This is a genomic window from Mycobacterium sp. 141, assembly GCF_000382405.1.
Taxonomy (GTDB): domain Bacteria; phylum Actinomycetota; class Actinomycetes; order Mycobacteriales; family Mycobacteriaceae; genus Mycobacterium.
The window spans coordinates 110,854-341,539 of sequence record NZ_KB908255.1; the positions used below are offsets into that span (position 1 = coordinate 110,854).

The following is a 230,686-nucleotide window of genomic DNA, read 5'->3' on the forward strand; positions in this document are numbered from 1 at the left end:
CAGTGTCCGGCCGAATCTGGCCGATCGGTGTGTCCTCGACGGCCGGCTGGCGGTCAGGAAGCCCAGGGGCCCACGCCGCCGACCTTGTCGATGCGGATCCGGGTGAGCCACCCGGCCGGGGCATCCGGCGGCGGGAATGCGATGTCCGGGGCGGCCAGCGTCTGGGCCAGCTCCTTGAGCAGTTCGGGCGCACCGCCCTCGACGACGCGGGCCGTTCCGTTGACGGCCAGGTACGGGCGCATCACCTGGCCGACGTGTCCCGGGTCGACGATCGTCACCGCGACCCGCGGATCACGGCGGATATTGCGGATTTTCTTGTGTTCGGCGAGGTGCGCGGTGACCAACTCGTCGCCCTCAGGCGTGGACTGCAGCGCCATCCACACCAGGGTGACCTGCGGGCTGCCGTCCGGGTTGAGCGTGACGAGAGTGGCGTCGGCACCGGATCCGATGAGTGCGCGTGCGGCGTCGTTGAGCTTCACGCCCAGTGCTACGAATCCTCGCCCTCTTTCATTCCCGCTCTGGCCTGGGTGTAGGGCTCCAGTGCCTTGGCCAGATCGGCTTCCAACCGCAGCGGGTCGACACCGAGCCGGTGTAGCGCGCCGTCGTCGGGCTCCGCCTCGAACAGCGCCAACAGGATGTGTTCGGTGCCGATGTAGTTGTGGCCCAGTCGAAGTGCCTGGCGAAACGTCAGTTCGAGAGCTTTCTTCGCGGTGGGGGCGAACGGGATCAGCGCGGGGAGCTCGCCTGCGCGTGGCGGCAGGGTGACGGCGCCGCGGACAATGTCGGCGTCGATGCCCTGGCCGATGAGCAGTTTGGCGGCCAATCCCTCGGGTTGGCTGAACAGCGCGAGCAGCAGGTGGTCGGCGACGATCTCGGCGTTACCGGCTGCGTGGGCGGTGTTCTGCGCGGCCACCACGACATTGCGGGCCCGCGGGGTGAACCGGCCGAATCCCGCGTTGGGGTCGAGCGCGGACGGATCGAAGCCGGGCACCTTGGGCACGAACCGCTTCTGGGCAGCCTGCTTGGTGACGCCCATGCAGCTGCCGATCTCGGTCCATGAGGCACCGGAACGCCGGGCCTGGTCGACGAAGTGCCCGATGAGGTGATCGGAGATCTCGCCCAGGGCGTCGGCGGCGATCACGGCATCGGTGAGCTGTTCGAGAGGCTCCGAATGCGCCTGCTTGATGGCATGAATGAGGTCGTCGAGGCGGACGGGGTTGGTGATTTTGACGGACTCGTTCATAGCGTCAACTCTAAGTTGACGCACCAAAAACGTCAACCCCAGGTTGACGCGCGTTTGTCCCAAGCGCAGCGCCCCGACGATCGGGCAAGATAAGCGCCGATGAACTTCGAAGACCGCGTGATCCAGCTGCTCCGGCCGATCCTTCGGCCGGTGTCGCGGGTGTTGTCGCTGCGCAGCATCGTGATCGTCGCGGCACTTTCCGTCGTGATCCTCGTCCTCACGCTCGGCGCCTGGGTGTGGATCGGCGTGACCAACGACCAGTACAGCCAGCTGGACCGCCGATTGGATTCGCTGAGCAGCCTGGGCGATCTGAGCACGCTGCTGAACAGCCCCCGACAGGCCGGAAACGCCAAGTCCACACCCGATGCCGGGGGACTGGTGCGCACCGCCCACATCGGTGGGATCACGGTCTCGGTGCCCAGCGATATCGTGTTGCCGCAGTTGGAGAATGGCTACGCCAATACCACGATCGATGGCGTTGAATACCGGGTGCGGACGTTTACCGCGGGTCCGGCGTCGATCGCCCTAGGTGCTCCGCTCGCCGAAACGCAGCGTCGTATCGATGAGCTACATCTGCGGGTGATCCTGATCTGCGCGGGCGTCATCGGAGGCACCGTCGTGGTGGGGTGGGTGATCTCGCTGGTGATGATCAACCCGTTCCGGGTGTTGGCGCAGCAGGCCCGAGCGATCAACGCCCAGTCCAAGCCGGACGAGGTCCAGGTACGTGGTGTGCGAGAAGCGGTCGAGATCGCAGAGGCGGTGGAGGGCATGCTCGATCGCATCGGCGATGAACAGCAGCGCACCAAGGCCGCGCTCGAATCGGCCCGGGATTTCGCCGCTGTCGCGTCGCACGAGTTGCGGACCCCGCTGACGGCCATGCGTACCAACCTGGAAGTGATGTACACCCTGGACATGACTCCCGAGCAGCGCCAGGAAGTGATCGGCGACTTGATGCGCACGCAGAGCCGCATCGAGGCCACCCTCACAGCGCTCGAACGGCTTGCGCAAGGGGACTTGACCACCGTCGAGGACTTCGTACCCGTCGATGTCACCGAATTGCTCGACCGTGCAGCACATGACGCGCTGCGGGTCTACCCGGGATTGCGCGCGACCCTGATGCCGTCACCTACCGTGCTGATGCAGGGCATGCCCGCCGGCCTGCGGCTGGTGATTGACAACGCCATCGCCAACGCCGTCAAACACGGCGGCGCGACCGAGATCCGGCTCAGTGCAGTGCGTTCGGCCGACGATGTGCAGATTGTGGTCGACGACAACGGATCCGGGGTGCCCGAGGCCGAACGCGCCGAGGTGTTCGAGCGCTTTGCCCGCGGGACGACGGCGTCGCGGTCGGGCTCGGGTCTCGGACTGGCGCTGGTGGCTCAGCAGGCCGAATTGCACGGTGGGACAGCCTCGTTGGAGGCCAGTCCGCTTGGTGGCGCGCGTTTGCTGTTGCGGTTGCCGATCATTCATTCGGAGACTGGTGAGACGCCGTTTTGACCGGTCCGGGCCCTCAGCGTCCGGCAGCTGCCAGGTAGTCCGCGCCGCCGACATACACGGTGCCCCGGGCGGCGACGGGGTCGAGCGCAGCCGTGGCGACTGCGCCGGCGAACTCCTCGACCGTCGGCAAGTCGCCGTGAACACGCCGTGCGGCAACGGCATCCGGATCGCGGCGCGCCAACAGTCGCACGATGATCGTGCCGTCGATCATGTCGCCGGACACCACGGTGAACGTGACGCCGAGTGTGTCGAACACCGGCTGCATAGCACGTAGGGCGTCTTCGCCGGCACGCTTGCTGGCGGCGACGGGCAGGTAGTCCGCGGGCACCGGCTGCTGGCCGTGGAAGTGCGCCTGATGACTGGTGACGAATACGATCCGGCCACCGGAAGTGAGCAGCGGCAGCGCCATCTCGGTCAGCCGCACCTGTGCGTCGCGGTTGATCCGCATGGCGTAACCGGGATCGGCGCCGCGCTCGAGGCCTCCGGATGCGTTGAGCACCAACATGTCCAGCCGTCCGTAGGTCTCGGCGAGCCGATGCATCATCTCGGCGGAGGCGCCGGGATCGCTCAGATCGGCTCCGGCGATGTCCGCTGAACCGCCGGCCACGGCAATCTCATCTGCGATGGCACGGGCTCGCTTGGCCTTCTCCCGGTAGTTGATGACGACGTGCACGCCTGCCGCGCCGAGGTGACGGGCCACCTCGGCGCCGATCCCGCGGGAACCTCCCGTCACGAGTGCTGTTCGCCGGTTCACGCCGCGCCCCCTTTCGTGCTTCTGATTTAGCACTACTATGCTGCTTCTAAATGAGAAGCGCAAACGGGCCGCAGTTCGTTCACCGGGGTGACGACCCTGCGAACGGGCCGTTGTTGGCGGCCATGGAGCTGCTGGGGCAACGCTGGATTCTGCGGGTGATCTGGGAGCTCGAACCCGGCTCGCTCGGTTTTCTGGAACTGCGCCGCCGCATGGGCAATTGCTCGTCGAGCATGCTCTCCGAGCGGCTCAAACAGCTCACGGCAGCCGGGCTGGTGGCCAAGAACGAGGCGGGCGCCTGGGAGCTTACGGTCGGTGGCGCCGCTCTCGGTGCGGCCCTGACCGATGTGTGGGAATGGGCCGAAGCGCGGGCTGCTCAGCAGTCCTGAACGGGCACGCGCGCCAGTAGCTCGTCGAGGAAGCCGCTGGCTTCGTTCCCGGCGCGGTCGACCTCACCGGCGGCGATGGCCTCGACCAGGCCGTCGTGCGGGATCGATCGCGCGTGTGGTGTGTCGCTCGTGGTGGCAACACTGGCCACGATTGCTTCGGTGAGCCCGCGATAGAGCTCGATCAGCACCGTGTTGTGCGAGGCGCGCACCACGGCGAGATGAAATTCGGTGTCCACGTGCGCGAACTCGTCGTCGGACGCGGTGTCGCGGCGGTCCAGTAGTGCGCGCAGCTCGGTCAGATCCTGTTCGGTGCGGGCGGTGGCCGCCAGCCGGGCGCCTTCGACCTCCAGGCAACGTCGCACCTGCAGGACTTCCCGCAGCTCGGACCCGCACAGCCGGCGCAGGGCGCCGGATACCTCACTGGTGGCGCGCACATAGGTGCCGTCACCCTGGCGGACCTCGAGGATTCCGCTGTGTGCCAGGGCTCGAATCGCCTCGCGGACGGTGTTGCGCCCGACACCGAATGCCTCGACGAGTTCGGGTTCAGTGGGGATCTTCGAATCGACCGGCCATTCTCCGGAGCTGACCGACGTACGCAGCTGCTCGATCACCTGGTCCACCAGGCCGGTCCGCCGGGTTGTGACAAGCGGCACCTGAAACCCCTTTCATCCAATCATAGGATGTATGTAACCATAGCTGAGTGACTGAGAACGTACAGCGCAATCCACCCCATACCTACGAGCACGATCTCGAACTCGAGCTCGACGGCGCGGTGGAGCTCCGGCCTGCTGCGATGGCCGCAGGCGGGGCCCTGCTGGTTATGGCCGTGGTGCTCACCGCGCTCAACCTGAGGCCGGCCGTCACCAGTGTCGCCCCGCTGCTGGGGGATATGCGTGACGCGCTGGGCGCCTCGGCCATCTGGGCCGGCGCCCTGACCACGCTGCCCGTGCTGTGCTTCGCCGCTGCCGGTATGGCCGCGCCTTGGCTGGCCCGCCGGGTCGGGCTGGGCAACGCGATCTCGGTGGCGTTGGTCATTCTGAGCGTCGGCCTGGTGGTGCGCGTGCTGGACGGCCAGTATGTGGTGATCGGCGGCACGCTGGTTGCCAGCGCCGGAATTGCCCTCGTCAATGTGCTCATCCCGGTCGTCATCAAAGGGTGCTTCCCGGCCCGGATCGGTCTCATGACCGGCGTCTACACCGCGGCCCTGCAGGGCGGCGGGGCGCTGGGCTCGGCCATTACCCCGCCGCTGGAGCCGGTGCTGGGCGGTTGGCGAGAGGCCGTGGGCAGCTGGGTGCTGCTGGCGCTGCTCGCGTTGCTGCTCTGGGTCCCCGCCTCGCGCGCCATCCGGAGCGCGCGCGCCGCAGCCCCGACCGGCGACAACCCTGGTCGCCGGCTTCTGCGCAGCCCCCTGGCCTGGACCGTGACGTTGTTCTTCGGCTGCCAGGCGTTCCTGGCCTACATCGTGATGGGCTGGCTGCCCGAGGTGTTCATCGACAACGGCGTAACCAAGAGTGACGCCGGCCTGCTGCTGGGCCTGCTATCGGTGCTGGCTGTGCCGATCAGCCTGATCATTCCGCCGCTGGCCGCGCGGCAGAAGAACCAGAGCGGATGGATCGTCGGACTGGGTGTGCTCGGCTTCGTCGGCATGGTCGGTCTGTTGGTCGATCCGGCATTCTCACCCTTGCTGTGGAGCGTGCTGGTTGGGATCGGCATGAGCGTGTTCTCGTTGGGGCTCACCGTGATTGCGCTGCGGGCCCGCGATGCCGAGGACACTGCCGGGCTGTCCGGCATGGTGCAGGGCCTGGGCTATCTGATCGGCGCGACAGGCCCGTTCCTGTTCGGTCTGCTGCACGATTTGACCGCCGGGTGGACCATTCCGTGGATCATGGTGCTGGTGGTCTATGCGGCACAGATGGTCGCCGGTGCGCTGGCGGGGCGTGACCGGTACGTGTGACACGGTTGGCGGCGGGTTGCGGTAGTCGTGTAGCCTGGCCGACGTGAACATCGGTGTATGCGTCGGCTATCGGCGCTTTATTGTGGCTCCGGGCGGAGCCGATAAAGCGCAGCGGTAAGCACGCATCCACCCGGAGCCCAGGTAGTGACCATCAGGTCACTACCTTTCGTCATTCAAGGGCGCCGGATAGTTCAACAGGTGCCCACCATCAGGAAGGCACCCCAACGATGACTTTGGCGCAGATCGTGACGCCGCCCGCCACATCGGACCGGCGGATCCGCCGCTTCAGCGCGATACCCAGCCCGCACGATGTGCTCGCGGAGTTCCCGCTGGGTGCCCGCCGGGCCGAGGAAGTGGCCCGCGCCCGCGACGAGATCGCCGACATCCTTGCGGGCCGTGACGACCGGCTGCTGGTTGTTGTGGGTCCGTGTTCGGTACACGATCCGGCCGCGGCGCTCGACTACGCGAGCAGGCTGGTCAAGGTGGCCGACGAGCTCAAAGACCGGCTCAAGATCGTGATGCGCGTCTACTTCGAGAAGCCGCGCACCACGGTCGGCTGGAAGGGCCTGATCAACGATCCGGACATGGACGGCACCTTCGACGTGACCCGCGGTCTGCGGATTGCACGCAAGCTGCTGCTGGACATCATCGACATCGGGCTGCCCGTCGGCTGCGAATTCCTCGAGCCGACCAGCCCGCAATACATCGCCGATGCGGTGGCGTGGGGTGCGATCGGCGCCCGCACCACCGAATCTCAGGTGCACCGCCAGCTGGCATCGGGACTGTCGATGCCGGTCGGGTTCAAGAACGGTACCGACGGCAACATTCAGGTGGCCGTCGACGGCGTGAAATCCGCTGCCGCCGAGCATGTCTTCTTCGGCATGGACGACATGGGACGCGGTGCCGTGGTGACCACGGAAGGCAACGAGGACTGCCACGTGATCCTGCGCGGCGGCACCGACGGCCCGAACTACGGAGCTGAGTCCGTGACCGCCGCGGCCGCGAAGCTCACTGCTGCGGGGCTGCCCGGGCGGGTCGTGATCGATTGCAGCCACGCCAATTCCGGTAAGGATCATGTGCGTCAGGCGGTTGTTGCCGGCGAGGTGGCACAACTCGTCCGCGACGGCCTCCCAGTCAGCGGCGTGATGTTGGAGAGCTTCCTCGTCGCCGGTGCCCAGTCGCCCGAGGCCTGCCCGCTGACCTACGGGCAGTCGGTCACCGACAAGTGCATGGACTGGGATACAACCGATCTGGTGTTACGCGAGCTCGCCCGCGATCCCCACGCTCGTGACGATTCGCCGGCCGGGATGGACTCCTGAGCCAGTCGTATCCCTGGTCTGATATCTACTGGCGGTAGGTGTCGAGATTGGCGGTGAGCTCGTCGAATATCGCCTGGTTCAGGCCGAAAGCCACCTTCACCTCGTCGACCACCCGGTCGATACCGTCGTCGTCGATGCCGAGTCTGTCGAGGCGCGTCCGGTAGGCGTCCTTGTACGGCTTGGCGCGCATCGAAAATGCATAGAATGCCAGGCCTGCGCCTGCCAGACGGAATGTGCGATCGAGGATCCGGCCGATTGCCTGCCCGCCGGAGAGGTCGCCCAGGTAACGAGTGTAGTGGTGGGCCACCAACACCCCGCCCCAGTCCGCATCGGCGATCCGGGCGCAGTACTCCTGCGCGGCGGGGGAGTCCACCTCACGCGGAGCGTCGGGTAACCAGTAGTCGAGATCGTCGTCGAGCGCGGCGAGCCGCTCCAACGCCGGGTCGTACACCGCTGCGACCAACGGATCGTTGTTGTGGGCTCGCACAACGGTTTCCAATGTCCGATACACCGCACGCAACCGCAGCAGATAGTCACCGTAGCCCTGAACGTTGACTCGCCCGCCCAGCAGCTCGGCCATGAATGACGATTGCTCTACGGCATCGTGTTCGGCTCTCGAGCCTTCGCGCATGGCGACCGACAACGATCGGTCTAGCTCGGGTGCGACGGCTGTGCTCGGCGACATGTTACGACTCCATGGCTTTGACGACACGTCGGCAACATCATGTCGACAACGTGTCAGAAAATTAGCATCGCATGCGCGTGGACGGAGGTCTACGTCGGCGCGCCCACAGCACGACAATGAACCGTTCGCTCGCGATTCGTGATCACGTGGTGGTAGTCGAATACGTGCTGCGAACCGTTCTTGACACCGGATGAAACCCGCCAGCCGGTCGGCCGGATCGTCGATGTCTCTAACGTTTCAACCGTTTGACGCAAGTGTGCGGTGGGAGCTTCTCCTGGGCGTCTCGGGGCCGTTGCGAACCTGTTGGGCGGCATGGTGATTCGTACGGTATCTCGCGATGAGAGGTCACGGCCAATGAAGTTCAAGTCCATCTCTGCGGGGCTGCTGAGCATCACCGCTCACATGCTGATAGCCGCGCCAACCTCACACGCCTACTTTGGCGATCCGGTGGGCGGCCAACTGCGAGGAGGGGGCGCTGTGCCGTGACGGTCCCGTACAGCACGTCTACGGCGGCCTCCAGTGCTATCGCTACGACCCCCTGGCGCCTCCATGGAGACTCAGATCGTTACATCGGGGATGGAGTGGCCGTGTAATTGGGGCAGAGGCTGCCGACGGCACCGAGGTGGCGCATGAAGTGATGTCCTGGTCGCTTCTCCCAATACGTCCGAGACGTGCGAGCCGACACCGTCGGACTAGCGGCGCCGAATGGAATGGGCACATGCGGACGGTTCGTGATGAGAGTCACGGTCGGAGACCGTAGAACGTCCAAAAGTATTGGCAGATAGGTAATTTGAAAGCGGTCTGCTGCGGCAATCGCCTGCTGTCGCGATTCGTGATGTCGAGCCTGCCGACCGATTGGGCACGAACCCGCTCAAACTTTTGAAATAGCCTCTGAGCTGCATAAGCTATGGTGCGCGATACTGGGATTGAACCAGTGACCTCTTCCGTGTCAGGGAAGCGCTCTCCCGCTGAGCTAATCGCGCGAGTCGAAACCGTTGGAGGTGGAGACGGGAATCGAACCCGCGTGCACGGCTTTGCAGGCCGTTGCCTCGCCACTCGGCCACTCCACCGCTGGGGTTGATGCCACTGCACCTTCGAGCGGATGACGGGATTCGAACCCGCGACCCTCACCTTGGCAAGGTGATGCGCTACCAACTGCGCTACATCCGCGCGCCACGGGCGAGATCGTCGCCCGTCGCGATGCAGAACATTAGTGCACTGGGGCGCGCAGACACAAATCCCCATTACGGGAGGGGAACGAGCACCCAAAATCGGTGTTTCAGAACAAGCGGTACGCCCTCCGTCAGAATCGAAAATCCGTGGGCCGTCACGACGTCCCGATCGTCTTGCTCTCGACGTCGACAGTTTTTCGGCGGCTATGGTGCTGCTCCGACGTTCGCCCGGTGCGACGAGTCGCGCCCAGCAACAACCAAGCCGCACGTGACGAGCAAGTGAAATGCTCGGAGGTGAGCCAGGCCGCCGTTAACGAAGCGCCGGCAGACGGTAGTGGCGATTCTGGCTACGCCGAAAGCTCGTGCTAGTCTTCGACGTCGTTAGTCCGGTCTCGTAGCTCAGTGGGAGAGCGTCCGCCTCACACGCGGAAGGTCGCTGGTTCGATACCAGCCGGGACCACCACATTTTGCCTGAATAGACACGGGTTATGCACTCGATGGCCAATTGATTTCGTCTGGTTTGTGTCCGGTCTTGGGTGTGTGACACTCGGTTGCGTGAAGTTGGTCGAGTTCGTCGGCGTGGAGGTCGCGGATCGGCGTCGAGGATCTGATCTATGAGGGGTTTGAAGGGGTCAAGCTTCGACGTGCGCGGTGGATAGGCGCCGCCGCTGGGGCGAGCTAAGCGGATGCCAGTGGCGCTTGCACGGTGCGCGAGCCCAGGCTGTGACGACGTTGGAGTTCTCGCACCGACAGCACTGCGCGGGCGTCACGGCGAATCGCGGTAAGTTGCTCGACTCGGGAGGGCCGCCGCGAGGGCACGGAGGCGCTACTTGCCGGGTGCGGCGAAGCCCAATAAGGGCTTGAGTTGCGTCCGCGCGGTCGTGGGGGTCAGATTGGGGTTAGTCCAGTCTTGCGGAGCAAGCGACCGTGATTCTGTTTGTCACGCAATAGCTTTAGTGACTTCCTCAACAGTGGGCGGGTTCGTGTGGCTGGATCACGGCGTCGATGTAACCGCGTTCGGCGGCGATCCACGGGGTCGCCATATTGGCTTTGTAGCCGGCGACAAATTCGGCCTTGATCTTCTGCACTTCGGGAGCGGTGGGATCCGGGAACCGCTTGACCAATAGGTGGGCGGCACCCTCGGCGCCGATGACGGCTATTTGGGCTGTAGGCCACGCATAGTTCAGATCAGCGGCGAGTTGCTTTGAGCCCATCACGGTGTGCGCGCCACCATAGGACTTACGCACGGTCACAGTCACTTTCGGCACATCCGCTTCCCCTACCGCGAACAGGAACCGACCGCCGCGTTTGATGATTCCGTTCTTCTCCTGCTCGGCGCCGGGTAGAAATCCAGGCGTGTCGACGACGAAGACCAGGGGTGTGTTGAGGGCGTGACAGAACCGTACGAACCGTGCGGCTTTATCGGAAGCATCGTTGTCGATGGCCCCCGACATATGCATCGGCTGATTGGCGATCACCCCGACGGGATGTCCATCGACACGGGCATAACCGGTGATGACGGCAAGCCCGGCCTGGCTGCCGACCTCGAGAAAATCACCGTCATCGAAGATACGCAGCAGGATTTCGTGCATGTCGTAGGCGGTGTTGTCGGCGTCGGGGACGATGGCATCCAGTTCCAGATCGTGGGGTGTGACGTTTGGTTCCAGTCCGGGGTTCACGATCGGCGCGTCGTCGAAACAGTTCGAGGGTAGGAAGGCCAGGAAGTCGCGGACGTAATGAAACGCCGCCGCCTCGGACTCCACGACCTGATGGATGTTTCCGTAGCGCGCTTGGGCGTCGGCGCCGCCGAGTTCATCGAAGGTGATGACTTCGCCGGTGATGTCTTTGATGATGTCGGGGCCGGTGACAAACATGTAGCCCTGGTCGCGTACCGCGACGATGAGGTCGGTCTGGATCGGTGAATATACCGCCCCGCCAGCACATTTCCCGAAAATCATCGAGATCTGTGGCACCAGGCCGGACAGCATCTCGTGTCGGTAACCCAGCTCGGCGTACCAGGCTAACGATGTCGCCGCGTCCTGGATACGGGCACCGCCGGAGTCGTTGATGCCGATGATCGGGCACACGCAGCGGGCGCACCACTCCATGAGGTTTGCGACCTTGCGGCCAAACATTTCTCCTAGGCTCTCCGAAGACGGTCTGGTCGTGCGAGAACACGCCCACGGGTCGCCCGTTGATGGTGCCGTAGCCGGTGACGACGCCGTCGCTGTACAGGGCGTTGGGATCGCCGGGAGTGCGGACCAGTGCGCCTGTGGCGCGACTGCGACTGTTGCGTGTGCTGCGCGAGGTCGGAGACGTACCGGTAGCTGACCTCAAGGAAATCGTGGACGCGGTGCAAAACGAATCGCTGTCGATGCACGAGATGAACGGAGCCGCCTATGACGCACTGGCGCGCAAATCGGATGCTGTGACCGCAGAAATGCGTGTGCTCGCTCAGCAAGTAGTGCAGCAAGCCGGCTGGACACATGTGCGTCCGGACTCACCTGCGCTAGACCATCTCGCCGGCCTGCTCGGGGTGATCATCGATTTAGGCGCGATGTTCGACTTACAACAATCCGCAACATATTTGGGACTCATCGACGCCCTCGCAGAATACGAGGTCAGCAGGCTCGGGGCAGCCCACCGGATCGAGGACCGCGATGCGGTTGTGCAGCATATGGTGATCGGTCAGGTCGTTTTCGGCCAGTTGCTACTTAGCCTGCGCCGGATCGGACACGAACACCACAGTGCCCTCAGATTCCTCGAAAAGCCTCCGGTGAACACAGAGGCCCCATGACGGCCAATAGCCACCTCAGGTGCATCGCTCCACTCGGGATCCAGGATAGGAACGCAGCGTCTATTGAGACCAACCTGATGCTGCCGTCGCGAGACGCATTGTCAGCCGTCGCCGGATGAATGAATCTGGCGACGTCAACGTTCACGAACGGGGCAGATTGGAGCGGGAGGGTCTGACGCCAGCATTCACCAGACTAGTGACATCACAATCGCAGCTCAGCGTCAGGTTTTCGGGTTCCAGGTCGACGGACTGAAGGGCTACTAATCTGACTGGAAAATGGTTGACCGACAAAGCTCGATGAGGAAACGCGCCTTGTCCATTGGCGTTCCGAGGGAGAATCACGACCACTTTTGTTGATGGCGCGGATGGGCGCGATATTCCATGGACCTTTTATTGCGCCGTGGCCACCGCTTGCCCGTGAAATATGCGGCGAGATAGAGGACGGTAAACACGCCAGCTGTGATGATTGATATGATGAAGAACTGAATGTGTTGACCGCGCGCGATCGGATATTCCCAAATCGCGTCTCCGTAGCCGAACCCAGCTGCTAAGGCTACGAGCAGGGCTGCCAGCACTAATGCAAGCAACGGTCTTTCCTTGTCCGTGACATATATGACGACATTCAACGAGCATATGGCCATGGTGAGGATGAGAAGCGTCCACGTTTTCCCGGCAGTGGCAAATCCGCTGTAGGAGTCGGGTGCCGGATCGTAGTCCGGCGTATCGCTCGACGGTGGCGAGCCGTCAGGGGACGGGTCCGGTCGGCTATCGTCGACGTGGAATGCGTAAATCTTGCCACGAATCTTTATGTTTGAGGTCATCATGTAGGCCCGAGACAGCATCAAAAAGGAAGCGAACGCGAGCCATAGAAGTCCCGACTTTGCATCCGGTGGATATGCGATGAAAAATGCTGAAACCGCCACGATTATAAAACCTGTCCAGAAGAAGCGTCGTTCCCGCTGACGGTTGTTGGACGACGTAACCAGCTGAAGTAAAAAGCCGATAGCCCCGGTGACCACAAAAAACATGTTTATATGATGCATACGGCTACTCCGATATCCATTTGTAGATCTTTCCGCCGCCCCACTCGCCGCCGAATGCGCCCGCAGTGCCGCCAATGAGGCCGAGAACAAAGGCCCCGGGCGGTCCGGCAAGCGTGCCCCCGAGTGCGGCGGCGGGTGCGCCGCCCGCCCACGCACCAGCCCAGCCACCGGCGCCTTTTGCAATAAGCTCGCCGGGGTCCGCGCCATTGTGCCAGTCGTGGAGGCTGGTCCCCAGCGTGATGAGGTTGCCGACCCCGCCGACGTGTTTGCCGACTGATTTCAGTGCCTCAAGATCCTGTGTGGACCAGGGCACTCGGTCCCCCCAGTGCCCGCCGGACGGGGCAGCTTTGACGGCACCCGCAGCACCATGACCTTCACCAGCGAGAACTTTGCTGGAGTTGTTGGCGGCGTCTATGACCTCTTGGGGGATAGCGCCGCCCTGGGCCACGTTTTCGACGAACGCGGTGGCTCCCTCGGGTGACATACCGCTTTCCAGCAGCCCGCCTCGCACTTTCGCTAAGATGGCGGCCCGGTCAGCAGCCTGCATTTGGTCGACGATGCGGGTTGCCTCATCGATCGTTGTTCGTTCTGTGTGCCAGGGGACTTGTCCGTGCTGGACAGCGGCGATCAGTTCGAGCCGAGTCTTAGCTTGGGCGCGGGCATCACGGCCGAATACCGGGTCGACTGGCAGTGGACCGACGATCTGGGTGGCGGCGAAGTCATTGAGGCGTTCACCGGCTAGATGCTGTGATTCAGGGGACGATGCGCCGAATGGTTGGGTGATCGCATCGTAGTCGTGGAGGCGCTGTGCTGCCGCGGCCTCTTCCTCGGTCATGTAGCCGGGGCGTCCTGGTGAACTCGGGTCGTAGGCGCCAGTCCTGCCCTCCGCCTTGGCTTTATCGACGAGGGCCTGGTCTTTTGTCCGCTGCCCTGACTCGTTGTACTGCTGTGCCGCTGCCGATGGGCTGCCTGTCACCCCGTCGAGATTGTCAATCGCTTCAGGTGTGTAGCCGCTATTCGATGCCATCTTCGACTGGGCTTCGGTGAGCACGGAGTTGTAGGTGCCCTGGATTCCTTTGATCTGCGCGAGCGATGCGCTAACCGCCGCGACGGCCTCTGCGTGTAACCCGCTGGGGTCTTGGTTGTTGTTGATAGCGTCGATGATCCGGTCGTCGATGGCGTTGAGATCGTTGTTCAGTTTGGTGATCTCGGCCTCGCTGTCGCGCTGAGCTGTCGCTAGACCCGCAGCGATTTTCTCCAAATCTGTCGCAATCTCGGCGATCTCTTTCTTCTTCAGGTGCAGCCGCTCAGTGGTCTGTGTCACCTCGGCTGACTCGTTGATCGGTGCTTCTGAGCCGTTGCGCCGATACGCGTCCTCGAACTCCTTTTTGCCCGATTGAAATCGTCTTGTGCTTCAGTGACGCCCATGCTTGCGCGGTGGTAGGCGTCTGCCTTGGCATTGATCGCACCGGGATCGCCCGCCTGCAACTCGTCATCGACCAGCCACGGATCGCCACCGGCCTCGCTGATCAACTCGTTGACATCGAGCTGTACTAGACCCTGCGGGCGGCTCATCGGCTCAGACCTACGTGCCGAACGCCGCGGCCACCGAGTCCAGGCTGGCGGCCCCGGCGTCGTCGGTGCCGATAAACATCTGTTTCGCGGTACCGGCGTTGCCCGCCAACTCCGTCAGCGCAGTGTGGTGCCCGTGGAGATCCTCCTGGTGCCCTCGATGGGCGGCATCCAAAGCGGCGTGAAACTCCTGCGCCTCGACATGACCACCGAAGATCCCCGACGAAGGCACGTCACCCAGATGTTCGGCGGCTCGGCGCGCCGAGCCGGCCGCGTTATGGCAACATTCAGCCCCACGCCCAAGTTTCGGCGTGCTGACCTCAATCCCCTCAGCTGGCATAGTCGCACGCTAACACGCACCGACAGCGCGCAACCGCAACAAAATATTTGCTCGACGGCAAAAGTTGACACCGCAGCGAGCTTGGAAGTGAGGGTGGCCACATCCCAATCCCGGTACAAGACCGTGTCCAGGGTGCCGTCAGATTACAGACCAGACTATCGCTGTCGACGCAGTTTGAATGCACAAGTCGTCAGACAACGACGCGAGCCGCAACGTTCCGTCGCCGTTAACAACGTGATGGCCCGCAACAACTGTATGAGACTGCTCTCGCCAGTTGGGTAGCGAACGACGGCCCATGCGTTGGGAGCGCAAACAGCGGCGGATGATGCGGCGCGCGGTCAGGTAGGTGTCTTTGCCGATTTCCACGGTGGCGGTGGCACGGTCGAGACCGAAAGCGCCCCAGAATCGGCCTGGCCCTTTGCCAGGTTCGTGCCAGGGTTCGGGCACGATGTGCTGGTATTCCCTGTCGCCGTGGGTGTTTGGTGAGGACGAGCGCCGCGGTGGCGAGCGTGTCCGGCTGTGCGATGCTGTTGGGCATCGGGTTACCCGTTCCCCGGGAGCCCGCTGGCGCGTCATCGGCAATACGAGACGCACGGGTTGCCCCTGATCGAGAGTGCAGCAACCGTGTTCGGTTTATGTCCGTTTGCCGGACAGCCTCAAAGAGTCAGCCCAGCTCAATACGCCGCATACGACGCACAGACGCATATAAACTGCAGGTCAGTGGACATCCCGTCCGCCTCACACGCGGAAGGTCGCTGGTTCGATACCAGCCGGGACCACGACCTGTTTATGCAGCTTGTCGTCGATGCCAGTTGCACGCTCGACGCCGACCGCGTAACCCCGGGGTGCGCGCCGACGTGGCCTCGTCAGCGAACAGTGGAGTTATACACCGGCTTTGAGCAGCAGCGCATCAACCATCATGAAGTGCAAGGCCCGGTAATCGTCAGCGGCTCTCGGATCGGTCAAGTATTGAATGGCTGCCCCGTCGTAAACCATCAGGAAGGCTCTTACGAGCGCCGGAAAGCTCATGCGGCATTCGTCACCATTGTTACTGGCTGCGGAAGAGAAGATGCGTCCAAGTTCCGCTTCGTAGGCAGGGTAAATTTTCGTGACCAGCGGGCTGACGGCGGCGTTGCGCGTTGCCCACAAGATGAGTTCCAGCTCGGCAAGGAGGCTCCTCGGCTCCTCGTCCAGGGCTCGCCAGTAGCCTTCGGCCACTTGTTCCACGGCCGTACGGAGCCCCAGCTCGATCGAGGCGTCTTTGGAAAACCGGCTCAGGTTCTTGAACCACGCCTCGGCGGCCGCGTCCATGAGCTCGTCCTTGTTGTTGAAGCAATAATGTGCAGCAGCCAAGTTGGCGTTGGCCTCCTTGGCTATGGCCCGGATGGTCACCGACTGAACACCCTCACGACGCATCAGCTCAACGGTCGCTGAAATCAGCTGTTCTTTTCGTTCGTCTGCTGGCACCCGCATGGCGCACTCTCCAGTTTCCGAGGATGTTGTCGGACCAAGCTTATCCGCGTCCTGTCTTGAACCACCGCCTCGAACGATCGTCTACGTGCGCTGTTCCACGGTGTGGTGACCCGACACCACGGCAAAAGCGGTGTGCGCTCGGCGGTGGTCGCGGTCGGTGTCAAAGGTCGATTTGGCCGCTGTCTCACGGCCAGACACACGCGGCGTCCATATCGGGCGCTGTCGGCAGGGTTCGGTAGGGTCCTCCGACGTGACCCAGAGCGTTCCCCCGTCCGAAAAAACTGCTCCTCGCGTCCGCACTGTCAAGTCGGTGACGGCCCGCATCGCCGAAGAACTCACCGTGGGTGAGCGCCAGGTGGCCGCGGCCGTCGGGCTGCTGGACGAGGGTGCGACGGTTCCGTTCATCGCGCGGTACCGCAAGGAGGTCACCGGAAGCCTCGACGACGGCCAACTGCGCACCCTCGAGGAGCGGCTGACCTACCTGCGCGAACTCGATCAGCGCCGCGATGCGGTGCTGACCTCCATCGAGGAGCAGGGCAAGCTGACCGACGAGCTGCGTGCCGCGCTGATGGCGGCGGACACCAAGGCGCGCGTCGAAGACATCTACCTGCCCTATAAGCCCAAGCGGCGCACCAAGGCGCAGATCGCCAAGGAGGCGGGTCTGGAGCCGTTGGCCGACCGGCTGGTCGCCGACCCGACGGTGGCCCCCGAAGAGCTGGCCGGTGAGTTCCTCAACGACAACGTCGCCGATGCCGCGGCCGCACTCGACGGCGCGCGCCACATCATCATCGAGCGGGCCTCCGAGGACGCCGAGCTGGTCGGCGCCACCAGGGAGAAGTTCTGGGCAGACGGGGCGCTGCGCACCGCTCCGTGGTCCGATGAGGCGGCGAAAAGCCCTGCGGCCCAGAAGTTCCGCGATTACTTCGAGTTCTCCGAGCCGCTGAAGAACATGCCGTCACATCGCGTGCTGGCCGTGCTGCGCGGCGAGAAGGAAGAGGCGCTGGCGCTGACCTTCGACGCCGGCGACGACGAGACCTACCAGGCCATGGTCGCCCAGTCTCTCGGCATCGACCTGGCCGCTAAGGCCCCGGCGACACCTTGGTTGGCGACTACTGTCCGGCTGGCCTGGCGGGCCAAGCTGATGATCTCCGCGTCGGTCGACGCCCGGATGCGGTTGCGTCAGCGAGCCGAGGACGAGGCAGTGACGGTGTTCGCCCGCAACCTCAAGGACCTGCTGCTGGCGGCCCCCGCGGGCACCCGCACGACGTTGGGCCTCGATCCCGGTTTCCGCACCGGCGTCAAGGTTGCGGTGGTGGACGGCACCGGCAAGGTGGTCGATACCTGCGCCGTCTACCCGCACCAGCCACAGAAGCAGTGGGACCAAGCCAAGGCCACCCTGGCCGCACTCGTCGCACGCCATGGCGTCGAGCTGATCGCCGTCGGCAACGGCACTGCGTCACGCGAAACCGACGCGTTGGCTGCCGAACTCATCGCCGACATTCGCTCGGCCGGCGCACCCGCGCCCACCAAGGCCATGGTGAGCGAAGCCGGCGCGTCGGTGTACTCGGCGTCTGCCTACGCCGCGCACGAGCTGCCCGATCTCGACGTGACGCTGCGTGGTGCGGTGTCGATCGCGCGCCGACTGCAGGATCCGCTGGCCGAGTTGGTGAAGATCGATCCGAAGTCCATCGGTGTCGGGCAGTACCAGCACGACGTGACGCCCGGCTTGCTGGCACGCAGCCTCGACGCGGTCGTCGAGGACGCGGTGAACGCGGTGGGTGTCGACCTCAACACCGCCTCCGCCCCGCTGCTGGCGCGGGTGTCCGGGGTCACCGAATCACTGGCCGGCGCCATCGTCGCCCACCGGGAGAGTGCAGGGGCGTTTTGCAGTCGCAAGGCGCTGCTCAACGTTCCCCGTTTGGGTCCCAAAGCGTTTGAACAATGTGCGGGGTTCCTGCGAATCCGCGACGGCGAAGATCCACTGGACGCCTCCGGCGTGCACCCGGAGTCCTACCCCGTGGTCCGCCGGATCCTGGACCGCTCCGGGGTAACCCTGGCCGAGCTGATCGGCAATGAGCGCTCACTGCGGTCGCTCAAGCCCGCCGACTTCGCCGACGATCGCTTCGGCATCCCCACGGTCACCGACATCCTCGGCGAGCTGGAAAAGCCCGGCCGTGACCCGCGGCCCGCGTTCTCCACGGCCACCTTCGCCGCCGGGGTGGAAAAGGTCGGCGACCTCAAGCCCGGCATGGTCTTGGAAGGTGTGGTGACCAACGTCGCGGCCTTCGGGGCGTTCGTCGACGTGGGTGTGCACCAGGACGGGCTGGTACACGTCTCAGCGATGGCCGACCGCTTCATCTCCGATCCACACGAGGTGGTGAAGTCCGGCCAGGTGGTGCGGGTCAAGGTGCTCGACGTCGACGTCGACCGGCAGCGGATCAGCCTGACCCTGCGCCTGAACGACAGCCCCGAAGGGGATCGGGGCCAGCGACCCGAGCGTGGCGGCGACAACCGTGGTGGCAACCAGAACCGCGGCGGTGGAAACAGCCGTCGCGACGGCGGTAATCAGGCTCGCGGTAATCAGGCCCGCGGTCGCGGCAACGACTCCCGGCGCTCGACTCAGCCGTCAGGTTCTTTGGCTGATGCGCTACGCAAGGCCGGCTTCGGGAACAAGTAGTCGCGGCGTCATTCGACGCCGATGGCGACCTCGGTGGACTTGATGAACACCGTGGCCGGCTGCCCCTCCTTGAGTCCCAGATCCACCGCGGCGTCGCGGGTGATCGATGACGTGACGATCTGATCACCGCCGTCCAGGCGAACTTTCACCGTGGCCATCACAGCGCCGAGGCTGACCTCCATGATCGTGCCGGCAAGTTGGTTGCGGGTGGAGAGGCGCATGGTGAAACTCCCGTCTGTGATGCTGACGCCGTGCAGGTTACACTTCGGGCTTCGAGGCGCTGCACGGTTCGCGAATGTGAAGCCAGTGCGGAAGATTCGCGAAGACCGCGCAGACGATTCACGCTCGTGGAAATACGTTATCCGCTCTGGGCATTCGGGTCATGGCGTCGCTGCCGTGCTGAGACCGGCGGCTGCGCTTGGCGTCACTCCAGCGTGACACTCGGGCGCCAATGCCACTCCAGCGTGACGCTGGGGAGTTCGTGACGCTGGGGAGCTAATGAGCTTGACGATGGGGGCTATCGCGTGATGTTGATCGGTCCGACGCCCCAGATGTCGTCGCAGTACTCGGTGATTGCCCGGTCCGACGAGAACTTGCCGCTGCGTGCGGTGTTCAGGATCGACTTGTAGGTCCAGGCGTCGGTGTCGCGCCACGCGGTGCTGACCCGCTCTTGGCACTCGACATAGGACGCGTAGTCGGCCAGCACCAAGAACGGGTCGTTGTGGAGCAGGTTGTCGACCAGCGGGCGGAACACTTCGGTGTCACCGTGAGAGAAGGCGCCCTCGGCGATCAGGTCGAGCACTGCTGCGAGTTCGGGATTGCCTGCCACATAGTCCGACGGCCGGTAGCCGTCGCGCTTGATCCGCTCGACCTCGTCGACAGTCAGGCCGAATAGGAAGAAGTTCTCCGCGCCGACCTCCTCGCGCATTTCGACGTTGGCGCCGTCGAGCGTCCCGATGGTCAGCGCGCCGTTGATCATGAATTTCATGTTGCCGGTGCCCGAAGCCTCCTTGCCGGCCGTCGAGATCTGTTCGGACAGATCGGCGGCGGGATAGATGAATTCGGCGTTCTGCACATTGAAGTTCGGGACGAAGGCGACTTTGAGGAACCGGTTGACGTCTGGATCGTTGTTCACGGTCTCACCGACCGCGTTGATCAGCTTGATGATTCGTTTGGCCAGCAAGTAGCCGGGTGCGGCCTTGCCACCGAAGACGAATGCGCGCGGGACGATGTCCAGTCCGGGGTTTTGCTTGAGGCGGTGGTACTGCGTGACGATGTTCAGCACGTTGAGATGTTGGCGCTTGTACTCGTGAATGCGTTTGACCTGGATGTCGAACAGCCAGTCAGGGTTCAGTGCTACTCCGGTGGTCGAAGCGACATAGGTGGCCAACCGAGCCTTGTTGTCCCGCTTGATCGCTCGCCACTGGGTGCGGAAGGCTGGATCGTCGGCGTAGGGCTCCAGTCCGCGCAGCTTGGTCAGATCGCTCAGCCAGCCATCGCCGATGGTGTCGTCGAGCAGGCTGCGGAGCCCGGGATTGGACAGTGCCAGAAATCGGCGCGGGGTGACACCGTTGGTCTTGTTGGAGAACCGCTCGGGCCACATCGCGTAGAAGTCTTTGAGCACACTGGATTTCAGCAGTTCCGAATGCAACGCCGCGACACCGTTGACGGCGTGGCTGCCGACGGTGGCAAGATGCGCCATCCGCACATTCTTGCCGTTGTCCTCTCCGATCAGCGACATCCGGCGCAGCCGGTCGGTGTCATCGGGATACTTGGCGGCGACCTCGTCGAGGAAACGGCGGTTGATCTCGTAGATGATCTCCAGGTGTCGCGGCAGGGATTCGCCGAACATGGCCAGCGGCCAGGTCTCCAGCGCCTCGGGCAGCAGGGTGTGGTTGGTGTAACCGAACGACGCGACTGTGATGTCCCACGCCTCGTCCCAGCTCAGCTGCCGCTCGTCGAGCAGTAGCCGCATCAGCTCGGCTACCCCGATAGCGGGGTGAGTGTCGTTGAGCTGCAAGGCGAACCGCTCGGGAAGCTCGCGCACCGAGACGTCGGCGAGGTCATCGAGAATGTGTAGGACGTGCTGCAGCGAGCACGACACGAAGAAGTACTGCTGCAGCAGGCGCAGCCGTTTGCCGACATCGGGCTCGTCGTTCGGGTAGAGCACCTTGGTCACGGTCTCGGAGGTGACCTCGTCCTCGACGGCCTTGTAATAGTCGCCGGTATTGAACGCCTCCAATGCGAACGACTTGACGGCCCGGGCGCTCCACAACGTCAGCACGTTGCACGTCTTGACGCCGTAACCCTGGATGGGGGTGTCGTAGGCGACGCCCTTGATCACCCGCCCCGGCACCCATCGCGCCCGGTCGTGGCCGGCCTCGTCGGTGTAGTGCTCGGCGTAGCCGCCCCAGTTCACCTCGTAGCTCACATCGGGTTTGGCGATCTCCCAAGGGTTTCCGTTATCAAGCCAGTTGTCGGTCTTCTCGAACTGCCAGCCGTCGTGGATCTCCTGGTCGAAGATGCCGAACTCGTAGCGGACGCCGTAGCCGATCGCCGGACGTTCAAGCGTCGCCAGCGAGTCGAGGTAGCACGCGGCGAGCCGGCCCAGACCGCCGTTGCCCAGGCCGGGTTCCTCCTCGCAGGCCAGCACCTCGTCGAGATCCTGACCCAGCTCGGCAAGCGCGGCGCGAGCGGCCGACTCGATCTGCAGGTTGAGCAGGTTGGCGCCCAGCTGCGGGCCCATCAGGAACTCGGCCGAGAGGTAGCACGTGACCTTGCGGCCGAGGTCGAGGGATGTCTGCGTCGACGCGACCCGGTTGTCCTGCATCCGGTCCCGCACGGCCAGGGCTAGAGCCCGATAGTAGTGCTCAGGCCGCAGCGCGGCAGCCGGCCGGCCGATCGAGTAGCGGAGATGGTCGACGATGCCGCGGCGTAGGGCATCCGCCGACAGGCCGGTGCGGCTGTGTTCGTGCGTGGGCACGTTCTGCGCGACGTCGGTCATGGCGGGGAGTCTGGCAGCCGAACATGCACAGCGAACCTGCAAAGGAAGTCCGGCAAGTGAACGGCCGCGGCGCGATGGAGGGTTCACCCCGCCGGACCCACGTCACCGCCGCGAAGCTGACGCGCACCCACACCAGCGGACTGCCTAGCTCCACGTCAACTACCGCAAGACCGTGCCGATCGAGAAAGAACTGCAGGTGAACGCGGGTAGCGAGGGTATTGAGGGCTGCGAGATCTTCGTGGTCGGACGGCGCTGCGACGGCGACGACGTGCTCACGGAGGCCGATGCGCTGTTTGTGCGGCCCAAACCAGGGCAGCCTTGACCCCAGCGGGCTCGGGGCGTGGGCCGCCTCACCGATAGCATGGTCGCGATCGTATTGCGCCCCGCAACCATAGGAGAGTCCCCGATGAGCGCCGCCGCCAGCTCCGCCCCCGCAGCCCCGATCCGGGTCGCTGCCGGGACTACCGCCGGGGCGGCGGTCCGCGAGGCGGGGCTGCCGCAGCGTGGTGCCGTCGATGCCATCGTGGTGGTCCGCGACGCCGACGGCCGGCTGCGTGACCTGTCCTGGATCCCCGATGCCGATGTCGAGGTGACCCCGGTCGCCGCCGATACCGAGGACGGCCGCAGCGTCATCCGGCATTCGTGTGCCCACGTGCTCGCGCAGGCCGTGCAGGATCTCTTCCCCGAGGCCAAGCTCGGGATCGGGCCGCCCATCGTCGACGGCTTCTACTACGACTTCGACGTCCCCCAGCCGTTCACGCCCGAGGACCTGGAGCGGCTCGAGAAGCGGATGCAGAAGATCGTCAAGGACGGTCAGCTGTTCGACCGGCGGGTCTACGAGTCCAAGGACGAAGCCCGTCGGGAACTCGCCGGCGAGCCCTACAAGCTGGAACTGGTCGACGACAAGTCCGGGGCCGACGATCCGGAGGTCATGGAAGTGGGCGGCGACGAGCTCACCGCCTACGACAACCTCAACCCCCGCACCAAGGAACGGGTCTGGGGAGATCTGTGCCGCGGACCTCACATCCCGACCACCAAGCACATCCCGGCGTTCAAGCTGACCCGCAGCTCCGCGGCCTACTGGCGGGGCAACCAGAACAACGCGAGCCTGCAGCGCATCTACGGCACCGCCTGGGAATCGCAGGAAGCTCTCGACAAGCATCTCGAGCTCATCGAGGAGGCCCAGCGCCGCGATCACCGCAAGCTCGGCGTGGAGCTCGACCTGTTCAGCTTCCCCGACGAATTGGGTTCGGGCCTACCGGTTTTCCACCCGAAGGGCGGCGTGGTGCGTCGTGAGCTCGAGGACTACTCGCGCCGCAAGCACCTGGAGGCGGGCTACGAGTTCGTCAACACCCCGCACATCACCAAGGAGCAGCTGTACATAACCTCGGGGCACCTGGAGTGGTACGCCGACGGCATGTTCCCGCCGATGCATATCGACGCGGAGTTCAACGAGGACGGTTCGGTTCGTAAGCCGGGGCAGGACTACTACCTCAAGCCCATGAACTGCCCCATGCACCACCTGATCTTTCGGTCGCGGGGCCGCTCTTATCGTGAACTTCCGTTGCGGCTCTTCGAGTTCGGCAGCGTCTACCGCTACGAGAAGTCCGGCGTCATCCACGGCCTGACCCGGGTGCGTGGCATGACCCAGGACGACGCGCACATCTACACCACGCGCGAGCAGATGCGCGACGAGCTCACCCGGCTGCTGCAGTTCGTGCTGGACCTGTTGCGCGACTACGGCCTCGACGACTTCTACCTGGAGCTGTCCACCAAGGACCCGGAGAAGTACGTCGGCTCCGACGAGATCTGGGAGGAGGCCACCGACACCCTGCGTGAGGTGGCCGAGGCGTCCGGCCTGGACCTGGTGCCCGACCCGGGCGGCGCGGCGTTCTACGGACCGAAGATCTCGGTGCAGGTCAAGGATGCGCTCGGGCGCAACTGGCAGATGTCGACGATCCAGCTGGATTTCAACATGCCCGACCGGTTCGAGTTGGAGTACACCGCCGCCGACGGCAGCCGGCAGCGGCCCGTGTTGATCCACCGGGCGCTGTTCGGTTCGATCGAGCGGTTCTTCGGGGTGCTCACCGAGCATTACGCGGGCGCGTTCCCGGCGTGGCTGGCGCCGGTCCAGGTGGTCGGCATCCCGGTCGCCGACGCGCACCTGGATTACCTGTACGAGTTTGCCGCCCAGCTGAAGTCGCGTGGGATTCGCGTCGAGGTGGATGCCAGTGACGACCGGATGGCCAAGAAGATCGTCAACCACACCAACCAGAAGGTGCCGTTCATGCTCCTGGCGGGCGACAAAGATGTGGCTGCCGAGTCCGTCTCGTTCCGGTTCGGGGACCGTACCCAGATCAACGGTGTGCCCCGCGAGCAAGCGTTCAACGCCATCGCCGAATGGATCGAGCGGCGTGAGAATGCCGTTCCGACAGCCGAATTGGTCAACGCGGTAACGGCGATGAGCGCTTGCGCGAAGAGCCAGGTAGCCCCGACGTGACCGATCCAGACGAGCGGACCATCGTCGACCACGGTGTCGGCGACCCCGACCATCTGCAGCGACTGTGGACCCCGCACCGGATGAGCTACATCGCCGACGCGGTCAAGAGCAACAACAAGGTCGGTTCGGCCGGGTCGTCTGAACCGTTCACCGACATCCCGGAATTGTCCGACGAGGACGGCCTGATGGTGGCCCGCGGGCAACAGGTGTACGCGGTGCTGAACCTGTACCCGTACAACCCGGGGCACTTGATGGTGGTGCCGTACCGGCGGGTGTCGGAGTTGGAGGACCTCACCGCCGAGGAGAGCGCCGAGCTCATGGCGTTCGCGCAGAAGGCGATTCGCGTGATCAAGGCGGTGTCCCGTCCGCACGGTTTCAACGTCGGGCTCAACCTCGGCACGTCGGCGGGCGGTTCGCTGGCCGACCACCTGCACATGCACGTGGTGCCGCGCTGGGGCGGTGACGCCAACTTCATCACGATCATCGGCGGCGCCAAAGTGATCCCCCAGTTGCTGCGCGAAACCCGGGTGCTGCTGGCCACGGAATGGGCCAAGCAGTCGGGCCCGGCGGGAGTGGACCGGTGAGCAACCTGTTCCTGATGAGCCGGGCCGCCTACGTCAAGCTGTCCCGTCCGGTGGCCAAGGCGGCGCTGCGTGCGGGCCTGACTCCCGACATCGTCACCATCGTCGGCACCGCGGGCTCGGTGACTGCCGCGCTGACGCTGTTCCCGATCGGTCAACTGTGGTGGGGCGCGTTCAGTGTGGCCGTCTTCGTGCTCGCGGACATGCTCGACGGCGCGATGGCCCGTGAACGCGGCGGCGGAAGCCGGTTCGGCGCGGTGCTCGACGCAACCTGCGACCGGATCGCCGACGGCGCGGTGTTCGCCGGTCTGGCGTGGTGGGCGGCCTTCGGTGCGAACAGGCCGGCGCTGGTGGTGGCCACGCTGATCTGCCTGGTCACCTCCCAGGTGATCTCGTACATCAAGGCCCGGGCGGAGGCCAGTGGCCTGCACGGTGACGGTGGCATCATCGAGCGCCCCGAGCGCTTGGTGATCGTGCTGCTGGGCGCGGGGCTGTCCGGGGTGCCGTTCCTGCACGTGCCCTGGCTGGTGGATGTCGCGATGTGGGTCCTCGCGGTGGCCAGCGTGGTCACCGTCGCGCAGCGGCTACACGCGGTGCGTACCTCGCCCGGCGCCATGGAACCGCTGCACCCGTCCCACCCCGCCGAGCCGAACGGGCAGAGCGAGCGGTGACGATCACCAGCCGAATCCCGTTCAGCGGGCGGATGACCGACATCGGCTACGCGGCTGGCTGGCAACTGGTACGCGCCATGCCGGAGCCGATGGCCCGCAACATGTTCGACGCCGGGGCGTGGTATGCGTCACTCGGTGGCGGGCCCGACCAACTGCGCAAGAACCTGGCCCGCGTCATCGGGGTGCCGCCCGTCGAGGTGCCCGGCGACCTCATGCGGGAATCGCTGGCGTCCTATGCGCGGTACTGGCGCGAAGCGTTCCGGCTGCCGTCGATGAACCTGCCCGCCGTCGCCCGGCGCCTCGACGAAGTGGTCATCGGCGCGGACAGGCTCAAGGTCACGCACGACGCCGGCCGCGGTGGCATTCTTGCGCTTCCGCACAGCGGGAACTGGGACATGGGCGGCGTCTGGCTGGTGAGCCGGTACGGCACCTTCGCCACCGTGGCCGAACGGCTCAAGCCCGAATCGCTGTACCGGCGCTTCATCGAGTACCGCGAGAGCCTCGGCTTCGAGGTGTTCCCGCTGTCCGGCGGGGAACGGCCGCCCTTCGAGCTGCTCTCAGAGCGCTTGCGCGACAACAGGGTCGTGTGCCTGATGGCCGAGCGGGATCTGACCCGCAGCGGTGTCGAGGTCGACTTCTTCGGCGAACCCACGCGGATGCCGGCCGGATCGGCCAAGCTCGCCATCGAGACCGGTGCCCCGCTGCACCCGACGCACGTCTACTACGACGGCGACGACTGCGTCGTCGAGATCTTCGATCCGCTCGACACATCGTCCGGTGACGTCGGGATCGTCACCCAGGCGCTGGCCGATCAGTTCGCCAAGAACATCGCCGCGCACCCGGCCGACTGGCACATGATGCAGCCGCAGTGGCTGGCCGACCTTTCGGACGAGCGCCGCGCCCGGTTGGGCACCTGATGAGCGCTTGCACGAAGAAGCGACGGAGCTGAGCGATGCGAATCGGGATGGTCTGCCCGTACTCGTTCGACGTACCCGGCGGCGTGCAATCCCATGTGTTGCAGCTTGCCGAGGTGATGCGGGCGGCCGGCAACGAGGTCAGCGTGCTCGCCCCGACTTCTGCTGACGCCCACGCCGCGCTGCCCGATTATGTGGTGTCTGGCGGCAAGGCCGTGCCGATCCCGTACAACGGCTCGGTCGCACGGCTGCGATTCGGGCCGGCGACTTACCGGACGGTCAAGAAGTGGCTGCAGCACGGTGACTTCGACGTGCTGCACCTGCACGAACCCAATGCGCCGAGCCTGTCGATGCTGGCGCTGAACATCGCCGAGGGGCCGATCGTCGCGACGTTTCACACTTCGACGACGAAATCGCTGACCCTGTCGGTGTTCCAGGGGATCCTGCGGCCCCTGCACGAGAAGATCGTCGGCCGTATCGCCGTGTCCGACCTGGCGCGGCGCTGGCAGATGGAGGCGCTCGGCTCGGACGCGGTGGAGATCCCCAACGGCGTCGACGTGGCGTCGTTCGCCGAGGCCTCACCGCTCGACGGCTATCCGCGGCCCGGTCGCACGGTGCTGTTCCTCGGCCGATTCGACGAGCCCCGCAAGGGCATGGCCGTGTTGCTCGGTGCTCTGCCGAAACTCGTCGAGCGGTTCGCCGACATCGAGATCCTCATCGTCGGGCGCGGCGACGAGAACGCGTTGCGGGAGCAGGCCGGTGATCTCGCGTCACATTTACGGTTCCTCGGCCAGGTCGATGACACCACCAAAGCGGCCGCGATGCGCAGTGCCGACGTGTACTGCGCACCCAATCTCGGTGGGGAGAGCTTCGGCATCGTCCTGGTCGAGGCGATGGCCGCAGGCACCGCCGTGGTGGCCAGCGATCTGGACGCCTTCCGGCGCGTCCTCGACGACGGCCGCGTAGGTCGACTCGTCCCGGTGGACGATGCGGACGCTCTCGCCGAAGGCTTGATCGACGTCCTCGACGATGACGCGGCCCGAGCCCGTTACGTCGCTGCCGCCACCGATCGGGTCCGCCGCTACGACTGGTCGGTCGTGGCCGGCGAGATCATGAGGGTCTACGAAACCGTCGCGGGCTCTGGGACGAAGGTGCGGGTCGCCGGGACCACGGGTAAGGGTGCCGTGGCCAAAGGTTCGGCTTCATGACCGCGGAGATCATCGTCGGCGTCCTGATCCTGCTGGTTGTCGTGCTGTTGCTGGTGGGGATGTGGGCGTTTCAGACCGCCAACCGGCTGGACCGGTTGCACGTGCGCTACGACTTGTCGTGGCAGGCGCTCGACAGTGCGTTGGCGCGGCGCGCGGTGGTGGCCCGCGCCGTCGCCGTCGACGCGTATGCGGGCAGCCCGCAGGGCAGACGACTGGCTGCGCTGGCCGACGCCGCGGAGCGGGCACCGCGGTCGGCGCGCGAAATGGCCGAGAACGACTTGTCGGCCGCGTTGGCGACCGTCGACCCGGCGTCGTTGCCGGTGGCGCTGGTCGCCGAGCTGGCCGACGCCGAGGCGCGAGTGCTGTTGGCGCGCCGCTTCCACAACGACGCCGTACGCGACACCCTCGCGCTGCGTGAGCGTCCGGCCGTGCGCACGCTGCGGCTGGGCGGCACCGCGGCGCTGCCGAGCTATTTCGAGATTGCCGAGCGCGCAGATGCGTCGAGCGTCGCGGCAGGCCCGGTCAGCCGGCGCCTGTCGGCGCGGGTGGTGCTGCTCGACGAGTCGGGTGCAGTGCTGCTCCTGCGCGGCAGCGACCCGGCGATCGATACGCCGGACAATCCGGCGCCGCGCTGGTGGTTCACGGTCGGCGGCGCGGTCCAGCAGGACGAGAAACTGCCGGACGCCGCTGCGCGGGAACTGGCCGAGGAGACCGGCCTGGAGGTGGATCCGGCGGCCTTGATCGGGCCGGTATGGCGCCGCGACGCGGTGATCGACTTCAATGCCTCGGTGATCCGCAGCGAGGAGTACTTCTTCATCCACCGGACACCGCGGTTCGAACCCTCGGCCTCGGGCCGGACCACGTTGGAACGTCATTACATCCACGGTCACCGTTGGTGCGATGCAACAATGATCGCCGAGCTGGTCGCCGACGGGGAGGCCGTATACCCGCTGCAGTTGGGTGAACTCTTGGGACAGGCCGTCGACCTGGCCGAACAGTCGTCCGACGGGCGGACGAGTACACGGACACCCCCGCATCGCGAGCTGCAAACCATCCGCTGATGCGGATTCGATGGACTTGGCAGCTAGATAGACTGAATCAGTAGCAATTGGAGGAGATGGCAGTGGAAATCGGCGGGCAAGAGCGCAGCGATCGGGGGATCGTTGGGGCGGTGCAGAACGGTGCAACGAATCAGACCGGTACCGCGCGCGTGAAGCGTGGGATGGCTGAGATGCTCAAGGGCGGCGTCATCATGGATGTCGTCACTCCCGAGCAGGCGAAGATCGCCGAGGCTGCCGGTGCGGTGGCCGTCATGGCACTGGAGCGGGTGCCTGCTGACATTCGGGCCCAGGGTGGCGTGTCACGCATGAGTGACCCCGACATGATCGAGGGCATCATCGAGGCGGTGACGATCCCCGTGATGGCCAAGGCGCGGATCGGGCATTTCGTCGAGGCGCAGATCCTGCAGGCGTTGGGGGTGGACTACGTCGACGAGTCCGAGGTGCTCACCCCGGCCGATTACACCAACCACATCGACAAGTGGAAGTTCACCGTGCCGTTCGTGTGCGGCGCGACCAATCTGGGTGAGGCGCTGCGCCGGATCACCGAGGGCGCGGCGATGATCCGCTCCAAGGGCGAGGCCGGTACCGGGGATGTGTCCAACGCGACGACTCACATGCGCAAGATCGGCGGGGAGATCCGTGGGCTGACGTCGCTGAGCGAGGACGAGCTCTACGTCGCCGCCAAGGAGTTGCAGGCACCGTATGACCTGGTGGCCGAGGTGGCCCGGGCCGGAAAGCTGCCGGTCACGCTGTTCACGGCCGGTGGTATCGCCACTCCGGCCGACGCGGCGATGATGATGCAGCTGGGTGCCGAGGGTGTGTTCGTGGGCTCGGGCATCTTCAAGTCGGGCAATCCGGCTCAGCGGGCCGCGGCGATCGTGAAAGCCACTACGTTCTACGACGATCCCGATGTGCTGGCCAAGGTGTCGCGCGGGCTGGGGGAGGCCATGGTCGGCATCAACGTGGAGGACATCGCCCAGCCGCATCGGCTCGCCGAGCGCGGCTGGTAAATGGCGATTGAAGAGATCCTCGATCTGGAGCAGCTCGAGGTCAACATCTATCGCGGCGGCGTGTTCAGCCCGGAGTCGGGTTTCCTGCAGCGCACGTTCGGCGGTCACGTAGCGGGACAATCGCTGGTCTCCGCGGTGCGCACCGTCGACCCGCGCTTCCAGGTGCATTCGCTGCACGGTTATTTCCTGCGCCCCGGCGACGCCACGACTCCTACGGTCTACCTGGTCGAGCGGGCGCGCGACGGCGGCTCGTTCTGCACCCGGCGGGTCCTTGCCGTCCAGCACGGCGAGACGATCTTCTCGATGTCGGCCTCGTTTCAGACCGATCAGACCGGCATCGAGCATCAGGATGTGATGCCAGAGGCGCCGCCGCCGGATGATCTGCCCGGCTTCCGGTCCGGTGGAGCGTTCGACGACGCCGGGTTCGCGCAGTTCGCTGAGTGGGATGTCCGCATCGTGCCACGCGACCAGGTGCACAAGATGCCCGGCAAGGCCTCTCAACAGCAGGTGTGGTTCCGTCACCGCGACCCGTTGCCCGACGACCACGTGCTGCATATCTGCGCGCTGGCTTATATGAGCGACCTGACGCTGTTGGGCTCGGCGCAGGTCAACCACCTCGGTGTGCGCAAGCATCTGATGGTGGCCTCCCTGGATCACGCCATGTGGTTCATGCGGCCGTTCCGGGCCGACGAATGGCTGCTCTACGACCAATCGTCGCCGTCGGCGTGCGGCGGGCGGTCCCTGACCCAGGGCAAGATCTTCAACAGGTCCGGCGAGATGGTGGCGGCCGTGATGCAGGAGGGGCTGACTCGCTACCAGCGGGATTTCACGCCTTCGGAAGGAAAATGACCAAACATGTAGGGGTGCTGGCCCTTCAGGGCGACACCCGAGAACACCTGGCTGCTCTGCGTGCGGCCGGGGCAGAGGCGATTACGGTGCGTCGACTGTCCGAACTGGAAGCGGTTGACGCCTTGGTGATCCCCGGCGGGGAATCCACCGCGATGAGTCATCTGCTGCGGGAATTCGATCTGCTGGAACCGTTACGGGCGCACATTGCCGACGGTTTGCCTTGCTACGGGTCCTGCGCCGGGATGATCCTGCTGGCCACCGAGATCGCCGACGCCGGAGTCGCGGGGCGTGCCGCGGTGCCGCTGAAAGCCATCGACATGACTGTGCGCCGCAACGCATTCGGCCGACAGGTGGACTCCTTCGAAGGCGAAATCGACTTCGAGGGTCTCGACACCCCGGTACATGCCGTGTTCATCCGGGCGCCGTGGGTGGAGCGGATCGGACCTGACGTGCAGGTGTTGGCCCGGGCTGCCGACCACATCGTGGCAGTGCGTCAGGGGCCGATGCTCGCGACGTCGTTTCATCCGGAGATGACCGGCGATCTGCGCATCCACAAGCTGTTCGTCGATTCGTTGTGACTGTCCTTACAAGGCGCTGAACTGGTCCTATAGCGGGACACAGGAAGTCCCCGGCGGATACATAGGTTCGGCAAATCGGGGCGGGTCTTAATGGAGCATGTGACGACGACGCTTGACGATGCGCCCGAATCGACCAATGACGCCGAACCGGGTTCTCGACGCCGATTGGACGTGGCGAGGCTGGAGCGTTTTGCGTTCCCCGCGTTATTGCTGGTCACCGCGGTGGCCTACTTGTGGAATATCAGCATCAACGGGATGGGCAACGAGTTCTACGCCGCCGCGGCGCAGGCCGGCTCCAAGAACTGGGAAGCCCTGCTGTTCGGGTCGCTGGATTCCAACAACTTCATCACCGTGGACAAGCCGCCGGTTTCGCAGTGGGTGATGGCACTGTCGGGTCAGCTGTTCGGCTTCAGCAGCGCCAGCATGCTCGTCCCGGAAGCATTGATGGCCGTTGCCGCGGTCGGCCTGCTCTACGGGGCGGTGCGCCGGATCAGCGGACCGCGCGCAGCTCTGCTCGCCGGCGCCGCGCTGGCTGTCATGCCGGTGACGGCGCTGATGTTCCGGTTCAACAACCCCGACGCGGTGATGGTGCTGTTGATGACGGCTGCTGCTTATTGTGCGGTGCGGGCCCTGGAGCAGCATGGCGCACGCGAGGAGCACAACGGTTATGGCGCACGCGAGGAGCAGAAAGGATATGGCGCACGCGAGGAGCACAACGGTTATGGCGCACGCTGGCTGGCGCTCGCCGGTGTCGCGCTCGGGTTCGCCTTCCTGGCCAAGATGCTCGAGGGGCTGATGGTCATGCCGGCCGTCGGGCTGGTCTACCTGATCGCCGCGCCCGTCACGGTCCGCCGCCGGCTGCTGCACCTGTTGGGCTCGCTGATCGCGTTCCTCGTGGCGTCGGGCTGGTTCGTGTTGCTCACTTTGCTCTGGCCGGCGTCCTCGCGGCCGTACCTCGCCGGTTCGACCGACAACAACTTCATGAACCTGGTGCTGGGCTACAACGGGTTCGGCCGTGTGTTGGGCCATAACCACTACGGCATGAAGCCAGGCGATCACCCGGCGCCCGATCCGGCGAGCGGCCCGGGCGCCGCTGCCGCCCAACACCACGGCGGCTTCGGTGGCTGGGGCAACCAGGTCCAGGGCCTGCCGCGGCTGTTCACCGGCGAGTTCGGTTTCGAGATCGGCTGGCTGATCCCCGCGGCGCTGCTGGCGATGGTGCTGGTACTGGTGTCGCGCGGCCGGGCGCCGCGCACCGACGTCGTACGGGCCGGGGCGATCTTGTTCGGCACCTGGCTGGTGATCGACGGTCTGGTGCTGAGCTTCATGAAGACCAACGTGCATCCGTACTACTGCCTGTCGCTGGCCCCGGCCGTGGCGGCCATGTTCGCCATCGGCATCCACGAGATGTGGCGCCGCCGTGACGACTGGCTGGGCCGGATCGGTTTGGCGACAATGCTTCTGGCGACCGGGGTGTGGAGCTTCTGGATCCTGGGCCGCAATGCGTCCTGGCTGCCGCCGCTGCGGTGGGCCATCCTGGCGGTGGCAGTACTGGCCACGGTGGCTCTGCTGTGGGGGTTGCGTGCGGGCCGCCGCGGCCTCGCGGTCGCCGCACTGGCGGCGGCACTGATCGGCGGGTTCGCCGGGACGACGGCGTACACGGTTGCCACCCTCGGTCAGCCGCACACCGGCGGCGGCCCCAGCGTCGGACCCGCTGATCCCGACGACCACCACGGGCACGGCTGGTTCACCGACAATCCCGGAGTGGACGCGATGCTGCGGGGCACCACTACCAAGTGGTCGGCGGCAATCAACCACTCCTCGGCCGCGGCGAATCTCGAATTGTCCACCAACACTGCGGTAATGGCGATCGGTGGCTTCATCGGTAGCGATCCGGTGCCGACGCTGGAACAGTTCCAGACCTATGTCGCCGATCGGCAGATCACCTACTACGTTCTTCCCGAGGCCAAAGGGCATGGCGGCTTCTTCGGCAACAATTCGCACACCGAGATCACCGACTGGGTGAAGGCGAACTTCACCGCGACCAAGGTGGGCTCGGACACGGTCTACGACCTCAGCGCCCCGCTGAAGAAGTAGCACCTGGCGCTCTTCCGGCGAGGCCGACGTAGTACACCCGGGTCACCCGATGGGTGGTCAGCGGGCCGTCTTCGGTGCCGACTGTCACCGACCATCTGTGGCGTTCTCGGCTGATACCGTCGCTGGCGCCGGCGTCGTCCCGTGGGCCCCACACCGCGGTGAAGTCCGCATCGTTGGTACCGCAGCCGTAGTAGGCCACCCAATCGGGTTGTTGAGCGGAATGGCCCCACGCGCCACCGATCCGGGCGCGGCACCGGGTGCCGTCGTCGAGTACTAAGGCAAACGGTGTGTAGCTGTGCATCGCTGGCTTGCGGGCCGTGCTCAATCCGATGGCGGGGATCAGATCGACCACGTTGGTGAACGGATCACGCACGCACAGCACATGATCGTTGTCTGCCGCCGGCCAGCAGGCGTCGCCGGAATCGGCCGTCCCACCGCATGATCGCACCGAGGCGCCTACGTCGTAACGTGACGGCAAACCGAGCGAGCAATCGATGGGATCGTTGCCGCGATCCTCGACATTCTGCTTCCAGCCGGTCTGGACATTTCCTTGTGCGTCGACAGGTCTCAGCACGATCACGTCGGGTCCGTTGCCCCGGTTGAAGTGTTTGACCGTGACGATGCCGATGACGACAGCCGCGATCGTCGCCACTGCGCCAAACGCCCACAGCAGCGCGCGGCGGCGCCGGCGGAGGGCGGCAGGCTGCGTAGGAGGATGCGGCGGCGGTGTGTTCGTCCAGAATTGCCAGCCGTGCGGCGCCGGCGGCCACGAGAGATCAGCCTCCCATCCCGCAGGCGGCTCCCAGCCGGGAAGAACCGGCCAGCCCGGTGGGGGATTGAACGAACTGCCCGACATTCGCGTACGGTAACGCCGCCCGGCGCGGCATATCGCGGAACTGATGTCTGCCGATCGGCTGAAATCTGCGCAGGCCAAGCCAGCGCACGACCCAGCACCGGCCCACGTAGACTGGGCAGCCGAAGTTTCACCAGAAAGAGGGCGTACCTGCATGAGCGGCCATTCCAAGTGGGCCACCACAAAGCATCAGAAGGCCGTTAAAGACGCGCGCCGTGGTAAAGAATTCGCCAAGCTGATCAAGAACATCGAGGTGGCGGCGCGCACCGGCGGTGGTGATCCGGGTGGTAACCCGACGCTGTATGACGCAATCCAGAAGGCCAAGAAGAGCTCGGTGCCCAACGACAACATCGAGCGGGCCCGCAAGCGTGGTGCAGGTGAGGAAGCCGGCGGCGCAGACTGGCAGACCATCACGTACGAGGGTTACGGCCCTAACGGTGTTGCGGTGCTCATCGAATGCCTGAGCGACAACCGCAACCGGGCTGCCGGCGAGGTCCGGGTCGCGATGACGCGCAATGGCGGAAACATGGCCGATCCGGGCTCGGTGTCCTACCTGTTCGCCCGCAAGGGCGTGGTGACGCTGGAGAAGAATGGCCTGACCGAGGACGATGTGCTGCTGGCCGTGCTCGAAGCGGGCGCCGAGGAGGTCAACGACCTGGGCGATGCGTTCGAGATCGTCTCCGAGCCCAGCGACCTGGTCGCGGTGCGAACTGCACTGCAGGATGCCGGTATCGACTACGACTCGGCCGAGGCCAGTTTCCAGCCGTCGGTGACGGTTCCAGTCGATCTTGAGGGCGCGCGCAAGGTGCTGAAGCTGGTCGACGCGTTGGAGGACAGCGACGACGTGCAGGAGGTCTACACCAACGTCGACATCCCCGACGATGTCGCCGCAGCCCTCGACGAGGACTAGCTGACCAGGGTCCGACGTCCCTCTACCGTGGTCTCGGCGCCGGAAGGCCCTAGCCGCGTAGGTCGCTAACCGACTGCGGCGACCGCCGCCGCGATAGGCGTTTGACCGGAGATCACCTCGAACGTGTGACCGGCCGTTTGCGGGGCGTCCAGCACCGCCAGCAGGACCGCGGCGACATCGGCCCGCGGAATGGTGCCGCGCCCTGTGGATTCAGCGATCTGCACGTTGCCCGTGCCGTCCGCGTCGGTCAGCCCGCCCGGCCGTACGATCGTGGTCCGCAGTCCCGAGCGGGCCCGCACATTTGCGTCGGCTCCGGCTTTGGCCCGCATGTAAGCCCGGAACACTTCGTCGTAGCTGTCGTCGAGAGACCGATCGTCGGCAGACAACGCCGAGACCATCACGTACCGGGTCGCCCCCGCGGCCTCGGCAGCGTCGGCCAGCAGGATCGCCGCGTCGCGGTCGACGGTCTCCTTGCGCGCCGCACCGCTGCCCGGCCCGGCGCCCGCGGCGAACACCACCGCGTCGGCACCGCGCACCTCGTCGGCGACGTCGTCGACCGAGGCGCGTTCCAGATCCAGCACGACTGCCCGGGCGCCGGCGGCCTCCAGATCGGCTGTCTGGGCGGGATTGCGGATCAGCCCGGTCACCGAGTCACCGCGCCTGGCCAACAGTCGTTCCAGAATCAGGGCGATCTTTCCGTGTCCACCTGCGATGACGACGTGCATGATGTTTCCTCTAGCCTTCTTCGGGTGCGCCTACAGTCTGCCGCGCGTGTCCCTGCCGCTCGGTGTCGGTGGACCACGCTAGGCTCTCGAACAGATGTTCTGACGAAAGGGTTCGCGTGCGGGTGATGGGAGTCGATCCCGGGTTGACGCGTTGCGGGCTGTCGGTGATCGAGAACGGGAAAGGCCGCCAGGTCATCGCGCTGGATGTGGACGTGGTCCGCACGCCGGCCGACGCCCCGCTGCAGCAGCGGCTACTGACCATCAGCGACACCGTCGAGTATTGGATGGACACCCACCGGCCCGACGTGATCGCCATCGAGCGTGTCTTCGCCCAGCAGAACGTATCGACCGTGATGGGAACCGCCCAGGCCGGCGGCGTGATCGCGCTGGCGGCTGCCCGCAGAGAGATCGACGTGCATTTCCACACCCCGTCCGAAGTAAAGGCCGCGGTCACCGGAAACGGCCGGGCGGGCAAGGCTCAGGTCACTGAAATGGTGACGAGAATCCTTGCGCTGCAAGCTAAACCGACTCCTGCCGATGCGGCTGACGCACTCGCACTGGCCATCTGCCATTGCTGGCGGGCGCCGATGCTCGCTCGGATGGCCGCCGCCGAGGCGCTCGCTGCTGATCAACGCCGCAAGTATCAGGCCAAGCTCAAGGCGGCCCGGGCATGATCGCGTCGGTCCGCGGCGAAGTCATCGACATCGCTCTCGATCACGCCGTCATCGAGGCCTCCGGTGTCGGCTACAAGGTGATGGCGACACCGTCCACCCTGGCGAACCTGCGACGCGGTGCCGAGTCGCGGCTGATCACCGCGATGATCGTGCGTGAAGACTCTATGACGCTCTACGGGTTCGCCGACGGCGAGGCTCGGGACTTGTTCCTGACGTTGCTTGGCGTGTCCGGCGTCGGTCCGAAGATCGCGCTGGCGACACTGGCCGTGTACGACCCGCAGGCACTGCGCCAGGCCCTCGCCGACGGCGACGTGACCGCCCTGACTCGGGTGCCCGGCATCGGCAAGCGGGGCGCCGAACGGATGGTGCTGGAACTGCGCGACAAGATCGGCGTGGTGACTGCCGGGGCTGCAGGTGTGGCCGTCGGCCACGCGGTACGTGGGCCAGTGGTGGAAGCGCTTGTCGGCCTTGGCTTTGCGGCCAAACAAGCTGAGGAAGCCACCGACAAGGTGCTTGCCAATGACCCCGAGGCGAGCACATCTACCGCACTGCGGGCGGCGCTGTCCATGCTTGGTAAGAAGTAGCGGTGATGAGCCGCTGGCGCGAAGAGCAGATGTAGATGGGCCGGTTCGACGACACCGAGGAGCCCGATGATCGTGAGGTGACCCCCGCGCTCACCGTCGGCGAGGGCGACATCGACGCCAGTCTGCGGCCCCGCTCGCTGGGCGAGTTCATCGGCCAGCCTCGGGTGCGGGAACAGTTACAGTTGGTGCTCGAAGGCGCCAAAAACCGCGGTGGCACACCGGATCACATCCTGTTGTCCGGTCCTCCGGGTCTGGGCAAGACGTCGTTGGCGATGATCATCGCCGCCGAGCTCGGCTCCTCGCTGCGGATCACCTCGGGCCCAGCCTTGGAGCGGGCGGGCGACCTGGCGGCGATGCTGTCCAACCTGGTTGAGCACGATGTGTTGTTCATCGACGAAATTCACCGCATCGCGCGCCCGGCCGAGGAGATGCTCTACCTGGCGATGGAGGATTTCCGCGTCGACGTGGTGGTCGGCAAAGGCCCTGGGGCCACGTCCATTCCGCTGGAAGTGGCGCCCTTCACCCTCGTCGGTGCGACGACTCGGTCCGGCGCGCTGACCGGCCCGCTGCGCGACCGCTTCGGGTTCACCGCGCACATGGATTTCTACGAACCGATCGAGTTGGAGCGCGTGCTGGCCCGCTCGGCAGGCATCCTCGGCATCACCCTCGGCGCCGAGGCCGGGGCGGAGATCGCCCGCCGCTCGCGGGGCACACCCCGGATCGCCAACCGGCTGCTGCGTCGGGTTCGTGACTACGCCGAGGTGCGGGCCGACGGCGTCATCACCCGCGACATCGCCAAGGCGGCCCTGGAGGTCTACGACGTCGACGAGTTGGGTCTGGACCGATTGGACCGAGCCGTGCTGTCCGCGCTCACCCGCAGCTTCGGCGGGGGACCGGTGGGCGTGTCCACGTTGGCCGTGGCGGTCGGGGAGGAAGCCACCACGGTCGAGGAGGTGTGCGAACCGTTCCTGGTGCGAGCCGGGATGGTGGCCCGCACCCCACGGGGCCGGGTCGCAACACCACTGGCCTGGACTCACCTCGGTATGCAACCGCCGATCACCGGTCTGGGCCAGGCCGGGCTGTTTGAATAGTCGTCATGGTCATCGCCGGTTTAGTTTTCGCCGCCCTCGCCGCGGTTCTGCACGTCTACATCTTCGTGATGGAATCGCTCACCTGGACCTCTCCGCGCACCCGCGCGACCTTCGGTACCACCGCGGAAACCGCTGAGACTACCAAGGAACTGGCATTCAACCAGGGCTTCTACAACCTGTTCCTGGCCATCGTCACGACGGTCGGCATCGTGGGAATCGCCTTGGGACACAACGTTGTCGGCGTGGCCCTGGTGTTCGCCGGGGTTGGCTCGATGCTGGCCGCGGCGCTGGTTCTGCTCACCACCTCACCGGACAAGGCCCGCGCCGCGATCACGCAAGGCATCTTCCCGCTGATAGCGGTGGTGCTCGTGGCGATCGGCTTGGCGCTCTGACGCCTGCGTTCGACGAGTGCGGCGGGTCGATACCGTCGGGTGCGCCTTCCCATGCCGAGCAGGCGCGGCGGTACCGGAACAACGGCGTGTCGGGGACCGCGGTGTCTGCTCGCGGAGAGAACTGATCGGCCGCGTTCCTGGTGGGACCGCGGCCGATCAGGGGATCTTCCCTCGTGAGGAAGCGTGTTACAGCAGGCCGAGCTGCTTCAGGTTGGTGATGTACTGCACGATGACCGCGGGCGTGACATGCGGGATGTCCTTGTCGGGCCCGATCTTGGCTTCCTGCACGGCTTCCCGGAACCGATCAGTCGGCGCGAGCGCGCCCAGCATCGGACGCTCCGGCTTCTGGTAGTTGTGCAGCAGCGGCAGCAACGACGCCTGACGCTGCTTGTCCGGCAATGCCCGCAGGGTGCTTTCGAACCGCTGCAACCACTGGCCGTAGTCGGCGATGCGCTCGATCTGGTAGCCCGCCTCGATGAGCCAGTCGACGAACTCGTCCATTCCCAGGCCGTCGTCGTACGGGTTCATCACGTGGTAGGTCTCGAAGCTCTCGACTGCCTGTGCACCCAGCGTCGAGATCGACTCGGCGATGAACTCGACCGGCAGGCCGTCGTAGTGCGCCCGTTGCCGTTTGCCGTCGGCATCCAGCTCATAGAACGAGCCCGGGGCGATACCGCTGGCGACGAGGCTGAACATCATCCGGGTGAACATGTCGGGCAGGTTCAGCTGGCCCGAGTACGTCGTGTCGGCCAGGATCATGTCGCAGCGGAACACCGCGACGGGCAGCCCGCACAGGTCGTTGGCCTCGCGCAGCAGGACTTCGCCGGCCCACTTGCTGTTGCCATAGCCGTTGGCGTAGGAGTCGTCGATCCGGCGGACAGCGCTCATCTCGCGGACATCGGCCTCTTCGACGAACTTGCCCGGCGTGATCTGGTCGCCCACGCCGATGGTCGACACGTAGGTGTACGGCTTGACCTTGGTGGTCAGTGCGAGCCGGATCAGCTCGGCGGTGCCCACGGCGTTCGGCCCGAACAACTCGCTGTAGGGCAGCACGTGGTTGACCAATGCAGCCGGGTCGACGATCAGGTCGACAGTGTCGGCCAGGCGCTGCCAGGTCTCGCCGTCCAGGCCGAGGTCGGCCTCGCCCTTGTCGCCTGCGACGACCTCCAGGTGATCGGCGGCCAATTCCCGGTAGTGCGCAAGGAGTTCCGCGTCGCCGGTGTCGAAGATGGCGTCGAGCCGGGCACGCGCCTCGTCGTTCGAACGGGCTCGGACGAGGGCGACGACCTTGCCGTCGACCAGGTCCATCCGCTCCAGCCACTCCAGGGCCAGGTAGCGGCCCAGGAAGCCGGTGGCGCCGGTCAGCAGCACCGTACGGACCTCGGAACCGGCCTTGGGCAATGTCGTTGCGGCAGAGAGGGTTTCGGTGTCGATGAATTTGTCCAGCGTCAGGTCGGCGGCGGTGATCTCAGCTGCGTGCCAGCCGTGCACCGACGCGAAAGTCGGCCGCTTGGCGCCGGGGGAACGCTCGGCCTCGATGTAGGCCGAGATGGCTGCCAGATCGTTGGCCGGGCTGACGATCACACTCACGGGCACGTCGACCTCGAAGATCTCGCGCAGCAGATTTCCGAAAGTCAATGCCGACAGCGAATCTCCACCCAGATCGGTGAAGTGGGCATCCGGCTGCAGATCGGCGGTCGAGGCGCCGAGCAGGGCCCCGGCGGCGCGGCTGACAGTGTCTAGAACCGAAGCCTGTGCGCCGTTCTGCCGCAACTCGCGCAATTCGTTAGCCTGGCTCTCGGCCAGATCAGCGTAGAGCTGCTCGAGCCGTTCGCCGTAGTGCGCCTTCAGCTTCGGCCACGCGAGCTTGCGGATGCCGGTCAATAGACCATTCTCCAGCGTGAAAGGTGTTGTCTCCACAAGGAAGTCGCGAGGAATCTCATAGGACTGCAGGCCGGAGGTCTTGGCCACGTCCTGCAGGGATTCGGCGATCGCCGGCTTCAGTTCGGCTGGCTGGTAGCGCGCCTGGGCTTCCTGCGTCGGTACCACCACGGCCAGCAGATACGGTCGGGCGCTGTTGCCGTAGATGTAGATCTGTTGTACCAGCGGACTGTTGCCGAACACCGCTTCGAGCTTGGCGACGGTGACGAACTCGCCCTGCGCGAGCTTGAGGACGTTGTTGCGCCGGTCGACGTAGGTCAGCTGATCAGGACCGACCTCGGCCACGATGTCGCCGGTGCGGTAGAAGCCGTCCTCGTCGAACACGGTCGCGGTGACCTCGGGTCGCTTGTAGTAACCGGGGAACAGGTTCTGGGTCTTCACCAGCAGTTCGCCGCGCGGATGCGGCTTGTCGGTGCTGAAGTACCCCAGGTCCGGGACGTCGACCAACTTGTAGTCGATGACCGCCTGCCGCTGCACCACGCCGTCGAACAGCACCATGCCTGCCTCGGTCGAACCGTAGCCCTCCAGCAGGTGGAGCTCCAGAAAGTCCTCCAGCCACGCTTTCAGTTCGGCGGAGATCGGCGCAGATCCGGTCATGGCCGAAATGAACCGTCCGCCAAGCAGATTCTGGCGCATGTCGGCCATCACCTCGGCTTCGACGGCGGCGCGGTCGGACGCACCGTCGAGCCGGCGGTCCACCCGGCTCTGGAACTCGCTGAAGATCATCTCCCAGACCCGCGGCACGAAGTTCAGCTCGGTGGGCCGGACCAACGCCAGGTCTTCCAGCAGTGTCGACAGGTCGCTGCGGGCCGCGAAGTAGGCGGTGCCACCGGAGGTCAGCGACGCGTAGAGGATGCCACGGCCCATGACGTGACTCATGGGCATGAAGCAGAGGTTGATCGAGGCAGCTGTCGGGCTGAACCAGGCCTTGGAGTTGCGGCGCCAAAATTTGGCGACCGCGCTCTGCTGGTAGATCGCGCCCTTCGGCGCGCCGGTGCTGCCCGAGGTGTAGATGAGAAGGGCCAGGTCTTGATCGGAGGATTCAGGGGCGGGTGCCTGCGGCAGGTTCTTGCCCTGTGCCAACAGGTCGGCCAGTGTTTCGACGACGATGGGGCTGCCCGCGTCGGTGAGCCGTGTCGTCGCCGCCGCCACGGCGTCGCGGTGGTCATCGACCTCATGGTGGTGGTCGAAAACGACCAGTTTGGCCGGCGCGTGTGCGGTCAGCGCGAGCTCGACGGCGTCGTTGAGGTGATCGACGCTTGCTGCGATCACCCGGGGTTCGGTCTCGATGACGATCGGAGCCAGGGCTGACACGGAAGAACTGGTCTGCAGCGGCACCGAGACGGCTCCGAGCTGCCCCAGCGCGGTGTCGATGACGGTGTAGTCGGCGCTGGCGAAGCCGAGGATGTTGACCCGGTCGCCCGTTGTCACACCGGCTTGGTGCAGTGCGCTGGCCAATGCCCGTACCCGTTCCCACACCTCGCCGTAAGTGATGGTGTCGAAGCGGGGGAGCAGCTGGGCGCTGGTCCTTCCGGTCTGCGGATCGGTGACGAACTCGACGGCGCGCTCACCGATGGCGGGTCGGTCGGCGTAGCCCTGCAGGACGGTCTGCACGATCTCGGGCAGTTGCAGGCCCTCAGCGCCGGCGGCGGCGCTCACGGCCTCGCTCGGCGCGGCGGCGGCGAACTGCGGATCTGTGCTGACCAGGTCAGCGATACGGCGCTCGAGCCGCCCCTCATAGGTCTCAGTCGTCATCGGTATTCCTCTTTGCAAGTTAGCTATGTATCAAGTGGCGCCACATTGCGCTCAATCAATTACTACGTTAGTAGAACTAAACTTATTTCCGTACGGCCAGGTCAGAGCCTGTCAATTCGCTGGGAATCTTGGGCGGGCCGACTGCGGATACCGAAAATCTGCCTGACTGTGAGCAACATCACCAGATTGCCCGAACTGTGTCTTTCGGCCCATCCGATCAGCCCGCACCAGACCTCGGGTGATCGACGTTCTGGCACGGCGGCGTGATCCAGACGCACGCCACGGGCCCTGGTGCGTTATCTCCCAATGCCGTGTGGGTACCCACTGCTTCGTCAAAGGAGGCAACATGAGCGAATTCGATACCCGCGGAAGCCTGATGCGGATGCCGCGCAGCCGGGGCGCGGCCAGCGGCTTGCTCCTGGTGGTGTTCGGAGCCTGGGGTGCACTGATCCCGTTCATCGGCCCATACCTCGACTTCGCCTTCACGCCCGATCAGGGCTGGGTGTGGACGGTGGGCCGCGGCTGGCTCGAGGTGTTGCCGGGAGTCGTCGCCGTACTGGGTGGGCTATTGCTATTGACGTCGGGTAACCGCGCGACTGCGATGTTCGGCGGTTGGTTGGCCGTCATAGCCGGGGCATGGTTCATCGTCGGCCGCGCACTGTCCGGCCCGTTGGGCATCGGCGATGCGGGTATTCCGGTCGCCGTCACCGACGCCAAGCGTGTCGCGTTGGAGCTGGCCTACTTCTCCGGCCTGGGTGCGGTGATCGTATTCCTGGGCGCCGTCGCGCTGGGCCGCTTGTCGATTCGTAGTGTCCGCGACGTCGCGTATGCACGGCGGCCTGCCGTGGCCCAGCCCGTTCCGGCCAGCGCACCGGCTGCCGAGGTACCGGCGTCCGACACTGCGGCGGCGCGTGAGCACCGAGGCTGGGGCGGTCTGTTCGGCAGACGACACACTCATGCGCACTAAAGATCGCGCAGGATCAGCTCGAGAACGTCGAGAGCTTCGACGAGTAGTTCGTCGCTGATGGTCAGCGGAGGCAGGAAGCGCAGCACATTGCCGTAGGTGCCGCAGGACAGCACGATCACCCCGGCAGCGTGCGCGCCCGCGCACAACGCCTTGGTCAGCTCGGCGTCGGGTTCGGTGGTGCCGGCCTTGACCAGTTCCATGGCGATCATCGCGCCGCGCCCCCGCACATCGCCGATGCGGTCGTCCTCGGCCTGCCACCGTCCCAGCCGGTCCTTCATCAGTGTCTCGAGCTGTTGCGCCCGGGCCACCAGGCCGTCGGCCTCGATCGTCTTGATCGTGGCCAGTGCCGCCGCGCAGGCGACAGGGTTACCTCCGTAGGTACCGCCCAGCCCGGACACGTGCGGCGCATTCATGATCTCGGCGCGACCGGTCACTGCCGACAGCGGCATACCGTCGGCGATGCCCTTGGCGGTGACTATGAGGTCGGGGTCGATCCCTTCGTATTCGCAGGCGAACATCGCGCCCGTGCGGGCGAACCCGGTCTGCACCTCGTCGGCGATGAACACCACATCGTTCGCCCGACACCAGTCCAGCAGCGTGGGCAGGAATCCGTCGGCCGGGACGATGAATCCACCCTCGCCCTGGATCGGTTCGATGAGCACCGCCGCGAGGTTGTCGGCACCGATCTGATTGTCGATCACATCGATAGCCCGCCTGGCGGCCAGTTCGCCGTCGGTGGCCATTTCCTTGCCGAACTCGGCGTCGCGGAACGGGTAAGACACCGGGGCCCGGTAGACCTCTGGGGCGAACGGGCCGAAGCCGTCCTTGTAGGGCATGACTTTGGCGGTCAGCGCCATGGTGAGGTTGGTGCGGCCGTGGTAGGCGTGATCGAACGCCACGACGGCAGATTTGTGGGTAAAGGAGCGCGCGATCTTCACAGAGTTCTCGACCGCTTCGGAACCGGAATTGAACAGTGCCGAGCGTTTGTCACCCGCGACCGGTGTCAATCGGTTGAGCTGTTCGCAGACGGCGACGTACCCCTCGTAGGGCGTCACCATGAAGCACGTGTGGGTGAAGTCGGCGGCCTGGGTGGCCACGGCGTCGACCACGAGGGGCGCCGCATTGCCGACAGTGGTCACCGATATTCCGGAGCCCAGGTCGATGAGTCGATTACCGTCGACGTCCTCGACGATGCCGCCGCCGGCCCGCGTGGCGTAGACGGGCATTATGGTGCCCACGCCGCGGCTCACCGCCGCGGTTTTCCGGTCGGTGAGGGCCTGCGATTTGGGGCCCGGGATGGTGGTGGCGAGATGACGGCTCTGCTCTGGATGGCTCAACACTGACTCCTGGGAACTCCGATGGCGGTGCGGACGGATTGGAGCGAGTCCGAGGGTAGTCGTCCGGGTGCCCGGCTGTCGGTTTTGGCCAGCGCCGAACGGCGGTCACCCGGCCCTGCGGCCGCCGGAAATTAGCACCGCTAAGCGCCGGCGGGACGACGGGGCCCGTGGCGGCGCGTGGCCGCAATGGCAGACTGGTCCCCTACGAGGTGTCGTGACCTGCCGGTCCGGAACCAAGACCACACGATTCGATCACGAAAGACAGTGTCGCTATGGATATAGCCATTTTCATCCCCCTGCTGATCATCATGGGCGGCTTCATGTTCTACACGTCGCGGCGTCAGAAGCGGGCGATGCAGAAAACCATCGATCTGCACAACTCGCTGCAGATCGGCGACCGGGTTCACACCACGTCGGGTCTGCAGGCCACGATCACCCGGATCACCGATGACAATGTTGACCTGGAGATTGCTCCAGGCGTCATCACCACCTGGATGAAGCTGGCTGTCCGCGACCGCATCGAGGACGGAGCCGGTGCTGCCAAGGGCAAGGCCGCGCCCGAGGTGCCGACGGCGACCGAGTTGACCGAGAGCACCGCCGTCACCGACAGCGACGGACGCACGAAAGACTGATAGCTGTCCACTCAGGACCAGCACGTACCCTTTGCGATGCTGACACGAACTGATCTCAAGGAGACCCAAGAAACGTGGCATCGTCTTCGGCGCCGGTGCACCCTGCCCGCTACCTGACGCTCTTCCTCGTCCTGCTCATCGGCGTATACCTGCTGGTGTTCCTCACCGGTGACAAACAGGCCAAGACCAAACTCGGTATCGACCTGCAGGGCGGTACCCGGGTTACCCTGACCGCACGCACGCCCGACGGTTCGGCACCGACCCGGGAAGCGCTGTCGCAGGCCCAGCAGATCATCAGCGCCCGCGTCGACGGTCTCGGTGTGTCCGGGTCCGAGGTGGTCATCGACGGCAACAACCTGGTGATCACGGTGCCGGGCAACGACGGCAATGAGGCGCGCAACCTCGGCCAAACCGCCCGGCTCTACATCCGACCGGTCATCCACGCCATGCCGGCACAGCCCAAGCAGGCTCAGCCCCCCGCCGGAGCGCCAGGTGCGCCACCGGCTCCGGCAGCACCGGGTGCGCCAGCGGTGCCTGGAGCGCCGGGAGGGCTTCCTGGCGGGCCCCCGCAGGGAGCCGCTCCCGGTGAGGCGCCTGCTCCTGTCGGTGAGCCCGGAGAACCGCCGGCACCGGCGCCTGTTTCTCCCGCGGATGGTGAGCAGCCGGCACCGCAGCCGCGGCCGTATCCGCAGGAGCCTGCGCCGACGCCGGGGGAGCCCGCACCTGCTCCTGCGCCTCCCGGCCAGCCACCGGCTCCGGCGCCCGCGGATGCGAAGGGCGATCTGGCACAGCGCATCGCCGAGGAGAAGCAGTTGCGGCAGAGCACCAATCCGTCGATCCAGATTCTGGCTCTGCAGTTCCAGGCCACCCGCTGTGGTGAGGAGGACGTGCTCGCGGGCAACGACGATCCGAACCTGCCATTGGTCACCTGCTCCACCGACGGGCAGACCGTCTATCTGCTCAACAAGTCGATCATGAGCGGCGAGGAGATCCAGAACGCCACCTCGGGCCTGGATCAGCAGCAGGGCCAGTACGTCGTCGACGTGGAGTTCAAGAGCGGCGGCGCCAAGACGTGGGCCGATTTCACCGCAGCCAATGTCGGCACCGCGACGGCCTTCACCCTCGACTCCCGGGTGGTCAGTGCCCCGACAATCCGCGAGGCCATCCCTGGCGGCCGCACTCAGATCACCGGCAATTTCACCGCAGACTCGGCTAAAGAACTCGCCAACGTCCTGAAGTACGGCTCCCTGCCGCTGTCCTTCGAATCGTCGGAAGCCGAAACCGTCTCGGCGACACTGGGTCTGTCCTCATTGCGGGCCGGCTTGATCGCCGGCGCGATCGGCCTGGCGGCTGTGCTGCTGTACTCGCTGCTGTATTACCGGGTACTGGGACTGCTGGTGGCGCTTTCGCTGGTGGCTTCCGGCGCAATGGTTTTCGCGATCCTGGTGTTGCTCGGTAGATACATCGGCTACACGCTGGACCTGGCAGGCATCGCCGGTTTGATCATCGGTATCGGGACCACAGCCGACTCGTTCGTGGTGTTCTTCGAACGCATCAAAGATGAGATCCGAGAGGGCCGTTCGTTCCGGTCGGCGGTTCCGCGCGGTTGGGCGCGGGCCAGAAAGACCATCGTGTCGGGCAACGCGGTGACCTTCCTGGCCGCCCTGGTGCTGTATGTGCTGGCGATCGGACAGGTGAAGGGCTTCGCGTTCACCCTCGGGTTGACCACGCTGCTCGACATCGTGGTGGTGTTCCTGGTGACCTGGCCGCTGGTGTACCTGGCGTCGAAGTCGCCGACGATGGCCAATCCAGCGCTCAACGGCCTCGGTGCGGTGCAACAGATCGCCCGGGAACGTCGAGAAGCCGCGCACGCAACGGCGGGACGGGGGTAGACAGATGGCGGCGAAGCACGACACCGACACCGACGTCGACAGCACGGAGGCCGTCGAGGCTCCCAGCATCGAGGCGACGTCGACGGCGGTGCCCAAGCACGGATTCTTCGTGCGGCTCTACACCGGGACCGGCGCTTTCGAGGTCGTCGGCCGGCGCAAGCTCTGGTATGCCATCAGCGGCGTCATCGTCGCGATCGCGGTCGTCAGTATGGTGGTGCGCGGATTCACCTTCGGCATCGACTTCGAGGGCGGAACACAGGTCTCGATGCCGGCGACCGGCGAGTCCGGGCCGATCAGCACCCAGCAGGTCGAGAACGTGTTCAGCAAGACCCTGGGCCGCAATCCCGAATCGGTGGTCGTGGTCGGCAACGGCGCTTCTGCGACCGTCCAGATCCGGTCCGAGACCCTGACCAACGAGGACACCGAGAACCTGCGCACGGCACTGTTCGACGCCTTTCACCCGAAGGGCAGCGACGGCAAATCCGGCCCGCAGGAGATCAGCCAGTCGGACGTTTCGGGAACGTGGGGCGGCCAGATCACCCAAAAAGCCGTGATCGCGCTGATCGTCTTCCTGGTGCTGGCGACCATCTACATCACGTGGCGCTACGAGAAGTACATGGCGCTCTCGGCGCTGGCGTCGCTGGTCTTCGACCTGTTGGTCACCGCGGGCGTGTACTCGGTGGTCGGGTTCGAGGTGACCCCGGCGACCGTCATCGGCCTGCTGACCATCATGGGTTTCTCGCTCTACGACACGGTGATCGTGTTCGACAAGGTCGAGGAGAACACCCACGGCTTCGAACACACCACCCGGCGCACGTTCGCCGAGCAGGCCAACCTTGCGGTCAACCAGACGTTCATGCGCTCGATCAACACCAGCTTGATCTCGGTGCTGCCGATCGTGGCCCTGATCGTGGTCGCGGTGTGGCTGCTCGGCGTCGGAACACTGATGGACCTGGCCCTGGTGCAGCTGGTCGGTGTGATCGTGGGTACCTACTCCTCGATCTTCTTCGCCACGCCGCTGCTGGTGTCGCTGCGTGAGCGCACCGAATTGGTGCGTAGGCACACCAAGAAGGTGCTCAACCGCCGCCACCCCGGCGCCGCGAAGGCGGACAAGGAGCCAGATGCCAAGACGGCCGCACACGACGCTGAAACCGACGACACGGATGATGTCGACGACGCGGAGCAGACCGTCTCTGCAGTCGTGAGCTCGCGGGCTCCGGCCAAGCCTGCGCCCGGAGCGCGGCCCACGGCAAAAACCGGTCGTCCGTCGGGCAAGCGGAACACCCGGCGGTAGTTCCGGTGGCGCGCTGGGGTGCCGTCGGGCGGGTTCGGTTTCCGCGGACGCGAGGAGCGAATCGAGTACTGCGGACGCGAGGAGCGAATCAGGTTCCGCGGACGCGAGGAGCGAGACTGCTCTGCGCGGCTGTGGTGACGCTGCTGGCCACACTCGGAGTGTCGGCGTGCGGGGGGAGCTCGGCCGATGCGATCGATTATGCGGTCGACGGCACCCTGCCCACCTACAACACGAACACCGTCGCTGGTGCGGCGTCAGCCGGGCCGCAGGCCTTCGCGCGCACCCTGACCGGTTTCTCCTACCACGGACCGGACGGTCAGGTCGTCGCCGATCACGACTTCGGGTCGGTGTCTGTGGTGGGCCGTGCGCCGCTGGTGCTCGACTACGTGATCGACGACAAGGCGGTGTACTCCGACGGCAAGCCGGTCACCTGTGACGATCTGGTGCTCGCTTGGGCTGCCCAGTCGGGCCGGTTCGCGGGCTTCGACGCGGCCAGCCAGGCCGGCTACCGCGACATCTCCGCGGTGGACTGTGCGCCGGGGCAGAAGAAGGCCCGGGTGGCGTTCGCCCAGGATCGTCCGTTCGTCGACTACGGGCAGCTGTTCACCGCGACCTCGCTGATGCCGTCGCACGTCATCGCCGACGAGTTGGGGCTCGCGGAGAGCGGAGTCACCACCGCACTGCTGACCGCCGACAGGCCCACGGTGGACCGCATCGCCCAGGCCTGGAACACCACGTGGGACCTCAAGCCGGACGTCGACCTCAAACACTTCCCGTCCTCAGGCCCGTACCGGCTGGACTCGGTGTCCAAGGATGGTGTCGTGACACTGGTGGCCAACGACAAATGGTGGGGCGCCAAGCCCATCACGGAGAAGATCACGGTGTGGCCGCGCGGCGCCGACATCCAGGAGCGGGTCAACCAAGGGGACTTCGATGTCGTCGACATTGCCACGGGGTCTTCGGGTGTGCTCAATCTCCCGGACGACTACGTCAGCACTGACGCCCCGTCGGCCGGCATCGAGCAGCTGATTTTTGCGCCGGGCGGGCCGCTGGCGGCTACGCCGGCCCGGCGGGCGTTGGCACTGTGCACCCCCCGTGACGCCATCGCCCGCAACGTCGCCATGCCCATCGCCAACTCGCGGCTCAGCCCGGCCACTGACGATGTTTTCGGGGCAGCTGAGGGCACTGCCGCTGGCGGCCAGTTCACCGTCGCCGATCCCGACGCCGCCCGCGCCGAGATCCACAACCAGCCGCTGACCGTGCGCATCGGGTACCAGACACCCAACGCCCGGCTGGCCGCGACGGTGGGTGCGATCGCCAAATCGTGCGCGCCCGCCGGCATCACGGTGCAGGACGCCGGATCAGAATCGGCCGGCCCGGTGGCGTTGCGTAACAACGAATTCGACGTGCTGTTGGCCAGTACCGGTGGAGCGACGGGAAGCGGTTCGTCGGGGTCCTCGGCGATCGACGCTTATAACCTGCATGGCGGCAACGGCAACAACCTCTCCGGCTACAACAACGAACGCATCGACGGCATCATCGACGCGCTGGCCGTGACGTCAGATCCCAAGGAGTTGACGCGCCTGGTCGGTGAAGGTGCGCCGATCCTGTGGGGCGACATGCCGACGCTGCCGCTGTACCGCCAGCAGCGCACCGTGCTGACATCGACCAAGATGTATGCCGTGAGCAGCAATCCGACCCGCTGGGGCGCCGGCTGGAACATGGACCGTTGGAGGTTGTCGAAGTGACCGAGCGGCACGACATCGACATCGCCGACATCTCCCGGCTCATCGCCTCGCTGACCCGCGAGGTCGCCGACTTCCCGGAGCCGGGCGTGCAATTCAAGGATCTGACTCCGTTGCTGGCCGATGCCGACGGGCTCTGTGCGGTCACCGACGCGCTGGCGGCCAGCGCCGCAGGCGCAGATCTGGTGGCCGGCCTGGATGCGCGTGGTTTCCTGCTGGGGGCAGCCGTCGCGACCCGCTTGGGCACCGGCGTGCTCGCTGTCCGCAAAGGCGGAAAGTTGCCGCCACCCGTACACAGTGCGACCTACCACCTGGAATACGGCACAGCGACCCTGGAGATCCCGGCCGAGGGGATTGATATCGCCGGGCGCAACGTTGTCATCATCGACGATGTGCTGGCCACCGGCGGCACGCTGGCTGCGGCGGTCAAGCTCCTCACTGCGAGTGGTGCTGCGGTGATCGGCGCCGCAGTCGTCTTGGAGTTGACCGGACTACGTGGTCGCGGTGCGGTGGCACCTCTGCCGGTTAGCAGCCTGCACACGGTGTGAGGGATATCCTCGAACTCTGGATGAACAGGTGGGGATGAACAGCAGGAGGTGACGGCGATGGCCGACGATCCCGGTACCGGTCAAGCCGTGCAGTCTCCGCCCGAGCCGACCCCGGCCGACGTCGCCAAGACCAGCGCGTCTCGTCGCGTGCGCGCCCGGCTGGCTCGACGGATGACGGCGCAGCGCAGCGCCGTGAACCCGGTGCTCGAACCGCTGGTGGCGGTGCACCGGGAGATATATCCGAAGGCCGATCTGCAGTTGCTGCAGCGTGCCTACGACGTCGCCGACAAGCGACATGCCGACCAGCTGCGCAAGTCCGGTGACCCCTACATCACCCATCCGCTGGCGGTCGCCAATATCCTGGCCGAGCTCGGGATGGACACCACGACGCTGGTGGCGGCACTGCTGCACGACACCGTCGAGGACACCGGCTACACACTCGAGGCGCTGACCGCCGAATTCGGCAGCGAGGTCGGCCATTTGGTAGACGGCGTGACCAAGCTGGACAAGGTGGTGCTGGGCTCTGCCGCCGAGGGCGAGACCATTCGCAAGATGATCATCGCGATGGCCCGTGATCCACGGGTGCTGGTGATCAAGGTGGCCGACCGCCTGCACAACATGCGCACCATGCGATTCCTGCCGCCGGAGAAGCAGGCGCACAAGGCCCGCGAGACGCTGGAAGTCATTGCGCCGCTTGCTCATCGGCTTGGGATGGCGACCGTCAAATGGGAGCTGGAGGATCTGTCGTTCGCGATCCTGCATCCCAAGAAGTACGAGGAGATCGTGCGCTTGGTCGCCGACCGGGCGCCGTCACGCGACACTTATCTGGCCAAGGTGCGCGCCGAGATCGGCGTGGCGTTGTCGGCCATGAAGATCAACGCCACGGTCGAGGGCAGGCCCAAGCACTACTGGTCGATCTACCAGAAGATGATCGTCAAGGGCCGCGACTTCGACGACATCCACGACTTGGTCGGTGTGCGGATCCTCTGCGATGAGATCCGTGATTGCTACGCCGCCGTGGGTGTCGTGCACTCGCTGTGGCAGCCGATGGCGGGGCGTTTCAAGGACTACATCGCCCAGCCGCGCTACGGCGTATACCAGTCGTTGCACACCACCGTCGTCGGCCCGGAGGGCAAGCCGCTGGAGGTGCAGATCCGCACCCGCGACATGCACCGCACCGCTGAGTACGGTATCGCCGCGCACTGGCGCTACAAGGAAGCCAAGGGCCGCAACGGGGTTCCACATCCGCATGCCTCGACCGAGATCGACGACATGGCCTGGATGCGCCAGCTGCTGGACTGGCAGCGGGAGGCCGCCGACCCCGGCGAATTCTTGGAGTCGCTGCGTTACGACCTTGCGGTGCAGGAGATCTTCGTGTTCACCCCCAAGGGTGACGTGGTCACGCTGCCCACCGGGTCCACTCCGGTGGACTTCGCCTACGCGGTGCACACCGAGGTCGGCCACCGCTGTATCGGGGCACGCGTCAACGGCCGCCTGGTGGCGCTGGAACGCAAGCTCGAAAACGGCGAAGTGGTCGAGATTTTCACCTCGAAGGCAGCCAATGCCGGCCCGTCGCGGGACTGGCAGACCTTTGTGGTGTCGCCCCGGGCCAAGGCCAAGATCCGGCAGTGGTTCGCCAAGGAACGCCGCGAGGAAGCCCTGGAGTCCGGCAAGGACGCCATCGCGCGCGAGGTCCGTCGTAACGGACTTCCGTTGCAGCGCTTGATGACCGGCGAGACCATGAGTGCGCTGGCCCGTGAGCTGCGCTACACCGATGTGTCGGCGCTCTATACCGCGGTGGGTGAGGGGCACGTCTCGGCGCGGCATGTGGTGCAGCGGTTGCTCGCCCAGTTCGGCGGCGACGACGCGGCCGAGGACGAACTCGCCGAGCGGTCGACCCCGGCGACCATGCCGGTCCGGCAGCGCACCACCGACGACACCGGCGTGGCCGTGCCGGGCGCGCCCGGTGTGCTGACCAAGCTGGCCAAGTGCTGTACCCCGGTGCCCGGCGACACCATCATGGGCTTCGTCACCCGGGGTGGGGGCGTGAGCATCCACCGCACCGATTGCACGAATGCGGCCTCGCTGCAAGAACAGTCAGAACGCATCATCGACGTGCAATGGGCGCCGTCACCGTCATCGGTGTTCCTGGTGGCGATCCAGGTCGAGGCGCTCGACCGGCACCGCCTGCTCTCGGACGTCACCCGGGTGCTGGCCGACGAGAAGGTCAACATCCTTTCGGCGTCGGTCACCACCTCCAACGACCGGGTGGCCATCAGCCGGTTCACCTTCGAGATGGGCGATCCGAAGCACCTCGGTCATCTGCTGAGCGTGGTGCGCAACGTCGAGGGTGTCTACGACGTGTACCGGGTCACCAGCGCGGCCTGATCGCGCAGGCACTCGTCGGCGTCAATCCAGCCGCGCCGAGGTGATCGTCACCGGGTTGGCCGGTTGACCGTCCTGGCCGCCGCCGGACACACCCGCCGCGGCAATCTTGTCGAGGGTTGCCAACCCGGTGGCATCGACGGTGCCGAACATCGTGTAGTTCGGGGGCAGCTGCGAATCCTGGTACACCAGGAAGAACTGGCTGCCGTTGGTACCCGGGCCGGCATTGGCCATGGCAAGGGTCCCTCGCGGATAGGTGATCGGCTGTTGCAGTGCGGGGTCACCGGGTGGGTATTGGTCGACGGGGTATTCATCGGCGAACGTGTAGCCCGGCCCACCCGTGCCCTCACCGGTCGGGTCACCGCACTGCAGGACGTAGATGCCGCCGGTGGTCAGTCGGTGGCACGGAGTGTCGTCGAAGTAACCCTGCTGGGCCAGGCTCGCGAAGTTGTTGACCGTGCACGGTGCGCGACCGTTGTCGAGGTTCAGGCCGATGTTGCCCTGGTTCGTGGTGACGCTGGCACTGACAGTGGCAGGGTCGGTGGGCACCTTCCCGCTGCGCGGTGGCGTGACCGGCTTGGCGGGCGTGTCAGAAGCAGGGTACTGGCAGTTGGAGCCCGCGTTCGCCCGTGCCGACGGGGTTGCCGGTGACGGCGACGTCCCGGTGGGCGGCGGGGGTACCGACGGTTGAGCGGTCGGGTACGGCGTAGCGCTGCCGTCGATGGGCACTTTGAGGTCGTGCAGGAAGCCGACGGTGAAGAGGCTGGCCACCACCACGAGTACCACCGCCAGCAGCGCCAGCGCCGTCATCAGATAGCCCACCACCAGACCGGTGATCGCCAGCCCGCGGCCCTGTTCGCCGGTGCGCCGGATCTGCGACAGCGAGATGTGCCCGAAGACGATGCCGAGGGGCGCGAACAAGAAACCGCATATCAGGGCGGCGATCGCCAGGCCGTTGGTGGGCGGCGGGGCGGGATACCCGACCGGCGGCGGATATCCAGGCTGGTATCCGCCCTCCGGCGGCGGGATCGTCACGGATCAGTCCAGCGCCACGGACTTCAGCTCGACGTCCATGGCCGGCTTGCCGTCCTGGCCACCACCGGCCACGCCGGCCGCGGCGATCTTGTCGAGGGTTGCCAGGCCGGTCGCGTCGATGGTGCCGAACGCGGTGTAGTTCGGGGGCAGCTGTGAGTCCTTGTAGACCAGGAAGAATTGGCTGCCGTTGGTACCCGGGCCGGCATTGGCCATGGCCAAAGTGCCGCGCGGGTAAACCACAGGCTGCTGTAGCGCCGGGTTGTCCGGCTGGTACTGATTGGCCGGGTATTCGTCGGCGAACTGGTAGCCGGGGCCGCCGGTGCCCTTACCGGTCGGGTCGCCGCATTGCAGGACCGACAGTCCGCCAGTGGTCAGCCGGTGGCAGGGCGTGTCGTTGAAGTAGCCCTGCTGGGCCAGGCTGGCGAAGCTGTTGACGGTGCACGGCGCTTTGGCGTTGTCCAGCTGCAGGCCGATGTTGCCCTGGTTGGTCGTCATGCTCACGCTGACCGTCGCGGGGTCGGTGGGCACCTTGCCGGTGCGCGGCGGGTTGACCTTCTTGCTGGCCGCGCCGGTCGCCGGGTACTGGCAGTTCGCACCGAGGTTGGCCGGGGCCACGAAAGCCGGCAGCTGGCCGTCGGCCGCAGGCTGCGCCTCGGCGGACGGGGTACTGGTGGCGGCGGAGGCCGTGGTGCTCCCCGAATCCCGGTTGAAGACGAAGATGCCGACGCCCGCGCCGATGACCACGATGGCGGCCACGACCGCGCCGACGATAGTCAGGAGACGGCGCTTGCGCTCCTTGGCTGCGCGACGTTCCAGTTGGCGTTCCAGCTTGCGCTTGGCCGTCGCTCGTCGTTGTTCGTTGGTGGGCACCGCAGTCGTCCTCCTGGTAGGCGGTTCGATCGGCACCGAGTCTGCCAGGTGATGCTGAATCCGAGCCTGCCGACCCGCGTGAACAGGGGGTGCCCAACCGACGTGGGAAACTGGCAACCGTGTTCCTCACCGGATTCCCAGCCGGGATGCTGGCGTGCAACTGCTACGTCGTGGCGGACCGGCCCGGCGCCGATGCGATCGTCGTTGATCCAGGTCAGCGGGCGATGGGGCCGCTGCGTCGCATTCTCGACGAAAACCGGCTCACCCCGGCGGCGGTCCTGCTCACCCACGGCCACATCGACCACATCTGGTCGGCGCAGAAGGTGGCCGACACGTATGCCTGCCCGGCCTATATCCACCCCGAGGACCGGTTCATGCTCACCGATCCGATCAGGGGATTCGGGCCGCGCCTGGCCCAGCTGGCGTTCGGGACGCTGTTCTCCGAACCCCGTCAGCTCGTCGAGCTGGACCACGATGGCGACAAAGTGGAGCTGGGCGGCATCACCGTGGCCGTCGACCACACGCCCGGGCACACCCGAGGCTCGGTGGTCTTCCGGCTGACCAATGGCCTGACGGACGTCGTCTTCACGGGCGATACGCTGTTTCGGTCTTCGGTCGGGCGCACCGACCTGCCCGGCGGCAGCGGTCGGGACCTGCTCGGTTCGATCGTGACAAAACTGTTGGTGCTCGACGACGACGCCGTGGTACTACCGGGACACGGTCCGCGCTCGACGATCGGGCACGAACGCCGCACCAATCCATTTCTCGAAGGTTTGACTCTGTGACATCTGCATTCCAGGCGCCCAAGGGCATCCCCGACTACCTGCCGCCGGAGTCGGCCCAGTTCGTCGCCGTCCGCGACGGCCTGTTGACCGCGGCCCGCCGTGCCGGCTACGGCGATATCGAGCTGCCGATCTTTGAGGACACCGCGTTGTTCGCCCGCGGCGTGGGGGAGTCCACCGATGTGGTCTCCAAGGAGATGTACACCTTTGCCGACCGCGGCGAGCGTTCGGTGACCTTGCGTCCCGAGGGCACCGCCGGGGTGATCCGTGCGGTCATCCAGCATCGGCTGGACCGCGGGGCACTGCCGGTCAAGCTGTGCTACTCGGGGCCGTTTTTCCGGTACGAGCGACCGCAGGCAGGACGCTATCGCCAGCTGCAGCAGGTGGGTATCGAGGCCATCGGCGTCGACGATCCGGCACTCGACGCCGAAGTGATCGCGATCGCCGACTTCGGTTTCCGCTCGCTGGGGCTCGACGGCTTCCGGCTCGAGCTCACATCGTTGGGCGATGACACCTGCCGCCCGGCCTACCGCGAACTCCTGCAGGCATTCCTGTTCAAGCTCGATCTCGACGAGGAGACCCGGCGGCGCGCGGAGATCAATCCGCTGCGCGTGCTCGACGACAAGCGACCCGAGGTGCGGGCGATGACCGCCGATGCGCCCTTGATGCTCGACCACTTGTCCGATACCGCCAAACAGCACTTCGAAACCGTGCAGGCACACCTGGACGCGCTCGGGATTCCTTACGTGATCAACCCGCGCATGGTGCGTGGCCTGGACTACTACACCAAGACGACGTTCGAGTTCGTCCACGATGGGCTGGGTGCGCAGTCGGGCATCGGCGGCGGTGGGCGCTACGACGGACTGATGCGCCGCCTCGGCGGTCAGGACATGTCCGGCATCGGATTCGGCCTCGGGGTCGACCGCACGCTGCTGGCGTTGCAGGCCGAGGGGAAGACGGCGGCCGGTGCCAACAGCGGGGTGCAGGTGTTCGCGGTGCCGGTGGGCGAGGCCGCCAAGCTCGAGCTCGTCAAGCTGGCTGCGCGGTTACGGGCCGACGGTGTGCGGGTCGACCTGGCCTACGGCGACCGCGGACTCAAGGGTGCGATGAAGGCAGCGGACCGCTCTGGCGCCAAATACGCACTGGTGGCCGGGGATCGCGACCTCGACGCCGGAACCGTCGGATTGAAAGACCTCTCCACCGGTGAGCAGGTCGACGTCGCCGCCGATGCCGTCGTCGCAGAACTGCTTTCCCGACTCACGCCCTGACCCCGACGTTCTGGTTCGGGATCAGCGTCTCGTCTCGTGGCTTTGCACTGATGCTCTCTTTCAAGGCTGTCACATCTGTAACAACCCGGTAGCGTGCCTCGATATGAGGAACATGCGAAACGTGACGAGCAGGGTCGGTGCCGCGTTGGCGGTAGCGGCTGCATCTATTGCGGTGGGGCAGGCTGTCGGTACTTCGGTGGCGAATGCCGATCCGGCCGCTGAACACGAGGTCCGTTACACGCTGACATCTGGTGCTCCCTACGATTTCGACCTCTACTACCTGGCGACTCAGCCGCCGAGCAAAGACGCCTACAACGCCGATCCGTACAAGTATCTGCAGAAGGCCCAGGTGAATGTGGGCCCGGACAACCCCTGGGTGTTCGATACCACGCTGGCAGACCCGCAGTGGGCGATCTTCACGGTCAGCAGCACCACGCACGGTGGGCGTGGGGCACCCAACGCGCACTGCGAGATCTCCGTCGACGGTCAGCTGGCCAACCAGAACGACCATCCCTACAGCCCGCGGTGCCAGCTCGGCCAGTGGTGAACTGGACGGGGTAAGTCGTTTTCCGGCGAGATGGTCGCCGAATAGCGCATAGACCGCCGAACCACCGTCGCTTGTCGATTCATCTCGCGGGGTGGGACACCGCTAACTGCGAGTTCTTGACATTCAACTCGAACAATTGTTCGATGTAAGTATGCGCTGGGATGGGCAAGGGTTGCGGGTCGACGATGGCGCATTGCCCGGCCTGCAGCGTCTCGGGTTCGTCCGCAGTGTGCGGACTCCGCAGTTCGACGGCATCACCTTCCACGAAGTCGTGTGCAAGTCGGCGCTGAACAAGATTCCCGCGTCGTCGGTATTGCCGTTCCGCTATACCGTCAATGGCTACCGGGGTTGTTCGCACGCCTGCCGGTATTGCTTCGCCCGCCCGACGCATGAGTACCTGGAGTTCGACTGCGGCGTGGATTTCGACACCCAGGTTGTCGTCAAGACCAACGTCGCCGAGGTGCTGCGACGCGAACTGCAACGCAGGTCCTGGACCAGGGAAACCGTCGCCCTCGGCACCAACACCGACCCGTATCAGCGGGCCGAGGGCCGATACGTGTTGATGCCGGGAATCCTTCGCGCACTGTCTGATTCAGGAACGCCCTTCTCGATCTTGACGAAGGGAACGCTTTTGCGCCGCGACCTGCCGCTCGTCGCTGACGCCGCGCACAACGGGCCCGGGGCGAGCGTAGCCATCTCGCTGGCGGTGGGTGATCCGGATCTGCATCGTGATGTCGAACCTGGTACACCGTCGCCGCAGGCGCGGCTGGCGCTGATCTCGGCGGTGCGCGAGGCGGGGTTGGACTGCCACGTCATGGTCGCGCCGGTGCTGCCGTACCTGACCGACTCGGTCGAACATCTCGACTCGCTGCTCGGCCAGATCGCGGCGGCGGGCGCGACGGGCGCCACGGTGTTCGGACTGCATCTGCGGGGATCGACACGCGGCTGGTTCCTTCAGTGGCTGCAACGCTCGCATCCCGAACTCGTCGGCGAATACCAGCGGTTGTACCGACGCGGGGCCTACCTGCCGCAGGACTACCGCAACGCACTTCGTACCCGGGTGGCGCCGCTGCTCACCCGGTACGGGCTGGCTGGGCGACCGCCCACGGCGAGCGCCGGTGTCGTACCCGAAACCACGGCACCGGCGCATCCCACCCTGTTTTAGTCTGCGCAGGTCTTAGCCTTGTCGCGCGGCGTGACAGCCTTGGTGAGGCCCTCGGCAGGATCTGGTCGAGGTCGGTGGTGATGATGCCGTCCCAGCCGTCGCTCACCGGTTGGGTGATCGTGACCCGAACTCACCCCGGTGGTCGCCCGTGTTTTCCGGATGACGTTTCTTAGCCCATGTGATGGCCGTGCCCGGACATGGACATGTCAGAGTCGGACATGTCGCACGTAGGTAGGTCGCTGTCGGGCAGCGTCGGAGCGACGATCCGGATCCGCCGCATCATTTCGTTGTCCTCGTGATCGAGCATGTGGCAGTGCCATACGTAACCTTGCAGCGGAGTTCCATCGGGGGCCTCGAACGGAGCGTCCGGATCGAAGCCGAGCTCGTCGGCGGTCGGCCAGCGAATGAGAACCCGCGTGATCTGACCACGGGGGCATCGCACGGTGTCCTTCCAGCCCCGCTCATACGGGGCGGGATCTTCCATAGGACCGCGCACGTAGTCCTCGGCTGACGGCGCCCATCGGCCATCGCCGATGTGTCCCGGGCTGTCCAGGTCGTGGGCGAATTGGCGACGATCGAAATTCTGCCGTCCGATGACCCGGAACTGCGCGAGGTGAACGTGGATCGCGTGAGTTTGCAGCGTGACATCGGCGTTCACCAAGTTCCACTGCTCCACGCCGCCTTCGCGGGCAATGTCCACGCAGCTGCTGTCGAATGCCAGGTTGTCGATGTTCATGTTTACCCTGGCGAGCCACTGACCCTCGCGATTGAGGTTGACGTTCAACGTGTGGGTGACAGGAGGCTCGGTTGCAGTCGCCAAGGCCGGCAGCCGCTTCGGCTGCCGGCGGCCACCACGCAGATCCCTCGGGATCTCTGTGTACTTTCCGACCTTCTCGGTGGCACTGAACCTCATGATGTTTCGCACCTGCGCACTACCGCCGAGTTGGCCGATCCATGCGATCTGCGCGATGTTGATCATTTCGACGGCGTCACCGGGTTCGAAGCCGCTGAAGTCGACCAGCAGGTCGTAGCGTTCGGCCGAGACGACATCGAGCGCGAGGACTTCGACGGGCTGGTCGAGCAACCCGCCGTCACTGCCGATGACCCAGAACGGCATGTTGTTCGAGAACGCGATCCGGTAGTCGCTCACCGACGAAGCCGATGTGAGCCGGATCCGGTAAACCCCCCGGTCCACATTCAGATTCGGCCACGCCTTGCCGTTGACGACCATCACGTCACCGGCAAGACCTCCGCCCCAATGGTTTTGTAAAAGCTGGGTGCGGATGCTGTCGTAGCGCAGTCGTCCGTCGCGGGTAAAAACCTTGTCGGAGACGATCAGGGGCAACTCGTAGTCACCTGCCGGCAGGCCCAGCGGATTGTCCTCCTTGCCGGTGTCGAATTCATCGCGCACCCAGTACGGTGCCGCCAGGCCGGCATAGACGTTCAGCCGGGTGATCCCCATGGCGTGGTCGTGATACCACAGCGTGGCGGATTCCAGTTGGTTGCTGAACTGGTAGTCGATGCTTTCGCCCGGGCGGATCACGGCGGTCGGAAAGCCATCATTGACGGGTGAGTTCGGTGCACCGTGCAGGTGCACGACCATCGGCGGGCGAGTCGCGTCATCGGAGCTGACTCCGTGTAGCGAGGGGTCGATGTAGTCGGCGAGGATGTGAGGGCCGAGATTGTTGACGAAGGTGGTCTTGGCGACTTCGCCACGTTGCACCTCGATGATCGGGCCGAGGTGGCTCACGCCGTCGTATCCCCAACTCGGGGCCGGCGGCATATCGCTGTGAAATTCGTGCAGGGCCTCCGCGACGACGATCTGACCGCCGAGCTGTCGCCGCGGCAGGATCGGCAGCTCGTCGACAAAGGGACGGATGTTCCGCGGCGAGTGGAAGCCCTGGAATCTCAAGTTGGGCAGATTCGGCTGATCGAGTGCGGTCGACGGGAAGTAGGGGGGTTCGTCGGCGCCCGCCGGCCGCGATGCCAGCGAACTTGTCAGGCCCAGGACACCGGCAGCGCCTCCGAGTAGTACCGCCCGCCTGCTGAACTGGCGTCCTCGTCGCGAAACCACCCGACCAGTGAAACACACGAGGTTGGTTTTCAGTAGCCGGAGTTGCCTCCCCGGGGAGCCTGCAGAGGTTCCCCAGGTACATTGCAGGTGGCTAGGGTAGGTGAACGCGTGGGATGCATCGCTGGTCATCCTGTTTGCGGGTGGAATCGCATCCTGCGAGCCGCGAACCTGTGTCCGGGCTCTCGACATCAGCTCTGCTCGCCTGATCGAGAAGTCTCGGTGACCGCCTCACTGAGAGGTAAGGACGCGATCCAGCACATATTCGCGGCGCGGGCGGCTGGTTACCTGGCCTCAGCCTCGGCGCCGAGTTGAGGGCCCTCGACGGACTCCAAACCGTCATCGCGATGCCTGCGCCCCGGCCTTCGCCGTCCCTACCGTGGAAGCAAAAACCGCTATCGACAGCGCCACACCGATGCCCTGATAACCGGTTCCGGCTTGTGGGGTACGGTCAGCGGTCCGCGTCGTACGCGTCGGCCCACCACGCCTGCCGAGTCGGGCTCGATACGGATGGGTCATGTCGTCGACAACGCCGATCGCAGCACCTCGAGCGGCAGACCACCGAGATCCAGCGCGCGGCTGTGAAACTGTTTCAACGACGCCCCGGCCCGTAGCGCATCGTCGCGCAACTGCTGCCAGATCCGTTGACCGATGGCGTACGACGGGGCCTGCCCCGGCCAGCCCAGGTACCGATCCAGCTCGAACTGCAGATTCTCCGGGGCCATGGACGAGTGTGAGGTGAGGAAGTTCCACGCCCGCTCAGCATCCCAGACTGCTCCGTCGGGTGCTTTCATGCCGCAGTGCACTCCGATGTCGATCACTACCCGGGCGGCCCGAAACCGTTGCGCGTCAAGCATGCCCATGCGGTTGCCGGCGTCGCCCAGCCAGCCCAGCTCGGCCATCAACCGTTCGGCGTACAGGGCCCAGCCCTCACCGTGGCCCGACACCCAGCACCCCAGCCGGCGCCACCGGTTGAGCTGGTCGGCCAGCACCACCGCCCGGCCGATCTGCAGATGGTGCCCAGGAACACCTTCGTGGAAGACGGTGGTGGTCTCTTGCCAGGTGTGAAACTGCTCGACACCGGGTGGTACCGACCACCACATCCGGCCCGGCCTGCTGAAATCCTCCGACGGGCCGGTGTAGTAGATACCGCCGGTCTGGGTCGGCGCGATCCGGCACTCCAGCCTGCGCAGCGGCTCGGCGATGTCGAAGTGCGTGCCGGCCAACGATTCCACCGCGCGATCAGACAGATCCTGCATCCAGGCCTGCAGCGCATCGGTGCCGGTGAGCACATAGCGCGGCTCGTCGTCGAGGCGGTGTAGGGTCTCGGCCACGGTGGCGCCGGGGTAGAGCTGCTGTGCGATCGACACCTGTTCGGCCACAATCGCTTCCAGAAGCTCGATGCCCCACGCGTAGGTTTCGTCGAGGTCGACTTCGGCGCCGAGGAAAGAGCGGGAGAGCAGCCGGTAGGCATCGCGGCCGCAGGCGTCCTGCCGGCGGGCATGCGGGGCGACATCGTCTCGCAGTGTGGTCGCCAGCCGTCGGTACGCCGCGGCGGCTGCCTCGGCCCGGGCGTGTAACTCGCGGTGCAGCACCGGGTTTCCCGGGGCGGCCCGGGAAACCATGTCGATGAACAACTGGCCGATCCGCGTGGCCTGATCGATACCGCGGCTGACTTGGCGGGTGGCCGGGGCATGTCCGTTACTTGCCGCGGTCCGCAGGGCGAGGGCGTAACCGTCGGCGCGATCCGGAACCTGGGCCAGGCGCCGCGATATCAGCGACCAGTCGTCCACGGTGTCGACGGCCATCAGATCGAACACGTCGCGCATGGCCTGCAACGGCGAGGCGATCACGTTCAGCTCACCCAGATCCAGCCCGGCGTCGTGCAGTTCGATGATCACGCCGAGTCGTTCGGTCAAGGCCGCGACGGTCACCACGTCGACATCGTCGATCGGGGTGGCCCCGGCGAGTTCCCGCAGCGCGGACCGGGCCGCCTCGGCGCGTGCGGCCACGCCGTCGGGGGAGTAGTCGGTGATCTCGGCGTCGTGGCCTTTGACGCCCAATTCGGTTGCCGCGCAGGGGTCGAGTTGTGCGTATCTCTCGAGGTAGCGCTCCGCGACGGTGTCTACCTCGGTCTGTGCCCTAACCAAGGTTGGCCGCGGCGAACGTATCGCACTTCTTGGGGTCGCCGGTCTGATAACCCACGGTGAACCACTTTTGCCGCTCCGCCGAGGAGCCATGAGTCCATGTCTCCGGGTTGACCCGGCCGGTCGCCGCCTTCTGGATCCGGTCGTCACCGACCGACTGGGCGGCCGACAGCGCGTCGGCGATGTCCTTGTCGCTCAACGGTTCCAGGTACGGCACCCCGGTGCTCTCCTGTTTGGTGATCGACGCGTAGTGCGCCCATACGCCGGCGTAGCAGTCGGCCTGCAATTCCGTGCGCACGCCTGCACCGGTCGCGCCTTGCGGGTCCTGCTGGGCCCGGCCCAATACACCCAGCAGATTCTGCACGTGGTGCCCGTACTCGTGGGCCACCACGTATTCCTGCGCCAATGGCCCGCCGCTGGAACCGAATTGGTCGACGAGCACCTGGAAGAACCCGGTGTCGAAGTAGGCAGTCTGGTCCACGGGGCAGTAGAACGGGCCGACCGCTGTGGTGGCCGGGCCGCACCCGGTGTTCACCTGGTCCTTGAACAGCTTCATGTGTGGCCGGGTGTAGCCCTTGAGCAGTTGCGACCAGACCCCGTCCACCGAGTTACCGGTGGCCACCACACGGCACTCCACGTACTTGTTGGCGTCGGCGCCGGTCTTGCAGTGGCTCAGATCGATACCTTGAGCCTGGGCGCCCCCGGCGTCGATTTGCTGTTGCTGCGGCATGATCGTGCCGGGATCGATGCCGAGGAACAGCGCGACGACGACCACCAGCAGGCCGCCGAGGCCACCGCCGATGGCCAGTCCGCGACCGGGACCACGGCCTCCGCCGCCGGTCGACGTGGTGCTCGTGTCGATCTGCATACCCTCGTTGAAGGTCATCGCGTCGCTCCATCGCCATTCGCCGGTAGGTCACACTCGACAGCGTGTCCAGCTTGCCACACTAGGATTCAGACGTGTCCGTCGCCGCGGAACATTCGACCATCGCCCATACTTCGCTGGGGCGGCTCCGTGGCACCGTCGAGGACGGTGTCGGGGTGTGGCGGGGTGTCGCCTATGCCCGGCAACCCGTCGGTGCGCGACGGTTTCTGGCGCCGCAGCCATTGTCGCCGTGGACCGGTGTGCACGACGCCGTCGACCACGGGCCGTTGCCACCGCAAGGCCGTTCATTCGTCGGAGGCGGTCGTGACGACCCCAAGATCCGCGATGAAGCGTGTCTGACCGTCACCGTGTGGTCCCCGGATACGACGGGTTCGCTGCCGGTCATGGTGTGGATTCCCGGCGGCGCGTTCGTATATGGCGCGGGTCAATTGCAGCTCTACAACGGGTCGCGGCTGGCTGCCAACGGCAATGTGGTGGTGGTCAATGTCACCTACCGGCTGGGGGTGTTCGGCGGTTTCGAGCTCAGCGACCTCGGTCCTGGTTTCGACGACAACCTGTGCGTGCGGGATCAGCTCGCCGCACTGGCCTGGGTGCGGGACAACATCGCCGCGTTCGGTGGTGACCCCGGGCAGGTGACGGTGTTCGGCGAATCTGCCGGTGCCACGTCGGTACTGGCATTGTTGGCCAGCCCGGCCGCTACGGGATTGTTCGCCCGCGCGATAGCCCAGAGCCCGGCGCTGCCACTGATCGCCGATCGTGAGACCCGAGCCCGGCAGGCACGCCGGTTTCTGGCCGCCCTCGGTGTCGGCGCCGAAGTGGTCAAGACCTTGCCGCAACGGCAGTTGCGCCGCGCCGCCGGGCAGCTGCAGCTGGAAAGTGCGCAACACACACCGACATTGGCCTATGGATTGACCTACGGTGTCGACCTGCTGCCGCAGCACCCGATCGAGGCGGCCCGCGCCGGGGCCGTCGGCCGCGTGCCGTTGATCATCGGCACCAACAGCCACGAGGCCTCGATGTTCGCGTGGGGCAAGCCGCCGATGCTGCCCACCACCGAAGCGGCCATCCACGCTTTCTTCGCGCGCACTGATCCGTCCGCCGAACCCGGCGTGCTCGCGGCCTACCCGGATTTCCCGCGCCGCAACGCATTGATCGCGATCGGCTCCGATGTCATGTTCGGTGCCCCGACGTGGGCTTTCGCCGACGCCTACAGTGCGCATGCGCCGACGCACGCCTACCGGTTCGACCACACCACCTGGACGCTCAAGGTACTGGGGCTCGGCGCGACCCACGGCAGCGAGATCGTCCACATCCAACACAGCTACGGCTCGTATCTGGGCCGCAAACTGCACCCGCTCGGGCGCCGCATCCAGCCCTCGGTGGGTCGGCGCATGCAACGCACCTGGTTGGATTTCGCAACCGGGGGGCACCCCGCACGTGAGGAGGACCGGATATTTCCCGCACGTGAGGAGGACCGGATATTTCCCGCACGTGAGGAGGACCGGATATTTCCCGCACGTGAGGAGGACCGGATATTTCCCGCACGTGAGATATTTCAGGACTGGCCGCAATACGACACCGTGCGTCGACTGACACGGGTGATCCGGTCGACACGCGATGAGACGGTCGCTGATCCCGACGCGGTCCGGCGCGCGTCCTGGGCGGGCCTGTACTAGGTCAGCCAGGCCCGTCGCTGGCCGCCGCGAATAGTGGCACCAACAAGTTGCTGATCGGCGTGGCCAGGCCATGGGTGGCGGCCTTACGGCGGATCACACCATTACGGATGTCCCACTCCAGCGGTCGGTCCGCCTGCCGATCGGTCAACATCGAAGTGGTGATGTCCGGCGGGGATTGGACGAGCATGTCGACCACCTCATCGATCACTGCGTCGGACAGGGTCGCGCCCTCGGCCCGGGCCACTGCGAGACCTTCCGCGAGGTAGCCGCGGGCCAGCGCGGCGATGTCGTCGCGGCGGAACATCCCGGTTCGTCTGCCTGTCAGCACCATCAGCCCCACCACGGCGTTCACCAGCAGTTTGTGCCACGTCGCGTTGACGAATTCGGGGTCTAATTCGACGGTTCCGTCCGGGAACAGGGCGGCGACGGTGGCTGCGGCGGGATTGTCGGGCAAGACCAAGCGGAGCGAATTGCGCAACCACACCCAGCCTTGCGGCGTCGTCTCCGCGGAGACCCAGATCGCCGCGGGCACCACGGTGCCGGCAGGACAGTACCGGCCCACGCGCTCGACCTGCTCCACACCGTTCTGCAACGCACACACGACGGTGTTCGCATCGCACAGCCGGGCCAGCCACTTGGCGGCCTCGGCGTTCTGGGTGTCCTTGACCGCCAGGAACACCACATCTACCGGCCCTGATACCGCGTCGGGATCGGTACGCACCGGGCCGGGCACGATGACGGGCGCCGAGCCGTCGGGTCTGACCTCGATCGAGTCGCGGGGCGTGCGTCCGTAGACCGCGATCTGGTGCCCGGCGGTGTGCAGATGGGCCGCGATGGCCGAGCCGATGGCGCCGGGACCGATGACTGCGACAGACACGTTCATGATCGCCAACTTAGTGGCTATGCGGACCCCTCTACACTTGTCACTCGTTCCACACCTCTTCCCCTCGACCCATAGGGAGTCTTTCGTGCTGCGCACTCATGCCGCCGGTTCGTTGCGGCCCGCCGATGCCGGTCAGACGGTGACGTTGGCGGGTTGGGTCGCGCGTCGCCGCGACCACGGCGGCGTGATCTTCATCGACCTGCGGGACGCGTCAGGCGCGTCGCAAGTGGTGTTCCGCGAAGGTGACGTGCTCGCCGCCGCGCACCGGCTGCGCGCCGAGTTCTGTATCGCCGTCACCGGCGTCGTCGAGGTCCGGCCGGAGGGCAACGAGAACGCCGAGATCCCGACTGGTCAGATCGAGGTCAACGCCACCTCGTTGACCGTGCTGGGGGAGAGCGCGCCGCTACCGTTCCAGCTCGACGAGACCGCGGGCGAGGAAGCCCGGCTGCGCTACCGCTACCTGGATCTGCGTCGTGAGGGCCCGGGCCACGCAATTCGATTGCGCTCGAAGGTGAATGCGGCTGCCCGCGGTGTGCTGGCCGAGCATGACTTCGTGGAGATCGAGACCCCGACGCTGACGCGCTCGACGCCGGAGGGGGCCCGTGACTTCCTGGTGCCCGCGCGGCTGCAGCCCGGCTCGTTCTACGCGCTGCCGCAGAGCCCGCAGCTGTTCAAGCAGTTGCTCATGGTCGCAGGGATGGAGCGGTACTACCAGATCGCCCGGTGCTACCGCGACGAGGACTTCCGCGCGGACCGTCAACCAGAGTTCACCCAACTCGACATGGAGATGAGCTTCGTCGAGGCCGACGACGTCATCGCCATCGCCGAAGAGGTCCTGCGCGCGGTGTGGTCCACGATCGGCTACGACCTGCCCCTGCCGCTACCACGGATCAGCCACGCCGAGGCCATGCGCCGGTTCGGCTCGGACAAGCCCGACCTGCGGTTCGGCGTGGAACTTGTCGAGTGCACCGAGTACTTCAAGGACACCACGTTCCGGGTGTTCCAGGCGCCGTACGTGGGCGCTGTGGTCATGCCCGGCGGTGCCTCGCAGCCTCGGCGCACACTGGACGGCTGGCAGGAATTCGCCAAGCAACGCGGTCACAAGGGGCTGGCTTACGTGCTGGTGGCTGAAGGAGACGGCACCTTGAGCGGGCCGGTCGCCAAGAATCTCACCGACGCCGAGCGGGACGGGCTGACCGCGCACGTCGGCGCCAAGCCCGGCGACTGCATCTTCTTTGCCGCGGGTCCGGTAAAGGGAGCCCGGGCACTGCTCGGCGCCACCCGGGGCGAGATCGCCAAGCGGCTCGACCTCATCGACCCGACCGCCTGGGCGTTCACCTGGGTGGTGGACTTTCCGATGTTCGAGACCGCCGACGAGGCGACGGCCTCGGGCGACGTCGCGGTCGGTTCGGGCGCCTGGACGGCGGTGCACCATGCCTTCACCGCTCCGAAGCCCGAATCGGAGGGCACGTTCGACACCGATCCCGGCAACGCGTTGTCCGATGCCTACGACATCGTCTGCAACGGCAACGAGATCGGCGGCGGCTCGATCCGTATCCACCGCCGCGACCTGCAAGAGCGGGTGTTCGCGATGATGGGCATCAGCCATGATGAAGCGCAGGACAAATTCGGATTCCTGTTGGACGCCTTCACCTTCGGTGCGCCGCCCCACGGCGGCATCGCATTCGGCTGGGACCGCATCACCGCGCTGCTCGCCGGAGTCGACTCGATCCGCGAGGTCATCGCGTTTCCCAAGTCGGGCGGCGGCGTGGACCCGCTGACCGACGCGCCGGCACCGATCACCGCGCAGCAGCGTAAGGAATCCGGAATAGACGCCAAACCGGAGAAGGAGAAGAAGTCGGAAAAGGCAGCGGCCGGGGAATAGACCCCGCATTCCTGTGGCTGTGTCCAGGCATGACCGAGATCGACAGAGAGAAGCTATACGCCGACACTGCAGCGGTCGACGAGTTCAACCGCAAGGTGGTGGAGGAATTCCGCGCCAATGGCGGCAAGGTCGGCGGGCCGTTCAAGGGTGGCAACTTGTTGATACTGCATACGACCGGCGCGAAGTCCGGCAAGGCTCGGCTTTCGCCGCTGGCCTACCTGAACGTCGACGGCAAGATGCTCATCGTGGGTTCGTTTGCGGGTGCCCCGAAACACCCGGCCTGGGTGCACAATCTGCGGGCTAATCCGAAGGTGCGCATCGAGGTCGGCACCGACTCCTACGACGTGACGGCTCGCGAGCTGCCCGACGACGAACGCGACGACGCCTACTCGAAGGTGACCGCGTTGGCGCCGGTCTTCGCCGAGTACCAGGCCAACACCACACGGGCGATTCCGCTGTTCGAGCTCGTCCGAGCCTAAGCGCGCCGGAACGAAGTCAGCGCTGATCAGGCCGCGGCCTGGGCGGCATTCAACCGTGATGCGGCCGGCACCGGCGACATCGGCATTTGGCACGAGACCTACCGCATTCCCGCCGATCACATCGAAACCCGCTACGGCAACCTGGCACCATTCGGCCTGGGTAAGGCACTTGGGGTGCGCGGGCGCTTCGGATCGCCACGCAACAGCACACATCAGAAGATGAACGAGACCGACTCGGACTACGCCGACATCTGACCTAGCTCCGGGTCGTTCTCGTCAACCGTTGACAAGGGCTGTTGCTCGATCGGCATGCCGGAACAAGGATTTCGAACTACCCCGGCCCGTCCGCCAGAAACTTTTTTGCCAGAGTCTTGGGTGCCTGTGTCAGCCATGACTCGGTGATCAGCTCGGTCAGCTCAGGCATGTCAATTACGGCCAGCCGCACCAGGATCGCAGGATATCCGTCGAAATGTGGCGTGGTGAAGTAGACCGCCGGATTGTCGGTGATCAACGCCCGCTTCACGCCCTCGTCGGGAACTCGTGCGCCGAGAATCTCGCCGTCGGGAGCGTCGTCGCCCATTGCCTCGAGATCCGCCTTGCGCAGCGGCCGCTCCCAGACCACGAGCTTCTTGCGTACCCGCCAGGTCCGCGGTGAGGTCTCGGTCGTCTCGGGCAGCCCGGCGGCCACCCTGGCCACGTCTTCCCAGTCCGCCATGTGCCCGAACGCTACTCTCGGACCGAACTTTTGCAGCTGGATCCCGGCGTCAGCGCGTGATCACAGGTGGCTGATTCCCAACCCGACGAAGAACACCCCGACCGCACTGGCGATGACCGTCACCACCAGGCGGTGGTGAATCTTCATCCAGGCATACAAGCGCTCGACCGCCGAGCGAGTGGCGTCGGGCGCGATCCAGAAGCTCAGAATCGGGATCAGCGCACCGGCGAACGCCACCAGGTTGAAGATCACCAACGCGCTCAGCTGTTGACCGACCTCCGCACCCGAGGTGAGCACCGCCGCTATGGCACCCACGTAGTACGGCGAGGGGATGCCGTTGCTCAGGCCGAGCAGGCCGGCAGCCCAGGCCGCCTCGCCGCGCAGGGCAGCCTTGATGCTCTCGGGCAGCTTCGAGACCACTGGCAGGGAGTCCAGCGTCGGCGGCTCCACGGGTTCGGAGTGTGGTTGGCCTGTTGCGGGATCTGCGTGGTTACCGACGGCGGCCGTCACCGCCACCCGCTTGCTGCGTACGCGGTGGAACAACCGCTCCAGCAGACCGGTCGCCGACAAGACGGCGATGAGCCCCGCCACCACGCCGATTGTGATTTCGATACCCGGGTGAACCGATCTGTCGCCGAGCGCGCTCTCCCTGAACACGAACACCACGGCCACCGCCACGGCCACATTGGTGGCGAAACCGCCTGCGAAGAACGGCAGCAACAACCGGACGGGCCGTGCCCGGGACACCATGTAGGCGATCACCCCGATGCGCAGCGGGTCGGTTGCGGCCACGAGGGCCATCACCAGCACCGTGCTCCACATGCGGGGCGGCCCCATCCTTTCGTCGGCTGTCTCCTGCTGATTGAACCAGCGCAAGCTGAATCTGGCCCGTGCGGCACCGCCGCGAGCAGACGCGCAAGTCCGCGACACGCCGAGTTTTCGGTACCTTGCTGTCTGCTCGCGCAAGGGGGCTGGCACGTGCACGGTCTTAACAGCAAGGTCACGACGGTATGTCGCAACTCCATTAACCTCGGGGACGTTTCTAGTATCGCCGCGTGACTGATCGCTACGGTTCCGACGTCCTGTCCCGAAACCCGCACACCCCGAAGCGCATCCGGTCCACCGAACAGCCGGCCGAAAAAGGCCTGGTGGTCGAGGACGCCCAGAGCGGCTACGTGGGTGCCGTGGTGCGCATCGAGGGTGGTCGCGTCGAACTCGAGGACCGCAGGGGCAAGGTGCGCGCCTTTCCGATGGGCCCCGGGTTCCTGATCGATGGCAAACCCGTGATTCTGACCGTCCCGAAACGGACGGCGGCGCCGGCCCGCACGGCGTCGGGCTCGGTGGCCGTCGCGGGCGCCAAGGCCCGTGTGGCCCTGGCCAGCCGCATCTACGTCGAAGGACGCCACGACGCCGAACTCGTCGAGCAGGTATGGGGTGCCGACCTGCGCATCGAGGGCGTCGTGGTCGAGTATCTCGGCGGCGTCGACGATCTGGCCGGCATCGTCGAGGAATTCTCGCCCGGTCCCGGCCGGCGACTCGGGGTGCTGGTCGATCACCTGGTCACCGGTTCGAAGGAGGCGCGTATCGCCGAGGCGGTACGCCGAGGCCCCGGCGGTGAGCACACGCTGGTGGTCGGCCATCCGTTCATCGACATCTGGCAGGCCGTGAAACCTGCTCGGCTGGGCATGAGGGCCTGGCCCGAGATTCCCCGCGGCACGGACTGGAAGAAGGGCATCTGCCAGGCGCTGGGCTGGCCCTATGCGACCCAGGCCGACACCGCGCGGGCCTGGCAGCGGATCCGTGGCCAGGTGCGCGACTGGAATGACCTGGAGCCCGCGCTGATCGGCCGGGTGGAGGAGCTGATCGATTTCGTGACGGCGCCGCAGTAGCCGGTCGGTCCGGCGTGGTAAGCAGAACACGTGTCCGACAGTTTGTTCGATGTGCCCGGCGACCCGGGGTCCGGCGATCCGGGCTCCCTGGTCGCGCCCGACACGGGCCCGCTTGCGGTGCGGATGCGTCCGGCCAGCCTCGACGAGGTCGTCGGGCAGCAGCATCTGCTGCGGGCCGGTTCACCGCTGCGTCGCCTGGTGGAGGGCTCCGGTGCGGCGTCGGTGATCCTCTACGGGCCGCCCGGTACCGGTAAGACCACACTGGCGTCGCTCATCTCGCAGGCCACCGGCCGCCGCTTCGAGGCGCTCTCGGCGCTGTCGGCGGGGGTCAAAGAGGTGCGCGCGGTGATCGACACCGCTCGGCGCTCGGCCGTCCACGGCGGCCAGACCGTGCTGTTCATCGACGAGGTGCACCGCTTCTCCAAGACCCAGCAGGATGCGCTGCTGGCAGCCGTCGAGAACCGGGTGGTGCTGCTCGTGGCCGCCACGACCGAGAACCCGTCGTTCTCCGTGGTGGCCCCGCTGCTGTCGCGCTCGCTGATCCTGCAGCTGCAGCCGTTGACCGCGCAGGACGTCGAGGCCGTGCTGCGCCGCGCGATCACCGATCCGCGAGGCCTGGGCGGTGCGGTCGAGGTCACCGACGAGGCGGTCGACCTGCTGGTTCAACTCTCGGCCGGTGACGCTCGCCGTGCCTTGACGGCGTTGGAGGTGGCCTCGGAGACAGCCGGAGCACCTGGTGGCGTCGTTTCTTTTGAGGTCATCGAGCAGTCGCTGGACAAGGCCGCCGTGCGCTATGACCGCGACGGCGACCAGCACTATGACGTGGTCAGTGCCTTCATCAAGTCGATGCGTGGTTCCGATGTCGACGCGGCGCTGCACTACCTGGCGCGGATGCTCGTGGCGGGGGAGGACCCGCGGTTCATCGCCCGTCGGTTGATGATCCTGGCCAGCGAGGACATCGGGATGGCAGATCCCAGTGCCCTGCAGATCGCGGTGGCCGCTGCACAGACCGTGCAATTGATCGGCATGCCCGAGGCCCAGTTGACGCTCGCACACGCGACCGTCCATCTCGCGACCGCGCCCAAGTCCAACGCAGTGACGACAGCACTGGCGGCGGCGATGGGTGACATCCGCTCGGGTAAGGCCGGGCCGGTGCCACCACATCTGCGCGACGGCCACTACTCGGGCGCCGCCAAGCTCGGCCACGCCGTCGGCTACCGGTATCCCCATGACCATCCCGATGGCGTTGTGCCGCAACAGTATCCGCCCGACGATCTGGTCATAGTGGACTACTACCAGCCGACCGGTCGAGGTGTCGAACGCGAGATCGCCACTCGGCTCGACAAGCTGCGGGCCATCGTTCGGCGTAAGCGCTGATGAATCCTTGACGCCGTGGTGGTGAAGCCTCTACCGGGGTTATAGGCAAGCGGCGACGACGGTCACCGCAGCAGGCCTGAGTGCCGACCACCGAACAGGCCGCGCCTGCGCCCCATCAGCGAGGCCACCAGGGCGACGCCGAGGGCCGCGACGATGATTTGGACGAGCAGTTCGAGCCAGTCGACGCCGTTGGTCTCCGTCGGAATCCCGAGTGCTCGCGCAATGGCCGTGCCGATGAACGCCGAGACGACGCCAACCAGGATCGTCAGCAGGAACCCGATGGGTTGTCTGCCGGGAACCAGCAGGCGCCCGATGACGCCGACCACGATACCGATCAGGATCGCGCTGACGATGCCGGTGATGGTCATTTCTCCTCCAAGGCTTGTGGACTGGGAGGTGAGATACCCCGGGGTACCACCGTGCAAACGGCGACGTAGCTGGCAATGGGTGGCGGGGACTGCCCGTAGGCTGGGCGGATGGACAGCGATGTGATCGATGTCGACACCTCCCGCCGCCGCATCGTCGATCTGACGGACACCGTCCGGAGGTTCTGCGACGGCCACGGTGACGGGCTGTGCAACATCTTCGTCCCGCACGCCACAGCCGGGGTGGCGATCATCGAAACCGGGGCCGGCTCCGACGATGACCTGATCGACACGCTGGAGCGGCTGCTGCCCCGCGATGACCGCTATCGGCACGCGCACGGATCGTTCGGCCACGGCGCCGATCACGTTCTGCCTGCCCTGGTGTCGCCGTCGGTCACGGTGCCGGTGCAGGACGGACGCCCGTTGCTGGGCACCTGGCAGAGCGTCGTGCTGGTCGACCTCAACCGGGACAACCCGCAAAGGTCCGTGCGACTGAGTTTTTTGGCGGCCTGACCAACGCTGTTCAGGGCGACCGCGCTGACCGGTAATGTGAGGCGGTCGAATTATCGGCAGTGCACACCGAGCGGTACCCACCGCCACCATCTACTAAGACGAGGGCAGAAGCGACGTGCAGACACACGAGATCAGGAAGCGCTTCCTCGATCATTTCGTGAAAGCGGGCCACACCGAGGTGCCCAGCGCATCGGTGATCCTCGACGACCCCAACCTGCTGTTCGTCAACGCGGGCATGGTGCAGTTCGTGCCGTACTTCCTCGGCGCCCGCACGCCACCGTGGGACCGCGCCACCAGTGTGCAGAAATGTATCCGGACACCCGACATCGACGAGGTCGGGATCACCACCCGGCACAACACCTTCTTCCAGATGGCCGGCAATTTCTCCTTCGGTGACTACTTCAAAAAGGGTGCCATCGAACTGGCCTGGACCCTGCTGACCAACCCGGTCTCCGAGGGCGGCTACGGGTTCGATCCCGAAAGACTGTGGGCCACGGTCTATCTCGACGACGACGAGGCCATCGGCCTGTGGCAGGAAGTGGCCGGCCTGCCCCCTGAGCGCATCCAGCGCCGCGGCATGGCCGACAACTACTGGTCGATGGGCATCCCGGGTCCGTGTGGCCCGTGTTCGGAGATCTACTACGACCGCGGCCCCGAATACGGCATCGAGGGCGGGCCGGAGGCCAACGAGGACCGCTACATCGAGATCTGGAATCTCGTGTTCATGCAGAACGAGCGCGGTGAGGGCACCTCGAAGAACGACTTCGAGATCCTCGGGCCGTTGCCGCGCAAGAACATCGACACGGGTATGGGCGTCGAGCGCATCGCCTGTCTGCTGCAGGGCGTGGACAACGTCTACGAGACAGATCTGGTGCGCCCGGTCATCGATGTTGTAGCCCTGGTCTCGCCCAGGCCCTACGGCGTCGGCAACCACGAGGACGATGTCCGTTACCGCATCATCGCCGACCACAGCCGCACCGCGGCCATCATCATCGGCGACGGGGTCAGCCCCGGCAACGAGGGCCGCGGCTACGTGCTGCGGCGACTGCTTCGCCGCATCATCCGTGCCGCCAAACTGCTCGGCGTCGAGCAGCCCATCATGGGCCAGCTGATGACGACGGTGCGCGACGAAATGGGGCCGTCCTACCCGGAACTGGTCACCGATTTCGACCGCATCAACCGGATCGCGGTCGCCGAGGAGAGCGCGTTCAACCGCACGCTGGCCTCGGGCTCGCGACTGTTCGACGAAGCCGCTGCGGCGACGAGGCGCGCGGGAGCATCCACGTTGTCCGGCAACGACGCGTTCACCTTGCACGACACCTACGGCTTCCCGATCGATCTCACCCTCGAAATGGCCGCCGAGGCGGGCCTCACGGTCGACGAGGCAGGCTTCCGCACCCTGATGGCCGAGCAGCGGGCCCGCGCCAAGGCCGACGCCGCGGCGCGCAAGCAGGCTCACACCGACCTGACCGCCTACCGCGAGCTGGTCGACGCGGGCCCCACCGAGTTCACCGGATTCAACGAATTGACTTCCGAGGCAAGGATTCTCGGTATCTTCGTGGACGGTAAGCGGGTTCCGGTGGTCGGGCACGAGGGGCTGGACGCCGATCGCGTCGAGCTGATTTTGGACCGCACCCCGTTCTACGCCGAGTCCGGTGGGCAGATCGCCGACGAAGGCGCCATCGCGGGGACCGGTAGCTCGGAAACCGCACGGGCGGCGGTCACCGATGTGCAGAAGATCGCCAAGACCTTGTGGGCGCATCGCGTCAACGTGGAATCCGGCGAGTTTGTCGAAGGCGACACCGTCGTCGCGGCCGTCGATCCCAAGTGGCGCCACGGTGCCACCCAGGGCCACTCCGGCACCCACATGGTGCACGCTGCGCTGCGAGAGGTGTTGGGGCCCAACGCTGTTCAGGCTGGCTCTCTGAACCGGCCGGGCTACCTGCGGTTCGACTTCAACTGGCAGGGTGCGCTCACCGAGGGCCAGCGCACGCAGATCGAGGAAGTCGCCAACGAGGCCGTCGAAGCCGACTACGAGGTGCACACCTTCAGCACCGAGCTGTCCAAGGCCAAGGCGATGGGTGCGATGGCGTTGTTCGGCGAGAACTACCCGGACGAGGTTCGGGTGGTCGAGATTGGCGGACCGTTCTCGCTGGAACTGTGCGGCGGCACCCACGTGCACAACTCGGCGCAGATCGGCCCGGTCACCATTCTGGGTGAATCCTCGGTCGGCTCCGGGGTACGCCGGGTCGAGGCCTATGTCGGACTGGAATCGTTCCGGCATCTGGCCAAGGAGCGGGCACTGATGGCGGGGCTGGCGTCGACGCTCAAGGTGCCGTCGGAGGAGGTGCCCGCGCGCGTCGCCAACCTGGTGGAGCGGCTCAGGGCCGCCGAGAAGGAACTCGACAAGGCGCGTCTGGCCAACGCCAGGGCGGCCGCCGCCAATGCTGCGGCGGGGGCGGAGACCATCGGCAAGGTTCGGGTGGTGGCGCAGCGGATGGCTGCGGGGATCTCGGCGGCAGATCTGCGCAGCCTTGTCGGGGACATCAAGAGCAAGCTCGGCAGTGATCCGGCCGTCATTGCGTTGCTCGCCGAGGGCGAGGACGATGCGGTGCCGTTCGTGGTGTCGGTCAATCCCGGCGCCCAGGATCTCGGGCTGCGAGCCAACGAGCTGGTGAAGCAACTCGCGGCCCCGGTGAACGGTCGCGGCGGTGGTAAGGCCGACATGGCACAAGGTTCCGGTAAGGGGGCGGCGGGTATCGACGCGGCATTGGCCGCGCTGCGTGCCGAGATCGGCCGGAGTTAGCCCGGTGCCGAGCAGCGACGAGCAGTCTTCCCCTCGCTCCGCTCGACCGGATCGCCCGGGCACCGATGACCCCGGCCGCGGCCGACGCATCGGCATCGACGTGGGCACCGTCCGCATCGGCGTGGCCAGCAGTGACCCGGACGGTATTCTGGCGACGCCGGTGGAAACGGTGTTGCGGGATCGGCGTGACCGGGCCGGCGGGAAGCATCTGCGTCGGCTGGTCGGCATTGTCGGCGAGTACGAAGCTGTCGAAGTGATCGTCGGATTGCCACGCACGCTGGCTGATCGGGTCGGTACATCGGCGCACGATGCGATTGATCTCGCCGAGCAGTTGGCGCGCCGGATCACGCCGACGCCGGTACGGCTGGCCGACGAACGACTCACCACCGTCTCCGCACAACGGTCGTTGCGCGACGCCGGGGTTCGTGCGAAGGGGCAGAAAGCGGTGATCGACCAGGTTGCTGCAGTGGGCATTCTGCAGAGCTGGTTGGATCAGCGGCGGGCGGCCCTGGCCGTGCGCGACGAGAGCCGCGGAGAGGGCACGGATGGCTGACAAGTGGGGTGGCGAGCGGGCGCAACCCGTCGCGGTGGGACCACCACGACGGGGTATGAGCCGCTCCGAACGCATGCGTCAGGTCCGCAGGAACCGCCGTCGCCGGGTCACGCGAGCTGCGTCGCTGCTGCTGCTCGTCGTCGTGGCGATCGCCGCGGTGTTCCTCGGTTCCAAGCTATGGCACAGCTTCTCCGGCGGCGGCAACGACTATGCCGGTGACGGCGTATCCGATCTGGTCATCCAGGTCCACGACGGCGACTCCACCACCGCGATCGCCAAGACGTTGTACGACCACAAGGTGGTGGCCACGGTCAAGGCGTTCGTCGACGCCGCCCAGGGCAACTCTGCGATCACGTCGATCCAGCCCGGCTACTACAAGTTGCGCACCGAGATCCCCGCGGCCAATGCCGTCACGCGGCTGGTCGATCCGAACAGCCGAGTGGGCAAGCTCACCATCCCAGAAGGACGTCAGCTCGACGACATCACCGACGTCAAGACCAACGCTGTCACCGACGGCATCTTCAGCCTGATCTCGAAGGCGTCGTGCGTGATACTCGACGGTATCGAGCGGTGCGTTTCGGTCGACGACCTTCGCTCGGCCGCCGGATCGACGCCCGTGGCTGCGCTGGGGGTTCCGCAGTGGGCCGCCGGACCGGTGACGGCGATGGGCAATGACCATCGCCGGCTGGAAGGGTTGATCGCGCCGGGCACCTGGAACATCGACCCGGCCGCACCGGCCCAGTCCATCCTGTCGACGCTGATCTCCTCCAGCGCTTCGGTGTACACGCAGGGCGGCCTGCTGGACACCGCCTCTGCCTTGAACATGTCGCCGTACCAGATCCTCACGGTCGGCTCGCTCGTACAGCGGGAAGCCAAGCCACAGGATTTCGCAAAGGTCGGGCGGGTGATTTACAACCGGCTGGCCGAGCACCGCAAGCTGGAGTTCGATTCGACGGTCAACTACTCGCTGGACCGCCAGGAAGTGGCCACCACCGATGTTGACCGGGCCAAGGCCACGCCGTGGAACTCCTATGTCCGCGAAGGACTTCCGGAGACCCCGATCTGCTCGCCGGGCGCCGACGCGCTGGACGCCGCTGAGCGACCTGCGCCGGGGGACTGGTTGTACTTCGTGACCATCGACATGCAGGGCACGACGCTCTTCACTCGCGACTACAACCAGCACCTGGCCAACATCGAACTGGCGCGACACAACGGTGTCCTCGACAGTGCACGATAGGCGGCCTGCCGTCGTGGAACATAGGGTCCGCAAGGCCGCGGTTCTCGGCTCGCCGATCGCCCACTCGCGGTCTCCGCAACTGCACCTGGCCGCCTACCGAGCGTTGGGTCTGGCGGCGTGGACCTACGAGCGCATCGAGTGCACTGCCGAACAGCTGCCGGCACTGGTGTCCGGGCTCGGGCCGGAATGGGTCGGGCTGTCGGTCACCATGCCCGGTAAGTTCGCCGCGCTGGAGTTCGCCGAGGAGCGCACCGAGCGGGCGCGGCTGATCGGTTCGGCCAACACGCTGGTTCGCATTCCCGGTGGCTGGCGCGCGGACAACACCGATATCGACGGTGTGACGGGCGCACTCGGCTCCGTCGAGGGCGCAGCGATCGTCGTCGGCTCCGGTGGCACTGCCCCCGCCGCGGTGCTCGGGCTGGCCGAACTCGGTGCGCAGCGCATCACGATCGTGGCCCGCAACGCGGACAAGGCCGCGCCGCTGGTCGAACTGGCCGCCGGGCGTGGCGTCGCGAGCAGTTGGTGCGATCTCGACGACGCCGAGCTCGCCACCGTGGTCGCCGATTCCGCGGTCGCGGTGAGCACCATCCCGGCCGATGCCGCCGCACCGTACGCTCCGGTGCTCGCTGCGGTGCCGCGGCTGCTCGACGCCATCTACGACCCATGGCCGACGCCGCTGGCCGCTGCGGTGCAGGCTGCCGGCGGTGAAGTCGTCAGCGGCCTGCATATGCTGCTGAACCAGGCCGTCACCCAGGTGGAACTGTTCACGGGGATGACTGCTCCGAAGGACGCGATGCGGACGGCCCTGTTCGGCTGAAACAGCGTCATCCGAGCCTTTGCGGGACAGTTAGCCTCGGTGGATGGGGGTGTGGGCTGTCGGGGTTACGGTCATCTGGCTGCTGGTACTCAGCACTTACGACTTCATGCAGCGGCGGCTGCCGAACTGGCTGACGATGCCCGGTGGTGTGCTGATCGTGGTTGGCGCAACGCTTTTCGGCCATGGCGCCGCAGCACTCGCGGGTGGTGCCGCGCTGGCGGCGGTTTACCTGCTGGTGCATCTGATAGCACCTGCCGCGCTCGGCGGCGGTGACGTGAAGCTCGCCGTCGGCGTAGGCGCGCTGACCGGGGCTTTCGGGCCCGACGTATGGGTACTCGCGGCGCTGGCTGCGCCACTGCTCACTGTGGTGATCGCGGGTGGCGCGGCGCTGCGCGGCATTCCGACCGTGCCGCACGGACCGTCGATGTGCGTGGCCAGTGCCGCGGCGATCGGGTTGGTGGTGTTGTGAGCCCGTCGAATGTGAAGTTGTGTTCGACGAATCGCCGAATTCTCGTACACAACTTCACATTCGGCGGCCCGGCGGCCCAACGGCCTGGCCGGCCCGACGGTCAGCGGTAGCCGCGCTTGAGCAGATGCTTGGCGCCGGCCTCCATGGCGGCCGGCGTTGCGGGATCGAAGTCGAAGGCGTTGGCCAACCGCGCGGTGATGTTGAACGCGAAGCCCACTGCCAGCGCGTCCTGGACCTGGGCGGGGGAAACACCGGCGGACAGCACATCGCGGATGTCGTCCTCGGAGACGGCGTCTTCACGGGACAGCTTGCCGAGCAGGCGAAGCGTCGCCCGCAGGGGTTCGTCGACCGGTGCGGTGTCCAGATCGGCCAGGGTGGCGGTGACCTTGCCCGGATCGCCGTACCACTGCCCGGATGTCGCAGAGTGTGCGGCGATGCAGAATGGCGACGCATCGGCCGCAGCCACGTAGGCCGCCATCAGTTCCCGGTCGCCGACCGACCATTCCGACGGCCCGCGCATAGCCTCGTGGGTGAGCTCCCCGGCGCCGTAGAAATCCTTGCGGTACAGCGCGAGCTTGACGGCGTCGACCACCGGTTGCCGCGAGACCAGCCGGATCAACGCCAGCAGGGCCTTGGTTCCCAGTCCATGCCCGTTGTCCAAGATGCCGAGCCTCATCGCCGATCACCTTTCCCGCCGGTCACTCGGGCCAGTGCGCCAAGGGCATTGGTGTACGGCCGGTCGGCCTGACCGACCGCCGCGCAGACCACGATTTCGAAGATCTGGTCCTCACTCAGGCCCGTCGACCGGGCCGCCGCGACGTCGTCGTCGGTCACGGTGTCCGAGCGGTGAGCGACCTTGCCCACCAGCGTCCGTAGTGGATCGTCGGGGACGTTATTGTCGAATGCACTCTGCCGCAGAGCTTTTGGCGCGGTTCCCTGCTCGCCGAGCACACGGGCGATCAGTTCGCTACGTAGTCGGGAGATGTCGGTCATCGTGGTGATCCTCTCGAGGGGCGCAGGCGATCCGCTGTTGCAGGACCGCCTGTTCGGCGGGGTTGGCGGTGAGCTCGAGGGCGCGGCGATCGGCGACGCGGGCCGCCGCGGGGGTACCGAGCGCACGCAGGAGATCGGCCCGGGTGGCGTGGTAAAGGTGATACCGGTCGAGTTCGCCTGCGAGCAGGTCTAATTCGGCCATCGCCGCTTGGGGCCCCGAGCGGTACCGCAGCGCGATGGCACGGTGCAGGCGGGTGACCGGCGACGGTTCGAGGTGCAGCAGCATGTCGTAGAGCAGCACGATCTGCTCCCAGTCGGTGTCCTCCCAGTGTGCGGCTTCGGCATGACAGGCGACGATGGCAGCCTGCAGCTGATAGGGGCCGGGGCGACGCTGCTGGGCAGCGCGGGCCAGCACTCGGTTGGCCTGCTCGATCGCATCGGAGTCCCAACGCGACCGGTCCTGGTGTTGCAGCTGGACGAGGTGGCCCGCCGCATCGAAGCGGGCCGCGGCCCGAGCGCGATGCAGCCGGATCAATGCCAGCAGACCCGCGACCTCCGGCTCGGTCGGCATCAACTGGTCCAACAGCGACGCCAACCACTTTGCGTCGTCGACCAGATCGTGGGCTTGCGCCCGCTCGGCCGTCGAGAGGTAGCCCTCGTTGAACAGCAGGTAGATCACGGCGAGGACCTCGGAGAGCCGCGGGCCCAGCTCATCGTCGGCGGGAATCCGGTAGGGGATCGCGGCCTGGGTGATCTTCTGCTTGGCCCGCGTGATCCGCTGCGCCATCGTCGTCTCGTGCACCAGGAACGCGCGGGCGATCTGCGCTGTCGTCAGCCCGCACACCACCCGCAGTGTCAGCGCGATCTGCGCCTGCCGCGGCAGCGCCGGGTGACAGCACGTGAAGATCAGCTGCAGCCGCTCGTCGGGCTCGGGCTGCACGGGCCACTGCAGTTGCGCGAGTTTGGTGAGGTAGTTCTGTTCGCGCCGCAGCACGTCGAGGGCGCGGTGGCGGGCGACGGTCAACAACCAGGCGTCCGGCCGCGACGGGATTCCCTCCACGGGCCAGCGCCGCAGGGCGGCCAGCACGGCGTCCTGAACCAGGTCTTCGGCGGTGGTGAAATCGCCGGTGACGTGGATCAGCGACGCGGCCAGCCGGCCTGCGTGCTCGCGCACCACGCGGGCCAACTGATCATTGACCGCATCAGTCACGTCAGCGGCTCGATCGGGCGAACCTCCACCACCGGACAGCCCGGCCAGGTCTTGGCGGCCTGCAGCGCCTCGTCCAGATCGGCTACCTCAATCTCGACGTATCCGCTCACCACCTCTTTACCCTCGACGAACGGACCGTCGATGATGACCGGCTCGCCGCGGTCGAGGCGCACCGTCGTCGCGGTCTCCGCGGACTTGAGCTTGCTGCCGCCGCGCAACTTGTCAGCGTTGCCGGCGAACCATTCGTTGACCCGCTCGTAGGCGCGTTGGCGCTCGGCGTCGCTCATCGCCGCCATATCGCGGGTGAACTGCTCAGTTTCGACGAACATCAGTACGTATTTCATGAGCCCTTCCCATGTTATTTGCGGTTATTTGCGGTTTCTACAATCAAGACGATCGGCAGCGCCCGAGATACGACACCATCGACGCTCGAACAGGGATTTCCGCGGGCAAAATGCGACGTGGGAGAATGACAAGCGTGTTGCGTTGGACCACAGCTGGTGAATCGCATGGCCGCGCCCTGGTGGCCATGGTCGAGGGCATGGTGGCCGGTGTGCCGGTCACCTCGGAGGACATCGGGGTGCAGCTCAAGCGCCGTCGTCTCGGCTACGGCCGCGGCGCTCGGATGAAGTTCGAGCAGGACCAGGTAACCATGCTGGCCGGGGTCCGGCACGGGTTGACCCTTGGCGGCCCGATCGCCATCGAGATCGGCAACACCGAGTGGCCCAAGTGGGAGACGGTGATGGCCCCCGACCCGGTTGACGAGGCCGACCTGGACGTGGCGCGCAACGCACCGCTGACCCGGCCGCGGCCCGGCCATGCCGACTACGCAGGCATGCTCAAGTACGGCTTCGACGATGCCCGCCCGGTGTTGGAACGCGCGAGTGCGCGCGAAACCGCTGCCCGGGTGGCCGCCGGCACCATTGCCCGGGCATTCCTGCGGGAGGCGCTCGGCGTCGAGGTCGTCTCGCACGTCATCTCCATCGGGGCATCGGCGCCCTATGACGGCCCGCCGCCGCAGCCCCAGGACCTCGAGGCCATCGACGACAGCCCCGTCCGGGCGTTCGACAAGGCCGCCGAGGCCGCCATGATCGTCGAGATCGAGGCCGCCAAGAAGGACGGCGACACCCTCGGCGGGGTCGTCGAGGTGGTCGTCACCGGGCTGCCGATCGGGCTGGGCTCGTTCACCAGCGGTGAGAACCGGCTCGACAGCCAACTGGCCGGCGCGGTGATGGGCATTCAGGCGATCAAGGGCGTCGAGATCGGCGACGGCTTCGAAACGGCACGCCGCCGCGGCAGCGTCGCACACGACGAGATGTACCCGGGCCCGGACGGCGTGCTGCGGTCGACCAACCGGGCCGGTGGCCTGGAGGGCGGCATGACCAACGGCCAGGCGTTGCGGGTGCGCGCCGCCATGAAGCCCATCTCGACCGTTCCGCGGGCCCTGGCCACCGTTGACATGGCGACCGGCGAGGAAGCCGTCGCGATCCACCAGCGCTCCGACGTATGTGCGGTGCCGGCCGCCGGTGTGGTCGTGGAGACCATGGTGGCGCTCGTGCTGGCCCGCGCCGCGCTGGAGAAATTCGGCGGGGATTCGCTGGCCGAGACCCGCGCCAATGTCGACGCTTACCTGCGTGCGGTGCGCATGCGAGGAGCAAGTCCGGACGACGCTGAGCGCGAACCAGCGGCACAGGCTCTGGGCTGATGGCGCCCAGGGCGGTATTGATCGGCCTGCCGGGCTCAGGGAAGTCAACCATCGGGCGGCGGTTGGCCAAGGCTCTCGATGTGACCATGCTCGACACCGATGCGGTGATCGAGGAGACGACCGGGCGCACCATTGCCGACATCTTCGCCAGCGACGGTGAGGAGGAGTTCCGCCGCATCGAAGAAGAGGTGATCCGCGGAGCACTGGCCACCCATGACGGCGTGCTGTCGCTCGGCGGCGGCGCGATCACCACCGAGGGGGTGCGCGACGCCCTGGCCGGACACATGGTCGTCTACCTGGAGATCAGTGCATCCGAAGGCGTCCGCCGAACCGGTGGCAACAGCAACCGTCCCCTGCTGGCCGGCGGGGATCGGGCCGAAAAGTACCGCGCGCTGATGTCGCAGCGGGTGCCTATCTACCGTCGCGTCTCGACCATACGTATCAACACCAACCGGCGTAACCCGGGCGCGGTCGTGCGCACCATCGTCTCGCGCCTGGAGAATCCTCAGCCGCCCAAACAGGTGGCGGCGAAACCGCTGGCTGCCAAACCGAGGCGCCGACGCCGTCGGCGGCGGCAACGCGGACCGGCCTCGCCGAGCGCCTCGGATAAGGACTCCGCCGGAGCCGCAGCCGTCCACACCGATTCGATTGCCAGACCCACCCCCGCGGCCCTGGCCGCACGCAACGCGGAGCGACACCATGACTGAGCCTGTGACCGTCGACGTTCTCGTCGATCCCCCCTACCCGGTGATCATCGGCACCGGGCTGCTCGGCGAGCTGGGCCGTACCCTCGAGGGCCGCCACAAGGTCGCCATCCTGCACCAACCGACGCTGACCGAGACGGCGGAAGCCATTCGAACCCACCTCGCGGACAAGGGAATCGACGCGCACCGCATCGAAATCCCGGACGCCGAGGGGGGCAAGGAACTGCCGGTTGTCGGGTTCATCTGGGAAGTGTTGGGCCGCATCGGAGTTGGCCGCAAGGATGCCATCGTCAGTCTCGGCGGCGGTGCGGCCACCGACGTCGCGGGCTTCGCTGCGGCCACCTGGTTGCGTGGTATCGACATCGTGCACGTGCCCACCACCCTGCTCGGCATGGTCGATGCCGCGGTCGGCGGCAAGACCGGTATCAACACCGACGCCGGCAAGAACCTGGTCGGCTCGTTCCACCAGCCCGCCGCCGTGCTGGTCGACCTTGCCACGCTGGAAACCCTGCCCCGCAACGAGGTCGTGGCCGGCATGGCGGAGATCGTGAAGGCCGGCTTCATCGCCGATCCGGTGATCCTCGACTTGATCGAAGCCGACCCCGAGACGGCGCTGGATCCCACCGGCACGGTGTTGCCAGAACTGATCCGCCGCGCGATCGTCGTCAAGGCCGAGGTGGTGGCCGCCGACGAGAAGGAATCGCAGCTGCGCGAGATCCTGAACTATGGCCACACCCTCGCGCACGCCATCGAACGGCGCGAACAGTACAAGTGGCGCCACGGCGCAGCGGTGTCGGTGGGCCTGGTGTTCGCCTCCGAACTCGGCCGGCTGGCCGGCCGGCTCGACGATGCAACCGCCGCTCGCCACCGCTCGGTGCTGACGGCATTGGGCCTGCCGGTCACCTACGACGGCGATGCGCTGCCGCAACTGCTGGAGTACATGGCCGGTGACAAGAAGAACCGGGCCGGCGTACTGCGCTTCGTCGTGCTCGACGGGCTGGGCAAGCCTGGGCGCTTGGAAGGTCCGGATCCGTCGTTGCTTGCGGCGGCATACGCCGAAGTGGCGCGAGACCCCAAGGACTGAGGTTCCACGGCCCGACTTGGCGACGAGCTCTACTTGTCGTGCTGCTCGGGCGCCTCGGCGGCACCGGTCTTCTCGGTGTCGTCCGCCGGCGCTCCGGCGTTCACCGCAGCGAACACGTCGGTATCGGCGTGATCGTGCCGGGTGACCGGCGGTGCCTTGCGGTCGACCAGCCAGCGGCCGAGTGTGACACCGGCGACCGCCGCCAGAAACATCAGCAGCGCAGTGAACGCGGCGAACGTGGTGATCTCGTTCAGCAGGCCCCCGACGTAGATGCTCTTGTAGAACAGGCCGATGATCCAGGACACCGCACCGCTGACGACGCCCGCGAAAAGCCCGGCCAGCAGCCAGATCATGGCCAGGTCGGTGCGACGGTCAGGGTCAGGGCTGCGCCGCGCGTTGGCACGGCCGTCGATGAAGCCCCAGATGACCACCGCGATCGTGAAAACTGCCACCAGCGTCACACTGAACCAGATCGCGTTTCCCGGCGAAGCGTTGATCAGCACACCTTGGAGCAAGCGCACGATGACCATCGCGGTTGCGAACACCACCCCGCGCAGTAGCCACTTGCTCATGAGGCCACAGCGTAGCGAGTAGCGTCACAGACCGTGACTATTTCCCAGCGCAGGGACCGGCTGCGGTGCCGGCTTGAGGCAGCCGATCTGCCCGCCATGCTGGTGACAGACCTGGTCAACGTGCGCTATCTGTCAGGGTTCACGGGCTCCAACGCCGCGCTGCTGGTGCGTGTCGACGACGAAACCCCGGTGCTGGTCACCGATGGGCGCTACCGCACCCAAGCCGCTCACCAGTCTCCGGACGCCGAGGTAGTCATCGAACGGGCGTGCGCGCCGTGCCTGGCCCGCCGAGCGGCCGCCGATGGTGTGCGCCGGCTGGGCTTCGAGAGCCACGTGGTGACTGTCGACGCGTACAGCGCGCTGGCCGACGCCGCCGGTGATGATGTCGAACTTGTCCGTGCGCCCGGCCTCGTCGAAGCGCTGCGGGAGGTCAAGGACGCCGGCGAGATCGCACTGCTGCGGCTCGCCTGCGAGGCCGCTGACGCCGCGCTGAGTGATCTGGTGAACCGGGGCGGGCTGCGGCCGGGCCGTACCGAGCGTCAGGTGCGCAAGGAACTGGAGGCGCTGATGCTCGACCACGGTGCGGACGGTCCGTCTTTCGAGACGATTGTCGCGACCGGGGCCAATTCGGCGATACCGCATCACCGGCCGACCGACGCCGTCCTGGCCGCCGGTGATTTCGTCAAGATCGACTTCGGCGCGCTGGTGGCCGGCTACCACTCCGACACGACCCGCACCTTCGTGTTGGACCGGGCCGCGCAGTGGCAGCACGACATCTATGACCTGGTGGCGACGGCCCAGCGGGCCGGTAGCGCGGCGCTGGCACCGGGAGTGTCGCTGAGCGCTGTCGACGCCGCATCGCGGCAGGTCATCGCGGCCGCTGGGTACGCCGAGAACTTCGGCCACGGCCTCGGCCATGGCGTAGGCCTGCAGATCCACGAAGCGCCGGGAATCAACGCCACGGCCGCCGGTACACTGCTTGCTGGCGCTGCGGTGACCGTTGAGCCAGGTGTCTACTTGCCCGATCGCGGCGGTGTCCGGATCGAGGACACTCTGGTCGTCGGCGAGACGACACCCGAACTACTTACCCGGTTCCCCAAGGAACTGGCCATCCTGTGAACTGAAAGCTAGGAGCTACCCCGACCATGGCATCGACTGCCGACTTCAAAAATGGGCTCGTCCTGCAGATCGACGGCCAGCTGTGGCAGATCGTCGAATTCCAGCACGTCAAACCGGGTAAAGGTCCCGCCTTCGTGCGTACCAAGCTGAAGAACGTGGTGTCCGGCAAGGTGGTCGACAAGACCTACAACGCCGGGGTCAAGGTCGAGACCGCCACCGTCGACCGGCGTGATGCCACCTACTTGTACCGCGACGGCAACGACTTCGTGTTCATGGACTCCGAGGATTTCGAGCAGCACCCACTGCCGGAGGCGTTGGTCGACCGTGCCGCCGGTTTCCTGCTGGAGAGCATGCCCGTGCAGATCGCCTTCCACGACGGTGCTCCGCTGTACCTGGAACTGCCGGTGTCGGTCGAACTCCTGGTCGCCCACACCGAGCCCGGTCTGCAGGGTGACCGCTCGAGCGCAGGCACCAAGCCGGCCACCATGGAGACCGGTGCCGAGATTCAGGTTCCGCTGTTCATCAACACCGGTGACAAGCTCAAGGTCGACACACGCGACGGCAGCTACCTGGGTCGCGTGAATGGCTGACCTTGGCGAGCGGAGCGACGGGAATGTCTGACCTGGGCGAGCGGAGCGACGGGAATGGCTGACCGCCGCGGTGACCGGGGCCGTCATCAGGCCCGCAAGCGTGCGGTGGACGTGCTGTTCGAGGCCGAGGCGCGCGGCCTGACGCCGGAGACGGTGGCCGATGGCCGCATCGCGCTGGCCGAAGGCGACCCGGAGATATCCGCGCTCAACCCGTACACGGTGACGGTGGCGCGCGGGGTGACCGAACACGCCGCTCATGTTGATGACTTGATCTCGGCGCACCTGCAGGGCTGGACCCTGGATCGGCTGCCCGCCGTGGACCGGGCGATCCTGCGGGTGGCGGTCTGGGAGCTGCTGCACGCCGACGACGTCCCCGAACCGGTCGCCGTCGACGAGGCGGTGGAGCTGGCCAAGGAGCTGTCCACCGACGAGTCACCGGGGTTCGTCAATGGTGTGCTCGGCCAGGTGATGCTGGTGACCCCGCAGATCCGGGCAGCCGCCCAGGCCGTCCGCAGTGTGGGCACCCAGGACAACTAGCTGCATCTTCACACCGTGAGCGTGCGCGTCTGCTGGCCAACGCGCCGCAAAACGTCAGCGTTCTGCGCACGCTCGCGCGTGAATGCGCGCGGCCTATCGAGCTGTCCAGGCAGGCCTGCAAGACCCCACTACTGCGGAGGCAGCACCGGGGGTCGGCACACATCGGCGACCGGATCCCACCATGAGCTGTTGTCGCGGTCTGCGCGGCTCATCGCGGCGCGCTGCAGTATCTTCACGGTTCCCTCCATAGACCGTTTCGCAACTCACGATGTCGTTTCGATCAGCGCGATTGTAAATTCTCGACGCGCGGTAGATGGCGTAATACCAGGTGCGCTCGACGACGGTGACGCCAATGTCCGGGCCTACGCGCGTCATGCGTTGTCGCGCGTGGGCTGATCCGGTCAGCGCTCTGCCGGGTACTCCGGCAGGGCGATAGTGTCGCCTGTGGTAAACCATTTGCGCTCGGCAAACGGTCGAAAAGGCCAGCGCTGCATCCATTTCATCACTTGGGCGGTCAGTGCGATGTCCTTCTCCGACTTGGGAAGGTAGCCCTCGATGCCGTTGGGCAGATCCTGACACCGGGTGATCAGCGGCCGCATCACGGCCTCGTAGCGGGCCAGTGCCGCGGGGATCTGGTCGGGATCCAGGTTGTTCGCCGGGCCGAGTTCGCCGGCAAGCACGTAAGCCCCGGCCAGCGCGAGCGTGGTGCCCATCCCCGACAGCGGCGAGGCGCAATAGCCGGCGTCGCCGACCAGCGTCACCCGCCCCTGTGACACTGCGGGCATGTGGATCTGTACGAATGCATCGAAATAGAAGTCCTCGGAGGCGCGTGCAGCCTCCAGCAAGGCTGGGCAGTGCCAGCCGGTCCCGCTGAATTGCCTTGACAGCAGCGCCAACTGTGCGGTGGTATCGCGGCGGTCATAGTCGATCGGCTCGGATCGGAAGGCGAGCCCGGCCTTGCACAACGCCGGATCGTGCGACGGGCGCATCGACGCGTTGCGTCCGGGCTCCTGATACATCAGATACCACCCGTCGAGACCAGCCATGTCGGGTGCGGTGAACCACGCGTTGTAGCCGCCAAGGTATTTGCCGAACTGCTCCTCCGGTCCAAACACCAGCCGGCGCACGTTGGAATGCGGGCCGTCGGCACCGACGATGAGATCGGCGGCAACCTGGGTCCCGTCACTGAGCGTGGCCACCGTGCCGTCGATCGCGCTGATGCGGGTGGAGAACCGGTACTGCGCGCGGTCCCGGGTGGCCTCGTACAGTACGTCGACCAGATCGCCGCGCAGGACCTCGACCGCGGAGACCATACCGCTGCCGTGGAACGCCGTCACCGGCATTTCGGCCCGGCGCCGGCCGTCCGCGTGCACCCAGGCGATGCCGCGCTGGTCGACGGTGCGTGACAGCACCGATGGCATCAGACCCATCCGGGTGACCACCTCGCGACCCGCCCCGCGCAGGTCCACGGTCTGCCCTCCGGGGCGGATCGTGGGCGCGGATTCGACGGCGACGACGCGGTAGCCGAATTCGGTCAACCAATGGGCGAGTGCCAGGCCCGCGACGCCGGCACCGCTGACTAGCACAGTCGGCTGGTCCATGGGCCCAGACCCTACCAGTCAAGTCACAGGTTTCGGATAAAGTGTTGCTGAAGAATGGTTTTCAGCGCTCGAAAGCCTGATAGGTGCGACGGACGAACCGGGGCTGGGCAGACTGCAGCCGGGCCAGTGAGGTGTTGCCGGCCACGGCCGCTGCGTCCACCGACATCTTCGGATGATTCTGGATCAGGTACAGCAGGATCAGGTCCGCCGACGGGTCGGCCTGCCACCAGGTGCCGTATGCGCCCGGCCAGCTGAATGTGCCCAGCCCACCCGGCCCGAACAACTGCCGCGATGCGGCCGGATCTGTGACCACCGACAGGTTGAGCCCGAACCCACGGCCCACCCAGAATGGCGATCCCAGAAAGCGATGCTGCTTCTGCTCGGCGGTCAGCCGGTCGGTGCGCATCAACGTGACCGACTGCTCCGACAGCACCCGTACCCCGTCGACGGTCCCACCGGCCAGCAGCATGCGGGCAAAGGTGAGGTAGTCATCGGCGGTCGAGAACAGGCCCGAACCGCCGGTGCAGAACGGCGGGTCCACGATCGGCGCCGGCCCCATCACGTCATCGCGCAGCACCGGGCCGTCGGCGGCCGCGCTGTCGAGCTGGTACATCGTGGCCGCCCGGCGCCGCCCCGCGGGGGTCACCGAGAACGCTGTGTCGGTCATGCCCAGCGGCGTCAAGATGCGCTCGGCCAATACCTGTGACAGCGGTTTGCCTTCGATCCGCGACAGAGCGATGCCCAATACATCGGTGCCGTGGCTGTAGGTGAGCCGGGCTCCGGGCTGATGGGCCAGCGGCAACGTGGCCAACGCGGCCAGCCACCGGTCCTGATCTTGGCGCAGGGACAGCTTGCCGTACTCCCGGCTCAGCGGGCCGGTCACCGAGAACACGTAGGCCAGGCCGCTGCGGTGGGTCATCAGATCGTCGAACGTGATGGGCCTGCGCGCCGGTTCCGTGCGGTCCAGGGGCCCCCTCGGTTCGGTCAGCACCCGCATGTCGGCCAGTTCGGGCAGCCAGCCGGTGACCGGCTCGTCGAGGCGCAGCTTGCCCTCTTCCACCAGTGTCATCGCGGCGGCGACGGTCACGGGCTTGGACATCGATGCGATCCGGAAGATGGTGTCGCGTTGCATCGGCAGTCGCGCCTGGACATCGCGATAGCCCAGCTCGTTGACCTGCAGAACTTTTCCCGCCTGCCACACCAGGGTCACCGCGCCGGCGAGCAGACCGGCGTCGATGGCCTCCCGGATGGATGCTTGATTGCCGTCGAGGTTCACTCGCGTCACGTTAGCGGGCTCGCCATGGCCCGGCGCGACGGTCCCGCCGCGCATTCCGACAAGAATGTCGGCGGGTTGCGCGATACTTCCATGCGAACAACGCGGCATGAGAAGAGACAGATGACTCAGCAGGACAAGATCGACGGCGAATCAAGACCCGTCGCCAGCCCCGCACTCAATCCGATGAACAAAGTGGCCTTCGCCAGTTTCATCGGCACGGCGATCGAGTTCTACGACTTCTACATCTACGGCACCGCGGCCGCTCTGATCTTTCCCCACGTGTTCTTCCCGAACATGGGGCCCACCATGGCGACCATCTCGTCACTGGGCACCTTCGCGGTCGCGTTCCTGTCCCGTCCGATCGGGGCCGCGGTGTTCGGGCATTTCGGAGATCGGCTGGGGCGCAAGAAGACTCTGGTTGCGACGCTGCTGATCATGGGCTTGTCGACGGTGTGCGTCGGGCTGGTGCCCAGTGCCGCGACCATCGGCGTCGCCGCCCCGATCATCCTGCTGGCGTTGCGGCTGCTGCAAGGGTTCGCCGTCGGCGGCGAGTGGGCGGGTTCGGCATTGCTGAGCGCCGAGTACGCGCCCGCCGGGAAACGGGGCACCTACGGGATGTTCACCCAGCTCGGTGCCGGCGCGGGCCTGGCCGTGAGCAACTTGGTGGTGTTCATCGTCAGCGTGACCGTCGGCGAGAAGAGTGCGGTGTTCCTCGACTGGGGCTGGCGGCTGCCGTTCCTGTTCAGCGCGGTACTGCTCATCGTGGCGCTGTACGTGCGGCTGAGTATCGACGAGACACCGGTGTTCGCCCGCGAGCAGGTCACCGGTGGTGTGCCGAAAGCGCCGTTCACCGAGCTGTTCCGGACCCAGAGCAGACAGGTGGCACTCGCGGCGGGCTGCATGGTCGGCATCTTCACCATGAGCTTCCTGGGCGGCACCTACCTGATGAGCTACGCCAGCACCCGCATCGGGCACCCCCGCAGCCTGATCCTCGGTGTCGGTGTGCTCGCCGGGGTGGCCCTGATGGCCTTCTCGGCGATCTCGGCGGTGCTGTGCGACCGGTACGGCCGGCGCCGCATCATCCTGGTCGGATTCGCGCTCGCCCTGCCGTGGGCGTTCGTCGTGATGCCGTTGATCGATTCCGGCTCCCCGGTAGGCTTCGCGGTCGCGATCGCCGGTATTTTCTGCATCTTCGGACTGTCCTACGGGCCCATCGGATCCTTCCTGCCCGAGATCTTCGCCACTCGCTACCGCTACACCGGCGCTGGGATGGCGTTCAATCTCGCGGGCATCGTCGGTGGCGCCATCCCACCGCTGGTGGCCGGTGCGCTGGTAGCCAGCCTCGGTAGCTGGGCGGTGGGCCTGATGATCGCCTTCTTCGTGGTGGTCAGCATCGTCTGTACCGCTCTGCTGCCCGAGACGAAGGGTGCCGCGCTCGAAAAGGACGCCGCTGTTACCTGCTAAGCTACGCGGCAGTTCGACGTCCTTTAACGATCCGTCCTGAGAGGCGGAGAAGGAGGTCAGGGTCACCTTATGGGCTCTTCAAGTGCCGACCGGGAATTGATGTCTGCGGCGGACGTCGGCCGAACCATTTCCCGGATCGCCCATCAGATCATCGAGAAGACCGCGCTGGACGATCCCGCCGAGCGGGCCCGCGTCGTACTTCTCGGAATCCCCACCCGCGGCGTGATATTGGCCACCCGGCTGGCCGACAAGATCAATGAGTTCGCGGGCGTGACGCTGCCGCACGGTGCGCTGGACATCACGCTTTATCGCGACGATCTCAACTTCAAACCGCCGCGCCCGCTGGCCTCGACGTCGATCCCCGCCGGCGGCATCGACGGCGCAGTCGTCATCCTCGTCGACGACGTCCTTTTCTCCGGCCGATCGGTGCGCTCGGCGCTCGATGCGCTGCGCGACATCGGCCGGCCGAGCGTCGTTCAGCTCGCCGTGCTGGTCGATCGCGGGCACCGCGAGTTGCCCATCCGCGCCGACTATGTCGGCAAGAACGTGCCGACCGCACGCAACGAAAGTGTGCACGTTCTGCTGGCTGAGCATGACGACCGTGACGGCGTGGTGATTGCCCGATGAGCGCTTGCGCGAAGAGGAGACAAGTGCGATGAGCGCTCGCGCGAAGAGGAGACAAGTGCGATGAGCGCTTGCGCGAAGAGGAGACAACTGCGATGACGACGCGCCATCTCCTGTCGGCGGCGGAGCTGTCCAGGGAGGACGCGACGGCGATCCTCGACGATGCCGACCGGTTCCGCGAGGCGCTGCTGGGACGTGAGGTCAAGAAGCTGCCGACGCTGCGCGGTCGCACCATCATCACGATGTTCTACGAGAACTCGACCCGCACCCGCGTGTCCTTCGAGGTGGCCGGCAAGTGGATGAGCGCCGACGTGATCAACGTCAGCTCCTCGGGATCCTCTGTGGCCAAAGGAGAGTCGCTGCGGGACACCGCGCTGACGCTGCGGGCCGCCGGTGCCGACGCGCTGATCATCCGGCACCCGGCCTCCGGTGCGGCCCAGCAGCTCGCCGAGTGGACCGCCGAAGACGGCGGGGGAGGCCCCAGCGTCATCAACGCCGGTGACGGCACCCACGAACACCCCACCCAGGCGCTGCTCGACGCGCTGACCATCCGTCAGCGGCTCGGCTCGATCGACGGCAAGCGCGTGGTGATCGTCGGCGACGTGCTGCACAGCCGGGTGGCCCGGTCGAATGTGTCGCTGCTGGCCACCCTGGGTGCCGAGGTGGTGCTGGTGGCGCCGCCGACGCTGCTGCCGGTCGGTGTGTCCGGATGGCCGGTCACGGTCTCGAATGACCTCGACGCCGAGCTGCCGGCCGCCGACGCGGTGCTGATGCTGCGAGTGCAGGCCGAACGGATGAACGGCGGGTTCTTTCCGTCCGCACGGGAGTATTCGGTGCGCTACGGACTGTCCGAGAAGCGTCAGGCCATGCTGCCCGGCCATGCGGTGGTGCTGCACCCGGGCCCGATGCTGCGCGGCATGGAGATTGCTTTCCCGGTGGCCGACTCGTCGCAATCCGCAGTACTGCAACAGGTTTCCAATGGTGTCCACGTGCGGATGGCGGTGCTGTTCCATCTGCTGGTTGGCGCGGACGAGGAGGCGATCAGCGTATGAGCAAGAACCCGCAGGCCCCACAGGTGCTGATCCGCGGAGTCCGGCTCTATGGCGAGGGTGAGCCCGTCGACGTTCTGGTCGACGACGGGCAGATCGCGGAGATCGGTTCCTCGGTGCAGGCTCCCGAGGATGCCGAGGTGATCGAGGCCGCAGGCCAGGTGTTGCTGCCGGGATTCGTCGACCTGCACGCCCACCTGCGCGAGCCGGGCCGCGAGTACGCCGAGGACATCGAAACAGGTTCTGCTGCTGCGGCATTGGGCGGCTACACGGCAGTGTTCGCGATGGCCAACACCGATCCGGTGGCCGACACCGCCGTGATCACCGACCACGTGTGGGCTCGGGGCCAGCAGGTCGGGCTGGTCGATGTGCACCCGGTCGGTGCGGTCACGGTGGGCCTGGCCGGCAAGCAGCTCACAGAAATGGGTCTGATGGCAGCCGGGGTCGCCCAGGTGCGGATGTTCTCCGATGACGGTGTGTGCGTGCACGATCCGCTGGTGATGCGCCGCGCGCTGGAATACGCGTCGGGACTGGGAGTGCTCATCGCCCAGCACGCCGAGGAACCGCGGCTCACGGTCGGCGCCGTCGCACACGAGGGCCCCAACGCCGCCCGGCTCGGGCTGGCCGGCTGGCCTCGCTCGGCCGAAGAATCCATCGTCGCACGGGATGCCATCCTGGCCCGCGATGCCAAGGCCCGGGTGCACATCTGCCACGCGTCCACTGCCGGCACCGTGGAGTTGCTGAAATGGGCCAAGGCGCAGGGCATCTCGATCACCGCGGAGGTCACGCCGCATCACCTGCTGCTCGATGACTCCCGGCTGGTCAGCTACGACGGCCGCAACCGGGTGAACCCGCCGCTGCGCGAGGCCGCCGACGCGCAGGCGCTGCGGCAGGCCCTGGCCGACGGTGTCATCGACTGCGTGGCCACCGATCACGCACCGCACGCCGAGCACGAGAAGTGCTGCGAATTCTCCTATGCCCGGCCGGGCATGCTCGGACTGCAGACCGCGCTGTCGGTGATTGTCGAGACCATGCTGCGCCCCGGACTGCTGACCTGGCGGGGGGTGGCCAAGGTGATGAGCGAGGCTCCGGCGGCCATCGTCGGCCTGCCCGATCAGGGCCGCCCGATCGAGGTCGGTGAACCGGCCAACCTCACGGTGATCGACCCGGACGCGACGTGGACGGTGGCCGGAACGGATCTGGCCAGCCGTTCGGACAACACGCCGTTCGAACAGATGGAACTGCCCGCCACAGTTACTGCCACGTTGTTGCGCGGCCGGATCACCGCACTCGACGGAAAGTCGAGACCGGCGGGGGAGAGCGAAGCGACCGGGGGATCAACCCGGTGAACACCCCCACGCTGCTCGCCTCTGTGGTGATGGCGGCACTGGTCGCTCTGCTGATCGCGTTCCTGATCCGCCAGATGATGCGGGGTTGGTTGCACCGGGCACAGCGCCAGGCTGAGTTGATCGGCACCCTGCCGACGCTGCCCGACACCGTCAGCGCAGCAATGGTTCCGGCGACCAAGGGGCTCTATGTGGGCACCACGCTGGCGCCGCACTGGAACGACAAGGTTGCCGCCGGTGACCTCGGGTTCCGGGCCAAGGCTGTGCTCACGCGCTATCCCGAGGGAATCATGTTGCAGCGCAGCGGTGCCGGGCCCATCTGGATCCCGGACGAGTCGATCACCGCGATCCGTACCGAGCGAGGCATCGCCGGCAAGGCGCTCACCCATGACGGGATTTTGGCCATTCGGTGGAAGTTGCCGTCGGGCACCGAGATCGACACCGGATTCCGCGCCGACAACCGCGCAGAGTACGACCGCTGGCTTGAGGAGAAGGCATGACGAACAGTAATGAGAAGCACAGCGGATCATCCGGTGGCACCGCAGTGCTGGTGCTCGAGGACGGCCGCATCTTCACCGGAACCCGATTCGGGGCTGTCGGCCAGACGCTGGGGGAGGCCGTGTTCTCCACCGGCATGTCGGGCTATCAGGAAACACTGACCGATCCCAGCTACCACGGGCAGATCGTGATCGCCACGGCACCGCAGATCGGCAACACCGGCTGGAACACCGAGGACGGCGAAAGCCGCGGGGACAAGATCTGGGTCGCCGGGTACGCGGTGCGCGACCCGTCGCCGCGGGCATCCAATTGGCGGGCCAGCGGCACCCTCGACGATGAGCTGGTGCGCCAGGGCATCGTCGGGATCGCCGGCATCGACACCCGCGCGGTGGTGCGTCACCTGCGCACCCGCGGGTCGATGAAGGCCGGTGTGTTCTCCGGGGACGCCTTGGCCGACGCCGACGAGCTGCTCGACCGCGTCCGCAGCCAGCCTTCGATGCTCGGCGCCGACCTGGCCGGCGAGGTCAGCACCCGTAGCGCCTACGTCGTTGAACCAGAGGGAGCGCCCGAAGGCGGACACCGGTTCACGGTCGCCGCGATCGACCTGGGCATCAAGACCAACACCCCACGCAACTTCGCTCGCCGTGGCATCCGCAGCCACGTGCTGCCGTCGTCGGTGACCTTCGACGCGATCGCCGACCTCAAACCCGACGGCGTCTTTTTGTCCAACGGCCCGGGAGATCCGGCGACCGCGGATCACATCGTCGGGGTCACTCGCGAGGTGCTCGATGCGGGAATCCCGTTGTTCGGCATCTGCTTCGGCAACCAGATCCTGGGCCGGGCGCTGGGCCGGTCCACCTACAAGATGGTGTTCGGCCACCGCGGCATCAATATCCCGGTGATCGACCACATCACCGGGCGCGTGGCGATCACCGCACAGAACCATGGTTTCGCCCTCGAAGGTGAAGCCGGCGAGGTCTTCGACACCCCGTTCGGTAAGGCCGAAGTCAGCCACACCTGCGCCAACGACGGTGTGGTGGAAGGTATCCGGCTGTCGGACGGGCGCGCGTTCTCGGTGCAGTACCACCCCGAGGCCGCGGCGGGTCCGCACGATGCCAACTACCTGTTCGACCAGTTTGTCGATCTGCTGTCGGGTCGGACGAAATGACCCCTTGCACCGCGAGCGTGCGCGTCTGTTGCACCACACGCCGCAATTCCACCTGCAATTGCGCACGTTCGCGCCGAGATAGGCCGGAGGCCGAATAATGCCACGTCGCTCTGATCTCAACCATGTCCTGGTGATCGGCTCCGGGCCGATCGTCATCGGACAGGCCTGCGAGTTCGACTATTCGGGCACTCAGGCATGCCGGGTGCTGCGATCCGAGGGTCTGCAGGTCAGCCTGGTCAACTCCAACCCGGCCACGATCATGACTGATCCCGAGTACGCCGACCACACCTATGTCGAACCGATCACCCCGTCGTTCGTCGAGAAGGTGATCGCCCAGCAGGCCGAGCGCGGCAACAAGATCGACGCGCTGCTGGCCACCCTCGGCGGTCAGACCGCACTCAACACCGCGGTCGCCCTGCACGAGAACGGGGTGCTCGAGAAATATGGCGTCGAGCTGATCGGCGCCGACTTCGAGGCCATCCAGCGTGGTGAGGACCGGCAGCGGTTCAAGGACATCGTCGCCAAGGTCGGTGGCGAATCCGCCCGCAGCCGGGTGTGTTTCACCATGGACGAGGTCCGCGAGACCGTCGCCGAACTCGGGCTGCCGGTCGTGGTGCGGCCGTCGTTCACCATGGGCGGGCTCGGTTCGGGCATGGCCGCGACCGTCGAGGACGTCGAGCGGATGGCCGGGGACGGCCTGGCCGCCTCGCCCAGCGCGAACGTGCTGATCGAGGAGTCCATCTACGGGTGGAAGGAATACGAGCTCGAGCTGATGCGCGACGGCCACGACAACGTCGTGGTGGTGTGCTCGATCGAGAACTTCGACCCGATGGGCGTGCACACCGGTGACTCGGTGACCGTGGCCCCGGCGATGACGCTCACCGACCGCGAATACCAGGTCATGCGTGATCTCGGCATCGCGATCCTGCGCGAGGTCGGCGTCGACACCGGTGGCTGCAACATCCAGTTCGCGGTCGACCCCCGTGACGGCCGGCTGATCGTCATCGAGATGAACCCGCGCGTATCGCGGTCCAGTGCCTTGGCGTCCAAGGCCACCGGCTTCCCGATCGCCAAGATCGCCGCCAAGCTGGCCATCGGGTACACGCTCGACGAGATCCTCAACGACATCACCAAGGAAACCCCGGCCTGTTTCGAGCCCACCCTGGACTACGTCGTCGTCAAGGCTCCGCGGTTCGCGTTCGAGAAGTTTCCGGGTGCCGATCCCACGCTGACCACCACGATGAAGTCGGTGGGCGAGGCGATGTCGTTGGGCCGCAATTTCATCGAAGCGCTCGGCAAGGTGATGCGCTCACTGGAGACCAGCCGTGCGGGGTTCTGGACCTCGCCCGACTCGGATCTCACGGTCGAGGAGCTGCTCACCAACCTGCGCACGCCGACCGACGGCCGGCTCTACGACATCGAGCATGCCCTGCGGCTGGGCGCCGGTGTCGAAGACGTCGCGGAGGCCTCAGGCGTCGACCCGTGGTTCGTCGATCAGATCGCTTCACTGGTTGCGCTGCGCGCTGAACTCGTCGACGCCCCGGTGCTGGACGAGGCGCTGCTGCGGCGGGCCAAGCACAGTGGGCTTTCGGACCGTCAGATCGCGGCGCTGCGACCGGAACTGGCCGGCGAAAGCGGCGTCCGCACGCTGCGGGTACGCCTCGGCATCCACCCGGTGTACAAGACCGTCGACACGTGCGCGGCCGAGTTCGACGCGAAGACGCCGTATCACTACAGCAGCTACGAACTCGACCCCGCCGCCGAGACCGAGGTCGCGCCGCAGACCGAGAAGCCCAAGGTGCTGATCCTGGGCTCCGGGCCCAACCGGATCGGGCAGGGTATCGAATTCGATTACAGCTGTGTGCATGCCGCCACCACGCTCAGCGCGGCCGGGTTCGAGACCGTGATGATCAACTGCAACCCCGAGACGGTGTCCACCGACTACGACACCGCCGACCGGTTGTACTTCGAACCGCTGACGTTCGAGGACGTGCTGGAGGTCTACTACGCCGAACAAGCTTCCGGCGCAGGCGGACCGGGTGTCGTGGGGGTCATCGTGCAGCTCGGCGGGCAGACCCCGCTCGGGCTGGCCGAACGGTTGGAGAAGGCCGGTGTCCCGATCGTGGGCACCAGCCCCAAGGCCATCGACCTGGCCGAGGACCGTGGCGCCTTCGGTGAGGTGCTGACCACTGCCGGGTTGCCTGCACCCCGCTTCGGCACCGCCACCAGCTTCGAGCAGGCCCGCCGAATCGCCGCCGACATCGGTTATCCGGTGCTGGTACGGCCGTCCTACGTGCTCGGCGGGCGCGGCATGGAGATCGTTTACGACGAAGAGACCCTGCAGGGCTATATCACCCGCGCCACGCAGTTGTCACCGGAACATCCGGTGCTGGTGGATCGGTTCCTGGAAGACGCCATCGAGATCGACGTCGACGCACTGTGCGACGGCACCGAGGTGTACCTGGGCGGCATCATGGAGCACATCGAGGAGGCCGGTATCCACTCCGGCGACTCGGCCTGTGCGTTGCCGCCGGTGACGCTGGGCCGCAGCGACATCGAAGCCGTGCGTCGCGCCACCGAGGCCATCGCGCACGGCATCGGCGTGGTCGGGCTGCTCAACGTCCAGTACGCGCTCAAGGACGATGTGCTCTACGTGCTGGAGGCCAATCCGCGGGCGAGCCGCACGGTGCCGTTCGTCTCCAAGGCCACCGCGGTGCCGTTGGCCAAGGCTTGCGCACGGGTGATGCTCGGCACCACGATCGCCGAGCTGCGCGAGGAAGGCATCCTGGCCCGCACCGGCGACGGCGGGACCATCGCTCGCAGCGCCCCGGTGGCGGTCAAGGAGGCCGTGCTGCCGTTCCACCGGTTCCGCAGGGCCGATGGGGCACAGGTGGATTCGCTGCTCGGACCGGAGATGAAGTCGACCGGTGAGGTCATGGGCATCGACCATGACTTCGGCACCGCGTTCGCCAAGAGCCAGACCGCGGCCTACGGGTCGCTCCCGGCGCAGGGCACGGTGTTCGTCTCGGTGGCCAACCGGGACAAGCGTTCGCTGGTGTTCCCGGTGAAACGCCTTGCCGATCTCGGATTCCGCGTGCTGGCCACCGAAGGAACCGCAGAGATGCTGCGCCGCAACGGTATTCCGTGTGACGAGGTTCGCAAGCATTTTGAAGAACCCTGTGGAGACCACCCGCTGCCGTCGGCGGTCGACGTGATCAAGGCCGGCGAGGTCGACATGGTGATCAACACGCCGTACGGCAACTCCGGGCCTCGTGTCGACGGCTACGAGATCCGTTCGGCCGCGGTATCGATGAACATTCCGTGCGTCACCACGGTGCAGGGCGCCTCGGCGGCCGTGCAGGGTATCGAGGCAGGCATCCGAGGTGACATCGGCGTGATGAGCCTGCAGGAACTGCACAGCGCCCTGGAAACGGGCTAGTCATGGCCGGGTTCGGCGAACGGCTGGCCACAGCGGTTGCGGGCCGGGGCCCGCTGTGCCCCGGCATCGATCCGCATCCCGAGTTGTTGCGGGCTTGGGGTCTGGATGCCGACGTCGAGGGGCTGCGGCGGTTCTGCGACATCTGCGTGACGGCGTTCACCGACTTTGCGATCGTCAAACCGCAGGTGGCCTTCTTCGAGGCTTACGGTGCGGCGGGTTTCGCTGTCTTGGAGGACACCATGGCGGCGTTGCGCGAAGCCGGGGTGCTCGTGCTGGCCGATGCCAAACGCGGCGACATCGGCTCCACGATGGCTGCATACGCGGCGGCCTGGGCGGGTGACTCGCCGTTGGCCGCCGACGCGGTGACCGCCTCGCCATATCTGGGATTCGGTTCGCTGCAGCCGTTGCTGGACACTGCGGTGGCAAACGGTCGCGGCGTGTTCATCCTGGCCGCCACGTCCAACCCGGAGGGTGCGGGCGTGCAGCGTGCGGTGGTCGGCGATCGCACCGACCGCACCGTGGCGCAATCGATCGTCGATGCAGTGTCCGAGGCAAACCGGGCCGCCGGCGGTTCGCTGGGTGTTGTCGTGGGTGCCACCGTGACCGAGCCGCCAGATCTGAGCAGCTTGCGCGGCCCCGTGCTGGTACCGGGGGTTGGAGCACAGGGCGGCCGTGCGGAGGCGCTCGGCGGCCTCGGGGGCGCAAAACAGTTGTTGCCCGCGGTGTCACGCGAGGTGCTGCGCGCGGGCCCCGCGGTCGAAGAGTTGCGGGCGGCCGCCGAGCGGATGCGCGACGCGGTCGCCTATTTGACCTGACGCGGGTACCTCGTGCGTCGCGACAGAATCCGAGGTGCGGACGGCGGGCCGCCGTATTCGACGACCCGCCGCCAGCCGGCGATGGTCCTGTTACCCGATCACAGCGGGATCCAGATGCCGAACAGCCAGAAACCCCAGGCGTTGTACCCCGGGTTGAACACCGGAGTCACCCAGCTGCCGTTGTAGTTGAACGGCTGGTGGTCCCAGCGGCCCTGGTCGATCCCACGCCAGCCGAGATTGGGCGGCGGAGGCGGTGGAGGATCCCACCGGTGATCGCCGCCAGGCCAGCCTCCGGGGCCACGATCAGGCCCGCCCGGGCCGCCGGGCCCACCCTGCCAGTTCCCGGGTCCGCCGGGGCCGCGGTCGGGTCCGCCGGGGCCGCGGTCGGGTCCGCCCGGGCCGCGATCGGGTCCGCCGGGGCCCCGATCAGGACCACCGGGCCCGTGGTCGGGCCCACCGGGGCCCTGGCAGTTCCCGAAATTGCACGGCGGCGGACCCGGTTGTGCTGCGGCGACCCCTGCACCGAAGGCCAGGACCGCCGCGCCGACCGCGACAGTCGCGGCCGATGCGCAGGTCAGACGCTTGATATCCATGTCCAGCTTCCCTCCGAATGGAGTGTTGTACCCGACACCGCCGACATTATTTAGCTATGCTGTGTATTAGCTTTGTCGGGGCTAGGCGGGCGTTAGGCATCACATGGGTGGTGGGCTGTCTTGATTGTCACGCGGCTTCCCCGACACGCCCGACACGCCGTGACCAGCGAAAATTTTCTCGGTTTCGTGCTTTGGCCGGTGGTCGTCGCCTGCCGTGGCGGCGGCGGGCTTGTACCAGATCCGCTACAGCATGTACGAAAACCGTTGATGTGCAAGGATATCCGCATCCGCCGACGTAACCGGGGGTGCACTCGGCCGCATCGGACCGGATTTCGGCGTACCGCCGCGGCGCACTACACGCTGGGCTTTTAGTTCTGTAACCAGGGGGTGGGGTTAGCTTTCGTCAGCCGGCGTGGGTACGGTCGTCGTCGCTGGCTGGTTCGCATTCCAGCCGAACACCACAAGTGATGGCCGAAGAGAAATCGCCAGGAGACGGAGGAACCGTGGCCCTTCCCCAGTTGACCGACGAACAGCGCGCGGCAGCGCTGGAGAAGGCTGCTGCCGCACGTCGAGCGCGAGCCGAACTGAAGGAACGGCTCAAGCGCGGCGGCACCAACCTCAAGCAGGTGCTCACCGACGCTGAGACCGACGAGGTCTTGGGTAAGATGAAGGTTTCCGCGCTGCTCGAGGCCCTGCCCAAGGTCGGCAAGGTCAAGGCGCAGGAGATCATGACCGAACTGGAGATCGCTCCGACGCGCCGGTTGCGCGGCCTCGGCGACCGGCAGCGCAAGGCCCTGTTGGAGAAGTTCGATCAGTCCTGAGGCGCACAGATTGAGCGCCGGCCGAGGGACCGGACATCACGTGGACGATGAGTCCGCCGCCACGGCCCGTGTCGTGGTGTTGTCCGGTCCCTCTGCTGTCGGGAAGTCCACCGTGGTCCGGTGCCTACGGGAACGGCTTCCCGACTTGTATTTCTCCGTCTCCGTCACGACGAGGGCCCCGCGGCCCGGTGAGGTGGACGGAGTTGACTACTTCTTCGTCAGCCCCGAGCGATTCCAGGAGTTGATCGAGACCGGAGCTCTGCTGGAATGGGCCGAGATCCACGGTGGCCTGCATCGATCGGGTACCCCCAGGCAGCCGGTGCGGGATGCCACCCGGGCGGGGCATCCGGTGCTGATCGAGGTCGATCTGGCCGGCGCCAAGGCCGTCAAACAGGCCATGCCCGAGGTCATCACGGTCTTCCTCGCGCCGCCCAGCTGGGACGAACTGGTGAGCCGGTTGTCGGGGCGGGGCACCGAGACCCCCGAGGTGATGGCCAGGCGCCTGCAGACAGCTCGGGCCGAGATGGCCGCTCAGGGCGACTTTGACCAGGTCGTGGTGAACCGCCGGTTGGATTCGGCGTGCGCCGAATTGGTATCCTTGCTGGTGGGCCAGAACTGACCTGGGCCTCATGCCCGAATCGACCGGGCCCGGGAGTCACCCGCCACTAATCAGAAGCATTCACGTATACCCGCCAGGAGACCTTTTCGTGAGCACCCCGCATGCCGACGCGCAGCTGACCGCTGTGGGCGGCTTGGGCACCGATTCGTCCGCCATCAGCGCCTATGACACGCCGCTGGGCATCACAAACCCGCCTATCGACGAGTTGCTGGACCGCGCGTCGAGCAAGTACGCCCTGGTCATCTACGCGGCCAAGCGCGCACGTCAGATCAACGATTACTACAACCAACTCGGCGACGGCATCCTCGAATATGTCGGCCCGCTGGTCGAGCCAGGCCTGCAGGAGAAGCCGCTGTCCATCGCGATGCGGGAGATCCACGAGGATCTGCTCGAGCACACCGAGGGCGAATAACCAGGCTCGGGCCGGCTCGTGAGTGCGCGCAAGCGAATCGTTGTCGGGGTCGCCGGCGGTATCGCCGCGTACAAGGCATGCACGGTGGTCCGACAACTGACCGAGGCCGGCCACTCCGTGCGGGTGGCCCCGACCGAGTCGGCGCTGCGGTTCGTCGGTGCCGCCACTTTCGAGGCGCTGTCGGGTAATCCGGTGCACACCGGTGTGTTCGAAGACGTGCACGAGGTTCCCCACGTCCGGATCGGTCAGGAGGCCGATCTCGTCGTGGTGGCGCCGGCCACCGCGGATCTGTTGGCCCGCGCCGTCGCGGGGCGGGCCGACGATCTGTTGACCGCCACCCTGCTGACCGCGCGATGTCCGGTGCTGTTCGCGCCTGCCATGCACACCGAGATGTGGTTTCATCCGGCGACCGTCGATAATGTCGCGACGCTGCGCCGACGAGGCGCCGTGGTGCTGGAGCCGGCGTCGGGTCGGCTGACCGGATCGGACAGCGGCGCGGGCCGCCTGCCCGAGGCCGAGGAGATCACCACCGTGGCCCAGTTGCTACTCGACCGCGGTGACGCCCTGCCCTACGACCTGTCCGGCGTCAAGGCCCTGGTGACCGCAGGCGGCACCCGAGAACCGCTCGACCCGGTGCGCTTCATCGGTAACCGCAGTTCGGGAAAGCAGGGCTACGCCATGGCGCGGGTGATGGCCCAGCGCGGTGCCGAGGTGACGCTCGTCGCCGGCAACACCGCCGGGCTGATCGACCCGGCCGGCGTAGAGGTGGTGCACATCGGTTCGGCGGCTCAGTTGCGCGACGCGGTGTCCAAGCACGCCCCGGACGTGAACGTCCTGGTGATGGCGGCCGCGGTGGCCGATTTCCGGCCTGCCCATGTGGCCACCAGCAAGATCAAGAAGGGCAACGCGGAGCCGAGCTCGATCGATCTGGTCCGCAACGACGATGTGCTCGCCGGTGTGGTCCGGGCCCGGACTGACGGGCAATTGCCTAACATGCGCGCGATCGTCGGGTTCGCCGCCGAGACCGGTGATGCCAATGGTGACGTGCTGTTCCATGCCAGGGCCAAACTGCAGCGCAAAGGCTGCGACCTGCTCGTCGTCAACGCGGTGGGGGAGAACCGGGCGTTCGAGGTGGACCACAACGATGGATGGTTGCTGGGCTCCGATGGCACCGAAACCGCCCTGGAACACGGATCGAAAACGCTGATGGCGACCCGTATCGTGGACGCGATTGCGGCTTTCCTGCGCAACCGCGTCGCCTGAGAGGACGTCCGGATTCTCGGTGCGGGTAAGTCTTGCGCAACAGCGTCCGAGGCGCTTGGGTGCAAACTGGGCAGAGATATAATTCGGCTAGCTAAGTTTCATGTTTTGAACGGAAAGAACGGAAAGGACGCAGACCGTGAGCGAAGGTCGCCTGTTTACCAGTGAGTCGGTAACCGAAGGGCATCCCGACAAGATCTGTGACGCGATCAGCGACTCTGTGCTCGACGCGCTGCTGGAGCAGGATCCGAAGTCGCGGGTCGCGGTGGAGACACTGGTCACCACCGGTCAGGTGCATGTCGCCGGCGAGGTCACCACTACGGCCTACGCCGACATCCCCAAGATTGTGCGGGACCGCATCCTGGAGATCGGCTACGACTCGTCCACCAAGGGTTTCGACGGCGCCTCGTGCGGCGTCAACGTCGCCATCGGTTCGCAGTCCCCGGACATCGCCCAGGGTGTCGACACCGCCTACGAGACCCGCGTCGAGGGCGAGCAGGATCCGCTGGATGCCCAGGGCGCGGGCGATCAGGGCCTGATGTTCGGTTACGCCATCAAGGACACCCCCGAGCTCATGCCGCTGCCCATCGCGTTGGCCCACCGACTGGCCCGCCGGCTGACCGAGGTCCGCAAGAACGGTGTGCTCGACTACCTGCGCCCCGACGGCAAGACCCAGGTCACCATCCAGTACGCCGGCACGACACCGGTCCGGCTCGACACCGTGGTGCTGTCGACCCAACATGCCGACGGCATCGACTTGGACTCCACGCTGACCCCCGACATCCGCGAGAAGGTCGTCAACACCGTTCTCAACGACCTCGGGCACGAGTCGCTCGACACCTCCGACTACCGGCTGCTGGTCAACCCGACCGGCAAGTTCGTACTCGGCGGCCCGATGGGCGACGCCGGTCTGACCGGCCGCAAGATCATCGTCGACACCTACGGCGGCTGGGCCCGTCACGGTGGCGGTGCGTTCTCCGGCAAGGATCCGTCGAAGGTGGACCGCTCGGCCGCATACGCGATGCGATGGGTGGCTAAGAACGTCGTCGCCGCGGGCTTGGCGGAGCGTGTCGAGGTTCAGGTGGCCTACGCGATCGGCAAGGCCGCTCCGGTCGGGCTGTTCGTCGAGACCTTCGGCACCGAGACCGTGGATCCCGCGCGCATCGAGAAGGCCATCAGCAGTGTGTTCGACCTGCGGCCCGGCGCGATCATCCGTGACCTGGACCTGCTGCGCCCGATCTATGCACAGACGGCAGCCTACGGACACTTCGGTCGCACCGACATCGAGCTGCCCTGGGAGCAGCTCAACAAGGTCGACGACCTGAGGGCCTCGGTCTAGTTCTCCTGCCGAGCAGACACGCAGGCCTCCGACACGCCGGTGTTCGGGGGCCTTTGCGTCTGCTCGCGCCATTTGGTGACGCGGTCTCTCTCGCACCCAGGTTCTTTGCTGTGTGCTGGGCCACACAGCGTCAACACAGATGCAGCCCAGTGCTTTCCCATCGCAATTGACCAGGATGTTCCGGTTGCTACTCACCCAACCGGAAGGACCTAATGCGAATGACGATCGAATCTGAGCCGGCGACGGCCTGGCGTCGGCGAGCCGCGCTCGCTCTCGGCATGGCTGCGCTGGCGGGTACGTTCGCGGTGGCGTGCGGCTCACACGGCTCAGGCCCGGAGAAGACCTCGACCACCACCACGACCACGCCGACCACGACGGCGACCACCGCCAATGACAGCGGTGGCTCGTCAGGCGGGAGCGGCGGGGGCGGTCGCCATCACGCGGGCGACGAGGGTCAGGCGCCGGCTACCGATACCGTCACGCAGACCGACACAGCCACCGCGACTGCCACACAAACCGAGACCCAGACTCAGACCGAGACGTCCACGCAGACCGTGCCGCAGCGTCCGGGCGGGCAGGACCAGCATCCGGGCGGACAAGACCAGTACGGCGGCGAACATAACCAGTACGGCGGGCAGACCCAGCCGAACCAGCGGTCCGGCGGTCACTGACGCCGATGACTACCCGGTGAACCGATAGTCGTCGAGATCGAAGCTGTGGCTGTGTCCGTACGCCTCAGGGGTACTGACACAGCCACATGCGACACATCGAACTTGGGGAAACGTCAGATGTGCGTGCGCTGAAAAGCGGTGAGCGGCTGGACAATCGGCGCGATCTCGGGAATCACCTGAACCCGCGGTAGCCCCGGTTCCGATGATCGCCGCGCGTGCTGCCCAGCGCTTCTTAGCGCGCCAGCGGGCTGTAGAACACCAGACCGTTGCCCTTGTTGTCGTAGACCACGGCACGGCGTTCGTGGGCGTCGTCGTAAGGGCCTTTCACGATCCCGCCGCCGCTGTCCTCAACAGCTTTTGCCGCAGCGTCGACATCGGCAGTCTTGATACCGACCACGACCTTCCCCGGTATCGGGTGATCTATTGCGGTCGCCAGAGCCACGGTGACCGGCCCGCCGTCCAGGGCTGCGAAGTGGGCACCATCGCGGAACTTCAATGCCATACCCAGGGTTTCGCTGTAGAACCGGATCGATTCATCCAGGTCGTCCGTCGACAGGATGATCATCTTCACTTCATGATCGCTCAACAGTGCCTCCTCAGCTCGCCCCCAGCGTAAACGGGACCGGTACCGCGGCTGGTCGACTCGCCGAATCCCGTGCCTAGTCAGCCGTGCAGCGCCGCCCGCAGCGCTGCCAGCGCCCGGTCGAAGGCTTCGGTCGCGGCGGGCACCACCCCCACGTATCCGAGGTAGCCGTGTACCAGCGTCTCGGCGTTGTGCAACTCGACGGGCACGCCGGCCGCCCGCAGCAGCTCGGCGTAGCGGGCACCGTCGTCGCGCAGCGGGTCGTAACCCGCGGTGGCGATGTAGGCCGGCGGTAGATCGGCCAGGTTCTCGGCTCGCGCCGGCAGCAGGGTGGCCGGGGGTTTGGCCAAGTCGACGTCCTTGCTGATGTACCACTTGGTGAATCCCTTGACCGCGGCGAGGTCGAGGATCGGCGCCTCGGCGTTCTCCGTGAACGACGGCAGTGAAGTATCGCCGGTGGTGGCCGGGTACCAGAGCAGCTGGAAACGGATCGCCGGGCCGCCGGCATCCCGCGCCAGCTGCGCCATGACCGCACTGAGGTTGCCGCCCGCCGAATCCCCGGCGACGGCCAGCCGATCTGGATCGGCACCCAGTTCGGCGGCGTGCTCGGCCACCCACCGGGTCGCGGCCCAGGTGTCCTCGACGGCGGCCGGGAAGGGATGTTCAGGCGCCAGCCGGTAAGCCACCGACACCACGACCGCGTTCGCGCCTACCGCGTGCTCGCGGGCCGTGCCGTCGTAGGTGTCCAGATCGCCGACCGACCAGCCACCGCCGTGGATGAACACCACCACCGGCAGCGTCACTCCCTCGGCCGTCGGCGGCCGGTACACCCGCACCGCGATCGGGCCTGCCGGGCCCTCGATTGTGCGGTCCTCGGTCGCGACTTCGGGATGAACATCGCGGCGTGGCAGTGCGCTGAACTGCCGCCGGGCCTCGTCGACGCCGTTGGCAGTGGAGAGTTTGAACGGCACCAGCTGCAGTACCTTCTGCAGGATGGCATCGACAGCCGGTTTCTCGTCAGCAACAGACACTCCGTCACCGTACGCACACCGGCGCGCAGCATGGCTGTGGACCGCGGCTGCGGTGATCGGGCCCGGCCACGGGCTGTTCTTCGCCGGGATGTCAGGGCGTTCTGGTACACCGGCGCCGTGACCGCCACGCGGCAGGCCGCCGAGCACGAGCCCATCGCGCGGGTGTTGCCGATGCTGTCAGTGCCACACCTGGACCGTGAGTTCGACTATCTGGTCGCGGCCGAGCAGTCCGACGATGCGCAGCCCGGGGTGCGGGTGCGGGTGCGGTTCAACGGCCGGCTGGTCGACGCGTTCGTGTTGGAGCGGCGTTCGGACACCGACCACACCGGCAAGTTGGGCTGGCTGGACCGCGTGGTCTCACCGGAAGCGGTGCTCACCGCCGAGATCCGGCGGCTCGTCGACGCCGTGGCGGCGCGTTACGCGGGTACGCGTGCGGATGTGCTGCGTCTGGCGGTCCCGCCGCGCCACGCCACCGTGGAGAAACAGACACCGCCCGAACCGGATCCGCTGCCGCAGGCGGCCGTCGACACCGGTGGCTGGGCGCGTTACGGGCGCGGCGAGCAGTTCCTGACGGCATTGCAGGACGGCCGGGCCGCCCGCGCCGTGTGGCAGGCGCTGCCGGGGGAACACTGGCCGCGGCGGCTGGCCGAAGCCGCGGTGGTGGCGGTCGGTGCCGGGCAGGGCGTGCTGGCGGTCATGCCCGACCAGCGCGACGTCGACGCGCTGTACACAGCGGCAGTCGAGCATGTTCCGGCGTCGCGCGTGGTGGCGTTGTCGGCCGGGCTGGGCCCGGCGCAGCGGTACCGACGCTGGCTTTCGGTGCTGCGCGGGGATGCCCGACTGGTGATCGGCACCCGCAGCGCGGTGTTCGCCCCGGTCCGCGAGCTTGGCCTGGTGCTGGTGTGGGACGACGGCGATGACAACCTCGCCGAGCCGCGCGCACCCTACCCGCACGCCCGCGAGGTGGCGATGCTGCGCGCGCACCAATTGCGTTGTGCCGCAATGATCGGCGGCTACGCCCGCACCGCGGAAGCCCAGGCCCTGGTGCGCACCCGGTGGGCTCACGACCTGGTGGCCGCCCGGCCGGTGGTGCGGTCGGCCGCGGCCCGGATCGTGGCCATCGAAGACAGCGGGTACGCCCAGGAACGCGATCCAGCCGCACGCACCGCCCGGCTGCCGTCGATGGCGCTGCAGGCCGCCCGTTCGGCATTGCAGGCGGAGCGCCCCGTACTGGTTCAGGTGCCCCGCCGCGGCTACGTTCCCGCGCTGGCTTGTGCGCGCTGCCGCACGATCGCTCGCTGCCGGCACTGCACAGGCCCGATGGCCCTGCCCGATCGTGACAGTGCGGCCGCCGAATGCCGGTGGTGCGGGCGACCTGAACCGGCATTGCGGTGTGTGCGCTGCGGTTCCGACGCGGTGCGCGCCGTCGTCATCGGCGCCCGCCGCACCGCCGAGGAACTCGGACGGGCGTTCCCGGGTGTCAGCGTGATCACCTCCGGTGGCGACGACGTGATGGCCGCCGTCGGCGGCGGGCCAGCGCTCGTGGTCTCGACGCCGGGCGCCGAACCGATCGCCGAAGGGGGCTACGGCGCCGCGCTCTTGCTCGACGGCTGGGCGCTGCTGGGCCGACAGGACCTGCGTGCCGCCGAAGACACCCTGCGGCGGTGGATGGCCGCCGCTGCCCTGGTACGCCCACGCAGCGACGGTGGCGCGGTCGCGGTGGTGGCCGAGGCGACGATACCCACCGTGCAGGCCTTGATCCGCTGGGATCCCGTCGGCCACGCCGATGCCGAACTCGATGCGCGCGGGGAGGTGGGGCTGCCACCTGCCGTGCACATGGCCGCGGTCGACGGCACCGGACCCGCGGTGACCGCGCTGTTGGACTCCGCACAACTGCCCGATTCGGCCGAACTGCTCGGGCCGGTCGAGTTGCCCCCGGGCGCGCGGCGACCGCCCGGAGTCGACCCGGACGCCGACGTGACCCGCATGCTGGTCCGCGTGCCACGCGACGACGGGCTGGCGCTGTCGGCCGCGCTACGCCGCGCGACGGCCGTGCTCAGTGCACGACGCGAGCAAGAACCATCCCGCATCCAAATGGACCCGTTACACATAGGGTAGGCGGGACATCGCACCAGCACATCGGTGCGCCGGACGGGAGGCGTCATGCGTCGGGTTCTGGCGTGGTCGCTCACGTTGGCGCTCATCGTGTTTGGACTGCTGTGGCCGACGTTCTGGCCCAGTGGCGGTGGCGCGACCGCAACCGACGACCCGGTGGTCATCACCGACTACGCGGCGGATCTTTCCGTCGGCGCCGACGGGCAGCTCACCGCCGTCGAGACCATCACGGCGAATTTCCCGAGCGGACGCCACGGACTCTTCCGGTATTGGGATGTGGCCAACCCGAACAACCCCCGGCTGCGTCAGCCGCCGACCGTCACCTCGATCCGGCTTGACGGGGCACCGGCGGAGTATCAGCTGCTCGACGAGGACGGCGGTCGGTTCGCGGTGGCCAAGATCGGCGATCCGAACCGCACCCTGGACTACGGCAGCCATGTATTCGAGATCCGCTACACGATCGATGGTGTGCTGGATCCTGGGCGCATCGGCGCCGACCGACGATTCGCAGGATCCGTCGGTGAGCCGAATTCGACGTCCGCGTTCTACTGGAATGTCGTCGCCCCCGCCTGGAACAACCGGATCGACCGCGTCACTGTCAGGCTCACGCTGCCGGCCCCGGCCACCGGCGCCCAGTGCAGTGTCGGCTACGGTGTCGGCCGCGCTTGCGAGCTGACCACCTCGGGCGACACCGTTCGGCTCACCGCGGTCGACCTCGATCCGCACACCCCGGTCACGCTGCGCGCCGGTGTCGACGTGCCCACGCCGCCGCAGGTCACCCTGCCGTGGCCGTACACCTGGGACCAGGTGCTGGGCCGCTCCGTACCCGGTGTGATCTGGGTGGCAGCACTGACGGTGGCGCTCGGTCTGGCCGGGTTCTTCTGGGCGCGCCGCACCGATGAGCCGCCGCCCGGCTTCCCGCTGCAGTACGCACCACCGGAAGGAATCGGGCCGGTACAGGCCGAATACATTCGCACCGAAGCGGTTCCCAAGAGCGCGCTGACGGCGACGCTGTTCCATCTCGCCGAGCGCGGTCTGGTCGAGTTGCGGCAGGTCAACGCCGAGCAATGGACCATCCGCGGCCTGGTCAACCAAGCGGCGTGGGCCGACGTCGACCCGGTCGGTTCGGCAGTGGCGTCCGCGCTCAAGGTCAACTACACCGGCGCCGAGTTCCGTGCCAAGAAATCGGTGAGCTCCGGGCAAAAGCTGAACAAGGCCAAGACCGACTTGGCCGCCGCCGTGCGCAAGTGGGCCTTCGACAGCGGACTGCTGGTCAAGCGGCCCGCGGAACTGTGGCTACGCGTCGCCAACGCGGTGGCGTTGCTCGCAGCGGCGTGCGGCTTCCTGACGTGGTTCGGCGCCACCGCGACCATGTGCGGCCTGCCGTTCGCGGCGTTCTTCGTCCTCACGGCGCGCTCGTGGCGCGCGGGGGTGGGCACCAGACGCACCCCGGCGGGGCGCGAACTCTGGTCTCGGGTGGGCGGATTCCATCGGCTGCTGTCCACGGATTCGGCCGAGACCCGCTTCGATTTCGCTGCGCGCAAGGATCTCTACACCGCCTACATTCCGTTCGCGGTGGCCGCCGGGACCGCGGCACTGTGGGCCAAGAAATATCAGGACGTCACGGGTACAGTTGCCCCGCAACCGGATTGGTACCACGCGTCATCGAGCAGCAGTTGGGGTGTCGCCGGTGGATCGGGCGGATCAGGCTTCGACAGTTTCGATTCGGCGCTGTCGTCATCGATCGGTGCCTACACCGCATCGCAGTCGTCATCCTCGTCGTCCTCGAGCGGCGGCGGGTTCAGCGGTGGCGGAGGCGGCGGTGGTGGTGGAGGAGGAGGTGGGTCATGGTGACGGTGCTGCTGGTCGTAGTGCTGGCGCTCGCTGTGCTGGTGCTGTTCGGTTTTGTGGCGGGCTACAACAAGATTCGCGCAGCGGATATCACCGTGTCCGAGGCGCTCAGCGGTATCGACGTCGAACTGACCCGCCGTGCCGCGCTCATCCCGGCCCTGGTGCACACCGTGCAGAGCTTCGCCGCGCATGAGCAGGCGATCCTGGATCGGGTGAGCGCTGCGCGTGCTGCTCTGGCCTCGGCGACCGGTGGTAAGTCGGTTGCCCAGCGCAGCGCCGCCGAGCAGAATCTGGACAGCGCCCTGGCGGGCGTGCTGGCGCTGGGCACGTCCTACCCGCAGCTCAACTCGTCGAACAACTTTCTGGACCTGCAGAAGAACCTGGCCGATACAGAGAACAAGCTGGCCTTTGCCCGGCAGTACTACAACGACGCGGTGGCCACGCTGAACCGCTTGGTCGGCACCATCCCCTGGATGTACGTGGCGCCGCTGGCCGGGGTCTCCGAACGCGAGTACTACCGGATACCGAAGTAGCTTTCGGACCGCCACTACACTGGCGCAGTGCGACTCGTCTTTGCCGGAACCCCCGAACCCGCGCTGCCGTCGCTGCGCCGATTCATCGACTCGCCGCGCCACGAGGTCGCCGCCGTGCTCACCCGCCCGGACGCCGCCGCGGGCCGCCGGGGAAAGCCCGCGCCGTCGCCGGTGGCGCAGCTGGCACTGGAGCACGACATCCCGTTACTACGGCCGGCGCGGCCCAACGATGACGAATTCGTCGCCGAGCTGACCGAACTGGCCCCAGACTGCTGTGCCGTGGTGGCCTACGGTGCGCTGCTGAGCCGGCGTCTGCTGGCGGTCCCGGCGCGAGGCTGGGTCAATCTGCACTTCTCGCTGCTGCCGGCGTGGCGTGGTGCGGCGCCGGTACAGGCAGCGATCGGGGCAGGGGACACCGTGACCGGCGCGACCACGTTCCTCATCGAACCAGCGCTGGATTCGGGCCCCGTCTACGGCGTGGTCACCGAGGCTGTCCGCGGCTCCGATACCGCGGGCGATCTGCTTGGCCGCCTTGCTATTTCGGGTGCGGCACTGCTGGAGGCCACGATCGACGGAATCGCAGACGGTTCGCTGGCCGCCGTGCCGCAACCGACCGACGGCGTCACCGTTGCGCCCAAGATCACCGTGGAGTCGGCCAAGGTGCGCTGGGATCTACCAGCCCATGTCGTCGACCGCCACATCCGTGCGGTCACACCCAACCCGGGCGCCTGGACGATGATCGGTGACCAGCGGGTCAAGGTCGGTCCGGTGACGGTGGTCGAGGATGCAGATCCGTTGGCGCCGGGCGTGATCGAGGTGCACCGCAAGGATGTGGTGGTGGGCACGGGTTCTCATCCTGTGCGGCTGGGCCAGATCCAGCCGCCGGGCAAGAAACCCATGGACGCTGCCGACTGGGCGCGGGGTGCCCGGCTCGACGAGTCGGTGCGGGCCTCATGACCCGACCCGACAAGCGGCCCCCCCAACGCAAGCGTCAGCCGCGGCGCACCCCGCTGGATCCGGCTCGCCGCGCGGCGTTCGACGTGCTGCGCGCGGTGTCCGAACGCGATGCCTACGCCAACCTGGCGCTGCCCGCACTGCTGACCGAACGCAAGATCGAGGGCCGAGACGCGGCTTTCGCGACCGAACTGACCTACGGCGCCTGCCGCGCCCGCGGGCTGCTCGACGCGGTGATCGCAAGAGCCGCCGGGCGGCCCACCGATCGCATCGACCCCGTATTGCTCGATCTGCTGCGGCTGGGCACCTACCAGCTGCTGCGCACCCGGGTCGAGCCGCACGCTGCGGTATCCACCACCGTCGACCAGGCCGGTATCGAATTCGACACGGCCAGAGCCGGTTTCGTCAACGGAGTGATGCGCACCATCGCGTCGCGCGATGAGCAGGCTTGGGCAGACGAGCTGGCCCCGGCGGCGGCCACCGATCCGGTCGGCCACGCGGCGTTCGTGCACGCCCACCCGCGGTGGATCGCCCAGGCCTTCACCGACGCACTCGGGGCGCGAGCCAGTGAACTCGACGCCTTGCTGACCAGCGACGACGAGCGTCCACTGGTGCATCTGGCGGCCCGGCCCGGCGCGTTGACGGCCGACGAACTCGCTGAGCAGTCCGGTGGCACCGTCGGCAGGTACTCGCCGTACGCGGTGTATCTGCCCGGCGGCGATCCCGGTCGGCTCAGCGCCATCCGCGACGGTGCCGCCCAGGTTCAGGACGAGGGCAGCCAGTTGGTGGCTCGGGCCCTGACGCTGGCCGAGCTCGACGGACCCGACACGGGGCGGTGGCTGGATTTGTGTGCCGGACCGGGTGGCAAGACCGCGCTGCTGGCCGCGATGGGGGCGGCCTCGGGCGCCAGGATCACCGCCGTCGAGCCGGGGGAGCGCCGCGCTGACCTGGTCGAGGAGAACACCCGCGGCCTGGACGTCGACGTGCACCGGGTGGACGGCCGCGAGTCGGGCCTGGCGCCGGGCTTCGATCGGGTGCTGGTCGATGCCCCCTGCACGGGCCTTGGTGCGCTGCGGCGCCGCCCGGAGGCCCGCTGGCGTCGCGAGCCCGGCGACGTTCCGGGGCTGGCGAAACTGCAGAAGGAGCTGTTGGCCGCGGCGATCAAGCTGACCCGGCCGGGCGGGGTCGTGCTCTACGCGACTTGTTCGCCGCACCTGGCCGAGACGGTCGGTGTGGTGGCCGACGCGATCCGACGGTATCCGGTGACCGCGCTGGACACCCGAGAGCTGTTTGCCCCGGCCGACGACCTCGGCGCCGGGCCGTACGTGCAGCTGTGGCCGCACCGGCACGGCACCGACGCGATGTTCGCCGCGGCCCTGGGGGTGCAATGAGCGCACCGTCGACCGACACCATGATGCGCCTGGCGATCGAGCAGGCGAACGGGGTCAAGGGCACCACCTATCCCAATCCGCCTGTCGGCGCCGTTATCGTCGACCGCGACGGTCAGGTCGCCGGGGTCGGCGCCACCCAGCCGCCCGGCGGGCCGCACGCGGAGGTGATGGCGCTGCGCCGGGCCGGGCAGCGCGCGCTCGGTGGCACCGCGGTGGTCACCCTGGAACCGTGCAATCACCACGGCCGCACCCCGCCGTGCGTGGATACGCTTGTGGCAGCCGGTGTTTCGAAGGTGGTCTACGCCGTCTCCGATCCCAACGAGGTGGCGGCCGGGGGTGCGGCACGGCTGACTGAGGCGGGCATCGAGGTGATGCCCGGAGTGCTGGCCGACGAGGCCTCGCGCGGTCCGCTGCGGGAATGGCTGCACAAGCAGCGCACCGGCCTGCCGCACGTCACCTGGAAGTTCGCCACCAGCGTGGACGGCCGCAGCGCCGCTGCCGACGGATCCAGCCAGTGGATCACCAGCCCGGCGGCTCGCGCCGATGTGCACCGCAGGCGAGCGGTGATCGACGCCATCGTGGTCGGCACCGGCACGGTGTTCGCCGACGATCCGGCGCTCACGGCGCGCCTGGCCGACGGCAGCCTCGCCGCGCATCAGCCCTTGCGTGTCGTGGTCGGGTACCGCGAGGTTTCTTCGGAAGCCAAAGTGCTCAACGATGATTCGCGCACGATGGTGATCCGTACGCATGATCCGCACGAGGTGATCAAGTTCCTCGCCGACCGCACCGATGTGCTGCTCGAGGGCGGCCCGACGTTGGCGGGCGCGTTCCTGCGCGCCGGCGTGGTCAACCGCATCGTCGCCTATGTGGCACCGATCCTGTTGGGCGGCCCGATCACTGCGGTCGACGATGTCGGTGTGCTCAGCATCGTCCATGCCCAGCGGTGGCGCTTCGACGGGATCGAGCCGATCGGCCCCGACGTGCTGCTCAGCCTCGTACCCGGCTGAGCGGCGGACCTATTCATCGTCCAGCGACCGGTGCTCGATGAGGTTGCGCACACCACCCGCCTTGATCATGAACGCGTCGAGGCCCAGCGCGTCAACGGTGCGCTGAGCCTCGACCCGGAAGCCATTGGCCAGGCCGGTGAGTACCAGGGTCATGGCGAAGACCAGGCCGGTGCCGACGACCGCGATGGCGAAGCGTCGGCGTCGCCACTGCAGGTCACGCAGCGCTGCTATCAGCATGTGGACGCCTCCGCCATGGCTGGAGACTACCGAGTGGAACTCTGGCCAGGGGCCGATTTCACCGGGTGTAGGAGCGTTCTGGGAGGGCCTGTTGTCGGTCGGTCTCGGTACACTCGTACCAAAGCGCTTTCGCCGACGAACGTGCACCCGATGAACTTGAGCAAAGGAACACGAGCGTGACGGCTCTACAGGACTGGCTCAGTACGTCCCCGCTGAACCCACGAATATCGCAGCGATCGGTCAAAGCCCTGGTGTGCGCGCAGCTGCGCGGTGTACTACCGGCGTGGCCGGCCCGGCGCACGGCGGCCGGTAACGAACCACCGCGAATCCGGCCCGGCATCGAGCGTTGCTGACCTACTGACTGCTGTGCCGGCCCGGGTGATTGGCAGACCCGTTGATCACCTGGGGCGGTGCGCTGATCAGCTCGGTCGCGGCGTCGCCGGACTCTGTCGGGACCTGGTCGGCGTGTTCATGCCGTCCGGCGATGAGCAGGCCGAGTAGGGCGCCGACGATGCACACGACAGCTGTGATGCTGAAGATCTCCGCGTACTGCAGCACGTAGGCCTCGCGATAACGCGCCGCAGTGGCGGCAAGTCTGGCTGCGAGCGAGCCCGTGGACGCAGGGTGCGGCAGGCTCGCCAAGTGCTGGTTGAACCGGTACAGGCCCCATGCGCTCAGGGCCGCGATGCCGATCAGCATGCCAATCATCCGGGCCACCACCACAGCTGCCGACGCGATACCGTGCTGTGCCGCCGGCACCACGCGCAGCGTCGCCGAGGTCAGCGGGCCGATCACCAGGCCGAGGCCGATACCGGTGATGGCTAGGTCCGTGTCGAACGCCGGCAGGGTGAACAGCCCGAGATCGTGGCGCGCCGACAACACATCGATATGCCACTGCGCGACCAGCCAGAAGCCACCGGCGGCGATGAGCAGACCGCAGAAGGCCACCGCACGATCACCAACCCGTGTGGCGATCCAGCCGCCGAGCAGCGCGCCGATCGGTAGGGCCGCCAGGAAGCGCAGCAGCAGCGCGGCCGCGGCGTTCTTGTCCATGCCCAGCACGCCCTGCCCGAACAGTTCGACGTTGACCAGGGTGACCATCAGCGCTGCGCCAGCGCACAACGAGGCGCCCAACGCTGCCAGGAACGGGCGGAAATGCACCCCGGCCGGCTCGATGAGCCGCGTCTTGGAGTACTTCTCCCAGACGAAGAACGCGATGGCCGCGATCAGCGCACCCACCAGGAGGATCGGACCGTTGGCCGGCAGTACGTGTTTGCCGTCAGGCGCCGGGTTGTACAGGCCCCAGGTGGCCAGACCCAGGGTAACCGCCAGCAACAGCCCGCCGACCACGTCGACTTTCTCGGGCTTCTCCCGGTCCTCGCGCGACGGCAGACTGATCTGGATCAGCACCATGGCCACCAGGGTCAGCGGCACGTTGATCCAGAACACGTCGCGCCACGTGTTCAGCGCCCACACCACCGCGATGCCGTAAAGCGGGCCCAGCACGCTGCCCAACTCCTGCGCCGCGCCGATGCCGCCAAGCACCGAAGCGCGGTTACGGGCCGACCACAGATCGGCGGCTAGTGCGAGCGTGACGGGCAGCAGCGCACCGCTGGCCGTGCCCTGGATGGCGCGGCCGACGATGAGCATCGTCAGATCGTTGGACAGCGCGGTGACAACAGAGCCGGCCGCGAAACCGGCCAGGCTGGCCTGCAGCACCCATTTGCGGCCGAAACGGTCAGAGGCCCGGCCCAACAGCGGCATGGCTGCGATGTAACCCAGCAGATACCACGTGATGATGGGTGTGACCCGCTGGATCTGGTTGATCGCGATGCCGACGTCTTTCATGATGTCGGTCATGACCGTCACCACGACGTAGGTGTCGAGGGCTCCTAGGAGGACCGCGAGGCTACCGGCGCCGATCGCGATTCCGCGGCTCGATGTCCGGGGCATCGGCATCAGCCCGCGGGCTTGGCGATGGTGACCTGCTTGCCCCAGTCGGACAACGTCATGGTGATGCTGTTGCCCTCGCTGGGTGTGAGTTTGGCTTGCATCAGGGCGTGGTCGCCATCGGACTTGATCCACGCGACGGCCGGGACGGGTGCGGTGGCCTTGATCGACGGGGCGATCGCGTTGATCGCGTCGGCGGTGACCTGACCGGTGAGCCGCACGGTGTCGACGCCGTCGATGGTCTCGCGCCCGTCAGCCTTGGGATCGGTGAAGTTGGCCAGGACGTTGGCCAGGCCCTTGTCGGGGCTCAGGATCGCCGCGATGTCGTAGATGTTGGCTGCGGGACCCCAGTTCGACAGCGGGTCACCCGGGGTCAGCGCGGCCCACAGATCGTTGTCGACGACCGCGAACTTGGCGTCGCTGATCTTCTGGCCTGCGACCGTCACGTCGGCCGTGCCCTGGGCGGCCACCGCGGGGGTATTGGTCAGGTCGCCGTCGAGCTTCTGGATCGGCAGCCCGTTGACGGTGCCCTGCGTCGTCAATTGCAGGTGAACGCTCTGCTGCGCCTTGGTGGTGGCGGTGGACTCCTGGAGCAGAGTGGCCGCGTCCGGCAAGGGTTCACCGTTGCCCGCGGATTTGTCCGAGGACGAACATCCTGCGATCAGCGCGACCGCGGCGAAAAGGATTGCCAGCAGGAATTGGACAGCGAAGCGTGGGCGCGTCTGCATGACTGCATCGTAGAGGCTCACGGTGACGGGCTGCTGTGTCCGACCGCGGGCGGTCTCCAATACCCTGGGTGCCGTGTTCACCGGAATCGTTGAAGAGCTGGGCGTATTGGTCGACAAGCAAGAGCTGACCGATGCCGCGCGGTTGACCATCCGGGGGCCTGTGGTCACCGCCGACGCCGGCCATGGTGATTCGATCGCGGTAAACGGGGTGTGCCTGACTGTCGTAGATGTGCTGCCCGACGGTGCTTTCACCGCCGACGTGATGGGGGAGACCCTCAATCGGTCCAGCCTCGGCGGTGTCGGCGTGGGCAGCCAGGTCAACCTGGAGCGGGCGGCCGCGGTCAACAGCCGATTGGGTGGTCATATCGTGCAGGGCCATGTCGACGGCACCGGCGAAGTGATTTCGCGTACGCCGTCCGAGCATTGGGAAGTGGTGCGGATCGCGCTGCCCCTGGTGCTGTCGCGGTACGTGGTCGAAAAGGGTTCCATCACCGTCGACGGGATTTCGCTCACGGTGTCCGCCGTGTCTGACGACTGGTTCGAAGTGTCGTTGATTCCCACCACCCGCGAGCTCACCACGCTGGGCACGGCTGCGGTCGGCACGCGGATGAACCTCGAGGTGGACATCATCGCGAAATATGTTGAGCGGCTGATGGGTGGCACCGGTCAGTAACAGCTGGCAAGAACCGCTGGGCTCCGGTGGTTCATACTGGACACGATGACGATGGGTTCTGTGCCGGAGTCGGTATTGGAACAGGCAAGGTGGCGAAGATGACCAGGCTCGACTCCGTCGAGAGGGCGATTGCCGATATCGCCGCGGGTAAAGCGGTGGTGGTGATCGACGACGAGGACCGGGAGAACGAGGGCGATCTGATCTTCGCCGCCGAGAAGGCCACACCGGAACTGGTGGCGTTCATGGTGCGCTACACCTCGGGCTACCTGTGCGTGCCGCTCGACGGCGAGATCTGCGACCGCCTCGGCCTGCTGCCGATGTACGCGGTCAACCAGGACAAGCACGGCACCGCGTACACCGTGACCGTCGACGCCAAAAAGGGTGTTGGAACTGGTATTTCGGCGTCGGACCGGGCGACCACCATGCGCGCCCTTGCCGATCCGGCCGCTATCGTCGACGACTTCAGCAAGCCCGGCCACGTGGTGCCGTTGCGGGCCAAGGACGGTGGCGTGCTGCGCCGACCCGGGCACACCGAGGCCGCCGTCGACCTGGCCCGGCTGGCCGGGCTCCAGCCCGCCGGCGCGATCTGCGAGATCGTCAGCCAGAAGGACGAGGGCGACATGGCCCGCACCGATGAGCTGCGGGTGTTCGCCGACGACCACGACCTGGCGCTGATTTCCATCGCAGACCTGATCGAGTGGCGCCGCAAGCACGAGAAGCACATCGAGCGCATTGCCGAGGCCCGTATCCCGACGCGGCACGGCGAGTTCCGCGCCGTCGGCTACAAGAGCATCTACGAGGACGTCGAGCATGTCGCACTGGTCCGCGGGGAGATCGCCGGACCGCACAGCGACGGCGACGACGTGCTGGTGCGGGTGCACTCGGAATGCCTGACCGGTGACGTGTTCGGGTCGCGGCGCTGCGACTGCGGTCCGCAGCTGGACGCGGCCATGGCGATGGTGGCCCGAGAGGGTCGCGGCGTGGTGCTCTACATGCGTGGGCACGAGGGCCGTGGCATCGGGCTGATGCACAAGCTGCAGGCCTATCAGCTGCAGGACGCCGGTGTGGACACCGTGGACGCCAATCTCAAGCTCGGCCTTCCCGCCGATGCCCGGGACTACGGCATCGGCGCACAGATCCTGGTGGATCTCGGTATCCGGTCGATGCGTCTGCTGACCAACAATCCGGCCAAACGCGTCGGGCTGGACGGCTACGGTCTGCACATCGTCGAGCGTGTGCCGCTGCCGGTGCGCGCCAACGCCGAGAACATTCGCTACCTGATGACCAAGCGCGACCGGATGGGCCATGACCTGGTCGGGCTTGATGATTACGACGAAGCGGTGAGCATGGACGATTACGACGAGGCCGTGTACATGCTCGGGGACAGGCGTCCGCCGAGTGCGACCGGATCCGGTGAGGTCGTGGATTCCGGTGAGGCCCAATGAGTAGCTTCGTCGGGGACCACGAAATGAGCAGCGTCGTCGGAGACGACAAATGAGCAGCGTCGTCGGGGACGACAAATGAGCGGGGGTGCGGGCGTTCCCGATCTGCCACAGGTCGACGCCTCGACAGTGAAGCTGGCCATCGTGTCCAGCACGTGGCACACCACGATCTGTGACGCCCTGCTCGATGGCGCCCGCAAGGTGGCCGCCGAGGCGGGTGTCGCTGATCCGACTGTGGTGCGGGTGCTGGGTGCGATCGAAATTCCGGTGGTGGCACAGGCATTGGCCGCCACTCATGACGCCGTCGTCGCATTGGGTGTGGTGATCCGTGGTCAGACACCGCATTTCGACTATGTATGCGACGCCGTCACCCAGGGGCTGACCCGGGTGTCGCTCGATGCGTCGACGCCTGTGGCCAACGGTGTGCTGACCACAAACGACGAACAGCAGGCACTCGATCGGGCCGGGCTGCCCGGTTCTGCCGAGGACAAGGGTGCGCAGGCCGCCGCGGCGGCGCTGTCCACTGCGCTGACCCTGCGGGAACTGCGCGCGCTGTCGTGACCGGGCCGATGCCTCGCGTGGGCTGGGATATCGAGATAAAGCCTTATCGCACACCGATGTTCGCCTATGGTGTGGCGGTCATTCTCGTCGTGGTGCACGTCGGCGTCGGGGCTCTGCTGAAAATGGGATCCACCGGCGTGTACTTCCAGACTTCCGACCAGGTCGCCATGGGACTGTTGGGGGTCATCCTCGCCGGAGCGGTGTTGATGTTCACGCGGCCGCGACTGCGAGTCGGTGCGCAGGGCCTGGCGGTGCGCAATCTGGTTTCCTACCGGATCATTCCGTGGCCCGACGTTGTCGACGTGTCGTTTCCGCAGGGGGCACGGTGGGCCCGCATCGACCTGCCCGGTGACGAATACATCCCCGTGATGGCCATTCAGGCGATCGACAAGGGCCGCGCCGTCGACGCGATGGACCAGCTGCGGACATTGACCGACAAGTACCACCGACCGCCTGCCGACTCGGTCTAGCTGAGCTAGACGTGTCGCGGGCGCTTCGCTCGGTGCGTCACCCTGGAACCACTCACCGACACTGCATAACCACCACCGAACGGGTCACCCGTTGTGGTCACCCAATTTTCGTGTCAGCTCACGGCAACGGCTTCGAGTACCGGCCAGGACGGGGCCCGCGCGTTGCCGGGTCATCGGCCGGCGCAGTTGAAGGGTGCAGCAACTCCCACGCCTGCGCCGCGATCCACAACGCCGCTAGGTCGGACGTGGATCCCAGATCGCGCCCGGTTGTAGACGTCAGTTGCCGAAGGCGGTAGCCCAGCGTCTGGCGGTGGATGTTGAGCGCGGCGGCTGTGGCATCCCAGCCGCGGTCAAGGCGCAAGAACGTGAACAGCGTCTCGCGCAGCATCTTCGAGCGCGGCGAGTCGTCAGCGATGGCGCCGAGAACACCCTGCACGATCTCTTCCGATTCGCGCCGCGAACGCGACAGTACGGACAGGGTGCTGCCTTCGAACACCGACCAGGATGCCGCGGTCGACGGACCCAGTTCGAGGACGCTGGCGGCCTCGGCGGCCGAGGCGCGGGCATCGGAGAAATCGGTGAACACCGACGACACGCCGGCCGCGACGCCTTGCCGGGCAAGCAGAACACGCATTTCGTCGAGAACGGAGACCGGTACCAGCGCAATGCCGCGTGTCCGCCCCGGTCCCACGGGCACGGGTAGCGTTGCGAGGGAAGCCGCACGAGTGACCGTTTCGAGAGACTCACGTGGGAACGCCACCGCACGGAAGCCGTCCGCGCCGCCTGCCGTAGCCATGAACTTCGCAGTGTCGGGAAGAGGCGTTCCCACCAGGGCAGCCACCGCATACCGTTCGGCTGCGGCGGCGTGGCGCTGCGCCGCATTCAACCGACTGTCGACGGCCACCGCGAGCAGTTTCATGAGGTGCGCCATGATGAAACCGTCGACCTCCTGACCCTGGAATTCGGACAAGACTAAGGTCGCGCCGTGACGCCCTCGCAGCTGCACTCGGTGTTCGGCCTGATCGGCGAACGCGTTCGGATGAGCGGCCCTGGCCAACACGAAGCCAGTCAACCGTTCTTCCAGCGCGAGACCCGCATCGACGACAGGCACCAGATCGGCCACCAGCGAGTCCAGGTCATGATCGGTGTAGGTGGCGATGTGGTACATCCTGCTCAGCTTGAGTACCTGCTGGGTCTGTTGCGACGAGTTGGCGGCGGCGACATGGCGAGCGACCACCGCATACGCGACGCTCATCCCCGCGATGAACACTGGAAAACCGCGGAGATCCGCTTCTGTCAGCAGCGCGTCGGACAGGGGTGGTGCCGGATCGTGCTCGGCCACCATCAGCCCCGCCAGTCCCGCTTCGGCGATGCGGATTAGAAACTCGCGCTGTTCTTCCGGGTCATGCGGCACACAGTGGCCACTGGTCATTAGCAGCTCGTTCGGCCCCAGGAACCGGGCGGGATCGGGCATCTCGCAGCTGTGCGCCCACAGCAGCTCACGATCGGCGCCGGCCAGCCCTGCCACCAGCCGCACCTCCAGCGCGCCGTAGGACAGCAGATCACCCACGCGCATCACGTCTCCGGACATCGGGGCCCCAGCTCTCATACAAGTAGTTGAAGAACCTAACTCTTTCCTACAGCTGGATGATATGCGCCAGGTCACAGTGATCGTAATCTCGCCGCAGCAATCCTGCTGATCAATGGAGATCACCACTTCGTCGATGACGCGCCCCGTTGGCGGAGACGTCGTCCCTACCCACAGCTGGAAGGAAACCTACGATGACCCGCACCGTTGTTATCGGCGCCGGCTTCGCCGGACTCGCCGCCGCCCTTCGACTGCAGCGCGTCGGCCAGAATGTCACCGTGCTCGAAGCCCGAGACCGCGTCGGGGGCCGCGTGTGGTCGGAACTGATCGACACGGTCGATGGCCGCCGTTACATCGAACGCGGAGCCGAGTTCGTACTGCCGAACTACGAACGCATGCAGCAGCTGATCGACGAACTCGGACTCGAGATCGCCGATATGGAGATGAGCTACTACGTGCGAGAACCCGCAGACGTGCCCGGCATCACGGCCGCCGACATCGCAAGGGCCGGCGCCGCCGCCGTCGAAATCCTCAACGGCAATGGACAACCACGGACCGCCGAGGATGTGCTGGGTCGATTGGATGCGCCGGCTGACCTCGTCGACGCGCTCCGCGCTCGCATCGAGATCTCCACAGCCGTCGCCGCTGCGGAAGTCACTGCCGACGCGCTCACCCAAGTCGCCTCGTTCACCCCGCAGCCCAGCTATCGCATCACCACCGGCAACCAGTCGCTGGCGACCGCCATGGCGGCCGAGCTCGGCGACGCGATCAGACTCCGCACCCCGGTGCGGCGGGTGCGAAACGTCGTCGCCGGCGTCGTAGTTACTACCGATGCCGGCGAGGAACACTACGACGCGGCGATCGTCGCCGTGCCGCTCGCAGTGCTGACGCATCCAGACGGCATCGACGTGCCCAGCAGCGCCGACCGTGACCGCGCACTCGCCGGAGTGCTCCAGGGGCAGGCCGCCAAGTTGCACGCTCCACTCGATACCCGTCCAGCGGCGTCCGCGGTGATGTCAGTGCGCGGTCGGTACTGGACGTGGACAGCCGCCGACGGTACCGGCGAGGTCGCCCCCGTACTCGTCAGCTTCATCGGCTCGCCGGCGGCGATCGACGCGGCCGGCGTAAGCGACGACCCGGCCGACTGGCTGGACGGCGTGCGCGCGCTGCGTCCCGATCTAGCGATCGGGGACTGCGTGATCGCGACTGTCTGGACGGACGAGGAGTTCTCACGAGGCGCCTACACCGGCCATGCGCCGAGCTTCACCGCCAAAGACGCGGAGGCGCTTGAACGCCCGGTCGGCTTCATCCACTTCGCCGGCGAGTACACCGAGCCCGTCTACACCGGCCTCATGGAAGGCGCGCTCCGCAGCGGCGAGCGCGCCGCCGCTCGCATCCTCGCACTCACCGACCCCGTGACACCCAATAACGACGAAATGGAGACTGTCCAATGACCACTCGCCATGAATTCGCCGCCGCCGATTGGCCCGCCGATATCGCGATCGCCCCGGAGCGCATCATCTCCGGCAGCCCGGTCGCCTCGACTCTCGAAACCGCGAAGACCGAGAAGGGCGAGACCGGTCTTTGGCGTTGCACGCCCGGCGAATTCACCACGCAGCACGAGGGCTTCGTCGAGTTCATCCACATCATCGAGGGCGAAGGCGACCTCATCCACGACGACGGCACTGTCCTGCCGCTGGCCCCCGGCACGACCATCACGATGGACGACGGCTGGAGCGGACGCTGGGACATCCGGCAAACGCTCGTCAAAGCGTACGGAATCCTCACCTCCGACTGACCCGAGATGCGACGCCGTGCCCGCGAAAGCCCCTCCCGCGGGCACGGCGCCCCCTCAACCCGACCCCTGGGAGCACTCGTGATCACCTCCATCGATCCCCGCACCGGATCAGAGATCCAGCGCTATGAGCAGCACACCGCCGAGCAGGTCGAGCGGATCCTCGACCAAGCGATTGTCGCGCAACGGATCTGGCGTCAGACGCCGATCTCTAAGCGTAGTGAGCTGTTGCGCCGTATCGCCCGTGTGCTGCGCTACGGCGCCGGCGAGTACGCGCGGCTGATGACCCATGAGATGGGCAAGCCGATCGTTGAGGCTGAAGCGGAGGTCGAAAAGTCGGCAACCACCCTCGACTACTACGCGGACAACGCCACGCTTTTCCTCGCCGACGAAGCGGTTGCGTCCGGCGCGGCCGACAGTCGCATCGTCTACGACCCTCTCGGCGTCGTCCTCGCGATCATGCCCTGGAATTATCCGTTCTGGCAGTTCTTCCGCTTCGCCGCGCCTGCACTCGCCGCCGGTAACGCCATCATCCTGAAGCACGCGAACAACGTGCCGGGATCGGCGCTGGCCCTGGAACGCGTGATGCGGGACGCCGGGACTCCGGAAGGTCTGTGCCACAACCTATTCGTGGACACGGCCGCTGTCGCGGGACTGATCGCCGACGACCGAGTCGCCGCGGTCACTCTTACCGGTTCAACTCAGGTCGGCCAGATCGTCGCAGCACAGGCCGGCGCGGCGCTGAAGAAGCAGGTGCTGGAGTTGGGCGGATCCGACCCGTTCATCGTGCTGCCCGACGCGGACCTGGACGCCGCCACCGACGCGGCTGTTCGCGCTCGCTTCGTCAACAACGGGCAAAGCTGCGTCAATGCCAAGCGTTTCATCGTGCACGAGGACATCGCCGACGACTTCATCGACGCCTTCGTCGAGAAGGTCCGCGCGCTGCAGGTGGGTGATCCGTTCGAGCGTGACACCCGTGTCGGTCCGATGGCACGAGCGAATCTCCGTGAGGCGCTGCACGATCAAGTGGTTCGTTCCGTGGCGTCGGGTGCGGAGGTACGCATCGGGGGAGGGCCGGTCGACGGGCCGGGGTTCTTCTACCAACCGACCATCCTTGATCGAGTGACCACCACGCACGCCGCGTTCAACGAAGAGACCTTCGGGCCGGTTGCGGCAGTCATCCGCGTTCGATCGGTGGAGGAGGCCGTTGAACTGGCCAATGACACCGAGTTCGGGCTCGGGGCCGCCGTGTGGACCGCCGATCTCGCACTCGCTGAGACTCTGGCGCGCCGTATCGACGCCGGCGCAGTGTTCGTGAACAGCATTGTCGCGTCTGATCCGCGGCTGCCTTTCGGTGGAGTGAAGAAGTCCGGCTACGGACGTGAGCTCGGCGCGAACGGCATCCGCGAGTTCACCAATATCAAGACCCTTTCGATCGGGTAAGCGGCCAAGCACTTCAACCGATCGTCACACCGAGAAAAGAGCCTGGAAAATGAATTCAATTGCGCAAAAAGGGGTTCGCGACGACGCACCCGACGTCCTCATAGTCGGTGCCGGAGCGTCGGGAGTCGTTGTCGCCCGGATTCTCGCGGAGGAGGGTTTCCGGGTGACAGTGCTCGAGCAGGGCGACTGGTTCGGTCGGGATCGCTACGCCAGCGACAAGTACGAACGCGACATCCTGATGGCCGGACCGTTGTCTCCGGACCCGAATGTCCGAAGTATGAAAGCCGATTATCCGATCGACGTCTCGGAGGCGGATGTCCATCCGCTCAACTTCAACGCGGTGGGTGGCAGCACCGTCTACTTCGGCGCCGAGTGGCCGAGGATGCTGCCATCCGATTTCCGGCTTCGCAGTTTGTACGGATTCGCCGACGACTGGCCGTTCACCTACGGGGACCTCGAACCGTACTACACCCTCTGTGACGAGATGGTGGGCGTCTCCGGCCTGGCAGGCGATCCGGCGTATCCGGCCACGGTGAAACCGCCCCTGCCGGGGCTCCCCATCGGTCGATTGGGCGCGAAGGCTGCCCAAGGGCTGAACAAGCTGGGCTGGCACTGGTGGCCGGGGAGTAACGCCATCTTGAGCAAGGGGCATGGCGACCGCGGCGCTTGTGCCCGGTGGGCGACCTGCATGTCGGGTTGCCCCGAAGGGGCGAAGAGTTCGTTCGACGTGTCCTTCTGGCCCGCCGCTCTCGCAGCGGGGGTCAACCTCGTGACGAATGCACGGGTGCGTGAAATCACCGTTAATACAGCAGGATTGGCGACCGGTGCCGCGTGGATCGACGAGGACGGCGCAGAACGCCATACGTCGGCACCGGCGGTGATCGTCTGTGGGAACGGCGTGGGTACCCCGCGGCTTCTGCAGATGTCGACGTCGACGCGATTCCCCGACGGGCTGGCCAATTCCTCTGGGTTGGTGGGGCGGCGGCTCATGATGCATCCGTACGTGGCCGTGATGGGAGTGTACGAGGAAGATCTCGAAGGTTGGCTCGGCCCCTTCGGTGCCCCTGTGATGTCTATGCAGTTCGCGGAGACCGACCTTTCGAGGGGCTTCTCGCGTGGAGCCAAGTATTCGTGCTACCCGATTCCGAGCCCGGTGGAGATTCTCCATCGGTACGCGGACCTTCCGCTGGGGGATCGCACGGGTGCTGCTGGAATGGCACTCGTCGAACGGACGCTCGGGCGCTCGTTCGAATGGGGGGCGGTGATCGAAGATCTACCCGAGGAGTCCAACCGGGTCAGCCTGAGCACCAGCCTCTTCGACGGCTCAGGACTTCCCGCACCGAAGATCAACTACCGCATCGCCGACGACACCCGGAAGAGCATGCAGTTCAACATCGACCGCCTGACCGAGGTGCATGAAGCCTCCGGCGCCGTCGAGACCAGGGTGGTCGACTGGTTGCCTTCGGTCGGATGGCACATGCTGGGAACGGCCCGTTGCGGCAGCGACCCCGCGACCTCGGTTGTCGACGAGTTCGGGCGGACGCATGACGTGCCCAATCTGTTCGTGATGGACGGCAGTGTCTTCGTGACCTCGTCGCCTGTGAATCCCACTCCCACCATCGTGGCCTTCGCCGCGCGCGCCGCAATGCACATGGTGGACAACGCCGGCGATCAGAAAGTCCCGATGTGATGAACCAAGTCGCAAGTGATCACTCGCTGAATGACGTACGTGAAGGGCTGGCCCGGCTCGTCGACCTCATCCTGCCCGGTACGGATGTCCTGCCATCGGGTCGATCCGTCGGCGCTCACTCCGAACTCCTCGACCGCGCCCTTGAGGCCGACCCCGCACGGTTGCCTCATATGCTGGAAATCGGTGCGCGACTGATCAACACCGACACGATATCGATCGAACTACTCGAGTCCTGGGAAACCGAAGCGGTTGACTCGGTGGTCTTCGTCCTGACGGCTTCGTACTACATGTCGCGCGCGGTACACAGGGCATTGCGCTACGCCCCGATGGAGCGTCATCCGGTGGCCGACGCGACACCCGACCAACTGCTCTCCGACGAGTTGCTTGTGCCTGTGCGCGAGAGGGGCGAGATCTTCGTCGTTCCGCAAGCTCAGTAATGCATGTTCCCGCATGGCAGGCGAAATGATTCCGCGCGGGTCCACGGCACTTTGGAAGGAAACAACGAAATGACTGAATCCATGTACGCGGTAGTCGATCCGTCGACGGGTGAACTGGTCCAGGAGTACCCGACGGCCACCGACGCGCAGATCGAAGAGGCCATCGCCGCCGCCGCGAAGGCGCACCGCGAGTGGTCCAAGGGATCGACGGTCGCCGAGCGCGCCGCGTTGATCAGCCGGGTCGCGCAGCTGCACGAGGAGCGCAAGACCGAACTGGCCAAGATCATCCAGCGCGAGATGGGCAAGCCGCTCGATCAGTCCGAGGGCGAGGTCGAGTTCAGCGCGGCGATCTACGAGTATTACGCCGACAACGCCGAGAAGTTCCTCGCCGACGAGACCATCGACCTGCTCGACGGTGACGGTTCCGCACTGATCCGCCGCAGCTCGGTGGGTGTGCTGCTCGGCATCATGCCGTGGAACTACCCCTACTACCAGGTGGCCCGGTTCGCGGGCCCCAATCTGGTGACTGGTAACACGATCGTGCTCAAGCACGCGCCGCAGTGCCCCGAGTCGGCGGCTGCGCTGCAGCAGATCTTCAACGACGCCGGCTACCCCGAGGGTGCCTACGTCAACGTCTACGCGACCAACGAGCAAATCGCCGAGGCCATCGCCGACCCACGGATTCAAGGGGTTTCGCTGACCGGCTCGGAGCGGGCCGGTGCCGCGGTGGCCGAGATCGCGGGCCGCAACCTCAAGAAGGTCGTGCTCGAGCTCGGCGGTTCCGATCCGTTCATCGTGTTGAGCTCCAGTGACCTCGACGCGACGGTGGATGCGGCGATCGACGGTCGCTTCGAGAACACGGGCCAGGCGTGCAACGCGGCCAAGCGCATCATCGTCGCCGATTCCGTCTACGACGAGTTCCTGGGCAAGTTCACCGAGAAGGTGCTCGCCAAGGCCGAGGGCCTCGCGCCGCTGTCGTCACTCGCGGCCGCCGAGCGGCTCGAGGAGCAGGTTCAGCGTGCCGTCTCCGCAGGCGCCAGCCTGGAGAGCAACGGCAGCCGCAACGGCGCGTTCTTCCCGCCCGGCGTGCTGACCAACGTGCCCGCCGACTACCGCGAGGAGCTGTTCGGTCCCGTCGCGTCGGTCTACAAGGTCGCCGACGAGGACGCGGCCGTCGAGCTCGCCAACGACACCCCGTTCGGGCTCGGGTCCTACGTGTTCACCACCGACGACGAGCAAGCCAAGCGCGTCGCCGACAAGATCGAGGCGGGCATGGTGTTCGTCAACGCGGTGGGCGCCGAGGGTGTCGAGCTGCCGTTCGGCGGCGTTAAGCGCTCCGGTTTCGGTCGCGAGCTGGGCCGCTTCGGCATCGACGAGTTCGTCAACAAGAAGCTCATCCGCATCATCTGAGTCGACGAACATCACCGAACCTCGCTGAGTTGGAGCGTCATTCGCAAAACAGCCTGCGGAGCTGAGCTGGCCTCGCCGAAGATCGACAAAGGAGACCCACATTGAGTGGCGGCAATTTCGGTTCTGTGCCATCGAGCCTGACATTGGACAATTGGCAATCGGCTGAGCATCTGCACTGGGCGTTCCAACACATCGGCGATTTCCTGCCCGTTGCCACCGTCTTCCGCGGTGGCGGCCCGGTGGCCGAACTGGACGTTTCCACTGCCTCCGCTTCGGCTGCCGTTGCCGAACTGCTGTTTTACGACGTCATCCACGGCAGGCAGACCACCGTCGGCGGCGTTATGGCGGTTACCGACACAGACGGCTGGATCGTCGTGCACAACGGGACCGTGCTCCTCGAGCAGTACTACGGCGGCATGACCGCGAGTACTCCGCACCTTCTGATGTCGGTAACCAAAACGCTCGTCGCGGCCGTGCTGGCCGCCTTGGAACTCGACGTCAACCGCCAAGTCGCAGATTTCGTACCGGCGCTGGCCGAATCCGGCTACGCCGGGGCGACCGTGCGCAACCTGCTCGACATGCGTTCCGGCATAAAGTTCTCCGAGGACTACTTGGATCCGCTGGCTGAGGTGCGGCTACTGGAGCAGGCCATCGGCTGGGCTCCTCGCACGGTGGCTGACGTGCCGTCGACGATGTACGACTACCTGGTGACGTTGCGGGCGGACGCCGAACACGGCGGGCCGTTCCGCTACCGGTCGTGCGAAACCGACGTACTGGGGTGGGTCTGTGAGGCCGCCGCGAAGCAGAAGATGCCCGAACTCATGTCGCGGTTGGTGTGGGCCAACCTCGGCGCCGCGCATGACGCCACCATCACCGTCGACTCGGCGGGTGCCGGTCTGTTCGACGGTGGCGCCAGCGCCTGTCTGAGCGATCTGGCTAGATTCGGCTCGCTGTTCATCAACGATGGAGCATCGCTGAACGGAACGCAGGTGATACCGCCGTCGTGGATCGCCGACACTCTGGCAGGCGCTGCCGACTCACGCGAAGCATTCTCCGCGGGCCGGAACAACACCAGGATGCCCGGCGGGATGTACCGCAACCAGATGTGGTTCCCCTACCGCGGCAACGACATAGCACTGTGTCTCGGTATCCACGGCCAGATGATCTACGTCAACCGCGCGGTCAATATGGTCGCGGCCAAACTCTCCAGTTGGCCGCAGCCCGAAGACGACACCAAGTTGTTCTCCACGCTGGCGGCGTTCAACGCCATTGCCAACTCGCTGGCCTAGTTGTGCCCGGTGAGCACGTCGATACGTTCGGCGAACTGGTCACGGGGGAAGCCGGGTGGGGACCGAGAAGTCATCACATTCGACTTGATATTGTGCGACAACGAATCTCGCGGCGACGCCGGTGTCCGCGTCGCTGAGCAAGGGTCGGTTCCTGCGTGCAGGAGGGCGTGCCCCAAAAAGCAGTGGTTAGCCGATGAGCATCACGTTGACTGTCGCTGCAACCCCATCCCCATACAGTTGGATGAGCGAATCAGTGATTTCCTACAGCTGGATGATATGCCCCACGTCACTGTGATCGTAGTCTCATCGCCGCAAGTCCTGTGATCTACGGAGACATCAATGAATCCGAACTCGCACCGAGTTGTCGGCGCCTGCAGGTCGTCGGTCTCTGGTCGAAGGGGAGGAAGACGGTGATCCGGTCAGCAAGTTCAGGGCGGGTGATTGCCCGTTGTGTGCAGTGTCAGACCCGGCGTCGGGATAGAGAATCGAGCATCGAATGACAACCACGAATCCGTTGGAGCCGAATCATCTTCGGAAGGTACTGACGTGGCGTGATGGGCTGGGTATCGCGCTGTCGGTGCCTGCGGCGTTGTTCAGCACCTTCGGTTACACGATGGGTGTGGTCAACGCGTGGACGGCTATTGCGATCTGGTTGGTGGGCTCGGTGATCGCCTATCTGCAGAACTCGTTGTATGCCGAGATGGCCTCGATGTTCCCGACGAGTTCGGGTGGTATCTCGCGGTACGCGATCGAGGGTTGGAAGAAGTACTTCGCCCCGTTGGGGTCGATCGCGGCGTTCGGTTACTGGCTGGGGTGGTCGTTGACGATCTCGTTGTCGTCGGTGGTGCTCGGTCAGTTGCTGACAGCCACGTTCTTTGCCGATAACACGTGGACCTTCCATCTTTTCGGTAACGAGTTGGGTCTCGAGCACGTCTTCGCCGCTATTACGATGTTGACCGCCTGGGCGTTGAACTACTTCGGTATGAAGATCGGTGCCGGGATGGGCAAGATCCTGGGCATCGTGATGGTCGTGGGGTTGACCATTCTCGTCGCATCGTGCTTCCTGAGTCCCAGCGCGGATTTCGATACCAGTCGGCTCACGTGGGGGTACGAGGGTGACTGGCGGACCGTCGTCGTCGTGTTCTACGTGACGGCGTGGGCGGTGTACGGAACCGAGATCTCGGCGACCTTCGCGCCGGAGTACAAGAACACCGTTCGTGATACGTCCAAGGCGATGCGCTACGCGGCGTTGATGATCGCGGCCGTGTTCTTCGTCGTGCCGCTGGCGGTTGCCGGGACCATCGGGCAGCAGGCGTTGGCGGCCAATCCGGTGACCTACATCGTGGTGACGCTGAATCAGACGATGGGGCAGTTCAGTTGGATCGGTACCGTGGTGATCGCGGCGACGATGTTGCTCGTCATCGTCGGTGCGACTGCTGATGGTGGTCGGGCGTTGTTCGGTCTGGCGCAGGAGGGTATGACCATCAAGCAGTTCGACTGGCTCAACCGCTGGGGTGTGCCAGGGCGTGCGTTGACGGTGGATCTGGTTCTCAATGTGACCATCATGCTGTTGATCGGGGAGCCGATCGCGATCCTGTTGGCGAGCAATTTCGGGTACGTGCTGGCTGTCGTGCTCGCTTTGGTGGCGTTCGTCCTGTTGCGTAAGGACCGGCCCGAGTGGCCCCGTCCGATCCGTCGTGGTTCGGGGTGGATCGCGGTGGCGATCGTGCTCGCGGTGATCAACGCGTTCACTCTCGTGGTGGGGTTCCTCAATCCGTCGCTGTTGGGGTACGGCGGGATGAAGGAATCGTTGATCGCCGTCGGCATTCTGGTGCTGGCTGTCGTCTTCTACATCTATCGCGTGGTCGTCCAGGACAAGCAGAAGCTGATCTGGCGTATCGCGGTGGATCCGCTGCCCGTGGATGAGGCTGAGCGGCGCGCACTCGAGGAGGAGATGGACAGTCGCGACGCTCCTCGGGGTCGGGTAGCCGCCGGCTGACACCCGGTCACACCGAGAGACAGAGCCAACGAGTGAAAGGAACCATTCGATGTCGATAACCGAAAGGCAGTATCTCGCCGCCGCGGTGCAGGCCGCACCAGTGTGGCTGAATCTAAAAGCAACCGTGAAGAAAGCGGTCGCGCTCATCGACCAAGCGGCGGGCGACGGTGCTCGACTCGTCGCTTTCCCAGAGACATTCATTCCGGGCTACCCGGCGTATGTCTACGGGTCGACCGGCTGGGATGACAAGCACGCCAAAGAGGTCCATCGCGAGCTGATGGAGAACTCGATAACCGTTCCAGGACCGGAGCTTGATGAGATCTGCGAGGCCGCTCGCCGAAATCATGTCGTAGTGGTTATCGGAGTGAATGAACGCGATGCCGCCTATTCAGGTGGAACACTCTACAACTCGCTAGTGTTCATCTCTGATGAGGGCACGCTGCTCGGCGTCCACCGTAAGCTGACGCCTACCCATGCGGAGAAGGTCATCTGGGGTATGGGCGACGCGAGCGGGCTGCGACCCTACGACACCAGCCTCGGCAAGGTGGGTGGCCTGATCTGTTGGGAACACTGGATGCCGTTGTCCCGCTTCACAATGCATGCGATGGGTGAACAGGTCCACATCGCCGCGTGGCCAGAGGTGCCGGAACTGCACCAGATCGCCAGTCGGCACTACGCGTTCGAGGGCCGATGCTTCGTGATCTGCGTCGGCTCATTTATGACGACTGCGCACATACCGGCGGACTTCCCACTGCGGTCCGCCGTGGACGGCGCCGTAGAACAGTTCGGTGCGGGCGACGAACTCATCCTGCCCGGTGGCAGCGGCATCGTCGGGCCGGACGGTGAATGGATCACACCACCAAAAGCCGGAGAGGAGACAATCGTCTATGGCGAAATCAACCTCGACCGAGTCGCAGAAGAGCAGCTAGCCCTCGACACTGCGGGACACTACAACCGACCAGATATCTTCCGTCTCACCATTGACAACAGTGTGAGGACCCCTTTCTCGGTGCTTCCACCCGCGGACCTCGCTGTAGCGAAGAGAGTAGGGCCAATCAGTGGGGTGGCCAAGGTGAAGTAGAGCACCCTGGGGTTTCTTCAACCTGACTGAAAAGGCTGGCGCAGCGATGGCTGAACTGGTGATCGTTTGACTGCACTCTCAACGTGCGTCGCCCATCACGAGTCCTTCCCGGCGCGGGTCCGCGCCGCCCACCCAACCTGGTTGTGCGCGCATGATCACCGAGAGCCCGCTCGACTGGTCGACCAGGTCGACGCGGTGACCCAGCTTGCGCAGCCCGGCGACCAGGGGATCGTGATCGCCCTGAACCCCCGGTGGACCGGAGGTGTCCACGGCGGGATGTTCGCCACCGATGTTCGTCTCGGGAGTGTTGTCAGCACCGAAATCGACCATGGACACCGCCTGCTGCGGATCCAGGCCCCAATCCAGCACGCCGACAACGGTTTTCACGATGAACTGGATGATCACCGAGCCGCCCGGAGAGCCCAGCACCGCGTAGAGTGGCCCGCGCCGTACACCGGTCTCGTCGAACACCAGGGTCGGTGCCATGGAGCTGCGCGGCCGCTTCCCCGGCTGCACACGGTTGGCCACAGGGACACCTTCCGGACTTACCGGGTCTGCGGCGAAATCGGTGAGCTGGTTGTTCAGCAGGAAACCGTCCACCATGTGGAACGAGCCGAACGACGATTCGATCGTGGTGGTCAGTGACGCCGCGTTGCCGTAGCTGTCAACGATGCTGATCTGGCTGGTGCCGTGCTCTGGGGCCGGTGCCCCGGTTGCCTGCGGAGCGCCGAAGTCACCGGGTTGTGCGGTGCCCATGGTGTGCTGGGGTGAGATGAGCGCCGCACGTCCCGTCAGGTAGGCGCCGCCGAGCAAGGTGTCGGGGGTGCCGCCCGGCAGTGACACGAAGTCGGTGTCGGCGACATAGCGGTCCCGGTCCGCGTACGCCAGCCGCTCGGCCTCGGAAATCAGATGTACGCCCAGGACGGTGGGGTGCCCGCCGTTGAGGTCGACGTCGGTAGGTCGGTATGCACTCATCGGGAAATGCTCGAGGATCCCCAACGTCGCAGCCACAGCCATTCCGCCCGACGAGGGCGGCGGCATGCCACAAATCTCCCGGCCGCGGTAGCCCGTGCACAGCGGTGAGCGCTCCTTGGCGGTGTAGCCGGCCAGGTCCTGTTCGGTCATCAGACTCGGCGTGCGGCCGCCCGCAGTGTTGGTCGCTGCAGCCACGATGGCCCGGGCGATGTCGCCGGTGTAGAACGCGTGGGCGCCACCGGATGCGATGGCGCCCAACGTCTTGGCGTATGCGAGATTGGTCAGCCTGGTGGCCACCGGTTTTGGGGTGCCGTCCGGTTCCAGCAGATATGTCGCCGCGGCGGGGTCGATGCGCAGCTGGGGTGCTGCTTCGGCGATGGCTTCGGCCATCCGCGGGCTGACGTCGAAGCCGTCGTCGGCCATCTGCACGGCGGGATCAAAAAGCTCCCGCCAGGGCTTCTTCCCGAAGATGCGGTGGACGTCGTCGAGCAGGCGCACGATGCCGGGCACGCCGATCGAGCGGCCCGAGGCTCTGGTGTCGGGGCGGGGCTCGGTGCGGTCGGTATCGGACACCCAGCGCAGGTAGTTCTCGGTGGCTGCGGCGGGCGCTGTTTCCCGCCCGTCGAAAGCATGCACCGCTCCCGACGCGGCGTCGTAGTACAGCAGGAAGCCGCCACCGCCGATGCCGGACGATTGTGGTTCCACGAGGCCCAGCACGGCCTGCGCGGTCACCAGGGCGTCGGCGGCGGTGCCGCCGTTGCGCAGCACCTTGCACGCTGCCTCGCTGGCCAGGGGATTCGCGGTGGCCACCGCGTAGCTGGCGGTGTGGACGGCGGTCATATCGCGGCGGTAGCCCGTGGAGACTTCGGGGGCGGCGGCCAGGTTCGCCAGAGTGGCGGGCGCGGGAGCCACCGGAGTCTTGGGGACCGGTGTGCCATTGGAGGCCACGGTGCAGGGCATGGCGGCGGCTGTGGAACGGCGCTGACCGTCGCCGGCGCATCCGCCGAGGACCAACACGACGCCAGTGAGCAGCGCGATGACCAATCGCGTGGACGCCGGCATCCGCACCTCTCGACGGTAGCGGAGATCTGTCTGATCGCGGCAGTAACCTGGAATCCGTGCCCGATCCAGCGACGTACCGCCCGGCGCCCGGATCGATCCCAGTTGAACCGGGTGTCTACCGGTTTCGCGACCCCCACGGGCGGGTCATCTATGTCGGTAAGGCCAAGAGCCTGCGCGGCCGGCTGACGTCGTACTTCGCCGACATCGCGAGCCTCGCGCCGCGCACCAGGCAGATGGTGATGACCGCGGGCAGCGTCGAGTGGACCGTGGTGAACACCGAGGTCGAGGCGCTGCAGCTCGAGTACAACTGGATCAAGGAGTTCGATCCGCGCTTCAACATCCGCTATCGCGACGACAAGTCCTATCCGGTGCTGGCCGTGACGCTCAACGAGGAGTATCCGCGGTTGATGGTGTACCGCGGTCCGCGCCGCAAGGGTGTGCGCTACTTCGGTCCGTATTCGCATGCCTGGGCCATCCGGGAAACCCTTGACCTGCTCACCCGGGTGTTCCCGGCCCGCACCTGTTCGGCCGGAGTGTTCAAGCGGCACAACCAGATCGACCGTCCGTGCCTGCTCGGCTACATCGACAAGTGCTCGGCCCCGTGTGTGGGCAGGGTCACCGCCGAGGAGCATCGGCGGATCGTCCTGGACTTCTGTGACTTCCTGGCCGGCCGCACCGACCGGCTGGCCCGCGATCTGGAACAGCAGATGGTCGCCGCCGCCGAGGATCTGGATTTCGAGCGGGCGGCGCGCTTGCGGGACAACATCTCTGCGCTCAAGCGGGCGCTGGAGAGGCAGGCGGTGGTGTTCGGCGACGGTACCGATGCCGACGTGGTGGCCTTCGCCGATGACGATCTGGAGGCCGCCGTCCAGGTGTTCCACGTCCGTGGGGGCCGGGTGCGGGGTCAACGCGGCTGGATCGTGGAGAAATCGGGGGACCCGGAGCAGTCCGGGCAGGAGCAGTTGGTCGAGCAGTTTCTCACCCAGTTCTACGGTGATCAGGCCGAGCTGGGCGGGGCCGGCTCGACCGAATCCTCTTCGCCCGAGGGGCTCATCGACGAAGCGACCAATCCGGTGCCGCGACAGGTGCTGGTGCCCGTGTTGCCGCCCAACGCCGACCAACTGACTGTCTGGCTGTCGGGGTTGCGCGGCTCACGGGTGGCGTTGCGGGTGCCGGTGCGCGGCGACAAGCGGGCGTTGGCCGAAACTGTGCAACGCAATGCGCAGGAGGCGCTGGCCCAGCACAAGCTCAAGCGGGCCGGGGATTTCAACGCCAGATCCGAGGCTCTGCAGAGCATTCAGGAATCCCTGGGATTGGCCGAGGCGCCACTGCGGATCGAGTGCATAGACATCAGCCATGTCCAGGGCACGGACGTGGTGGCGTCGCTCGTGGTGTTCGAGGACGGGCTGCCACGCAAGAGTGACTATCGCCACTACGCAATCCGGGAGGCTGCCGGGGACGGACGCTCCGACGACGTCGCCTCTATCGCCGAGGTCACCCGACGGCGTTTCCACCGTCATCTCGCCGACACCAAACCGGATGCGACGGCGGCGGCCGAGCAACGGCCGCGCCGGTTCGCCTATCCGCCCAATCTGTTCGTCGTCGACGGCGGCGCCCCCCAGGTCAACGCCGCGGCCGCGGTGCTCGAGGAACTCGGCATCCACGACGTCGCGGTGATCGGTTTGGCCAAGCGGCTGGAGGAGGTGTGGGTGCCCTCCGAACCGGATCCGGTGATCCTGCCGCGCACCAGCGAGGGGCTGTACCTGTTGCAGCGGGTGCGCGACGAGGCGCACCGTTTCGCCATCAGCTACCACCGCAGCAAGCGGTCCAAGCGGATGACGGCGTCGGCTCTCGATGCGGTACGTGGGTTGGGAGAGAATCGGCGCAAGGCACTGGTGGCGCATTTCGGATCGGTGGCGCGCCTGAAAGAAGCGACGGTGGAGGAGATCACCGCTGTGCCGGGGATCGGCGTCGCGACGGCACGGGCTGTCCGTGAGGCGCTCAGGGGACAGGATTCCGGCGCACCGGCAGCCGTTATCCAGGATGATCAACCGAGGGGCGGCGCGATGACAGGGGGCGGACATGGATAACAGTGAGCGGCAGGCGGATCGCGCGTGACAGAACAGCCACATCGGGATCCTCTCGACTCCACCGGGGCGGTTGGCGATTCCGGCATCGACGTGGTTTTGGTCACCGGTTTGTCCGGGGCAGGACGCGGCACGGCGGCCAAGGTGCTCGAGGACCTCGGCTGGTATGTCGCCGACAACCTGCCGCCCGAGCTGATTGCCCGGATGGTCGAGTTCGGTCTTGCAGCGGGGTCGCGGATCACTCAGCTGGCGGTGGTGATGGATGCGCGCTCGCGGGGGTTCACCGGGGACCTGGACTCGGTGCGCACCGAGCTCGCCACACGGAACATCACCCCGCGGGTGCTGTTCCTGGAGGCGTCCGACACCATCCTGGTACGCCGCTACGAGCAGAACCGGCGCAGTCACCCGTTGCAGGGCAATCAGACCCTGGCCGAGGGGATCGCCGCGGAGCGCGCGATGCTGGCCCCGGTCCGCGCAGTGGCCGACCTGGTCATCGACACCTCGGCGCTGCCGGTGCCCGCGCTGCGGGCGAGTATCGAGCGGGCGTTCGGCAGCGAGGCGGTGTCCGAAACCAACGTGACAGTAGAGTCGTTCGGCTACAAGTACGGGCTGCCGATGGACGCCGACACGGTGATGGATGTGCGGTTCCTGCCCAATCCGCACTGGGTGGACGAGTTGCGCCCGCACACCGGTCAGCATGCGGCGGTGCGGGACTATGTCCTCGGTCAGCCCGGAGCTCACGAATTTCTGGAGACCTACCATCGGCTGTTGGACGTCGTGATCGACGGATACCGCAGGGAGGGGAAGCGCTATATGACCGTGGCCATTGGGTGCACCGGCGGCAAACATCGCAGCGTGGCGATTGCCGAAGCCCTGGCGCAGCGGTTGGCGGGCGGCGACAAACTCACGGTGCGAGTGCTGCACCGGGATCTGGGTCGCGAATGAGCCCGCCCCGCATCGTCGCTCTGGGCGGTGGACACGGCCTGTATGCGACGTTGTCGGCGGCCCGACGGCTCACGCCGCACGTGACCGCGGTGGTGACGGTGGCCGATGACGGCGGCTCGTCGGGCCGGCTGCGCTCCGAGCTGGACGTGGTCCCACCAGGCGATCTTCGAATGGCATTGGCAGCTTTGGCGTCCGACAGTCCGCACGGCCGGCTGTGGGCAACCATCATCCAGCACCGGTTCGGTGGCAGCGGTGCCCTTGCCGGGCACCCCATCGGCAACCTGATACTGGCAGGGCTCAACGAGGTCCTGGCCGATCCGGTGGCAGCGCTCGACGAGCTCGGCCGGATTCTCGGGGTCAAGGGCCGGGTGCTGCCGATGTGCCCGATCGCGCTGCGGATCGAGGCCGACGTGGCGGGGCTGGAATCCGACCCCAGGGTGAGCCGGGTGATCCGCGGTCAGGTGGCCATCGCGACCACCGTCGGGCAGGTGCGCCGGGTCCGGTTGCTGCCGGGCGACCCGCCCGCCACCCGGCAGGCCATCGACGCGATCATGGCTGCCGATCTGGTGGTGCTCGGCCCGGGCTCGTGGTTCACCAGCGTCATCCCGCATGTGCTGGTGCCCCAGTTGGCGGCGGCACTCGACGCGACCACGGCCCGGCGCGCGTTGGTGTTGAATCTGGTGGCCGAGCCTGGCGAGACGGCGGGCTTCTCGGTAGAGCGGCACATTCACGTACTGGCCCAGCATGCGCCGGGCTTTACGGTGCACGACATCATCGTCGACGCCACCAGCGTGCCGAGTCAGCGTGAGCGTGAGCAGCTCAGCCGAACGGCCAAGATCCTCGACGCCCGCGTAGAGTTTGCTGACGTCTGCCGACCTGGTACACCTTTACATGACCCGGCGAGGTTGGCCGCGGCCCTGGAAAGCGTCGGCCTGCGTGCCACCACACCTGACGGCAGCATCGTGCAGGAACCGACTCTTCCCACGTCCGTCGCCGGGCCGGTCGATGTCCTGCGGCAGGAACCGGCACCGAACAGATCGAGAGGGGACGATCCGTGGCGATGACAGCCGAGGTGAAGGACGAGCTGAGCCGACTGATGGTCAATTCGGTGAGTGCCCGCCGCGCCGAGGTCGCCTCGCTGCTGAGGTTCGCCGGCGGTTTGCACATCGTCGCGGGGCGCGTTGTGGTGGAGGCCGAGGTCGATCTCGGCATCATCGCGCGCCGGCTCCGCAAGGACATCCACGACCTCTACGGCTACAACGCAGTGGTGCACGTGCTGTCGGCCAGCGGTATCCGGAAGAACACCCGCTACGTGGTGCGGGTGGCCGCGGATGGCGAAGCGTTGGCGAGGCAGACCGGCCTGCTCGATCTGCGGGGTCGCCCGGTGCGGGGGTTGCCCGCCCAGGTGGTCGGCGGCAGCGTGGCCGATGCCGAAGCCGCCTGGCGGGGGGCGTTCCTGGCGCACGGCTCACTGACCGAACCTGGTCGCTCATCGGCGCTTGAGGTCAGTTGCCCGGGACCTGAGGCAGCATTGGCCCTGGTGGGCGCCGCGCGGCGGTTGGGTGTCAATGCCAAGGCTCGTGAAGTACGCGGCAGCGACCGGGTGGTGGTGCGAGACGGCGAGGCGATCGGCGACCTGCTGACCCGGATGGGTGCCCAGGACACCCGGCTCACCTGGGAGGAGCGCCGGATGCGCCGGGAGGTTCGGGCGACGGCCAACCGGTTGGCGAATTTCGACGACGCGAACCTGCGCCGGTCGGCGCGGGCCGCTGTCGCCGCTGCGGCGCGGGTGGAGCGCGCGTTGCACATCCTCGGCGACGGGGTGCCCGACCACCTTGCGGCAGCGGGCAAGCTGCGTGTCGAGCATCGACAGGCTTCGCTCGAGGAGCTCGGCCGGCTCGCCGATCCGCCGATGACGAAAGATGCTGTGGCAGGCCGGATTCGGCGATTATTGTCGATGGCCGACCGCAAGGCCAAGCAGGACGGCATCCCCGACACCGAGTCGGCGGTCACCCCGGATCTGCTCGACGAAGCCTGAGCCGGACGTGACCCGTCACGGCGTCGCGTAGTCCTGCGTCGCACAGTCCTGCACTGACCAGATCGCGCGCGCTGAGACTGGCACCACTAGGCTGTTGCGCGAGCAGTCCACCGGCGACGTAGGGAGAAATCACGTGACCATCCGGGTAGGTGTCAACGGCTTCGGCCGCATTGGCCGCAACTTTTACCGGGCCGTTGCGGCGCAGCAGGCCGAGGGTCAGAACACCGATATCGAAATCGTGGCGGTCAATGACCTCACCGACAACGCCACCCTGGCGCACCTGCTGAAGTTCGATTCCATCCTGGGCCGGCTGCCGCAGGATGTCAGCCTGGAGGGCGATGACACCATCGTCATCGGCGACAAGAAGATCAAGTCGATGGAGGTCAAGGAAGGTCCGGCAGCCTTGCCGTGGGGTGATTTAGGAGTCGATGTCGTTGTGGAATCAACGGGCATCTTCACCAACGCCGCCAAGGCCAAGGGGCACCTCGATGCGGGGGCCAAGAAGGTCGTCATCTCGGCGCCGGCCACCGATGAGGACATCACCATCGTGATGGGCGTCAACGACGACAAGTACGACGGCAGTCAGAACATCATCTCCAACGCATCGTGCACCACCAACTGCCTGGGCCCGCTGGCCAAGGTCCTCAACGACGAGTTCGGCATCGTCAGGGGCCTGATGACCACGATCCACGCCTACACCCAGGACCAGAACCTGCAGGACGGCCCGCACAGGGATCTGCGCCGCGCCCGTGCCGCCGCGCTGAACATCGTGCCGACCTCCACCGGTGCCGCCAAGGCCATCGGCTTGGTGCTGCCCGAGCTCAAGGGCAAGCTTGACGGCTACGCCATGCGCGTGCCGGTCCCCACCGGTTCGGTGACCGATCTGACGGCCGAGTTGGCCAAGTCCGCCACCGTCGACGAGATCAACGCCGCGATGAAGGCCGCTGCCGCGGGGCCGCTCAAGGGCATTCTCAAGTACTACGACGCGCCGATCGTGTCGAGCGACATCGTCACCGACCCCCACAGCTCGCTGTTCGACTCGGGCCTGACCAAGGTCATCGACAACCAGGCCAAGGTCGTCTCCTGGTACGACAACGAGTGGGGCTACTCCAACCGCCTCGCCGATCTGGTCGCACTGGTCGGCAAGTCGCTCTAACCCGATGGCTGTCAAGACTCTCGAAGATCTGTTGGCCGAGGGTGTCGAGGGTCGGGGCGTGTTGGTCCGCTCCGATCTGAACGTCCCCCTCGACGACAAAGGCGCCATCACCGATACCGGCCGTATCGTCGCCTCGGTGCCGACGCTGAAGGCACTCGCCGAGGCAGGCGCCAAGGTCGTTGTCACAGCACACCTGGGTCGTCCCAAGGGTGGGCCGGATCCCAAGTTCTCACTGGCCCCGGTTGCCGCGGCGCTGGGGGAGAAACTTGGCCGGCACGTCCAGTTGGCCGGTGATGTGGTGGGCACCGACGCGCTCGCCCGGGCTGAGGGGCTGACCGACGGCGACGTGCTGCTGCTGGAGAACATTCGGTTCGACCCACGCGAAACCAGCAAGGACGACACCGAGCGGCTGGCGCTGGCCCGGGAATTGGCCGCCCTCGTCGAGGGCGCCGACGGGTCGCCCGGTGCATTCGTTTCCGACGGCTTCGGCGTGGTGCACCGCAAACAGGCTTCGGTGTATGACGTCGCGACGCTGCTGCCGCACTACGCCGGCACGTTGGTGGCCGCTGAGGTCAAGGTGTTGCAGCAGCTGACCAGTTCGACCGAACGTCCCTACGCGGTGGTGCTCGGCGGCTCCAAGGTGTCCGACAAGCTGGCGGTGATCGAGAACCTGGCCGGCAAGGCCGACAGCCTCGTCATCGGCGGTGGCATGTGCTTCACCTTCCTTGCCGCGCAAGGGGTTTCGGTGGGAACATCGCTGCTGCAAGAGGAGATGATCGATACCTGCAAGCGGCTGCTCGACACCTACGGCGATGTCATCCATCTTCCGGTCGACATTGTTGTCGCCGACAAGTTCGCGGCTGACGCCGAGCCCGAGACGGTCGCTTCGGACCGCATCCCGGACGGCAAGATGGGCCTCGACATCGGCCCGGAATCGGTGAAGCGGTTCACCGCGCTGCTGTCTAATGCCAAAACGGTGTTCTGGAACGGCCCGATGGGCGTCTTCGAGTTCCCGGCGTTCTCGGCAGGCACCAAGGGCGTGGCCGAAGCCATCATCGGTGCCACGGCCAAGGGTGCCTTCAGCGTCGTCGGCGGCGGTGATTCGGCCGCGGCCGTGCGTCAGCTGGGCTTGCCCGAGGATGGTTTCTCGCACATTTCCACCGGCGGCGGTGCGTCGCTGGAATACCTTGAGGGCAAAGATCTGCCCGGTATCGAAATTTTACAGTAGTTCGTCCACTCACGATCAACGAGGAGACCCGTGGCCCGTACGCCGCTCATCGCCGGCAACTGGAAGATGAACCTCAATCACTTCGAGGCCATCGCCCTGGTACAGAAGATCGCATTTGCCTTGCCGGACAAGTACTTTGACAAAGTCGACGTCACCGTCATCCCGCCGTTCACCGATCTGCGCAGTGTGCAGACGCTCGTCGACGGGGACAAACTGCGGCTGACCTACGGCGCGCAGGATCTGTCGCAGCACGATTCCGGTGCCTATACCGGCGATATCAGCGGCGCGTTCCTGGCCAAGCTGGGTTGCAGCTACGTCGTGGTGGGGCACTCCGAGCGGCGGACGTATCACCACGAGGACGATGCGCTGGTGGCCGCCAAGACCGCCGCGGCGCTGAAGCACGGCGTCACCCCGATCGTCTGCATCGGTGAGCAGCTCGAGGTGCGTGAAGCCGGCGACCACGTCGAGTTCAACGTGAACTCGTTGCGCGGCTCTCTGGCCGGGCTGTCGAAGGAGCAGGTCGGCCAGGTTGTTATCGCTTACGAGCCTGTGTGGGCCATCGGCACCGGCCGGGTGGCCAGTGCGGCCGACGCGCAGGAGGTCTGCAAGGCCATCCGCGACGAACTTGGCAACCTGTCGTCGCCGGAGCTCGCCGCGGACATCCGGGTGCTTTACGGCGGCTCGGTCAACGCCAAGAACGCCGGTGAGATCGTCGCCCAGCCCGATATCGACGGCGCGTTGGTGGGTGGTGCCTCGCTGGACGGTGAGCAGTTCGCCACGCTGTCGGCCATCGCCGCAGGTGGGCCGCTGCCGTAACCCCGGGGCCGGGCCCGGCACGCTGACCAGGTACTCTGACGGCCATGCAATTGGCGCTGCAGATCATCCTGGTCGTGACCAGTGTGCTGGTCGTGCTGTTGGTCCTGCTGCACCGTGCCAAGGGTGGCGGTCTGTCCACCCTCTTCGGCGGCGGCGTCCAGTCCAGCCTGTCCGGTTCCACGGTGGTGGAGAAGAACCTCGACCGGCTGACGCTGTTCGTCACCGGCATCTGGCTGGTGTCCATCATCGGCGTCGCGCTCGAGATCAAATACAGCTGATACCGGACGCCGGGCTCTGGCGGTAGGGCACGCCGCCTACGACCCCGTAGGCGGCGCCCACCCGGCATGCGCCGCGTTCTGAACCACGTCGATACTGGAACCCATGACGGATGCCTCCGATACCACCTTGTTGCCCATCGGCTCGGTGTACCGCACCCAGGTAGGTCGGGAAGCCACCGAACCGATGCGTGAGGACATCAGGCTGCTCGGCGCCATCCTCGGTGACACAGTGCGCGAACACAACGGTGAGGCGGTGTTCGACCTCATAGAGCGGGCGCGGGTGGAATCGTTCCGGGTCCGTCGCTCCGAGATCGACCGCGCCGAGTTGGCCGGACTGTTCGCCGGAATCGACGTCCACCAGGCCATCCCGGTGATTCGGGCGTTCACTCATTTCGCGCTGCTGGCCAACGTGGCCGAGGACATCCACCGGGAACGGCGCCGCGCGGTGCATGTGGCGGCCGGGGAACCGCCGCAGGACAGCAGTCTGGCTGCCACCTATCTCAAGCTGGACTCGGCTGAACTCGACTCTGCTGCCGTCGCCGATGCGCTTACCGGCGCGCTGGTCTCACCGGTCATCACCGCGCATCCCACCGAGACCCGTCGCCGGACCGTCTTCGACACCCAGCACCGGATCACCGAGCTGATGCGGCTGAGGCTGCACGGCCACACTCACACCGCCGACGACCGCGATATCGAGGTCGAGTTGCGGCGGCACATCCTCACGCTGTGGCAGACCGCACTGGTGCGGTTGTCGCGGCTGAAGATCTCCGACGAGATCGAAACCGGGCTGCGCTACTACCCGTCGGCCTTCTTTGACGTCATTCCCCAGGTCAACGCTCAGGTGAGAGCCGCGTTGCAGGCCCGCTGGCCCGATGCCGGGTTGCTGCAGGATCCGATCCTGCGCCCCGGATCGTGGATCGGTGGTGACCGGGATGGCAACCCCAACGTGACATCAGAGGTCGTCCGGATGGCCACCGGCAGCGCAGCCCACATGGCGCTGGCCCGCTACTTCACGGAGCTCACCGCGCTGGAGGAAGAGCTGTCGATGTCGGCGCGGCTGGTCCGTGTCAGCCCCGCACTGACAGCTCTCGCCGATGCCTGTACCGAACCGGCCCGCGCCGACGAACCGTACCGCCGGGCGCTGCGGGTGATCCATGCGCGGCTCACTGCGACGGCCGTGGCGATCCTCGACGAGCAGCCCGAGCACATGCTCGACCTCGGGCTGACCGCGTATGCGTCGCCGGCAGAGTTGCTCACCGACCTCGACACCGTCGACGCCTCGCTGCGCGGACACGGCAGCGCCGTAGTGGCCGACGACCGGCTGGCCCGGTTACGGGAATCCGTGCGGGTCTTCGGTTTTCATCTGTGCGGCCTGGACATGCGGCAGAACTCGGAGGTGCACGAGGAGGTCGTCGCTGAGCTGCTGGCCTGGGCCGGGGTGCACGCTGACTATGCATCGTTGCCCGAGGCGCAGCGGATCGAACTGCTCGCCGCCGAACTGGCCACCCGACGGCCGCTCATCGGAGAGAACGCACAGCTTTCAGAGCTGGCACACAAGGAACTCGGCATTGTCGCCGCGGCGGCGCGTGCGGTCAAGGTGCTCGGGCCGCAGGCGGTACCCAACTACATCATCTCGATGTGTCAGTCGGTATCCGATCTGTTGGAGGCCGCAGTGCTCCTGAAAGAGGCTGGGCTGCTGGATGTTTCGACCGGCTACTGCCCGGTGGGCATCGTGCCGCTGTTCGAGACCATCGACGACCTGCAGCGCGGCTCGGCCATCCTGGAGGACGCCCTGAACCTGCCGGTGTACGGCGAGATCGTCACCGCACGCGGTCGGCAGCAGGAAGTGATGCTCGGCTACTCGGACTCCAACAAGGACGGCGGTTATCTGGCGGCCAACTGGGCGTTGTACCGGGCTGAGCTGGACCTGGTCGAATCGGCGCGCAAAACCGGAATCCGGTTGCGGCTTTTCCATGGTCGCGGCGGCACCGTCGGCCGTGGCGGCGGTCCCAGCTATGACGCCATCCTGGCGCAGCCGCCGGGTGCGGTGAAGGGATCGCTGCGCATCACCGAGCAGGGGGAGGTGATCGCGGCCAAGTACGCCGAACCCCGGATCGCACACCGCAATCTCGAGACCCTGCTGGCCGCGACCCTGGAGTCCACGCTGCTCGACGTCGAAGGGCTCGGCGACGAGGCCGGCCCGGCATATGCGGTATTGGATGATCTCGCTGCCCGTGCTCAGCGCGCGTATGCCGAATTGGTGCACGACACACCGGGTTTCGTTGACTACTTCAAAGCATCCACGCCAGTGAGCGAGATCGGTGCGCTCAACATCGGTAGTCGCCCCACCTCCCGCAAACCGACCACCTCGATCGCCGATCTGCGCGCGATCCCATGGGTGCTGGCCTGGAGCCAGTCGCGAGTCATGCTGCCCGGTTGGTACGGCACCGGGACGGCGTTCGAGGACTACTTGTCGGCGGAAGGTCCGGAAAACGCGGATGCTCGGCTGGCGGTGTTGCAGGACCTCTACGAACGCTGGCCGTTTTTCGCGACCGTACTGTCGAACATGGCTCAGGTGCTCGCGAAGTCGGATATGGGTTTGGCGGCGCGGTATTCGGAGCTGGTCGACGATGAGGACTTGCGAGCCCGAGTATTCGACAAGATCGTCGCCGAACACGAGCGCACCATCCGCATGCACCGGTTGATCACGGGTCAGGATGATCTACTGGCCGACAACCCGGCCCTGGCCCGGTCGGTATTCAACCGGTTCCCGTATCTCGAGCCGCTCAACCATCTGCAGGTCGAACTGTTGCGGCGCTACCGTTCCGGAGACACCGATGAGCGGGTCCAACGTGGCATCCTGCTCACGATGAGTGGGCTGGCCACCGCTTTGCGGAACAGCGGTTGATCGCGTTGCCGCAACGGCTGTCAGCGTCTTGATCCGCAGGGCACACCTGTCGCCTCTTTCTGCCAGGACAGTCGGTATGGAACCGAGCGGGGCTCCGGTGCGTCTGAACCGGTGTGGCGAAATACTGTTCGTACCGCTGGCAATCGAGGTGTGAGCGCACTCCCGAGCCGGCTCTGTCCGACTACCTGGCGGGGTACGCCGAGGCGCTGGTCGACGCGCAGTGCGACCGGCGCCCCGGGTCCACCGTCGAGGAAGCGTGAATGGTCAGATCGTGAAGCTAGTCACGGACCAGCACGTGACGCCCGGCCTGGACCATGTCCTCACGCGGAACCACCTTGACGCGCTCGCGGCCCTGCACCTCGCCCAGCGAGATCTCGTGTGCGTCAAGGCGTTCCCACTCTTCCCAGGTGGTGTAGTCGACGTCCTTGGCGGACAGGTGCGTGAATATCGCGTCGGGATCGGTGATCTCGGGCACACGCAGCCCGGGCAGGTCGCTGAGCAGGCTGTTGACGGTTTCGGCGGCATCGGACTTGGTGTGTCCGATGAGCCCGACAGGACCCCGCTTGATCCAGCCGGTCACGTAGGTCGCGTCGATGAGCGTGCCGTCGATGTCGAGCACGCGGCCGGCGTCGTGCGGGATGACCCCGGCGTGGTGATCGAACGGTAGGTCCGCCAGATGCGTCGACAGATAGCCCACCGCGCGATACACGGCCTCGACCGGCCAATCGGTGAATTCGCCGGTACCGCGCGCGGTTCCGTCCCCGATCAGCTCGGTGCGTTCGGTGCGTAGCCCCTCGACCCGATCCGTGCCCAGCACCGCGACCGGTGCCTGGCACAGGTGGATGTGAATGCGGTGCGCTGCCCCGGTGGATTCGCGCTCCAGATACTTCATCATCGTGTCGACGACGAGCTTGGTCGACTTGGTGCTGTTGATGGCGCGCTGGCTGGCCTCGTCGATTTCGAAACCCTCCGGATGCACGATGACATCAACGTTCGGAGAGTGTGACAGCTCACGAAATTCCATGGGGCTGAACTTGATCTGCGCCGGTCCCCGGCGGGCGAACACGTGCACATCGGTCGCCTCGTTGGCCGCCAGGCCCTGGTACACGTTGCCGGCGATCTCGGTCGTGAGTTGTTCGTCGGCGGGTTTCGCGAGCATGCGGGCGATGTCCAGGGCGACGTTGCCCGCGCCGAGCACCGCAACATTTTTCGCGGTGAGCGGCCAACTCCGTGGCACGTCAGGATGTCCGTCATACCAGGACACGAAGTCGGCCGCACCGTAGCTGCCGGGGAGTTCGATACCGGGGATGTCCAGGCTTCGATCCGCGCGCGCACCGGTGGAGAAGATCACCGCGTCGTAGTGGCGGCGCAGTTCGGGCAGCGTGACATCGGTGCCGTAGTGCACGTTGCCGATGAATCTGATCTCGTCCCGCGAGAGCACCCGGCGCAGCGCCTTGATGATCTCCTTGATGCGCGGATGGTCAGGGGCGACCCCGTACCGGACAAGGCCGTAAGGTGCTGGGAGACGGTCGAATACGTCGACGCGCGCGTGTTCGTATTCCTTGGTCAGGGTGTCCGCGGCATAGATTCCTGCCGGGCCTGCACCGATTACCGCTATCTGGATCGTCCTCATAACCGCCTCACGTATTAGGTAAGGCAAGCCTAAATTACTACCAGGTGTACCTGGCAAGTTTTAAGCGGGAGATCCGCGTCACAAAACTCAGGCGGGCAGCTTGGCGGCGGCCTGCCGGTCGAGCAGCCACACCGTCCGCTTCCGACCGGTTGCGCCCGCCGCGGGCACGTCGACCGGATCGGCTCCGCCCACTGCGGCGGCCACCGCATCGGCCTTCTCGGCGCCGGCCACCACGAGCCATGTCTCACGGGCCCGGTGCACGGCGGGCAGGGTGAGGGTGATGCGCCGGGGTGGCGGCTTGGGTGAGTCCGTCACCGCGACGACCAGCCGGGTGGTCTCCCGCACGGCCGGGGTGTCCGGGAACAACGAGTTGACGTGTCCCTCGCCGCCCATCCCCAGCAGATGCACATCGAATTCCTGGGGCAGCGCCTTCTCGTATGCCGCTGCGGCGCTGTCGATGTCGTCACCGAACTCGCCGTCGCTGGCGGCCATGTGATGCACGTTACCCGCGGGGATGTTGATGGACTCCAACAGTGCCTCGCGGGCCTGCTTTTCGTTGCGGTCGGCGTCGTCGGCGGGCACGAAGCGGTCGTCGCCCCAGAACAGGTGAACCTTCGACCAGTCGATCTCGGCCCCGGCGACATGGCGCAGCAGCGCAATGCCGACGGTGCCGCCGGTGAGCACGATGGCCGCCTCACCGCGGCGCGCTATCGCCGACGTGATCGCGCCGACCAGTCGAGCGCCCGCCGCGGCCGCCAACTCGTCTGCGTCGACGTACGTTTCGATCACCTGCTCAGACATACGTCACCTTGTCGATTCCCTGCAGCGCTTCGAAATAGATCTCGTCGGCGTCGAGCCGTCGCATATCCTCTGCCAGGCAATCGCGAGTTTCCCTGCGGGCCAGCGGAATTCGGGCATCCGGCGCCCCGGTGCGGGTCAACGTGGCGGTGACCCCCTGCTGCGGCCGAGTCAGTGTGATCGTCTCACTGGCCCGGGTCAGCTGAACCTTCAGCTCGCCCACGGCGCGAGTCACCGGACAATCGATGCGGCTGGCCAGCCACCCGGCCATGATGTCAAGCGCCGGTTCGTCTTTCAGGCCGGACACCAAAACGGAGGTGATCGGCTCGAACGGTGCCTGGTCCAGCGTCGCGGACAACAGGGCCCGCCAGTAGGTCACCCGGCTCCACGCCAGGTCGGTGTCACCGGGGGAGTAGCCGGCCAGCCTGCTCTTGATGCAGGCCAGCGGATTCTCACCGTTGGTGGCATCGGTGATGCGGCGGACGGCCAACTTGCCCAACGGGTCCTGTGCGGGAACCTTCGGCGCGAGGTCCGGCCACCACGTCACCACCGGGGTGTCGGGGAGCAGGAACGGGATCACCACACTGCTGGCATGGTTGGCCAGCGGTCCGGACAACCGCAGCACCACCACCTCGTTGGCGCCGGCGTCGCGGCCCACCCGTAGCTGGGCGTCCAGCCGGCCCTCGGTGGTCAGCCGGTCGCCGGGGAGGACCACGATGACTCGGCAGGGATGCTCCCGGCTGGCCGCGTTGGCCGCCTCGATCGATTCCTCTAGCAGCGCTTCGGTATCGGGGGCGATGACCAGTGTCAGCACCCGGCCGAGGGTGATCGCGCCACCCTCCTCGCGCAACGCGACGATCTTCTTGTTGATGGCACCGGTATTAGTGTCGGGTAGATCGACGATCATTTGAGTCCTTGGTTCCTCACGGGAGCCCTTCTCACGGGCGCCTCCATTCGCGGCCGGTTCGCTGCAGCATCTCGAATGCAGACTCCGGGCCCCAGGTACCGGCTTCGTACGGGTCCGGCTTGCCATGGGAGGCCCAGTAGTCGAGGGCCGGATCCAGGATCTTCCACGACAATTCGACCTCGGCATTGACCGGGAACAGCGACGGCTCACCCAGCAGCACATCAAGGATCAGCCGCTCATAGGCCTCCGGCGATTCCTCGGCGAACGCCGACCCGTAGGAGAAGTCCATGCTGACATCGCGGACCTCCATGATGTGGCCGGGAACCTTCGACCCGAACCGCAGCGTGATGCCCTCGTCAGGTTGCACCCGGATCACCAGCGCGTTCTCGCCGAGTTCATTGGTCATGGTGGCATCGAACGGCAGGTGCGGCGCCCGCTTGAACACCAATGCAATCTCGGTGACCCTGCGGCCCAACCGCTTTCCGGTGCGCAGATAGAACGGCACACCGGCCCAGCGACGGGTGTCCACCTCCAGCGTGATGGCCGCGAACGTCTCGGTCGTCGACGTCTTGGAGAAGCCCTCCTCGTCCAACAGGCCGACGACCTTCTCGCCACCCTGCCAGCCGGCGACATACTGCCCGCGAGAGGTCGTTTCGTCCAACGGCTCCACCAGCCGCGTCGCCGCGAGCACCTTGATCTTCTCGGACTGCAGCTCGGCGGGGGAGAAGTTCACCGGCTCCTCCAACGCCGTGAGCGCCAACAGCTGCAACAGGTGGTTCTGGATGACGTCGCGGGCGGCACCGACACCGTCGTAGTAGCCGCCACGCCCGCCGAGCCCGATGTCCTCGGCCATGGTGATCTGCACGCTGTCCACATAGTGCGAGTTCCACACTGGTTCGAACAGTTCGTTGGCGAAGCGCAGGGCCAGGATGTTCTGGACGGTCTCCTTGCCGAGGTAGTGGTCGATACGGAACACCGACGACTCCGGGAAGACGCTGTTGACCACGCCGTTGAGTTCCTCGGCGCTCTTGAGGTCATGGCCGAATGGCTTTTCGATGACCACCCGGCTCCAGCTGCCCTCCGGTTTGTCGGCCAGCCCGGACCTGGAGAGTTGTTCGCAGACCTGCGGGAACGCATTCGGCGGGATCGACAGGTAGAACGCGTGATTACCGCTGGTGCCGCGCTCCACGTCGAGCTTGTGCAGAGTGTCCTTCAGACGCTCGAAAGACGCCTCGTCGTCGAACGTGCCCTGCACGAACCGGAAACCCTCGGCCAGCCGGTCCCACACCTCCTGACGGAACGGGGTGCGGGCGTGCGCCTTGACGGCGTCGTAAACGATCTTGCCGAAATCCTCGTCCGCCCAGTCGCGCCGGGCGAACCCGACCAGCGCGAAGCTGGGTGGCAGCAGGCCGCGGTTGGCCAGGTCGTAGATCGCCGGCATCAGCTTCTTGCGGGCCAAGTCGCCGGTGACGCCGAAGATGACGACCGCACACGGACCCGCGATGCGGGGCATGCGCTTGTCACGCTTGTCCCGCAACGGGTTACGCCAGATCGTCGGTGTTTCCGTAGCGCTCATTTCTTCGCAGCGTCAAGCTGGCCCTGGGTTGCGTCGAGCAGTTCCTGCCATGACTTCTCGAACTTGTCCAGGCCCTCGTCCTCGAGAAGCTTGAACACGTCGGCCAGATCGATGCCGACCGCGGCGAGCTTGTCGAAGGTCTCCTGCGAGGCCGCAGCCGTGCCGGAGATCGTGTCCCCGGTCACGACACCATGGTCGGCGACGGCCTCGATGGTCTTCTCCGGCATGGTGTTCACGGTGTTGGGGGCCACCAGCTCGGTCACGTACAGCGTGTCCGAGTAGTCCGGGTTCTTCACACCCGTCGAGGCCCACAGTGGCCGCTGCACCCGCGCGCCGTCGGCCTTCAGCGCCGCGAAGCGCTTACCGCCGAACACCTCTTCGTAGGCGGCGTAGGCCAGGCGAGCGTTGGCGACACCGGCCTGTCCACGCAGCGCGAGGGCCTCCGCGGAACCGATCTTCTCCAGCCGGGCATCGATCTCGGTGTCCACGCGGGAGACGAAAAACGATGCGACGGAATGGATCTTGGAAAGGTCGTGACCGGCTTCGCGAGCCTTCTCCAGACCCTCCAGGTAGGCGTCCATGACGGCCCGGTGCCGCTCGACCGAGAAGATCAGCGTGACGTTCACCGAGATACCCTCGGCGATCACCGCGGCGATGGCCGGCAGGCCGGCCAGCGTCGCGGGGATCTTGATCAGCACGTTGGGCCGGTCGACGATCTTAAACAGCTCGATCGCCTGCAGGATCGTCTTGTCCGTATCGTGGGCCAGCCGCGGGTCGACCTCGATGGACACCCGGCCGTCCACGCCGTCGGACGCCTCGTACGTCTTGGCCAGCACGTCGCACGCGTTGCGTACGTCGTCGGTCGTGACGGTACGGATCGTGGCGTCCACATCGGCGCCCCGCTGCGCGAGCTCGGTGACCTGCGCGTCGTAAGCGGTGCCCTTGGACAGTGCGGCCTGGAAGATCGACGGGTTCGTGGTGACGCCGACGACGCTGCGGGTGTTGATCAGGTCAGTGAGGTTGCCTGACTGCAGCCGCTCACGCGACAGGTCGTCGAGCCAAACGGACACGCCCGCGGCACTCAGCGCCGCGAGATTCGGGTTCTGAGTCATGATTCGCCTTCTTTACTAGTTGTTCAGGGATCGTTCCGCTGCGGCCACCACGGCTTCGGGGGTGAATCCGAACTCGCGGAACAACGTCTTGTCGTCGGCCGATGCGCCGTAGTGCTCGATGGACACGATCTCACCGGTGTCACCGACCAGCTTGTGCCACGGCTGGGCGATACCGGCCTCGACCGCGACCCTCGCCGACACGCTCGGTGGCAGCACCGAGTCGCGGTACTCCTGTGGCTGGTTCTCGAACCATTCCACACACGGCATCGACACCACGCTGGCCGTAACGCCCTTGTCGGCCAACGACTTCTGCGCCGCGACCGCCAGCTGCAGTTCCGAGCCGGTGGCGATGATGACCACGTCGGGGTCCTCGTCGGAGGCGCCACCGAGCACGTAGCCGCCGCGGGCCACGCCCTCAGCGTCGGTGCCCTCCAGTACCGGCACACCCTGCCGGGTCAGGATCAACCCCACGGGTCCGGTGTTGGCCCCGCGCTCCAGCACGGCCTTCCATGCGTAGGCGGTCTCGTTCGGGTCGCCCGGGCGCACCACCGACAGGTTCGGGATCGCCCGCAGCGCCGCCACGTGCTCGATCGGCTGATGGGTCGGGCCGTCCTCGCCCAGCCCGATCGAATCGTGCGTCCACACGTAGATCGGGTCGATGTCCATCAGGGCGGCCAGCCGCACCGACGGGCGCATGTAATCGGCGAACTGCAGGAACGTGCCGCCGTAGGCCCGGGTTGGGCCGTGCAGCACGATGCCGGCCAGGATGGCGCCCATCCCATGCTCGCGGATGCCGAAGTGCAAGTTGCGGCCGTACCAGCTCATGGTCCAGTCATGGGTCGACTGCGACGGCGGGCCGAACGACATGGCGCCCTTGATGATGGTGTTGTTGCTCCCGGCGAGGTCGGCCGAACCGCCCCACAGCTCGGGCAGCTTCGGCCCGACGGCGGACAGCACCGCACCGGAGGCGGCGCGGGTGGCCACCGGCTTGGAGTCGGTTTCCCAGTGCGGCAGGTCGGCGTCCCAGCCCTCGGGCAGCTCACGGGCCAACAGGCGGTCCAGCAGCGCCTTGCGCTCCGGTTCCCGCTTGGCCCAGGCGTCGAAGGAGACCTGCCACTCGTCGTGCGCCTGCTTGCCGCGGGCCACGAGTTCGCGAGTGTGGGCGATGACATCGGCACGCACATCGAAGGACTTGTCGGGATCGAAACCGAGGACCTTCTTGGTCGCCGCGACCTCATCGGCGCCCAGCGCCGCGCCGTGCACGTCGCCGGTGTTCATCTTGGTGGGCGACGGGTAGCCGATGATGGTGCGCACCGCGATGAACGACGGCTTGTCCGTGACCTTCTTGGCCTCGGCGATGGCCGCTTCGATGGCTACGACATCCTCGCCACCCTCGACCTCCTGGACATGCCAGCCGTAGGCGCGGTAGCGGGCCGGGGTGTCCTCGGTCAGGGCGATCTGGGTGTCGTGCTCGATGGAGATCTTGTTGTCGTCCCAGAAGACGATGAGGTTGCCCAGCTGCTGCGTGCCGGCCAGCGACGACGCCTCGCTGGTGACGCCCTCCTCGATGTCACCGTCGGAGGCGATCACATAGATGTAGTGGTCGAACGGGCTCTCGCCGGGAGCAGCGTCCGGGTCGAACAGGCCGCGCTCGTAGCGGGCGGCCATGGCCATCCCGACCGCGGAGGCCAGGCCTTGACCCAACGGACCGGTGGTGATCTCGACACCCTTGGTGTGGCGGTACTCGGGATGTCCCGGGGTCAGCGAACCCCAGGTGCGCAGTGCCTCGATGTCGGCCAGTTCCAGGCCGAAACCGCCGAGGTACAGCTGGAGGTACAAGGTCAAGCTGGAGTGCCCACACGACAGCACAAACCGGTCGCGGCCGATCCAATGAGTGTCGCTGGGATCGTGGCGCATCTGGCGCTGGAACAGCGTGTAGGCCAGGGGAGCCAGACTCATGGCGGTACCCGGGTGCCCGTTGCCCACCTTCTGCACCGCGTCGGCGGCCAGCACGCGGACGGTGTCGACGGCGACCGAGTCGAGGTCCGTCCAGTCGTTCGGGTGGTTCGGGCGGGTCAGGGCGGAGATCTCTTCGACGGTGGTCACTACGTCGCTCCTAAAGTTCTGAATCGATTATGCCGAGCCGTGCGCGGTCGAGCGCACGGCTTCCTGAGACACCTTAGCGTGAGTCCACCTGATGAGCTGAGATCAGCCCAGATTCAGCCCGGATTCGGTCGTGGCGGATCGTGATTTTCGCTTTGTGAGCGTGCCGGGACGCTGCTCTGGCCAACTTTTCCGCTTTGTTCGGGTCGGGCCTCGCGGCGGATTGTGAGGCGGCGGTCGATTCAGGTCGCGGCCGGGATCCAGCCATCACCGCCTATATAAGCCCACCAGATGCTCATCGGACACCGACTCGAGTCGGCGGGCATGACCGAACATGAACTCGCGCAACAAGGTTGCGACTGACCGGAGGCGCCTTCTCTTGAACCGGGCTACTGCTGCTTCAGGAGAGCCGATGATCCCAGCTCAGGCAGCGCGACGCCGCCCGTGTCCGCCGAAATCGGTCGTTGGGTCGACGCTTGGTGCTGCGGGCTCATCCGAGGTAGGCCCGTTGGCCTGCGATCACCCGGCCGTTTACCTGAATCGACCCTGCGGTGACGGGCACTCAGGCTCGCGGTCTACCATCGTCCGTAGTAGAAGTCGCTTGCTGTCACCCGAGGAGTTATTTGCGTGAGCATTCGCGAGCGCCGTTCCCTCGGTGGCGCGCCGAGCCGCATACGCACCACTTTTCTGGCGTATCTGGCACTCACCAAGCCGCGTGTCATCGAACTGCTGCTGGTGACGGCTATCCCCGCGATGCTGTTCGCGCATCGCGGTGTCGTTGACCCACTGCTGATCCTGAACACGCTGATCGGCGGCATGATGGCCGCTGCAGGTGCCAACACGCTCAACTGCGTGGCCGATGCCGACATCGACAAGGTGATGAAGCGCACCGCCCGCCGGCCACTGGCCCGGGCTTCGGTGCCCACCCGCCACGCGCTGATCTTCGGCTTGGTGCTCACGGTGGCGTCGTTCGCCTGGCTGTGGTGGACCACCAACCTGCTGTCGGGGCTGTTGGGCCTGGCCACGATCGCGTTCTACGTCTTCGTCTACACCCTTCTGCTCAAGCGGCGCACCTCGCAGAACGTGGTGTGGGGTGGTGCGGCCGGATGCATGCCGGTGATGATCGGCTGGTCGGCGGTCACCGGAACCATCCAGTGGCCCGCGTTGGTGATGTTCCTGGTCATTTTCTTTTGGACGCCGCCGCACACCTGGGCACTAGCGATGCGCTACAAGGATGACTACAAGGCGGCCGGGGTGCCGATGCTGCCCGCAGTGGCCACCGAGCAGCACGTGACCAAGCAGATCGTCATCTATACCTGGCTCACCGTGGTGACGACGCTCGTGCTGGCGCTGGCCACCGGCTGGCTGTACGCGTCGGTCGCGGTGCTTGCCGGAGCATGGTTCCTGGTGATGGCTCATCAGCTGTACTCCGGAGTGAAGCGCGGCGAGCCCGTCAAGCCGCTGCGGCTGTTCCTGCAGTCCAACAACTACCTCGCGGTGGTGTTCTGCGCGCTGGCCGTGGACTCAGCGCTCGCCTTGCCGACACTGTTCTGATCCGGCAATCCCCGGGGCGAAACCCCGAGCGTATTCGGTCAACGCTGCCGATTCAGGGCACCAGGACGATCGAACCCACGGTCTTACGACCCTGCAGGTCCGTGTGGGCCTGGGCCGCTTCGGCGAGCGGGTAGCGGCCACCGACGGTGATGTTGATGGTCCCGTTGGCGATCGCATTGATCAGTTCTCCGGCCCGCCACGAGAATTCGTCGGGCGTGCGGGTGTAGTGCGCCAGTGTCGGCCGGGTGAGGAACACCGATCCCGACGAGTTGAGGCGCTGCGGGTCAACCGGCGGAACCGGACCGCTGGCCGCGCCGAACAGAGCAAGCGTGCCGCGCACCGCCAGGCTGGCCAGGCTCGCGTCGAACGTGGACTTGCCGACACCGTCGTAGACAGCGGCGACCCCGAGACCGCCGGTGAGGTCGCGGATCTCCTCGGCGAATTCTGCCGGGTCATCGGGGTAGTCGAGCACCTCGACAGCACCGGCCTGCCGGGACAATTGGGCCTTTTCCGGTGTCGACGCCGTGGTGATCACCCGGGTGCCGATGCTGGTCGCCCACTGCGTGAGGATCAACCCGACGCCGCCGGCGCCCGCGTGCAGCAGGACGGTGTCCGACGGCTGCACCGGATAGGTCGACTTGATGAGGTAGTGCGCGGTCATACCCTTGAGCAATGCGGAAGCCACCGCGTCCGGAGCCACGCGGTCCGGTACGTAGGCACTGAAATCTGCCGGGGCAACGCAGTACTCGGCATAGGCCCCGGTGGCGTTGGCGGTCACCACCCGGTCGCCTACGGCGAGTGCCGCCACATCGTCACCGATTGCGGCGACCGTGCCGCACACCTCGGTGCCGACGACGAACGGCAGCTCGCGCGGATAGAGGCCGGACCGGAAGTAGGTGTCGATGAAGTTGACGCCGATTGCCTCGGCCTTGATCAGTATCTCGCCCGGGCCAGGGGTGGGCTCGGACAGTTCGATGAACTTGAGGACCTCGGGTCCACCGGTCTCGGCGACTTCGATCGCGTGCATGCTGACCATCCTGCCAAGTGCTGGCAGTTCCCGTGCTCCGCGACGCGCAGCCAGGGCCCGTGACACCCTTGTAAGTGGCCCGTCGACCGGTACCGACCATGGAGGCTTGTGTGAAGCTCGCCCGTCCGGACATCTTCCATCCGCGCATCGTGTTCGCCAGTTGCCCGGCACTGCCCGACGGCGACGGTGACGACGACGGTCTCATCGCGGCGTTGCGCACGCGAGGGCTGCATGCCCGGTGGCTGCCCTGGGACGACCCTGCGACGCGGGATGCGGATCTGGTGGTGCTCCGGGCAACCTGGGACTACGTCGACCGGCTCGACGAGTTCCTGGCGTGGACCCGCTCGGTGCGTAACCTCATCAACGCGCCCAGCCTGGTGGCGTGGAACACCGACAAGCATTATTTGATCGACCTGGAGGCTACGGGGGTGCCGGTGATTCCCACGCGGTATTTCCCGGTCGGCCATGCGGTGACCGTTCCGGCGGGCGAGGTGGTGGTGAAACCCGCCGTCGGTGCGGGTTCGCAAGGGGCGCAACGGTTTGTCGACGCCACGGCCGCCGCGGCTCATGCCGCGGCCTTGCACGCGCAGGGGCGGGCTGTTCTGGTGCAGCCCTATGACCCCAGGATCGCCGCGGGCGAGTCGGCCCTGGTGTTCCTCAACGGCGAGGAATCCCACGCGTTCACCAAGGGCCCGATACTCCCGCCGGCAGGTAGCGGCCCGGAGTTCGAGGAGACCGGAACCTTCGCGACCGAATCTCTGTCCGCGGCCGAACCCGAGGACGAGGTCTGGGAAGTCGGACGGCTGGCGATCGCGGCGGTGACGCGGATGTTCGACATCGACCCGGGCGACCTGCTCTATGCCCGGGTGGATGTGATCGGCGGCGCCAGGGCGAGCGCAGCGACGGGGCAAGGTCCCGACAATCCCCGACTGCTGGAACTCGAACTCGTCGAACCGTCGCTCGGTTTCCGGCAGCTAAGCCCCGTCAACCGAGCTGACGCCGAACGGCAATTCGCGCTCGGCGTCGAATCGGCCTTGGAGCGGCTCGGGCTCGGCCCGCTCTCGCATCGACGCCCATAGCGCCGCGGTCGCGGCCGTGCACGCAGCCGCCCCGGCGACGTGCACAGCCACCAGCGCCGCAGGCACCCCCGTGTAGAACTGCACGATCCCCACCAGCCCCTGGCCGCACACCAGGATCAGCAGCACACCCAACCGGATCATGACCGGCCGCGGCGCATGCACGGCGGTGAGCGCAAACCCCAGCGCGATGAGCAGCGACAGATACGCGACCAGCAGCGATGAATGCGCATGCACCAGGGTGGTGATCTCGACCTGCAGGCGCGGCACCACGCGGTCGAGGCTCTTGTCCCCGGCGTGCGGGCCTGCGCCGGTGACAAGGGTGCCCGTCACCAGGATCGCAGCCAGAATGACGGCGCTCAGTGCGGTCAACTGCCGTAATGGCTTTGTCACCCGCACGGTCGGCATTCCGTCGTCGGGCTGGCCGACCTTGACGTACAGCAGAACGGAGAGCCACACCATGGTCATCGAGGCCAGCAGGTGGATGGCCACGGTCCACCACAGCAGGCCGGTCCGGACGGTGATACCGCCGATGACGGCCTGCACCACCGTGGACGCGGGCATCAGCCAGGCGTAGATCAGCACCTCGCGACGGCGTCGGGCCCGGGTGACTGCCAGCACGGCCGCCGCGGCGGTCAGCACCACCAGGAAGGTGATCATCCGGTTGCCGAATTCGACGACCTGATGCACCACGGCGACCTCGGCATGGGGAACCGGGGTGAAACTTCCAGGGAAGCACTGCGGCCAGGTCGGGCACCCCAAGCCGGAAGCCGTCACCCGCACGATCGCGCCGGTCACCGCGATACCGCCCTGGGTCAGGATCACCAGGAATGCGACGATGCGCTGGGCCCGCAGGCTCGGTTCGGGCAGCACATCGACCAGTCGCAGAAGAAGGCGTCCGACGGTCACGGGCTGATCGTAGATGAACCGAAACTACAGTTCGTAGTAGGGGCTGGTGGGCTCATCAGGTGAACCGGAACCAGCGCATCGCGCACACCGCGGCGACCGCGCCCCACACCACCAGCACGATCACGCCGAACCAGTCCACCGACAGGGACATTGCTCGGGTCAGCGCTTCGGTGAGGGCACCCGACGGGGTGAGCCGGGCCGCCCACCGCAGTGTCGACGGCACCAGGCCGCCATCCAGCGTCAGCGCTCCGAAGCCAGCAAAGACGAACCACAGCAGATTCGCCAACGCCAGCACGATCTCGGCCTTGAGTGTGCCGCCCAGCAGAAGCCCCAGCGCAGCGAAACTGGCCGTGCCGAGCGCCATGATCACCGCACCCAGCGCCAGACCCGCAGGCGCCGGGCGCCAACCGAGCGCAAAACCGATGGCGCCCAACAGGATCGCCTGCAGGAACACGACGGTGATCACGGCCAGCGCCTTGCCCGCGATGATGCCCCACACCGGTAGCGCGGTCGCGCCGAGCCGCTTCAGTGCGCCGTAGCGGCGATCGAACGCCACAGCGATGGCCTGCCCGGTGAAGGCCGTGGAGATCAGGGCCAACGCCATGATCGGCGGGGTGAACGTGGCGGCGCGATGCTCGCCGAACGACCCCAGCGGCAGCAGGGTCATCCCGATCAGCAGCGTGATCGGGATAAACATGGTCAGCAGCAACTGCTCGCCGTTGCGCAGCAACAATTTGAGCTCGAGCTCGTACTGCGCGGCCAGCATCTTCTGCACACTGGCCGGCCGGGGGTCGGGGGAGAACGTTCCGGGCTCGAAGCGGTTGGCCGTCGTCATCTCGTTATCCGTCATATCGTTGGTTCCTCGCGCAAGCGCTCGTCCGTATCATTGGTTCCTCGCGCAAGCGCTCGTCATCCGCGTAGCTCGCGTCCGGTCAGGTCCAGGAACACGTCCTCCAGGCTGCGTTGCTCCACCCGCATGTCGGTGGCCAGCACGTCCAGCCGCGCACACCAAGCCGTCACGGTGGCCAGCACCTGCGGATCGATGTGCCCCTCGACCAGGTATTCACCCGGTGCGCTCTCGATGGCCTTGTAGTTCTCCGGCAGCGCCCCGACCAGCAGGGACAGGTCGAGCTTGCGGGGTGCGCTGAAACGGAGTTGGTTCTCCGCGCCGCTGCGCATCAGTTCGGCGGGTGTGCCGGTGGCCACCACCACACCGTGGTCGATGATCACGATGTTGTCCGCGAGCTCCTCCGCTTCGGCCAGCTGATGCGTCGTGAGCACCACTGTCACACCGTCACGACGGAGGGCATCGATCAACTCCCACACCACGATTCGGGCGTGCGCGTCCATACCTGCGGTCGGCTCGTCGAGGAATACCAACTCGGGACGGCCGACCACCGCGCACGCCAGGGCCAGCCGCTGCTGCTGCCCGCCCGAAAGCCGGCGGTAGGTGGTGCGGGCGGATTCGGTCAGCCCGAGGGTGTCCATCAGCCAGGCGGGGTCCAGCGGGTTGGCCGCATACGACGCCACCAGGTTGAGCATTTCACCGGCACGCGCGGCCGGGTAGCCACCGCCGCCCTGCAGCATCACGCCGATCCGCTCGCGCAGCCGATCGTTGTCGGTGACGGGATCCAGGCCGAGGATCTCGACGGTGCCGCCGTCGGGCTGGATGAAGCCCTCACACATCTCGACGGTGGTGGTCTTGCCTGCGCCGTTGGGGCCGAGCAGGGCCAGTACCTGGGCCCGGTGGACCTGCAGGTCGAGACCGGACACCGCCGTCGTCGAGCCGTACAGCTTGGTGACGCCGCGCAGCAGCACGGGTATTTCAGACGGGGAGCCATCAGAGCCGGAACGCGAGTTCACGGGGACCCAGCGTAGGCGTCGGATGTGGCCGCCGGTGCCGCCGGTGGCCTCGTGGCCGGCTGGGGCAACCCGCGCCACGGCAACCTGCGCCAAGTCAGCCCGATCAGGATCAGCACGATCACCGCGCTCGCAAGCGTCGCCATGACAATCTGGAACAGCGCAAACCGGTCGCCGTTGGCCGTGGGGCCGAAGATGCCCACGACGAGTGTCAGCACGATGGTGGCGCCGCGGAAGCCGGGGCGGGTGGCCCAGGCGGCGAGCGGAACGATCGCCCACAGCAGGTACCACGGCTGCACCACGGGGAACAGCAGGACGGTGGCGCCCAGGGCGACTCCGAGACCGCCGACCGGATGCAGGCGACCGCGCATCACCGCCAGTAGTAGCAAGGTGACGACAACGGCGATGATCGAGACGCCGATCGCGCGGGTCAACGCCAGTACCGCGGTGGTGTGGTCGCCGAGACCAAGCAGGATGCCCACCTGCCCGGTGCCCAGCGCCAGCAGGGTCGGGGGTGACATCCAGCTGCGCACCACGTTCGCGGTGCCCAGGGTGAACAGCCAGCCGAAGCCCAGGCCGCTGGCCCAGCCGATGATCACCATCACCACCAGCGACACCGCGCCCAACGAGAAGCTCGCGAGGAAGAACGCTTTCACAGTGCCGCCCCAGCGCCACGCCAATGCCATCGCGACGAATCCGAGTGCCAGCAGCGAGGGAAGTTTGACCTGCGACGACATGGTGATCAGCACCGCACCCAGGAGCAGCATCGCCATCGGTTGCCAGCGGGCCCAGTCGGCGGCGGTGCGCGGCCAGGTGTGTGAGGGGATCAGTGGGCGGCTCGAATCGATGCCGCGCAGCGCGAACTCGGTGCCGGCGAGCATAAGGCCGAGCATCAGTGCCTCGTTGTGGATGCCTGCGACGAGGTGCATGAACAGCAGTGGGTTACACGGGCCCAGCCACAGCGCGCTGACCTCGGCGACACCGCAGCGGTGGGCCAGTCGAGGGGTAGCCCACACGATGAGTCCGACGCCGACCAGCACCACTAGCCGGTGGCACAACACGGCCGCGACGATGTTCTCTCCGGTGATCCCCGAGATGGTTTGTCCGATCCAGAGGAACAGCGGTCCGTAGGGCGCCGGGGTCTCCCGCCACAGGCTGGGCACGGACAGGGTGAAGACGTGGTCGAGGCCCAGACCGGTGGCGGGGCCCACACGGTATGGATCGAGCCCGAGCAGCGCGATTTCACTCTGGGCCAGGTAGGAGTAGACATCCTTGCTGTACATCGGCGGTGCGATCAGCAGCGGCAGCATCCACAGCATCAGCGTGCGGTCGAGCTGGCTGCGCGACATACGGCGCGGGCCGAGCGCGAACCGGCCCAGCATCAGCCAGGCCAGCGCCATCATGACTGCGCCGGTGGTGGTCATCGTCAGCGACACCGTCTGGATGCGGGACGGCAGGTTGAGCAGCCGCACTCCGAACGTCGGATCCTGCACCACCGGACGGGCGCCGGCGCCCAGCGCCCCGATGGCCATCAGGACGGTGCCGGTGGCGCCGAACAGCCTCGTCCGGCGCAGTGCGACGACTTCGGCATCGTGGAGAGGCGAGCCGACCGCACGTTCGTCGCCGTGCCACCGGGCGATCGACGAGCTGACGGATGACAGGCGGCTGGCCATCAGAGCAGCGTAACCGTCAATGTTGGGTGGTCCGGGCAGGCTCAGGCCAGGCAAGGGCCGGGTAGGGGTGGCTCAGATCACGTAAGGTTACCCTTGCTAGAACCGCTCGCTGAATTCCGTCACAATAGTGTTGTGAAAATCCGTTCGGGCGGGATGCGTGAGGCTGGGGCCGGTTCGTCGGCCCCTGTCGGCGTTGCTGGCGTCTCCGACGGTCAGACGCGCAGCGCCATCATCCAACTGCTGCTCGAGGGCCCGGTCACTGCCGGGCAGATCGGTGAGCGTCTCGGCATTTCGGCCGCGGGAGTACGTCGCCATCTCGACGCCCTCATCGACGCCGGCGATGCCCAAGCCAGTGCCGCCGCGCGCTGGCAGCACACCGGCCGCGGCCGGCCGGCCAAGCGCTACCAGCTGACATCGGCCGGGCGGGCCAAGCTCGGCCACACCTACGACGATCTGGCGGTCGCGGCCATCCGGCAACTACGCGAGATCGGCGGTAAGGATGCAGTCCGGACTTTCGCGCGGCGTCGTATCGACACCATCCTGGCGGGTGTGACCGTGGGCTCCGGCAATGTGGCGGAAGCCGCGGATCGGGTGGCCGCGGCGATGACCAAGGCCGGGTACGCGACCACCACCAACCCGGTCAGCGGGCCTGTCCGCGGCGTGCAGATCTGCCAGCACCACTGTCCGGTGTCCCACGTCGCCGAGGAATTCCCCGAACTGTGTGAGACGGAACGCGAGGCGTTCGCCGAAATCCTGGGAACCCACGTGCAGCGGCTGGCCACGATCGTCAACGGTGACTGTGCCTGTACCACCCACGTCCCACTCGATCACGACAATTCATCCGACGTTCGGAGCGCAGCCCACGCCCGGACCGCCACCACTATCGATCAAGGAGCGGCGACATGACCATCACGCCCGATATGCCACTGACCCAGGAAGAGACCATCGCGTCGCTGGGGAAGTACGGCTACGGCTGGTCGGATTCCGATGCCGCGGGCGCCAGCGCGCAACGCGGTCTTTCTGAGGCCGTCGTACGTGATATCTCGGGGAAGAAGAACGAGCCGGAATGGATGCTCGAGACTCGGCTCAGGGCGCTGCGCACGTTCGACAAGAAACCGATGCCGCACTGGGGTGCCAATCTCGACGACATCGATTTCGACAACATCAAGTACTTCGTGCGGTCCACTGAGAAGCAGGCTGCGTCCTGGGAGGAACTGCCCGAGGACATTCGCAACACCTACGACCGCCTGGGTATCCCAGAGGCCGAGAAGCAGCGGCTGGTGGCGGGTGTGGCGGCCCAGTACGAGTCGGAGGTGGTGTACCACCAGATTCGCGAAGACCTTGAGGCCCAAGGCGTCATCTTCCTTGACACCGACTCGGGGCTACGCGAGTACCCGGAGATCTTCAAGCAGTACTTCGGCACCGTGATCCCGGCAGGCGACAACAAGTTCTCCGCGCTCAACACCGCGGTGTGGTCGGGCGGATCGTTCATCTACGTGCCTCCGGGCGTGCATGTCGACATCCCGCTGCAGGCCTACTTCCGGATCAACACCGAGAACATGGGCCAGTTCGAGCGGACACTCATCATCGCGGACGAGGGCTCCTACGTGCACTACGTCGAGGGATGTACTGCGCCTATCTACAAGTCGGATTCGCTGCACTCGGCCGTCGTCGAGATCATCGTCAAGCCCGGCGCCCGGGTGCGCTACACCACGATCCAGAACTGGTCGAACAACGTCTATAACCTGGTCACCAAGCGGGCGCGGGCCGAAGCCGGCGCCACCATGGAGTGGATCGACGGCAACATCGGCTCCAAGGTCACCATGAAGTACCCGGCCGTGTGGATGACCGGCGAGCACGCCAAGGGCGAGGTGCTCTCGGTGGCGTTCGCCGGTGAGGGTCAGCACCAGGACACCGGCGCCAAGATGCTGCACCTGGCGCCGAACACGTCCTCCAACATCGTGTCCAAGTCGGTGGCGCGCGGTGGCGGCCGCTCCTCCTACCGAGGTCTGGTTCAAATCAACAAGGGTGCACACGGATCGCGATCCAGCGTGAAATGCGATGCGCTGCTGGTCGATACCATCAGCCGCTCGGACACCTACCCGTACGTCGACATCCGCGAGGACGACGTCACGATGGGCCACGAGGCCACGGTGTCGAAGGTCAGTGAGGATCAGCTGTTCTACCTGATGAGCCGCGGAATGACCGAGGACGAGGCGATGGCAATGGTGGTGCGCGGCTTCGTCGAGCCGATCGCCAAGGAACTGCCGATGGAATACGCACTTGAGCTCAACCGGCTCATCGAGCTGCAGATGGAAGGCGCGGTCGGCTAGTGGGGAATCTGACAGAGGCCGTTGAAGGTACCAACTCCGGCTCGACGTTGGCTGCCGACAATAAGGGTGAGATCTTCACGTCCTTCGACGTCAACGCCTTCGAGGTGCCGCATGGCCGCGACGAGATCTGGCGGTTCACCCCGCTCAAGAGGCTTCGCGGCCTGCACAACGGGTCCGCCCCCGTGACCGGCAGTGCGCTGATCGAGGTGTCCGAGCGTCCCGGCGTCACCGTCGAGACCGCGGAGCGTGGCGATGATCGGCTGGGGCAGGGCGGCGTGCCCGCGGACCGCGTTGCAGCCCAGGCATTCTCGTCGTTCGGCCACGCCACGATCGTCACGGTTGGGCGGAATACCCAGGTCGCCGAGCCGATCGAGATCATCGTCAACGGCCCCGGCGAGGGTTCGACGGCCTACGGGCACCTGCAGGTGCGGGTCGAGGAGCTCGGCGAAGCCGTGGTGGTCCTCGACCAGCGTGGCGGCGGAACCTACGCCGACAACGTCGAATTCGTCGTTGGCGATGCTGCGCAGCTGAAGGTTGTGTCGATCGCCGACTGGGATGACGACGTCGTGCATGTCAGCACGCATCACGCGACGCTGGGCAAGGACGCCGTGCTGCGGCATTTCGCGGTCACCCTCGGCGGCGACGTCGCGCGGCTGACCGGACGGGTGCGGTTCACCGCCCCCGGCGGGGACGCCGAACTGCTCGGCCTGTACTTCGCCGACGACGGTCAGTACTTCGAATCGCGGCTGCTGGTTGATCACGCCTATCCGAACTGCCGGTCGCACGTCACGTACAAGGGTGCGCTGCAAGGGGATCCGTCTTCGAAAAAGCCCGACACCCACACCGTGTGGATCGGTGACGTGCTGATCCGCGCCGAGGCCACTGGCACCGACACCTACGAGGTGAACCGCAACCTGGTGCTCACCGACGGCGCGCGCGCCGACTCGGTGCCCAACCTGGAGATCGAGACCGGCGAGATCATCGGCGCCGGGCACGCCAGCGCCACCGGCCGATTCGACGATGAGCAGCTGTTCTACCTGCAGGCCCGCGGTATCCCCGAGGAACAGGCCCGGCGCCTGGTGGTACGCGGATTCTTCGGCGAATTGATCCAGAAGATCTCCGTCCCCGCGGTCCGGGAGCGCCTCACCGCGGCCATCGAACACGAACTTGAGCAAACCGAAGGAACCACGCACGCATGAGCACTCTGGAAATCAAGGACCTCCACGTCAGCGTCGCGGCCAAGGATGCCGCCGAAGAGATTCCCATTCTCAAGGGCGTCGACCTCACCGTGAAGTCGGGCGAGACGCATGCGGTGATGGGGCCCAACGGATCCGGCAAGTCCACGCTGTCCTACGCCATCGCCGGCCACCCCAAGTACGTTGTGACCTCCGGTTCGATCACCCTCGACGGCCAGAACGTGCTGGAGATGACCATTGACGAAAGAGCGCGAGCTGGCCTCTTTTTGGCGATGCAGTACCCGATCGAGGTACCCGGCGTGTCGATGTCGAACTTCCTGCGCACCGCGGCCACCGCGGTCCGCGGCGAGGCACCGAAGCTGCGGCACTGGGTCAAGGAAGTCAAGGCCGCGATGAGCGATTTGGAGATCGACCCGGCGTTCGGTGAGCGCAGCGTCAACGAGGGCTTCTCCGGCGGTGAGAAGAAGCGCCACGAGATTCTGCAGCTGAGCCTGCTCAAGCCCAAGATCGCAATCCTCGACGAGACGGACTCGGGCCTGGACGTGGACGCGCTGCGGGTCGTCAGCGAGGGTGTCAACCGTTACTCGGAAGAGACCCACGGCGGCATTCTGCTCATCACGCACTACACCCGGATCCTGCGCTACATCCACCCGCAGTTCGTGCACGTGTTCGTCGGCGGGCGCATCGTGGAATCCGGTGGGCCCGAGCTGGCCGACGAGCTCGAAGAGAACGGATACGTGCGCTTCACCCAAGCCGTCGGAGCCTGACATGACGCGGACGCGAGGAGCAAGATAGTGACGCGGACGCGAGGAGCAAGATAGTGACGCGGACGCGAGGAGCAAAATAGTGACCGCGGCAGCGCAGACGCTCGATCTGGCCGAACTGTTCAGGATCCGCGCCGATTTCCCCATCCTGAGTCGCGTGATGCGTAGTGGAAACCAGTTGGCCTACCTGGATTCCGGGGCGACCTCGCAGAAGCCGCTGGCCGTGCTCGATGCCGAACGGAACTTCCTGACTACATCCAATGGAGCGGTGCACCGCGGTGCTCATCAATTGATGGAGGAGTCCACCGACGCTTACGAGCAGGGCCGAGCCGACATCGCGGCATTCGTCGGCGCCGACCCGGACGAGTTGGTGTTCACCAAGAACGCCACCGAATCGCTCAACCTGGTGGCGTATGTGCTGGGGGACAAGCGGTTCGAGCGGGCCGTCGGACCGGGCGACGTGATCGTCACGACCGAGCTGGAACACCACGCCAATCTGATTCCGTGGCAAGAGCTGGCGCAGCGCACCGGGGCGACGCTGAAGTGGTACTCGGTCACCGAGGACGGCCGTATCGACCTGGATTCGCTGGAACTCGACGAGCGCGTGAAAGTGGTGGCGTTCAGCCATCATTCGAACGTGACGGGGGCGATTGCCCCCGTATCCGAGCTGGTGTCGCGCGCCAAGGCAGTCGGGGCACTGACGGTGCTGGACGCCTGCCAGTCGGTGCCGCACCAGCCGGTCGATTTCCACGCGCTCGACGTCGACTTCGCCGCGTTCTCCGGTCACAAGATGCTGGGACCCACCGGAATCGGTGTGCTCTACGGCCGGTCGGAGCTGCTGAACTCGATGCCCCCCTTCATCACCGGCGGATCGATGATCGAGACCGTCACGATGGAGAAGACCACTTACGCCCCGGCGCCGCAGCGGTTCGAGGCCGGCACACCGATGACGTCGCAGGTGGTCGGATTAGCCGCCGCCGCACGTTATTTGACCGCGATCGGGATGCCCGCGGTCGAGGCGCACGAAGCCGAGCTGGTGGCTGCCGCCCTGGAAGGACTAGCGGGGCTGCCGGACGTTCGCATCATCGGACCGACGTCCATGGAACTTCGTGGATCACCTGTGAGCTTCGTAGTCGACGGCATCCACGCCCACGATGTCGGGCAGGTGATCGACGACGATGGCGTGGCGGTGCGGGTCGGGCATCACTGCGCCTGGCCGTTGCATCGCCGGTTCGGCATCGCCGCGACCGCGCGCGCATCGTTCGCGGTGTACAACACACTCGACGAAGTGGACCGGTTGGTGGCCGGGGTGAAACGCGCCGTGGAGTTTTTCTCGTGAGAATGGAACAGATGTACCAGGATGTCATCCTGGACCACTACAAGCATCCCCATCACCGGGGGCTGCGGGAACCGTTCGCAGCCGAGGTACATCACGTCAATCCCACCTGCGGAGACGAGGTGACCCTGCGGGTGACGCTGTCCGACGACGGCGACACCGTCACCGATATCTCATATGACGGGCAGGGCTGTTCGATCAGCCAGGCGTCCACCTCGGTGCTGACCGATCAGGTGATCGGACAGAGTATCGGCGACGCACTCGGTACAGTCGCCGCGTTCACCGAGATGATTTCCTCCCGCGGCAACGTCGAGGGGGACGAAGATGTCATTGGTGACGGCATCGCGTTCGCCGGGGTCGCCAAGTACCCGGCGCGGGTGAAGTGTGCGTTGCTGGGTTGGACAGCCTTCAAGGCCGCGCTTGCCGAGGCCAACGATTCGCACAGGGAGACGGCATGACCGAGACCACCAATGACGAGCTGCTGGCAGACGTCGAGGAGGCCATGCGCGACGTCGTCGATCCGGAGCTGGGGATCAACGTCGTCGACCTCGGCCTGGTGTACGGCTTGAACGTCGAAAAAGAGGACAGTGGCACCGTCGCGCTGATCGACATGACACTGACATCGCCGGCCTGCCCGTTGACCGACGTGATCGAGGATCAGTCGCGGACCGCTCTGGTGGGCGCCGGGCTCGTGGATGAGCTCCGGATCAACTGGGTGTGGAACCCGCCGTGGGGCCCCGACAAGATCACCGACGAAGGTCGTGAACAGCTGCGCGCGCTCGGTTTCACCGTCTAGTACTGCAACGGCACTTGAGTGAGTGGGTGGCCTCGTCGTCGGTAGTGACTATGTCGAGCTTGGTGTTGGCGTCGGCGGCGCCATCGCGACCAGATCCACACATGCTCGGGTGTGTCGGCGTGTCGCAGCATCAGGTGCACCGGCAAGCGGCGGATCTCCGGCAGCGTCAACGCGATCATGTCCTGACTGGCGGCGCCGGTTCCCCTTTTACGGCAAGGGTTCTCGTGGCAGACAGCCAGGCCAGCGCGAGCATCGACAGCGTGATGTGGGCGTACCACGCACGCCAGGTGCGGGCCTGGTAGTGGTCGAGCCCGGCCTCGTTCTTGGCTTGCTGGAAACATTCCTCGACGTGCCAGCATGATCCCGCGGCCCAGGCCAGAACGGCCATGGTCACCCGGCGGGGTCCGCAGCAGACGTAGTAGGCGATCTCGTTCGGGTCGGCGACCGAGCGCCGGGCTGGTAGCCAGTGTCCGCGTTCGGGCGCCCAGCCGATGCGGATCCGGACCCGCGCCCAGTCGTAGATCCTGGGGCCGTACGCGCCAGCGCCGGCCGAAATACGTTGCCACGCTTGTGGTACCAGCCTGGCGGTCAGGGTGTCCGCGCGGACCTCGCCGCTACCGGTAGTGATCATCGTATCGTTTCGGCGGGTGGCCAACACGTAGGCGGCGTCGTGGGTCTCCAACCATAACCGCAGGTACTTGACCTGACCGTATGCTTCGTCGGCGGTGCCCCACGCAAACGGCACCTTGGCATCTAGAGCGCGGGCGAGCATGGCGATGGCCTGGCGCGGGTTAGACGGTGTGAGGGGCTGGGGCCGCTCACATATGAACGTGGGTTGCCGCGATGGTGCAGAGCATCACACGGCCATTGGGTTCGCCCATCGCTCACGGTTCCATCCCGTACCAGGTGAGCATGTCCTCGGTGTCGTAGTGCCGCGAGTGGGATCTGCCGAGGACAGACCCGCGCAATGGTCGCCAGGCACCCATGGACAGCGACCTTGCCCGGAAATGGCGTCGCCCCAGTCGCATTCGACAGGGGCGACCCAGTCAAGCGTGGTTAGGCGCTGGTGGCCATCTGATGCTGTGCGAGGCGCTGGCGCGCATGTTTCTCGACGAACAGCGGGACGAAATCACGGATGGGGCGGCGATCAAACCGGGCGTAAGCGTCGCTGACAGCGGCATCGACATCAGCAGCAGCGACCCCGGGGAACTCCTGGTGCAGCCTACGTTTGACCTCTGCGAGCGCGATCTGCTCGACAACATTGCTCATCGTCTACCAGAATCCATGCCCACCCGCTTGCCGTCAACCACTCGTTACATGAACTCTGCGGGAGCGGCAGACGTCACAGCAGGCAGGCCCGAACCGTTGGGTGAGCGTGCACACTCTGGCGGTGGCACGATAATCGCCGTGACCGATCCGAACGGCGCCCAGGCCGCGGTACTGATCGCTGCACTCACCGAGCAGCTCCTCGACATGACCCCTAAGCTGCTGACCGCCGAGCGCCAAGCCGACAGGCGACACGCCATCCGGGCACGAACAATGCGCCAGGTCGCTGCTGAACTGCGCCGCGACCAGTTCCTCATCACCCGGCTGCGCCACCGTTTCCCCGCCGCCGAGGCCGCGGTTACCAATGAACTGCCCGACACGGACACCGCGACCGCCAGCGTTGACGGCACCCGCCCAAGTACACACTCAGCAATGACGAGCGCAGAGTCGCCACCGGCTGTGTTGCGGCAGCGGTTCCACGCCGCTCTCAACGATGCGATCATCCGAGGACGGGCCCCAGATCATCACATCGGTCTCGGACCCCACACTCTCGCAGCAGTCACACTCGTCGCCAGAGACCACCCTGACGCCACCGCCGAGCTCATCGCCGACGCCAGCGACACCTTTGACCGCGAACACCGCTGACCGCCGCACAAGAGCGGTAGCCGCGACCGCGCCGGTGGAGTGTGCACAACGATGCCGCGACGCGATAGCTGGTTTGTCGGCTATCGCGATCCGGGCGATGAACCGAATCTATCCGCGACCGCGGACCGCGTGGTGTTCGCGATGGATGCGGTTGTTGACGATGTGCTCGACAAGGATCGGCACGAATGTTTGGATGCGGGCGTCGTCGAAGCGTTCCGCGGCCTCACCACACCATCGCAGAATCTGAGCGTTGCGCTGCGGGCTGTTCAATCCTTCGTGATCGGCCAACTTCTTGGCGACGTCGGCCAGCGATCGAGCCATCGGCGCGTTGGTGCGTTGAGACGGGGCTCGCCGCGGTATCTGGTCGAGTATTAGCCCGGCTTCCTGCGGCTCAGTATCCGGATCGACGACACGCAATGTCAGATGGTGGCCGTCCTGGCCGATGAGAATGACCGCGCCCGGCTCGTCACTCTCGAAACCGACCACCTCGACCGGCTGATGATGGTCGCCCAGACTGATCCGGGCCGGCGGGGCGATCCATCCATCACGGCTGTAGGCCACCAGCACCACCGACGGCAGGTATCGCTCGATGGCGGCGACGAGGTCAGGTAGCTCATCCTCAAGACGTTTGGAGGCCGGCCACCACGCCCCGTCGATGTGTTCGGCAATTTCGCGACGGCCCGACAAGCGCAGCCGATCACATCCCCGCGAATAGCGAACTGCATCGACGCCCTCGTCGGGCAGCGCCGGCATCTGATGTGTTTTGTCCATGCCCTAACTGTGCCCTGTTGCAGCCGGGGGCAATACGGCCATTAGTCCCTCAGTTCTGCGCAAAAAACGCTCTGTCACAACAAAATTGAACTATTGATAAACGAGATGCCAATAGAACGTTGATGTTCGCTCACTAATTCGGCGTGACTCTGTTGGCGCTCAGGAAAGAGCGCGAGTTCGGTGGGGTGTCAGCATGTGCCACCTGCAGTGTCATGCCGGTGACCAGATGCGTTGCCTTGTCGGTTGTTCCGATGAATGCGTCGAGGCCCGATGGAGAGCTGCCCGGCTGCAGATGGCGCGTCGCACCACGAACGTCGCGCATCCGCACCACGTCACTGTCGCACCGGCGAGCCAGACACTGCGCGGAGACCGGCCGCGTCGTCGTCCCGGCGGCCCTAGCCAACGGCTTGGCAGGGTGCGGCCCAGATGATCTCCGTCACGTGTGCCTGAGTGCGGGTGCGGATTCTACCTGACCTACTCACAGCCCCAGCGGATCGGACAGGCCCAACTCAACTGACACAGGCTGCCGACCAAATCGTCCTGTTCGGTGGTCGCGGTCACTGCGGACCTCCTCGGAACCGACGGGTGATGTCGGCTGCCAGCGGTGCGCATGCCGGCACGGCCGCCGCGTCTGCCTGGGCGACGAAGCGCACTGCGCCGATGTCAAGGGCACAAAGTCCCTAACTATCAAGGCCGTCCGTATCTTGCCGATGCAGAGTGCCGCGCGGAAAACTGTGGGTCCTGACCTGCACCACTGTCGGCGGAAGTGTGAGGCCACACCTGGCGCTACTGCCGGAATCGCGGCGGCCGGATGTGCACGCTCACGCCGACCCAACGATAGGGAGACCTGGTGAGTGCCCAAGCGCCCCCAATCGGAGAACTCGAGGCGCGTCGTCCTTTTCCGGAACGGATGGGCCCCAAGGGCAACCTGGTCTACAAGGTCATCACGACCACCGATCACAAGTTGATCGGCATCATGTACTGCGTCGCATGCTTTACCTTCTTCTTCATCGGTGGGCTGATGGCCCTGTTCCTGCGCACGGAACTGGCACTACCCGGCCTGCAGTTCCTGTCCAACGAGCAGTTCAACCAGTTGTTCACCATGCACGGCACCGCAATGCTGCTGTTCTACGCGACGCCGATCGTGTTCGGGTTCGCGAACCTGGTGCTGCCGCTGCAGATCGGTGCGCCCGATGTGGCGTTCCCGCGGTTGAACGCATTGTCGTTCTGGCTGTTCCTGTTCGGTGCGCTGATCGCCCTCTCGGGGTTCATCACCCCCGGTGGTGCAGCCGATTTCGGCTGGACGGCCTATTCGCCACTCTCGGATGCGATCCACTCGCCCGGCGTGGGTGGTGGCCTGTGGATCATGGGTCTGGCCGTCGGTGGTCTGGGCACCATCCTCGGTGGCGTCAACATGATCACGACGGTGGTGTGCATGCGTGCCCCGGGTATGACGATGTTCCGGATGCCGGTGTTCACCTGGAACATCCTGGTCACCTCGATCCTGGTGCTGATCGTCTTCCCGATCCTGACCGCCGCGCTGTTTGGCCTGGCGGCCGACCGCGTGCTGGGCGCGCACATTTATGACCCGGCCAACGGGGGTGTCCTGTTGTGGCAGCACCTGTTCTGGTTCTTCGGCCACCCCGAGGTCTACATCATCGCGCTGCCGTTCTTCGGCATCGTGTCGGAGATCTTCCCGGTGTTCAGCCGCAAGCCCATCTTCGGTTACACCACGCTGATCTACGCCACCATCAGCATCGCGGCCCTGTCCATCGCGGTGTGGGCGCACCACATGTACGCCACCGGCGCGGTGCTGCTGCCGTTCTTCTCGTTCATGACGTTCCTGATCGCGGTCCCGACCGGGATCAAGTTCTTCAACTGGATCGGCACCATGTGGAAGGGTCAGTTGACGTTCGAGACGCCGATGCTGTTCTCGGTGGGCTTCCTGATCACGTTCCTGCTCGGTGGTCTGTCCGGTGTGCTGTTGGCCAGCCCGCCGATCGACTTCCACGTCACCGACAGCTATTTCGTTATCGCGCACTTCCACTACGTGCTGTTCGGCACCATCGTGTTCGCCACCTACGCGGGCATTTACTTCTGGTTCCCGAAGATGACCGGACGCCTGCTCGACGAGCGCTTGGGCAAGCTGCACTTCTGGCTGACCTTCATCGGCTTCCACACCACCTTCCTGGTGCAGCACTGGCTGGGTGATGAGGGCATGCCTCGCCGCTACGCCGACTACCTGGCCAGCGACGGCTTCACCACCCTCAACGTGGTCTCCACCATCGGGTCGTTTATCCTGGGCGTCTCGACGCTGCCGTTCGTGTGGAATATATTTAAGAGCTGGCGTTACGGCGAGCCGGTGACCGTGGACGATCCGTGGGGTTACGGTAACTCGTTGGAGTGGGCGACCTCGTGCCCGCCGCCGCGGCACAACTTCACCGAGCTGCCCCGCATCCGGTCGGAGCGTCCGGCGTTCGAGTTGCACTACCCGCACATGGTCGAGCGCATGCGCGCCGAGGCCCACGTGGGTCGCTCACACCACCCTGAACTCGAAACCGTGGACCAGTCCAGTTGACGGTTAACGACATTCGGGGGTGGGCTACGTCGAGCTGATGGGCACTTCACGTAAGCACTCATCGCTACTCATCACTGTCACCGGAGTCGACCAACCGGGCATCACTTCGGCCCTGTTCGAGGTGCTGTCCCGGCACCGGGTGGAGCTGCGCAACGTCGAGCAGGTCGTGATTCGCGGCCGGCTCACGTTGGGTGTCCTGGTGGCTGCGCCGGCCGAGGTGGCCGACGGTCAACTCCAGGCCGACGTCGAGGAAGTGATTCATCGGGTCGGCCTGGACGTGACAATCGAGCGCAGCGACGACCTACCTGTGATGCGCGAACCGTCGACGCACACCATCGTGGTGCTGGGCCGTCCGATCAGTGCCGAGGCCTTCACCGTGGTGGCCCGGGCCGTGGCGGATCTGGGAGTCAACATCGACTTCATCCGAGGTGTCTCAGACTATCCGGTGACCGGCCTGGAACTGCGGGTCTCGGTGCCTTCCGGCGGCGTCTACCCCAAGCTGCAGGCGGCACTGGCTCAGGTGGCGGTGGACGAAGGTGTAGACATCGCGCTCGAGGACTACAGCCTGTCGCGGCGCGCCAAACGGCTGATCGTCTTCGACGTGGATTCGACGCTTGTCCAGGGCGAGGTCATCGAGATGCTGGCCCAACGCGTCGGCAAGGAGGCCGAAGTGGCCGCCGTGACCGAGGCCGCCATGCGGGGCGAACTGGACTTCGCGGAATCGCTGCACCGCCGTGTGGCGACGCTGGCCGGATTACCCGCAGAGGTACTCGACGACGTCGCCGAGCGGCTTGAGCTGACGCCCGGCGCCAGGACCACCATTCGCACCCTGCGCCGGCTCGGTTTTCACTGTGGGGTGGTGTCCGGCGGATTCCGCCAGGTGATCGATCCGCTGGCCGCCGAACTCATGCTCGACTACGTGGCGGCCAACCAGTTGGAGGTCGTCGACGGGAAGCTCACCGGCCGGGTGATCGGTCCGATCGTGGACCGGCCCGGGAAAGCCAAGGCCCTCCGGGATTTCGCCAGCCAGGCCGGCGTGCCGATGGAACAGACCGTTGCCGTCGGTGACGGCGCCAACGACATCGACATGCTCGCCGCGGCCGGCCTTGGGGTGGCGTTCAACGCCAAGCCGGCGTTACGTGAGGTTGCCGACGCGTCGCTGAGCCACCCCTACCTGGACACCGTGCTATTCATCCTGGGCATCACCCGTGGCGAGATCGAAGCGGCCGACGCCATCGACGGCATGGTGCGCCGGGTCGATATCCCCGAAGACTGATGTGGCCTGCTGGGGTCGGGTTCTGTCTGCCTCCGGCGGCGCCGTCACGTAGGGTGTCGGCATGGCGAAGGTGAAGCGCGCAGTTCTGTTCGGTGGTTTCGCGGTTGCGGTGACCGTGGGACAGCTGGTATTCGCCACGCAAGCCCAGGCCAAGCCATGCCCGTCGGGCACTGTGCCGTCCAAGTTCCCCGGAGTCTGCGTCAGCGGCCCCTCGGGCGGTGGCGCGATACCGGTACTCACGCCGGCCAGCGAGGGGTCGAGCGTCACGAACGCGCCGGGCCAGCTTCCATCGGTCAGAGGTATTCCGTGCACCCCCGAGAATTACGGCACCTGCCTGGCGCTGTCTCAGTATCAGTAAGGAGTGCGCTAAACCACCAGCGTCGGCTGCTGCGGGCCAGTTAACCCGGTGATGCTGCGCCACGCGCGCGCCAGCAGCTCGACCGCTTCCTTTAGCTGCGGCTCGGGCAGGGCATACGGCAGCCGGATGAAGCGTTCCAGCGTGCCGTCCACCCCGAATCGCGGACCAGCCGGCAGATCCAGGCCGAGCCGTGAAGCACTCGCGGACAGTGCCGTACTCATCGGTGCAGGCAGCCGCACCCACAGCGACATTCCGCCGCGGCCGACACCGGGGCACCAGTCCGGTAGTTCGCGGGCCAGCAGGGACACCAGGTACCGCCGACGGTTGTTGAGCAACTCGCGACGTTCCGGCAGGACCTCTGCGCGTGCTGCGAGAAGCCTTGCCGCGGCAAGCTGTTCGAGAATCGGCGTGCCGAGATCGAGGGATTGCCGGATGGCGGCGACAGTTGCCAGGGTTGCGCGATCGGCGCGGATCCAGCCGACCCGCAGACCGCCCCAGAAGGACTTCGACATGGAGCCGATGGTCAGCACCAGGTTGTCGCGGGCCACCGAGGCGGCCAGTGGTTCCGGTGGTGGCTCGTCGATCCACATGTCGGCGATCGATTCGTCGATGATCGTGCGGGTGCGGGTCTCGGAAATGATCTGTCCCAACCGTTTCCGGCCCGCGGTCGGCAAGGTGAACCCGGTGGGGTTGTGACAGTCGGGTACCAGGTAGGCCAGGCTCGGTGCGAGCTGACGCAACGCTGCGTGCACGGCGTCGAGTTCCCAGCCGTCCTCGGTGAGCGATACCGGTACCGGGCGTGCTCCGGCTTGCGTGATCGCCGACAGGGCACCGTGGTACGTAGGTTGCTCGACGAGCACCCGGTCACCGGCTTGGGTATGGGCGGCCAGGATCAGGCCGATCGCGTGTTGGGCGCCGCTCGTCACCATGATCTGGTCCGCATCGGTGGGGAGTCCGCGCTCGCAATATCTCGCGGCGATCGCCTCACGGAGTGAATTGACCCCGGTGAGCTCGTGACCCGGCTCGTGCAGATACGGGGTGATGTCGTGCGCAGCCTCGGCGAACGCGTCCAGCACCGCGGCACACGGCGCGGACAGTGCGGCCGCAGCCAGGCTGATGGCCGGCTGAGTCGGTTCGGCGACCAGTTCCGGTCGCAGTGGCAGCGCGGCGGTGCTGCGCGCGCCGCGGCGGGCGTTGAGGTAGCCGTCGTCGCGCAGCTGAGTGAACGCCGCGGTGACGGTGGTGCGTGAAACCCGCAGCGCATCGGCCAGCGCTCGCTCGCTGGGTAACCGCGACCCGACCGGCAGCCTGCCGTCGACGATGAGCAGCCGGATGGCATCGGCCAGGCCCAGATATGCGGGGCCACTCAGACTGGAAGTACGCCAGTTGCCGAGCTCGCGGGCCAAAAGATCTACATCTAACGCGCGTGCGGCCATTACGTTACTCATGATAAGGCCAGTATCCGTCAACTGGCTATTGATGATCAAGCCAGTTGGTCGGAATGATCGCAGCATGCGAACGAATTGGATATCTCGGCTCGCGGAAAATCTCCGCCGTGTGTACGACCCGCGCAACGGCATCGCAGAGTGTGACGCAGACGCGCGCCGGGTACGCAGCGAGCTCGACGCTATCCGTGTGCGATTCCCGGACCACGCCTGATGACCGCGCTCAAACGGGGCACGCTGCTGCTGATCGGCCTGTGCGGCTACGGCGTGTCGATGGGCATGATGATCCGCGCCGGCTTGGGCCTGGACCCCTGGGATGTCTTCCACCAGGGGCTGACCCGGCATACGCCGCTGACCATCGGGCTCGCATCCGCCCTCGCCGGGGTCGTCGTGCTACTGGCCTGGATCCCGCTGCGCAACAGGCCGGGTATAGGCACCGTCGCCAACGTTATCGTCATCGCCGTCACCGTCGACACCACACTCGCCGTGCTGCCCGCACCCGCCGCCATGCCGGCACGTATCGCAATGATGCTCGGTGCTGTGGTGCTCAACGGCGTCAGCACTGTGCTCTACATCGGCGCCGGGCTCGGCCCGGGCCCGCGAGACGGTCTGATGACCGGTCTGGTCGCCCGTACCGGGCTGTCGATCCGGTTGGTGCGAACCGCGATTGAAGCGACTGTGCTCGCGGTGGGCTGGCTACTCGGCGGCTCGGTCGGGGTCGGCACCCTCGTCTATGCGTTCGGTATCGGCCCGTTGGTACAGCTGTTCCTGAGGCTCACCCCGCGCGCCATGCTGTTCCACGATTTCAGCGGCGGGCGCGACCGAGAGCCTGTCGCCGGCATCACTACGATGGTCGAGTGCCCGAATCCGGAGAAGACGCAGCAGACAGTGCCGGCAGCGAAGACCTGCTGATCGACTTCGCCAGGGTCACGCTCCGCAGGGGTGGCAATACTCTTGTCGGGCCGATCACCTGGGCCGTCGAACTCGATGAACGCTGGGTGGTGATCGGTCCCAACGGCGCGGGCAAGACGTCTCTGCTGCGGATCGCCCCCCCCACCGAACACCCGTCCTCGGGTACCGCGTACGTGCTGGGGGAACGGCTGGGCCGCACTGACATGGCCGAGCTGCGTTCCCGTGTCGGGCTGAGCAGTTCGGCACTGTCACAGCGGATTCCCGATGACGAGCTCGTGCGCGATCTGGTGGTGTCGGCGGGCTATGCGGTGCTGGGCCGGTGGCGCGAGGACTACGAAGAGGTCGATTACGCGCAGGCCGTGGACATGCTGGAGAGTGTCGGCGCCGAACATCTCGCCGAACGTGCCTACGGCACCCTCTCGGAGGGCGAGCGCAAGCGGGTGCTGATCGCCCGGTCGCTGATGACCGACCCGGAGCTGCTGCTACTCGACGAACCCGCAGCGGGACTCGACCTGGGCGGGCGTGAGGAGCTGGTGGCGCGGCTGGCCGATCTGGCCGCCGACCCCGACGCGCCGGCGATCGTGCTGGTCACCCATCATGTCGAGGAGATCCCGCCCGGCTTCAGCCACGCGTTGATCCTGTCCGAAGGCCGCGTTGTCGCCGCCGGGCTCCTCGCGGATGTGCTGACGGCGGAGAACTTGTCCAAGGCATTCGGCCAGTCGATCGCTCTGGACGTGATCGACGGGCGGTACTTCGCGCGCCGGATCCGGAGCCGGGCGGCGCACAGGAGACGGGTATGACCGCCCCTTTGGTCCCGAGGCCTGCGGCGACGGTGATGCTCGTGCGTGACGTGCACCGACGAGCGCTTGCGCGAGGAGCCGATGAGCACCGACGAGCGCTTGCGCGAGGAGCCGATGAGCACCCTGGTGCGGCCTCGGAGATCGAGGTGTTTCTGATGCGCAGGCACACGGCGATGGAGTTCGCCGGTGGCGTCATGGTGTTCCCGGGCGGCGGAGTCGACGAGCGCGATCGCAACGCCGACATCGCCTGGTACGGCCCGGAACCGTTGTGGTGGGCGCAGCGACTCGGAGTGGAGACCGCGCTGGCCGAGGCACTCGTGTGTGCCGCGGCGCGCGAGACGTTCGAGGAGTCCGGGGTGCTGTTCGCCGGCCCTGACAGTGGCTCGGGCGCTCCCGGCATCATTTCCGACGCATCGGTGTACCGCGACGCCCGGGTCGCGCTGGCCGGCAATGCGTTGTCGTTCGCCGACTTCCTGCGCGAGGAGAAATTGGTGCTGCGGGCAGATCTGCTGCGCCCGTGGGCGAACTGGATAACTCCCAAGGAGGAACGCACCCGCCGTTACGACACCTTCTTCTTCGTCGCTGCCCTGCCCGAGGGGCAGCGCGCCGATGGTGAGAACACCGAGAGCGACCGCGCGTTTTGGAGCACGCCGCAGGCCGGGCTCGACGACTTCGCCGAGGGACGGTCGTTCCTGCTTCCGCCGACGTGGGCCCAGCTGGATTCGCTGAACGGCCGCACGGTCGCCGAGGTGCTGGCGGTCGAACGCAAGATCGGCGCCATCGAGCCGAGCCTGGCCGTCAACGCCGGCGGCTGGGAGATCGAATTCTTCGACAGCGAGCGTTACAACGCGGCGCGCAGCCACCGCTCATCTTTCGGTGAGCCCGCTGCGGGCGGCGCGTCGTGAACGAGTTCGTCAGCGTCGTCACGAGCGACACGGAGCCCCGGATTGCGACGCTGCTGCTGTCGCGCCCACCGACCAACGCTCTGACCCGACAGATGTACCGGGAGCTCACCACGGCCGCAGGGGAACTGGCCGAGCGGCCGGACATCGCGGTGGTCGTGCTGTTCGGCGGTCACGAGATCTTCTGCGCAGGTGATGACGTACCCGAGTTGCGCACACTCAATACCGACGAGGCCGCCGTGGCCGAGGGTGTGCTGCGCGACTGCCTGGATGCCGTAGCCGCGATCCCGAGGCCGACCGTCGCTGCGATCACGGGATACGCACTGGGCAGTGGACTGGCGTTGGCACTGGCCGCCGACTGGCGGGTCAGCGGGGACAACGTGAAGTTCGGCGCGACCGAGATCCTGGCCGGGTTGGCGCCCCGCGGTGGTGCGGGCCAGAGGCTGGCCGCAGTCATCGGCAGCGGTAAGGCCAAGGAGCTGGCTTATAGCGGTCGTTTCGTCGGAGCCGAGGAAGCTGTCGCGTTGGGCCTGGTCGACGAGATGGTGGCACCCGATCACGTCTACGACGCCGCGCTGGCATGGGCGCGTCGGTTCGTCGACCATCCGGTTACGGCGCTGGCAGCGGCAAAGGCGGCGGTAGGCGGGCGTACCGACCGGACCTGACCCGCGTCGCCGACTATTAGGCTGCCCTGTATGACAGAGATCAAGGAATCCGGCACCGACGCTGACATGCCGGCTCCTAACCCGCACGCCACGGCCGAACAGGTCGAGGCAGCGATGCACGACAGCAAGCTCGCTCAGGTGCTCTACCACGACTGGGAAGCCGAGACCTACGACGAGAAGTGGTCCATCTCGTACGACCAGCGCTGCATCGATTACGCCCGCGGCCGCTTCGACGCCATCGTGCCCGAGGACGAGCAGCGTCAGCTGCCCTACGGCCGGGCGCTTGAGCTGGGCTGTGGCACCGGCTTCTTCCTGCTCAACCTGATTCAGTCCGGTGTCGCCCGGCGTGGTTCGGTGACCGACCTGTCGCCCGGCATGGTCAAGGTGGCCACCCGCAACGGGCAGTCGCTCGGCCTGGACATCGACGGGCGCGTCGCCGACGCCGAGGGCATCCCGTACGAGGACAACACCTTCGACCTGGTGGTAGGGCATGCCGTGCTGCACCACATTCCGGACGTCGAGCTTTCTCTGCGCGAGGTGGTGCGCGTACTCAAGCCGGGCGGCCGGTTCGTCTTCGCCGGGGAGCCTACGAAGGTCGGCAACCGCTACGCGCGCGAACTGTCCACCCTGACCTGGCGCGCGACCACCAATGTCACCAAGTTGCCGGGCCTGGACGGCTGGCGCCGCCCGCAGGCCGAACTCGACGAGTCGTCCCGGGCAGCGGCCCTGGAGGCGGTGGTGGACCTGCACACCTTCGATCCGGCGGATCTGGAGCGGATGGCCACCAACGCCGGCGCGGTCGAGGTGCGGACGGCCAGTGAGGAGTTCACCGCGGCGATGCTGGGCTGGCCGGTGCGGACGTTCGAGGCCGCGGTGCCGGCGGGTCGACTCGGTTGGGGCTGGGCCAAGTTCGCATTCAACAGCTGGATGGCGCTGAGCTGGGCGGACAGCAACGTCTGGCGCCGCGTGGTGCCCAAGGGCTGGTTCTACAACGTCATGGTCACCGGGGTCAAGCCGTCGTAGTTTTCGGTACTGCCGATGTCGCGTATCTGCGGTCGGAGGCAGGCCTGCAGGCGTTGGCCCAGGTGGCCCGACGCCAGTTGTCGGGCGCCAATCTGGTCAGCGATATCACCGCTCTCCGAACACAATTCGGGGACCGGGCGACGATACTGGTCGAGACCGTCCAGCTGCGCCGCCGGGCCGTCGCCAAGTTCGACGACCCGTCGCGCTGGTTGTTCACCGATGAGGCGCTGCAGCAGGCCACCGCGGCGTCGGTAGCCGCGCACCGCGCTCACCGGTTGGCCGGCGCACGAGTGCATGACGCCACCTGCTCGATCGGCAGTGAGCTTGTGGCACTGCGGAATTCGACGGCGGACCTGGTGGGCAGTGACATCGATCCGGTGCGGCTGGCGATGGCTGCGCACAACGTGCCCGGTGTCGCATTGTGCCGCGCCGATGCACTGCAGCCGATCACCCGCGACGCCGTGGCGATCCTGGACCCCGCACGCCGAGCGGGTGGGCGCAGGCGGTTCGATCCGCGCGCCTATACACCGGCGCTCGACGCTCTGCTGGACACCTATCGCGGTCGTGACACCGTCGTAAAGTGTGCTCCCGGAATAGATTTCGACGAGCTCGCGAAGATGGGGTTCGAGGGCGAGATCGAGGTGACCTCGGTGGGCGGGGGAGTGCGGGAGGCATGTCTGTGGTCGCCGGGGCTGGCCGGAACCGGTGTTCGAAGGCAGGCCACCCTGCTCGACCGCGATGAACAGATCACCGACGCCGAGCCCGACGACTGTGCGGTCGCACCGGCTGGGCGCTGGATCGTCGATCCCGACGGTGCCGTGGTGCGGGCGGGGCTGGTCCGGCACTACGCGGTCCGGCACGGTCTGTGGCAACTCGACCCCGACATCGCCTATCTGTCCGGCGACGAGCTACCTGTCGGGCTGCGCGGTTTCGAGGTGCTCGAACAGCTTGGCTACCACGAACGGCGCCTGCGTGAGGTGCTGGCGGCCCGCTCGGTCGGCGCCGTGGAGATCCTGGTCCGCGGTGTTGACGTGGATCCAGATGCGTTGCGGCGGCGGCTCCGGCTGCGCGGTTCGCAGCAACTGTCGGTGGTCATCACGCGGCTGGGCTCGGGTGCCGCGAGTACCGCAACAGCATTCGTTTGTCGGCCGTCTCGGTGACCGCCACGTACCCTGTGAGTTGACGTGCCGGAGTCGGACCGGCCTGAGTTGATCGCCTGCGAGGACGACTGACAATGCGACTTTCCCCTGTAATAGCTGCTCTGGGCGCCGGTGTGCTGGTCGGCTGGCTTTCTACGCCGGTAGCGACGGCACAGAATGCATGTGCCGATCTCGACGGCACGGTCGATCTGAATCAGACCTGCACCGTGCACACTGCCAACGCGGCATACACGCTCGACTACACATTCCCGGTCGACTATCCGGATCAGCAGGCGTTGACGGACTACCTGACACAGACAAGAGATGGATTCGTCAACGTCTCACAGATGCCGGGATCGCGTGACCAGCCCTACGTGCTGGATGCCAAGGGAACCCGCTACAGCTCGGGTCTACCGCCGCGTACCCAGAGCCTGGTGTTCGAGGTGTACCAAAACGTCGGTGGGGCGCACCCGCAGACCTGGTACAAGGCGTTCAACTACAACCTCCTGACCCGGGCGCCGATCACGTTCGACACGCTGTTCAAACCGGGGACCAAGCCGCTCGACGTGATCTACCCGACCGTGCAGCGCCAACTGCAGAAGCAGTCCGGTGTGGAGCAGGCGATACCGTCGAGTGTCGGGCTCGATCCCGCGCACTACCAGAACTTCGCGATCACCGACGATGCGGTGATCTTCTTCTTTGGCCAGGGTGAGCTGCTCGCCGAGGCGGCCGGTGCCACACAGGCGTCTGTGCCGCGAGATGAGTTGGCGGACTTACTGGCATGACCGCCGGCGCCTCATGCCGGAGCGAAGCCGTACACCTGACCGTCGCTGGTCGCGGCGATCACCAGGCGATCGTGACCGATCGATACGCCGACGGGCCAGCCGGTGGCGTCGGGCAGCGGATAGCTGTTGAGAGTGCGCCCGTCGCCGGTATCGAACACCATCAGCGTCTGGCCGTGCCCGCCTTCACGCGCCACGGTGTACCCGATGCCGGCGGCTCGGCTCGTGGTGGTCAGCGGTGTGACGTCGTCGCGGGTCCACACAATGTCGCCCTTGTCACCGTTGTCGCGGACCCCGATCAGTTTGGCGTCCGGACCGCCGCCCGCCACGATGAGCCCGTCGGGTGACACTGACGGCGGCGTCTGGGCCAGGAAGTTCAGTGGTACAGACCACTTCGCCTTGCCATTAGCGGTATCGATCGCCCAGAGGCGTTGGTCGCGGCCGTTGACGTACGCGGTCGATCCGTCCGCGGAGAGCACCGGGCTGGCCAGCGGTCCCTGGCCCACCGCGGTGCTGGTCCACTCGCGGTTCAGCATCGGTTTCTGGTTAGGGCGGTACCGCAGGCCGACGAGTACGGGGCTTTCGGCGCCCGGCTCCCACAGGCTCAGCACCACGATGTTTGTGGCCTTGGAGAAGGCGGGTGCGGCCGCCACGGGGCAGCCGCGCCCGCCCTGCGGGCAGTCGCCCAGCCCGCGTTGCGAATCGGTTGGATCGACGCCGGTGACCAGGTCGAGCGGGGTGCCGACCACGGTGCCGCGATGGCTGTCGAACACCAGCACCTGCCCCAGATGGGTCACCACCAGCAGTTGGCCGTCGTCGAGGAGGCGTGGGGTGGTCGGCATGCCGATCACCGGTTGGCGCCACCGGATCCACTGCGTCGGCGGAAATGACAACATGGTGCCGGGCTGACCGACGTAAAGGTTGTCGAAGCCGTCGAACAGCGGACTGGACCAGCCGCCGCCAAGCACCAGCCGGGTGCACCAGCGCTGGCGCGCGTTGTTGTCGGACTCCCAGACCATCAACGAGCAGCCGCCGGCGGTCTGGCCGTTTGCGGCGAGGTAACCGGTCGCGCCCAGCGCCACCTGGGCGCCCAGATCACCCTTGACCGTGCGGCTCCAGGCCGACTTCAACGTGTCGGCCCCGTGCACCGCGCTGTAGCTGCTGTTGGCGGCGTCGGCGTACTGCGCGGACCAGCCCGACGCGGGATGTGCGTTGACCCATGAATCGGTGTTCTCACACCCGGCGAGCACGCCCGTGAGCAGCGCCGCTACCGCCAGCGCAAGGTATCGGCGGATGACGGTGTCCTTTCGTCCGGGGCTCGGGCGGATCGGCACGCACAGTCGGTGCGCCCGGTCCGGCACCCGTGTTTCGCGCGTGTGGTCCAGCTGAGGGTAACCGTTGCGAATGTGAGGCGGCAGGAGCGGAGCGACTCCGAATTCGGTCGATGCCGCTCGCGTAGGCTCTCGGGCCATGACGACGATGTGGGGCGCCCCGATTCACAAGCGTTGGCGGGGGTCACGGCTGCGCGATCCTCGCCAAGCCAACTTCCTCACCTTGGACTCCCTCAAGTGGGTCATCGCCAACCGCGCCTACACGCCGTGGTACCTGGTCCGGTACTGGCGGCTGCTGAAGTTCAAGTTGGCCAATCCGCACATCATCACGCGCGGCATGGTGTTCCTGGGCAAGGGTGTGGAGATCCAGTGCACCCCGGAACTCGCGCAGATGGAGATCGGCCGCTGGGTGCACATCGGTGACAAGAACACGATCCGCTGCCATGAGGGCTCGCTGCGGATCGGCGACAAGGTGGTGCTGGGGCGCGACAACGTCATCAACACTTACCTCGACATCGAGTTCGGCGAGTCCGCGTTGATGGCCGACTGGTGCTATGTCTGCGACTTCGACCACAAGATGGACAGCATCGAGCTGCCGATCAAGGACCAGGGCATCGTCAAGGGTCCGGTGCGCATCGGCCCCGACACCTGGATCGCCGCCAAAGTCACGGTGCTGCGCGGCACCACCATCGGCCGCGGCTGCGTGCTGGGCGCACACGCCGTGGTCAAGGGCGACATCCCCGACTACTCCATCGCCGTCGGGTCCCCGGCGAAGGTGGTCAAGAACCGCAAGCTGGCCTGGGACACCTCGGCGGCACAGCGGGCCGAACTGGCTGCCGCGCTGGCCGATATCGAGCGCAAGAAAGCTGCGAGCAACTGAGCGAACGAACTGGCGACCAAGCAGGCCCCTGTCCGGATGAAGCGCAGGAGCTCGATTACCGCTTCACGCTTGCCAACGAGCGGACGTTCCTGGCCTGGCAGCGCACTGCGCTCGGGCTTCTGGCTGCCGCGGTAGCCGTCATCCAGTTCGTGCCCGAACTGGGCGTGCCCGAGGTGCGCCACATCCTCAGCCTGCTGCTGACGATCCTTGCCACGCTGACCTCCGGGATCGGCCTGTGGCGCTGGCGGCAAGTGGAACGTGCGATGCGCACCGGCACGTCGTTGCCCCGCCACCCCACGCCGGCGTACCTGGCGGTCGGGTTGTGCCTGATCGGTGTGCTGGTCCTGGTTGTCGCCGTGGTCAGGATTGCCAGCCAATGACTGCTGTCGATCCCGGCCTGCAGGCACAGCGGACCGCGCTGTCCTGGACGCGCACGGCGTTCGCGGTGCTGGGCAACGGGGCGTTGCTCATGCTCCATGACATTCAGCACCACGAGGCCGGATTCGGGTTGGTGGCAGCAGGTGTCGCGGCCGCGGTCGCGCTGCTCGTCTACGCGGTGGGGCTGCGCAGGCAACGCGTGCTGGCCCGCCATCCGCTGCCGAACCGGATCACCCCGACGCACGAAGTCCATGTGATGACCGTCGGTGTGCTGATTCTCATTGCGGTGTCGGTTCTTTCGTTGCCGCACTAGGCCTGCGGGTCACACCGGCCAGTCGATGCCGAAGTCGCGGGCCAGCGCGGCGCGGCCGGCGCTGGTCACTTTCAGTGCGCGGTGCTGTGGTGCGCGGCGCAGCCAGTCGGCTGTCAGGAAGCGGTCGAGCACGGCGCGGCCCAGACCGCCCGCCAGGTGGTGGCGCTGCTCGGTCCAGTCGATGCAGTACCGCACCAGTGGCCTTGAGCCCGTGGGTAATTCAACACCTATGTGGCGCATGCGGTCGGCGCCGGCGGCGGTGAGTTCGTAGTGCACATCGCGTCCCGGACTGCTCAGCCGGTCGGAGTCGCCGTCGTGGAACTGGCCGTCCCCGCCAGATAGCACGTCCTGGTCGATGAGGCTGCTCATGATCTGGACACCGAGCCGCCCGGCGATGTGGTCATAGCAGGTACGTGCGCTGCGCAGCCGCGCTGCGCGGGTGCCTTCGCGCAGTGAGGTCACCGGGCGGGCGGGCGCGAGCCGGCCCAATTGCTCGATCAGTTCCCCTATTTCGGGTCCGGACAGCCGGTAGTAGCGGTGCCTGCCGTGGGTCTGCACGGTCAGCAGGCCGGCTTGGGTCAGCTTGTTGAGGTGGCTGCTGGCGGTCGAGCGGCTGATGCCTGCTTCGTCGGCGAGCACGCTGGCCGGCAGTGCGCGGCCATCATCGAGGGCCAGCAGCACCCGGCACCGAGCCGGATCGGCGAGCAGGGCGGCCAGCGCGGCGATGTCGACATCCGCCGTCGACGGCAGATCGGGGAGATCACGCATGGGACGGCTCCTTTCCCAGCGCCCGGACCGCGGGAAGCTGCGCCAACCGCAGCGCGGCGGCTGCCCCGGCCAGCTGGCACAGCCCACCGAACACCAAAGCAATACGGACTCCGAGGTCACCGCCGATGGCCGCCATGGCACTACCTAACACCGCAACACCGACAGTGATACCCAGCAGCCGGGACAGATTCACCACCCCGGCGCCCAGCCCTGAGCGCTGTACCGGCATCGCCGACATCGCCAGCGACACGGCGGGTCCCGTATTCAGCGCCAGGCCGGCGCCCGCCAGGACGAGCGACAGCTCCAGCAGCCACACCGGTGCCGTCGGGCCTACCGCGGCGTACAGCAGCAGCCCTGCTGCCATCAGTCCCAGGCCGGCGGTCATCGCGGTGCGCGCGCCGCTCCGCCGGGCCAGCCCGTTGGCCGTCGGGATCAACGCCAGGTACGTGGTCGGCAGCGGCAGGAACCACACCGCGGTCGCCAGCGCGCTCAGTCCGCGTTGCTGCTGGAACGCGAAACTGTTGACCAGCAGCAGGCCGTAGATGCCGAAGGTCATGGTGAACGTCGCGAGCAGGGCACCGACGAGGTGGCGACTGCCGAACAGGTCCAGCGGCAGCATCGGCCGGACGCTGCGACGCTGCACGGCGACGAACGCAGCGAGGGCGCATGCTGCGACGAGGGCGACCGGCACGATGCACCGCCACGGCCAGGTGTGTCCCTCGACGAGCACCAGCGTCAGCGCGGCCAGGCCCAGTACTGCCAGGCACTGGCCCGGTATGTCGATGCGGGCGGCGGCCGGGTCACGAGATTCGGGCAGCTGCCGCAGGCTCAGGATCAGGGCCAGCGCGCCCACCGGTGCATTGGCCCAGAAGATCCACCGCCAGCCCGCCGTGTCGGCCAGGACGCCGCCCAGCAGCGGGCCGATCGCGGTACTGCTCGCGGCGGCGAACGCCCATGCCGCGGTGGAGCGGGCCCGGTCCGCGGGGTCCGGAAAGGCGGCCGAGGTGATGGCCAGGCCCTGCGGCAACATCACTGCCGCGCTCAGGCCCTGAACCGCGCGGGCGGCCAGCAGAGCGGGCAGTGCCGGTGCCAGTGCACACGCCACCGAGGCGGCGATGAACAGCGTCAACCCGATCCGCAGCAGTCGGCGCCGGCCGAACCGGTCGCCGAGCGAACCCGCGGTCAGCAGGGCCGCGGCGAAGGTGATGTTGTACGCGTCGATGGTCCACTGAGCACCGGCGATGCCGCCGCCGAGGTCGTCACGGATTGCCGGCAGCGCCAGGTTGACGGCGTTCGCATCGATGAGTCCGACGAACAGGCCCAGGTAGGCGGCGACGAGGGTGAGGACTGCGGCTCGTGTGAGTGCCATACCCGCACGCTAGGGCCGAAACGATTCGACGCCCGTCGAATCGTTGTGGGCTCAGCGGTCGGGCAGGGCGTGCTCGACGATGGGGCGGCGCGGATGTGGTTCGCGTTCACCGCGTTTGGCCGCCAGGTACACCTTGGCGGTCTCGGCGGCCACGGTGTGCCAGTCGAAATCGGAGGTCAGCCGGTCTCGGGCGGTGATAGCCCGCTGCTGCGCCGCGTCGGGGTCGTCGAGCACAGCGCGGACCGCGTCGGCCAGCCCGGTCACGTCCCGTGGCGCGAACGACATTCCGGTCTGGCCGTTGATCACCGCCTCACCGAGCCCGCCGACGTTGGAGGTGACCAGTGGTATGCCGGTGGCTGCGGCCTCCAGCGCCACGATCCCGAACGGTTCGTAGTGGCTGGGCAGCACCGCAGCGTCTGCGGCATGCAATGCGGCCACCAGCTCGTCGTGGCCGAGCCGGCCGACGAACCGGGTGGCCTTGAGCACCTTGTGTTTTCGAGCCTGGTCGACGAGCCACTGCTGCTGCGTGCCCTCGCCGGCGACGGTCAGGGTGGTGCCGGGATGGGCGCGCCGGATCCGGGGCAGCGCTGCGATCGCGTCGTGTACGCCCTTCTCGTACTCGAGGCGCCCGACGTAGAGCAACTGAGCGGGGCCCTGGCGCGGACGGCGCCGCGCGAACGGCCATAGCGCGGCGTCGATACCGTTGCGGATCACCCGGGTCTCGGCGAGCCCGGGCCCGAACAACTCGGTGATCTCCGCGCTCATCGAAGCCGAACACGTGATCAGCGAATCGGATTCATGCGCCAGCCAGGACTCCACGGCATGTACCTGCTGGCTGATCGGGCCCGACACCCAGCCGGAGTGCCTGCCGGCCTCGGTGGCATGGATGGTGGAAACCAGTGGCACATCAAAGTATTCGGACAGGGCGATGGACGGGTGAGCGACCAGCCAGTCGTGCGCATGTACCAGATCCGGCTGCCACGGCCCGCCGGTATGGTCCTTGATGCCCAGGCCGGCGCGCACCATCGCGTGCCCCATCGCCAGCGTCCAGGCCATCATGTCGGTGCCGAAGCCGAATTCGTGCGGGTCCTGCGCGGCGGCGACGACACGGACACCCTCGCTGACCTCGTCGGTTGACGGATGCGTGCTCGGGTCGGTGTCCGATGGTTGACGGCTCAGCACCACGACTTCGTGGCCGGCTGCGACGAGCGCAGTGGCCAGATGATGCACGTGCCTGCCGAGACCGCCGACGACCACCGGCGGGTACTCCCACGACACCATCAGGATTTTCATGGCTGGTGCTTTCTCCGGCGGGTGGTCATTTGGGGAGCCGGCGTGCGTCGAGGGCACCGAACAGTCCGTCGGCCCTGTTCCAGCCGTCGGCCAGGCGGCGGGCGTGCTTGAATCGGCCCGATGCCAGCGCATCGCAGATTTCCCGCGTGGCGTGGGCGTGCAGGTGCGCTCGGTAGCGTGCGTAGTCGGCCGCGGAGTTCTTGCTGACCATGAACGACCAGTCACTGGACACCGTGAGCAGGGTTTCTCGCAGGATCTGGTCGGCGACATGATCCCGCGGGGTGGGGGCCCCTACCGCGGTGTTCTGGGCGAGGGCCTTGTCCACCGCGCTCAGCGCGGTGTCGACGACCTCCGTGTTGAGCTGGACGAGGTCGCTGACTGCCGGACCGTTCCAGACCTGCCAGTCCTTGCCCGAACCCCATGAGCTGGGCGGTAATTCGACTGGGGCGCCGACGAATCCGTCGGCCTTGGCATCGGCGAGGGTGCCCACCCGGATGCCGGCCTCGGGCAGTGCCCGCAGCACCCGCTCGAGCCACACCGGGCCCTCGTACCACCAGTGGCCGAACAACTCGGTGTCGAATGCCGCGATCACATGGGCGGGTCGGCCGATGCGCTCTCCCTCGCTGAGCAGTCGCCGACGCACGATCGCGACGAAGTCAGTGACGTGGTCGTCGATGGCGCGGTCGGCGCGCTGTGGGTCGTAGGGCGCCTTGTCCTCGGAGGGCGTGTTGCGTCCCGTTACCCGGGCCGGTTTCAGGCCCGTGGTGTAGTCGTAGGTGTGGAAGTCGCGGTAGGCGGCGTGCCCGGGATAGCCGGACTTGGGGGACCACACGCGATAGCTGACCTGCAGGTCGCGTCCGAACGCGATGACGTCGGAGTCGCCGACCGGGCGGCCGAGTGCCGTGTCGCCGTGCAGCGACGGGCCGTCGACCATGAAGTGGCCCACACCCGCTGCGGCATAACCGGTTTCCATGCCCGGCGCGTACGCACATTCGGGCGCCCAGATGCCGCGCGGGGTGTGCGCGAAGCGAGCCTGGGCATCTGCCAGTCCCTCCCGCAGCGCGAACTCACGCAGTCGCGGATTGAGCAGCGGCTGGAACGGGTGGGCCAGCGGGCCGCCAAGCAGTTCGATCGTGTCTGCGTCGATCAGTTCGCGCAGCGTCGGGCTGGCACCGTGCCGCCACCGGTTGGAGAAGTCCTCGACCGCCGCGGCGGCTTCGGCATGCTCGCGAAGCCCGAACTCGCGCAACCCTTCCGGGCTGCTCAGTGTTGTCGCCTCAAGCGCGCGCAACTGCCAGTTGGCCAGCCAGTGGTGCATACCGGTGAGGCAGTACGGATCGTCGAGCTGTGCGGTGACCACCGGTGTCATGCCCAGCGTGATCAGGTGGCTGCGGTCCTCGGCGGCCAGGGTGTGCAGCACCCGCATCAGCGGTAGGTAGGCCGCTGACCAGGACTGATAGAGCCACTCTTCGCCCACCGGCCAACGGCCGTGATGGGCCAGCCACGGTAGGTGCGTGTGCAGGACCAGGGTGAACAGCCCTGGTACGGGCTCGGGATGTGAGCTCGGGGCAGTCACGGGCGTACCGCGACCGCGAGCAGGTCGAGGCTGTCGTCGATGTTGCGTTCGGTGGCCGGAGTGATGTCGAAGTCGTCGGTGGTTACACCCGCGACGTCGGCGAGCAGCTGCTCGGGCCAGGGTGCGTCGGCGACCGCGCGCGCCACCTGGGCGTCGATGATCGAGCCGCCGTGGCGGGCATCGAGTTCGGCCAGACCCGGTCCGTGGAAAACTCCGTACACACCCTCGATCTGGAACCCGGCGTCTTCGAGCAGCTCGGTGAGCTCGGCGGCGTTGAGTTCGCGGGTATGGAACGGGTTGAGCGGGGTGTCGCGGCCGGGGGAGAAGGTGATCCGGTTCGGGGTCGATACCAGGAACACACCGCCGGGGCGCAGCACCCGGTAGCACTCGGCGATGAATTGTGCTTGGTCCCATAGGTGTTCGATGACCTGGAAGTTGACCACGACGTCGACCACGCCATCTGGCAGGGGCAGTTCGGCGAGGTTGCCGTGCCGGATGTCGACGCGCGGATAGCGGGCCCGGACATGGGCGACCGTTGCTTCGTCGTAGTCCATGCCGATGACCTTGCGGGCGACGTTGGCGATCAAGTCGGCGCCATAGCCTTCGCCGCAGCCGGCTTCCAGCACATCGCGCCCCGCGCAGCGCTCGGCGAGTCGCTGGTACACCACCTCGTGGCGGCGGAACCAGTAATTCTCCTCGGCCAAGCCGGGGATGGTCCGCTCGCCGGTCAGTGGCAGGGCGTCTTCCGGACCGTCAACAAATGTGCTCATTGCAAGGCAGGCTAACCCAGTCGACCGGTTGGTGGCCTACTCGTGAACGGTTCCCTTATCACCTTGTGTGATAGTGGTCACCGCAGGCCAAGCTCGACCAGCTATGGTGTTCCTGCGAACTACCATAAGTTACCCATCAGTAACATGGGGTTAGCTGCAAAGAACGTAATATGGCAGGCCGGTCTCCGGCCTCACGAGGAGGACGAACCAGAGTCATGACGAACATCGTGGTCCTGATCAAACAGGTCCCAGACACTTGGTCGGAGCGCAAGCTGTCCGACGGCGATTTCACCCTCGATCGCGAGGCCGCCGACGCCGTGCTCGACGAGATTAACGAACGTGCCGTTGAGGAGGCACTGCTGATCAAGGAGCGCGAGGGGGGCGACAGCACGGTCACCGTGCTGACCGCGGGCCCGGAGCGCGCCACCGAGGCCATCCGCAAGGCTCTGTCGATGGGGGCCGACAAGGCTGTGCATCTCAAGGACGACGGCATGCACGGGTCCGACGTGATCCAGACGGCGTGGGCGCTGGCCCGTGCGCTGGGCACCATCGAGGGCACCGAGCTGGTCATCGCCGGTAACGAGGCGACCGACGGCGTCGGTGGCGCGGTCCCGGCTGTCATCGCCGAGTACCTGGGCCTGCCGCAGCTCACCCACGTACGCAAGCTGACGGTCGAGAACGGCAGGGTCACCGCCGAGCGCGAGACCGACGACGGTGTCTTCACCCTGGAGGCCGCGCTTCCGGCTGTCGTCAGCGTCAACGAGAAGATCAACGAGCCCCGCTTCCCGTCCTTCAAGGGCATCATGGCCGCGAAGAAGAAGGAAGTCACCGTGCTCACCCTCGCCGAGATCGGCGTCGACGCCGACGAGGTCGGTGTCGCCAGCGCCGGGTCGAAGGTGCTGTCGTCGACCCCGAAGCCGCCGAAGGCCGCTGGCGAGAAGGTCGCCGACGAAGGCAACGGCGGTACCAAGGTTGCCGAGTACCTCGTTGCTCAGAAGCTCATCTAGCAGCTGCTCCCATCGAATCTAACGAGACGCGAAAGACATAACGAGAAACCCATGGCTGAAGTACTTGTGCTCGTTGAGCACTCCGACGGTGCCCTGAAGAAGGTCACCGCTGAATTGATTACCGCCGCCCGAGCGCTGGGTGAGCCTGCCGCCGTCGTGGTGGGCAAGCCCGGCACGGCAGCGCCGCTGGTAGACGACCTCAAGGCCGCCGGTGCGGCCAAGATCTACGTTGCCGAATCTGATGACGTCGAGAACTACTTGATCACCCCGGTGGTCGACGTGCTCGCCGGTCTGGTCGAGACTGCCGCGCCCGCAGGCGTGCTGCTCGCCGCGAGCGCCGACGGCAAGGAGATCTCCGCACGGTTGGCGGCCCGCATCGGTTCGGGTCTGCTGGTCGACGTGATCGAGGTCCGCGAGGGGGCAGTAGGTGTCCACAGCATCTTCGGTGGCGCTTTCACCGTCGAGGCACAGGTCACCAGCGACACCCCGGTGATCACCTTGCGTCCCGGCTCGATCGAGGCCGTCCCTGCCGCCGGTGCCGGTGCGGTCGTCAACGTCGAGGTTCCGGCTCAGGCCGAAACCGCCACCAAGATCACCAAGCGCGAGCCCGCGGTGGCCGGCGACCGCCCAGAGCTCACCGAGGCCACCGTCGTGGTCGCCGGCGGGCGTGGTGTCGGCAGCGCGGAGAGCTTCGCGATCGTCGAGGCGCTGGCCGACTCGCTCGACGGCGCCGTCGGTGCTTCGCGTGCCGCAGTCGACGCGGGCTACTACCCGGGCCAGTTCCAGATCGGGCAGACCGGCAAGACCGTGTCGCCGCAGCTGTACATCGCGCTGGGTATCTCCGGGGCGATCCAGCACCGCGCCGGTATGCAGACGTCGAAGACGATCATCGCGGTGAACAAGGACGAAGAGGCGCCGATTTTCGAGATCGCCGATCTCGGTATCGTCGGCGACCTGTTCAACGTCACCCCGCAGCTCACCGACGCCGTCAAGGCTCGCCAGGGCTGATTTTCTCGCGTTTTCTCGCGCGAGCAGACGCAGAACTGCCCCTTTTCTCACGAAAAGGGGCAGTTCTGCGTCTGCTGAGCAGTCCGGCGGTCCAATTCGTCACCTAGCGATCACGGACATGTCACGCTGCCGACGCCGGCCGGCGACCCGGCTGGACGACCGTGCTGGCTATGAGCACTTCATCCGTACTCATCGCCGCCGACCGTCCTACCCCGTCGGCGGATTCGCCACGCTATTCGCTGTTGTTGTCCACCGACGCCGAGCTCATCTACGCAGCGCAGCGGCTGCGCCACGACGTGTTCGCCGCCGAGCCGGGATTCGCGTTCAAGCGTGACGGCCACTCCGCTGGCCTGGATGCCGACCGCTTCGACGAGTACTGCGACCACCTGCTGGTACAGGACGAGGACACCGGCGAACTGGTCGGCTGCTACCGCATGCTGCCGCCGCCCGGCGCGATCGCCGCCGGCGGGCTCTACACAGCCACCGAGTTCGACGTGACGGGCCTCGATGCGCTGCGGCCGTCTCTGGTGGAGATGGGCCGCGCCGTCGTGCGCAATGACCACCGCAACGGTGCGGTGGTCCTGCTCATGTGGGCGGGCATCCTGGCCTACCTCGACCGCTGCGGCTACGACTACGTCACCGGCTGCGTCTCGGTGCCCACAGCGGGCAACGCCGACGGCCCGCCCGGCACCCAGATCCGCGGGGTCCGCGATTTCGTGCGCCGCCGTCACGCCGCACCGCTGGAGTTCACCGTGTACCCGTACCGACCCGTAGTGCTCGACGGTAAGAGCCTTGATGACATCGCCCCGCCGGCGCGGATCTCGGTGCCGCCGCTGATGCGCGGCTACTTGCGGCTGGGTGCGCAGGTGTGCGGAGAACCAGCCCACGACCCCGACTTCGGGGTGGGTGACTTCCCGGCGCTGCTCGACAAGCGCCGGGCCGACGTCCGCTACCTCAAGCGACTGCGCTCGGTGTCCGCCGCAGCCGACATGGCCGACGGGATGGGGTCGTGACCAGTCCCCGCACCGACGCAGGCCGCGAACACCCATGGCTGCCCAAGGCATCGTGTGATGGCAGCTGCGTGCAGGCCGGCAGCGCCGACACCGGCCGCAGATCGGTCGTCTGGGTCCGCACCACCGTGCGGGTCGCCATGGCGGTTCTCCTGGCACCCGGCGTGCCGCTGCTGGCGGTGCCGCTGCCCGGGCGCTCACACATCCAGCGGTTTTACTGCCGGTTGATGCTGCGGTGCTTCGGCGTGCGAATCACCGTGTCGGGTGACCCGATTCGCAATCTGCCGGGCGTGCTGGTGGTCAGTGGGCATGTGTCCTGGCTCGACATCTTCACCGTCGGGGCGGTGCTGCCGGGATCCTTCGTCGCCCGCGCCGACCTGGTGGAGTGGCCCGCGCTGGGCCGGCTGGCCCGGATCATGAAGGTCATTCCCATCGACCGAGGGAGCCTTCGTCGGCTGCCATCGGTCGTGGACACCGTCGCGCAGCGCCTGATCGACGGGCACACCGTGGTCGCGTTCCCGGAGGGCACCACCTGGTGTGGGCTGGCCCACGGCCAGTTCCGTCCGGCGATGTTCCAGGCCGCCATCGACGCTGCCCGCCCCGTGCAGCCGCTGCGACTGACCTACCGGCACCGCGACGGCCGGCTGTCCACGGTTCCGGCCTTCGTCGGGCAGGACACCCTGCTGCAGTCGGTCCGCCGGGTCATCACCGCGCGTCGTACCGTGTGCCACGTGCACGTCGGGTCGCTGCAGCTGCCCGGTGAGGACCGTCGCGACCTGGCCGCACGCTGCGAGGCGGCGGTGCGTGGGGAGCAGATTCTGCCTGCCACGTCCGCTCACGCTCTGGTCGCCTGACCGGTATTCGGGCAGATAGCCGGTCGCGGCTATCCTGGGAGCGTTATGGCTGCCTCACCGACCGTGTCCTCGGGTGCGCAGGTCTACCTCGATCACGCCGCCAGCACCCCGATGCACCCTGCTGCCATCGAGGCGATGACGACTGTGCTGGCCACCGTGGGTAACGCATCGTCGTTGCACGGATCGGGCCGGCTGGCCCGGCGCCGGATGGAGGAGTCCCGCGAGACGCTGGCCCAGCTGCTGGGAGCGCGGCCCTCGGAGGTCATCTTCACCGCCGGCGGCACCGAAAGCGACAACCTGGCGGTCAAGGGCATCTACTGGGCCCGCCACGATGCCGAGCCCACGCGGCGTCGGATCGTGACCAGTCCGGTGGAACACCACGCGGTGCTCGACGCCGTGGAGTGGCTGGTCGAGCACGAGGGTGCCGAGGTCACATGGCTGCCGGTCGGCCCGGACGGTGCGGTGATCCCCGAAGCTCTGCGGGCTGCGCTGCAGGAGCACGACGACGTGGCGCTGGTATCGATCATGTGGGCAAACAACGAGGTCGGCACCATCATGCCGATCACCGAGCTGGCAGCGGTCGCCACGGAGTTCGGGGTGCCGATGCACAGCGATGCCGTGCAGGCGGTCGGTCAGATCCCGGTCGACTTCGGGGCCAGCGGGCTGGCGGCGATGAGCGTGGCCGCGCACAAGTTCGGCGGGCCTGCCGGCACCGGGGTATTGCTGTTGCGTCGGGACGTCGCATGCGTGCCATTGCTGCACGGCGGTGGCCAGGAACGTGACATCCGTTCGGGCACACCGTTTGTGGCCGGCGCTGTCGGCATGGCGGCGGCTGCGAAGGTGGCGATCGACGGGATGGCGGTCAACAGCGCACGGCTACGCGCGTTGCGGGATCGGCTGATCGAGGGCGTATTGGCCACCATCGATGACACCCACGTCAACGGTGCCGCTGACACGGGACGACTCCCCGGCAACGCGCACTTCACTTTCCGTGGTTGTGAAGGCGATTCGTTGTTGATGCTGCTCGACGCCAAGGGCATCGAATGCTCGACCGGATCGGCCTGCACGGCCGGGGTGGCGCAGGCCTCTCATGTGCTGATCGCAATGGGCGCCGACCCGGCCACGTCCCGCGGATCGTTGCGACTGTCGTTGGGGCACAACAGCACCGACGCCGACGTGGACGCTGCACTTGAGGTACTGCCGGGCGCGGTGGAGCGAGCCCGGCTGGCGGCGCTGGCAAGTTCCGGAACGGCCCGCTCATGAGGGTGCTGGTCGCGATGAGCGGTGGAGTGGATTCGTCGGTGGCGGCCGCCCGTATGGTCGACGCCGGCCATGAGGTCGTCGGCGTGCATTTGGCGCTGTCGTCCGCGCCGGGCACCCTGCGCACCGGATCGCGGGGATGCTGTTCCAAGGAGGATGCCGGTGACGCCCGTCGCGTCGCGGACGTGCTCGGGATCCCGTTCTACGTCTGGGATTTCGCCGACAGGTTCAAAGACGATGTGATCGACGACTTCGTCGAGGCCTACGCTCGCGGTGAGACCCCGAATCCGTGCGTGCGGTGCAACGAGCGGATCAAGTTCTCCGCACTGTCGGTCCGGGCCTTGGCACTGGGTTTCGACGCCGTCGCGACGGGTCACTACGCGCGACTGGAAGACGGCAGGCTGCGCCGCGCGGTCGACGCTGACAAGGATCAGTCGTACGTGCTGGGTGTGCTGACCGCCGAGCAGCTTCGACATGCGCTGTTCCCGATCGGTGACACGCCCAAGCCGCAGATCCGTGAAGAAGCTGCCGCCCGTGGGCTGGCAGTCGCCGAAAAGCCCGACAGCCACGACATCTGCTTCATCCCGTCAGGGGACACCCAAGCTTTTCTCGGCGCGCGTATCGGGGTGCGCCGCGGCTCGGTGATCGATTCCAGCGGCACAGTGCTCGCCGAACACGAAGGCGTGCACGGTTTCACCATCGGTCAGCGCAAGGGCCTGGGCATCGCAGGGCCCGGCGCCGACGGCAGGCCTCGGTATGTGACCGCGATCGACGCGGAAACCGGCACCGTCCGCGTCGGATCGGCCGAGGACCTCGAGGTGCGGCAGCTGTCGGGAGAGAACCCGGTCTTCACCAGTGGCGTCGCTCTGGACGGACCTGTGGAGTGCCAGGTGCAGGTGCGGGCGCACGGTGGGATCGCCGACGTCGTGGCAGAGCTGATCGACGGCCGCCTGATAGTGAACCTGCGGACACCGCTGCGGGGCGTCGCACCTGGGCAGACCATGGTGCTCTACCGTCCCGATCCGGACGGCGACGAGGTCATCGCCAGCGCCACCATCACACGCCCGTGAGCGCTTTCGCCGCCGCGACCGGTATCGGGTCCTGGCCGGGCACCGCCGCGCGGCCGGCCGCCGAGGTCGTCGTCGGCGAACTGCACACGCTGACCCATCTGGTGGAACTGCCCGCCCGCGGCATCGGCGCCGACATGATCGGTCGGGCGGGGGCGCTGCTGGTCGACGTCGGCATCGACACCGTGCCGCGCGGCTACCGCATCGCATCGGGCCGCAGTGCCGCGCTGCGCCGCGCGGTGAGTCTGCTGGGCGAGGACGTCGATGCGCTCGAGGAGGCCTGGGAAAAGGCCGGGCTGCGCGGCAGCGGGCGCATCGTGAAAGTCCAGGCGCCCGGGCCCATCACGCTGGCCGCACAGCTGGAACTGTCCGGCGGGCATCGGGCCATCACCGACCCGGGTGCGGTACGCGACCTCGCCGCATCTTTGGCCGAGGGGCTGGCGCAGCATCGGGCCGACGTCGCGCGGAGGTTGGACACGACCGTGGTGGTGCAGCTCGACGAGCCGTCGTTGCCGGCCGCGCTGGCAGGTCGGTTGACCGGGGTGACCAGCTTGTCGCCGGTGCATCCGGTCGACGAAACCGTCGCCATGGGTTTGCTCGACGGCTGCATCGAGCGTGTCGGCGCCGAGACCGCCGTGCACAGCTGCGCTCCGGGCTTACCGTGGAAAGGCTTGCTGCGCAGCACTGTTCACGCTGTTTCCGTCGATCTTTCGACCCTGGCCCCGGCTGATCTGGACGGTATCGGCGAGTTCGTCGACGCCGGACGCACAGTGCTGCTCGGGGTGGTGCCGGCCACCGTGCCCGAACGCAGGCCGTCGGTCGAAGAGGTCGCCAAGGCGGTCGTGACGGTCACCGACCGGCTGGGTTTCGCCCGTGAGGTGTTGCGGGACCGGATCGGCATCACCCCGGCGTGCGGACTGGCCGGTGCGACGCCCGAGTGGGCGCGGGTCGCGGTCGAGCTCGCGCAGAAGACCGCCGACGGCTTTGCGCAGGATCCGGACGCCATCTAACGCCCAATAGGCAACCGAAAGGTTGCGTATAGCAGCGCAGATCGGATCGAAGAGCCTCCCGCTGCCCCGATTTGTCACGCTGGAGTGGCTCTCGACATCGAGAGCCACTCCAGCGTGACAAAGTGGGTGTGGTTCGGCGCTAACGCACGGCGACTTCGGCGCTAACGCATCACCGACGCCCGATGACGCGCGCGACCAGTGCACCGACATCGGCAACAGGGCTCGCGGAACTCATGGTTCGTCCAGTCGGCGTTCGTCGAGTTGCTTGATGAGCTTGCGGGAAGCCACGAGCCGGAACGAGGCGTCGACCAGCTCGGTTACTTCGGCCCAATCCACCTTCGTCGCAGTGAAATCCAAACCCAGCCAGCCATGGGGGCCCATGTAGGCCGGGAAGAAGAACCGGCTGTCCTGCTCCAGTGCCCGTCTGTCGCTGTCGTCGACCTTGATCAGCAGCGAGTACGGATACGGCACCATCCCCTTACTGGCCTTGACGTTGCCGCCGTACATGGCGAACATCTTCGGCGCGCAGAACACCGGCCTACCCCACGACACTTTCTCGAACGCCTCTGGTAAGTCCAGCGCGATGCCGCGTAGCTCGGTCAGTCCCGGATCGTTGTCGCCGAACATGATCGGATGCGGCATGTCGCCACCCTAGCCGGAGCCGCTAAAACGCTGTCGCAAACCGGTGCGCAGTGCCACGCTGAAACGATGATCGACCGGCGGTGTTTTCTGGTGCTGTCGGCGGTCGGGGCGGCAGGTCTGGTGGGCGCCTGCTCGTCGCGAAACGCAACCCCTACGGCCACGAGCAGTGCCCCGGGCAAGCCGGTCGAAGTCGCATTCACGGCCGCCGAATCCGATGTCGACCTCGGGGGCGTCGCGGTCCGAACCTGGACCTACACCGGCACGGTGCCCGCCACAGAAATTCGGCTCCGCAAGGGCCAGCGGCTGCGGGTGCCGGTGACCAACCGGCTGCCTCAGGAAACCACCGTGCACTGGCATGGTCTGGCAATCCCGAACGACATGGACGGGGTGCCGGTGCTGACTCAGCAGGCAATCGCCCCGGGCTCGAACTTCACCTACGAGTTCGTCGTCCCCGATGCGGGCACCTACTACCTGCACTCGCACGTCGGGACTCAGCTGGACCGTGGCATGTACGGTCCGCTCATCATCGAAGATCCGGCGGATGGTGCGGACTACGACGATGAGCTCGTCGTGGTGCTCGACGACTGGATCGACGGCACCGGCACCAATCCGGATCAGGTCGCCGAGAACCTCAAGATCAACGGGATGAGACCGATGGCCGGTGGGGGACCGATGGTGACTCCGACGATGCCACTGGGCGATGACGGCGGCGACGTCACCTATCCGTACTTCCTCGTCAACGGTCGCACCACCAAGGACCCGCAGATCGTCGATTACCGTTCCGGACAACGTGTTCGGCTGCGGATCATCAACGCGGGCGCCGACACCGCGTTCCGCGTCGCGGTGCCCGGCTGCGAGCTCGATGTCACTCACACCGACGGTTATCCGATGCACCGGCACCGTACCGAGACGGTGATCCTCGGCATGGGTGAACGCGCCGACGCGATCGTGACACTGACCTCATCGGTGCCGCTGATCGCCGCGGCGGAGGGCAAGGACGGCCATGCACAACTGAACCTGCGGGTGGACGCCAAGTCGTCGAGCCCCGACGTCGCCGGGTTGGTGAAGACGCTGCGCACGCAGCAGCCGCTGAACACCGCCACCCTCACACCGGCCGCAGAAGTTGTTCTGCCACAAAGAAATCCAGACCAGATCGTGGAGCTGAGGCTGGCCGGTCCGATGGCCGGCTACACCTGGCCGATCAACGGCAAGCTCTACGACCCGCCCAACAACGGCATCGGGCTCACGAAAGACAAGCGGGTCCGGATCCGATTCGTCAGCGATTCGATGATGTTCCATCCCATGCACCTGCACGGCCATACCTTCCAGGTCGTCGGTCCGCAGGGCCCTCGGGCACGCAAGGACACCGTTCTGGTGCCGCCTGGGCAGACCGTCGAGGTGGACTTCGACACCGACAACCCCGGTCGGTGGATCGTGCATTGCCACAACGACTACCACCTTGGCGGCGGTATGGCGACATTCTTCGCCTACGACGCATGAGTCTGCTGTCAGCAAGCTCCGATAATCTGCGGAGGTGACCTCGAGCGACCCTGAAGACGCTGACCTGCGACGACGTTGGCAGGAGCTGGCCGACGAGGTACGTGAACACCAGTTCCGCTACTACATCAGGGATGCGCCGGTCATCTCCGACGCGGAGTTCGACGCGATGTTTCGCGAACTGCAGGCGCTCGAGGACACCCACCCCGAGCTGCGAACCCCGGATTCACCGACCCAGCTGGTCGGCGGGGCGGGTTTCGCCACCGACTTCACGCCAGCCCAGCATCTGGAGCGCATGTTGTCGCTGGACAACGTGTTCGATTCCGACGAGTTGTCGGCATGGGCGGCCCGGATCAGTGGCGAGATCGGTGATGCCGCGCATTATTTGTGCGAGTTGAAGATCGACGGAGTGGCACTGGCGCTGGTCTACCGCGACGGACGACTGGTCCGGGCCGCCACTCGCGGTGACGGTCGCACCGGCGAGGACGTCACCCTCAACGCACGCACCATCGACGACATCCCCGAGCGGCTCACGCCTTCCGATGAGTTCCCGGTGCCCGCGGTGCTCGAAGTGCGTGGTGAAGTGTTCTTCCGGGTCGCCGACTTCGAAGATCTCAACGCCGGGTTGGTCGCCGAGGGCAAGCCGCCTTTCGCCAACCCGCGCAACAGTGCGGCGGGATCGCTGCGGCAGAAGAATCCGGCGGTGACCGCGCGGCGCAAGCTGCGGATGATCTGCCATGGTCTGGGCCATATAGAAGGCAATGGGGGCTTCCCGTTCAAGACGCTGCATGACGCCTACCGCGCCCTGGGGCAATGGGGATTACCGGTCTCGATTCACACCACCAAGGTTTCCGGCGTTGCCGCGGTCGCCGAGCGCATCTCCTACTGGGGCGAACACCGGCACGAGGTCGATCACGAAATCGACGGTGTGGTGGTCAAAGTCGACGAGGTGGCACTGCAGCGCAGGCTCGGCGCCACGTCGCGTGCTCCGCGCTGGGCCGTGGCCTACAAATACCCGCCCGAGGAAGCCACGACCAAGCTGCTCGACATCAGGGTCAGCGTCGGCCGCACCGGCCGGGTCACCCCGTTTGCCTACATGGAACCGGTCAAGGTGGCCGGTTCCACGGTCGGCCTGGCGACCTTGCACAACGCCACCGAGGTCAAGCGCAAGGGCGTGCTGATCGGCGACACCGTCGTCATCCGCAAGGCCGGCGACGTCATCCCCGAGGTGCTCGGCCCGGTCGTCGACCTGCGGGACGGCTCCGAGCGTGAATTCGTCATGCCCACACACTGTCCCGAATGCGGTACCCGCCTGGCGCCGGCGAAGGAGGGCGACGCCGACATCCGCTGCCCGAACACCCGTAGTTGCCCAGCGCAGCTGCGGGAACGGGTGTTTCATGTCGCGGGCCGTGGCGCGTTCGACATCGAGGGGCTGGGGTACGAGGCCGCGACGGCGCTGCTGGCGGCCGGGGTGATCACCGACGAGGGCGATCTGTTCACTCTGACCGCCGACGATCTGCTGCGCACCGAACTGTTCACCACCAAGGCCGGTGAATTGTCCGCGAACGGCAAACGCCTGCTGGCCAATCTCGGCAAGGCGAAGGCCCAGCCGTTGTGGCGGGTGTTGGTCGCACTGTCCATTCGTCACGTCGGGCCGACCGCGGCGCGAGCACTGGCCACCGAGTTCGGCAGCCTGGACGCCATCGTCGCGGCGTCAGAGGAACAACTCGCCGCGGTCGAAGGCGTCGGACCTACCATTGCCGCGGCGGTGGTGGAGTGGTTCGCCGTCGACTGGCACCGGGCAATCGTCGACAAATGGAGTGCAGCCGGGGTACGAATGGCCGACGAGCGCGACGCCAGTGTCGAGCGCACGCTGGAAGGCCTGTCGATTGTGGTCACCGGTTCGTTGCCCGGGTTCTCCCGCGACGAGGCCAAGGAGGCCATCATCGCCCGCGGCGGCAAAGCCGTGGGTTCGGTATCGAAGAAGACGGCCTATGTCGTCGCCGGGGACGCACCCGGATCGAAATACGACAAGGCGGTCGAACTCGGCGTTGCGATCGTCGACGAGGACGGATTCCGGAAGTTGCTCGCAGAAGGGCCCGCACCTGAAGGCGGTGCGGAGTAGCGGCCCGACCTCACCGCAGAATCGTCCCCACGATCCCGGCCAGGTAGCCCAGCCGGGCCACCTCTGACGGCCGGAAACCGGGTCCGCCGGGGCGCCCCAGCAGCACCGCGGTGTCGTGGTCGCCCAACGGTGCGGCAGCCAGGGTGGTAGCCATGTCCCGCCACAGCTGTGGTACCCAGTCCGCGGTGCCGTTCAGCGTCTTGGCATGTTCCAGCGGCAGCCAGGGTGCGGACGGGAGATGGGTTTCGGGTGCGCCGCGACTGCCGGCGAGTCGCTCGACGCCGGTTGCGGTCGCCCGCAGCACCGTGCACCAGCCGACCCGCAGCACCGGGGCCGCCTCCTCGGCGAGAACCTGAAGCCGCGCGGCGCGTCCTGTGGCGGCCGCCACGTGGTCGATCAGTTCGAGTTCTCGGTGCGCCTCCAGTAGGCCGGTGTGTGGTCGGATGCTGTCGACGTAGACGCCGGTCAAGTTCTCGGCCGCGGTGATCAGGGCGTCGGGCATGGACCCGGCGGGCAGTTCGACCACCAGATCGTCAATCGCGAATCCCGCACTGCGCTCGACGACGTCGAGCGACAAGATGTCGGCACCTACGGAGCCCAGCGCGACCGCCAGTGAACCGAGACGGCCTGGACGATCCTCCAGCTGGACCCGCAGCAGATAGGAAGGCACGCGCAACACTGTTGCACAACGGTGCGCCGCGGGCATTCCGAGCGGCCCGCGCGCGACCGCTTCGCTCGTGCCCGCTGCCACCAGCTCAGGCACAGTGACTAGGCTGCTTTGTCGTGTCGCAGATCTCCCGAGACGAGGTTGCCCACCTGGCGCATCTGGCCCGGTTGGCGCTGACCGAAGACGAGTTGGACAGTTTCGCCGGCCAACTCGACGCCATCCTTGGCCACGTCGGCCGGATCCAGTCCGTCGACGTCACCGGCGTCGAAGCCACCGACAACCCACTCAAAGCCGTCAACGTCACGCGGCCCGATGTCGTCGCACTGAGCCTGACCCAGGACCAGGCGCTGGCCGCGGCGCCCAGGGCAGAGGACGGGCGGTTCGCGGTGCCGCGGATCCTGGGGGAACCTGAATGACCGATCTCACCCGCTGTGACGCAGTGACCCTCGGCACCCAGATCGCTGCCGGCGAGGTCACCTCCACCGAGGTCACCCAGGCACACCTGGACCAGATCGCCGCCACCGATGAGCGCTTCCACGCGTTCCTGTACGTCGGTGCCGAGCAGGCGCTGGCCGCCGCCGCCGCCGTCGACCGTAAGGTTGCCGCGGGCGAATCACTGGCCTCGCCGCTGGCCGGTGTGCCGCTCGCGCTCAAGGACGTCTTCACCACCACCGATGCGCCGACCACGGCCGGGTCGAAGATCCTTCAGGGCTGGCGCTCGCCGTACGACGCGATGGTGACCGCCAAGCTGCGCGCGGCCGGTATCCCGATCCTCGGCAAGACCAACATGGACGAGTTCGCCATGGGCAGCTCGACCGAGAACTCCGCATACGGCCCGACCCGCAACCCTTGGAACACCGACCGGGTGCCGGGCGGCTCCGGCGGTGGCAGCGCCGCGGCACTGGCGGCGTTCCAGGCGCCGTTGGCCATCGGTACCGACACCGGCGGGTCGATCCGCCAGCCCGCCGCGCTCACAGCCACTGTCGGCGTCAAGCCCACTTACGGCACGGTCAGCCGGTACGGACTGATCGCGTGCGCATCGTCGCTGGACCAGGGTGGTCCGTGTGCCCGCACCGTGCTCGACACCGCGCTGCTGCACGAGGTCATCGCCGGCCACGACCCGCGGGATTCCACCTCGATCGACGTCCCGGTGCCCGATGTGGTGGGTGCGGCCAAGGCCGGCGCACAGGGCGACCTCAAGGGTGTTCGGGTCGGTGTGATCAAGCAGCTGCGTGGTGAGGGCTATCAACCCGGTGTGCTCGCGTCGTTCAACGCGGCTGTCGAGCAGATCACTGCGCTCGGCGCGGAGGTCACCGAGGTGGACTGCCCGAACTTCGAACATGCGATGGCGGCCTACTACCTGATCCTGCCTTCGGAGGTGTCCAGCAATCTGGCGCGCTTCGACGCCATGCGGTACGGCCTGCGGGTCGGCGACGACGGCACGCACAGCGCCGAAGAGGTCATGGCGCTGACCAGGGCCGCCGGTTTCGGTCCGGAAGTCAAGCGCCGCATCATGATCGGCACCTACGCGTTGTCGGCCGGGTATTACGACGCGTACTACAACCAGGCCCAGAAGGTCCGGACGCTGATCGCCCGCGACCTGGAACGCGCCTACGAAAGCGTCGACGTACTGGTCTCGCCGACGACCCCGACCACCGCGTTCGCGCTGGGGGAGAAGGTCGACGATCCACTGGCCATGTACCTGTTCGACCTGTGCACCTTGCCACTGAACCTGGCCGGGCACTGTGGCATGTCGGTTCCGTCAGGGCTCTCGCCCGACGACGGCCTGCCGGTCGGACTGCAGATCATGGCCCCGGCACTGGCCGATGACCGGCTCTACCGGGTCGGCGCTGCCTACGAAGCGGCTCGCGGCCCGGTTGTGGGCGCGCTCCAGGTGCCGCCGGACCGCGATCTGGGTACAGTTTCGGCGCTCGCCCAGCAGGCACCTGGCCGGCCGGGCAAGATAGAGCACATGCGCACACAAGGAGCAGATGAGTAGATGCGTATCGGAGTCCTGACCGGCGGTGGCGACTGCCCTGGTCTGAACGCGGTGATCCGTGCGGTGGTGCGTACCTGTGATGTGCGGTACGGATCGACTGTCGTCGGCTTCCAGGACGGCTGGCGAGGTCTGCTGGAAGACCGGCGGGTCCAGCTCAAGAACGACGACCGCAACGATCGGTTGCTCGCCAAAGGCGGCACCATGCTGGGCACCGCGCGGGTGAATCCCGACGAACTGCGGGCCGGGCTACCCCAGATCAAGCAGACGTTGGAGGACAACGGCATCGATGTGCTGATCCCCATCGGCGGGGAAGGCACGCTGACCGCGGCGCACTGGCTGTCCGAGGAGAAGGTCCCGGTGGTGGGCGTGCCCAAGACCATCGACAACGACATCGATTGCACCGACGTCACTTTCGGCCACGACACGGCGCTGCAGGTCGCCACCGAGGCCATCGACCGCCTGCACAGCACCGCCGAATCTCACCAACGGGTGATGCTCGTGGAGGTGATGGGTCGCCACGCAGGGTGGATTGCCCTCAACGCCGGCATGGCCTCCGGCGCGCACATGACGCTGATTCCCGAGCATCCGTTCGACGTCGAAGAGGTCTGCCGGTTGATCAAACAGCGCTTCGTGCGCGGTGATTCGCATTTCATCTGCGTCGTCGCCGAGGGCGCCAAGCCCGTCGAGGGGTCGATGGAACTGCGCGACGGCGGTATCGACGAGTTCGGCCATATCCGGTTCACCGGCGTCGCCCACCAACTGGGTATGGAGATCGAGAAGCGGATCAAGAAGGAAGTGCGCACCACGGTGCTCGGTCACGTGCAGCGCGGCGGGACGCCGACGGCCTACGACCGGGTGCTGGCCACCCTGTTCGGGGTTAATGCCGCCGACGCTGCGCACGCCGGTGAGTACGGGATGATGGTGTCGCTGCGGGGTGAGGACATCGGCCGGGTGCCATTGGCCGACGCCACCCGTCGACTCAAGCTGGTGTCGCAGAGCCGTTACGACGACGCGGCCGAGTTCTTCGGCTGAGCGAGCCTGCGCTGAGTTCCTCAGGCGAGCAGACACTGCGGTACTCGAAACCCGGCGTGTCGGGGACCGCCATGTCTGCTCGCCGAGCTGACTCCGGGAGTGCACCCGGCGCCGGCCTGAACCTGCCCAATTAGGATCGTGTCCATGTCTGTTGCCGCGGAACTTCTTGACTACGACGACGTACTCGCCGCCTATGAGCCCGTGATGGGTATGGAGGTGCACGTCGAACTCGCCACGGCGACCAAGATGTTCTGTGGCTGCGCAAACCGGTTCGGTGCCGAGCCCAACACCCAGGTGTGTCCCGCGTGCCTCGGCCTGCCGGGTTCCCTGCCGGTACTCAACGAGGCCGCGGTGGAGTCGGCGATCCGCGTCGGGCTCGCGTTGAACTGCCAGATTGCACCGTGGGGCCGGTTCGCCCGCAAGAACTACTTCTATCCCGATCAGCCGAAGAACTATCAGATCTCGCAGTATGACGAGCCGATCGCGGTCAACGGCTATCTCGACGTTCCGCTCGACGACGGCACCACCTTCCGGGTGGAGATCGAACGCGCCCACATGGAGGAGGACACCGGCAAGCTGACCCACCTGGGCAGTGACACCGGCCGGATCGCCGGGGCCACCACATCGCTGGCCGACTACAACCGTGCCGGAGTTCCGCTGATCGAGATCGTCACCAAACCCATCGAGGGCACCGGGGAACACGCGCCGGAGATCGCACGCGCCTACGTCACCGCGCTGCGGGACCTGTTGCGCGCGCTGGGCGTCTCCGACGTGCGGATGGATCAAGGGTCGATGCGCTGCGACTCGAACGTGTCGCTGAAGCTCAAGGGCGCACCGGAGTTCGGGACCCGGACCGAGACCAAGAACGTCAACTCGCTCAAAAGTGTCGAGGTCGCGGTGCGCTACGAGATGCGTCGGCAGGCCGCCGTGCTGCAGGCGGGTGGCATCGTGACGCAGGAGACCCGCCACTTCCACGAGGACGGTTACACCACCGCGGGCCGCAGCAAGGAGACCGCGCAGGATTATCGCTACTTCCCCGAGCCCGACCTCGAACCCGTCGCGCCGAGCGCCGAGTTGGTGGACCGACTGCGGACCACCATCCCCGAGCTCCCGTGGTTGGCGCGCAAGCGAATTCAGCAAGAGTGGGGTATCTCCGACGAGGTGATGCGCGATCTGGTCAATGCCGGTGCCGTCGAACTCGTCGCCGCCACTGTCGCGCACGGCGCGTCCAGCGAGGGTGCGCGTGCCTGGTGGGGCAACTTCCTGGTGCAGAAGGCCAATGAAACCGGGGTGGCCGTGTCCGACTTACCGATCACCCCGGCGCAGGTCGCGGCGGTACTGAAGCTGGTCGACGACGGAAAGCTCTCCACCAAGCTGGCCCGTCAGGTGGTCGAGGGTGTGCTGGCCGGCGAGGGCGAGCCCGAACAGGTGATGAATGATCGCGGCTTGGCGCTGGTCCGTGACGATTCGCTGATCCAGGCCGCCGTCGACGAGGCGTTGGCGGCCAATCCCGGTATCGCGGAGAAGATCCGCGGTGGCAAGGTCCAAGCCGCGGGTGCGGTCGTGGGTGCGGTGATGAAGGCGACCAAGGGTTCGGCCGACGCGGCCCGCGTGCGGGAACTCGTGCTGGCGGCCTGCGGACAGGGATAGTCGCTCAGCCCGCCCCCCGGCGAACGAGACCGCCGCGGGTTGAGGCCGTCGGCCGAAAGATCCGCAGGTATCCGCGCAAGCGCGGCGTTGGATATCAGGTCTTGTCGGCGTTGCTGCGGGGGAAGCCACCGCCCTGTGGGAACAGTGGGAAGACGACGTCGTCGAGTTTCTCGGCGTCGCCGGCGGTCCGGTTAACCGTCGCGCCCCACACGTTGCCGTCGGGGGAGAGCTGCAGGGCCCAGGCGTGGCCGCGGGTGTTGTCCCGAAGCACTTCGGGCTCCCCGGTGACCGCGCCGGTGTCCTTGGCCAACCGCACCGCGACGGTCTGCTTGGTGTTGACCAGGTTGACCAGCACCGTGCCGTCGAGGGCTGCGCATCCGGCCACCCCCGGCTTGTCCGGCCAGGTCCACACCGTCGACACCTTGGAGTCCTTGGTGATGCGCTGCAGCCGATCGGCGGTCGGGGTGCGGTCGGTGACGTACAGCGAGCCGTCGGTGGGGTCGATGCACATTCCGCCGCCGGCGCCCAAGCCGCTCAGCGCCGTGGTCACCGGGGCCTGGTTGACCGTCGTGGGCTGTTCGATGCGCAGCACCTTGCCCGCGAGCGAAGCCGGGTCGGCCGCCGCGGCCGGGTCACCTGCGTCGCCGGTCTGTACCAGCAGGGTGGTGGGACTGGTGAAGATCAGCGACCCCGTGTTGCCGGTCGCGCCTTTGGGGATTCCGGTCAGGATCGGCTTGGGCGGATCGGTGTTGGCGATACGCACGACGCGGTTGTCGGTCGGCGTGCTGATGTAGGCATACATCAGCCGGTCCTGGGCGTAGGTGGGCGACAGGACGATGTCGAGCAGGCCGCCGTCCCCGGTCGGGTCGACCGGGATGACCAGCTTGACCTCCGGTTCGGACTTGGTGGACACCTCTTTGACGGCGCCGGTGAGGCGTTCCGCGACGAGCGCCGACTGGCTGTCGGGGCCCATGATCAACCCGCTGGTGGTGTCGAGGCACCCTTGCATCACCCCGGGTGCGGGGCATGCCTTGGGGAATGGTTTGGCGGGCAGCGGCGGCGGGGGTGGGGGTGACGATGATGGCGGCGGCCCCATCTGAGGCTCGGTGGTGAACGGCTCCGACTGGGCCGCGTTGAACCGCGCACATCCCGAGCCGGCCAACATCACGGCACACACAACGGCGGCCACCACCGATATCCGCCGACGCGATTCCATGCCGCCAGGTTACGGATCGTGGCTGAGTGCCTGCCACGCTGGGCAACGGTGTCCGGTGCCGTGACGGTGCTTCAGGGGCTAATACCAGGCAGAAGCGCCGGGGTAAATACCCGGTTCCGGCTTGACTTGCACTTACCCTGGGCTGCGTGACCAGTCACTCGCAGGACCCACTCGCTTGGCAGAGACCAGATAGTTCGGGCACCGGCGACTCCGCCAGACCTGCCACGGCGAGCCTGGTCGACCCCGAAGACGATTTGCCATCGGCGTCGTACGGCGGTGATTTCGAGACCACCGCCATCCCGCGGTACGACTCCGCCAAGTCGGATGACCAGCCAGTTTTCCCGTTCATGGGCGAGCCGGAGCCGCTGCCCTACGTGCAGCCCGCCCCCCCGCCCCTCGGGTCGTACGGCGCTGAACCCACCGAGATCGAACGCGACGGTCTGCTCGATGACCGGATCAAAACAGCAGGTCGACGCGGCACCCAGGACCTAGGCCTGCTGATCCTGCGCGTAGCCGTGGGCGGGCTGCTGATCATCCACGGCTTGCAGAAGGCATTCGGCTGGTGGGGCGGCCCCGGCCTCGACGGGTTCAAGACCTGGCTGCAGCAGGCAGGCTTCCAGCACGCCGACATCGTGACCTACGCCGCGACCGGCGGCGAGCTGGCCATCGGTGTACTACTGGTTCTCGGCCTCTTCACCCCGGTTGCCGCGGCCGGCGCACTGGCCTACCTGATCAACGGCGTGCTGGTCGATGTCATGGCCGCGCATAACGATGCCCGCCTGTCGTCCTTCCTCACCGACGGTCACGAATACCGGCTGATCCCGGTTGTCGTCGCTGCCGCGCTGGTCCTGACCGGCCCGGGCCGGTACGGCTTCGATGCCGGACGCGGCTGGGCGCGGCGCCCGTTCGTCGGCTCGTTCGTGGCGCTCTTGGTGGGCATCGGTGCCGGTGTCGGTTTGTGGGTGCTGCTCAACGGCGGAAACCCGCTGCGCTGAGCGTCACGCGTACGGGTTGGGTACCCGTCCGCCACTCACCTCGGCCAACAGCGGCAGCGTCGCGAACGTGACCGCGGGCAGGCGCAGATCCGACCCGTCGCGCAGGTGAGCGATGGCCCACGACGACCGGTCGAAACGCAGGCCGTCGATCTCCGACCACGCTACGTTCCGGCTGCCCAGCAGCGAGCGGGCGGTCACCGTGTCGTGATCGGCGATGGTCCGGTATCGGATGATCGCGTAGGACAGCCCGATCGGCAGGATCAACAGGGGCATAGCCCACATGGGATTGGTGAGCACCAGCGTCAGGAGTCCGAGCGCAAAGAATCCGACCGCGATGTGCGCCATCGGGGACATTCGGATGACGACCGGTTTGGTTGCGGATCGAGAACTCACGTCGTCCATCCTTACATTGGGCGGCGTCGGATTCGGCCCGGTGTCCGGCCGGTCGCCTGGGGCCTCGCCGCAATTTGACCTTCGACCAGTACGGCAGCTACCGTCAATGGTTATGCAGATCCCGGGGATGCTCGTAGTAATTGGTTGGCGCGTTGATGCCGCGCTGGCCCTCTGCCGGGCATAGCCACAGCATCGACGCGCCACCCTCGTACAGCAGCCTGCTGACGGGGGTTTTTTGTTGCCCCCAGCGCGCCAGACATCATTGACAACCGAGATTTCCGCGAAGAGAACGTGAAGAGGAAACCGTGAGCGCACCGACAACGCGACCGCCGGAACATTCGGCCACCCCGGCCAACGGCGCGTCAACCGCCGCATACTCCACGCAGCCGCAGTCGAAAAGGGTTGCGCCACACCAGCTGACCGGTGCCCAGGCGGTCATCCGTTCGCTGGAGGAGATCGGCGTCGACGTCATCTTCGGCATCCCCGGTGGCGCGGTGCTGCCCGTCTACGATCCGCTGTTCGACTCGCAGAAGCTGCGCCACGTGCTCGTCCGCCACGAACAGGGTGCCGGGCACGCCGCGAGCGGGTACGCGCACGCCACCGGCAAGGTCGGCGTGATGATGGCCACGTCCGGTCCGGGGGCAACCAATCTGGTGACGCCGCTGGCCGATGCTCAGATGGATTCGATTCCGGTGGTGGCAATCACCGGTCAGGTCGGCCGCAGCCTGATCGGCACCGATGCCTTCCAGGAAGCCGACATCTGCGGCATCACGATGCCGATCACCAAGCACAACTTCCTGGTGCGCAACGGCGACGACATTCCCAAGGTCATCGCCGAGGCCTTCCACATCGCCGCAAGCGGACGGCCCGGAGCAGTTCTCGTCGATATCCCCAAGGACGTCCTGCAGGGCCAGTGCACGTTCAGCTGGCCGCCGCGCGTCGACCTGCCCGGCTACAAGCCGAACACCAAGCCGCACAACCGCCAGATCCGCGAAGCCGCCAAGCTCATCTCGGAGGCCAGCAAGCCGGTGCTCTACGTCGGCGGCGGCGTCATCCGCGGTGACGCCAGTGAGCAGCTGCTGGAACTGGCCGAGCTGACGGGCATTCCCGTGGTGACCACGCTGATGGCCCGCGGCGCGTTCCCGGACAGTCACCCTCAGCACATGGGTATGCCCGGCATGCACGGCACCGTTGCGGCGGTCGCGGCGCTGCAACGCAGCGATCTGCTGATCGCGCTGGGCACCCGCTTCGACGACCGGGTGACCGGGCAGCTGTCCTCGTTTGCGCCCGAGGCCAAGGTCATCCACGCCGACATCGATCCCGCCGAGATCGGCAAGAACCGGCACGCCGACGTCCCGATCGTGGGCGACATCAAAGCCGTCATCACCGAGCTGACCGAGGCGCTGCGCAAGATCGGCACCAGTTTCGGCGGGCAGGAGCGCAGCGACGGGGGGCTCAGCGGAGTGACGCTCAAACTGGACAGCTGGTGGCAGTACCTGTCCGGCATCAAGTCCACCTATCCGCTGAGCTACGGGCCGCAGAGTGACGGCAGCCTGAGCCCCGAGTACGTGATCGAGACACTGGGCAAGCTGGCCGGCCCGGATGCCGTGTACGTCGCCGGCGTGGGTCAGCACCAGATGTGGGCCGCGCAGTTCGTCAAGTACGAGAACCCGCGCACGTGGATCAACTCAGGTGGTCTCGGAACGATGGGCTTCGCGGTGCCTGCGGCGATGGGTGCGAAGTTCGCCCGTCCGGAGGCCGAGGTGTGGGCGATCGATGGCGACGGCTGCTTCCAGATGACCAATCAGGAGTTGGCCACCTGTGCGCTGGAGGGTGCACCGATCAAGGTTGCACTGATCAACAACGGCAACCTCGGCATGGTGCGGCAGTGGCAGACACTTTTCTACGACGAGCGGTACAGCCAGACCAACCTGGCCACGCATTCCCATCGGATCCCGGACTTCGTGAAGCTGGCCGAGGCGCTGGGCTGCGTCGGATTGCGTTGTGAGCGTGCCGAAGACGTCGAGGATGTCATCCGCCAGGCTCAGGCCATCAACGACCGACCGGTGGTGATCGACTTCATCGTCGGTGCCGACGCGCAGGTGTGGCCGATGGTCGCCGCAGGCACCAGCAACGACGAGATCATGGCGGCCCGGAACATTCGGCCGTTGTTCGACGACGAAGACGGCGAGGGGCATGCCTGATGAGCGCTCGCGCGAAGAAGAGAGAGCACTGATGATGAGTAGCGGAACGCCTACCCACACCCTGTCGGTGCTCGTCGAGGACAAGCCTGGCGTGCTGGCCCGCGTGGCTTCGCTGTTCTCCCGCCGTGGTTACAACATCCAGTCGCTTGCGGTCGGTGCCACCGAGCAGAAGGACATGTCCCGGATGACCATCGTGGTCAGCGTCGAGGACTCTCCGCTGGAGCAGATCACCAAGCAGCTCAACAAGCTGATCAACGTGATCAAGATCGTCGAGCAGGACGAGGACAATGCGGTGGCCCGCGAGTTGGCCCTGATCAAAGTGCGGGCCGATGCCTCCACCCGTAGCCAGGTGATCGAAGCGGTGAACCTGTTCCGCGCCAAGGTTGTCGACGTTTCGACCGAGTCGTTGACAGTTGAGGCCACCGGCACACAGGAGAAATTGGAAGCCCTATTGCGCGTCCTGGAGCCGTACGGTATCCGGGAGCTCGCGCAGTCCGGTGTGGTGTCGGTGTCACGCGGTCCGCGCGGCATCGGGACCGCAAAGTAGCGTCAAGATCAAAGCGGTAGAGCTAGAAAGAGAAGGAACTTACTTATGGCAGTCGAGATGTTCTACGACGATGACGCCGATCTGTCGATCATCCAGGGTCGCAAGGTCGGTGTGATCGGCTACGGCAGCCAGGGCCACGCGCATTCGTTGTCGCTGCGTGACTCGGGCGTGCAGGTCAAGGTCGGCCTCAAGGAAGGCTCGAAGTCCCGCGAGAAGGTCGCCGAGCAGGGCCTCGAGGTCGACACTCCGGCCGAGGTGGCCAAGTGGGCCGACGTCATCATGGTGCTGGCTCCCGACACCGCCCAGGCCGAGATCTTCAAGAACGACATCGAGCCGAACCTCGAAGACGGCAATGCGCTGTTCTTCGGCCACGGCCTCAACATCCACTTCGGCCTGATCAAGCCGCCGGCCAATGTGACCGTCGGCATGGTCGCCCCCAAGGGTCCGGGCCACCTGGTGCGTCGTCAGTTCGTCGACGGCAAGGGCGTGCCCTGCCTGATCGCCATCGACCAGGACCCCAAGGGTGAGGGTCAGGCGCTGGCGCTGTCCTACGCGGCTGCCATCGGTGGCGCCCGTGCCGGTGTCATCAAGACCACCTTCAAGGAAGAGACCGAGACCGACCTGTTCGGTGAGCAGGCCGTGCTGTGCGGTGGCACCGAGGAATTGGTCAAGACCGGTTTCGAGGTCATGGTCGAGGCCGGCTACGCCCCCGAGATGGCCTACTTCGAGGTGCTGCACGAGCTCAAGCTCATCGTCGACCTGATGTACGAGGGCGGCATCGCGCGGATGAACTACTCGGTGTCCGACACGGCGGAGTTCGGTGGCTACCTGTCCGGCCCGCGCGTCATCGACGCCGACACCAAAGAGCGGATGCGGGCGATCCTCAAGGACATTCAGGACGGCACCTTCGTCAAACGACTGGTCGCCAACGTCGAGGGCGGCAACAAGGAGCTCGAGGGGCTGCGCAAGCAGAACGCCGAGCACCCGATCGAGGTCACCGGCAAGAAGCTGCGCGACCTGATGAGCTGGGTCGACCGGCCGATCACCGAGACGGCTTAGTTCTTCACCGCGAGCGTGCGTGTCTGCTGCCCGGCACTTCGTGATCGGGCAGCATTACACGCACGCTCGCGGTGCGGGGGGTTGGTTATGGCGCCAGCTGAGGCAGTGTGGTGATACCGAATTCGCGTTTCAGCACAGTCCGGGCGGCGTAGTAGCCGGACATACCGTGCACCCCGCCGTTCGGCGGAGCCGCCGCCGAACAGAGATAGGCCTTGGGGATCGGGGTGCTCCAGGGAACCAGTCGCAGCGTGGGACCGGCCAGTGCGCGCCATGCGCTGTTAGCCCCGCCGGTGATGTCCCCGGCGGTGAGGTTGGCATTGTGCTCGGCCAGCTGCGACGCGGGGACGCTGCGGGCTGCCACCACGATGTCGCGGAATCCGGGCGCGAAACGCTCCATGATCTCGATGACCGCGCCGGTCTGGTCGACGGGCGAGTCCTGCGGCACGTGTACGTAGCTCCAGAACGGTCGACGACCTTGGGCATCAATTCGTTTCGGGTCGGCGACGTGCGGCGACGCACCCAGCACCATGGGCCAGTCGGCGTGCCGGCCGCGGGCGATCTCACGTTCCGCCCGCGCCATCTGTGGGCGGTCGCCGCCCAGGTGGAAGGTGACGGCGTGGGCCAGCCGGGCGTCGCACCAGGGGATTTTGTCGGACAACACGAAGTCGACCTTGGCCACTCCGGGGTTTGGGCGCAGCCGACGCAGCACCGCGGCGTACCGCGACGGCAGCCGACGGCCGTAGACGTTCAACAACGCCTTGGCCGGGGTGTCGTAGAGCACCACGCCTTCGGGCGGTTCCGTGACCGGTTCGCCGAGCACCAATTCGCCGCCGTGGCTTAGGAAATCGGCAATCAAAGCGTCAGCGATGGCCTGACTGCCTCCGGTCGGTACCGGCCATCCGACCGAGTGCGCAAGCACTGCCAGCATCATGCCCAGCCCGGAGGACGTCATCGACGGCATGTGCGAAACTGCGTGTGCGGCAACGCCACTGAACAATGCGCGGGCGTCCTCACCGCGTAGCAGCCCCCAGGCCGGGGTGCCCTGCGTCAGCGTCCGCAGCACGAGCCTGGCCGAGGTCAACAGGTCGGGCGGCAGGGATCTCTTGTCGCCCAGCACGAACGCGGCCGCCGCCTGACTGTGGTCCACCATCGGCCCCAGCAGCCATCGCCACGACGCCCCGTCGCTCAGCTCGGCACAGGTGCGGTTGAGGTCGCGGTAGGCCAGTGCTGCCGGCTTTCCGGGCAGCGGATTGGCGTACGAGATCTCCGGCACGTTCAAATCGATACGATCCGTCAGCCCGAACTCCGTGAAGAACGGCGACGCGTACGCCAACGGATGTATCGCTGAGCAGACATCGTGGTGGACGCCGGGGTATTCGGGGTCGGCTGTGGTGCGCGTGCCGCCACCGGCCGTCGGCTGGCCCTCGATCACCCGAACCGACAGGCCGGCGCGTGCGCAGATGACGGCTGCAGCCAGACCATTGGGGCCGCTCCCGACCACGGTGACGTCCACGCCACCAGTAGACCGCACGCGGTGCGGGTGTGGTAAGCCGCACACACTAGGCTGTCCGCGTGAGTCTTCCCGTTGTACTGATCGCTGACAAGCTCGCCGAATCCACCGTCGCCGCTCTCGGCGACCAAGTCGAGGTCCGTTGGGTCGACGGACCGGACCGCGAGAAACTCCTGGCTGCTGTGCCCGAGGCCGATGCCTTGCTGGTCCGTTCGGCCACCACCGTCGACGCGGAGGTGCTCGCCGCCGCGCCCAAGCTGAAGATCGTCGCCCGCGCCGGTGTCGGTTTGGACAACGTCGACGTCGACGCTGCCACCACTCGCGGTGTCCTGGTCGTCAACGCTCCTACCTCGAACATCCACAGCGCCGCCGAGCATGCGCTGGCGCTGCTGCTGTCAGCGGCCCGGCAGATCCCTGCCGCCGACGCGACCCTGCGCGAGCACGCCTGGAAGCGCTCGTCGTTCTCCGGCACCGAGATCTTCGGCAAGACCGTGGGTGTTGTCGGCCTGGGCCGCATCGGTCAGCTGGTTGCCCAGCGCCTGGCGGCGTTCGGTGCGCACATCGTGGCCTATGACCCTTACGTGTCGCAGGCGCGTGCGGCCCAGCTCGGCATCGAGCTGGTGACCCTCGACGAGCTGCTCGGCCGCGCCGACTTCATCTCGATCCACCTGCCCAAGACGAAGGAGACTGCCGGCCTGATCGGCAAGGAGAACCTCGCCAAGACCAAGCTGGGCGTGATCATCGTCAACGCTGCGCGCGGTGGCTTGATCGATGAGCAGGCGCTGGCCGATGCGATCACCAGTGGCCACGTGCGGGCCGCCGGTCTCGACGTGTTCGCCACCGAGCCCTGCACTGACAGCCCGCTGTTCGAGCTGCCGCAGGTCGTCGTCACCCCGCACCTGGGTGCTTCAACCGAGGAAGCCCAGGACCGGGCCGGCACCGATGTCGCCGCCAGTGTGAAGTTGGCGCTGGCCGGAGAGTTCGTGCCGGACGCGGTCAACGTCGGTGGCGGCGCAGTCGGTGAAGAAGTGGCTCCGTGGCTGGATCTGGTGCGCAAGCTGGGCTTGTTGGTCGGTGTCCTGTCCGATGCGCCGCCGGTGTCGCTCGGCGTTCAGGTCCGTGGCGAATTGGCCTCCGAAGACGTTGAGATCCTGAAGCTTTCGGCGCTGCGCGGATTGTTCTCGGCGGTGGTCGACGAGCAGGTGACGTTCGTCAACGCACCCGCGCTGGCCGCCGACCGCGGGGTGGCGACCGAGATCAGTACTGCCACCGAGAGCCCCAACCACCGCAGCGTCGTCGACGTGCGCGCGGTCCACGCCGACGGTTCGTCACTCAACGTGGCGGGCACGTTGTCCGGGCCTCAGGAGGTGGAGAAGATCGTCCAGATCAACGGTCGCAGCTTCGACCTGCGTGCCGAGGGCTACAACCTCATCGTGAACTACACCGATCAGCCGGGCGCACTCGGCAAGATCGGCACGTTGCTCGGCAGTTCCAACGTCAACATCATCGCCGCCCAACTGAGCCAGGACACCACCGGTAACCACGCCACCGTGATGCTGCGTCTGGATCAAGACGTCCCCGACGATGTGCGCGCCGCGATCGCTTCGGCGGTCGGTGCCACCACGTTGGAAGTGGTTGATCTGTCGTGAAACTAGCGATCATCGCCGGCGACGGCATTGGTCCGGAGGTCATCGCCGAGGCCGTCAAGGTCCTCGACGCGGTTCTTCCCGGTGTGGAGAAGACCGAGTACGACCTGGGCGCGCAGCGCTACCACGCGACCGGCGAACTGCTCACCGAGGAGACCATCGAGGAGCTGCGCGGCTACGACGCCATCCTGCTCGGCGCCATCGGTGACCCGTCGGTGCCCCCCGGCGTGCTGGAACGCGGCCTGCTGCTGAAGCTGCGTTTCGCGCTCGACCACCATGTCAACCTGCGGCCGGGACGGCTGTATCCCGGTGTCAGCAGCCCGCTTTCGGGCGTGTCTGACATTGATTTCGTCGTGGTCCGCGAGGGCACCGAGGGTCCCTACACCGGTAACGGCGGTGCGCTGCGCGTCGGTACACCGCATGAGGTGGCCACCGAGGTCAGCGTCAACACGGCATACGGCGTGGAGCGGGTTGTGCGTGACGCGTTCGTTCGGGCTCAGGCGCGGCGCAAGCATCTGACGCTGGTGCACAAGACGAATGTGCTGGCCTTCGCCGGGGGCCTGTGGTCGCGCGTGGTCGCCGAGGTGGGCCAGGAATTCCCAGACGTCGAGGTTGCCTACCAACACATCGACGCGGCCACCATTCACATGGTCACCGACCCGGGCCGGTTCGATGTCATCGTCACCGACAACCTGTTCGGCGACATCATCACCGACCTGGCCGCCGCGGTGTGTGGCGGTATCGGACTGGCGGCCAGCGGCAACATCGATGCGACGCGAACCAACCCGTCCATGTTCGAGCCTGTGCACGGCAGCGCGCCCGATATCGCCGGGCAGGGCATCGCCGATCCGACCGCTGCGGTGATGAGCGTGGCGCTGCTGCTGGCTCATGTCGGGGAAACCGATGCGGCCGCACGGGTGGACAAGGCCGTGTCCGAACATCTGGCCACCCGCGGCGACACCAAGCTGTCCACCAGTGAGGTCGGCGAGCGGATCTTGTCGCTGCTGTAGTTGTGGCGGCGTTCGGTCGGCCTGGCCGCAGAGTTGCCCGCACACCCTGACGCACCGGAAGACATAGCCGGGGCTGGCTCAGACCTCGGTGTCACTACCAGGTCAGGAGAGTGAAGCCGACGTTGCGGGACACATCATCGTTGGGCGGCTGGATGTTTGCGTCATCTTGTGCTTCTCGTGGCGCATCATCCGGCGACGTGTCGGCACCACCGGGGACGAGTCGCAAGTGACCACGCACGCGTTCGGTGCGTCGGCCGCTGGCCCGATCAATGTCACTTTCGACACCATTGTGTGGCATGCCAATCTCCTTCGAATGCGTCTGTAGGTCACCTTCTCGCGTTTGGCGGGGGATGCCATGAGTAGCGGACTACTCAATTACGCGTGGGGTCTGCCGAGGATGGTCGCGTGACACGCCCTAACTGCACTGCTCGCCGGCGCCCGACGGGGCACCACGGTCTGAGCCAACTGAGCATCCGTTCGGCAAGGCTCGGTGAGGTCTTGTCATAGTAGAGCGTGCCGCCGTTGAATTCATCTGCCGAGCAGGCGAGCGGGCGCAATTACCTTCTCCAGCGTATGGCCCGCAAACGCGTTGACACCGACGGTGTGCGGCGCTGAAAAGTGTCCAGACCGCGTCCGAGGTTGATCCGCCATCCCGAGTTGGCAAAGATCCACCGGTCGTGGATTTTGGGATCCCACTTTACGTCCAGGTTTATGCCGGCGACAATGGCTCCTTGCTTCACTCGCACCAACAACTCCATCTGCTTTCGGAGTCTGTCGGGGCCGTCTGTGGTCTCACCGGTTACGAGTGTGACGTTGAGTTCATCAGCGGGATCTTTGACCGTTGCGAGGGCTTCGATCAATTCCATCAGATTCCGCGCCTGGTGAAATTGCCGGATGTAGCCGGCTCTATCGAGGTAGCCGAACTTCACGTCCGCCATCGTGGTGTCGATGCGCAGGATCTGGTCTTTGACGCGCTTGCGGCCCTCGATGGCGAAGCGCAGGATTTCCTCCTTGGTGGTTTCCCCGTGCGGGGTACCTGATTTTCATCAGGCCAGAGATGGTCTTGTGGATGCCGTCGCGGTCACGCGTGGAGATGTCCGAGCCGGGCGCGGTGGAAAGCGCCGATCCGAGTAGTCCGCGGCACGCATGGATTTCAGGATCTCGGCGATGTAATCCACGACGAATCCGTAGCCGGCGGAGAACATCTCACCGCGGATGGTGTCGACCTCCCACCCGGGTTGTAGAAGTGTAGGCGGTCGAGGTAGGCGGAATCGTGGTAGCTCTCGGGCAGTTCGTCGAACAGGTCCGAATGCTTGAGCATGTAGGGCACGTTGTGAGAGGTGTTGCCGACGAAGACCATCGAGGCCTCGGCCCCAGGGCACCGGCGAGTCGCACATCTTCTCGGAGTTCTCTGTGCGCCCCACGATGTAGCTCTCAAAATCGAAGTTGGACAGCTGAATCGGTTTGATCGACCCGAGAATCCACGGAACTACCTTGGCGTTGTCGCTGTGGAAGTACTCGATGTCGCAGATGCACCACACCCCGCCGCCGAGGAGCTTCGGGGTGCGCGGTGATGGTGGCGGGCTCGACCACGGCCTGTTTGATCCCGAGGCTGGCGAAGGTGGCCGCAATCACTATCAGCTGCTCGAGCGCGGACTGAGCAACCGCAAGACCAAGCGTCCAGCGAACCCGCGGTTGTCGATGCTCGTCGCACTGAGTGAGGTGCTCGGAGTCTCGGTGCCGAAGTTGATCGACGCCATCTTCGCCGATTCGAACTAGGCAGACGCGTGCGTAACGCCACGGCGGGAAAACGGGTCTGACACCGCCGCAGCGTTACGCACACGAGCTCGATCGGAAAGCGTTCGACGGTCGCCGGCGACACTGTCGCTCGCCAGGGCGGCCACGCCAGACGTGTGGTACCGCCGGCGATATCACCTTTCGAGCAGAGGTGTCGACGACCGCGCAGGTGCCAAAGTGACAGGTGTGACTCGCGGCAAAAGGCGCAATCGCTACACCGGTAGCCGCCGGTTGATCAGCAGGGCGCTCACCGCAGCCGCCAAAGCAGTCAATGCACCTGCCCGTAGCCACCACCCGCGATCGGGACCAGTGATCGTTTGATAGCCGATCTGCTGCTGGATGGTCTGATAACTGTGGGTCAATTCATCGACGGTCGTGGCGTTGTAGGACTGTCCGCCGGACAGATCGGCGATGTGCTTGAGCATGTTGTCGTCGACGGGCACCGGAATGTGCTCGTCTTTGAGTTGGACTACTCCGTCTTTGGTGCCGAAGGCGATGGTGGACACCGGTACCCCTTGGTCTTTCGCGGCACGCGCGGCGGTGTAGGCGCCACGCGGATTGTCCGGATTCGCCGGTTTATTGGCCGCACCATCGGATTCCAGCACGATGCGCGCTGGCGGGGCGTCGGTGCTATCGGAGCTGAGCACTTCGGCTACCGATGAAATCGATTGCAGTGCAGTGAATATCGCTTCCCCGGTGGCTGTGGAGTCCTCAAGGCTGAGGTGGTCGAGCGCTGCTACGGTGGCCTTGTGATCCGGTGTGGGCGACACCAGCAGCGCGGCATTTCCGGCAAACGCGACAAGGCCCAGATTCACTCCGGGCGTGAGTTGGTCGGCGAACTGCTTGGCGGCTGTCTGAGCCGCGGCCAGGCGTGTCGGTGCAACATCGGTTGCTCCCATCGATCGCGACTCGTCGATGACCAGCATGATTACCGCGCGGTTGCGGGGTATGCGGATTTCGCGCGTGGGCCCCGCGAGCGCAACGATGAGCAATACCGTGGAGCAAAGTGCCAGCACCAGAGGCACGTGTCGGGTCCACCGTCGCGGCACGGTGGCACCGGTGAACCGGTGGAACCGTCGCTGCCGGCGAAACTGGATGACGACGTAGAGCACCAGCAGTGCGATCGGCACCAGCAGCACGGCAAGTGCGCCGGGTATGGCAAATGTCGTCATGGTTACCATCCATTCTGCGCGGTAGACCCGTATCGAGTCACCGGGGGCACTGCCACCTCAGTTATATACTCAAGCAAACGTTTGATCGTGGTGGTGGCATCGGAAGGTCGGAATCCTCATGCTGAATGAGCTGAGCCTCTCCGGGTTCGCCCACCCGTGGTATTTCCTGTGCTTCCTGGCAGTCGTGGTGATCGTCGTCGCGTATCTGTGTGTGCAACGGGCGCGGCGTAAGCGGGTGCTGCGGTTTGCGAATATGGCGGTGCTGGAGCAGGTGGCCCCCGCGCAGTCAGCGAGCAGGTGGCGGCACGTACCTGCCGCACTTCTGGTCGCGGCGCTGGCTCTGATGACCACGGCCATGGCCGGCCCCACCGACGATGTCCGCGTCCCGCGCAACCGCGCGGTGATCATGCTGGTCATCGATGTTTCAGAATCGATGGCCGCCACCGATGTGGCGCCGAGTCGGATCGAAGCGGCCCGGACCGCGGCGACGCACTTCGCCGACCAATTGACACCCGGCATCAATCTCGGCCTGGTCAAGTTCTCGTCGAGCGCGGTGATGCTGGTGGCTCCGACCGCGGACCACGATGTCGTCAAGCGCGCGATCAGCACGCTGCAACCTGAGCCGCGCACTGCCACCGGCGAGGGCATCTTCACGGCGCTGCAGGCCATTGCGACCGCCGGAGCGGTGATGGGCGGCGGCGACGGCCCGCCGCCGGCACGGATCGTGCTGGAGTCCGACGGTAAGGAAACGGTGCCTACCGATCCGGACGAACCGCGGGGTGCGTTCTCCGCAGCCCGCGCGGCCAAGGCCCAGAACGTGCCGATCTCGACCATTTCGTTCGGGACTCGGTACGGCACAGTCAATCTCGACGGCCAGGATATTTCGGTTCCGGTCGATGACTCGACTCTGCAGAAGATCGTCGAGATCACCGGCGGGCAGGCGTATCACGCGGGCAGTCTCGATGAGCTCGATTCTGTCTACTCGGCGTTGGAGCAGCAGGTGGGCTACCAGACCGTGCGCGGGGATGCCAGCGCGAGCTGGATCGGCCTGGCGCTGGTGGCCCTGGTTGCCGCGGTTGCCGCGGGCATCCTGGTCAACCGACGACTACCGTTGTGAGACATGGTGTTGACGCGTCGGATTCCTGGCATCCGGGATGCTCTGCGTCGGCGTTGGCTGCAACCCGCGGCGGTCCTCGCCGCCACTGTCATCGTGCTGGCTTCGAGCTGCAGCGGCCACTTCGGTTCACCGATTCCCGAAGGGATTCCACCGCCGCTTGGTGATCCGGTGCCCGACATCGATATTTCGGCCCGGGGCCGCCCCGCCGACCAACTTACGGCGTGGGCCACCCCTCGCGCCGCCGCGCTGGGATTACCCGTTGCCGCGTTGGAGGCGTACGCGTATGCGGCCAAGGTGGCACAGGTGGTCAATCCGCGTTGCCACATCGGCTGGACCACGCTGGCCGGGATCGGCACGGTGGAAAGCCGTAACGGCACCTACCGGGGAGCCAGGATCACGCCGAACGGCGACGTGGTTCCGCCGATCCGCGGGGTGAAACTCGATGGCACCAACGGCAATCTGCGGATCGTCGAAGACGCCGGTACCGAAGACCCCGAATACGCGCAAGCGATGGGGCCGATGCAGTTCATCCCGGAGACGTGGCGGCTCTACGGTGTCGACGCACACAACGACGGTGTGGTCAATGTGGACAACATCGACGATGCTGCCCTGGCCGCTGCGGGCTATCTGTGTTATCGCGGACGCGATTTGGCCAAACCGATCGGCTGGATGGACGCGATACTGGCGTACAACAATTCGGGGCTTTACCTGCGCACGGTCCGTGACTGGGCGACGGCCTATGCGGCCGGGCATGCGCTCTGAAGCCAAACCCGGTCAGTCCGAAGCGGCTTGGCGGAGTGGTTCGGCCATGACCGGCACCAACGGCACGGCCAGCGCGGGCAACACTGCGCACACTGCGAACGCCGCCGGGTAGCCGGCCAGGCCGATCAGCCCGCCGAAGATCGGCGAGGTGAGTCCGGAAGCCAGGAGCTGACTGGTGTTCTGGGTCCCCAGAGCGCGCCCACTCCAGAACGGCCCGGCGATCTCGGCGATACCGGTGAACGCCAAACCGTTGTCGGACACTGTGATCACCGAGGCAATCACCATCAGGGCGACGCTGATCGGTGAGCCGAACCAGTCGGTCAGTGCGAGCAGGGCCATGGTGATCGAGGCTGCCACCGCGATTGTGCGAATCGGGCGCAACCGGTCGCCGACGATGTCGGACCAGCGGCCCGCGGCGACGCGGCCGCCGGCACCCAGCAGCTGTGCCAGCGTGACCATGGCCCCGGCCGATGCGGGCGACCATCCGCGGTCGGCGATCAACCAGGTCAGCGCGAACGTCCACAACACCGCTTGCGGCACCACCAGCAGCACCGACGTGGCATGGATGCGCCACAGCAGCGTCGAACCCCGGTACGGGTTGGCCAGGTGTTCGGCCGGGGCTTCGGCCCGCGGCGGGCGCGGCGGGTCGATGACACCGACCGCGCTGACCACGGCGGCCACCGCGCAGACGATCGCGGGAAACAGCAGGGCCGGCCCGACGCCGTGCGCCTGGGCCAGCCGCGGAATCACCAACGCGCCCAAGCCGACTCCCAGCGGAGTCGCGGTCTGTCGGATGCCCATCACCAGGCCGCGCTGCTCGGGTGGGAACCAGCCGACCACCAACCGGCCGCTGGCCGAATTGCTGCTGGCGGCGGCCATGCCGCCGAGAAACAACAGAACCCCGGTGGCCACAAGCGAATCCACCGACGCGGCGCCGAATGCGGCCGCCGCGGTCAATGCCGACCCCAGGGCCAGTACCAGCCGCTCGCCGAACCGGTCCACCACATAACCCCAGGCGATGAGCGTGGTCACCATGCCGAAACTCGGCATCGCCGACAGCAGGCCGGCGTGGGCCAGGTCGAGGTGTCGTTCGGTGTGCAGGGTGGGTATGAGGAAGGCGGCACCGTTGATGAACACGTTGGCGAACGTCGTCGAAGACAGGGCGATCACCAACATGGACCAGCGGCGCGCGGTTCCGAGCGTTGTGCGTGCCACCTGGCCATAGTCGCACCACGATCCCAAAATATCGAACTGACATCTCAAAATATGAGAATTCTTGCCAAAGACCATAGTCTGTCACCGTGACACTACGGTTGATGGCGGGTGCTGCGGCCCTGGTCTGCGCCCTGTTCTCGGGGTCGGCTCCGGTCGCCATGGCAGCAGAGGCACCCGATTGGTCGGGCCTGGACGCCCGCGGCTACGCCGGCCCGATCCCAGCTCCGGGCTCGCTCATCGCGACAGTGCCGCTCGATCCAGCACTCTCGGTGACAGGCGCGGCGCGCGCTTATCGGATTCTGTATTCGACGGTGAACCAACGTGATTCGCCGGCAGTCAGTACCGCGGCCGTGTTCGTTCCGCACGGAGACGCACCGCCTGGAGGCTGGCCGACGGTCGTCTGGGCGCACGGCACCGTCGGCCTCGGCGACGACTGCACACCGTCGGCACACCCCCGTAGCGACCGGGACAACGAATATCTGACCCACTGGCTTGACCAGGGGTACGCCGTGGTGGGTTCGGACTACGCGGGTCTCGGCACGCCGGGGCTGATGAGTTACCTCAACAGCGTGGCCACCGCGCACAGCGTCGTCGACTCGGTGATCGCCATGCACCACATGGATCTGCCGCTATCGCCGAAGTGGGCGATCATCGGCCAATCCCAAGGCGGTGCGGCGGCCGTCGACAGCGCCCGGTGGGCAACCGAATTCAGCCAGGGGAGCGGGCTGGACTATCGCGGTGTGGTAGCCACCGGCACTCCGGCCAATGTCGAGAGCATCGTCAAGCAGGCCGGTCCCGACATGGCCCTGCCGCCGAATCTGGGACCTGCGGCCAACAGCTATGCCGCCTACATCCTCGCCGGACTCCGGGATGCGCGGCCGGACCTCGACGTGAACAGTGTGCTGACCCCGGCCGGGCTGGATGCGGTGGCGAAGGGCGAGACACTGTGTAAGCCCGACCTGGACCGAGCGCTGGCGGGGATGACCCCGACCGGATTCTTCCGTGCTCCGCTGGCGACCCTGCCTGGTATGTCCGATGCGCTCGACATCTACATGGGAACCCCGCCAAATGGCTATGACCGCCCGATCTTCCTCGGTGTGGGCCTGTTGGACCGTGATGTGCCGCCGAAGCTCTCGATCGACTTCGACCAGCAGCTCGTCGATCACGGACAAGACGTCACCCTCAAGATCTATCCCGACGGGGATCACTCGGGCACGGTGCTGGCGTCGATGCGTGATTCCACTCCATTCGTGCGGGCGCTGTTCGACGGGAGCTGATGGCAGTCGACCAGCGAGCCGTTACTACGCTGGCAGCATGCGTCTAGGTCGAATCGCCAGCCCCGACGGGGTTGCCTTTGTAAGCATCGAGGGCGAAGGGGCAGACGCGGTCTGCAAAGAGATCGCCGAACATCCGTTCGGTACGCCGAATTTCACGGGGCGTAGCTGGCCGTTGGCCGATGTGCGGCTGCTGGCTCCGATCCTGGCCAGCAAGGTGATCTGCATGGGCAAGAACTACGCGGCACATGCCGCGGAGATGGGCGGGGCGGCGCCCGAGGATCCGGTGATCTTCCTCAAGCCCAACACCGCGATCATCGGGCCCAATGTGCCGATTCAGCTGCCCGCCGATGCCTTCCCCGTACATCACGAGGGCGAACTCGCCGTCGTCATCGGCCGGCCGTGCAAAGACGTGCCCGCCTCGCGCGCCGCGGAGAACATCCTCGGCTACACGATCGCCAACGACGTGTCGGCCCGCGATCAACAGAAGAAGGACGGGCAGTGGATGCGGGCCAAGGGGCACGACACGTTCTGCCCGGTGGGGCCGTGGATCGACACCTCGATCGACCCTTCAGATCTGGAAATACGTACCGACGTGAATGGCGAACTGCGTCAACGCAGCCGAACCTCGTTGATGATCCATGACATCGGCGCGATCGTGGAGTGGGTCTCAGCGGTGATGACGCTGCTGCCCGGCGATCTCATTCTTACCGGAACACCCGAGGGCGTCGGCCCGATCGAGGACGGCGACACCGTCAGCATTACTGTCGAGGGCCTCGGTACGCTCACCAATCCCGTTGTGCGCAAAAAGAAGTAAGGATGTCGATGACTTCTCCCTCTGGTCCGGTCCGGGTCCGGTTCTGTCCGTCGCCGACGGGAATCCCGCACGTCGGCCTGGTCCGTACGGCCCTGTTCAACTGGGCCTACGCGCGACACACCGGCGGCACGTTCGTGTTCCGCATCGAGGACACCGACGCCGCGCGCGACAGTCAGGAAAGCTATGACGCGATCCTCGACGCGCTGGGGTGGCTCGGGTTGGACTGGGACGAGGGGCCGGTGGTCGGTGGCCCGTACGAACCGTACCGGCAATCGCAGCGCAGCGAGATCTACCGCGACGTGATCGCGCGGCTGTTGGCGGCCGGCGAGGTGTATGAGGCCTACTCGACGCCCGAGGAGGTAGAGGCGCGACACGTCGCCGCCGGGCGAAACCCCAAACTGGGCTACGACAACTACGACCGCGACC

Annotated in this window: 207 protein-coding genes, 5 tRNA genes and 9 pseudogenes (1 of these 221 cut by a window edge); 144 read left to right on the forward strand and 77 right to left on the reverse strand. The window is 66.4% G+C overall.

Going from position 1 to position 230,686, the window contains the following annotated elements; translation table 11 throughout:
* Nucleotides 1–53: 53 nt before the first annotated feature.
* On the reverse strand, nt 54–479 hold the full coding sequence (locus H276_RS0100625; protein ID WP_019969373.1) for a PPOX class F420-dependent oxidoreductase: 426 nt from the start codon (nt 477–479) through the stop codon (nt 54–56).
* Nucleotides 480–487: 8 nt separating this feature from the next.
* On the reverse strand, nt 488–1,243 hold the full coding sequence (locus H276_RS0100630) for a Clp protease N-terminal domain-containing protein (RefSeq protein WP_019969374.1): 756 nt from the start codon (nt 1,241–1,243) through the stop codon (nt 488–490).
* A 99-nt stretch (nt 1,244–1,342) separates the two neighbouring features.
* Between H276_RS0100630 and H276_RS22360 the strand changes: the two genes are divergently transcribed.
* Nucleotides 1,343–2,740: a HAMP domain-containing sensor histidine kinase gene (locus H276_RS22360; protein WP_019969375.1), complete on the forward strand. Its 1,398-nt coding sequence runs from the start codon at nt 1,343–1,345 to the stop codon at nt 2,738–2,740.
* A gap of 13 nt (nt 2,741–2,753) precedes the next feature.
* Here H276_RS22360 and H276_RS0100640 read toward each other — a convergent pair whose 3' ends face one another.
* Nucleotides 2,754–3,494, reverse strand: coding sequence for an SDR family oxidoreductase (locus tag H276_RS0100640; protein ID WP_036460392.1), 741 nt, complete (start codon nt 3,492–3,494; stop codon nt 2,754–2,756).
* Between the two features lie 50 nt (nt 3,495–3,544).
* On the opposite strand from H276_RS0100640, the gene H276_RS0100645 reads away from it, so the two are divergent.
* Nucleotides 3,545–3,880 carry a helix-turn-helix domain-containing protein gene (locus H276_RS0100645; protein WP_019969377.1) on the forward strand — a complete coding sequence of 112 codons (336 nt, stop codon included), beginning with the start codon at nt 3,545–3,547 and terminating at the stop codon, nt 3,878–3,880.
* On the opposite strand, the gene H276_RS0100650 is transcribed toward H276_RS0100645, so the two are convergent.
* Nucleotides 3,868–4,533, reverse strand: a complete 666-nt coding sequence (locus H276_RS0100650) for a FadR/GntR family transcriptional regulator (protein ID WP_019969378.1) — start codon at nt 4,531–4,533, stop codon at nt 3,868–3,870. The genes H276_RS0100645 and H276_RS0100650 overlap by 13 nt on opposite strands.
* 47 nt (nt 4,534–4,580) lie before the next feature.
* On the opposite strand from H276_RS0100650, the gene H276_RS0100655 reads away from it, so the two are divergent.
* Both H276_RS0100655 and H276_RS0100660 read left to right on the forward strand, forming a co-directional pair.
* Nucleotides 4,581–5,834, forward strand: coding sequence for an MFS transporter (locus tag H276_RS0100655; protein ID WP_019969379.1), 1,254 nt, complete (start codon nt 4,581–4,583; stop codon nt 5,832–5,834).
* Nucleotides 5,835–6,061: 227 nt separating this feature from the next.
* Nucleotides 6,062–7,153, forward strand: a complete 1,092-nt coding sequence (locus H276_RS0100660) for a 3-deoxy-7-phosphoheptulonate synthase (RefSeq protein WP_026356427.1) — start codon at nt 6,062–6,064, stop codon at nt 7,151–7,153.
* A gap of 25 nt (nt 7,154–7,178) precedes the next feature.
* Here H276_RS0100660 and H276_RS0100665 read toward each other — a convergent pair whose 3' ends face one another.
* The 4 genes from H276_RS0100665 to H276_RS0100680 form a co-directional block, all read right to left on the reverse strand.
* The gene (locus H276_RS0100665) at nt 7,179–7,838 is read right to left on the reverse strand and encodes a heme oxygenase (biliverdin-producing) (protein ID WP_019969381.1); all 660 of its coding nucleotides are present in this window, start codon (nt 7,836–7,838) and stop codon (nt 7,179–7,181) included.
* Between the two features lie 908 nt (nt 7,839–8,746).
* Nucleotides 8,747–8,821 (reverse strand) — tRNA-Val (locus tag H276_RS0100670).
* Nucleotides 8,822–8,834: 13 nt separating this feature from the next.
* Nucleotides 8,835–8,908 (reverse strand) — tRNA-Cys (locus tag H276_RS0100675).
* 27 nt (nt 8,909–8,935) lie between these two features.
* Nucleotides 8,936–9,008, reverse strand: a tRNA-Gly gene (locus H276_RS0100680).
* A gap of 390 nt (nt 9,009–9,398) precedes the next feature.
* Here H276_RS0100680 and H276_RS0100685 point away from each other — a divergent pair.
* Nucleotides 9,399–9,473, forward strand: a tRNA-Val gene (locus H276_RS0100685).
* A 425-nt stretch (nt 9,474–9,898) separates the two neighbouring features.
* Here the strand turns inward: H276_RS0100685 and H276_RS22365 are convergent.
* Nucleotides 9,899–11,281: pseudogene (locus H276_RS22365) on the reverse strand (acyl-CoA carboxylase subunit beta); the annotation flags it as partial.
* Between H276_RS22365 and H276_RS25105 the strand changes: the two are divergent.
* Nucleotides 11,223–11,807 carry a hypothetical protein gene (locus H276_RS25105; RefSeq protein WP_019969383.1) on the forward strand — a complete coding sequence of 195 codons (585 nt, stop codon included), beginning with the start codon at nt 11,223–11,225 and terminating at the stop codon, nt 11,805–11,807. The pseudogene H276_RS22365 and the gene H276_RS25105 overlap by 59 nt on opposite strands.
* Nucleotides 11,808–12,145: 338 nt before the next feature.
* Here the strand turns inward: H276_RS25105 and H276_RS22375 are convergent, their stop codons facing one another.
* The 5 genes and pseudogenes from H276_RS22375 to H276_RS25110 all read right to left on the reverse strand — a co-directional run.
* Nucleotides 12,146–12,835 (reverse strand): hypothetical protein, encoded by a 690-nt coding sequence (locus H276_RS22375; RefSeq protein WP_019969384.1) that lies wholly within the window; start codon nt 12,833–12,835, stop codon nt 12,146–12,148.
* A 19-nt stretch (nt 12,836–12,854) separates the two neighbouring features.
* Entirely contained in the window at nt 12,855–14,174 is a 1,320-nt protein-coding gene (locus tag H276_RS0100705; RefSeq protein WP_026356429.1) for a hypothetical protein, read from the reverse strand.
* Complete coding sequence (locus H276_RS24405; RefSeq protein ID WP_155942906.1) at nt 14,171–14,425, reverse strand: hypothetical protein; 255 nt, start codon at nt 14,423–14,425, stop codon at nt 14,171–14,173. The genes H276_RS0100705 and H276_RS24405 overlap by 4 nt, the downstream gene beginning before the upstream one ends.
* Nucleotides 14,426–14,435: 10 nt before the next feature.
* Nucleotides 14,436–14,762: a DUF2563 family protein gene (locus tag H276_RS23540; protein WP_081625369.1), complete on the reverse strand. Its 327-nt coding sequence runs from the start codon at nt 14,760–14,762 to the stop codon at nt 14,436–14,438.
* A 300-nt stretch (nt 14,763–15,062) separates the two neighbouring features.
* Nucleotides 15,063–15,257 (reverse strand): annotated as a pseudogene (locus H276_RS25110) (hypothetical protein); the annotation flags it as partial.
* Nucleotides 15,258–15,476: 219 nt separating this feature from the next.
* Here H276_RS25110 and H276_RS0100720 point away from each other — a divergent pair.
* Nucleotides 15,477–15,541: transfer RNA gene (locus tag H276_RS0100720), tRNA-Val, on the forward strand.
* A 103-nt stretch (nt 15,542–15,644) separates the two neighbouring features.
* Here H276_RS0100720 and H276_RS0100725 read toward each other — a convergent pair.
* Nucleotides 15,645–16,235, reverse strand: coding sequence for a TetR/AcrR family transcriptional regulator (locus H276_RS0100725; protein ID WP_019969387.1), 591 nt, complete (start codon nt 16,233–16,235; stop codon nt 15,645–15,647).
* Nucleotides 16,236–16,485: 250 nt separating this feature from the next.
* On the opposite strand from H276_RS0100725, the gene H276_RS0100735 reads away from it, so the two are divergent.
* Nucleotides 16,486–18,912, forward strand: coding sequence for a Tex family protein (locus H276_RS0100735; protein ID WP_051111356.1), 2,427 nt, complete (start codon nt 16,486–16,488; stop codon nt 18,910–18,912).
* A gap of 8 nt (nt 18,913–18,920) precedes the next feature.
* Here the strand turns inward: H276_RS0100735 and H276_RS0100740 are convergent, their stop codons facing one another.
* A complete protein-coding gene (locus tag H276_RS0100740) occupies nt 18,921–19,133 on the reverse strand; it encodes a molybdopterin-binding protein (RefSeq protein ID WP_019969390.1) in 213 nt (70 codons plus the stop codon).
* Between the two features lie 296 nt (nt 19,134–19,429).
* The gene (locus H276_RS0100745) at nt 19,430–21,916 is read right to left on the reverse strand and encodes a glycogen/starch/alpha-glucan phosphorylase (protein ID WP_019969391.1); all 2,487 of its coding nucleotides are present in this window, start codon (nt 21,914–21,916) and stop codon (nt 19,430–19,432) included.
* 124 nt (nt 21,917–22,040) lie between these two features.
* Here H276_RS0100745 and H276_RS22385 point away from each other — a divergent pair.
* From H276_RS22385 to H276_RS0100800, 11 genes and pseudogenes are all read left to right on the forward strand, one after another.
* Nucleotides 22,041–22,238, forward strand: a pseudogene (locus tag H276_RS22385) (PaaI family thioesterase); the annotation flags it as partial.
* 84 nt (nt 22,239–22,322) lie between these two features.
* Nucleotides 22,323–24,416, forward strand: coding sequence for a threonine--tRNA ligase (thrS, locus tag H276_RS0100755; protein ID WP_019969393.1), 2,094 nt, complete (start codon nt 22,323–22,325; stop codon nt 24,414–24,416).
* Entirely contained in the window at nt 24,413–25,000 is a 588-nt protein-coding gene (locus H276_RS0100760) for an HIT domain-containing protein (RefSeq protein ID WP_019969394.1), read from the forward strand. The genes thrS and H276_RS0100760 overlap by 4 nt, the downstream gene beginning before the upstream one ends.
* Entirely contained in the window at nt 24,997–25,668 is a 672-nt protein-coding gene (gene pgsA, locus H276_RS0100765; RefSeq protein WP_019969395.1) for a phosphatidylinositol phosphate synthase, read from the forward strand. Before H276_RS0100760 ends, pgsA begins: the two co-directional genes overlap by 4 nt.
* Nucleotides 25,665–26,585 carry a phosphatidylinositol mannoside acyltransferase gene (locus H276_RS0100770; RefSeq protein WP_019969396.1) on the forward strand — a complete coding sequence of 307 codons (921 nt, stop codon included), beginning with the start codon at nt 25,665–25,667 and terminating at the stop codon, nt 26,583–26,585. Before pgsA ends, H276_RS0100770 begins: the two co-directional genes overlap by 4 nt.
* A 35-nt stretch (nt 26,586–26,620) precedes the next feature.
* Nucleotides 26,621–27,790: a glycosyltransferase family 4 protein gene (locus H276_RS0100775; RefSeq protein WP_019969397.1), complete on the forward strand. Its 1,170-nt coding sequence runs from the start codon at nt 26,621–26,623 to the stop codon at nt 27,788–27,790.
* A complete protein-coding gene (locus H276_RS0100780; RefSeq protein WP_019969398.1) occupies nt 27,787–28,851 on the forward strand; it encodes an NUDIX hydrolase in 1,065 nt (354 codons plus the stop codon). Before H276_RS0100775 ends, H276_RS0100780 begins: the two co-directional genes overlap by 4 nt.
* A gap of 98 nt (nt 28,852–28,949) precedes the next feature.
* Nucleotides 28,950–29,861, forward strand: coding sequence for a pyridoxal 5'-phosphate synthase lyase subunit PdxS (pdxS, locus tag H276_RS0100785; RefSeq protein ID WP_026356430.1), 912 nt, complete (start codon nt 28,950–28,952; stop codon nt 29,859–29,861).
* Nucleotides 29,862–30,710 (forward strand): acyl-CoA thioesterase II, encoded by an 849-nt coding sequence (gene tesB, locus H276_RS0100790; RefSeq protein ID WP_019969400.1) that lies wholly within the window; start codon nt 29,862–29,864, stop codon nt 30,708–30,710. It begins immediately after the preceding gene.
* A complete protein-coding gene (gene pdxT / locus H276_RS0100795; protein ID WP_019969401.1) occupies nt 30,707–31,288 on the forward strand; it encodes a pyridoxal 5'-phosphate synthase glutaminase subunit PdxT in 582 nt (193 codons plus the stop codon). Before tesB ends, pdxT begins: the two co-directional genes overlap by 4 nt.
* 90 nt (nt 31,289–31,378) lie before the next feature.
* Nucleotides 31,379–33,385 carry a glycosyltransferase family 39 protein gene (locus H276_RS0100800; protein WP_019969402.1) on the forward strand — a complete coding sequence of 669 codons (2,007 nt, stop codon included), beginning with the start codon at nt 31,379–31,381 and terminating at the stop codon, nt 33,383–33,385.
* Here H276_RS0100800 and H276_RS0100805 read toward each other — a convergent pair.
* Nucleotides 33,363–34,241, reverse strand: coding sequence for a hypothetical protein (locus H276_RS0100805; RefSeq protein ID WP_231376575.1), 879 nt, complete (start codon nt 34,239–34,241; stop codon nt 33,363–33,365). The genes H276_RS0100800 and H276_RS0100805 overlap by 23 nt on opposite strands.
* A 151-nt stretch (nt 34,242–34,392) precedes the next feature.
* Between H276_RS0100805 and H276_RS0100810 the strand changes: the two genes are divergently transcribed.
* On the forward strand, nt 34,393–35,148 hold the full coding sequence (locus tag H276_RS0100810; protein ID WP_019969404.1) for a YebC/PmpR family DNA-binding transcriptional regulator: 756 nt from the start codon (nt 34,393–34,395) through the stop codon (nt 35,146–35,148).
* A gap of 65 nt (nt 35,149–35,213) precedes the next feature.
* On the opposite strand, the gene H276_RS0100815 is transcribed toward H276_RS0100810, so the two are convergent.
* Nucleotides 35,214–35,873 (reverse strand): NAD(P)H-binding protein, encoded by a 660-nt coding sequence (locus H276_RS0100815; protein ID WP_019969405.1) that lies wholly within the window; start codon nt 35,871–35,873, stop codon nt 35,214–35,216.
* Between the two features lie 116 nt (nt 35,874–35,989).
* On the opposite strand from H276_RS0100815, the gene ruvC reads away from it, so the two are divergent.
* Genes ruvC through H276_RS0100835 form a run of 4 tightly spaced genes read left to right on the forward strand, consistent with a single transcriptional unit; the run spans nt 35,990 to nt 38,614 of the window.
* Entirely contained in the window at nt 35,990–36,547 is a 558-nt protein-coding gene (ruvC, locus tag H276_RS0100820) for a crossover junction endodeoxyribonuclease RuvC (RefSeq protein ID WP_026356431.1), read from the forward strand.
* Entirely contained in the window at nt 36,544–37,131 is a 588-nt protein-coding gene (gene ruvA, locus H276_RS0100825; protein WP_019969407.1) for a Holliday junction branch migration protein RuvA, read from the forward strand. Before ruvC ends, ruvA begins: the two co-directional genes overlap by 4 nt.
* 35 nt (nt 37,132–37,166) lie before the next feature.
* A complete protein-coding gene (ruvB, locus tag H276_RS0100830) occupies nt 37,167–38,222 on the forward strand; it encodes a Holliday junction branch migration DNA helicase RuvB (protein WP_019969408.1) in 1,056 nt (351 codons plus the stop codon).
* Between the two features lie 5 nt (nt 38,223–38,227).
* Nucleotides 38,228–38,614, forward strand: a complete 387-nt coding sequence (locus tag H276_RS0100835) for a DUF1304 domain-containing protein (protein ID WP_019969409.1) — start codon at nt 38,228–38,230, stop codon at nt 38,612–38,614.
* Nucleotides 38,615–38,800: 186 nt separating this feature from the next.
* Here H276_RS0100835 and car read toward each other — a convergent pair whose 3' ends face one another.
* Nucleotides 38,801–42,310 (reverse strand): carboxylic acid reductase, encoded by a 3,510-nt coding sequence (gene car / locus H276_RS0100840; protein ID WP_019969410.1) that lies wholly within the window; start codon nt 42,308–42,310, stop codon nt 38,801–38,803.
* A 346-nt stretch (nt 42,311–42,656) separates the two neighbouring features.
* Between car and H276_RS0100845 the strand changes: the two genes are divergently transcribed.
* On the forward strand, nt 42,657–43,277 hold the full coding sequence (locus H276_RS0100845; RefSeq protein WP_019969411.1) for a hypothetical protein: 621 nt from the start codon (nt 42,657–42,659) through the stop codon (nt 43,275–43,277).
* Here the strand turns inward: H276_RS0100845 and gabT are convergent.
* Complete coding sequence (gabT, locus tag H276_RS0100850; RefSeq protein WP_026356432.1) at nt 43,274–44,614, reverse strand: 4-aminobutyrate--2-oxoglutarate transaminase; 1,341 nt, start codon at nt 44,612–44,614, stop codon at nt 43,274–43,276. The genes H276_RS0100845 and gabT overlap by 4 nt on opposite strands.
* 272 nt (nt 44,615–44,886) lie before the next feature.
* Between gabT and yajC the strand changes: the two genes are divergently transcribed.
* The 6 genes from yajC (at nt 44,887) to H276_RS0100880 (ending at nt 53,113) form a co-directional block, all read left to right on the forward strand.
* A complete protein-coding gene (yajC, locus tag H276_RS0100855; protein WP_019969413.1) occupies nt 44,887–45,246 on the forward strand; it encodes a preprotein translocase subunit YajC in 360 nt (119 codons plus the stop codon).
* 74 nt (nt 45,247–45,320) lie between these two features.
* Nucleotides 45,321–47,138, forward strand: a complete 1,818-nt coding sequence (secD, locus tag H276_RS0100860) for a protein translocase subunit SecD (protein WP_019969414.1) — start codon at nt 45,321–45,323, stop codon at nt 47,136–47,138.
* Nucleotides 47,139–47,142: 4 nt separating this feature from the next.
* Nucleotides 47,143–48,432, forward strand: coding sequence for a protein translocase subunit SecF (gene secF / locus H276_RS0100865; protein WP_019969415.1), 1,290 nt, complete (start codon nt 47,143–47,145; stop codon nt 48,430–48,432).
* Between the two features lie 131 nt (nt 48,433–48,563).
* Entirely contained in the window at nt 48,564–50,180 is a 1,617-nt protein-coding gene (locus H276_RS0100870) for an ABC transporter substrate-binding protein (RefSeq protein WP_019969416.1), read from the forward strand.
* Between the two features lie 20 nt (nt 50,181–50,200).
* A complete protein-coding gene (locus H276_RS0100875; RefSeq protein WP_196807814.1) occupies nt 50,201–50,725 on the forward strand; it encodes an adenine phosphoribosyltransferase in 525 nt (174 codons plus the stop codon).
* Between the two features lie 57 nt (nt 50,726–50,782).
* Nucleotides 50,783–53,113, forward strand: a complete 2,331-nt coding sequence (locus H276_RS0100880) for a bifunctional (p)ppGpp synthetase/guanosine-3',5'-bis(diphosphate) 3'-pyrophosphohydrolase (protein WP_026356434.1) — start codon at nt 50,783–50,785, stop codon at nt 53,111–53,113.
* Between the two features lie 21 nt (nt 53,114–53,134).
* Here H276_RS0100880 and H276_RS0100885 read toward each other — a convergent pair whose 3' ends face one another.
* Nucleotides 53,135–54,145: a peptidylprolyl isomerase gene (locus tag H276_RS0100885; RefSeq protein ID WP_019969419.1), complete on the reverse strand. Its 1,011-nt coding sequence runs from the start codon at nt 54,143–54,145 to the stop codon at nt 53,135–53,137.
* A gap of 3 nt (nt 54,146–54,148) precedes the next feature.
* Complete coding sequence (locus tag H276_RS0100890; RefSeq protein WP_019969420.1) at nt 54,149–55,015, reverse strand: peptidylprolyl isomerase; 867 nt, start codon at nt 55,013–55,015, stop codon at nt 54,149–54,151.
* 119 nt (nt 55,016–55,134) lie between these two features.
* Here H276_RS0100890 and H276_RS0100895 point away from each other — a divergent pair, with 119 nt between their 5' ends.
* The 4 genes from H276_RS0100895 to H276_RS22390 all read left to right on the forward strand — a co-directional run bounded on the left by H276_RS0100895 (nt 55,135) and on the right by H276_RS22390 (nt 58,777).
* Nucleotides 55,135–55,800, forward strand: coding sequence for an MBL fold metallo-hydrolase (locus tag H276_RS0100895; RefSeq protein WP_019969421.1), 666 nt, complete (start codon nt 55,135–55,137; stop codon nt 55,798–55,800).
* Nucleotides 55,797–57,065, forward strand: a complete 1,269-nt coding sequence (gene hisS, locus H276_RS0100900; protein WP_019969422.1) for a histidine--tRNA ligase — start codon at nt 55,797–55,799, stop codon at nt 57,063–57,065. The genes H276_RS0100895 and hisS overlap by 4 nt, the downstream gene beginning before the upstream one ends.
* A gap of 112 nt (nt 57,066–57,177) precedes the next feature.
* Nucleotides 57,178–57,612 (forward strand): hypothetical protein, encoded by a 435-nt coding sequence (locus tag H276_RS0100905; RefSeq protein WP_231376587.1) that lies wholly within the window; start codon nt 57,178–57,180, stop codon nt 57,610–57,612.
* Between the two features lie 151 nt (nt 57,613–57,763).
* Nucleotides 57,764–58,777, forward strand: a complete 1,014-nt coding sequence (locus H276_RS22390; RefSeq protein WP_036460397.1) for an Rv2578c family radical SAM protein — start codon at nt 57,764–57,766, stop codon at nt 58,775–58,777.
* A gap of 169 nt (nt 58,778–58,946) precedes the next feature.
* Here H276_RS22390 and H276_RS0100915 read toward each other — a convergent pair whose 3' ends face one another.
* The 3 genes from H276_RS0100915 to H276_RS0100925 all read right to left on the reverse strand — a co-directional run bounded on the left by H276_RS0100915 (nt 58,947) and on the right by H276_RS0100925 (nt 63,881).
* The gene (locus tag H276_RS0100915; RefSeq protein WP_019969425.1) at nt 58,947–60,851 is read right to left on the reverse strand and encodes a multicopper oxidase family protein; all 1,905 of its coding nucleotides are present in this window, start codon (nt 60,849–60,851) and stop codon (nt 58,947–58,949) included.
* A 512-nt stretch (nt 60,852–61,363) separates the two neighbouring features.
* Nucleotides 61,364–62,998 (reverse strand): DUF885 domain-containing protein, encoded by a 1,635-nt coding sequence (locus H276_RS0100920; RefSeq protein WP_026356436.1) that lies wholly within the window; start codon nt 62,996–62,998, stop codon nt 61,364–61,366.
* A complete protein-coding gene (locus H276_RS0100925; RefSeq protein ID WP_019969427.1) occupies nt 62,991–63,881 on the reverse strand; it encodes a neutral zinc metallopeptidase in 891 nt (296 codons plus the stop codon). Before H276_RS0100925 ends, H276_RS0100920 begins: the two co-directional genes overlap by 8 nt.
* Before the next feature lie 74 nt (nt 63,882–63,955).
* Here H276_RS0100925 and H276_RS0100930 point away from each other — a divergent pair, with 74 nt between their 5' ends.
* Nucleotides 63,956–65,557, forward strand: a complete 1,602-nt coding sequence (locus tag H276_RS0100930; protein ID WP_019969428.1) for a carboxylesterase/lipase family protein — start codon at nt 63,956–63,958, stop codon at nt 65,555–65,557.
* Between the two features lies 1 nt (nt 65,558).
* On the opposite strand, the gene H276_RS0100935 is transcribed toward H276_RS0100930, so the two are convergent.
* Nucleotides 65,559–66,440, reverse strand: coding sequence for an oxidoreductase (locus tag H276_RS0100935; protein ID WP_019969429.1), 882 nt, complete (start codon nt 66,438–66,440; stop codon nt 65,559–65,561).
* Nucleotides 66,441–66,459: 19 nt separating this feature from the next.
* Here H276_RS0100935 and aspS point away from each other — a divergent pair, with 19 nt between their 5' ends.
* The 3 genes and pseudogenes from aspS to H276_RS23765 form a co-directional block, all read left to right on the forward strand.
* The gene (gene aspS / locus H276_RS0100940; protein ID WP_369758383.1) at nt 66,460–68,325 is read left to right on the forward strand and encodes an aspartate--tRNA ligase; all 1,866 of its coding nucleotides are present in this window, start codon (nt 66,460–66,462) and stop codon (nt 68,323–68,325) included.
* Between the two features lie 29 nt (nt 68,326–68,354).
* Complete coding sequence (locus tag H276_RS0100945) at nt 68,355–68,804, forward strand: nitroreductase family deazaflavin-dependent oxidoreductase (protein ID WP_019969431.1); 450 nt, start codon at nt 68,355–68,357, stop codon at nt 68,802–68,804.
* 42 nt (nt 68,805–68,846) lie between these two features.
* Nucleotides 68,847–69,059: pseudogene (locus H276_RS23765) on the forward strand (monooxygenase family protein); the annotation flags it as partial.
* Nucleotides 69,060–69,135: 76 nt separating this feature from the next.
* On the opposite strand, the gene H276_RS0100955 reads toward H276_RS23765, so the two are convergent.
* Both H276_RS0100955 and H276_RS0100960 read right to left on the reverse strand, forming a co-directional pair.
* Nucleotides 69,136–69,519 (reverse strand): MmcQ/YjbR family DNA-binding protein, encoded by a 384-nt coding sequence (locus tag H276_RS0100955; protein WP_019969432.1) that lies wholly within the window; start codon nt 69,517–69,519, stop codon nt 69,136–69,138.
* Nucleotides 69,520–69,579: 60 nt separating this feature from the next.
* A complete protein-coding gene (locus tag H276_RS0100960) occupies nt 69,580–70,341 on the reverse strand; it encodes a GAP family protein (protein WP_019969433.1) in 762 nt (253 codons plus the stop codon).
* Nucleotides 70,342–70,574: 233 nt separating this feature from the next.
* Between H276_RS0100960 and H276_RS0100965 the strand changes: the two genes are divergently transcribed.
* Together H276_RS0100965 and H276_RS0100970 are read left to right on the forward strand one after the other, a co-directional pair.
* Entirely contained in the window at nt 70,575–71,408 is an 834-nt protein-coding gene (locus H276_RS0100965; protein ID WP_019969434.1) for a DUF3097 domain-containing protein, read from the forward strand.
* 30 nt (nt 71,409–71,438) lie between these two features.
* Nucleotides 71,439–72,785: a replication-associated recombination protein A gene (locus tag H276_RS0100970; protein WP_019969435.1), complete on the forward strand. Its 1,347-nt coding sequence runs from the start codon at nt 71,439–71,441 to the stop codon at nt 72,783–72,785.
* A 62-nt stretch (nt 72,786–72,847) separates the two neighbouring features.
* Here the strand turns inward: H276_RS0100970 and H276_RS0100975 are convergent, their stop codons facing one another.
* Entirely contained in the window at nt 72,848–73,153 is a 306-nt protein-coding gene (locus H276_RS0100975; RefSeq protein ID WP_019969436.1) for a GlsB/YeaQ/YmgE family stress response membrane protein, read from the reverse strand.
* A 120-nt stretch (nt 73,154–73,273) separates the two neighbouring features.
* Between H276_RS0100975 and H276_RS0100980 the strand changes: the two genes are divergently transcribed.
* The 6 genes from H276_RS0100980 (at nt 73,274) to H276_RS0101005 (ending at nt 79,545) form a co-directional block, all read left to right on the forward strand.
* Complete coding sequence (locus H276_RS0100980) at nt 73,274–73,663, forward strand: secondary thiamine-phosphate synthase enzyme YjbQ (RefSeq protein WP_196807815.1); 390 nt, start codon at nt 73,274–73,276, stop codon at nt 73,661–73,663.
* Between the two features lie 115 nt (nt 73,664–73,778).
* Complete coding sequence (alaS, locus tag H276_RS0100985) at nt 73,779–76,469, forward strand: alanine--tRNA ligase (RefSeq protein ID WP_019969438.1); 2,691 nt, start codon at nt 73,779–73,781, stop codon at nt 76,467–76,469.
* A 4-nt stretch (nt 76,470–76,473) separates the two neighbouring features.
* Nucleotides 76,474–77,022 (forward strand): Holliday junction resolvase RuvX, encoded by a 549-nt coding sequence (ruvX, locus tag H276_RS0100990; protein ID WP_019969439.1) that lies wholly within the window; start codon nt 76,474–76,476, stop codon nt 77,020–77,022.
* Nucleotides 77,015–78,259, forward strand: a complete 1,245-nt coding sequence (gene mltG / locus H276_RS0100995; RefSeq protein ID WP_026356437.1) for an endolytic transglycosylase MltG — start codon at nt 77,015–77,017, stop codon at nt 78,257–78,259. Before ruvX ends, mltG begins: the two co-directional genes overlap by 8 nt.
* On the forward strand, nt 78,249–79,076 hold the full coding sequence (locus H276_RS0101000; RefSeq protein ID WP_026356438.1) for a shikimate dehydrogenase: 828 nt from the start codon (nt 78,249–78,251) through the stop codon (nt 79,074–79,076). The genes mltG and H276_RS0101000 overlap by 11 nt, the downstream gene beginning before the upstream one ends.
* A gap of 43 nt (nt 79,077–79,119) precedes the next feature.
* Complete coding sequence (locus tag H276_RS0101005; protein WP_019969442.1) at nt 79,120–79,545, forward strand: A24 family peptidase; 426 nt, start codon at nt 79,120–79,122, stop codon at nt 79,543–79,545.
* Between the two features lie 100 nt (nt 79,546–79,645).
* Here the strand turns inward: H276_RS0101005 and H276_RS0101010 are convergent, their stop codons facing one another.
* Genes H276_RS0101010 through H276_RS0101025 form a run of 4 tightly spaced genes read right to left on the reverse strand, consistent with a single transcriptional unit; the run spans nt 79,646 to nt 82,092 of the window.
* Nucleotides 79,646–80,221, reverse strand: coding sequence for a carboxymuconolactone decarboxylase family protein (locus tag H276_RS0101010; protein ID WP_019969443.1), 576 nt, complete (start codon nt 80,219–80,221; stop codon nt 79,646–79,648).
* A complete protein-coding gene (locus H276_RS0101015; protein WP_019969444.1) occupies nt 80,218–80,538 on the reverse strand; it encodes a hypothetical protein in 321 nt (106 codons plus the stop codon). The genes H276_RS0101010 and H276_RS0101015 overlap by 4 nt, the downstream gene beginning before the upstream one ends.
* A complete protein-coding gene (locus tag H276_RS0101020; RefSeq protein ID WP_019969445.1) occupies nt 80,513–81,748 on the reverse strand; it encodes an RNA polymerase sigma factor in 1,236 nt (411 codons plus the stop codon). The genes H276_RS0101015 and H276_RS0101020 overlap by 26 nt, the downstream gene beginning before the upstream one ends.
* On the reverse strand, nt 81,745–82,092 hold the full coding sequence (locus H276_RS0101025) for a YciI family protein (protein ID WP_019969446.1): 348 nt from the start codon (nt 82,090–82,092) through the stop codon (nt 81,745–81,747). Before H276_RS0101025 ends, H276_RS0101020 begins: the two co-directional genes overlap by 4 nt.
* Nucleotides 82,093–82,226: 134 nt before the next feature.
* On the opposite strand from H276_RS0101025, the gene aroC reads away from it, so the two are divergent.
* The 3 genes and pseudogenes from aroC to aroB all read left to right on the forward strand — a co-directional run bounded on the left by aroC (nt 82,227) and on the right by aroB (nt 85,241).
* On the forward strand, nt 82,227–83,453 hold the full coding sequence (gene aroC, locus H276_RS0101030) for a chorismate synthase (RefSeq protein WP_026356439.1): 1,227 nt from the start codon (nt 82,227–82,229) through the stop codon (nt 83,451–83,453).
* Nucleotides 83,453–83,965 (forward strand): annotated as a pseudogene (locus H276_RS0101035) (shikimate kinase); the annotation flags it as partial. The gene aroC and the pseudogene H276_RS0101035, both read left to right, overlap by 1 nt.
* A 187-nt stretch (nt 83,966–84,152) precedes the next feature.
* Nucleotides 84,153–85,241 carry a 3-dehydroquinate synthase gene (gene aroB / locus H276_RS0101040; protein WP_026356440.1) on the forward strand — a complete coding sequence of 363 codons (1,089 nt, stop codon included), beginning with the start codon at nt 84,153–84,155 and terminating at the stop codon, nt 85,239–85,241.
* Between the two features lie 29 nt (nt 85,242–85,270).
* Here the strand turns inward: aroB and H276_RS0101045 are convergent, their stop codons facing one another.
* On the reverse strand, nt 85,271–85,813 hold the full coding sequence (locus tag H276_RS0101045; protein WP_019969450.1) for a B-4DMT family transporter: 543 nt from the start codon (nt 85,811–85,813) through the stop codon (nt 85,271–85,273).
* A gap of 33 nt (nt 85,814–85,846) precedes the next feature.
* On the opposite strand from H276_RS0101045, the gene H276_RS0101050 reads away from it, so the two are divergent.
* The 3 genes from H276_RS0101050 to nusB are packed head-to-tail and all read left to right on the forward strand — an operon-like array spanning nt 85,847 to nt 88,059.
* Entirely contained in the window at nt 85,847–86,932 is a 1,086-nt protein-coding gene (locus tag H276_RS0101050; protein ID WP_026356441.1) for a Xaa-Pro peptidase family protein, read from the forward strand.
* A 26-nt stretch (nt 86,933–86,958) separates the two neighbouring features.
* Nucleotides 86,959–87,522, forward strand: coding sequence for an elongation factor P (gene efp / locus H276_RS0101055; RefSeq protein WP_019969452.1), 564 nt, complete (start codon nt 86,959–86,961; stop codon nt 87,520–87,522).
* 54 nt (nt 87,523–87,576) lie between these two features.
* Nucleotides 87,577–88,059, forward strand: coding sequence for a transcription antitermination factor NusB (nusB, locus tag H276_RS0101060; RefSeq protein ID WP_019969453.1), 483 nt, complete (start codon nt 87,577–87,579; stop codon nt 88,057–88,059).
* A 401-nt stretch (nt 88,060–88,460) separates the two neighbouring features.
* Here nusB and H276_RS0101070 read toward each other — a convergent pair whose 3' ends face one another.
* Together H276_RS0101070 and H276_RS0101075 are read right to left on the reverse strand one after the other, a co-directional pair.
* Nucleotides 88,461–89,660 (reverse strand): FAD-dependent monooxygenase, encoded by a 1,200-nt coding sequence (locus tag H276_RS0101070; protein ID WP_019969455.1) that lies wholly within the window; start codon nt 89,658–89,660, stop codon nt 88,461–88,463.
* A gap of 61 nt (nt 89,661–89,721) precedes the next feature.
* Nucleotides 89,722–90,936, reverse strand: coding sequence for a serine hydrolase (locus H276_RS0101075; RefSeq protein WP_026356442.1), 1,215 nt, complete (start codon nt 90,934–90,936; stop codon nt 89,722–89,724).
* A gap of 183 nt (nt 90,937–91,119) precedes the next feature.
* Here H276_RS0101075 and H276_RS0101080 point away from each other — a divergent pair, with 183 nt between their 5' ends.
* From H276_RS0101080 to pyrF, 8 genes are all read left to right on the forward strand, one after another.
* Nucleotides 91,120–92,400, forward strand: a complete 1,281-nt coding sequence (locus tag H276_RS0101080; protein WP_036460448.1) for an MFS transporter — start codon at nt 91,120–91,122, stop codon at nt 92,398–92,400.
* A gap of 69 nt (nt 92,401–92,469) precedes the next feature.
* Complete coding sequence (gene pyrR / locus H276_RS0101085) at nt 92,470–93,027, forward strand: bifunctional pyr operon transcriptional regulator/uracil phosphoribosyltransferase PyrR (RefSeq protein WP_019969458.1); 558 nt, start codon at nt 92,470–92,472, stop codon at nt 93,025–93,027.
* Nucleotides 93,028–93,119: 92 nt separating this feature from the next.
* A complete protein-coding gene (locus H276_RS0101090) occupies nt 93,120–94,076 on the forward strand; it encodes an aspartate carbamoyltransferase catalytic subunit (protein WP_019969459.1) in 957 nt (318 codons plus the stop codon).
* Nucleotides 94,073–95,422 (forward strand): dihydroorotase, encoded by a 1,350-nt coding sequence (locus H276_RS0101095; protein WP_019969460.1) that lies wholly within the window; start codon nt 94,073–94,075, stop codon nt 95,420–95,422. The genes H276_RS0101090 and H276_RS0101095 overlap by 4 nt, the downstream gene beginning before the upstream one ends.
* Nucleotides 95,419–95,919, forward strand: a complete 501-nt coding sequence (locus H276_RS0101100; RefSeq protein ID WP_019969461.1) for a hypothetical protein — start codon at nt 95,419–95,421, stop codon at nt 95,917–95,919. Before H276_RS0101095 ends, H276_RS0101100 begins: the two co-directional genes overlap by 4 nt.
* A complete protein-coding gene (gene carA / locus H276_RS0101105; protein WP_019969462.1) occupies nt 95,916–97,085 on the forward strand; it encodes a glutamine-hydrolyzing carbamoyl-phosphate synthase small subunit in 1,170 nt (389 codons plus the stop codon). Before H276_RS0101100 ends, carA begins: the two co-directional genes overlap by 4 nt.
* Nucleotides 97,086–97,182: 97 nt before the next feature.
* A complete protein-coding gene (gene carB, locus H276_RS0101110) occupies nt 97,183–100,524 on the forward strand; it encodes a carbamoyl-phosphate synthase large subunit (protein ID WP_026356444.1) in 3,342 nt (1,113 codons plus the stop codon).
* 2 nt (nt 100,525–100,526) lie between these two features.
* Nucleotides 100,527–101,339, forward strand: coding sequence for an orotidine-5'-phosphate decarboxylase (pyrF, locus tag H276_RS0101115; protein ID WP_019969464.1), 813 nt, complete (start codon nt 100,527–100,529; stop codon nt 101,337–101,339).
* Between the two features lie 98 nt (nt 101,340–101,437).
* On the opposite strand, the gene H276_RS24950 is transcribed toward pyrF, so the two are convergent.
* Complete coding sequence (locus H276_RS24950; protein WP_019969465.1) at nt 101,438–101,932, reverse strand: hypothetical protein; 495 nt, start codon at nt 101,930–101,932, stop codon at nt 101,438–101,440.
* A gap of 503 nt (nt 101,933–102,435) precedes the next feature.
* Between H276_RS24950 and mihF the strand changes: the two genes are divergently transcribed.
* From mihF to H276_RS0101150, 6 genes are all read left to right on the forward strand, one after another.
* A complete protein-coding gene (gene mihF / locus H276_RS0101125) occupies nt 102,436–102,753 on the forward strand; it encodes an integration host factor, actinobacterial type (protein WP_026256136.1) in 318 nt (105 codons plus the stop codon).
* 10 nt (nt 102,754–102,763) lie between these two features.
* Nucleotides 102,764–103,372, forward strand: a complete 609-nt coding sequence (gmk, locus tag H276_RS0101130) for a guanylate kinase (protein WP_051111357.1) — start codon at nt 102,764–102,766, stop codon at nt 103,370–103,372.
* Between the two features lie 88 nt (nt 103,373–103,460).
* Entirely contained in the window at nt 103,461–103,784 is a 324-nt protein-coding gene (gene rpoZ / locus H276_RS0101135) for a DNA-directed RNA polymerase subunit omega (RefSeq protein WP_019969467.1), read from the forward strand.
* Nucleotides 103,785–103,802: 18 nt separating this feature from the next.
* Nucleotides 103,803–105,047 (forward strand): bifunctional phosphopantothenoylcysteine decarboxylase/phosphopantothenate--cysteine ligase CoaBC, encoded by a 1,245-nt coding sequence (gene coaBC, locus H276_RS0101140; protein WP_019969468.1) that lies wholly within the window; start codon nt 103,803–103,805, stop codon nt 105,045–105,047.
* A 136-nt stretch (nt 105,048–105,183) separates the two neighbouring features.
* Nucleotides 105,184–106,383 (forward strand): methionine adenosyltransferase, encoded by a 1,200-nt coding sequence (gene metK / locus H276_RS0101145; protein ID WP_019969469.1) that lies wholly within the window; start codon nt 105,184–105,186, stop codon nt 106,381–106,383.
* Between the two features lie 218 nt (nt 106,384–106,601).
* Nucleotides 106,602–107,054, forward strand: a complete 453-nt coding sequence (locus tag H276_RS0101150) for a hypothetical protein (RefSeq protein ID WP_019969470.1) — start codon at nt 106,602–106,604, stop codon at nt 107,052–107,054.
* 116 nt (nt 107,055–107,170) lie between these two features.
* Here the strand turns inward: H276_RS0101150 and H276_RS25570 are convergent.
* The 3 genes and pseudogenes from H276_RS25570 to H276_RS0101160 form a co-directional block, all read right to left on the reverse strand.
* Nucleotides 107,171–107,306, reverse strand: a pseudogene (locus H276_RS25570) (hypothetical protein); the annotation flags it as partial.
* Nucleotides 107,287–107,640 carry a VOC family protein gene (locus tag H276_RS0101155; protein ID WP_026356445.1) on the reverse strand — a complete coding sequence of 118 codons (354 nt, stop codon included), beginning with the start codon at nt 107,638–107,640 and terminating at the stop codon, nt 107,287–107,289. The gene H276_RS0101155 and the pseudogene H276_RS25570, both read right to left, overlap by 20 nt.
* A 77-nt stretch (nt 107,641–107,717) precedes the next feature.
* The gene (locus H276_RS0101160; protein ID WP_019969472.1) at nt 107,718–108,668 is read right to left on the reverse strand and encodes an alpha/beta hydrolase; all 951 of its coding nucleotides are present in this window, start codon (nt 108,666–108,668) and stop codon (nt 107,718–107,720) included.
* 171 nt (nt 108,669–108,839) lie between these two features.
* Between H276_RS0101160 and H276_RS0101165 the strand changes: the two genes are divergently transcribed.
* From H276_RS0101165 to ribD, 6 genes are read left to right on the forward strand one after another with little or no spacing between them, the layout of a single operon-like run.
* A complete protein-coding gene (locus H276_RS0101165; protein WP_369758386.1) occupies nt 108,840–110,786 on the forward strand; it encodes a primosomal protein N' in 1,947 nt (648 codons plus the stop codon).
* Nucleotides 110,787–110,831: 45 nt separating this feature from the next.
* On the forward strand, nt 110,832–112,637 hold the full coding sequence (locus H276_RS0101170) for a DUF2207 domain-containing protein (protein WP_019969474.1): 1,806 nt from the start codon (nt 110,832–110,834) through the stop codon (nt 112,635–112,637).
* Nucleotides 112,631–113,167: a LemA family protein gene (locus H276_RS0101175; RefSeq protein ID WP_019969475.1), complete on the forward strand. Its 537-nt coding sequence runs from the start codon at nt 112,631–112,633 to the stop codon at nt 113,165–113,167. The genes H276_RS0101170 and H276_RS0101175 overlap by 7 nt, the downstream gene beginning before the upstream one ends.
* Before the next feature lie 27 nt (nt 113,168–113,194).
* On the forward strand, nt 113,195–114,124 hold the full coding sequence (gene fmt, locus H276_RS0101180) for a methionyl-tRNA formyltransferase (RefSeq protein ID WP_019969476.1): 930 nt from the start codon (nt 113,195–113,197) through the stop codon (nt 114,122–114,124).
* Nucleotides 114,121–115,512 (forward strand): 16S rRNA m5C967 methyltransferase, encoded by a 1,392-nt coding sequence (locus H276_RS0101185; protein ID WP_019969477.1) that lies wholly within the window; start codon nt 114,121–114,123, stop codon nt 115,510–115,512. The genes fmt and H276_RS0101185 overlap by 4 nt, the downstream gene beginning before the upstream one ends.
* Nucleotides 115,509–116,519 (forward strand): bifunctional diaminohydroxyphosphoribosylaminopyrimidine deaminase/5-amino-6-(5-phosphoribosylamino)uracil reductase RibD, encoded by a 1,011-nt coding sequence (gene ribD, locus H276_RS0101190; RefSeq protein ID WP_019969478.1) that lies wholly within the window; start codon nt 115,509–115,511, stop codon nt 116,517–116,519. Before H276_RS0101185 ends, ribD begins: the two co-directional genes overlap by 4 nt.
* Nucleotides 116,520–116,573: 54 nt before the next feature.
* Here the strand turns inward: ribD and H276_RS0101195 are convergent.
* Nucleotides 116,574–116,756 (reverse strand): annotated as a pseudogene (locus tag H276_RS0101195) (glutamine ABC transporter permease); the annotation flags it as partial.
* Nucleotides 116,757–116,932: 176 nt separating this feature from the next.
* Here H276_RS0101195 and H276_RS24415 point away from each other — a divergent pair.
* Entirely contained in the window at nt 116,933–117,109 is a 177-nt protein-coding gene (locus H276_RS24415; protein WP_155942907.1) for a hypothetical protein, read from the forward strand.
* A 1-nt stretch (nt 117,110) separates the two neighbouring features.
* Here the strand turns inward: H276_RS24415 and H276_RS0101200 are convergent, their stop codons facing one another.
* Nucleotides 117,111–118,715: an MFS transporter gene (locus tag H276_RS0101200; protein WP_019969480.1), complete on the reverse strand. Its 1,605-nt coding sequence runs from the start codon at nt 118,713–118,715 to the stop codon at nt 117,111–117,113.
* On the reverse strand, nt 118,715–119,434 hold the full coding sequence (locus tag H276_RS0101205) for an LppX_LprAFG lipoprotein (RefSeq protein WP_026356447.1): 720 nt from the start codon (nt 119,432–119,434) through the stop codon (nt 118,715–118,717). Before H276_RS0101205 ends, H276_RS0101200 begins: the two co-directional genes overlap by 1 nt.
* Before the next feature lie 73 nt (nt 119,435–119,507).
* On the opposite strand from H276_RS0101205, the gene H276_RS0101210 reads away from it, so the two are divergent.
* The 4 genes from H276_RS0101210 to H276_RS0101225 all read left to right on the forward strand — a co-directional run bounded on the left by H276_RS0101210 (nt 119,508) and on the right by H276_RS0101225 (nt 122,580).
* Nucleotides 119,508–120,107: a riboflavin synthase gene (locus H276_RS0101210; RefSeq protein WP_019969482.1), complete on the forward strand. Its 600-nt coding sequence runs from the start codon at nt 119,508–119,510 to the stop codon at nt 120,105–120,107.
* 98 nt (nt 120,108–120,205) lie between these two features.
* Nucleotides 120,206–121,552 (forward strand): bifunctional 3,4-dihydroxy-2-butanone-4-phosphate synthase/GTP cyclohydrolase II, encoded by a 1,347-nt coding sequence (locus H276_RS0101215; RefSeq protein WP_026356448.1) that lies wholly within the window; start codon nt 120,206–120,208, stop codon nt 121,550–121,552.
* A 75-nt stretch (nt 121,553–121,627) separates the two neighbouring features.
* The gene (ribH, locus tag H276_RS0101220; protein WP_019969484.1) at nt 121,628–122,110 is read left to right on the forward strand and encodes a 6,7-dimethyl-8-ribityllumazine synthase; all 483 of its coding nucleotides are present in this window, start codon (nt 121,628–121,630) and stop codon (nt 122,108–122,110) included.
* 56 nt (nt 122,111–122,166) lie between these two features.
* On the forward strand, nt 122,167–122,580 hold the full coding sequence (locus H276_RS0101225) for a PH domain-containing protein (RefSeq protein ID WP_019969485.1): 414 nt from the start codon (nt 122,167–122,169) through the stop codon (nt 122,578–122,580).
* A 118-nt stretch (nt 122,581–122,698) separates the two neighbouring features.
* Here the strand turns inward: H276_RS0101225 and H276_RS22395 are convergent, their stop codons facing one another.
* Nucleotides 122,699–124,171: a PucR family transcriptional regulator ligand-binding domain-containing protein gene (locus H276_RS22395; RefSeq protein WP_051111358.1), complete on the reverse strand. Its 1,473-nt coding sequence runs from the start codon at nt 124,169–124,171 to the stop codon at nt 122,699–122,701.
* Nucleotides 124,172–124,362: 191 nt separating this feature from the next.
* Between H276_RS22395 and H276_RS0101235 the strand changes: the two genes are divergently transcribed.
* The 9 genes from H276_RS0101235 to H276_RS22400 all read left to right on the forward strand — a co-directional run bounded on the left by H276_RS0101235 (nt 124,363) and on the right by H276_RS22400 (nt 135,312).
* Nucleotides 124,363–125,622, forward strand: coding sequence for an NAD(P)/FAD-dependent oxidoreductase (locus H276_RS0101235; protein ID WP_019969487.1), 1,260 nt, complete (start codon nt 124,363–124,365; stop codon nt 125,620–125,622).
* Entirely contained in the window at nt 125,619–125,966 is a 348-nt protein-coding gene (locus H276_RS0101240) for a cupin domain-containing protein (protein WP_019969488.1), read from the forward strand. The genes H276_RS0101235 and H276_RS0101240 overlap by 4 nt, the downstream gene beginning before the upstream one ends.
* A 78-nt stretch (nt 125,967–126,044) precedes the next feature.
* Nucleotides 126,045–127,406 (forward strand): NAD-dependent succinate-semialdehyde dehydrogenase, encoded by a 1,362-nt coding sequence (locus H276_RS0101245; RefSeq protein WP_019969489.1) that lies wholly within the window; start codon nt 126,045–126,047, stop codon nt 127,404–127,406.
* Between the two features lie 49 nt (nt 127,407–127,455).
* Entirely contained in the window at nt 127,456–129,096 is a 1,641-nt protein-coding gene (locus tag H276_RS0101250) for a GMC family oxidoreductase (RefSeq protein WP_019969490.1), read from the forward strand.
* Nucleotides 129,096–129,533: a hypothetical protein gene (locus tag H276_RS24420; protein ID WP_155942908.1), complete on the forward strand. Its 438-nt coding sequence runs from the start codon at nt 129,096–129,098 to the stop codon at nt 129,531–129,533. Before H276_RS0101250 ends, H276_RS24420 begins: the two co-directional genes overlap by 1 nt.
* 69 nt (nt 129,534–129,602) lie before the next feature.
* The gene (locus H276_RS0101265; RefSeq protein ID WP_019969493.1) at nt 129,603–130,943 is read left to right on the forward strand and encodes an NAD-dependent succinate-semialdehyde dehydrogenase; all 1,341 of its coding nucleotides are present in this window, start codon (nt 129,603–129,605) and stop codon (nt 130,941–130,943) included.
* Nucleotides 130,944–131,044: 101 nt separating this feature from the next.
* Nucleotides 131,045–132,232 carry a serine hydrolase gene (locus H276_RS0101270; RefSeq protein ID WP_019969494.1) on the forward strand — a complete coding sequence of 396 codons (1,188 nt, stop codon included), beginning with the start codon at nt 131,045–131,047 and terminating at the stop codon, nt 132,230–132,232.
* A 496-nt stretch (nt 132,233–132,728) separates the two neighbouring features.
* A complete protein-coding gene (locus H276_RS0101275) occupies nt 132,729–134,231 on the forward strand; it encodes an APC family permease (protein ID WP_019969495.1) in 1,503 nt (500 codons plus the stop codon).
* 49 nt (nt 134,232–134,280) lie between these two features.
* Nucleotides 134,281–135,312: a carbon-nitrogen hydrolase family protein gene (locus H276_RS22400; protein WP_051111359.1), complete on the forward strand. Its 1,032-nt coding sequence runs from the start codon at nt 134,281–134,283 to the stop codon at nt 135,310–135,312.
* A gap of 78 nt (nt 135,313–135,390) precedes the next feature.
* Here H276_RS22400 and H276_RS0101285 read toward each other — a convergent pair whose 3' ends face one another.
* Nucleotides 135,391–137,349 carry a gamma-glutamyltransferase family protein gene (locus tag H276_RS0101285; RefSeq protein ID WP_019969497.1) on the reverse strand — a complete coding sequence of 653 codons (1,959 nt, stop codon included), beginning with the start codon at nt 137,347–137,349 and terminating at the stop codon, nt 135,391–135,393.
* Nucleotides 137,350–137,405: 56 nt separating this feature from the next.
* Here H276_RS0101285 and uvrC point away from each other — a divergent pair, with 56 nt between their 5' ends.
* The 9 genes from uvrC (at nt 137,406) to ppc (ending at nt 148,805) form a co-directional block, all read left to right on the forward strand.
* Entirely contained in the window at nt 137,406–139,439 is a 2,034-nt protein-coding gene (gene uvrC, locus H276_RS0101290; protein ID WP_019969498.1) for an excinuclease ABC subunit UvrC, read from the forward strand.
* A 24-nt stretch (nt 139,440–139,463) separates the two neighbouring features.
* Nucleotides 139,464–140,381, forward strand: a complete 918-nt coding sequence (rapZ, locus tag H276_RS0101295; protein ID WP_019969499.1) for an RNase adapter RapZ — start codon at nt 139,464–139,466, stop codon at nt 140,379–140,381.
* On the forward strand, nt 140,378–141,445 hold the full coding sequence (gene yvcK, locus H276_RS0101300) for a uridine diphosphate-N-acetylglucosamine-binding protein YvcK (protein WP_019969500.1): 1,068 nt from the start codon (nt 140,378–140,380) through the stop codon (nt 141,443–141,445). The genes rapZ and yvcK overlap by 4 nt, the downstream gene beginning before the upstream one ends.
* A complete protein-coding gene (gene whiA / locus H276_RS0101305; protein ID WP_026356450.1) occupies nt 141,442–142,419 on the forward strand; it encodes a DNA-binding protein WhiA in 978 nt (325 codons plus the stop codon). The genes yvcK and whiA overlap by 4 nt, the downstream gene beginning before the upstream one ends.
* 133 nt (nt 142,420–142,552) lie before the next feature.
* A complete protein-coding gene (gene gap, locus H276_RS0101310) occupies nt 142,553–143,575 on the forward strand; it encodes a type I glyceraldehyde-3-phosphate dehydrogenase (RefSeq protein WP_019969502.1) in 1,023 nt (340 codons plus the stop codon).
* Nucleotides 143,576–143,579: 4 nt separating this feature from the next.
* Entirely contained in the window at nt 143,580–144,803 is a 1,224-nt protein-coding gene (gene pgk, locus H276_RS0101315; RefSeq protein ID WP_019969503.1) for a phosphoglycerate kinase, read from the forward strand.
* Between the two features lie 30 nt (nt 144,804–144,833).
* The gene (gene tpiA / locus H276_RS0101320) at nt 144,834–145,619 is read left to right on the forward strand and encodes a triose-phosphate isomerase (protein WP_018600241.1); all 786 of its coding nucleotides are present in this window, start codon (nt 144,834–144,836) and stop codon (nt 145,617–145,619) included.
* Nucleotides 145,620–145,663: 44 nt separating this feature from the next.
* Entirely contained in the window at nt 145,664–145,897 is a 234-nt protein-coding gene (gene secG, locus H276_RS0101325) for a preprotein translocase subunit SecG (protein ID WP_018600239.1), read from the forward strand.
* A 103-nt stretch (nt 145,898–146,000) separates the two neighbouring features.
* Nucleotides 146,001–148,805, forward strand: coding sequence for a phosphoenolpyruvate carboxylase (ppc, locus tag H276_RS0101330; RefSeq protein WP_019969504.1), 2,805 nt, complete (start codon nt 146,001–146,003; stop codon nt 148,803–148,805).
* A 277-nt stretch (nt 148,806–149,082) separates the two neighbouring features.
* Here ppc and H276_RS0101340 read toward each other — a convergent pair whose 3' ends face one another.
* The 6 genes from H276_RS0101340 to tkt form a co-directional block, all read right to left on the reverse strand.
* A complete protein-coding gene (locus tag H276_RS0101340) occupies nt 149,083–150,438 on the reverse strand; it encodes an FAD-dependent oxidoreductase (protein ID WP_019969506.1) in 1,356 nt (451 codons plus the stop codon).
* An 87-nt stretch (nt 150,439–150,525) separates the two neighbouring features.
* Nucleotides 150,526–151,239, reverse strand: a complete 714-nt coding sequence (pgl, locus tag H276_RS0101345) for a 6-phosphogluconolactonase (RefSeq protein ID WP_019969507.1) — start codon at nt 151,237–151,239, stop codon at nt 150,526–150,528.
* Nucleotides 151,232–152,143, reverse strand: a complete 912-nt coding sequence (gene opcA, locus H276_RS0101350; protein WP_019969508.1) for a glucose-6-phosphate dehydrogenase assembly protein OpcA — start codon at nt 152,141–152,143, stop codon at nt 151,232–151,234. Before opcA ends, pgl begins: the two co-directional genes overlap by 8 nt.
* Before the next feature lie 31 nt (nt 152,144–152,174).
* Nucleotides 152,175–153,719, reverse strand: coding sequence for a glucose-6-phosphate dehydrogenase (zwf, locus tag H276_RS0101355; protein ID WP_019969509.1), 1,545 nt, complete (start codon nt 153,717–153,719; stop codon nt 152,175–152,177).
* Nucleotides 153,716–154,834, reverse strand: coding sequence for a transaldolase (gene tal / locus H276_RS0101360; RefSeq protein WP_196807817.1), 1,119 nt, complete (start codon nt 154,832–154,834; stop codon nt 153,716–153,718). Before tal ends, zwf begins: the two co-directional genes overlap by 4 nt.
* Nucleotides 154,835–154,846: 12 nt before the next feature.
* Nucleotides 154,847–156,937, reverse strand: a complete 2,091-nt coding sequence (tkt, locus tag H276_RS0101365) for a transketolase (protein ID WP_019969511.1) — start codon at nt 156,935–156,937, stop codon at nt 154,847–154,849.
* 624 nt (nt 156,938–157,561) lie between these two features.
* Between tkt and H276_RS0101370 the strand changes: the two genes are divergently transcribed.
* Nucleotides 157,562–158,488, forward strand: coding sequence for a heme o synthase (locus H276_RS0101370; protein WP_019969512.1), 927 nt, complete (start codon nt 157,562–157,564; stop codon nt 158,486–158,488).
* A 52-nt stretch (nt 158,489–158,540) separates the two neighbouring features.
* Here the strand turns inward: H276_RS0101370 and H276_RS0101375 are convergent, their stop codons facing one another.
* Complete coding sequence (locus H276_RS0101375; protein WP_026356451.1) at nt 158,541–159,515, reverse strand: quinone oxidoreductase; 975 nt, start codon at nt 159,513–159,515, stop codon at nt 158,541–158,543.
* A 110-nt stretch (nt 159,516–159,625) separates the two neighbouring features.
* Between H276_RS0101375 and H276_RS0101380 the strand changes: the two genes are divergently transcribed.
* On the forward strand, nt 159,626–160,594 hold the full coding sequence (locus tag H276_RS0101380) for a RimK family alpha-L-glutamate ligase (RefSeq protein WP_026356452.1): 969 nt from the start codon (nt 159,626–159,628) through the stop codon (nt 160,592–160,594).
* On the opposite strand, the gene H276_RS0101385 is transcribed toward H276_RS0101380, so the two are convergent.
* The 4 genes from H276_RS0101385 to mptB form a co-directional block, all read right to left on the reverse strand.
* Nucleotides 160,490–161,473, reverse strand: coding sequence for a heme A synthase (locus H276_RS0101385; protein ID WP_196807818.1), 984 nt, complete (start codon nt 161,471–161,473; stop codon nt 160,490–160,492). The genes H276_RS0101380 and H276_RS0101385 overlap by 105 nt on opposite strands.
* Nucleotides 161,474–161,555: 82 nt before the next feature.
* Nucleotides 161,556–162,335 (reverse strand): ABC transporter permease, encoded by a 780-nt coding sequence (locus H276_RS0101390; protein WP_026356453.1) that lies wholly within the window; start codon nt 162,333–162,335, stop codon nt 161,556–161,558.
* Nucleotides 162,336–162,409: 74 nt separating this feature from the next.
* Nucleotides 162,410–163,363 (reverse strand): ABC transporter ATP-binding protein, encoded by a 954-nt coding sequence (locus tag H276_RS0101395; protein ID WP_036460461.1) that lies wholly within the window; start codon nt 163,361–163,363, stop codon nt 162,410–162,412.
* A complete protein-coding gene (mptB, locus tag H276_RS0101400) occupies nt 163,360–165,033 on the reverse strand; it encodes a polyprenol phosphomannose-dependent alpha 1,6 mannosyltransferase MptB (RefSeq protein WP_019969517.1) in 1,674 nt (557 codons plus the stop codon). Before mptB ends, H276_RS0101395 begins: the two co-directional genes overlap by 4 nt.
* Before the next feature lie 153 nt (nt 165,034–165,186).
* Between mptB and H276_RS0101405 the strand changes: the two genes are divergently transcribed.
* From H276_RS0101405 to H276_RS0101435, 7 genes are all read left to right on the forward strand, one after another.
* Entirely contained in the window at nt 165,187–165,939 is a 753-nt protein-coding gene (locus H276_RS0101405) for a metalloregulator ArsR/SmtB family transcription factor (protein ID WP_019969518.1), read from the forward strand.
* Entirely contained in the window at nt 165,936–167,366 is a 1,431-nt protein-coding gene (gene sufB / locus H276_RS0101410) for a Fe-S cluster assembly protein SufB (protein ID WP_019969519.1), read from the forward strand. The genes H276_RS0101405 and sufB overlap by 4 nt, the downstream gene beginning before the upstream one ends.
* Nucleotides 167,366–168,565, forward strand: coding sequence for a Fe-S cluster assembly protein SufD (gene sufD, locus H276_RS0101415; RefSeq protein WP_019969520.1), 1,200 nt, complete (start codon nt 167,366–167,368; stop codon nt 168,563–168,565). Before sufB ends, sufD begins: the two co-directional genes overlap by 1 nt.
* Nucleotides 168,562–169,329 carry a Fe-S cluster assembly ATPase SufC gene (sufC, locus tag H276_RS0101420; RefSeq protein ID WP_019969521.1) on the forward strand — a complete coding sequence of 256 codons (768 nt, stop codon included), beginning with the start codon at nt 168,562–168,564 and terminating at the stop codon, nt 169,327–169,329. Before sufD ends, sufC begins: the two co-directional genes overlap by 4 nt.
* Nucleotides 169,330–169,408: 79 nt before the next feature.
* Nucleotides 169,409–170,665, forward strand: a complete 1,257-nt coding sequence (locus tag H276_RS0101425; RefSeq protein ID WP_019969522.1) for a cysteine desulfurase — start codon at nt 169,409–169,411, stop codon at nt 170,663–170,665.
* 2 nt (nt 170,666–170,667) lie between these two features.
* Nucleotides 170,668–171,120: a Fe-S cluster assembly sulfur transfer protein SufU gene (gene sufU / locus H276_RS0101430; protein WP_369758387.1), complete on the forward strand. Its 453-nt coding sequence runs from the start codon at nt 170,668–170,670 to the stop codon at nt 171,118–171,120.
* Entirely contained in the window at nt 171,117–171,458 is a 342-nt protein-coding gene (locus H276_RS0101435; RefSeq protein WP_019969524.1) for a metal-sulfur cluster assembly factor, read from the forward strand. Before sufU ends, H276_RS0101435 begins: the two co-directional genes overlap by 4 nt.
* 175 nt (nt 171,459–171,633) lie before the next feature.
* Here H276_RS0101435 and H276_RS0101440 read toward each other — a convergent pair.
* Nucleotides 171,634–172,254 (reverse strand): annotated as a pseudogene (locus tag H276_RS0101440) (IS701 family transposase); the annotation flags it as partial.
* Between the two features lie 260 nt (nt 172,255–172,514).
* Nucleotides 172,515–172,727: a three-helix bundle dimerization domain-containing protein gene (locus tag H276_RS0101445; RefSeq protein WP_019969526.1), complete on the reverse strand. Its 213-nt coding sequence runs from the start codon at nt 172,725–172,727 to the stop codon at nt 172,515–172,517.
* 138 nt (nt 172,728–172,865) lie between these two features.
* Here H276_RS0101445 and H276_RS23545 point away from each other — a divergent pair, with 138 nt between their 5' ends.
* Nucleotides 172,866–173,369, forward strand: coding sequence for a hypothetical protein (locus tag H276_RS23545; RefSeq protein WP_019969527.1), 504 nt, complete (start codon nt 172,866–172,868; stop codon nt 173,367–173,369).
* Between the two features lie 108 nt (nt 173,370–173,477).
* On the opposite strand, the gene H276_RS0101455 is transcribed toward H276_RS23545, so the two are convergent.
* Nucleotides 173,478–174,140, reverse strand: a complete 663-nt coding sequence (locus H276_RS0101455) for a DUF5994 family protein (protein ID WP_019969528.1) — start codon at nt 174,138–174,140, stop codon at nt 173,478–173,480.
* An 850-nt stretch (nt 174,141–174,990) separates the two neighbouring features.
* On the opposite strand from H276_RS0101455, the gene ctaD reads away from it, so the two are divergent.
* The 3 genes from ctaD (at nt 174,991) to H276_RS0101475 (ending at nt 178,352) form a co-directional block, all read left to right on the forward strand.
* Entirely contained in the window at nt 174,991–176,718 is a 1,728-nt protein-coding gene (gene ctaD / locus H276_RS0101465; protein ID WP_026356456.1) for a cytochrome c oxidase subunit I, read from the forward strand.
* A gap of 37 nt (nt 176,719–176,755) precedes the next feature.
* Nucleotides 176,756–177,994 carry a phosphoserine phosphatase SerB gene (gene serB / locus H276_RS0101470; protein WP_026356457.1) on the forward strand — a complete coding sequence of 413 codons (1,239 nt, stop codon included), beginning with the start codon at nt 176,756–176,758 and terminating at the stop codon, nt 177,992–177,994.
* A gap of 61 nt (nt 177,995–178,055) precedes the next feature.
* Nucleotides 178,056–178,352, forward strand: a complete 297-nt coding sequence (locus tag H276_RS0101475; protein WP_019969532.1) for a hypothetical protein — start codon at nt 178,056–178,058, stop codon at nt 178,350–178,352.
* An 8-nt stretch (nt 178,353–178,360) separates the two neighbouring features.
* On the opposite strand, the gene H276_RS0101480 is transcribed toward H276_RS0101475, so the two are convergent.
* Nucleotides 178,361–179,800 carry a PLP-dependent aminotransferase family protein gene (locus H276_RS0101480; protein ID WP_026356458.1) on the reverse strand — a complete coding sequence of 480 codons (1,440 nt, stop codon included), beginning with the start codon at nt 179,798–179,800 and terminating at the stop codon, nt 178,361–178,363.
* Between the two features lie 210 nt (nt 179,801–180,010).
* Between H276_RS0101480 and H276_RS0101490 the strand changes: the two genes are divergently transcribed.
* The 7 genes from H276_RS0101490 (at nt 180,011) to H276_RS0101520 (ending at nt 186,023) form a co-directional block, all read left to right on the forward strand.
* Complete coding sequence (locus H276_RS0101490) at nt 180,011–180,709, forward strand: YitT family protein (RefSeq protein ID WP_019969535.1); 699 nt, start codon at nt 180,011–180,013, stop codon at nt 180,707–180,709.
* Nucleotides 180,655–181,509, forward strand: a complete 855-nt coding sequence (locus tag H276_RS0101495; RefSeq protein ID WP_019969536.1) for an ABC transporter ATP-binding protein — start codon at nt 180,655–180,657, stop codon at nt 181,507–181,509. Before H276_RS0101490 ends, H276_RS0101495 begins: the two co-directional genes overlap by 55 nt.
* Complete coding sequence (locus tag H276_RS0101500) at nt 181,506–182,414, forward strand: NUDIX hydrolase (protein WP_026356460.1); 909 nt, start codon at nt 181,506–181,508, stop codon at nt 182,412–182,414. Before H276_RS0101495 ends, H276_RS0101500 begins: the two co-directional genes overlap by 4 nt.
* Nucleotides 182,411–183,076: an enoyl-CoA hydratase gene (locus H276_RS0101505; RefSeq protein ID WP_019969538.1), complete on the forward strand. Its 666-nt coding sequence runs from the start codon at nt 182,411–182,413 to the stop codon at nt 183,074–183,076. The genes H276_RS0101500 and H276_RS0101505 overlap by 4 nt, the downstream gene beginning before the upstream one ends.
* Before the next feature lie 30 nt (nt 183,077–183,106).
* Complete coding sequence (locus H276_RS0101510; RefSeq protein ID WP_019969539.1) at nt 183,107–184,099, forward strand: class I SAM-dependent methyltransferase; 993 nt, start codon at nt 183,107–183,109, stop codon at nt 184,097–184,099.
* The gene (locus H276_RS0101515; RefSeq protein WP_051111369.1) at nt 184,057–185,259 is read left to right on the forward strand and encodes a THUMP-like domain-containing protein; all 1,203 of its coding nucleotides are present in this window, start codon (nt 184,057–184,059) and stop codon (nt 185,257–185,259) included. The genes H276_RS0101510 and H276_RS0101515 overlap by 43 nt, the downstream gene beginning before the upstream one ends.
* A 74-nt stretch (nt 185,260–185,333) precedes the next feature.
* Nucleotides 185,334–186,023, forward strand: a complete 690-nt coding sequence (locus tag H276_RS0101520; protein ID WP_026356462.1) for an esterase — start codon at nt 185,334–185,336, stop codon at nt 186,021–186,023.
* Nucleotides 186,024–186,034: 11 nt separating this feature from the next.
* Here H276_RS0101520 and H276_RS0101525 read toward each other — a convergent pair whose 3' ends face one another.
* Entirely contained in the window at nt 186,035–187,348 is a 1,314-nt protein-coding gene (locus H276_RS0101525; RefSeq protein ID WP_036460470.1) for a PQQ-binding-like beta-propeller repeat protein, read from the reverse strand.
* A gap of 142 nt (nt 187,349–187,490) precedes the next feature.
* Here H276_RS0101525 and H276_RS0101530 point away from each other — a divergent pair, with 142 nt between their 5' ends.
* Genes H276_RS0101530 through H276_RS0101540 form a run of 3 tightly spaced genes read left to right on the forward strand, consistent with a single transcriptional unit; the run spans nt 187,491 to nt 188,922 of the window.
* Nucleotides 187,491–188,231 (forward strand): acyltransferase, encoded by a 741-nt coding sequence (locus H276_RS0101530; RefSeq protein ID WP_019969543.1) that lies wholly within the window; start codon nt 187,491–187,493, stop codon nt 188,229–188,231.
* The gene (locus H276_RS0101535) at nt 188,228–188,611 is read left to right on the forward strand and encodes a YidH family protein (protein WP_026356519.1); all 384 of its coding nucleotides are present in this window, start codon (nt 188,228–188,230) and stop codon (nt 188,609–188,611) included. Before H276_RS0101530 ends, H276_RS0101535 begins: the two co-directional genes overlap by 4 nt.
* Complete coding sequence (locus H276_RS0101540; RefSeq protein WP_019969545.1) at nt 188,608–188,922, forward strand: DUF202 domain-containing protein; 315 nt, start codon at nt 188,608–188,610, stop codon at nt 188,920–188,922. Before H276_RS0101535 ends, H276_RS0101540 begins: the two co-directional genes overlap by 4 nt.
* Before the next feature lie 9 nt (nt 188,923–188,931).
* Here H276_RS0101540 and H276_RS0101545 read toward each other — a convergent pair whose 3' ends face one another.
* The 5 genes from H276_RS0101545 to H276_RS0101565 are packed head-to-tail and all read right to left on the reverse strand — an operon-like array spanning nt 188,932 to nt 194,698.
* Nucleotides 188,932–189,690, reverse strand: a complete 759-nt coding sequence (locus H276_RS0101545; protein WP_019969546.1) for a helix-turn-helix transcriptional regulator — start codon at nt 189,688–189,690, stop codon at nt 188,932–188,934.
* The gene (locus H276_RS0101550) at nt 189,683–191,059 is read right to left on the reverse strand and encodes an MFS transporter (RefSeq protein ID WP_019969547.1); all 1,377 of its coding nucleotides are present in this window, start codon (nt 191,057–191,059) and stop codon (nt 189,683–189,685) included. Before H276_RS0101550 ends, H276_RS0101545 begins: the two co-directional genes overlap by 8 nt.
* Nucleotides 191,060–191,110: 51 nt before the next feature.
* The gene (locus tag H276_RS0101555) at nt 191,111–192,352 is read right to left on the reverse strand and encodes a glycosyltransferase family 4 protein (RefSeq protein WP_019969548.1); all 1,242 of its coding nucleotides are present in this window, start codon (nt 192,350–192,352) and stop codon (nt 191,111–191,113) included.
* Between the two features lie 25 nt (nt 192,353–192,377).
* On the reverse strand, nt 192,378–193,928 hold the full coding sequence (locus tag H276_RS0101560; RefSeq protein ID WP_019969549.1) for a glycoside hydrolase family 57 protein: 1,551 nt from the start codon (nt 193,926–193,928) through the stop codon (nt 192,378–192,380).
* Nucleotides 193,925–194,698, reverse strand: coding sequence for a bifunctional 2-polyprenyl-6-hydroxyphenol methylase/3-demethylubiquinol 3-O-methyltransferase UbiG (locus H276_RS0101565; RefSeq protein ID WP_019969550.1), 774 nt, complete (start codon nt 194,696–194,698; stop codon nt 193,925–193,927). Before H276_RS0101565 ends, H276_RS0101560 begins: the two co-directional genes overlap by 4 nt.
* Before the next feature lie 215 nt (nt 194,699–194,913).
* On the opposite strand from H276_RS0101565, the gene H276_RS0101570 reads away from it, so the two are divergent.
* The 7 genes from H276_RS0101570 to H276_RS0101600 all read left to right on the forward strand — a co-directional run bounded on the left by H276_RS0101570 (nt 194,914) and on the right by H276_RS0101600 (nt 201,914).
* Complete coding sequence (locus tag H276_RS0101570; protein ID WP_019969551.1) at nt 194,914–195,705, forward strand: electron transfer flavoprotein subunit beta/FixA family protein; 792 nt, start codon at nt 194,914–194,916, stop codon at nt 195,703–195,705.
* A gap of 51 nt (nt 195,706–195,756) precedes the next feature.
* Entirely contained in the window at nt 195,757–196,713 is a 957-nt protein-coding gene (locus H276_RS0101575) for an electron transfer flavoprotein subunit alpha/FixB family protein (protein WP_019969552.1), read from the forward strand.
* Nucleotides 196,714–196,883: 170 nt separating this feature from the next.
* Nucleotides 196,884–197,726, forward strand: a complete 843-nt coding sequence (locus tag H276_RS0101580) for a GNAT family N-acetyltransferase (protein WP_019969553.1) — start codon at nt 196,884–196,886, stop codon at nt 197,724–197,726.
* Nucleotides 197,723–198,577, forward strand: coding sequence for a 1-acyl-sn-glycerol-3-phosphate acyltransferase (locus H276_RS0101585; protein WP_019969554.1), 855 nt, complete (start codon nt 197,723–197,725; stop codon nt 198,575–198,577). Before H276_RS0101580 ends, H276_RS0101585 begins: the two co-directional genes overlap by 4 nt.
* Before the next feature lie 45 nt (nt 198,578–198,622).
* Nucleotides 198,623–199,840, forward strand: coding sequence for a cysteine desulfurase family protein (locus H276_RS0101590; RefSeq protein WP_019969555.1), 1,218 nt, complete (start codon nt 198,623–198,625; stop codon nt 199,838–199,840).
* Complete coding sequence (gene mnmA / locus H276_RS0101595; protein WP_019969556.1) at nt 199,837–200,907, forward strand: tRNA 2-thiouridine(34) synthase MnmA; 1,071 nt, start codon at nt 199,837–199,839, stop codon at nt 200,905–200,907. The genes H276_RS0101590 and mnmA overlap by 4 nt, the downstream gene beginning before the upstream one ends.
* Complete coding sequence (locus H276_RS0101600) at nt 200,904–201,914, forward strand: methionine synthase (RefSeq protein ID WP_019969557.1); 1,011 nt, start codon at nt 200,904–200,906, stop codon at nt 201,912–201,914. The genes mnmA and H276_RS0101600 overlap by 4 nt, the downstream gene beginning before the upstream one ends.
* Before the next feature lie 231 nt (nt 201,915–202,145).
* Here the strand turns inward: H276_RS0101600 and H276_RS0101605 are convergent, their stop codons facing one another.
* On the reverse strand, nt 202,146–202,556 hold the full coding sequence (locus H276_RS0101605; RefSeq protein WP_019969558.1) for an MmcQ/YjbR family DNA-binding protein: 411 nt from the start codon (nt 202,554–202,556) through the stop codon (nt 202,146–202,148).
* A gap of 66 nt (nt 202,557–202,622) precedes the next feature.
* On the opposite strand from H276_RS0101605, the gene H276_RS0101610 reads away from it, so the two are divergent.
* Together H276_RS0101610 and ligA are read left to right on the forward strand one after the other, a co-directional pair.
* Nucleotides 202,623–204,056: a multicopper oxidase family protein gene (locus tag H276_RS0101610; RefSeq protein WP_019969559.1), complete on the forward strand. Its 1,434-nt coding sequence runs from the start codon at nt 202,623–202,625 to the stop codon at nt 204,054–204,056.
* Nucleotides 204,057–204,090: 34 nt separating this feature from the next.
* Nucleotides 204,091–206,178 (forward strand): NAD-dependent DNA ligase LigA, encoded by a 2,088-nt coding sequence (ligA, locus tag H276_RS0101615; RefSeq protein WP_019969560.1) that lies wholly within the window; start codon nt 204,091–204,093, stop codon nt 206,176–206,178.
* Between the two features lie 10 nt (nt 206,179–206,188).
* Here ligA and H276_RS0101620 read toward each other — a convergent pair whose 3' ends face one another.
* Nucleotides 206,189–206,848, reverse strand: a complete 660-nt coding sequence (locus tag H276_RS0101620) for an amino acid-binding protein (protein WP_036460472.1) — start codon at nt 206,846–206,848, stop codon at nt 206,189–206,191.
* A 113-nt stretch (nt 206,849–206,961) separates the two neighbouring features.
* On the opposite strand from H276_RS0101620, the gene gatC reads away from it, so the two are divergent.
* The 4 genes from gatC (at nt 206,962) to gatB (ending at nt 211,526) form a co-directional block, all read left to right on the forward strand.
* Entirely contained in the window at nt 206,962–207,261 is a 300-nt protein-coding gene (gene gatC / locus H276_RS0101625; protein ID WP_019969562.1) for an Asp-tRNA(Asn)/Glu-tRNA(Gln) amidotransferase subunit GatC, read from the forward strand.
* A complete protein-coding gene (gatA, locus tag H276_RS0101630; protein WP_019969563.1) occupies nt 207,258–208,844 on the forward strand; it encodes an Asp-tRNA(Asn)/Glu-tRNA(Gln) amidotransferase subunit GatA in 1,587 nt (528 codons plus the stop codon). Before gatC ends, gatA begins: the two co-directional genes overlap by 4 nt.
* Nucleotides 208,845–209,876 carry an ATP-dependent 6-phosphofructokinase gene (locus H276_RS0101635; protein WP_019969564.1) on the forward strand — a complete coding sequence of 344 codons (1,032 nt, stop codon included), beginning with the start codon at nt 208,845–208,847 and terminating at the stop codon, nt 209,874–209,876.
* A 144-nt stretch (nt 209,877–210,020) separates the two neighbouring features.
* Complete coding sequence (gene gatB, locus H276_RS0101640; RefSeq protein ID WP_019969565.1) at nt 210,021–211,526, forward strand: Asp-tRNA(Asn)/Glu-tRNA(Gln) amidotransferase subunit GatB; 1,506 nt, start codon at nt 210,021–210,023, stop codon at nt 211,524–211,526.
* Nucleotides 211,527–211,620: 94 nt separating this feature from the next.
* On the opposite strand, the gene H276_RS0101645 is transcribed toward gatB, so the two are convergent.
* Entirely contained in the window at nt 211,621–212,742 is a 1,122-nt protein-coding gene (locus tag H276_RS0101645; RefSeq protein ID WP_196807809.1) for a PQQ-dependent sugar dehydrogenase, read from the reverse strand.
* Nucleotides 212,743–212,888: 146 nt separating this feature from the next.
* Here H276_RS0101645 and H276_RS0101650 point away from each other — a divergent pair, with 146 nt between their 5' ends.
* A complete protein-coding gene (locus H276_RS0101650) occupies nt 212,889–213,737 on the forward strand; it encodes a DoxX family protein (protein ID WP_026356466.1) in 849 nt (282 codons plus the stop codon).
* A gap of 3 nt (nt 213,738–213,740) precedes the next feature.
* Here the strand turns inward: H276_RS0101650 and H276_RS0101655 are convergent, their stop codons facing one another.
* The gene (locus tag H276_RS0101655; protein WP_019969568.1) at nt 213,741–214,139 is read right to left on the reverse strand and encodes a PH domain-containing protein; all 399 of its coding nucleotides are present in this window, start codon (nt 214,137–214,139) and stop codon (nt 213,741–213,743) included.
* Between the two features lie 296 nt (nt 214,140–214,435).
* Between H276_RS0101655 and H276_RS0101660 the strand changes: the two genes are divergently transcribed.
* The 3 genes from H276_RS0101660 to ilvC are packed head-to-tail and all read left to right on the forward strand — an operon-like array spanning nt 214,436 to nt 217,940.
* Nucleotides 214,436–216,334, forward strand: a complete 1,899-nt coding sequence (locus tag H276_RS0101660; RefSeq protein ID WP_019969569.1) for an acetolactate synthase large subunit — start codon at nt 214,436–214,438, stop codon at nt 216,332–216,334.
* 34 nt (nt 216,335–216,368) lie between these two features.
* A complete protein-coding gene (gene ilvN, locus H276_RS0101665; RefSeq protein ID WP_026356468.1) occupies nt 216,369–216,881 on the forward strand; it encodes an acetolactate synthase small subunit in 513 nt (170 codons plus the stop codon).
* 57 nt (nt 216,882–216,938) lie between these two features.
* Complete coding sequence (ilvC, locus tag H276_RS0101670; RefSeq protein ID WP_196807822.1) at nt 216,939–217,940, forward strand: ketol-acid reductoisomerase; 1,002 nt, start codon at nt 216,939–216,941, stop codon at nt 217,938–217,940.
* An 85-nt stretch (nt 217,941–218,025) separates the two neighbouring features.
* Here ilvC and H276_RS0101675 read toward each other — a convergent pair whose 3' ends face one another.
* Complete coding sequence (locus H276_RS0101675) at nt 218,026–219,453, reverse strand: NAD(P)/FAD-dependent oxidoreductase (RefSeq protein ID WP_019969572.1); 1,428 nt, start codon at nt 219,451–219,453, stop codon at nt 218,026–218,028.
* 59 nt (nt 219,454–219,512) lie between these two features.
* Between H276_RS0101675 and serA the strand changes: the two genes are divergently transcribed.
* Nucleotides 219,513–221,099: a phosphoglycerate dehydrogenase gene (gene serA, locus H276_RS0101680; RefSeq protein WP_019969573.1), complete on the forward strand. Its 1,587-nt coding sequence runs from the start codon at nt 219,513–219,515 to the stop codon at nt 221,097–221,099.
* Nucleotides 221,096–222,106 carry a 3-isopropylmalate dehydrogenase gene (locus H276_RS0101685; RefSeq protein ID WP_019969574.1) on the forward strand — a complete coding sequence of 337 codons (1,011 nt, stop codon included), beginning with the start codon at nt 221,096–221,098 and terminating at the stop codon, nt 222,104–222,106. The genes serA and H276_RS0101685 overlap by 4 nt, the downstream gene beginning before the upstream one ends.
* A gap of 94 nt (nt 222,107–222,200) precedes the next feature.
* On the opposite strand, the gene H276_RS25115 is transcribed toward H276_RS0101685, so the two are convergent.
* From H276_RS25115 to H276_RS25575, 3 genes and pseudogenes are all read right to left on the reverse strand, one after another.
* Nucleotides 222,201–222,404 (reverse strand): hypothetical protein, encoded by a 204-nt coding sequence (locus H276_RS25115; RefSeq protein WP_231376577.1) that lies wholly within the window; start codon nt 222,402–222,404, stop codon nt 222,201–222,203.
* 259 nt (nt 222,405–222,663) lie between these two features.
* Entirely contained in the window at nt 222,664–223,044 is a 381-nt protein-coding gene (locus H276_RS25120) for an MIT C-terminal domain-containing protein (RefSeq protein ID WP_369758384.1), read from the reverse strand.
* A gap of 108 nt (nt 223,045–223,152) precedes the next feature.
* Nucleotides 223,153–223,466: pseudogene (locus H276_RS25575) on the reverse strand (BREX system Lon protease-like protein BrxL).
* A 134-nt stretch (nt 223,467–223,600) separates the two neighbouring features.
* Between H276_RS25575 and H276_RS25135 the strand changes: the two are divergent.
* Nucleotides 223,601–223,885 carry a hypothetical protein gene (locus tag H276_RS25135; protein WP_019969577.1) on the forward strand — a complete coding sequence of 95 codons (285 nt, stop codon included), beginning with the start codon at nt 223,601–223,603 and terminating at the stop codon, nt 223,883–223,885.
* Between the two features lie 230 nt (nt 223,886–224,115).
* Here H276_RS25135 and H276_RS0101705 read toward each other — a convergent pair whose 3' ends face one another.
* Complete coding sequence (locus tag H276_RS0101705; protein WP_026356469.1) at nt 224,116–225,084, reverse strand: VWA domain-containing protein; 969 nt, start codon at nt 225,082–225,084, stop codon at nt 224,116–224,118.
* A gap of 109 nt (nt 225,085–225,193) precedes the next feature.
* Between H276_RS0101705 and H276_RS0101710 the strand changes: the two genes are divergently transcribed.
* Nucleotides 225,194–226,192: a VWA domain-containing protein gene (locus tag H276_RS0101710; RefSeq protein WP_019969579.1), complete on the forward strand. Its 999-nt coding sequence runs from the start codon at nt 225,194–225,196 to the stop codon at nt 226,190–226,192.
* A gap of 3 nt (nt 226,193–226,195) precedes the next feature.
* Nucleotides 226,196–226,954, forward strand: coding sequence for a lytic transglycosylase domain-containing protein (locus H276_RS0101715; RefSeq protein ID WP_019969580.1), 759 nt, complete (start codon nt 226,196–226,198; stop codon nt 226,952–226,954).
* 12 nt (nt 226,955–226,966) lie between these two features.
* On the opposite strand, the gene H276_RS0101720 is transcribed toward H276_RS0101715, so the two are convergent.
* Complete coding sequence (locus H276_RS0101720; RefSeq protein ID WP_369758388.1) at nt 226,967–228,130, reverse strand: MFS transporter; 1,164 nt, start codon at nt 228,128–228,130, stop codon at nt 226,967–226,969.
* A gap of 140 nt (nt 228,131–228,270) precedes the next feature.
* Here H276_RS0101720 and H276_RS0101725 point away from each other — a divergent pair, with 140 nt between their 5' ends.
* The 3 genes in view from H276_RS0101725 to gltX are tightly spaced (at most 37 nt apart) and all read left to right on the forward strand, a layout consistent with a single transcriptional unit that may run on beyond the window.
* Nucleotides 228,271–229,446, forward strand: a complete 1,176-nt coding sequence (locus H276_RS0101725) for a S9 family peptidase (RefSeq protein ID WP_019969582.1) — start codon at nt 228,271–228,273, stop codon at nt 229,444–229,446.
* A 37-nt stretch (nt 229,447–229,483) separates the two neighbouring features.
* The gene (locus H276_RS0101730) at nt 229,484–230,260 is read left to right on the forward strand and encodes a fumarylacetoacetate hydrolase family protein (protein ID WP_019969583.1); all 777 of its coding nucleotides are present in this window, start codon (nt 229,484–229,486) and stop codon (nt 230,258–230,260) included.
* Between the two features lie 8 nt (nt 230,261–230,268).
* Nucleotides 230,269–230,686, forward strand: the 5' portion of a protein-coding gene (gene gltX / locus H276_RS0101735; RefSeq protein WP_026356471.1) for a glutamate--tRNA ligase. The gene runs 1,049 nt beyond the window's last position; only the first 418 of its 1,467 coding nucleotides appear in the window; it begins with the start codon at nt 230,269–230,271; its stop codon lies off the right edge, out of view.

Excerpts from the sequence above, each read along its gene's own strand:
- car (WP_019969410.1), bottom strand. The coding sequence starts at position 42,310 with ATGACGACTGAGACCTATGAGGGGCGGCTCGAGCGCCGTATCGCTGAC.
- H276_RS0100960 (WP_019969433.1), bottom strand. The coding sequence starts at position 70,341 with ATGTGGAGCACGGTGCTGGTGATGGCCCTCGTGGCCGCAACCGACCCG.
- H276_RS0101565 (WP_019969550.1), bottom strand. The coding sequence starts at position 194,698 with ATGAGCACATTTGTTGACGGTCCGGAAGACGCCCTGCCACTGACCGGC.
- H276_RS0101225 (WP_019969485.1), top strand. The coding sequence starts at position 122,167 with ATGTTCGCCTATGGTGTGGCGGTCATTCTCGTCGTGGTGCACGTCGGC.
- H276_RS25120 (WP_369758384.1), bottom strand. The coding sequence starts at position 223,044 with ATGGCGGACGTGAAGTTCGGCTACCTCGATAGAGCCGGCTACATCCGG.
- H276_RS0101710 (WP_019969579.1), top strand. The coding sequence starts at position 225,194 with ATGCTGAATGAGCTGAGCCTCTCCGGGTTCGCCCACCCGTGGTATTTC.
- ilvC (WP_196807822.1), top strand. The coding sequence starts at position 216,939 with ATGTTCTACGACGATGACGCCGATCTGTCGATCATCCAGGGTCGCAAG.
- H276_RS0101580 (WP_019969553.1), top strand. The coding sequence starts at position 196,884 with ATGAGCACTTCATCCGTACTCATCGCCGCCGACCGTCCTACCCCGTCG.
- H276_RS0101530 (WP_019969543.1), top strand. The coding sequence starts at position 187,491 with ATGACGACGATGTGGGGCGCCCCGATTCACAAGCGTTGGCGGGGGTCA.
- H276_RS0101170 (WP_019969474.1), top strand. The coding sequence starts at position 110,832 with ATGCGTCGGGTTCTGGCGTGGTCGCTCACGTTGGCGCTCATCGTGTTT.
- ilvN (WP_026356468.1), top strand. The coding sequence starts at position 216,369 with ATGAGTAGCGGAACGCCTACCCACACCCTGTCGGTGCTCGTCGAGGAC.
- mptB (WP_019969517.1), bottom strand. The coding sequence starts at position 165,033 with ATGGCCAGCCGCCTGTCATCCGTCAGCTCGTCGATCGCCCGGTGGCAC.
- H276_RS0100660 (WP_026356427.1), top strand. The coding sequence starts at position 6,062 with ATGACTTTGGCGCAGATCGTGACGCCGCCCGCCACATCGGACCGGCGG.
- secG (WP_018600239.1), top strand. The coding sequence starts at position 145,664 with ATGCAATTGGCGCTGCAGATCATCCTGGTCGTGACCAGTGTGCTGGTC.
- H276_RS0101175 (WP_019969475.1), top strand. The coding sequence starts at position 112,631 with ATGGTGACGGTGCTGCTGGTCGTAGTGCTGGCGCTCGCTGTGCTGGTG.
- H276_RS0101045 (WP_019969450.1), bottom strand. The coding sequence starts at position 85,813 with ATGAGCAAGTGGCTACTGCGCGGGGTGGTGTTCGCAACCGCGATGGTC.
- H276_RS0100745 (WP_019969391.1), bottom strand. The coding sequence starts at position 21,916 with ATGACCGACGTCGCGCAGAACGTGCCCACGCACGAACACAGCCGCACC.
- H276_RS0101655 (WP_019969568.1), bottom strand. The coding sequence starts at position 214,139 with ATGGACGACGTGAGTTCTCGATCCGCAACCAAACCGGTCGTCATCCGA.
- H276_RS0101610 (WP_019969559.1), top strand. The coding sequence starts at position 202,623 with ATGATCGACCGGCGGTGTTTTCTGGTGCTGTCGGCGGTCGGGGCGGCA.
- ruvA (WP_019969407.1), top strand. The coding sequence starts at position 36,544 with ATGATCGCGTCGGTCCGCGGCGAAGTCATCGACATCGCTCTCGATCAC.
- H276_RS0101275 (WP_019969495.1), top strand. The coding sequence starts at position 132,729 with ATGACAACCACGAATCCGTTGGAGCCGAATCATCTTCGGAAGGTACTG.
- H276_RS22390 (WP_036460397.1), top strand. The coding sequence starts at position 57,764 with ATGCGCTGGGATGGGCAAGGGTTGCGGGTCGACGATGGCGCATTGCCC.
- H276_RS0100775 (WP_019969397.1), top strand. The coding sequence starts at position 26,621 with ATGCGAATCGGGATGGTCTGCCCGTACTCGTTCGACGTACCCGGCGGC.
- H276_RS24420 (WP_155942908.1), top strand. The coding sequence starts at position 129,096 with ATGAACCAAGTCGCAAGTGATCACTCGCTGAATGACGTACGTGAAGGG.
- H276_RS0100835 (WP_019969409.1), top strand. The coding sequence starts at position 38,228 with ATGGTCATCGCCGGTTTAGTTTTCGCCGCCCTCGCCGCGGTTCTGCAC.
- H276_RS0100780 (WP_019969398.1), top strand. The coding sequence starts at position 27,787 with ATGACCGCGGAGATCATCGTCGGCGTCCTGATCCTGCTGGTTGTCGTG.
- H276_RS0100740 (WP_019969390.1), bottom strand. The coding sequence starts at position 19,133 with ATGCGCCTCTCCACCCGCAACCAACTTGCCGGCACGATCATGGAGGTC.
- H276_RS0100975 (WP_019969436.1), bottom strand. The coding sequence starts at position 73,153 with ATGACCATCACCGGCATCGTCAGCGCGATCCTGATCGGTATCGTGGTC.
- H276_RS0101445 (WP_019969526.1), bottom strand. The coding sequence starts at position 172,727 with ATGAGCAATGTTGTCGAGCAGATCGCGCTCGCAGAGGTCAAACGTAGG.
- H276_RS0101185 (WP_019969477.1), top strand. The coding sequence starts at position 114,121 with ATGACCCGACCCGACAAGCGGCCCCCCCAACGCAAGCGTCAGCCGCGG.
- H276_RS0101730 (WP_019969583.1), top strand. The coding sequence starts at position 229,484 with ATGCGTCTAGGTCGAATCGCCAGCCCCGACGGGGTTGCCTTTGTAAGC.
- H276_RS0101575 (WP_019969552.1), top strand. The coding sequence starts at position 195,757 with ATGGCTGAAGTACTTGTGCTCGTTGAGCACTCCGACGGTGCCCTGAAG.
- ppc (WP_019969504.1), top strand. The coding sequence starts at position 146,001 with ATGACGGATGCCTCCGATACCACCTTGTTGCCCATCGGCTCGGTGTAC.
- H276_RS0101205 (WP_026356447.1), bottom strand. The coding sequence starts at position 119,434 with ATGCAGACGCGCCCACGCTTCGCTGTCCAATTCCTGCTGGCAATCCTT.
- H276_RS0101645 (WP_196807809.1), bottom strand. The coding sequence starts at position 212,742 with ATGGAATCGCGTCGGCGGATATCGGTGGTGGCCGCCGTTGTGTGTGCC.
- H276_RS0101340 (WP_019969506.1), bottom strand. The coding sequence starts at position 150,438 with ATGAGGACGATCCAGATAGCGGTAATCGGTGCAGGCCCGGCAGGAATC.
- sufC (WP_019969521.1), top strand. The coding sequence starts at position 168,562 with ATGAGCACTCTGGAAATCAAGGACCTCCACGTCAGCGTCGCGGCCAAG.
- H276_RS0100805 (WP_231376575.1), bottom strand. The coding sequence starts at position 34,241 with ATGTCGGGCAGTTCGTTCAATCCCCCACCGGGCTGGCCGGTTCTTCCC.
- H276_RS22375 (WP_019969384.1), bottom strand. The coding sequence starts at position 12,835 with ATGTTTTTTGTGGTCACCGGGGCTATCGGCTTTTTACTTCAGCTGGTT.
- sufB (WP_019969519.1), top strand. The coding sequence starts at position 165,936 with ATGACCATCACGCCCGATATGCCACTGACCCAGGAAGAGACCATCGCG.
- H276_RS0101550 (WP_019969547.1), bottom strand. The coding sequence starts at position 191,059 with ATGGCACTCACACGAGCCGCAGTCCTCACCCTCGTCGCCGCCTACCTG.
- H276_RS0100630 (WP_019969374.1), bottom strand. The coding sequence starts at position 1,243 with ATGAACGAGTCCGTCAAAATCACCAACCCCGTCCGCCTCGACGACCTC.
- H276_RS0101480 (WP_026356458.1), bottom strand. The coding sequence starts at position 179,800 with ATGAGTAACGTAATGGCCGCACGCGCGTTAGATGTAGATCTTTTGGCC.
- H276_RS0100845 (WP_019969411.1), top strand. The coding sequence starts at position 42,657 with ATGAGCGAATTCGATACCCGCGGAAGCCTGATGCGGATGCCGCGCAGC.
- H276_RS25115 (WP_231376577.1), bottom strand. The coding sequence starts at position 222,404 with ATGCCACACAATGGTGTCGAAAGTGACATTGATCGGGCCAGCGGCCGA.
- H276_RS0101545 (WP_019969546.1), bottom strand. The coding sequence starts at position 189,690 with ATGCGTGATCTCCCCGATCTGCCGTCGACGGCGGATGTCGACATCGCC.
- H276_RS0101715 (WP_019969580.1), top strand. The coding sequence starts at position 226,196 with ATGGTGTTGACGCGTCGGATTCCTGGCATCCGGGATGCTCTGCGTCGG.
- H276_RS24405 (WP_155942906.1), bottom strand. The coding sequence starts at position 14,425 with ATGAGCCGCCCGCAGGGTCTAGTACAGCTCGATGTCAACGAGTTGATC.
- H276_RS0101590 (WP_019969555.1), top strand. The coding sequence starts at position 198,623 with ATGGCTGCCTCACCGACCGTGTCCTCGGGTGCGCAGGTCTACCTCGAT.
- H276_RS0100935 (WP_019969429.1), bottom strand. The coding sequence starts at position 66,440 with ATGAACGTGTCTGTCGCAGTCATCGGTCCCGGCGCCATCGGCTCGGCC.
- mnmA (WP_019969556.1), top strand. The coding sequence starts at position 199,837 with ATGAGGGTGCTGGTCGCGATGAGCGGTGGAGTGGATTCGTCGGTGGCG.
- thrS (WP_019969393.1), top strand. The coding sequence starts at position 22,323 with ATGAGCGCCGCCGCCAGCTCCGCCCCCGCAGCCCCGATCCGGGTCGCT.
- aspS (WP_369758383.1), top strand. The coding sequence starts at position 66,460 with ATGCGGACCCCTCTACACTTGTCACTCGTTCCACACCTCTTCCCCTCG.
- efp (WP_019969452.1), top strand. The coding sequence starts at position 86,959 with ATGGCATCGACTGCCGACTTCAAAAATGGGCTCGTCCTGCAGATCGAC.
- pgl (WP_019969507.1), bottom strand. The coding sequence starts at position 151,239 with ATGTCTGAGCAGGTGATCGAAACGTACGTCGACGCAGACGAGTTGGCG.
- H276_RS0101705 (WP_026356469.1), bottom strand. The coding sequence starts at position 225,084 with ATGGTAACCATGACGACATTTGCCATACCCGGCGCACTTGCCGTGCTG.
- H276_RS0101405 (WP_019969518.1), top strand. The coding sequence starts at position 165,187 with ATGCGTGAGGCTGGGGCCGGTTCGTCGGCCCCTGTCGGCGTTGCTGGC.
- H276_RS0101150 (WP_019969470.1), top strand. The coding sequence starts at position 106,602 with ATGACGATCGAATCTGAGCCGGCGACGGCCTGGCGTCGGCGAGCCGCG.
- H276_RS0101435 (WP_019969524.1), top strand. The coding sequence starts at position 171,117 with ATGACCGAGACCACCAATGACGAGCTGCTGGCAGACGTCGAGGAGGCC.
- pgk (WP_019969503.1), top strand. The coding sequence starts at position 143,580 with ATGGCTGTCAAGACTCTCGAAGATCTGTTGGCCGAGGGTGTCGAGGGT.
- H276_RS0101095 (WP_019969460.1), top strand. The coding sequence starts at position 94,073 with ATGAGCAAGAACCCGCAGGCCCCACAGGTGCTGATCCGCGGAGTCCGG.
- gatB (WP_019969565.1), top strand. The coding sequence starts at position 210,021 with ATGTCTGTTGCCGCGGAACTTCTTGACTACGACGACGTACTCGCCGCC.
- H276_RS0101005 (WP_019969442.1), top strand. The coding sequence starts at position 79,120 with ATGGGGGTGTGGGCTGTCGGGGTTACGGTCATCTGGCTGCTGGTACTC.
- H276_RS0101015 (WP_019969444.1), bottom strand. The coding sequence starts at position 80,538 with ATGACCGACATCTCCCGACTACGTAGCGAACTGATCGCCCGTGTGCTC.
- H276_RS0101250 (WP_019969490.1), top strand. The coding sequence starts at position 127,456 with ATGAATTCAATTGCGCAAAAAGGGGTTCGCGACGACGCACCCGACGTC.
- H276_RS0100645 (WP_019969377.1), top strand. The coding sequence starts at position 3,545 with ATGAGAAGCGCAAACGGGCCGCAGTTCGTTCACCGGGGTGACGACCCT.
- H276_RS0101540 (WP_019969545.1), top strand. The coding sequence starts at position 188,608 with ATGACTGCTGTCGATCCCGGCCTGCAGGCACAGCGGACCGCGCTGTCC.
- H276_RS22395 (WP_051111358.1), bottom strand. The coding sequence starts at position 124,171 with ATGTCCGGAGACGTGATGCGCGTGGGTGATCTGCTGTCCTACGGCGCG.
- gatA (WP_019969563.1), top strand. The coding sequence starts at position 207,258 with ATGACCGATCTCACCCGCTGTGACGCAGTGACCCTCGGCACCCAGATC.
- H276_RS0101235 (WP_019969487.1), top strand. The coding sequence starts at position 124,363 with ATGACCCGCACCGTTGTTATCGGCGCCGGCTTCGCCGGACTCGCCGCC.
- H276_RS0100725 (WP_019969387.1), bottom strand. The coding sequence starts at position 16,235 with ATGCGGGTGCCAGCAGACGAACGAAAAGAACAGCTGATTTCAGCGACC.
- H276_RS0100800 (WP_019969402.1), top strand. The coding sequence starts at position 31,379 with ATGGAGCATGTGACGACGACGCTTGACGATGCGCCCGAATCGACCAAT.
- H276_RS0101285 (WP_019969497.1), bottom strand. The coding sequence starts at position 137,349 with ATGCCGGCGTCCACGCGATTGGTCATCGCGCTGCTCACTGGCGTCGTG.
- H276_RS0101490 (WP_019969535.1), top strand. The coding sequence starts at position 180,011 with ATGACCGCGCTCAAACGGGGCACGCTGCTGCTGATCGGCCTGTGCGGC.
- ribH (WP_019969484.1), top strand. The coding sequence starts at position 121,628 with ATGAGCGGGGGTGCGGGCGTTCCCGATCTGCCACAGGTCGACGCCTCG.
- pyrR (WP_019969458.1), top strand. The coding sequence starts at position 92,470 with ATGGGCTCTTCAAGTGCCGACCGGGAATTGATGTCTGCGGCGGACGTC.
- H276_RS0101510 (WP_019969539.1), top strand. The coding sequence starts at position 183,107 with ATGACAGAGATCAAGGAATCCGGCACCGACGCTGACATGCCGGCTCCT.
- H276_RS0101375 (WP_026356451.1), bottom strand. The coding sequence starts at position 159,515 with ATGCACGCGATCGAAGTCGCCGAGACCGGTGGACCCGAGGTCCTCAAG.
- H276_RS0101070 (WP_019969455.1), bottom strand. The coding sequence starts at position 89,660 with ATGGACCAGCCGACTGTGCTAGTCAGCGGTGCCGGCGTCGCGGGCCTG.
- H276_RS0101635 (WP_019969564.1), top strand. The coding sequence starts at position 208,845 with ATGCGTATCGGAGTCCTGACCGGCGGTGGCGACTGCCCTGGTCTGAAC.
- carB (WP_026356444.1), top strand. The coding sequence starts at position 97,183 with ATGCCACGTCGCTCTGATCTCAACCATGTCCTGGTGATCGGCTCCGGG.
- H276_RS0101605 (WP_019969558.1), bottom strand. The coding sequence starts at position 202,556 with ATGCCGCATCCGATCATGTTCGGCGACAACGATCCGGGACTGACCGAG.
- H276_RS0101500 (WP_026356460.1), top strand. The coding sequence starts at position 181,506 with ATGACCGCCCCTTTGGTCCCGAGGCCTGCGGCGACGGTGATGCTCGTG.
- nusB (WP_019969453.1), top strand. The coding sequence starts at position 87,577 with ATGGCTGACCGCCGCGGTGACCGGGGCCGTCATCAGGCCCGCAAGCGT.
- serB (WP_026356457.1), top strand. The coding sequence starts at position 176,756 with ATGGGCACTTCACGTAAGCACTCATCGCTACTCATCACTGTCACCGGA.
- sufU (WP_369758387.1), top strand. The coding sequence starts at position 170,668 with ATGGAACAGATGTACCAGGATGTCATCCTGGACCACTACAAGCATCCC.
- tesB (WP_019969400.1), top strand. The coding sequence starts at position 29,862 with ATGGCGATTGAAGAGATCCTCGATCTGGAGCAGCTCGAGGTCAACATC.
- H276_RS22400 (WP_051111359.1), top strand. The coding sequence starts at position 134,281 with ATGTCGATAACCGAAAGGCAGTATCTCGCCGCCGCGGTGCAGGCCGCA.
- H276_RS0101200 (WP_019969480.1), bottom strand. The coding sequence starts at position 118,715 with ATGCCGATGCCCCGGACATCGAGCCGCGGAATCGCGATCGGCGCCGGT.
- aroB (WP_026356440.1), top strand. The coding sequence starts at position 84,153 with ATGACTGAGCCTGTGACCGTCGACGTTCTCGTCGATCCCCCCTACCCG.
- whiA (WP_026356450.1), top strand. The coding sequence starts at position 141,442 with ATGACAGCCGAGGTGAAGGACGAGCTGAGCCGACTGATGGTCAATTCG.
- pyrF (WP_019969464.1), top strand. The coding sequence starts at position 100,527 with ATGGCCGGGTTCGGCGAACGGCTGGCCACAGCGGTTGCGGGCCGGGGC.
- H276_RS0100905 (WP_231376587.1), top strand. The coding sequence starts at position 57,178 with ATGCGAAACGTGACGAGCAGGGTCGGTGCCGCGTTGGCGGTAGCGGCT.
- H276_RS0101475 (WP_019969532.1), top strand. The coding sequence starts at position 178,056 with ATGGCGAAGGTGAAGCGCGCAGTTCTGTTCGGTGGTTTCGCGGTTGCG.
- yvcK (WP_019969500.1), top strand. The coding sequence starts at position 140,378 with ATGAGCCCGCCCCGCATCGTCGCTCTGGGCGGTGGACACGGCCTGTAT.
- H276_RS0100925 (WP_019969427.1), bottom strand. The coding sequence starts at position 63,881 with ATGACCTTCAACGAGGGTATGCAGATCGACACGAGCACCACGTCGACC.
- H276_RS0100880 (WP_026356434.1), top strand. The coding sequence starts at position 50,783 with ATGGCCGACGATCCCGGTACCGGTCAAGCCGTGCAGTCTCCGCCCGAG.
- H276_RS0101090 (WP_019969459.1), top strand. The coding sequence starts at position 93,120 with ATGACGACGCGCCATCTCCTGTCGGCGGCGGAGCTGTCCAGGGAGGAC.
- H276_RS23540 (WP_081625369.1), bottom strand. The coding sequence starts at position 14,762 with ATGCCAGCTGAGGGGATTGAGGTCAGCACGCCGAAACTTGGGCGTGGG.
- H276_RS0101080 (WP_036460448.1), top strand. The coding sequence starts at position 91,120 with ATGAACAAAGTGGCCTTCGCCAGTTTCATCGGCACGGCGATCGAGTTC.
- H276_RS24950 (WP_019969465.1), bottom strand. The coding sequence starts at position 101,932 with ATGGATATCAAGCGTCTGACCTGCGCATCGGCCGCGACTGTCGCGGTC.
- carA (WP_019969462.1), top strand. The coding sequence starts at position 95,916 with ATGACGAACAGTAATGAGAAGCACAGCGGATCATCCGGTGGCACCGCA.
- ruvB (WP_019969408.1), top strand. The coding sequence starts at position 37,167 with ATGGGCCGGTTCGACGACACCGAGGAGCCCGATGATCGTGAGGTGACC.
- H276_RS0100815 (WP_019969405.1), bottom strand. The coding sequence starts at position 35,873 with ATGCACGTCGTCATCGCAGGTGGACACGGAAAGATCGCCCTGATTCTG.
- H276_RS0100955 (WP_019969432.1), bottom strand. The coding sequence starts at position 69,519 with ATGGCGGACTGGGAAGACGTGGCCAGGGTGGCCGCCGGGCTGCCCGAG.
- H276_RS0101720 (WP_369758388.1), bottom strand. The coding sequence starts at position 228,130 with ATGTTGGTGATCGCCCTGTCTTCGACGACGTTCGCCAACGTGTTCATC.
- H276_RS0101555 (WP_019969548.1), bottom strand. The coding sequence starts at position 192,352 with ATGAAAATCCTGATGGTGTCGTGGGAGTACCCGCCGGTGGTCGTCGGC.
- pdxT (WP_019969401.1), top strand. The coding sequence starts at position 30,707 with ATGACCAAACATGTAGGGGTGCTGGCCCTTCAGGGCGACACCCGAGAA.
- H276_RS0101455 (WP_019969528.1), bottom strand. The coding sequence starts at position 174,140 with ATGGACAAAACACATCAGATGCCGGCGCTGCCCGACGAGGGCGTCGAT.
- H276_RS0101390 (WP_026356453.1), bottom strand. The coding sequence starts at position 162,335 with ATGACGACGGCCAACCGCTTCGAGCCCGGAACGTTCTCCCCCGACCCC.
- opcA (WP_019969508.1), bottom strand. The coding sequence starts at position 152,143 with ATGATCGTCGATCTACCCGACACTAATACCGGTGCCATCAACAAGAAG.
- H276_RS0101165 (WP_369758386.1), top strand. The coding sequence starts at position 108,840 with ATGCTGTCAGTGCCACACCTGGACCGTGAGTTCGACTATCTGGTCGCG.
- H276_RS0101025 (WP_019969446.1), bottom strand. The coding sequence starts at position 82,092 with ATGAAATACGTACTGATGTTCGTCGAAACTGAGCAGTTCACCCGCGAT.
- H276_RS0101725 (WP_019969582.1), top strand. The coding sequence starts at position 228,271 with ATGGCGGGTGCTGCGGCCCTGGTCTGCGCCCTGTTCTCGGGGTCGGCT.
- H276_RS0101215 (WP_026356448.1), top strand. The coding sequence starts at position 120,206 with ATGACCAGGCTCGACTCCGTCGAGAGGGCGATTGCCGATATCGCCGCG.
- H276_RS0101570 (WP_019969551.1), top strand. The coding sequence starts at position 194,914 with ATGACGAACATCGTGGTCCTGATCAAACAGGTCCCAGACACTTGGTCG.
- H276_RS0100810 (WP_019969404.1), top strand. The coding sequence starts at position 34,393 with ATGAGCGGCCATTCCAAGTGGGCCACCACAAAGCATCAGAAGGCCGTT.
- yajC (WP_019969413.1), top strand. The coding sequence starts at position 44,887 with ATGGATATAGCCATTTTCATCCCCCTGCTGATCATCATGGGCGGCTTC.
- H276_RS0101010 (WP_019969443.1), bottom strand. The coding sequence starts at position 80,221 with ATGAGGCTCGGCATCTTGGACAACGGGCATGGACTGGGAACCAAGGCC.
- H276_RS0101520 (WP_026356462.1), top strand. The coding sequence starts at position 185,334 with ATGCGACTTTCCCCTGTAATAGCTGCTCTGGGCGCCGGTGTGCTGGTC.
- secF (WP_019969415.1), top strand. The coding sequence starts at position 47,143 with ATGGCGGCGAAGCACGACACCGACACCGACGTCGACAGCACGGAGGCC.
- H276_RS0100945 (WP_019969431.1), top strand. The coding sequence starts at position 68,355 with ATGACCGAGATCGACAGAGAGAAGCTATACGCCGACACTGCAGCGGTC.
- H276_RS0100665 (WP_019969381.1), bottom strand. The coding sequence starts at position 7,838 with ATGTCGCCGAGCACAGCCGTCGCACCCGAGCTAGACCGATCGTTGTCG.
- ribD (WP_019969478.1), top strand. The coding sequence starts at position 115,509 with ATGAGCGCACCGTCGACCGACACCATGATGCGCCTGGCGATCGAGCAG.
- zwf (WP_019969509.1), bottom strand. The coding sequence starts at position 153,719 with ATGAGCGCTACGGAAACACCGACGATCTGGCGTAACCCGTTGCGGGAC.
- H276_RS0101265 (WP_019969493.1), top strand. The coding sequence starts at position 129,603 with ATGACTGAATCCATGTACGCGGTAGTCGATCCGTCGACGGGTGAACTG.
- H276_RS22360 (WP_019969375.1), top strand. The coding sequence starts at position 1,343 with ATGAACTTCGAAGACCGCGTGATCCAGCTGCTCCGGCCGATCCTTCGG.
- mltG (WP_026356437.1), top strand. The coding sequence starts at position 77,015 with ATGGCTGACAAGTGGGGTGGCGAGCGGGCGCAACCCGTCGCGGTGGGA.
- H276_RS0101240 (WP_019969488.1), top strand. The coding sequence starts at position 125,619 with ATGACCACTCGCCATGAATTCGCCGCCGCCGATTGGCCCGCCGATATC.